Below are 230686 nucleotides of genomic sequence, written 5' to 3'. Positions count from 1 at the left end.
TGTGTAAAAAGCACATCAAGTTTGATTCCTATACCAGTTTGCTGATGGAGTCGCTCCTCGTTGCTCCATTTGCAATAGCGTATATTGCCTACAAGCATGTCACTGTAGGTAGTGAAGCGCTGACTGTTGGCACGGCAGAGCTGCTTCTGTACTTAGGCGCTGCTCCTGTGACTTTGTTACCACTGGTGTTCTATTCCTATGCCGTGCGTTACACGTCTATGACGATGGTTGGCTTAATGCAGTATATAGAGCCAAGCCTACAGTTTATTTTGGCAGTCGCACTATTCGGTGAAATATTCGATGAAGTGAAAGCGGTCAGCTTCGGTTTAATATGGATTGGCCTTGCGGTAACGCTAGCGGAATCAGTATTACTGAGCCGAAAACGTAGAGCGGATGTTACGCCGCGATAAGTTGCGAGCGCAGTTTTAATAAAGCAAACACTAAATAAAAAAGCCCGGATAAACTCGGGCTTTTTTATTTTATCAGGCGAACACTACCTCGCGATGTTCATTGTGAGCTGTAAATCGAGCGGCAGTTTAGACAGTTTGTTCTTCAGCGCCGAGCGAGTAGTTTCGAGCTCTGCAACTTGTACATTGGAGCTATTTGCATATACATCGATATTCACTCTTAGCTCGTTACCGACCTTGGTGACACCTGCTAACTCAATATCGATATCCAAATCGGTTTCTTTGTCTACAGCCGCAACACCTTGATCGACGGTTTTACAGATCTCTTTACTTGGTGCCATCATGAGAAGTTCTTTCACGGCGTCACGTAGCATTTCAAATGGTACTTTGATGAAGTAGAAAGACATTAGCAACATCATCATAGGATCGGCGTATACCGCGTAAGCTGCCCATGGTGAGAATGTAATCAGCCATGCGACCACAAAACCAGCCGTTACCGCGACACTCAATAAAGTATCCATTTGCCACTGCTTCGATTCCGCAACGATCAAACCAGAGCTGAAACGTTTACTTTTCCGTGCAATGAACCACCATGCGTAGCCACAGCCAAGAACATTAACTACACCGAATAGGGTTGCGATAGAAGCGTCGACTTCGCGGCCTCCGTTAAACATCGCAATTAGTGCAGAGTAGAGAGAGAAGCTAACCACAGCCAAAATTACGCTACCTTTGATCGCGATAACCACTGGCTCGAGTACGGCTTTGCCCATAGGGAATTGGGATTGAGAAGGCGTTTGAATGTAGCGTGAAACACCCAGTGACAATAAAGTTAGCAGTAAGCTAACCAGCGAGTAAACGCCATCGAACATGATTACCAGTGAGCCAACAAGCCAGCCTAGAACGAGACCACCTCCCGCAAACCCTGATGCTAAAAGGGCTGAGAAAGTAAGAATTCGTTTTTCGTTTAAGCTTGTCCTGTCACACATAAAATCATACCGAGTAAAAACACAATTTCATTCTTTGCCACAGGGTGAGAATTTACAATGTTTATCTGTTCGGTAAACGATGGGTATAGAAGTGTTCTTGGTTAATTTATTAAATAACAATAAGTTATGATTTTATTTGCTGTCACTAATATTGACGGTGGCTGATTGTTAATCAAAGTATCAATGAAAAAATAGGCTTACAGTTGGTTAGAAATCGAACAGGTAGTCACTGAGTTTGTCGGCAAGCCAGCTCATTCCAGGGTGCTCAGACATGCCTGCAGAGGTGAACATACAGTAGTCTTCTTGGGTTAGCCCATAGGTGTGCTTGATGACGGCAAGTTCCTGTTTTCTCAGGTGGTGACGAATCAAAGGCTCAGGCAATACACCCCAAGCATTTTCAGTCAGAATGGTGCTGAGCATGTAATCGAAGCTGGAAAAGCCAATGTAGCGAAGCGAGAAAGGCTGAAGTTCGGGATTATCTTTTTCATTGAGGTAAACCATGACCGCTTGCATGGAGTTCCGCAGTTCTTCGTCATTTACCCGGCGCAGTTTGCTCAAAGCATGATCGCTTTTACACACAGACATCATACGTATTTTACCCAATGGCTGGTAGGTAATACGTGGGTCGTCGATGCGTTCGTAATCGACACCAAACGCGAAGTCGACCTGATGGGTTTCGACCAAATTGGCAAGATCGCCACTGGAAGCGAGGACAATGTTGAACGAGGTAGCAGGGAACTGATTGTTCATGGTATGAGCCAAGTCTTGCCACATATCATCAGGAAGAGAATCATCACGTGCAATCCAGATCTCGGCGTTAAATTCACCGGAGACTTGAGCACAGGTCTGCTTAATGCGCGAAGAGGTGACCAAAAGGTTCTCGCAATCTTTGTAAATGGCTTTACCTGCTTCAGACAGCGTGACGTTATTTCCACTTCGAACAAAGAGTTGAGTATCGAGTTCTTTTTCTAGCGCCTTAATCGCCATGCTGAGCTTTGTGCGGTTACATTCAAGTTGCCTTGCAGCTTCTGAAACGGAGCCTGTGTCAGCAACAGTGCAAAAAGCTTCGATTTGGGACAGGTTCATAAGGTGCTCTAAAAAGTTGACTCGTTGAATCATAACCAATTTTTCTTTATTTGTCTGGTATCGTGAGAAAGGGATATAAGACTACCCACAAGCCCCTGTTTTGGTTTACTCTTGGGGGCAGATGCCGAATGAAGATGTTATAGGGAGATCATGATGGCGAACGAATGGGATGAGTACGCGGAAAATTGGGAACAAGACCAAGCGACCTCTATTTATGCGCAGCATGTATTTGATTGTCTTTCAGAGCTTGTGGACCTAAAAGGCAAGCATGTTTTGGATTTTGGTTGTGGCACAGGCTTGTTGTGTCAGAAGCTTTCACCACTGGCGAAGGATATCGTTGCTCTTGATGGTTCGGAAGCCATGATTGAACAGCTCGACAAAAAAGAGCTCGATAACGTAGAACCCGTTGTGGATATGCTTTCCCGCGGTTTGGTGGCACAGCACCCAGCTTTCAGAGGCCAGTTTGATGTCGTCGTTGCTTCGTCTGTCTGCGGCTTTCTACCAAACTTTTCCGACACGGTAGATGTTATCTACTCGATTCTTGATGACGGCGGCGTGTTCGTTCATTGGGATTGGTTAGCGGAAAGTGAAGGCGAACAGGTTGGCTTTACCGAAGCACGAGTCAACCAAGTATTGTCGAGTGTAGGGTTCTCAGAAGTATCAATTAGCGTACCTTTTGAAATCGCGACCGATTCCGGTACTAAAAAAGTTGTCATGGGTGTTGGACGCAAGTAACTCGTGATTAAAAAGAATTTGAAAAGCCGCTGGAATTAGCGGCTTTTTTGTTTTTGTAGCATCCGTTTCTAGGGGTTGTTGATCTTTTGAGCTGACTTTTGAAGCCAATTGAATTGAGCAATTAGCGGAACAAGGCGGCAATCTCGTCTAGCACCTGTGGGTTTGCAATTGCCCCTTTGTTTTTGACCTCTTCTCCATGAATGACTTGCTTAACCGCTAACTCAACTAACTTCCCTGATTTCGTTCTAGGGATGTCACTGATTGCGTGGACTAAAGCTGGCACGTGCCGCGGTGAACATTGGCTGCGTAATTGGCTACGAATGGCGCTGACTAGTGTTTCGTCGAGCTGTTGATTGGGTTCAAGCTGTACAAGTAGCACAATGCGTTCGTCATTCTCCCAACGTTGGCCCACGGCAATTGAATCGAGAATGCCACTTATCTTATTGACCTGCTGATAAATCTCTCCTGTACCAATACGAATTCCACCAGGGTTAAGCGTGGTATCACTGCGACCAAAGAAGCGCATTCCCTGCCACTTTGATAGCTCCACATCATCACCGTGATGCCAAACATTGGCGTACTTTGACCAATACGCATTGTGGTAACGCTCGCCGTTGTCGTGCCAAAAACCAATGGGTTGGTTGGGGAAACTGTTTCTGCAAACCAGTTCACCACGTTGCTCGGTAATAGCTTCTCCCTGCTCATTAAGCACTGCAACGTCCATTCCTAAAGCGGCGGCTTGGCACTCACCACGGTATACCGGAGAAATTGGGTTGCCCAATACAAAGCACCCACAGATGTCGGTACCTCCGGAAATTGAGGCTAAGTGGACATCGGCGTTGATATTGGCGTAGACGTAATCAAATTGTTCTGGATAAAGTACCGAGCCCGTTGAGCAAAGTGTTTTTAAATGGCTGAGCGGATAGTAATAGCTAGGGTTAAATTCTTGTTTTTGCAAAGCTTCTAAGTATTTGGCCGAAGTGCCGAACAACGTCACTTTGGCTTCTTCAGCCAGTTCCCACAATGTACTTGGCATTGGGTGCATTGGGTTACCATCATAAATTACTAAGGTTGCGCCACTAGCAAGCGCAGAGACATGCCAGTTCCACATCATCCAACCACAGGTGGTGTAATAGAACACGCGATCTTCGGGCTGAATATCGCAGTGTAGTTGATGCTCTTTAATATGGTTGAGTGTGGTGCCTCCCACCGAGTGCACAATGCATTTCGGCTTACCGGTCGTGCCAGACGAATACAAAACAAACAGTGGATCGTTAAACGCTACGCGTTCATAACGCAGGCCTCTTGGCAGGTAACTGGCTAAAACCGCTTTCCAGTCGGAGAAGTACTCATTGGAAGTGGAATTATTTTCGGCGGTATGGAGGTACTCGATTTGGCAGGTATTGGTGATGCTGTCGATTGCATCGACAATGGCGGTGTTCTTCTCAATCATTGAGAATGTTTTGCCATTAAACGTATAGCCGTTGCAGCAGAACAGGATCTTTGGCTGTACTTGCCCAAAGCGCTCAATCACACTTTCCACACCAAAGTCTGGTGAGGTGGAAGTCCAGATTGCACCTAAGCTGGTTGTGGCGAGCATCGCAACCAAGGTTTCCGGTAGGTAAGGTAGATAACCAGCGACGACATCGCCTTTTTCTACACCGTTTTGTTTTAGCCATTGCTGGACGACAGAAACTTGGTCACACAATTCTTGCCAGGTTAGTTTTCGGCTTTGACCTCGTTCATTCTTAAACCATACCGCGATACCTTCGGGTTGTTGAAAGGCATATGAGAGTAGGTTTTCAGCATAGTTGAGTTGTGCTTGAGGAAACCAGATCGTGTCGCGACTTGGCTGGAATTCTCCCCACTTAGCTACGCCTTCGCCATGGATACAATCCCCGCGATAGCCAATCACATCGCAATATTGCCAGATTTCCATCCAGAAGCGTTTTTTCTCAACGACCGACCAAGCGTGCAGGTCTTGGTAGTTGTCGAGTGCTTCACCTTGCATGTTGATGTGCTGCATGAATTGATACAAGTTTGAACCCTCAATGCGTTCCGTGCATGGGGTCCAAAGAGGGGATGAATTTGGCATGGTTTCCTCGTTATTGTACGTCCAATGTGCTCGATATTAAGTCTTGTTGGTTTTCCGGTAGGTGTCAAACATTCGCCAATAATCATATCCCTGAAAAATAAGCAAAAAACTGTCAAATGTAAATTATTTGTTACGGGTTTGTATCTTTAAATGTAGCGCAGGGAATTGGCAGCGATATTGGCAGGCGATAGGCTTAATATGTGAACGCAAGAAAGGAGAAAGGCGGTGACACACTATAAGTCCAAGCCCGTGAATGACAAAGGATTTGTCGAGTGGAGCAGCGAAGAAGACAGTATTTGGCACGACTTGATCACTCGTCAATTACCGCTGGTAAAAGAGCGCGCATGCAAAGCGTATTCTGACGGGTTAGCAATGCTGAATTTGCCCACAGATCGTGTTCCACAGTTACCGGAAATTAATCAGGTTTTAGTAGAGAAAACAGGTTGGCAGGTAGAACCCGTTGCGGCATTGATAAGCTTCGATAAGTTCTTTGAACTGCTGGCGAATAAGCGCTTTCCTGTGGCGACGTTTTTGCGCAGCCGAGAGGAATTTGAATACTTACAAGAACCGGATTTTTTTCACGAGGTGTTTGGTCACTGTGCAATGCTGACCGACCCAGACTTCGCTCATTTCACCCACGTGTATGGTAAGTTAGGCATGCAAGCCGACGCCAAGCAACGCGTGTACCTGGCTCGATTGTACTGGTTTACGGTGGAGTTTGGTTTAGTCGAAGAGTCTGGCAGCACTAAAATCTATGGTGGCGGTATTCTTTCTTCTCCAGGAGAGACGCTGTATGCCTTAGACAGCCAAGATCCTCTTCGTCACCGCTTTGATATTCAAACGGTACTAAGGACGCCTTATCGGATTGATATCATGCAGCCGGTTTACTACAAAATTCACGATATTAAGTCTCTCTATCAGCTCAGTGAGCTAGATTTAATGGAACAAGTGGCACAAGCCATGGAACTGGAACTTCTTCCCCCTCTATTTGAACCAAAGGAAATGACACATGCTTGATGAACTACGCTGCGAAGCTTGCAGTATTGATGCAGTAGCTTTAACTCTTGAAGAGCGCCAACGCTTGTTGCTAGAACTGGATGGTTGGCAGTTGCTAGACAGAGAGGGTATTCCTCAATTGGAAAAAGAGTATAAATTCAAGAACTACCTACAGGCTTGGTCATTTGCCAATAAAGTTTCCGAGATTGCCGAGGAAGAGTTTCATCACCCTTCGATTCTATTGGAGTGGGGGAAAGTGACGGTTACGTGGTGGAGCCATTCCATCAAGGGGCTGCACAAGAATGATTTTATCTGCGCAGCCAAATGTGACTCGGTTGTCGAGTGATTGAGTAGTCAATAACGTATAACAGCCAATAGCCTGAGCACGATGCTCAGGCTATTTGTTTTTTGGCTTTCGGCTGCTGCTTACACTGAACGGGCTGGCGGCTATGAGCGCCGTGAATAACAGGCAGCAACTGACAAGCGGAGACTGGCTTAGACTTTAAATACCCTTGCACATAGTTACAGCCATACTCTGCTAACTGAGCCAGTTGTTCATGGCTTTCAACCCCTTCTGCGACGACCGCCATGTCGATGGTGTGAGACATATCGATGATGGCTTTGCATAAGTTATCGGCGGTGCTGTTGCCTCTCGCAATCCCTTGAACAAAGCTTCGATCAACTTTGACTACGTCAACAGGATAATCGTTGAGTACTGAAAGTGAGGAGTAACCGGTTCCAAAATCATCTAAGTAGATTACGCAGCCTAGCGCTTTAATCTTGTCGAGTACTTGCCGGCTGGATTCTGCGTGGCTGAGCAGTAAAGATTCTGTGATTTCAATACCAATGAAACGAGCCGGGAAGTCATACTGATCTAACATGGTGAGTAAGCTGTGGTAGATATGCTCTGATTCAAACTGCTTGGCCGACACATTAATATTAAAGCGTGGTAGCAGTTCTAGCTGGTTGCTTTTCCATAGCTTATTTAAGGTTTGGCAGGTCTTTTTTAACACCCAGTCGCCCACTTTAATGATAAGTCCGGTTTCTTCAGCCATAGGAATGAACTCGTCTGGAGAGATCATGCCCTTTTCTGGATGATTCCATCTAAGTAAGGCTTCAAAGCCAGTGACCCGATCCGTATCGGTAGCGTAAATGGGCTGATAGACAATACTGAGTTGGTTGAGGTCGATGGCAACGGCTAGGTCTTGCTCTAGTTCGAATCTTTGTTTTGCTCGTTTAAACATCCCATCGTGGAAAAACATCACCTTGTCTTGAGTCGAGTTCTTGGCGTGGTACATCGCGGTATCGGCTTCACGCAATATGCTGGCGAGATTCTGCTGGTGGTCTGTTACCACAGAGATACCAATACTCGCTCCGATATGGCAACGCTGATCTTGAACCAAGTATGGCAGGGATAATACTGAAGCATAGCGGTGGCTAATTTGGCTAAGTGCTTGGGAATCGATTTGTTCTGGTAAACAAATCACAAATTCATCGCCGCCAAATCGAAAGCACAGATCGCCATTGCGGCAGTTATTGCTAAGACGCTGAGCAACTTGAATCAGCACTTCATCGCCAAGCAGGTGTCCCATTGAATCGTTGATGAGTTTAAAACGATCAAGGTCGATAAATAGAATCGAAAAGCCTCTGATTTGGTCTGTGCGCAGCTGAGTCAGGCGTTGATCGACTTCGTTATTGAGAGCTTGTCGGTTGTACATACCCGTCAGGTTATCTTGCAGTGCTTGAAGCGCTAGCGTATGGGTTTTTTCTTGAATGACTTGATCTGAAACTTGTAGGCGGGTTCGGTAAAAATTTTCTGCCAGTGAGGCAACAACGGTGAGTAACAATACTAAAAACACCGCTGAGCCACCGTAAAGAACAATGGATCCAGAACGGTCTACCATGGAAATCTCGAACCACCATTGTTGATTGAGTAGTGGAATCGGTGCGAGCTTTGACATAGAAAATATCTGCTCAAAAAGCTCGGAATCACTCAGTTTAATATTGAGGTGGGATTGAAACAGAGTGTGTTGAGTCTCTTTAGCGCGAACCGTGATATTTAACTTGTTGGAGTTAATTTGTTCACTCCAAGTGACGCCTAGTAATTCGTGCAAAATGATATTGGCCGCGACAAAGCCCTGAAGACGATCATTTTGAATTACGGGTAGGAAGACTCTTGCTGCATCTTGGCCATCCATGCTGATTGTCGAGACTGTCGCTGCGTTATTTTGGTAAGCCAAATTCATTGCTTTAGCATCGCTAGGATGCGTATCAAAACGTATTCCCAAGTAATCGCTGGCCTCAAAGATAGACGACACATACAGAACCGGAAATGTGGTATCGGGCATGACTTGGTCGCACTGTGGTTGTTCCTCTAGGCTTGGAGAGAGGCTGTAGGCAAGAAAACCATTGTCTTTTGCGGACTTTCTCAATTGTTCAACTTGTGACGCAGGAATGGTCGGAAGCCAAAGAACTGAATGAACAATGGAGCCGATTCCCGTGCGCTGCGTTAAGTACTGCTCAAATTGTTGTTGGCTGGGGGAGTTGGCGTTTAGGAGAAACGAGCGTGTCGAATAAAGCAGGTTTTCTATCGAGCCTAATGATTGCTCAAGGGAGCGAAACTTAGAATCAAACTGGGCCTGTAGCTGATCGCTGTGCCTCCTAGATTCATAATACTGTACGGTTTGAAAGCTTCCTAACGCGACGATGATACCAATCAACCAAATGAAAATAGAGTTTCTAGAGCGCAGAGGTAATTTCACTAGACCGTATATCACTTAAAGAACGATATCGGGATGTTAATGATTTTTTATATGAATGCAAATGGTAATTGTTATCAATAATAATTTAACCTTATATATTCAATTGAGCATTACGGCGTGCGGTTTTATGTAAAAACGCTCTAACTTGCTCGTTGCATCTAAATGTGATGTAGATCTACAATTGTTGCCACAGGTGATGGGGTTCCACCTACTTAACCGCCATATTGGCTGATGACTCCTACAGAATCGAAAACAGGTGTAACTGTTGGTATGAGGGGCGCGTTCTACGTGTCTCCATGAGCTTCTGTAGGTATCGTGCCACTTCACACTTGTTTTCCTTAACCAAGGAAAACAACATGCAATATTCTTCTGATATTCAATCCATGTGCCCGATTCAACGTGGCGATTTGCATCCTTCTGCACCGATTCCCGTTGAAGGCCGAATGATCCGTCCAACCGATGTCATCGCGATATCTGGTTTAAGCCATGGCGTTGGTTCATGTGCACCACAGCAAGGCGCAGCAAAACTCACATTAAACGTTAAAGATGGTGTCATCGAGGAAGCGCTCATCGAAACGGTAGGCTGCTCTGGTATGACCCACTCAGCTGCAATGGCCGCAGAAATCTTAACGGGAAAAACCATTCTAGAAGCCTTAAACACCGACTTGGTGTGTGATGCGATAAATGTAGCGATGCGCGAGATATTTTTGCAGTTTGTATATGGTCGTACTCAGTCGGCGTTTTCTGAAGGCGGATTGGAGATTGGAGCGGCAATGGAAGACTTAGGCAAAACTCAGCGCAGTCAAGTGGGGACCAGTTACTCAACACGCGCAAAAGGTGCTCGTTATATGGAATTGGCAGAAGGTTACGTCACCAAACTCGCGCTCGATGAAGACAAGGAAATCATTGGCTACCAATACCTTAACTTAGGCAAGATGATGGCTTCTATCGAACAAGGCGTAGCAGCTGAACAAGCCATGCTAGAAGCCACAGGTACTTATGGCCGTTTCGATGAAGCAGTCTCTACTATCAACCCACGTCACGCATAAGCCGAGGTTTCGCCATGAACAATCACGTTATTCAATTACTAAAAGACATGAACCTATCATCTATCCAAGAAGCCCATCAGTACTGTTTATCTCACGGTATCGATGCGAAACAAATGGTGATAGAAACCCAGCCTATTGCGTTCGATAACGCTTGCGATGCATACACACTGGGCACTGCGATGGCTTTGTATCGCCACACTGACAGTGCAGAGAGTGCGGCGCTAGCGATTGGTGAAGGGTTACAGGCATTTTGCAAACCAGGCAGTGTGGCAGAGCAGCGTAAAGTCGGTTTAGGCCATGGTGCGTTGGCCGCTCGCCTATTGAATGAAGACACTCAGTGTTTTGCTTTCTTGGCTGGGCATGAATCCTTTGCCGCTGCTGAAGGTGCAATCAAAATTGCATTGAACGCCAATAAGTCTCGCCGTTCACCACTCAAAGTGATCCTCAATGGGTTAGGTAAAGATGCTGCCTATCTTATCTCGCGTATTAACGGGTTTACCTATGTGCGCACAGAGTTCGATTACCAAACAGGGGAGTTACATGAAGTGAGTCGTAAACGCTTCTCACAAGGGGAGCGCGGAGAGATTCTCTGTTACGGCGCAGATGATGTTCGTGAAGGTGTCGCGATTATGCATCGCGAGCAAGTCGATGTGAGTATCACGGGTAACTCAACCAACCCAACTCGTTTCCAACATCCGGTAGCTGGTACTTATAAGCTTGAGCGAACTCAGCAACAGAAAGCGTATTTCTCTGTGGCTTCAGGTGGTGGTACTGGGCGTACATTACACCCAGACAACGTTGCGGCAGGCCCAGCTTCTTACGGACTAACAGATACTATGGGTAGAATGCATGCCGACGCTCAGTTTGCTGGCAGCTCTTCGGTTCCGGCTCATGTAGCGATGATGGGCTTCATTGGCATGGGTAACAATCCAATGGTCGGGGCCACGGTAGCGTTAGCGGTGGCGGTGGAGCAACACACAACGCACTAAGGCACTGACTTGGCTCGTGCTTTAGTGTCCCGCAACACCTGAGCTTCTGCCGAATAGGTGTTTTTCAAGAAGCTCACTTTCCTTATAAGTAAAGTGAGCTCTTGTTGCAGTTCTTGGTTGGTTATCACATACCTCGCACTGGAAAGTGCATTCACTTTCAGGTCGGCAATATCGCAGTGCACACTCATCGCACTCCACATCGACTGCATTTCCTCAATCTGAAGTTGGCCTTGGCCTAGCTTTTCTATCTGTTCATCCAGCAACAGGCTAGCCTGAGAGGAAGCAACAATCTGCTGATCCATTTTGTCTTGAAAACCTTGTTTGCTCGGGTGCCAAAGGGATGTTAATTCGGTCTTGCTAAACTCTTTATGCAGGAATACTTGCTGATGAAAGACCAGTAAGGCACTGTTAAACCAACGGGCTTGCTGGTTATACCAAGAGTCGAGCGCCTGCTGTTTGATTAGAGCTTTATTCCATTGTTCTTCTTGGCAATGGGCACTTTTTACCAAACTCGATAAAGTGATGAGTATAATTGCCGTTATAGTTAAAGAAACTGTGCGCCATCGCATAAGAACAACTAAAAGTGTGACCTGACTTGAGTATAGGTCGCATTGATGCAACTACCCAATATAGGAACCCCGACAAGCATGAAGAAAGTGCTGATGGTTTTATTACTCGTTTTAGGGCTTGCCGGAGCAGGAGCAGGTTACTACTTGTTTGTGTGGAAACCAGAAAACGAAGTTATGGCACCTGAGCCAATGCCTGAAGAGGAAGAAGAAGCCCCGGTAATGGTTGAGGAAGAGGAAGCCCCTAAACCGGAAGTGACTGAATACTATGTCAGCCCGCCCAAGTTGGGTGTGCGAGAATACCCAGACTATGATGCGTTTGTTGAAAGTGTTTTATACCGTGGAGATAAGCTAACCATTCTGGAAAAGAAAGAAGGGTGGGGACGAATCTCGGTGTACTACGTCTACGAAGAAGGTGGGGATGAGGTGGCAGAGTGGGTTCCAATGGATGCATTGGTTGAAGAAAAGCCAGTTATCACTAAAGCAGAACGGACCAAAACCCTTATGGGGTACGTTGAAAATTCAGACGACTTCAAAATGTTTCAAGATAAGTTTATTGAGACTACAGGCCAGCTAATCGATGAAGGGACATGTTCGCCATTGGATTTTGAAGAGCTAGGTGGCTGGGTACGTTCAGTGCGCTACAGTGAACGTGACGTGTATTTCGTTTATTGCGGCGGAATGAAGCAAGCGAACAAAATATACTTGGATGTTCACTCGGGTGAGATATTCTATAAATAGTCTCGCCAGAAAGGATATCTCCATGGAACCAAGAGTCAGTATCATCACATTAGGGGTAGAAAGCCTCGAAGTTGCATTTAAGTTCTATTCAACGCTGGGGTTTGAAAGTTCCAAAACCCCAGAAGATGGCATCATTTTCTTTAAAACAGGTGGCGTTTGTTTAGCACTGTACCCAAATCAAGCGTTGGCGGACGATGTTTCGCCACACCTCTCTCCTAATCGAAGCCAGTTCTCTGGTGTAACGCTTGCCCACAATACTCGTAGTCAAGCTGAGGTAGATGAAATCTTAGCAATGGCGGAACGCGCTGGTGGAACGATTGTAAAACCAGCACAAGATGTATTTTGGGGCGGTTACAGTGGTTACTTCTCTGATCCCGATGGCCACCTGTGGGAAATCGCATATGGTGACTGTTGGGAGTTTAATGACGATGGCAGCCTTGTCATCGATTGATCAACAACGACAAAACCAAAGGATCGACATTGCCACACTGTATTATTGAACATTCTCCTTCTATTGATAGCAACGCTTTGAACCAATTGGTGTTTAAGGGGGCTATGGCTTCAAAACTATTCGCGCCCGACGGCAGTGATATTAAGGTTCGCAGCTTGGTTTATCAGAGCTATCAATCGGGTGGGCGTAAACAAGAGTTTGTTCATGTCTCGGCTAAGATACTCTCTGGGCGAAGCGAAGCGGATAAGTGTTTGCTCTCTCAATGTATCCTTAAGCAGCTGCTTGAGTTGGGTTTAGCGGATGCTTCGCTAACGGTTGAAGTGGTCGATATCGACAGAGCCAGTTACACGAAGCAAATCGTTTGATGATATAGAGCGAGGAGGCTGTAATGCCGATAGCCCATTGTACGGTTTCACCAAGTGTGGAGTTATCTGATTGTAACCTTAGCGGTTTTACTCGATGCTGGGCGGAGCTTGCGGGAACGAATGCAGACGAAATGACAATCAACTTTGTTCAAGCCGAAGCTCAATCCGGCAAGCCCTACGCGGTCGTTGCACAGTTAATTTTGCCTTCGCTCTGGTCAATATCATCGGTGAAGGCTATTCAACTTGGCTTGGCCAATACATTATCTGAGACTCTTGGTGTAAGCGTGGACCACATCATTGTTGTTACGTCTGTCATAGAATCCGGGCTAGTGGTGGAAAGTGGCAAACCAGTCGAGTGGTAGGGGGTGTATGAAATATCGATTTAACGTGTTTGGTAAACCAATGGTCGTTGTTCGTAAAGATGAGGCGTGGGAGCTGTACCTAGAATCAGATGTTGGGATGCGAACGAGAGTTTATGACGTCGCGATCCCTGCGGAATTATCTAGTGATGAATTAGGTCGTTATCTCGATGATATTTATCATGAAATGGCAACACAGCGTCATCCAACAGTCGAGCAATTGGGGCATGATTAACGGCTTAAGTAAAACGTCATAGAGATTCACGCTTAAAACATGCATAGTAAAGAAAAATGGAATTCTCTGAGGCATGTTTTGGATTTGAAAATTAGACACTTAGAACTGTCAGATAATCACGATTTAGCTGAGTTATACCGCTTTACATCTGTCACCGCTAACACATCGCAAAAACCTTTCTTAAGCTCCGACTACGTTGCGGGGTTATTCGACAACCCGAACAACTACACTTTAGTGGCTCAATGTGGCGATAAAGTGGTTGGCCACGTGACTCTTTTTATGTCTCACAAAGTGCGCGATAAGCATAGCGCAGGCTTGGCAATCGCGATTCATCCTGACTCTCACGGTAAAGGTATTGGCAAAGCGCTGATAAAAGAAATCATCAATCAAGCTGATAATTGGCTTAATCTAGTCCGTATAGAATTAGAAGTGCATGCTGACAACGAGGTGGCTAAAGCTCTGTATTTAGCGACTGGCTTTGAAGTTGAAGGGACTAAACGTTTAAGCACATTTAAAGCGGGTCGATATGTCGATATGTATTTAATGTCGAGAATTCGCCCCGATCATCTTTCGTAGTCTGTTCGTTATTTTTCTTTTTAGGTAAACCAGTATGGATATTAAAACCAAAGTACATAGTCAGAAAGTCTATTTCTGCGATGATGAAGAGTTAATCAACCAACAAACCCAATGTTTGGAAGTCCTCTATGACTTTAACCATACTCGGCCTAGTGAGGGAGACAAGCGCAACGAGATCATGCAAAAGCTATTCGCCGAGGTTGGAGAAAACTGCTATATCGAGCCTCCTCTTCAGGCGAACTGGGGGATCAATACGCATCTCGGTAACAACGTTTATGCCAATTTTAACCTAACTTTGGTGGACGATACCGATATCTATATCGGCGACTCAGTCATGATTGGGCCAAATGTAACCATAGCAACAGCGGGTCACCCAATTGACCCTGAGTTACGCCGAAAGGTGGCACAGTTCAACATCCCTGTGACGATTGGTAGTAATGTTTGGATTGGGGCAAATTCGGTAGTGTTACCAGGCATTACAATTGGTGAAAACACTGTGATTGGAGCTGGCAGTATTGTGACCAAAGATATTCCAGCTAATGTGGTAGCGGTTGGCAACCCGTGTCGAGTGCTCCGTGAGATCAGCGAACACGATAAAGAGTATTACTATAAAGATCGCCGCATTGAGTTATAGCGCTTGGTGCGTTGCTAATATGGGGAATAAACAATGGAATATTTAGAAACCGACTCCAGCCAAGTTCCAATGTCGTTGCTACTAGAAGCAGACCCTTCAGAGCAATCAATATTAAGTTACCTTGACGGTGGTTGGTGTTTTGTTGCGAAATCCAAGCAGCAGGTTATTGCGGCTTGCATTGTGAAGATGACTAGGCAAAACACCGCTGAAGTGTTTAATGTTTCTGTTTCTCCTGAGTTTCAAAAGCAAGGCGTTGGTAGTGTGTTGATGCAATTTACCTTGAGTCACCTTGCTAAGAAGGGAGTGCAGACAGTAGAGCTTGGTACTGGCACGTTTGGCTATCAGTTGACTTATTATCAACGATTAGGTTTTCGAGTTGGAACGGTAGTAAAAGATCATTTCTTGGATAACTACCCAGACCCTATTTACGAAAATGGTATCCAACATAAAGACATGTTGAGGCTGTATTTACATCTTGAACCTTGAACTGTAGGAGGAAGGCATGATTAGTTGCAGTGATTATGACTACATTGAGATTGTCTGTCTTTACCGCTATCCAATTCTCTTAACATGTCAATCCGGTGAGAAAATCGAGTGTGTTGCGCTGGATACAAAACGTAATCAAGAGAAGCAAGAATGCATCGAAGTTAATGAGTCTGGCTCAGTTCGATTGGTTGTACTGGATGATATTGTGAAACTGGATGTTTTAACCGATAACCCACATTTCAGTCAGGTGGTGTTTGGAGCACAGGGCTAAATGCCTGAAAGTAGCTAAACAATAAACAATAAACAATAAACAATAAACAATAAACAAATCAAAGAGCTAGGAACACTATGAGCAATGTATTCTCCAATTTACCCGGCAACTTACCTGAAGAAATATTTGAGGATCTTGTCGCGACAGATAACGTGAGAATCGAGCGCATATTATCTCACGGTCAAAGTTCTCCAGATTCGGGTTGGTACGATCAAGACGAAAATGAATGGGTTATCGTTTTGCAGGGTCAAGGCATCATTGAGTTTGAAGGTGGCCGAACAGTGACGCTTAATTCTGGTGACCATATCAATATTAAAGCTCGGGAAAAGCATAAAGTCGCTGGGACAGCGAAAGATGAAATTACAGTGTGGCTAGCAGTGTTCTACAAATAACAAGAACTCAAGACACATGCGCTACTTTGCTTGCTGCGTTAGACATGCCCGAACACAATTTACTGTTTTGCACGATCTAGGTGGCTTGGTACACTGAGCTTTTCCTTTAGTTGGCGAAGTAAACCGTGAAAATTCATAGAATTAACCCTTGTGAACGTTGGTGCGATGTCACCGTTTTTAATGGCATCGCTCATTTTGTAGAAGTGGCAGAATCCGATACCTCAGCAGGTATTGAGAGCCAAATTGAACAAATTTTTGAGCAAGCAGAGTCTATGCTTGAATTAGTCGATAGCGATAAATCTCGTATCCTTTCGGTTACCATTTACTTAACCGATTTTGCGAATTTTGATGCCTTGAATCGTGTGTGGGACAAATGGTTTCCTAAAGGCTGCGCACCAAGTCGAGCATGCGTAAAAGCCGAGCTTGTTAACCCAGACTTATTAGTGGAAATGGCGTTTGTGGCAGCGGCAGGAGAGAAGTACCTGTAACGCCAATTTAATAAGATTAATCCACATTTACCTAGTTTGAATGGTTTGCTAAGCTTGCGTCGCGGCTGCACATATCTCCCAGTCTTTTTAGAGAGTCTTTACTATGATTGTTGAAAATGTGCTTCCCAAGGATTACGCAGAAATGTTGAATGTTTGGGAAAACTCGGTCCGAGCCACTCATGACTTTATCACTGATGAAGATATTGAGTTTTTTAAACCTATCATTATTGAGCAGGCATTCCCTGCTGTAACGTTGAAGTGTGTCAGAGCTGAAAGCGGAAGCATTGTAGGTTTTGTGGGAGTCCACGAAGCTAAAATTGAAATGCTGTTTGTGCTTGATGAAATTCGCGGTCAAGGAGTGGGAAAAACGTTATTGCAACATGCGTTAGAGTCATTGAATGCAACGAAAGTTGATGTAAATGAGCAAAACCCTCAAGCGGTTGGTTTCTATCAGCATATGGGCTTTCACGTTGTTTCACGTTCACCCGTTGATGATATGGGAAAACCATTCCCAATTCTGCATATGGCTTTATAAGCTCGGTTAGTCGTTACCCAAACAGTTAGAAGAAATGCCCAAGGCTAATAACCTTGGGCATTTCCGTTTCTGGCTTTAAAAAACTCTTTGTTCAATACATAAAACATAGGTCTTCAACACATAAAACATAACTCTTTAATGCATAAAATTTAGTACAAATGGGTTAAAGAAACACTTATTCAAACAATAACCTACAGTTGATTGTTGTTTCAAACTCAGGCTATGGCAGTATGTTCTATAACCCATAGCCTATGCACTTATCTGCGCGAAACTTTCGAGGTGAGCGCTTACGGTAATGATAATAGCAACTTTTAGGAGATCAGGATGATTTACACTACCACTGAAACGATAGCGGGCGCCGAAATTGATATTGTGCTTGGCGTTGTTACTGGCAACGTTGTGCAGTCAAAGCATGTAGGTCGAGATATTATGGCGAACCTAAAAGGCATTGTCGGCGGAGAGCTCAAAGGTTACACAGAAATGTTAACAGAAGCCCGTAGCAAAGCAGTGGAAAGGTTGCTTGATGAGGCTAGGCAACTTGGCGCTAATGCGGTGGTTGGAGTGAGGTTCACGACAAGTGCGATCACCGATGGTGCCTCTGAAGTCATGGCCTATGGAACGGCGGTAAGGCTCAAGTAGCGTCATATACTCATCTGCGATAAAAGGGAAAAAATGGACATAACCTATTTAGCACAGCACCCCCATGAATGTGAAAAAATTGCCCGATGGTATTTCGATGAGTGGGGCTATACCGTTCCGAACATTACTATTGATAGAGTGTTGGAAAAAGTCACTCAAAAAGCACAAAACGTAGAGGCCTTTCCCTTAGCACTGGTCGCGCATGATGATCAGCAGCTAGTCGCGGTTGCTGAACTCAAAATTCGTGAACATGTCGATTACCCAGAGTATGAACATTGGCTGGGAGGTGTCTATGTTGCCGAGCAAGGTAGAGGTAAGGGGTATGCCGCCGCATTGATTGAAAAAGCCAAGCAGCATGTCCGCCAACTCGGCATTGAGCGTTTGTATCTTCAATGCGAGCAGCACAACATCGATTTATACAAAAAATACGGTTTCACGATACTCCACAATGCAATACATAACGGAGTCGAGACTCAAATTATGGTTTGGTTGGTATCGGACGACTAATAAGAGTAGAGAGAAACTATGCGTCAGCAATATCATTTTCGCCCATCAGAGTTGGGGCTTCAGTCTTGGGATGTCTTCCGTCTTATTGAGCTGTCCAAAAGCTTACCAGTAACAGAAATAGCCCTTGATGAAATAACCGAATTGGATCAAGAGTTCTGGTATGAACTGGGTGGCGCTAAACCAACGTGTAGAAACATTGCAGAACATGCTGCGCTGATCCAAAACGCGGATTTGTCGTATCCGATAATCCTATGCCATCAGGGAAGAGTGATGGATGGAATGCACCGTGTATGTAAAGCTGTGATGCTAGGGAGTGAGACGATTAAAGCAGTTCGTTTCACTCAGCCAGTTGAGCCAGATTATGTTGGTGTTTCAGCTGACGAGTTACCGTACTAGCACAATTGCCAGGCAAGGAGGAACAATGGCAAAAGTATACCTGTTCGATTGGGGCAACACTCTAATGGTGGATTTTCCGCTCCCAGGGAAAATGTGCGATTGGCCCAAGGTGGAAGCGGTAGATGGCGCTGACCAAATGTTGTCTGAGTTATCGAAAACCAATCAGGTGTTTATCGCGACCAGCGCGGTGGAATCGAGCGAACAAGATATTCAACGTGCTTTTGAACGTGTTGGATTGTCTGAGTATATTGCTGGTTATTTTTGTAAGCAGAACCTTGGCATCTTGAAGGGTTCAGCTGAATTTTATCGAGCGATTGTCGAGAGACTAAACGTAGAAGCTAACCAAGTGATAATGGTTGGGGATACCTTGGAAAAAGATATTACGCCTGCTATTGAAGCGGGTATTTCTGCGATTTGGTTTAACCCTAGCTCAAGTGACTCTTCACTACCTCACTATGCAGAGACCTACAATCTTGAAAGCAAAGGCGCTTATCAGGTTCATCATTTGATGGAATTGCTTCCTGACCTCAATGAGGCTAAGTCATGATCACGATTAGACCTTACCAGCCCTCCGATGCTCCAGCTTTGTGGCAGCTTTTTTATCAGACTGTTCGAGAAGTTAACAGACAAGATTACACCGATAAGCAGGTGGAGGCATGGGCTCCTGATGGGTTTGAACCTGCAGTTTGGCAAAAGAAAATGGATGCGCTGCAGCCGTTTGTTGCAGAGTTAGATGATGTCATTGTCGGATACACTGACCTGCAAGACTGCGGTTTGATCGACCACTTCTTTTGCCATCACCAGTACCAAGGTATCGGTATTGGTAAAGCGTTGATGAATCATGTTTTTGAACAGGCTGAAATTCGAGGAATAGAACGGCTGTACTCTGAAGTTAGCCTCACTGCCAAGCCCTTTTATTTGCGGCTAGGGTTCTCAGTAGTCCGAGAGCAAATAATTGAAGTAAGAGGGCAGCGCCTGACCAACTTCGTTATGGAAAAGCGAGGATGCTCTGAGGTAAAAGGTTAAATGGACATCAAAGTACACTCGGATATATGGCGCCAATACTATCAAAAGGCATTAACTCGTAAACATTCTCCGAGAACTGAGAAAGCAATTTCGTTACGTGAAACGGTTTCTAATGTAGCGCTAGATTGTGGTTGTGGAACAGGAAGTGATATTGCTTATTTGGTCGAACAAGGCTTACAAGTCCATGGTTTTGATTGTAACCAAGATGCAGTAGCGCTTTGTCGAGAGCGATTCAATCAAAGTGCGTTAGTCGACATCACCCAAGCTACTTTTGAAGACTATGACTACCCGAATGCTGGGCTTATCTTAGCGCACTCGAGTTTATATTTTGCAGACCCAAGTCGATTTGAAAAAACGTGGCAGAAATTAGTAGCAAGCCTTGAAGTTGGAGGCGTGTTTTCTGGTGATTTTATGGGGGGCGAGGATAGCTGAGCATCCCATTATCGAACACCTACTACCCCTTTGACGGAGCAACAAGTATTGAGCCTTTTTGACCGTTTTGAAATTGCCTCGTTTAACCAACGCAACGAGATTGGCACCACCGCTATTGGCAAGCAAAAACGTTGGCATACGTTTTCGGTGATGGCAATCAAGCGTCGTTAAATCCTCTTATATATTTGGTAGTGTCCCTTTTAGCTTCAGCAAAATCTGGTAAGCACTTTGTCCTGATAGTGAATATGGGTCAAATTCTGTGGTTCCGGAAAACTGTAGATTTAATGGTGCGGTAAGGCTTGAGCTCGGAACGTAACCCATCGACCAATCAGCGAAGTCGCGAGCACTTATCTCGCTGTATTCCAAGATAATGGCATTGTGATGCCGTTCGTCATTGAGGATCTTGTGGTAAGTAGCATTTACTCTATCTCTCGTTCCTTCAATACTTTGTAAAAAGAAATTCCGATTGAAGCATAACATTCCGGTGATGTTGTTTTTTTCATTGTTTTTGCGCGCGATCTGAAGGATGTCTTCTAAGCTCGAAAGGGCAAACTGATTGGTAATTTTACTCACATAGATAAGTCGGACTAAGCTCATTGTGCTCTCCAATTCAAAACTCCTTAATTAAATATAAAACAAGTTTCCTAATTTTCTATTTGGCAGTCTAAATTAGGGCTCTTTTCAAAAGTTCGCTATTTACAAGAATAAATGGTGTTGAGTTCACGTTTGTAGGATTTCACCTTGCGGTGTCATCAAATAAGCAGTGATAGTGGGTTTGTTAACGAAAGGCCGAGATCAGCGAACAATCGCCGGTGGCATAAACACAAAACAGGGAGGAGTGATGAGTAAACTATCTGGAAGCTGCTGTTGTGGAGCGGTGAGTTTTGAAGTGGAAGATGATTTTAAACGATTCTTCTTCTGCCATTGCGATCAATGTCGGAAGCTCACAGGGTCGGCTCATGCATCGAATTTGTTTACCTTGCCAGACAACATTACGTGGAAAACTGGGCAAAGTTTGTTGCAGAGATATGAGCACCCAGAAAGGGCATTTGCTCGAGCGTTTTGTTCTCAATGTGGTTCTGGGATGCCGTATGTGAATAAAAGCGGTAAGTTTTTGATTGTACCTGCTGGGAGCTTAGATCAAGAGCCGTCGAAAACGCCAGATGCCCAAATTTTCTGTACTGAGCAAGCGGATTGGCACAAAGCGGGTTTAAGCGTAGAGAAACTGCCGGGCTTCCCTCAGTAGAGAGCCCTGAACGTTCAGGGGAGCCAATTCTCCCCTGACTGGAGCATCTATTGTTGCTTGAGCTCTGCTTTGAAGTAATCAATACACAGTGATTGAGCAGCTGGATTGATTACTACACTCTCTTTTTCGCGCAGTGATAGGTAAAGCTCAATGCTTTTCTCAAAAGCGTCGATGAGTGATTGTTTTTCCGGTTGAGCAACGGTGAGCTTAAGCTGCTCGGAAAACTCTGGTAGGCGCGTTTCAATTTTTCTGACCCCAGACGGCGTAAGTTGTTGTTGCTTTAACGCTAGTGGTGACAAAACAACGCTGCGCAAAAACGAGAGAAACTCCATCGCTTCAAAGTATTCACCACGAGCGATTTTAGCGGCGCCGTAATGCAGCCAAATCCAGAATCGGTCTTCAATCCATTGTGGGTCGGGTTGTGGGTACTGGTGGGTTGAGCTTTCAAATATCTGCGACAACTGCCGTTCTCTTTCCCATAGCACTTGAGTATCGTCGACTCGTGTTGCAGCATCGGGTAAGGCAACGAACTTGTAGTCCACGTGGATTGAATGTGGAGCGTAAAGCGCGATGACTAGCCTTGGCTCACCAACGTGTTCACCAGTAAATGAAGCGACTTTCCCGTCGATTTGGTCGATGATTTCAAAGCGTTCGCCCATAATGGCTTCAAAGTGGCTTGGCTCAACGGCAATGACTAAGTCGAGGTCACTGTATTTGTCCATGGCGTCGGAAGCATAAGAGCCACTCGCCCCGATACCGACAATGCGAGTGTCACGCGACAATGTGTCGATAATTTGAGTGAGAAGCGCTTTATGAGCTTCTGGAAGAGTTGCTGGGTATTGGATAGCGGGATAAATCATATTTTACCTTTATATCGAATTCGATGATGAAAACTGCATGGTGCAGTTAGTGCGGTAAAATTAACGCAGCATTACAATATGACGGATCTATCCGTGAATTTCAATTAAAGGAGAAACAATCATGAATAAGGATGTTCAAGATAGATTCGACCAGCTACCACCACAAGGGCGAAGTAGGGCAAAAGAGTTACGACGTCTTATTAGCTCTATTGCTGAGCAAAACCATCTGGGGCCGATAGAAGAGTCTCTTAAATGGGGTGAGATTAGCTTTTCAGTCGCGGGAGGTAGTCCGATACGAATGGATTGCAAAGTGTCTTCACCAGAAAGTTTTTTTGTTTATTTTCATTGTCAGACTAAGCTTGTGGACACATTCCGAGAACTGTACCCCAACTTGTGTACTTATCACGGCAATAGAGCTCTTGAGTTCCACTCTTCTGAACCACTTTCTAGCACTGAACTCAGCCACTGTATTGAGCTTGCCCTGACGTATCACAAGCGTAAATATCTGCCGATGTTAGGCGCTTAATATCCGGCCTTAGCCTCAAAACAGAAAAGTGACCAAGATTCAGCAATCAATTTAGAAAGTTGGCATTCTATTATTCGCTGGTACATTGAGTATTGCTTGGCAGTTTATAGAGCAATGAAGCTCTACGGACGCCACTGACTATTGCTTACAAGGAAAGAACACTATGGAATACCCAATTCAAGGTGCTTGCCAATGTGGGCAGGTGAGCTACCAGCTAAAAGCTGAACCGAAAATGGTCATCGCTTGTCATTGTACGGAGTGTCAAAAGCTGGCAACCAGCCCATACAGTGTGACGGCCATTGTGGCCACAGACAGTATTGAGTTCACTGGGGAGCTAAAAGAGTGGCAGAGAATGGCTGAAAGCGGTAACAAGAACTGCGCAGCATTCTGTCCTGAGTGTGGAAATAGAGTCTATCATTACAACCCAGATGATATGTCTACCCTCAAATTAAAGCTCAAGCCCGTTCATTTGGAAGATGCCAGCCTGTTTGAACCACAAGCTCATGTATGGGTCAGTGAAAAGTTAAGCTGGGTAGATATTCCTGAAGGGGTAAAAACCTTTCCTAAACAGCCATAGCCTAACCATTCAATCTAGTCATATTTAAGGTGCGTCTCTGCCTAATAGAGGCGCACTATTTTTCTGTTGGCAGGGAGCCATAATGACCAGCAAAGTTTTTTGGGTTAACCCTTATCAAACCGAATTATCCTCGATTGTCTCATCGGTCGAAGGCTGCGATATCACCTTGCAAGAAACCATTTTCTACGCTGAATCTGGAGGGCAGGAAAGTGATGCCGGGACAATTGGTGGTATTTCAGTGGTGAAAGCGACGAAGCAAGGCAAACAAATCGTTTATACCTTGGCAGAGCGTCCTCGTTTTGACGTCGGTGATCAAGTAGAAACCAACATTGATTGGCCTAGGCGCTATGCATTAATGAAGCTTCATTTTGCTGCTGAGGTTGTTCTCGAGATCTTTACCCAGAACTACCCACAAATAGACAAAGTGGGAGCGCATATTTCAGCGGATAAAAGCAGGATTGATTTTGTTTGGCCGGAAAACATCAACACACTTTTACCGGATATTCAGGAACAAGCGCAGGCGATAATTGACGGCAATGCCAATATCGAAAGCGCATTTTCTGACGTCAGCAGTGAGCGTCGCTACTGGCAAGTCAATGGTTTCGCCAAAGTCCCTTGTGGTGGTACTCACTTAAAGCGCACTGGGGAAGTTGGGGCAATAAAACTGAAGCGTAAAAACGTAGGGAAAGGCAAAGAGCGAGTAGAAATTACGCTGGCCTAACAAGTGATTCGCGAGCATCGAGAGCAAAGGAGTAGAGCATGATTAAGCAAGTCGGTAACACAGAAATACGATTGAAACATAAAGCGACGTGTCACTGTGGTTCAGTGGAGTTAGAGCTTACTTTACCTAATGGGATAGAGAAACCACGTCGATGTGACTGCTCGATTTGCAGAAGAAAGGGTGCCATCGTGGCGTCGGTAGATCTAGACGGTATTAAAATCCTAAAAGGTAGCGATGCCTTAAAGCTATATCAATTTAACACCAATACAGCGAAGCACTATTTCTGTTCAAACTGTGGTATTTATACTCATCATCAACGCCGCTCTCAGCCAAATGAATATGGCTTTAATGTTGGCTGTTTGGAAGGCGTTAACCCTTTTGAACTCGGTGACGTCGTCACCAATGATGGTGTAAACCATCCAGCGGATCGAAAGTAGAAGGAATCATAGTGGATAAAGTTGTCATAATAACAGGTGGGAGCCGCGGCATAGGTGCGGCGACATCTAAGCTCCTTGCCCGTCAGGGTTATGCGGTGTGCATCAACTATCGTCAAAGCCAACAGCCTGCTTTGGCTCTGGTTGATGAAATCAAACGCTCAGGTGGTGAAGCATTTGCCTTCCAAGCGGATGTTTCTAATGAACAACAAGTGCACGCGATGTTCGAGGAAGTGAATCGACGTTACGGCGTAGTCTCGCACCTAGTGAATAATGCAGGGCGGTTGTTTACTCAGTCTCGTCTTGCTGACATCAGCGCTGAACGCTTTAACCAAATCATGCAAACCAATGTATTGAGTTGCTTCCTTTGCTGTAAAGCTTTTATCAATCAAACGGGCACCAAGCGTGCCATAGTAAATGTTTCGTCGGCCGCAAGTCGTACTGGTGCGCCGTTTGAATACGTGGACTATGCGGCCTCAAAAGGCGCGATGGATTCATTGACCAAAGGGCTGTCTCTCGAGCTAGCAGCGGACAATATTCGTGTTAATGGAGTAAGGCCAGGCTTTATCCATACCGACATGCACGCCGATGGAGGAGAACCCAACCGCGTAGAGCGCTTGGCTGAAAATATTCCTTTAAAGAGAGGTGGAACTCCGGAAGAAGTTGCAGAATCTATCGCGTGGCTGTTGTCAGAACAAGCCTCCTACGTAACGGGGTCTTTCATTGATATCGCAGGTGGTCGTTAATGGAGCTTGTTGTACCGAATAAGGATTGGCAACAAGCGTTTAGCCGTTTCTATCTTGACTTCGCTCGCTTAGACCCTGATAACGCAGATTATTATCGGCAAGGTCTGGATGACTTCCAACAGTATGTTCAGCGGTTATGTGACGAAGCGAATGGTGTCAACTTACGCCACGGCTATGTGCCTTGCAGTCATTTTTGGCTGACCAACGAGCAGCAAATCCTTGGTGCTATCCGAATTCGCCATAACATTGATAATGAATTTCTGGCACAAGAAGCAGGGCATATTGGTTACGATGTTGCGCCTTCTTATCGTCGCAAAGGGTATGGCAAAACCATGTTGGGCTTAGTGTTAGCACAAGCAAAAGCACTAGGACTAGAGCGAGTACTGATTACTGCTGATGAAGGCAATGTGGCGAGCAGAAGAGTCATTGAAGCCAATGGCGGCGTATTTGAGAATGTTGTCACGGGTAAAGTGTTTGCCGGACCTTTGGCAAGGTACTGGATTCAACTATAGAACCCAGTACTTGATTTTGAAGGTTTGATCTAACAACCTTCTTCAACCGCGAGAGTTTTAGGTTCAAGCTTAACCAGTTCTCCAAGCGTTGGGTACTGAGTTTCTAGCTCTGGTTTAGACATTTGATAGTCGTCATATACCTTAGACGATAGTTTCCCAGACCCATATCGGTAGTGGAAATTAGCGGTATAGTAAGTGTTCGCTTCACTCTGTTCTGGAATCGTAAATGCCAACACATTCCCGCCTTGATAACATATTGAGAACTTTTCACGTTCGCCTTTACTGGTGGCTGGTTTTACATCAAGGATTGCGACGAGTTGCCCAGGTTGTGCTTCAAACACGCCAAAATCACCATTTGGTTGGTCATCGTAAATCAATTTTTCTGGGACAAAATGACCGTCCTTTTCATATCCACTATAAACCCCAAGCTGAAAGTTATTCGGGAACACTTTCATCGCTACTGTCGGCATATTGGTCGGAGTATATTGTTGGGAAAGTTGTCCAAAGGGCTCGGTAGCACAACCTGCGAGGACGAATGCAGAACTGAGAGTAATAAGGCTTCTTAACATGATGGTTCCATCCAAAGAGTAGAGTAATAAAAAAGGCCTAATGCTGAGCATTCTTGTTTGATAGGAGTGAAGTCTCAATTGGGACTTGGTCCGATAGTAAGGGCTAAAAGTATTGCTCTTGAAAATGCAAAGGCGAGTTATTATTTTTCATTCGAATCCTATTCGCACTGAGTTTCAAAATGTTCTTCGAGAGACTTCACACCATTATGCAGGGGAAAAAAACGTAAGTGGATTTTCTGGTGAGTCGATGAATTTTAAGCGAAAACTCAGACTTGAACACTTTGAGTCCATCGCCTAAGTGTGCAATAAATAAGGTTTTGAATTGAGGGAAAAACATGTCTCAACACTCAGCAGTGATTAAGTGGTTCAAGCACCCAAATGAAGTGTTTAGTGATGGCGATTATAATCGCGCCCATCAGTGGGAGTTTGATGGAGGCGCAACTGTCCAGGCTTCGCCGTCTCCTCATGTGGTTCCACTGCCATACTCAATAGAAGAAAACGTTGATCCGGAAGAGGCGTTTATCGCCGCGTTGTCCAGTTGCCATATGTTGGTCTTTTTGTCGGTTGCCGCTAAACGAAAGTATGTCATTGAAGAGTATATCGATGAAGCGGTAGGCTTATTGGAGGAAGATAAAAACGGCTACTCCTCTATAACCGAAGTGACTTTACGACCGAAAATTAAATTCTCTGGTGACAAGCAGCCGACGCATTCTCAATTAGAGAAATTACACCACGTTGCTCATCAGAATTGCTTCATTGCTAACTCGGTGAAAACACGAGTTACTACGGAAATTATTTGGCCTGAGTAGGCTGCGTTTATATCCCCCTCTTTAGGAAGTCACTCAAGGAGATAGAGATGAACTTTCCACCCCAATCTGTGCTAGCGACATATACCCACGATGCTTATTTTTTTGATAGCTTTTCTCGTGATGTTCGCTATTCAAATGAGTCGGTACTGGATGTGTACTTTATGCTGGTTCAGCAAACGCCCAGCTGGGTAAATCGATTGATGGCGTTGAGAAACCACATCGTGGGCTACTTTGGCCTTAAAAATCTTGGCAAAATGGCCGATATCGACTTTAACAAGCCACATCTAGATTACCGAGTAGGCGATAGGCTGGGGGTTTTCACGATCTACTCTATCTCGGAAAAGGAAATTGTTCTGGAAGACAGAGATAAGCATTTGGATGTTAAGGTGTCTTTCTATCTCGAACCCGATGGCGATCGCGCGAAAGTCTATGCCAGTACGGTGGTTCATGTTCACAACATGCTTGGTAAGGTGTACATGCTCTTTGTTGCTCCAATGCACAAAATTATCGTTCCGAGCTCGATGAACCAACTACCGATACTACTAAAATAACAGCTGACCCACTGGTGCCTTTGGAGCTTTAGGTACTATACGTGAAGAATAGGAAAGGAATATGACTGAGCCATTGAAGGCGGAATATGATCGTATCTCTCAACAATGGTTGGAGGTTCGTACTCAGCTTCCTGCTAAAGATATGGAGCTGTTTAAACAGTTCGTTGGGCTGTTTGATGAACCCAGCAAAATTCTAGATTTGGGCTGTGGTCATACCACACCTATTGGCGAGTTTTTGGCTGGATTGGGTCACACGTTGGTGGGTGTCGATCGCTCCAAGAAGCTGTTGGCTATGGCTAAAGAACGTTTACCTAATCAACAATGGGTGCTAAGCGAGCTAGAAGAGTATGAAATTGATCAAACTTATGATGGTGTCGTGCTGTGGGATTCACTTTTCCATCTGCCAAGAGTGGAGCAAAAGCGGTTACTGGAATCGGTTTACCAATCTTTGCGCAGTGGCGGGGCATGTATTTTGTCTAGCGGGGGGAGTGAGGTCGATATTCCGCCTTTTACCGACTATATGTTTGAAGTAGAGTTTTATTACGATGCGTACCCGATTCCACAGTTCATTGAGATATGCCAGCAAATAGGCTTTCGAGTGGTAGAGTGGGTATGGGTAAACGAACCTGACGGAATGCGAGATAAAGGTCGCATTGGGGTTCTGTTAATCAAACCATAATTTATATCGCTGAAGGAATTGGTACAACATGCAGCCAACGACCAAACAACAAGTGTTCTTACAACTCTTTTTTCGTGAGCAATATGGTGCGCCAGCCGTTGAGGTGGATGGAATCGACCCAGAAGCCGCCAATACCACCGAATACCAACAGTGGTTAGCTGAAAAAGCAGAGATAACCAAACAGCAAGTTCTAGAATCACATTGGATAAAGACCTGTACCGAGGGCTACATCACTGAACTTGTGTTTAATCAGGATGGGTCGCTGAATGAACATAAGCTGTTTGACCGCCTTCATACTCAAGGGACATGGAGCTTGGTGGATGGCATGTTGAAAGTGTCGATCACCAAAGGAGAAAACCGCTACGAGTTCCACGTCGTAGGCCGAAAAGCGCCGCGAATCTACTCCGCCATAGAATATAAGAATGGCGAACTGCATTCTTACCTCAAATTGGCCCCAGTGAGGCCTGATTAGCGTATTTTCCGCAGAAATAACCCAAGCGTAAAAGTGCAATGTTAGATTACGCTTGCTTAAAATCGGTTTTAGTTTTTTTTAGTTGCTGCTCGCAGTGAACAGGCATACTATCCAGAATAGAACAGTCACTCTATTATTACGGCTCATGCATCTTCGCTTTTTTAAATACGTATGGTTTACCCTACTTGCGACACTCTTACCGTCGCAAGCGTTCGCGTATTTAGCACAAAGTGAAGCAGATGCCGGTAACAGACTGTCTAGCTACAAGTATTTACCCGCTTACTCCTCATTAAATGTAGAGCAGATATTCATTGAGCTAGAAGGGCAAGATGAAGTCAGCACAGGCTCGGTTCCTGTATCAGAATCGAATATTGATGTTGGAGCTGTTGGCATTATTAACGCCAATCGTTGGTCATACTCTTCGCGTAATTCAGAGAGCAACGATACGCAGTCAGGAGCGGACTTCGAGCAGTTTAACGCTCATCTACCCCCACATAAGCTCTACCAACTTGCTCAGTATGAAATTGACTTCTGGGCAGGTGATGTCTTTTCTTCCGATCACCGCATCTCCGGTTGGAAAGAGAGCAATGCTCTCTACGTAGCGCTCAACAGCCAGTTTTAGTCGTTCTTCCCATAACACACAACACAATTAAATTAATTTTGTAACTCGGTCTCGTGATCGAGGGAAGACACACATATGAAGAATCATTCTACTCGTAAAGCGAAGTCGAATCGCCTTATGAACCATTACCCTGCGTGGAAGTACGTGGTGCTTGTGACTACGCTGATCATTTTGGCATTGAGCGCCATTCCAACATGGTATGGTGAGCAGCCATCTATCCAGTTGACGACTGCCAGCAACCCATCTTTAAACTCAGTTGTAGAGCTTAATCGATACTTGGAACACCAAAATATTGATGTTGAAGAAATCACTCAAACGGGTGACAAAATGACATTGGTGTTCGACAGTGAGTCGTCACAAACCAAAGCTCGTGAAGCGCTGGATGAGCTAATTCGTGAAGGCGACAGCATCACATTCTCCTATGTTTCTGTAGCACCTAAATGGTTTACTGATTTTGGCTTCAATCCGATTAAACTCGGCTTAGATTTACGTGGCGGCGTACAGTTCTTGCTTAATGTTGATGTAGACAAAGCGTTTGAAGAGCAGCGTAATACCATCGTCGATGAAGTACGTGATGCGCTTCGCCAAGATCGTATTCGCGGTGTGAAATTCAATAAAGTAGGCGTGGATGGCTTTGAGCTATCAAGTAAAAGCCCAGAAGCATTGTCTGCGGCGTCGACCTTCATTAAATCCAATTACGCTGGTTGGGACGTAAAGCGTCACTCCGATAGTCTAACGATTCAGCCTTCACCACAAAATAAATCCGAGTTTCAGTCAATCACCCTTCAGCAAAACTTGAAGATTATGCGTGGCCGTATTGAAGAACTTGGTATCACTGAGGCACTCGTGCAGCGTCAGGGTGAGCACAGTATCCGCATTGAGTTACCTGGGGTGCAAGACCCATCGCAAGCAAAGAACGTGATTGGTGCAACGGCAAGTCTTGCGTTCCACGAAGCGAAAATGGAATCTGAGGGCATGTCTGGCGCCGATATGGTGCTAAAGGATAACAACGGTCAAAACGTTGTGTTGACACGTCGTCCGGTGCTAACTGGTGAGCACATCGTCAATGCTCGTGCTGGCGTAGACAAAATGGGCTTCTCGGAAGTGAATATCTCTCTTGACCACGCAGGTGGCAAGCTAATGAGTGACTTCTCTGGTAAGCATATCGGTAAGCCGATGGCGACCGTATATCGTGAGTATACAACCAACGCGAGAGGCGAAACGGAACGTAGCGAAAAAGTTATCTCAGTTGCGACCATTCAATCTCAACTTGGTAGCCAGTTCCGTATCACTGGAGCAGGCTCTATGGATGAAGCTCAGCAGCTTGCGCTATTGTTGCGTGCTGGCTCACTGACCGCACCAGTCACCATTGTAGAGGAACGCACGATTGGCGCTTCTCTAGGAGCTGAAAACATTCAAAATGGCTTCGCTGCGCTGGCATTGGGGATGGGGCTAACGCTTACCTTTATGGCCCTGTGGTATCGCCGTTTAGGCTGGGTTGCCAATGTGGCTTTGCTGGCTAATATGACCTGTTTACTTGGCTTGATTGCGTTGCTCCCGGGCGCTGTTTTAACCCTGCCTGGTATCGCGGGCCTAGTTCTGACTGTTGGTATGGCTGTTGATACCAACGTACTGATATTTGAACGTATTCGCGACAAACTGGCTGAGGGCCGCACGTTTGCCCAGTCAATTGATCTTGGCTTTAGCAGTGCGATCAGTACGATTCTAGATGCCAACATTACAACCATGATAACCGCCGTGATCCTGTATTCGATCGGTAACGGTCCAATTCAAGGCTTTGCACTCACTCTAGGACTTGGTCTGTTGACCAGTATGTTTACCGGTGTGTTTGCTTCACGTGCCATCATCAATGCGGTTTGGGGACGAGATAGTCGTCGCGATGTAAGGGTTTAAATCATGGTTAATACATTAAAGAAAAACATTCGTAAGATTCGTTACCTAACCAGCTACGTGTCTGTTGCATTGATGGTAATTTCACTGGTGGCACTGGGTTTCAAAGGCTTGAACATGGGCTTAGACTTCACTGGCGGTATGGTGACCGAAGTGAAAGTGGATTCAAGCCTAACAAACAAAGATCTATTGAAAGCATTGTCGCCAGAGCTTGGTGAGTCAGCAGGCGTCACGCATTCTGGAGAAGAAGGGCGTTGGGTGATTCGCTACTCAATTCCAGAGCAAGGCCAAGAGACACCAGACATCAAAGCGTCGTTAGAAACGATTTCACATAACGTAGATATCGTGAGTAATAGCATGGTGGGCTCACAAGTGGGGGACGATCTTGTTGATCAAGGTGGTTTGGCGCTGCTTATCTCTATGCTGACTATTCTTGGTTATCTTTGTTTCCGTTTTGAATGGCGTTTAGCAAGTGGCTCATTGTTGGCTCTACTACACGATGTAGTGCTGGTTCTTGGCTTTTTCGCAGCCACTCAAATGGAGTTCAACTTAACGGTATTCGCCGCGATACTAGCGATTCTGGGCTACTCGCTCAATGACTCGATTATCATTGCGGACCGTATTCGTGAACTGTTGGTAGCCAAGCAAACCACACCAACGCCAGACATCAACGATCAGGCGGTGATTGCGACTTTCTCTCGTACCATGGTGACATCCGGTACCACCTTGATCACGGTAGCGGCACTTTGGATTATGGGAGGCAGCGCTCTACAAGGCTTCGCGACAGCGATGTTCATAGGTATTTTGTCGGGTACGTGGTCTTCGATTTCGATTGGTACGGTATTACCTGAGTGGTTAAAGCTAGAGCCTAAACATTATTTACCTGTAGAGGTGGATACCGCACCATAAAACATTCAAACCAGCAATAAAATAACGCCCGAGTAAACTACTAACGCAACAGTTCCTTGTAAATAGATTCTCGGGCGTTCCTTTAACTACTTGATAGTAAATGTGTTTACATTGTAAATTAAATCGACAGGAAAGTTGGGGACTGGATAAAGATCTCTTTGATAACGGGTAAAACGGATACGATTAATAAAGCCGACATTGAGTAATTAAACCATCGGCGATGGCTGTCTTTGGTGAGCCATCTCTTTAGCAGCGTGCCGAAAAATAGCCACAGCCCGACAGCTGGAAAAGATGCAATAAAAAACGTCACGGCGATAATTAGATTTTGCGTGTAGAAGCCAGCACCAGATGTGGTAAACGCCGCAATCGCTCCTGTTGCCACAACCCATGCCTTACCATTCACCCATTGAAATAAAGCGCCTTTCATAAAGGTTAACGGTTTTGCCTGTTGTTTGCTGTTTGAGATGCTGCCTGCTTTAGCAATCAACCATGCAAGATACAGCAAGTAACCCGTCCCTAAACATTTAATGATGAAATGTAAGGCGGGGAACACTTGAAACAGTTGTCCGAACCCAAAGCCCACCACCAAAAGCATCACTGTGAAACCAACACAAATACCCGCCAACAGTGGCAATGTGCGCCTTACACCAAAGTTGACTCCGGAAGTCATCACCATAATGTTGTTTGGCCCCGGCGTAACGGAGGAAGAAACGGCGAATAGTACGACGGCGTAGAGATATTCCATATGTGCTCCTTGTGTCCTTTCATAAGGAGTTTGGGCGCACAGGCAGAGATTCAAGTCTTAAGGATGAGATTCTAACGAATGGGCTTTTGACTCGCCCATCAAATGGTTGGTGGCGATGTTACCGTGTTTGAGAGGTCGTTATGTTTAAAAAGTCACGGTATTTAAGAAGTCATTACGCAGGCGATAGTTCGTTTCGGCGAGCGGAGATGTTCTCTGCAAGTTTGAATGGTGAACAAGCCGTGCCTTGATGATATTGCATTTGCCAGTGTGAGCCGTTGAAGACCCAGATTGAAGAGCGCTTAGCATAGTGACGAACGTGTCCTAGTCCGTCGTTCCAAGCCGTCTTGTACAGAAGCATTTGTGTATTGGTGCCCAGTACTACACATTCATAGTCTTGAGAGTGCAGAAAACCGCGAGATGGTTTCTCAGTTTTCATTAACTCATTGATGCTGGTGAAATCATAGCTATTGCCAGATTCACCGACTTCTTTGAAATCAGGGTGCAGCAAACGCGAAACCATAGAGCGATCTTGACGAACGTCGTAATGATGTAATGCGACTTCTTGATCGATAAGTGTTTTCATGTTCGGCTCCCTAAACTCATTGGCAGTGATGAACGCTAAGTGCATTCATACTCAGAAAGTATTGTTTTACCTTGGGAGCAGGCGAACTAGCAAGTGTTTTTACACGTGAGAGTATAGATATGACAGGAACCGAACAAAAGGCAGGGGGATTCCCTGCCTTTTCGTGCAATTTCGGCCTAGAAAGTGGGGTTACTGTGTATATTGGGTTAAGAAATCAGTAAATGCATTCCATGACTTACGGTCAGCTTCCTCTTGGTAGCGTGATGAACCAAACACGGTGAACGCATGCGGTGCTCCGCTATAAGTGATCATTTCATGTGGGACATTGGCAGCTTCCAACTCAACCGCTAACTGAGCGAATTGCTCCATTGGGATGGCGGTGTCTGCTGTGCCATGCAGTACCAAAATAGGAGTTTGTGTGTCAGAGTACGACTGTCCTTCTGGTGTTTTTAGCCCACCATGGAAGGTCACGAAACCTTTTGCATCCATTCCTGCTCTCGCCGATTCCAGCACAGCGGCTCCACCAAAACAGTAACCCATAACAACAAGATTGCTCTTGTTGCCTCCGAGGCTTGCAGCATGGTCAACACTTGCTTGCATCAACGTTCGTAGCTTGTCTCTGTCTTTGTACAGTTCGCCAGTGTGCTGCTTTTTGTCTTTTACTTCAGTAGGGCGAATTCCTTTCCCAAACAGGTCGGCGGCGAATACGTTGTAGCCTAGGTCATTGAGCATTTGAGCTCGCTTTTTCTCGTAGTCGGTGAGGCCATCCCAGTCATGAACAAGAACGACTAATGGTGCATCATCACTGACTTTTGACCAGTAACCTTCATACTCTAGATCGCCAACGGAGTAGGTAGTGTCTTGCCCGGCGATGGCTAAGCCCGCAAACAGGGAAAAAGATAACGTTAACAAGAATTTCATAGAACCTCCTTTTTAGACATTGAAAGTCTAGTACGGTTTTAGGAGGTTTGAAGATCAAAAAAGCCCCACGAATTCAAGTGGGGCCAGTGGTGAGTCAGAAATTACATTGCAGCAGAGAAAATTGCAGAGATTTCTTCGTGCGTCGCCTGTTTAGGGTTAGTAAATCCACATGCGTCTTTTAGAGCATTGTCAGCCAAGATTGAAATGTCTTCTGCTTTTGCTCCCAGCTCTTTAAGGCCAGCAGGAATGCCTACATCTTTCGACAGTTGCATGATGGCTTCTAGCGCCGCTTCTGCCCCTTGCTCTGCGTTCATGTTCTCTACATCGACACCCATGGCATTTGCAACGTCACGTAGACGCTCAGGGCATACTTGTGCGTTGTAACGCTGAACGTGTGGTAGTAGAACAGCATTGCACACACCGTGAGGAAGGTCGTAGAAACCGCCTAATTGGTGAGCCATTGCGTGTACGTAACCTAGGGAAGCGTTGTTAAATGCCATGCCTGCCATGAACTGAGCGTAGGCCATCTGCTCGCGTGCTTCGATGTCTTCGCCGTTATCAACGGCAGTACGTAGATGGGCTTGGATAAGCTCTATCGCTTTAATCGCAACAGCGTCGGTAATCGGAGTCGCAGCGATAGAGACGTAAGCTTCTACCGCGTGAGTCAATGCATCCATACCTGTTGCAGCCGTTAATGAAGCAGGTTTTGCCAGCATTAACTCTGGGTCATTCACTGAAATCAGTGGAGTGGTGTGTTTATCTACAATGGCCATTTTAATGTGGCGCTCTTCGTCAGTAATGATGCAGAAACGCGTCATTTCTGAAGCCGTGCCTGCTGTCGTATTGATAGCAATAAGAGGCAGCATTGGTTTTGCTGATTGGTCGACACCTTCGTAATCAGCGATTTTTCCTCCGTTAGCAGCAACAAGAGCAATGCCTTTTGCACAATCGTGCGGAGAGCCACCACCAAGAGATATAACGAAGTCACAATCGTTGTCTGCTAATAGTTCCAGGCCCGCGTTTACGTTGCCGATAGTTGGGTTAGGTTGGGTGCCATCAAACACTACTGTTTCAACATCACGCTCACTAAGAAGCGCTTGAACTTGCTTTACTACGCCGATCTGATTCAACACAGAGTCGGTAACGATTAGGCCTTTCTTGAAACCTTGAGACTGAATACTGTCTGCGGCGTCCTTTAAACAGCCAGCACCCATGAAGTTTACGGTTGGGATGAAAAATGCAGTTGTCATAGATCTATTCCGTTGTAAGTTGATTATTTTAAACTGCAAACAGGTTGGCATAACCCTTAGTAGGTATTATTTGATCTAAAACAATCACAGGAGCACTGGTCGGAGCTTTCTATAGATAAATGTGAATTGGATCTTCTTGCTACATAGCTGTAAAAATTATCAATAAATTTAATAAGTTAACGGTATCGTTTGCTCAACAGATAACGTAAAAAAGCGCGACTGAGTATCGCGCTTTGGGAGTGACTTGGATTGTATCGCAAGGTTACGACAGCGAAATCAACTTGTTGACGAGTTTCTCTATTCCAGCCGCCGCGTCAGAAATATTCCCCGCCAGCATGTAAGCAGGAGTAGAAAGAACCAGATGATTCTCATCGAAAATGTAATCATCTACAGGGCAATCAATATGATTTCCCCCTAACTGATTAAAGGCTGCAGCGGTTGCTTGATCGTTGCCAATAGTGCCTTGTACATTGTCACCGTAAATCATAGGGATAATAGCAGGAGCAATGCATAAATAACCTGCTGGCTTGCGAGCTTGAGCGAACGCTCGGCAAGCTGATGCGACGTGAGTATTGATACTGCATTCGGCGCCATTGACCGCAAAGTCGGTTAAGTTTTTCGCCGCACCAAACCCTCCAGGAACGAGTAGCGCATCAAAGTCGTCTGCGTTAAGCGTCGCGACGTCTTCAATGTTGCCACGCGCGATTCGCGCCGCTTCAACCAGTACATTACGGCTTTCGGCCATCTCTTCGCCTGTCTTATGGTTAATCACGTGCAGTTGGTCAATGTCTGGCGCAAAACAGTGCCAGCTCGCACCATTTTTTTCTACCGCATGCAATGCCAGCACAGACTCGTGAATTTCAGCACCATCAAATACCCCTGAGCCACTGAGGATCACCGCAATTTTCTTCATTATTTCTTCCTTTTTTCTGACGTTATTGTATTTATTGAGTTATTGCTGATTTTAGGACAATTCTTGTTCTAGCGTAGCGTCCTTTTGTTCGGGATTAACCAGCGATTCTTGTTGTGTTTGTTCGTTTTCGGCTGCTGGTTGGTCGTCGTTTGTCTCGTCATAGTATTTGACGAGGAAAGGCGTGAGCATCACGCTGGATGGAAAAAATCGTTTCATAACATCACCACTGCTCGGACGGATTCCACCTCTTTATAACCAGTTGTTGCTGTAGAAAAGTTGAGCTTGCTCATTGAACGAAACTAAATTGATTTCATATTCTCAAGTTGAGCTGAAGGTCACGGTTCACAGACAATAACCTACCCGTGAAATTGATGAATCGAAGCCAAGTTATAAAGCAAAATTGTGCTTTCTTGATGAGGGAAAAGGAGTACACTAGCTCGGTCTTAAAAGGAGTAATCATGAAGTACGATTGGATTCTATTTGATGCTGACGAAACCTTGTTTCATTTTGATGCTTTCAAAGGTATGCAGCTGATGTTCTCACGCAAAGGGGTAGATTTCACCGAGCAAGATTTTGCTGTTTACCAAGAAGTAAACAAACCGCTTTGGGCCGATTATCAAGATGGTGTGATCACCGCAGAGCAATTAAAGCACACGCGTTTCGATGCTTGGGCTAAGAAGCTCGATACAACAACCGCTGAGCTTAATTCTGCGTTTCTAGAAGCCATGGCGGACATCTGTACTTTATTGCCTGGAGCCAAAGAGTTAATGGAGTCGCTGTCTGGAAAAGCGAAGATGGGCATCATCACCAATGGATTTACTGAGCTACAGGCGATTCGCTTAGAGCGCACCGGTATGACAGATTATTTTGATCATGTTGTGATTTCAGAAGAAGTTGGCATTGCGAAGCCGGATCTCGGTATCTTCGCTCACGCGCTGGAAAGAATGGGTAACCCGTGTAAATCGAAAGTCCTGATGGTTGGCGATAACCCGCATTCTGATATTCTCGGCGGCCTAAACTTTGGTATCGAGACGTGTTGGCTTAACACTACCGGAGCTAGCGAAGTTGAGGGTATTGAACCTCATTACACGGTGATCTCGCTGACTGAGCTACAAAACATCTTAACGGCATAAACATATGTCGTTATTGCACGTTCTAGAAACGTCTAGACCGTTATTCTGGCGGTTTATACAACGAAATGTAGTGTGGTAACGACTTTGTTTCCGATAGGCTAAACGCTTCTTCTAATACCGCTAATTTCTGAATTCGATCGAGACGGAAATGGCGGTATTCATCTCTTAACTCGCACCACGCAACCAGCGTCCAGTTTTTTCCCCAGAAAATTTGCCCTAATGGCTGCAAGATGCGTTCGGTCATCGAGCCATTCTCTGCAATATAATGAACCGACACTTTGTGCTGCATGTCTGTTGCATGCCGTAAAAGCTGGCCTCGCTTCGCGGTGTCGGACTGAATGTGGTAGTCGGGCACAATAATAGGAAACGATTCGATTTGCTGTTTCAGTTTGTCTGGCAATACGGATTGTATTTTTGTCGACGCGCTTTGTGATGCTTTTGCAAGTTCTTCATCTGACCAAGCTCGAACCATACGCATGCCAAGTTCAAGGGCCATCATCTCTTTCTCGGTAAACATAAGTGGCGGCAGGTGAGAGCCCGCTTGGAGCATATAGCCAACTCCGGCTTCCCCTTGAATAGGGACACCGGAGTTGAGCAGGGATTGAATATCACGATAGATGGTTCGTTCACTGACTTCCATTACGCTAGCCAACTCTGCTGCTGTGACAGCGTAGCGCTTGGCTCGTAGTAATGTCAGAAGTTCAAACAACCGCTCTGATTTGCTCATATCAATCCCTCTAGGCGACTAGCAGCGTATTCCTAGCCTTCACATGAATTCATTTTAATGACTTGGTGTGTCATATCTACCGACTCTGGGTTGATTAGTGACATCAGTGGTTGGCAATCTTCGCACGCCATAAACTGCTCGCCAGCCGATTTTGCTTCTTCCATTGATTGCCAATATACAGTGTCAGTCCAAACGTTGGTTTCTTCATTATGGCTAAGTGAGCGGTATAAAAAGCCCGGCAGACTTTTCACAAACTGTTGGCTGCGCTCCGCCGCAGTAATGAATTCTTGCTCATTCGCTGTATCGAGTAGTGAAAACTTTACCATTTCAACGATTTGACTCATGACGTTCTCCTTTCTGTGTTGTTGAGTTCGAAATAAGACTAACCAAAGGGAGTGTCAGTTCTTGTCAGTAGTGCAGAATTTATTATCTCTTCATATGCAATTGTATTGATTAAAATGTGACCGATTGCATGCCTTTCGTTTTATATGCAACTACACTTTTAAGGCGAGAAGTGATCGCACTCGAATCGAATAACGAGTGTATTACGAAGACGACGACAAATTTGGCTAGAGGATTCAGCTACTTAATTGGCTGAATAAAGGACGACACCATGGCAATCGTAGGAAAAGTCGCTGAATGGAATGACCTGAAAGGGTACGGCTTTATTACTGTTGAGAACCAAGCAACACGTATTTTCTTCCACATCACCGATGTTTCGGGTCGTGCTCAGCGGCCGAGAATAAATGAGCGAGTCCAATTTTCCCTCGCCAAAGATTCTTCCGGTGGACTGAGAGCGGTTAAGGTTGAGCGACCAATTGTATTTAATTTTTCTATGGCGATTGTGATTTGGTTTAGCACCATCATGGTTTCTAGCGTTTGGTTGTTCGACTACCCAGTGATCATACTTCTTTATTATCTCATGGCGAGTGCAGTAACTTATTCACTGTATGGTTATGATAAAACGGCAGAAGCGACTGGGGGATGGCGAGTCCCTGAGACGCTGCTACACGTGATTTCCGTAATGGGAGGATGGCCGGGTGCTATTCTTGCTCAATCTATCTTGCAGCATAAAAGCCGAGTGCCGGTTTTTATGTTTATTTTCTGGCTTACGCTGCTAATTAATTTTTTACTGTTTTGTTGGACGCTAACACCGCAAGGCGAATTGGAACTGCAGGTGTTTATTCAAAAGGCGATCGCTTTTAGCCACTTTTATTAATCAGTGATTCATATGTATGGAATATTGGATGGACTGAACTATTAATTTTAGTGAATTTCAATGCTGCAAAAATGTATAAAGTTGGTAATTAATACTTTAATTATTTATTTTGTAGGAGTTAAAGTTCGTTCTGGTGTGAATTTTTAGTTGAATTAACCAAAAATGGTTGTGATAATTTATTCACTTTTAGTGAATATAAATAAAAATCATGGAACAAACTCAACCAATCTCAGGGGTAGAGAAAGCCAAAAATTGGCAAATGCCCGATACCCTAATTCTTATTTTCTTTATTGGTATCCTTGCCACTATTCTTACCTATTTTATTCCTGCCGGTACCTTTGATAGCCAAGATGTCACTTATCTAGCCGATGGGGTGGAAAAAACACGTACTGTTATCGACCCTGCTTCGTTTGCGTATGCAACCGATGAGGCTGGTGAATTGGTGTACAACACTGTTGGGTTCTTCTCATCAGGTGGCGGTATTGGCCTAATGAACTTTCCGTTTGAGGGGCTAGTTTCTGGTTCTAAATGGGGCAGTGCGATTGGCGTCATCATGTTCATGCTTCTTATTGGCGGCTCATTTGGTGTGGTAATTCGTACGGGCAGTATCGACAGCGGTATCTTGCACTTGATCAATCGAACCAAGGGCAGTGAAGCACTCTTTGTACCTGTTCTTTTCGCTCTGTTCTCTCTTGGTGGTGCTGTGTTTGGTATGGGTGAAGAGGCGGTGGCGTTTGCCATCATCATTGCTCCGCTAATGGTACGGTTAGGCTACGACAGCATTACAACGGTCATGGTGACCTACGTTGCCACCCAGATCGGTTTTGCTGCATCTTGGATGAATCCATTCTCTGTTGCGATTGCCCAAGGCATCGCGGGTATCCCAGTGCTTTCTGGCATGAGTTTTCGTATTGTTATGTGGGTAGGTTTCACTCTTGTCGGCATTATTTTTACGATGACGTATGCGGCGAGAATCAAAGCGAATCCACACTCATCTCTAACTTACAACACCGATGCCCACTTTAGAGCACAAGAAGACACTGCCGACGAGCAAGTTAAGCAATGGACACTAGGTGACACACTCGTCATGCTGACGGTGTTTGCAACCACCATTTGGGTTATCTACGGGGTAGTTGCGCATGCGTGGTACATCCCGGAAATTGCTTCACAGTTCTTCACTATGGGCTTTATCGTTGCGATTATCGGTGCAGTTTTCCGTCTTAACGGCATGACGTTAAACGATGCGGCAGATGCGTTTAAAGAAGGAGCTGGCATGATGTTAGCGCCAGCTCTACTTGTGGGTTGTGCGAAGGGGGTACTTTTGATCCTCGGCGGCGGTGCTAGCGGTGAAGCAAGCGTACTTAACAGCATCCTCAACAGCGCTGGTGGCTTTATTAGCGGCTTGCCTGATGTGATGGCTGCATGGCTGATGTACGTTTTCCAATCGGTATTCAATTTCTTCGTCACTTCAGGTTCTGGCCAAGCTGCACTAACTATGCCTCTGTTAGCACCACTTGCAGATATCGCAGGCGTTAGCCGTCAGGTTGCCGTTCTTGCTTTCCAATTGGGTGATGGCTTTACCAACATTGTGGTCCCAACCTCTGCGTCTTTGATGGCAACATTAGGTGTGTGTCGCATTGATTGGGGTGTATGGATTAAGTTCTGTGGTCGATTCATTGGATTGCTGTTCGTGCTGTCGAGTGCGGTAGTGATCGGCGCACATGTAACCGGTTTTGCATAACCTGATGAATATCTGAGAAAGATTGCTTTCGTTGGGTATACTCTCATCGAAAAGCCAAGTACGAGCCCAATTTTGGGCTCGTTTTTGTTTGCCAATCAGGCCACTAGTTGATTTTGGCCTGTATTGATTGAGAAAGAAGAACAATGAATAGACTGACGCATACAAACTCAACACTGCCCCTAATTGATTCTCTGGATGTGAATACCTTAACCAGTGGCGAACATAAATTTAATTTTGCCGTTGCGACTAACGCGCTTGGCCAATGGCAAATGTTACCCGTACGCGTATTTAAGGGTGAAAAGCCTGGAAAAAGAGTGGTGATTACTTCTGGAGTACACGGTGACGAACAGAGTGGTGTGGTTTCGGCTTTGAAAATAGCCAATCGATTGGTGGACCAAGAGTTGGCTGGGTGTGTGACCATAGTGCCGACTCTGAACCCAACAGGAATTTTGCATCATAGCCGAAACTTTTACCCTGTTGATCCAGATACATCACCATCAAACATGAACCGTTTTTTCCCTGGTAAAGCTGAAGGGAACGAAGTAGAGCGATATATTCATACTCTCTGGTCGAAACTGCTGCTGCCGAATGCGGATTTAGCCATAGACCTTCACACTCAAACTACAGGCACCACATACCCGCTGTATGTCTTTGCTGATTACCGAGTCAGTGAGGCGAAAGAGATGGCGCGCTTACTTAACCCGGATGCAATTTTAGACGATCCAGGTGAAACTGGGGTGTTAGAAACCACTTGGAACGAACATGGTGTGCCGAGTATTACTGTTGAAGTGGGGGCCGGTCGTTACACGGATGCTGCTTTGATAGCTCGTACAGTTGATGGTGTGATGAATATTCTCACTGCGCACCACGTCATTAGCGGAGAACCGAGCAATTTAAAACCGTGTGTAGAAGGTCGAGATATTGTCAGTGTTAAAGCGACTCAAGGTGGGTTTGTGGAAGCGCATGTCGAGTTGCTGCAAACCGTTCGTCAGGGCGAACTCTTAGCTACTCAGTTAGACAGTTTCGGCGACAGGGTAGAAGAGTATTTTGCGCCTTGTGACGCCACGGTCCTTAGCCACAACGTTGAAGCGCTTCGAGCACCAGGATCTTTGATCGTGAGACTGATTAAGTAGCCATTCGCGTCATAGCTAACAAAAAAGCTGAGACACAGTCTCGGCTTTTTTGTTGGCAGATGCTTGCTGAGGAACTTAGCTATGGGCGCTCACCAGCGAGTAGGCGTTTTTCGATGTCCTTAAGAACTTGCGGTAAATCGGCAATGGTGTCGATAAGGTAATGTGGTGTCGACTTCGACAACTTAGCGCGCGCTTTTTCACGAGCAGCGTCGAGAGTGGCTTTATCTGCTGTTTGGTACTGTTCAAAAGTAAGACCTGCTTCATTGCCTGAAAGCAGTAGACCAACTGTCCACATTCCCGCGTTGTGTCCTTCGTCGATACCTGGAGCAGCATCGTCGACCTTAATACAAGCATTAACATCGGTGACGGCTAAGTCGATAACATTTTTCAGCGCCATATAAGGAGCTGGGCGACCGCCTTGAGGTAGGTCGTCTGTAGCGACCACACAATCTGGGCGATAGCCGTAATCTGCTGCAACCGGCATTAAAACATCCATCACTTCACGTGGATAACCTGAGCACGAACCGATCTTAATGCCTTGCTGCTTAAGGTCGTTAACAACTTCAATGGCATTTAGGATTGGTTCTGCGTGGTCGGCAACCTTAGCTTTTTGTAACGGCATGAATGCCGCGTAAATGGTGTCGATGTCTTCACTGGTCATCGAACGGCCAAATTGGCTGTTCCATCGCGCATCGACGCTAGGTAGACGGCCGACCGCCTGAATGTGATCCCATTTACCCAGCCCCATTGGTTCACGCGCTTCATCTAGCGTGATGCCGAAGTCAAAACCCTGCTTAAACGCTTCAACGAAGATGCTGGTTGGCGCAAATGAACCAAAGTCGACAATAGTGCCGGCCCAATCAAAGATAACAGCTTGAATAGGTGTAGTAGTCGTTTGAGTCATGATGTTGTCCTAGTAATTAAATGCTTGAGATACGTGGGCGATTGCTTGCTCAAAAATCGTGAGCGCGCGAGTCAATTCTTCGCGTGTAATGATCAGTGGTGGGCTAAGCTGAATGACGTTTCCTTGAGAAACTTTAAAGCTCAATCCGTTGTTTAGACATTGGTAGAGCACGGCTTCCGCTTCTTCAAATGCGCGAGTCTTGCTAATCGGGTCGGTGACGAGTTCTACCCCCCATAGCAAACCGATGCCACGTACATCCCCAATTAACGGGTATTTTTCCTTCATAGCGAGCAAACTTGTGCGTACAAACCCGCTGTCTTGCTGCACTTTATCGAGCAAGTTATCGCGTTCGATTACTTCCATGGTTGCCAGTGCTGCAGCGCAGCCAATCGGGCTCTTTTCATGGGTGTAGTGTCCCAGAGATACGTTGGCCGCCGTGTTGTACTTATCTTTTGTGACCATGGCAGCCAGTGGTACTAAGCCACCACCAAAGCCTTTGCCGATACAAAGAATATCTGGCTCAATGTCGTAAGCTTGATGAGTGAACCATTCGCCGCTGCGGCCCATTCCATTTGGAATGTCATCAATAATCAGCATGACATTGTGTTTGTCGCAGATTTCTCGGATTCGTTTCCAGTACGCTTTACTTGGTACTTGAACATCGGTGTTACGTACGGCTTCAGCGATAAACGCTCCGATCCCACCTTCTTTCTCAATCACATACTCTAGGTAATCGGCGTAATGAACATCGCTGGCACCTTCAGACGCTTGGTTATGTAATGGGAAAGCACCGCGATAGCTGACCGCGGGTGGAATACGCTCAACGCCAGCCATCAAAGGCCCCATTCCTTCACGGAAACAGGCTTCTCCGCCAACCGAAATAGCATCAAGGGATGCCCCGTGGAAAGAGTCCCATAAAGAGACGACCTTAAAGTTGCCTGTGACGTGACGAGCCAACTTCAGTGCCATACCAACGACGGACGTGCCGCCGGGAGCAAACAACACTCGGTTTAACTCACCACCGCAGATATCAGTCAGTTTCTCTGCACATTTCACCGCGGTTTCATTGGTGAATCGGCGAGGGGAGAACGGTAAAGATGCCATCTGCTCCGCGACTTTTGCCACAACATCTGGATGCCCATAACCGAGCTGATGGATGTTATTACCGTGAAAGTCCATGTAGCGTTTACCGGTGCTGTCTTGAATGAAAATCCCTTCAGCATGCTCAAGCGTATCCAAACAAGGTGTCGACATGGCTTGATGCAAGAACACGTCGCTGTCGCGCTTAAGTAGAGCCTGAGTTCGTTGGTCCTGCAGTGATTCATTCCATTTCTGGCGTGCGGGCGTAGTGTTAATGTCGCCTTCGCTGCGGAAATGGGTCGGATTTAAAGTATCAGTCATGATTCCGGCCTTATTGAATGTTCCAGTACATGGCCTTTTCGACCGCTACGATTAACAACGCGATATCTTCAGGATAAACGTCGCCGATGTTACCAATACGGAAGCAATCAGCATTAGAGACTTTACCCGGATAAATCACAAAACCTTGTTGCTTCAAGCGCTCATAGAACTCTTTAAACTGGTAGTCGCTGTGAGTAGGAGAATAAAACGAAGTGATGATTGGGGAGTGCAATTCATCGCTTAGCAGCGGTTCAAACCCGAGTGAGCGCATTCCCTGTACAAGGGTCGTTTGATTGGTGCGATAGCGTTGGTGTCGCGCTTCGATGCCTCCTTCCTGCTCCAGTTCAATTAAGGCTTGGTAAAAAGCGCGCACAGTATGGGTTGGTGAGGTGAAGCGCCACTTGCCCTGATTGACTTCCATGCAGTGCCATTGGTCGTAGAGGTCTAGGCTAAGAGAGCGAGCCTGTCCTTGGCATTTTTCCAGCTCACTTTGTTTCGCGATAACAAAACCAAAGCCTGGTACACCTTGAATACATTTGTTCGCAGAGCTGATCATGAAGTCGATCGCTAAGTCTGCGATATCCATTGGGATGCCACCAAAGCTCGACATAGCATCTAGGATTACGGTCTTATTGTATTGCTTGGCAAGAGCAGCAACCGGTTCGATTGGGTTTAGCATACCCGTCGTTGTTTCGCAGTGCACAATGGCGACATGGCTTATCGCGGGATCCGATGCCAATGCGGCTTCAACTTCGTTCAAGTTAGGCTGTGATGTTTCTCCTGGTGAAACCACATGGCACGGAATATTGAGGTATTGTGCTATTTGGGCGATGCGTGCCCCGTAAGCGCCATTATCTACTACCAGCAACTTACCTTCTTGGCCGATAGCACTGCCAATCGTCGCTTCAACAGATGCAGTGCCACTGCCTTGCATTAGCACACAAGAGTATTGTGACGAAGTTGTCGCTAAAGCAACCAGCTTAGCTCTTATGACTTCAACAATCTCTTTGTTGTAGTCATCGTCCCAAGTACACCAGTCTTTCAACATAGCTTCACGTACAGTTTCAGTGGTAGATAGTGGGCCAGGTGTCAGTAGTAGATATTCGTTTTTCATCTCAGTTCTCGATTATTGGACTATACCAAAAGTTGAGGTTACCTTAGCAAGCGGATTTAGAGCCCGTAAATAGCAAGATTACCAATTTCATAAAACTTTAATATGGCTCTGATGAATCGATCTTAACCGAACATTTTGCGGTTTATATTTCTCAAAACTGCCATTTTTTGTTCATTTAAACGTAATAAACAAAAATTAGGGTGTATATAGTCAACTGGTGCAGACCAATTGATAGCGCAAAAGCGAATTAGACTGAATTTGAACAGACTGTTTTATACCCAAACAACGCCATAATTGGAGAAAATGATGAAAAACCGTTTGATGAAAGGATCACTGGCTGCACTTGTATCACTGTTGGCCACAAATGCATATGCAGCGCAGGAAGTGACGGTTTACACTGCTTTTGAAACCGATATTCTTGCGAAATATAAATCGGCATTCGAAAAAGAAAACCCAGACGTTAAGATCAAATGGGTGCGTGATTCAACGGGAATCATGACGGCTAAATTGCTGGCAGAGAAAAACAACCCTCGTGCTGAAGTCGTATGGGGTCTAGCGGGATCGTCAATGGCGTTGCTAAAAGAAGAAGGCATTTTGCAACCATACACACCGCAAGGTCTAGATATGCTGAAGAGTGACCTAAACGATCCTCAATCAGCTCAAGCTTGGTTTGGTAACGATGCTTTCTTCAACGCGGTTTGTTTCAACGAAGCGGTTGCGAAACAGCTAGATTTACCAAAACCAACGTCGTGGGAAGACTTAACGAAACCTGTCTATAAAGGCCACATTGCGATGCCTAACCCTGCGTCTTCTGGTACAGGTTATATGCAAGTATCGGCTTGGTTGCAAAACATGGGCGAAGATCAAGCCTGGAACTACATGAAGAAACTTGATAACAACATTGCTCACTACACACACTCTGGTTCCAAGCCTTGTGTTCAGGCTGGCATGGGTGAAGTTGCTATCGGTATTTCCATGGCAAGCCGTGGTGCGAAGCTGAAAACTCAAGGCGCTCCACTTGCTGTGATTACACCAAAAGGGATTGGCTGGGAATCAGAAGCGGTTGGCTTAGTCAAAGAGTCAGAAGCAGCGAAACGCGTTGTGGATTGGTCGATTTCTAAAGCCGCTAACGAATTGTACGTTGAAATGTACCCAGTCGTTGCTCATAAAGAAGTGACGGCAACGGTTTCTAACTTCCCTGATGTTGAAGCATCAATGGCGAAAATGGACTTCGCGAAAATGGGTAGTGACCGCTCGAAAGTGCTAGCAAAGTGGTCTGAGAAATTCGACGGAAAGTCAGAGCCAAAATCTTAGCCTAAAACTAAGGCGGTATTGGGAGAGCTTCGGCTCTCCTTTGTTGTTTCTAAAATGCGTTTTTCGAGCTAGCTTCAATCTATATTGAAACTGCAATACAAGTGTCATCTTCTCTCTATAAATTCGTCATTGAATTGAAATAAACCAGAACTAAGGTTGGTGTATACCAATTGGAGAGTATCTGATGATGACCAACCAACCTTACTTAACCATTGAAAATGTTGTGAAGCAATTCGGTCAGTTCACAGCATTAAAACAGATTTCACTTGCTATAGAGCAGGGTGAGTTTGTGTGCTTTCTTGGACCATCAGGCTGCGGTAAAACGACATTATTGCGCGCGATTGCAGGCCTAGATTTGCCGACTTCTGGATCTATTTATCAAAACGGTCAAGACACCACTTTTCTTCCTCCAGAGAAACGCGACTTTGGCATTGTGTTTCAATCTTACGCTTTATTCCCAAACCTTACTGTGCAAGAGAACATTGCCATTGGCCTTAAAAATCAAGGTATGTCGACCAAAGATGCATTGGAAAAAGTCGATGGCTGGCTAGAAACCATCGGGTTGCCGGCATCGGCTCAAAAATACCCGAACCAACTTTCCGGAGGTCAGCAGCAGCGCGTCGCACTTGGTCGTGCTCTGGCGCTGTCACCGGGGTTACTGTTGCTAGATGAACCTTTATCGGCACTGGACGCGAAAGTTCGTACTCACCTGCGTGACGAGATTTGTCAGTTACAGCGAAAGTTAGGCATTACCACCATTATGGTCACGCACGACCAAGATGAAGCGTTGACAATGGCCGATCGTATCGTGGTTATGAACCACGGAGTGATTGAACAGGTAGGGACGCCTCAAGAGATTTACCAACAGCCGGCAACTCGATTTGTGGCGGAATTTGTTGGCAGTATGAACTTCATTCAATCCTCGGTGGCGACAGATACCAAGCTGCGCATTGCAGAATCGCTGATCCCACTCCCTGTGATAGAAAATATGCCGATTGCCCGTGGTGACAGCTTCGAGCTTGCGGTGCGCCCTGAAAGTATTAAGTTTACGTCTAGCTTTAATGATGGCTTACCTGTACGAGTGACGGATGTTGAGTTCCTAGGGGCTTTCTATCGAGCGGAGTGCCAGTTGCAGCATGACAGCCAAGCTAAGCCAATTTTGGTGGACATCCCAGTAGAGTGGGTAACGGAAAACAAGTTACGCCGAGGCGACATTCGCTACATTACGTTTGCACAAAGTGGGTTAAGAGCGTATTCAAAGCGCTCCGTCACTTCGCACAAGTCACTGGCTGCTTAAGGGTAAATAAATGGATTTTGATACCATGACGACCAACTCTTCGAACAGCCGTAAGCCGTCGATGTTGGACTCGATGGCTGCTCGTGTGAGCAAAGATAACATCGTGCTGTTTGCCATTCTACTTACCCTATCAACCTTGATGGTATTGTTCATCGTGATGCCGCTGTGGGCGATGTTGACCAAAAGCGTGCAAAACAGCGATGGGGAATATGTTGGCTTTGAGAACTTTGCGACCTATTTCGCCTCATCAAGTCTTTGGCACTCTCTGGGCAATACGTTCACTGTTGGCCTCATTGTGACTTCAGTGGTTGGGGTTCTCGCCTTTGGTTACGCTTATGCTTTAACACGCTCTTGTATGCCAATGAAAGGGCTGTTCCAAGTATTAGGTACGGCACCCATTCTCGCACCTTCTTTGCTCCCTGCGATCAGTTTGATTTTCCTGTTTGGTAATCAGGGAATCGCGAAAGAAGTATTAGCCGGAAATTCCGTTTACGGCCTGATTGGTATTTCTTTGGGACTGATTTTTTGGACGTTTCCTCATGCTTTAATGATACTGACGACTTCTTTACGTACTTCAGATGCGCGCTTGTATGAAGCTGCGCGAGCGCTGAAAACGTCGCCAATCAAAACCTTTTTTGTCGTTACTTTACCTGCGGCAAAGTTCGGCTTGATAAGTACACTGATAGTGGTGTTTACCCTAGTGATTACCGACTTCGGTGTGCCGAAAGTCATCGGTGGCAGTTACAACGTTCTGGCAACCGATATCTTTAAGCAAGTTGTAGGGCAACAGAATTTCTCGATGGGTGCAGTAACCAGTTTGATTCTGTTATTGCCTGCTTTACTTGCGTTCGTTGCTGACAGATGGGTGCAGAAAAAACAGAAAAGTATGTTCGACACTCGTTCGGTACCGTATCAGCCAGAGCCTAATAGGCTTAGAGATGGATTGTGTTTGGTCTACTGTTCGCTTATTTCGATTGCCGTATTGGTTGTATTGGGCATGGCAGTGTATGGGTCTTTGGTGACATTCTGGCCTTGGAATAAAGCACTAACGCTGAACAACTATAATTTTGCTGAAATGAGCACCTATGGCTGGAGCCCGTATTTTAACTCACTCACTCTTGCAGGTTGGACAGCGGTAATTGGTACAGCGGTGATCTTTGTGGGTGCCTACTGTATTGAGAAAGGTCGCTCATTTGCCCCAATTCGCCAAGTGATGCAAATGCTGAGTGTGGTACCAATGGCGGTTCCTGGTATGGTGCTGGGCTTGGGTTATATATTCTACTTTAATGATGCCAATAACCCGCTAAGCATCCTCTACGGAACGATGGCATTTCTGGTCATTAATACCGTAGTGCATTACTACACTGTTGGTCATATGACAGCGCTAACTGCTTTGAAGCAACTACCCGGTGAAATCGAAGCCACGGCGGCATCGGTTAAGCTGCCGCAGTACAAACTGTTCTTTAAGGTAACCTTGCCAGTTTGTTTGCCGGCTATTTTGGATATTGCTACCTATTTGTTTATTAATGCATTAACCACCACTTCTGCGGTAGTATTCTTATATTCGACCGACACGATTCCAGCTTCTGTATCTGTATTGAACATGGATGATGCAGGGCAAACTGGCGCAGCCGCTGCGATGGCTGTGATGATAATGATTTCAGCCGCACTCGCCAAACTCGTTCACATGACAGTTGGTAAAGCGTTAGAAAATAAAACCCAAGCTTGGCGTAAGAGATAAGGACAATTTGTGCAGTACGTAAAAATTAAGGATGCCATCGTAGAGCAGATCGATTCGGGCATGTTAGCACCTCGTCAAAAGCTCCCAGCAGAGCGTAAGCTAGCCGAATCGTTTGATACCACGAGAGTCACACTGCGCGAAGCTCTTTCGCTGCTAGAAGCTGAGGGGAAAATCTACCGAGAAGACCGTCGAGGTTGGTTTATTTCACCTGCACCGCTGCGCTACGATCCTACTCAAACGTTGAACTTCACCAACATGGCGCTAGGGCAAAACAGACAGCCAAGAACAGAGTTGGTGGCGGCAAAAGGCATTCTTGCTAATAAACAAGCGGCCAGCTTACTCGATCTTCAGCCTTTCTCGGATGTGTACCGAGTCGATAGAGTTCGTTATTTAGAAGACCGACCGGTGGTGTATGTCACTAACTATATTCGCCCGGAGCTATTCCCTAACTTACTGGACTTCGACTTGTCTAACTCGCTGACGGATATCTACCGCGAGCACTTTGGCGTTGTATATCAAAAAATACGTTACCGTATTAGCACCAGCTCTTTACTTGGGGAAACCGCTCAGGCGTTAAGAGCGACGTCGGGCACTCCTGCGATGGTGGTTGAGCGAATCAATTACAACCAAAGCGGTGAGTTGATTGATTGCGATATTGAGTATTGGCGCCACGATGCTATCAGCATAGAGTCATTGGCTCAGCTCGAACGTTAACTCATCCTATAATTAGCTCCTACGGCATCCGCTGCAGGAGCTTTTCTTTAAATGGCTTTATTCAAGGAATTAGTATGACTCTTTTCGCGGTTGCGTTAGTCGTCTTTTCTGCGCTTCTTCATGCCGGTTGGAATATTCTAGGGAAAAGTAACCAGGTCTCTGGTGCTGCGTTTTTTTTAGCAACCAGTAGTGCTGCTGCTACTTTGCTCACCCCCTACTTGATTTGGTATTTGAACACCATCGGCCTTGAGTCGTTACCGCCAGTCTTCTGGAAACTTTTGTTAGTGAGCGGAATAAGCCAAATGGTTTATCTGCTGGGTTTAGGCCTAGCCTATAAACATGCGGATATAGGCGTGGTTTACCCAATGGCAAGAGCCTTACCAGTGCTCATGGTTGGTGTGGGCACTGTGGTACTTGGGCATCAACTGGAGCCACTGCACTGGTTTGGTTTTGCTCTCATTACATTGGGTTGTTTAGTTGTTCCTCTCGACAGTTTTAAGCAGCTCAACTTTTCCTCTTACCTTAACCTTGGGGTACTTTGGGCATTGGTTGCTGCGGTGGGTACAACTGGGTATTCCATCATTGACAAAGAAGCGTTGCTTTTGATTAATCAATCGGTGGGTGAGCTTATTGCCGATCAATACTCCTCTGTGTTTTACCTTGGTATTCAGTTCTGGGCGATTGCAATGCCAATCAGTGTGTATTTGCTGGCGACCAAGCAAAGAGAGCAATTCGGTGTAGCATGGAACATACGCCGCTCTGCACTTATTGCGGGGAGTATGATGGCAGCAACGTACGGACTGGTTCTGTTTGCGATGACAATGACAGAAAACGTCAGCTTTGTGGTCGCGTTGCGTCAAATCAGCATTGTATTCGGACTTATCATGGGGGTAATTTTCTTGAAAGAAAAATGGTACCTCACCCGTGGAGTAGGTGTTCTGCTGATTTTAGTCGGGCTGGTTTTATCCCTTAGCTAGAGCGCCTTTATGACCTTTTCGTGCGGCATATTGCCAAACATTCTAAAGAATGGCGTGTTAATTTGAGCCTTATTTTAAGTGTTGAAGCAATAACTGCCTGTATTCATTGAAACTAATTGAATTAGCATTTTTAGCGCCAATTATTAACTGCGAGCTTTCGTGGAAAATAATTATGAATGGGTGAAATTTTTAATGAAATATATCTGATCTGCTGTGGGTCTTTATCGGTACTTAACAAGAACTCGAGAGCAAACATCGAGTTCACTTTTAGGTAAGAAAAGGAGTCAGTTATGATCAAGGTAATCGGTTTAACAACAATTCTAATGTTCAGCGTAAGTGCTATGGCGGGTTTGAGTGGTGCTTACAATTCTAAAGTGAGTTCAGAGCGCATCAACGGTGATGCCGTCGCGTCTAAAGAAGCGGCGATTGAGCAAGGCAAAACAATGCTTATGGATCTCAGCAACATGTCATCAACAGAGTTGCACCAAACTCTTCGCCACTCAGGTAATGAGTTAGTCGACGTGAAATCATTTTCGGTCACCAACTCAAACGTTACTGTGCATGAGTTGATCACCGAGCAAGGTATGGCGTATCAACCTATTGTGAATGTCAGCTACGAGTATCGTGCGCGTGATCGTGATTAATTAGGTTAAGAATTAATCTAAAGTGTGATTATTAAGTTTTTGCTAGCACTAAAACTTAAAATAATAATGAGCCCCGCGTTATGCGGGGCTTTTCTTTTTAAGAGAGAGTAAATTACGGATGAAAACGTCATTGCTGGCGTCACCATTCCTAACGGTTGACGTTAGATAATCTAGCTCGTGCACTTTGCTTTGACCACATAGAGTAATGACAACGGAAATCATTAAAAAGGTCAGCTATGAACCATCCTTCATTTTGGTTTAAACAAGCGTTAGAACGCGAACAAGATACACAGACTCAAACACTCGAACAGCACATCGACGCTGATGTGGTCATTGTTGGCGGGGGCTATACTGGGCTTTGGACTGGAATTATGCTCAAACAGCAGCAACCGAATCATAAAGTCGTCATTATTGAGAAAGGGTTGTGTGGAAGCGGCGCTTCAGGTGCTAACGGCGGTTGTATGCTGACGTGGTCGACCAAGTTCCCGACACTACAACGTTTGTTTGGAGAAGAACAAGCCAAATGGTTGGTTGCTCAGTCTGAGCAAGCGGTTTATGACATCGAAGCGTTCTGTAATCAGCACAATATTGATGCAGAGTTATACCTAAAGGGGACTTACTACACTGCGACGAATAGCGCCCAGCAAGGAAGTATGGAGCCAGTGGTGGATGCACTGGATTCGCTGGGGATTAACAGTTGGCAAAAATGTGACGACCAATTGGCCAAAAAAGCCGGCTCCCATCGACACATCGATGGATTCTACTCTCCTGCTGCGGCCAGTGTTCAACCTGCGTTATTGGTGAGAGGGCTGCGCCGAGTAGCGTTAGAGCTGGGCATCGAGATTTATGAAAACAGCCCAATGAATACGCTCGATTTTGGCCAGCCTGCACGTGTCAACACGCCTAATGGCAGCGTGACAGCGAATAAAGTGGTGTTGGCTCTTAATGCATGGATGGTGAAACACTTTCGCCAGTTTAAGCGCAGCATCGTCGTGGTGTCGTCGGATATGGTGGTGACCCACCCGATTAGCGACAAGTTGCGCCAGCATGGCCCAGAACAAGGAGCCACAGTGGTCGACTCAAGAATCTTTGTCCACTACTACCGAGATACCAAAGAGGGCAGGTTAATGCTGGGTAAAGGGGGTAACCAGTTCTCCTTTGCAAATAGGGTTGATGAGATGTTTAATCACCCGACCAAGTATCAACCGCTGTTGAAACGCTCATTCCAGAATTTGTTTCCTCAATTAGAGCAGTCGGATTTTGCGTATAGTTGGACTGGCGGATCAGATCGCTCAGTGACAGGGTTACCTTTTTTCGGCAGCCTAGAGGGACAAAGCAATATCTATTATGGCTTTGGATACTCCGGCAGTGGTGTGGTGCAAACTCATCTTGGCGGTAAAATCTTATCGTCTTTGGTGCTAGGACTAGACAATGATTGGAGTCGATGTGGTTTGGCAAAGGGGCCTCTCGGTCAGTTTCCACCGGAACCAGTACGCTGGCTTGGTGCGATGATGGTTCGCAATGCGGTGAGGCGCAAGGAAGACGCGGAAGACAATGAGTTGAAACCAAAGCCTTGGGATGTCTGGCTATCCAAGCTGGCGGGGGCTGCGGGTAAAACAGATAAAGTTTAACGTCATCGAACTGTCATTTTGGCTGGTCAAAATGACAGTTTTGCTATTGATGATCGATTGTTATGCGTTATTTACCGCCGCTTAATGGGCTAAGAGCATTTGAAGCAGCCGCGCGCCATCAAAGCCTCACTAAGGCGGCGGAAGAGCTGAACGTCACACGAGCGGCTGTGAGCCAACAAGTTAAGCAGCTAGAGCTTTATTTAGATGCTCAGCTATTTGAGCGCCAAGGCGCTAAACTAACGCTAACCGAAGATGCTGAGTATTACTTACCGGTACTCAGCGAAATGTTTGAGTCGCTGTCGGTGTCAACACATCACCTGTTTGAGCGAAAAAAATCCCATCAACTCACGTTACATGTCGCGCAGAGTTTTTGTTATCAATGGCTAATGCCTCGTTTAGCCGACTTTAAGCGTCGTTTCCCGAAAGTGAAAATCAAGGTGTCGACGACGTCGAATGCCTATCCGAATGGCAGTAAGGTGGCTGACCTTGAGATTATTAATGGCTATGGAAACTGGCTAGACAAATCGGCAGTGCCACTCACTCAAGAAAAGTGGATCGTAGTGGCCAGCCCGGAGTTGACGAAAAGCTACTCGCTACACGAGATTGAAGGGATTTCATCAGCTCCGAAAATTGCGACGTTTGGTTATCGAGAAGGATGGGGCGACTGGTTCAAGTCGGCTACGCCTAATTGCGATGGACACGTTAATGCGCAAGCAGAATGGCAATTTGAACATTCACTCCTATCGATTGAAGCGGCCGAGAATGGGTTAGGGGTGTTGCTGGTTAGGGATTTGCTGGTGGAAGAGCAATTAACACAAGGGACGTTAGTAAAAGTCTCCGATCATGAAATGCCGAGCCAAAGTGGCCACTACTTGATTTCAAATAGCCAAAGCAATCTGTACTCGAAACATTTTACTCACTGGCTAAAGGAGTCGCTCCGTTAGCCAGTGTGTGGGTGTTACTTGATTTGTGACTATTCGCAAGGCGGAGCAAGGTGAATGGTTGCTAGGCCACCGAGTGACGTCTCACGGTATTTCTTGTTCATGTCTTTACCCGTTTGGTACATGGTTTCGATAACCTTATCTAACGAGATCAAACATTTACTGGTACGTTTTAATGCCATACGAGAGGCGTTAATGGCTTTCATTGCGCCCATTGCATTTCGCTCGATACAAGGAACTTGAACCAATCCGCCTATTGGGTCACAGGTCATTCCAAGAGAGTGCTCCATTGCAATTTCAGCCGCCATACAAATTTGTTCGTTACTTCCACCACGAAGCGCTGTTAACCCAGCCGCAGCCATAGAAGACGATACACCGACTTCTCCTTGGCAACCCACTTCTGCGCCGCTTATCGAGGCGTTAGTCTTGTACAAGATGCCAATGGCACCGGAGACAGCCAAGAAGTCTTTTAACTGGCGAGTATCGAGCTCTTTGATGAATTTGTGGTAATACATCAAAACAGCAGGAATGACCCCAGCAGCGCCGTTTGTCGGAGAGGTAACAACTTGGCCACCTGCCGCATTTTCTTCACTGACAGCAAAGGCGAACAAGTTGATCCAATCCATGATTTCCATTGGATCGTTTTCAACGGCTGCATTCGCTTCCAGTTTCTTTAAAAGGTTGGGTGCACGGCGGGTAACATTTAAGCCACCCTCTAAGATGCCTTCTGTTTCGAAGCCGCGTTCCATGCACAAAGACATCACTTTCCAAATCTGTTCAGCTTTTTGGTCGATAGCGTCACTTGATTGGAAAGCCAGTTCATTACGAAGGATCATGCCACCTAGGCTGTAGCCATGTTTCTCGGCTTGTAGCAGCATTTCGTCGGCTGAAGTGAATGGGTACTCAACTTGGGTTTCCGCTTCATCACTGCCATTTTCTAGCTCTTTGGCTGTCGCAATAAAGCCACCACCGATTGAATAATAGGTTTCAAAAGCCAGTTGAGACCCGAGAGAATCGTACGCAGTGATGGTCATGCCATTTTCATGCAATGGCAGATTATCGCTATGGAAAAGAATGTCTGATTCGTAGCTAAAGCTAACCGTGTGAGCGTCGGCTAATTGCAGCTTGCCTTCATCAATAGCGGTTTTCATTGCTTGATTGGCGCTGCTTACTTTAATCGTGTCGGGCTTGTTGCCGAGCAAGCCCAGAATTACGGCTCTGTCGGTATGGTGGCCTTTACCAGTTAGCGATAGTGAACCGTATAAATCGACTTGAACGCGGCTGACTTTACTAATATGTGGCGCAACTAAGCGAGTAAAATGGTGGCCAGCGATCATTGGGCCATTCGTATGTGAGCTAGAAGGCCCGACCCCGATTTTGTAGATATCAAAGATAGATAGCATAAGTACTTCCTGCGATACTTGAGGTTTGATAAAACAAACTCTTATATAAATATAGTTGAGTTGCCCTAGGCTGCTTAAAGGGCATTAACTTAATGTTAACAACTGCAAAGTAACGGCTTAGCACAGAGTTGTACAGATCTTCGTCCTCATAGGCGAATAAAATGAGACATGAGCAAAAGATGAGCATTCGTAAGGTAGTTATCTTACTAGGCAAAAGATTGGTCGGTGACCGATTGACTGAGGAAGGGCACTCTCGGGTCGCTGGGTTGGTGGAGGCGTTGCCTAACCTGAAGCAACGAGAAACCGTGCTACTGTTTTGCGGTGGTATTACTGCTGGGAATACATGCTCGGAAGCGGAGGTTATGTTCCAAGCGTTTATCTCCATGATGAAGCAGAGAAATCTTACCTTTCCTGATGAGCAAATATTGCTGGAAAACCGCTCGGTAAGCACAGTCGAGAACATTCAAAACGCTTCGCACGAGCTGCTTAATAGTGGTTTGATTAGCAAAGGAGATGAACTCGAGGTGGCGTTTGTATCTAACGACTACCACCTAGAGCGCATTTTCGAAATCCAGCAGTTAATGGATGAGCAGGGGCTACTCAAAGTGCTGCGTGACAAAACGGTGCAGCAAGGTATCAAGCTTGCGATTAGCTATCAGATTGATGACCACATAGCTGTGCCATATCCGCATACTTCGTTGCGGAGTCAGTTGTTCCTATTGATGGATGTTCTCACCACGTATCGGGTGTTCTTGGAAGGAGTGGTGCGCGGGGCTTTCAAGCGGGACATAGAATCTGTCCAATGTTTGCCACTGCGTTTGGCAGAGCAGGCCATTCACGATGCGAAGTTGTTGTCGGAAAAGGCACTGGTTAGTGGGCAGGTTTTCACGTTGCTTGATGAGCGATTACCTCAACTCGAGACAGTAGTCAGAGAAACAAAGGATCTCTCAAGCGTCGCGAATATTGAAAGCGGGTTGGAAGAGTTTCACCGTCATTTAACTGCGCTTAATCGCTATCTCGACCCTGAATCCTTATCTCCTAAACCATTGTAGTGGCGAGAAACAGAAACTAAAAAAGGAGCTCTATTCGCTCCTTTTCTATATCCTGATTCAAAGTTGAATCTTTGCAATTAGCTCTCGTTGTTTTTCTCTTGAGAGTTGCGGTAGTACTCCCACTGCTCAACGCGTTCTTCTTCAGAAAGTACACAGTAGGTAACACGCTTGTTGTTTTCAGTGACAGTTTCTAGCTCACCGTCTTGCTGCACACAGTAAACTGCCGCTGGGTTAGCCACTGAAGTGTATTCTTTTACTTCGTATTCATCCGGCTCACTTGCACAGCCAGCTAGTACCGTTACCGCGGCTACGCTTGCAAATAGATAGGACTTTTTCATTACTTTCTCCAATAAACTCAATGAGTAGCATAAAAGCGATTATAGAAGATGTTCGAAAAAACATTGTCTTAAGTTTGTTAAAAGATCGATGATGTCTAAAATTATAACAAAAGTTAATTTATTGATAGTATCGATAATAACGCCACATACCGAACAAGATGCTTAAAATCATAAGGAATTGGATATGTCACACAGTAAATACCGCCTTGTTACCCGCAGCGATTTTGATGGACTTGTTTGTGCGGTATTGTTGAAGCACCTAGATTTAATCGATGAAATAAAGTTCGTTCACCCTAAAGATATGCAAGATGGCATTGTGACGATTACCGAGAACGATATTGTCACCAACTTACCTTATGTTGCCGAAGCGCATCTGGTATTCGACCATCATTTATCTGAAAAGCTGCGAAATCCTGGTCATCACCCGAATCACATTATCGAGCCTGACACCCCTTCTGCTGCGCGCGTAGTATGGGACTATTATGGAGGGCTAGACAAATTCCCAGCTTCTTGGACCGATATGATGGACGCCGTAGACAAAGGCGATTCGGCGCAATTTAATCGTGATGAGGTATTGGATTCCACCGGCTGGAACTTGCTCAATTTCTTAATGGATGCACGAACTGGGCTAGGGCGCTTTAGAGAGTTTCGAATCTCTAACTACAACTTGATGATGGATTTGATTGATTACTGTGAAAATCACACCATCGAAGAAATTTTGGCATTACCTGATGTGCAAGAACGTGTCGCGCTATACCGAGAGCATGAGAATATGTTCAAAGAGCAGATCCAGCGCTGTGCGAGCATTCATGACAACCTTGTGCTGTTAGATCTTACCGGTGAAGACGTCATCTATGCAGGTAACCGCTTCATTATTTATGCCTTGTTTCCGCAGTGTAATATCTCGATCCACAAAATGTGGGGGTTTCAAAAGCAAAACATCGTGTTTGCTACTGGGAAATCTATTTTTGATCGAAGCTCAAAAACCAATGTCGGTGAGTTGATGCTAAAGCATGGCGGTGGCGGGCACAAAGCCGCAGGTACTTGCCAGATAGCAATAGAAAAAGCGGATGCGGTGCAGCAAGAGCTGATCAATGAAATAGTAGCTGATGGATAAGCAGATAACCGAGGTTAAATCAGACCCTAGGATCGTATTCAAAGAAAAGGCCAGTACAAATGTACCGGCCTTTTCTGTTTGGTATGCAATTTGAGCTTCGTGTATCGCTACTGTATTCGCTTAAATAGGCATCACACGGTTACGGCCTAATTGTTTTGCTTCGTATAGCAACTTGTCGGCTTTCTCTATCAGAGCCTCTGGTGTATCACCTTCTATAAACTCTGCTACACCGAATGAGGCGGTAATGTTGCCCACTTGCTTGCCTGAGCGACGGTCTTTAATGGACAGCTTCTCAATCGCTCTGCGTACAGTTTCCGCAAACTGGCGGGCAATACGGAGCTGCTTATTAGGTACAATCAGAGCGAACTCTTCACCACCGAAACGATAGGCAGTAATGCCTTCACGGCAGCTCGTTTGTAGCCTTTTCGCTAGGCCACGGATGACGGTATCGCCAAATAAGTGGCCATAGTTATCGTTAAATGATTTGAAGTGGTCGATATCCAGCAGGATAAGCGACATTGGTTGAGAAGCGGCGCACAGCGCTTGTAAATCTCTGTCGAACGACTTGCGGTTATATAGGCTTGATAAGCTGTCAAATAGAGCGTCTTGTTGCACTTCGGCTAACTGGCTTTTTAGGCGAGAGATTTCTTCACTTGCGGTGCTGAGCTGACTATTTAGAAACTGGGTCGAATGACGAATTTCACGTGATTCAGTGACGAGTTGGCGAATCACTCCCATGACTTCTTCAATCGACAGGCCTTCATCTTCTACGCGAGCTAAGTCGCTAAAGCTTTTATCGATTAACTTGGAAAAGTCACTGGTATCAGAAAGAGTGTCTGTCATTGAGCTAGCAACCTCAGTCACCAACACTTCCATGCTGGTTCTTAGCTCATTGACATTGGTCTCCGCTTTCGAGGCGACGTAGCTGTTATACAGCTGCTCTGCAGAAGCGGGTGGACATAGACCAAAGTTTTCCAGCACCATATCCATTTCTTGGTTGAGCTGAGGGATGGCGTTATAGACGTAGGTGTACCACAAAGCGTAATTCGCGGGCGTCGCGGCAACATGATTTTTCATCATGAGTGGTACAGCTTTCTTTAGATTGAGAGTCGATTTTTTAAAGTCGTCACTTGTCATTATTATGTGCGCTGCCAAAAGCTTAATCTATACATATACCGATAAGATTAGCGGATTTTGTTTGAGTTTTCCTCAATAAAATCATCGAATACCAATGATTCGCTCAACTTCTATTTATTACTGATAAATTCCTTCAGTAAATGGTTAAACTCTCATCACTACTGCGCGTAAATAGGCTAGCGAGATCAGTTGGCTAGATTGACAGGTTAAGTCACACACAAAGAAAAAGCCCAAGAAACCGGGGGAGTTTACTTGGGCTCACGTTTAAAACGTTCGTGTTTTAAATCAATTTGCGCAGCTTAGCTGGTTGTTGCAGGCTGGGCTGGCTTATTTTGTCTTAATGCCAGTATTGCTTGTGGTAGCAGCGACATAACAATCATGCCAATCATGAGCGAGTACTGGAATACGGTGAAGCTCTCGCCCATCAATAGCAAGCCACTCACGATGCCAGCAACAGGGTTAGCAATGCCACCGAATGTGAAATCGACGACCGACATACGTTGTAGCAACCATACGTACATGCCATAACCCAATGCCGTATTTAAACCGATTACCCAAGCGAGGCCAGCCAAATTGCGTGCATCAAAATTGTTGTACACATTTAAGTAAGGTGCCGGATCAGAAACTGCATGGACGGTTGCTGCAATAGACAAGATCACACCGCCTAAGATCAGCTGCCAAGTAAGCACCGTCCACCAGTGCATTTTGCTACCCAAAGATTTAGTTAAGCTACTGCCTACTACAATACACATGATTGCGGCAAGCATAGCGCCAAGGCCAATAGGGTTAAGGTTGATAGAACCAGGATCGAACAGGAACCACGCTAATACAACCAACACGGCGCCGCAGCTGGCTTGAATCACGTTAGGTACACGTTTACTCACCAACCAGTGGTATAGCATCGCAAAAACCGGTACCGACACCATCCCTACGCCCGAAATCGCTGATGGCAGTGTTAATGCCATGACGAAGATCAATCCAAAGAAGGTCGCAATGTTAATCAGGCCTAAGCTGAAAAGAATTTGCCATTCGCCTTTCTTTGGCAAGCTTGGTCGAACAAGCAGCAGAAGTAAGCCTGCAGGCAGTGCACGCATTGCACCAAGCAGCAGTGGTGGCCACTCTGCTAGTGTGAATTGCGTGACCGCGTATGTAGTACCCCAAAAGAAGGCTGGGACCATTGCCAGTAATATGTTCATTTAAAATATCTTTACGTCGAGATAATTTTTGGTAAATGTACGTGTAAAATCACTATTTGTAAAGTATCTTTATGTTAAGATATTTAGGCAGTTAACTATTCTAATGGAGATAGGCAGACAATGGATGCGGTAGATCGTGTTGTAGATCAATGGGCTAAGGAGAAGCCCGAACTAGAAACACAACCAATGGCAATGATGGGAAGAATTCTTCGTATCGCCAAATATATGGAGGCTCAAGTAGCAGACCTTCATAAACAGTATGACCTTAAAATGGGTGAGTTTGATGTATTAGCAACGTTAAGACGTAGCGGTAAGCCTCATAAACTCACGCCGTCTGAATTAATTGAATCGATGATGCTCACATCGGGAGCGATGACTAACCGCCTAGACAAGCTTGAGTCAAAAGGCCTTATCGTGCGTGCGCACAGTAAGGAAGATCGCAGAAGTGTGACGGTCCAACTCACCCAAGTTGGGTTAGTATTGATTGAAGAGTTGATCACCAAGCACGTCGATATTCAAAAGCACTTAGTTCGCTCTCTTTCGACAGCCCAGCAAAAACAAGTGAATCAACTACTGAAAACTTGGCTAAATCAATTTGAATAAACACTGAGTGCATTCATAGGGTGGTAGCCAAGCAATGTTGAAGCTAACTGAATTGGTGTGAAAGGAATGAACCCTGAGAACAACCATACCCATCAAAGTTTGGAGCGTCGCCTAAACGAGTTTGTTGCGGCTGAAACCGATTTTCCATTCGGCCCTGAAGTATTGGTGTACAAAGTTAAAGGTAAGATGTTTGCTCTATTGTCTGAACGCGAAGGCAGAAAGTACATTAACCTTAAATGCCAGCCAGAAGATGGGGAAGTGCTCACTGCGCAGTTTGATGCCATTACACCTGGCTATCACATGAACAAGCGCCACTGGGTCACCGTGTATTTAGATGGTGATGTAGAAAAAGGCATGTTGGACGACCTATGCGAACAATCGTATCGGCTGGTGGTTAAAACGTTGCGAAAAGCAGATAGAGAAACGCTGAGCTTATAGCTCAGCGTTTTTTTATTCTCGGCAATACTCTTCAAATCAACCTCAATCATCGGCCGATGTGATTGAAGTCGGATGATCAAACCTTCCTTTTTGTAGATAGTAAACGACTTGGTGGATGGCCTCGGGGTCGTCACGTAACCTCATGTGATTGATCGGCAATTCGATGAAATCTTGCATATTACTTAATTTGGCTGACTCGACACTGACAAGCCCATCATTGGGTTTTTGGAACAGTGAATCAGTGGTCTTAAAAGGCTTGATTCCTGCGATGATTGCAAATTCGTAATTTGGCTCGTTCAATGACTGTGCAAACCCTTTCTTGCTTGTTACGAGAGAGATTGGCACTTCGCCAAACCAGTTCGCCCAAAACCTTGTTGAGTAGTGGTCTGCCACTTCACTGCCATGATTTGGTGTACCGAGCATTACCACTTTGCCTAATCGATTTTGCACTTGTAGGCTATCGTCGGCTTGAAGGTGATAACGGATCAGTAAGCCACCCAGAGAGTGCCCTACAAGGTGCACCACTTGGGCATTTTCAGTGCATTGGTTCAGTTGGTTGCTCGTTTCGTCGAGCATAGCGTCAATGCTGACTCTGACAGAAGAATAATCGAGGACACAGGTACGATAGCCTGCATCGAGCAGACCTTGGTTGAGTGCACTCATTGAGCGCCCACTTTTGGTTAATCCATGAATGACGACGACTAGCTCTGCGTCGTCGTCGTTTGAATACGAAGTTGGTGGTGTGGAACAGGCACTTATTAGTACCACGCAAAGCAGCACTAAACAGCGAAAAAACATCATTGATACTGTCTCACTTGAAAGCGATAAATCTGTTGTTCCTATGATACCAATAAAGCAACAAGGAGTGTCGCTTTCAAATGCCTGCCATTAGTGTATTGAAGACAGTTTGGCTAGATGTTCCATCCAGTGCCAATTTGTTCTTTAAACTCCTAACGCAATGAAAACTCCCAATTAGACGGGCTTGTTTCATATGTAATCTATATACATTCAATAGCCGATTAAAGTTGGTTTGGTAGTACGAAAAATAATCTATCCGAAGAGTTGAAATTAAATTGTTATGTTATAACATACGCTCCCTCTTGTTTTACAGAACGCCAGTCTCTGTATGTATTGTTTTCTATGAAACTATTTCGGTGGTTTATGAATTGCTTTCGCTTAGCGCCTTTGGGCGTTTTTTTTCTTAGTTTCGGGGCTGCATCGGTTTCAGCCAATGATGAAACCGATGAGGTTATGGTGGTGACGGCCACTTCGTATCAAAAGCGTGTATCTGAAGCTCCGGCAAGTGTCTCTGTTATAACGGAAGAAGAGCTTGCATTGTTGCCCTATAACAACCTAGCAGATGCATTGGTTACTACTTCAGGTGTGAATATCGCCGACTTAGGTCAGGGCAAAAAGGGGATTGAAATCCGGGGTATGGATGTATCACAAAGCTTAATTCTAGTGAATGGTCGTAGATTAAGCGGTGCATCAGACATGATGGGTCACTCTAACTTTGAACTACAAAATATCCCAGTTTCTGACATTGAGCGTATTGAAATTATTAAAGGCCCAATGTCTGCCCTCTATGGTTCAGATGCGTTAGGTGGTGTAGTCAATGTGATCACTAAACCAACGGCCAATGAGTGGTCTGGCAGTGTACGTGGCGGCGGTGCTATGACCGTTGACGAAGATGGCAATGCAACGAACATTGAAGCGCGTGCCTCAGGCGCGTTAATCGATGACAAACTACTGATGAAAATTGCCGCGGGACAAACTCAACAAGATTTGATCGAAAATCGTTATCAAGCAGGTGAAACTGACATTGCTGGTAGCAAAAATAAGTTTGTTGACGTCGAACTCAAAGGAATCATCGATGATAGACAAGAAGTCGATCTCGGCGTGAAAGTTGGTCAGAGTGAAACGTGGTACGACAGTGTGGATAGAAGTTCAAACGTTGTACGAAGCACAACAACTTACGACACTTTAGACTACTCATTGGCTCACAATGGCTTTTGGGATTTTGGTGACAGTCAAATTCGAGTGTATGGCACTCGTGTCACTCAGAGTAACGAAAAGAACATCGGTGAACCAAATTCAGGTAATGATGTTGATGAAGATATTGTCGATGGTTATCTGCAATTCTACGCTCATGATGCGCACCATATGACGATCGGTGGTCAGTGGAGCGAACAGCGCTTGAAGAGTACAGATCTAACATCGGGCGGTGATTCCATCGATCAAACGGCGTTGTTTATCCAGGACGATATTGAACTGCGTAACGACCTTTCGTTATTGCTGGGCCTCCGTCATGACGACCATTCCGAGTTCGGTGGCCATACGTCTCCACGTGCGTACTTAGTGTATACGCCTACTAAAAACTGGACGCTTAAAGGGGGCTACGGTGAAGGTTTTAAAGCCCCAACCATAAAAGAGCTTGCTCCTGATTACTACAATACGGTACCGGGCAGAAGTTTTGATATTCGAGGTAATGCGGATCTAAAACCGGAAGTGAATAAATCTTATGAGCTTTCCGCTCAGTATATGTCTGACCGTTGGGACACAACGATTACTTTATTTGACAACAATGTCGAAAACCTTATTGACCTAGCCTATGCCGATACAGTGGATGGCAGAGAAGTTCGAGAGTATGTCAATGTTGATGAAGCGCGGATTAAAGGCCTAGAGTGGTCGGGTAATGTGACACTGTCTCCAGCTTGGTTCGTGAACATGAATCTGACACTACTTGATACTGAAGACAAATCGACAGGTAAGGCACTAGAGAATAAACCTGAGTCTCAGGCTTATGTTGCGTTGAACTGGCAAGCAACAGACGCTTTGACTACCAAAGTGAGTATGCGTCATGTAGGTGAACAGAGCTACGAATCAAGAGGGACATCTCACGATTTACCTTCTTACCAAACCTATGACTTAGCGGCTAACTACAAGATGAAAAGCTTCGATATTTCAATGGGTGTATCCAACCTATTCGACCTCTACCTAGAAGATGAGTCAGAGAACTTCAGTTATGCGATATTGCCGCGTCAAGTATACCTAAATGGCACATATAGGTTTTAATTGATGCGTCGAATAATGAGCAGAGCAGCCAAAATCTGTGGCTGCTTTTTATTGATATTACCATTGCAGGTAATGGCGACGACAGTCGCCATTATTCATACTGATTTTGTTCCTCAAACCAAGATTGAGCGTCTTAAAGGATATGCGAAAAAGCAGCACGTAGAATTGCTTAGTTATACGCCCTCACAGTTTAGCCCTTCGATACTAGAAGGCGTTGACTTTGTTGTAGCGGATACGCCACGAATGCCCGATCGCCAGAGACTGGCTGATATTATCGAAACGATTCCTGAAGAACTCGATTGGGTTATGTTAGGCGGAGGCCCACCAAGCGCAAGTAATCAGGTTGATCCTCACTTTCACCGTTTGCTCATGGGTTACTTTCTCAATGGAACGGTGAACAACTACCATGCCTTTTTTAAAGCCATTGACCTGAAAAACAATGGGCATTCATTAAGTGAATTGCCTCGTCCGGAAAAGGTACCAAGTCACGGCATTTATTATAATGAAGAGGCTGGCATCGGCCTTAATGCATACTTAAGCGCTATTGAGCATAATGAGAACGAACCCGTTTTGGGGTTTGTAATTGCTCGCAACCAGATCATTAATCAAGAGTTTGAACCATTAGAACATCTGATAGCCGCTTCTAAATCGGCTGGTGTTACGCCAGTGGTTTATTATTTGGATGATGAACATGGCTTGGATTGGCCATGGGGTGATATACAACCGACCGCTCTTGTTAACATGACTCACCTCCAGCAAGGTGAAAAACGTAAAAGTGAATTGAAGCGTTTGAATGTGCCAATGATACAAGCTATCCATTTTCGTGAAGGAGATATTGATCACTGGCGAGCAAGTGAAGTCGGCATTGAACAGCGCAGCGCGTCTGTCACATTGGCGACGACAGAAACTTGGGGACTAACCGATCCGCTAATCATCTCTGCTGATGTCGATGAGCAGAAAACCTATATTCCAGAGCAACTTGAACTGCTGTTTGGTCGAGCACATTCATATCATCGTTTAAAAACTAAGCCGACGGATGAGAAGACGCTGGCTGTCATGTTTTGGAATGCCCCTGCAGGGGCGGAAAATATTTCTGCATCTAACCTCAATGTGCCACGAAGTATCGCCAGCATCGCTGATGGGCTGCGTAACCAAGGTTACGACATTCCTGAGGTGAACGAAGACAACATGATCGCTGATGCAAAAGAGCTTCTCTCTGGATACTATCAACCTGAAACGCTACAAACGTTGTTGGATAATGGTTACGCCGTTTCTCTATCTTTACGTGACTATATGCGTTGGTACCGTCATGTACCGATGGAAACGCGCCATTTTATCAATCGCTGGTGGGGCCACCCATTGCGTTATAACGGTTTGTTGCAAGTGAATGGTGAGCCTGCTTTTGTGTTTCCTTTATTGAAAAAAGGGAACCTATGGCTTCTCCCACAGCCGCCAAGATCTGGCAAAGTCGGGGATGCCATCCATGCCGTGAAAGAGCCACCAAATCACCTTTATTTGGCAGCATACCTATGGCTACAAAATCAACACCAGAGCAATCAACTTGACGCACTCGTTCATCTTGGTACACACGGCTCTCAAGAGTGGACTCCAGGCAAAGCGCGTGGGCTTTCGAGCACTGACTTCCCATATCTAACATTAGGTGATATGCCTGTTTATTATCCATACATTCAGGACAATATCGCCGAAGCTATTCAAGCGAAGCGTCGTGGCCGCGCTACGATCATCAGTCATCAAACGCCGACTTTTGGCCCTGCGGGGCTTTATGGTGAATATGTTGAGTTGAATGGATTGCTAGGGGATTACCAGTCTGCTTTACCCGGTTCAGTAAAAGATGAACTCAAGGCTGCGTTAATCCAGAAAATACAAGCACTCAATGTACTCGAAGACATGGGGCTTCAGGCATCTCAGTTAGAAGTCGATTTTGATGGGGTGCTAGAAGCACTCGAAGAGCATATCGATCGTCTTGCTGCTTCATCCGTGCCTTTGGGCTTGCACGTATTTGGTAAAGCAAAATCTCAAAACGAGATTATCTACACCATTTTGCAGCAACAGGGTGACGATCTCATTGAGCATTTTGTTTCAAATCCAACCAGTTTTTGGAAACAGTTTGAAGGCAACATAGAGTCGCTCGAAACCACAGAGCCGTATCAATGGGTTGTGTCTGTATTGGAAGGCTCATCGAAGGTAGAACCTGAACTGGAATCTATCGCGGAAGCAGTAAAGTTGGCATACAAATCGCTGTTGCAACCGAATGAGATCGAAGCGCTCATCAATGGAATGAACGGCGGTTTTATTCAAGCGGGGAGTGGGGGAGATCCTCTACGCAGCCCTTCAACCACGAGTGGCACTAATTTGTATGGTTTTGACCCTGCTAAAGTTCCAAGTGCTGCGGCTTACAGCGCGGCCGAGCAAGAGTTACAAAACCTTTTGGATGCGCACTTGTCAGAACACGGGGAATACCCTGAGAAAATAGCTTTTTCGCTGTGGGCTGGTGAAACCCAGCGTCATTTTGGGATGTTGGAAGCGCAAGTGCTCCGTGCTTTGGGGCTACAACCCGTTTGGGATAGAGGCGGTAACTTAGTGTCTCTAGAAATTATTCCTGAGAAAGAGTTAGGCCGCCCGCGCATCGATGTAGTGATTCAAGCAACATCGGTGTACCGAGACCAGTTTGATGGCTTTATGCTAAAACTTAGCGCGGCAATCGAAGCTTTGAGCCAGCTCGATGACGGTAACGTTATTGCGGAAAATAGCCAGAGTCTTAGCGATGAGCTAAGAGATCTAGGCTACAGCCGCGAACGAGCAAGTATGCTAGCCGCTTTGCGTATTTTTAGTAACGAACCGGGTGACTACGGAAGTGGTGTTAATGATCTTGCCGTTCAGTCCCAAGACTGGGAAGACGACGACGCGTTAGGTGCTCAGTTTACCAACCGACTTCAGTATGCCTATGGCACGCAAGTTTGGGGAGAGAAGCTAGGTGATACCAACTTGTTCGAATCTCAGCTTTCCTCGGTCGATGCCGCTGTTATGACACGCACTAGTCGACTGCATGGGCTTCTATCCACTGATCATCCCTTTGAGTATCTAGGTGGTCTCGCAGCGGCGGTTAGAAGGGCATCTGGTAGTGATCCTTCTTTGTACGTGAATGACTTAAGAGAGTCGAAGAGTCGAACGGTTTCTGCTGGTAAATTTATCGCGGAGGAACTGAACTCCCGCTATATGAACCCTGTTTGGATCACTGCGATGCAAAACGAAGGGTACTCAGGGGCACTCAATATGCTCGACATTACTAACAACCTATTTGGCTGGCAAGTGACTGCACCAGAGACGGTGAGTGATTATCAATGGGAGGCATTAAGTGAAGTCTACATTGATGATAAGCATGACTTAGGCATTAATGAATGGTTCGAGCGCCATCAGCCAGCGGCACAAATGCAGATCATCGAGCGTATGCTGGAAGCGGTGCGCAAAGGGTACTGGGAAGCCGATGAAGCGAGGCTTCAGGCACTGTTGGAACGTCATGAAGAGCTGAAGCCGATGGTGGAGTATCACCAAACACATGACGTTACAGAGCAATTTATCGAACACACCGCTGCTGGCTTTGGTTTAGCAGGTAATGCAGGCCAAGCAGCAAATCCCCCGACAATTTCTGGCAATGTGATGCAAGAAGTTCCCGCTTATGAAGAGCCATCTGTTAGCGATAAACAAATGATGTTCCTCATTGTTTTAATTTTGATTTGTATCGCCGTAGGTGCGATACGACAACACCTTATCTATCGAGAAGTAACCCCATGAATCAACTAGAAACTTTAATTTATCAATTTGCGACATTGTTTATGCAACCAGTCATGGCATTGGTAGTAATCACCGTTGTTTATTCACTTTATGCGCTAGGCCGATTCGGGATGGAACTCGTGCAAAGGCAAGGGAAAAGTCATGTTCCTGTACTGCACCGTTACGCCAAGGAAAAAAATGTGTATCAGAGTGATCTGTTGGAGCTGTGGATCATTAAGCAGTTGGAGCCGCTACGCATTGTGAGTCGTTCAGGTCCAATGCTTGGCTTGGTCACGACAATGATCGCTATCGGCCCTGCTTTAGTAGCAATGGGAGAAGGTGAGATTGATAAAGTCGCTCAAGAGATGATCGTTGCTTTTTCTGCCTCCATTCTCGCTCTTATCGCCGCTAGTATTACTTTCAGTATAATGACAGTACGTCGTCGCTGGATGCTTGAAGACATGTGCGTAATTGAAGTTAAGGAGCCTCAATAATGCGTTTTCTAGAATCTGATGAACTTGATGATCCAATTCTATCGGTCGTCAATATGGTGGACTTGTTTGCGGTGGTGATGGCATTCTTGATGATTTTGAATGTGACGGGAAGTCAATTGCCAGAAGATTCAGTCCTCATCGAAAACCCGGGACAAGAAAACATGAAGATTACTATTAAAGATGGCGAGAAGATGACGCGTTACGAAACTTCTGATGAGATTGGAGAGGGCACGGGAAGTTTAGCTGGCCAAACTTATATGCTTGATGATGGCCGACTTATTTACGTACCTGCTGAAAAATAATCCGCTGAAGTCTAGATAGAAAAACGCTGAGCTTATCGCTCAGCGTTTTTGTTTTTATTTTTTTGGGGGAGGGGGATGCTGCGAGTGTATTAAGCCGCTTCTTTTGCTTTCTCTACTGACTTGGCACCTTTCAACATTGCCTCAACCAATTCCCCTGCGTTGAACTTTTCAAGGGCATCTTGCGCGCCAACTTGATGAGCACGGTCGACTGAAATTTCACTCGATAGGGAGGTATGCAAAATCGTGTAGGCTTTGCTGAGTTCTGGTGTATTTTGAACTTCAAATGCAAGCTCGTACCCATCTAAGCCTGGCATCTCAATGTCACTGACTAACAAATCGATCGCTCGGCCTTCTGCGGCCTCTGACTTCATCAGTTCCAACGCATCCATTCCGTTTTTGCAGATTTGGTATGGAATATTGATGCGATCTAGCGCATCAGAAAGTTGCTTACGGGCAATTGATGAGTCATCAACTAATAGAATATTCATTACTTTCAAACGTTCACGTTCAACATCAGTCAGAATTGGAATATTGGCTGACTCGTACTGCGGGTATATTTTGGATAGCAACAGCTCAACATCTAGCATTTGAACGATTTGATCGTCGAAGTGGGTAATGCCCGTAACGAATACATTCTTACCTGCCGTTTCAGGAGACGGCTCAATCGAGCGCCAATCACATTCAATGATCTTCTCAATCGAACGCACCATAAACGCCACAATCGTGCGTAAACAGTCAGTCACAATAAGGTAGCAGCTCTCGTATTCTTCTGGCTGAATCGGCCTAAAGCCAATTGCGGCCGCCATATCAATCACAGGAACAGTGAGGTCACGAATAGTCACCGTGCCCACCACATGGTGGTGAGAGTATGGGATCTGAGTCGTTGGCATGTAAGGAACGATTTCCCTTACTTTAAGCGTACCGATCGCAAAAAGTTGTTGCTGCGTATTGAGGGTGAACATCAACATGCCTTGCGATTGATTCGCTTTACTGATTGTCTTTGCCATAACTTGTCTCAAACTTGGAACATCTGCGCGTATAGTACCCCATCTAAATATAACGACAATGGGTACGGTAAAAATTTATAAATACTTACTTCATTATTAGCCATAAACTGAAGCGAAGGTTTGATGAATATCGTATTTCGTTACGGTAGAATAGCGCGGATTTTAAGAACCGTATCAGCAGAGACATACCATGGCGAATACCGCAGCAGCGCTTCACATCCTTGTTAAGCACAAAGAACAAGCAGAAGACATCATTAAGCAGCTTAAGAAAGGTGCGAAGTTTCAAACGCTTGCAAAAAAATACTCGACTTGTCCATCAGGTAAAAAAGGTGGCGATTTAGGTGAATTCCGCCGAGGCCAAATGGTTCCTCAGTTCGACAAAGTGTGCTTTAGCGGAGAAACACTGGTCCCTCACCTAGTGAAAACCAAGTTTGGCTGGCACGTTGTGAAAGTGCTTTGGCGAAACTGACATACTTTTATTTGTGTGTTTACCATCCAAAACCCTTGCGTATGCGAGGGTTTTTGCTTTCTGTATGCGAGTTTCGTTGATAGTACTTCCTACTCAATATAGTGTGTTACATAACACCAGTACTAAGGCTAATCTCACATGAAAAAAGCACTTTTATATGTCCGTTTCTCCACTGCAAAACAAGAGCTTGGCGACAGTGTTGAACGACAGACGGAAAAGGCAGAAAGTTGGTGTAAGGATAACAATGTCGAATTGCTTGATAATCGATTTCACGACTTGGGTGTATCTGCATTCAAGGAGGGAGGCAAACGTCCTGCTTTAGCTGACCTAATTGATGTCATAGAAACTGGAAAATTAAGTGTCGATTACTGCTTATTTGAAAACGCAGACCGCCTTACACGTCGTGGTTATGCTCATGCGCTAGAGTTAGTGAACAAGTTGGTTGGCTTAGGTGTAAGTCTCATTATCTTAGATGGGCGTTATATCTACGACAAATCAACGATGGGAAATGGGCTTACTCCAAAATGATAGTTCTTTTGAAGTGAAGCCGATTTGTTATGTGGTTGAAGATGAAAAACAGTGTGAAAAGAGTAAGCCGACCCATTGAAAAGGTCGGCTTTTTGTTAGATTTTTGAAATATCTAAATCGCGATATTCTAATGCAAAGCTGTTATCTTTTGGGATGAAAGCCTCACGTAGGGCAACTTTCGGTTCGTGAGGTTGTCTATTAGCATTGAGCGAACTCACTATGTTGGCAATAAGTCGTTTTTTGTTGCTCGGGAATTTGCAGCCCAAGGTTATACTGCAAATTTGAGCGTTTATTTTATCTCTATCGTTGTTCGGATAGTCGTAGTTGTAGAAGCTTACGGTTTCTCTTTGATTGGAAAATATTCTAACCTCGCTTTCGTACTCCCATTCTTTGTTTTTAGTAAGAAGGTATTGATTAAACACATAAAGGTCTTGTTCCCTGTTCCTTTTAAAGTGGTCGGCATAATCAACTTTTGCTACACCAATACCGCTAGGAAATTCACCGCCAAACCAATATTCAACCATGATGCCTTGATGTTCTTGTGCGTAATGTGACCACATCAACATGGAGTTTTGGTTATTGGAAAGAGAGCAAATCCTATAGTTTGCAGGGTCAACCAGACTGTCAGAGTCAAGTTTGCTTAGAGCGGGTAGTTCAATTGGGTCATTTAGTTGCTCTTTGGAAGCTAGATATAGGTACTGGTTTGTAAGTGCGTCGATAGTGTTAATGTTAAAAGGAGAGTACTTGAATAAAGTGCCTTTTTCGGCGGTAAATACGTGCCACTTGAAACGGTTGGTTAACTCAATGTTGAATCGGTTGCGTAGTGTGTAAAAATCGTTTTCCGATATCTCTACATCCGGCACCTTTTCCGCGCAGTTAAGGTAGTTGCTGATAATGGTATGATTATAGTCCTTAGATAAAGCCATTAAATCTAGGGCAAGTTTATAGTATTCAAGAGCGATACTAAATTCTTCTTTAAAGTCATGGCAGACTCCTATGCAATTATACGACGACATCGTTGGTGTATTGCTTTTGTGAAATTCAGTGACGCTTTCAATTACAAAGTCAAACTCGTTACACTCTATACCCAAGCTGTATAGGCGTTGGTAGTCTTCACTATTCATATCACCATTTGCAAGCTTTGCTTTCATTTCGGTCAGTTGTTGATGGTGAAAGGCGTGATTCCATTTACTTTTAAAGGAGTCTAGCTCCTTACTAAGTGGTTCATGCAGATAGTGATTGATTAGGGAGGGGTTATCGAGCGCGCTGTTAGCATCTTGATATAGACCCATAACGCTAATGGGGTGGTCGAAATCCTTACCTTCCAAAAAAATGTGTTCAAGTTTCTCAATATCATGTTTGCATCGTACAGCATTGTATAGCGCCAGAGATTCGTCTCGTAAAGTGCTAGCTTTGCTGTTAACAAGCTCTAAAGCTTGCTTGTTTGGATTCTGGTTTAGGTAAGATAGGGCTAGTAGGTAGTATAATCGTGGGCTAACCTCGTGTCGTAACATAATGTCGCCCTCAGGCGCTTCTTCATAATAGGTCACTACGTCTTTATATTCTTTTGCTCGAAAAGCCTTCTGCATTAAAACTGTTCGAGTGGGGTTAGGTTTCCCTTTTTGCGCCTCGCTTACGTGTGCTTGATAAATGCTCTTATGGTCTTCGCCTAAAAATTCGTGAACACTTGAGTAGTGCAACTTTGAAAGTGCAAACTCTTTAGTTATAAGCTCGCGGTCGAAATATGCCTTGATGATTTCGATGTTTACCTTATCCATTGTTTTTATTAGGGATAAGGTATCTTCTACTTCATCTAGATAGAAATGAGCAAATGCAAGAATATCTTTTTTACATGTGATTCTATCGTCTTGGACAAATGTTTTGATTGCATGCCAGTCTTGGTGGGAGAACTCTGCCAGTTTACGCACACGAAAAGATAAGTTACGTATTTTATACTCCAACCGCTCAAGTTGACCGCTTTCGTAATCGCTGCTTAGTGACTTTATGCATGAATCAGTAGCGCCATCCGTTTGGAATAAACCCCAGTGTGCATCGACATTGTTAGGATTTAGGGTGATAGCATGTCTATAGAAACATGCAGGTATGTGCTTTTCGTTAAATGAGCGGTAAATCTTACTGGCGGTATCTCCAAGGTAGCGGTAGGCGGATGATTCATCACCATGTCGTGACGTCGCTTCGGTAAGAATGTCATCTAAGTTTTCTTCCTTTAAATACTGGATGAAATAATAAAAACCTAGATACCACTCATTCTCATGAGACTGCCAACAGTTGTCTAGAAAAGTTAGCTCTGAAAATTCTTGATTTTCAATCCAACTAATTATCGCTTTGTCATCAAAGTTGCTCATGTCATCCATTCTTTAAATTGCTTTACCAATATCAAGATTATGCGGGGGACTAAAAACAAAGTCACTTTATTTCATAGGGTTAGTGAGTGATTTGTCAAAGATGAGCTTGCTGTGATTTTTTGATTATCGTGTTAGAATGAGCACTTTACTAAAGTGTTGTACCGCACTTAGTTGATCCAATACCTGAGTTGATGGCAAGTGCGAAGTGTGCTGAATCACTTCGTGCTTGCCTAATTTAGTCTGTTTTACTCTTTAGACTTACATTGCGTCTCTTAACTGTTGTGCAAAATGTTCTAGCCCAGCCTTAGGGTTTCCTAAATGCTTGTAGGTTTTGTCCGAAACAAAATGCTCATTTAAACCCGCGCAAACGTCCCATATACGCTCAATAAACATTGCTTCTTCTGAAGGTAAGCCGAGTTGCTGTACAGCATCTAATGGCATCTGGTTTACTGTTACGTCTGGATTATAGTGTTCAAAGAACTGTTCCGCTGCTTCTTGAAAGGTTAACCCCTTGCTGCCTTGTACTGAATATTTTTGGTTATAGGCTACGGGGTTGCTGATTGCCTGAAAAACATACTCAGCTAGTTGGTGACTATTGGTGAAATACACAGGGTTAGGTAGTTCACCAAATAAGTAGACAGCATTGTTGTCGACAAACCGTACAAACGAGTCAGCAAAAAAAGAGCAGTAAAAGAATGTATAAGGGATGCCGGAATCCTCAATGAACTTCATTCCTGCTTCCCGAATTCTGCGTGTTTCAATAGTGCCGTTATGAAACAGTTCTTCATGGAGTGATTCTAAGCCTGCTATTTGGAGAATGTGCTTTACGTTATTGAGTTTTGCTGCTTCAACAATATTTTGAATACCTTCTCGCTCGGTGTAGAAAGGTAAGCTCATGTCAGTTGTTTCTGTGTTTAGGTGAATATATAACGTTTCTGTTCCCTTTAATGCCTTAGTTAAACTCTGTGGATCACTCACATCTCCTTTGACGATCTCTACATTACTTGGAAGGGTTTTCCTCGCATTTTCTGGATTTCGAGCGATGACTCGTATCGAAACTCCGCTGCTCGATAGCTGTTGGGTGATTGTAGTTGATAGAAAACCAGTGGCTCCGATGATGGTCAGTTCTTTATTGGTCATGTGTTTCTCCCTAGATATGACAAGTTACGAACTGATGATAAACTGTTGGGTATACCCTACAGTCAAGAGAGATTTTTTAATAAGATGAAAATTAGCGAACTTTGTAAGCAAACAGGGCTAAGTAAGGATGGAATTCGTCACTATGAACAGCTTGGTTTAATTTACTCAGAACGTAAACCGGCAGGCTCTCGTTACTACCAAGATTACGCGGATAGTTCATTGTTGCGTATCGATATGATTCAGTGTGGTAAGTCGTGTGGGTTCACCTTGAAAGAGATTAAAACGATTTTTGATAGCGCGGCTTCAGACGAGCTATCTATCGCAGAGTTACGGCCGTTCTTGATTCAAAAGCTAGAAGAGCTGGATCATAAAGCTCAAGAAATCGAAAAAATGAAGGGGATGATAAAGCTCAATTTAGCGGGACTGGGGTGTGAGTAACGGCTTTTAGCGTTGCTACGTGGCGACTTAGAGTTCCAATAAGATTACTCAATACGGTAAAGACTAGGAACCTATAAATGCCCACTACTATGAACCGCGATGTACTGTGGGAAAGGAAGACTCACCAAGTTTTTGGTGAGTCTCTTATTTAGTTATAGCTTGAGCATTTGTGCGCTGCGAGCGGGTAAATTAAAGGTGTGGTAACGAGAAGTGATCACCTGCTTTGTGTCGCTTAACACATCTTTGTACTCCACGTACCAATTAAATTCATGTTGATAGGTGTCGACAGTAATACTGCGTGCTTCCCCACACTTGTTAATGCCCACAATACCATCTTTTGCCCGCTTAAAGAGCAGCGTACATTGGTCGCTGGCCAGCATCGTCATTGGTTTGCCTTGCATTGCATTGTGGAAAGCCAGCATATTCTTCATCAACGTACTATTCCAAACGTTTGCCCAGCGACCATTATCCTTATCTTCATCATCAGGCAATTCGTCGCTGTATATGAGAGGGGTTCCACCGTCTTTCCCAAGGATATAAGCATATGCTAGCTGCTCGTCTTTTGGGTCCATGATTTGATAGCGGAAGCCTTCATTGGTCGGAATATCGTGGGTGATGGTAAAGGTTATTGAGCGCGAATCATCAAGGGCCTGCCCATATGCTTTAGGGTCGTGTAGTTGACTTAGGCTACCGCTCATTGAAAATGCAGAACGAATCGAAGCAAATAAAGGGAAGTCATAGGCTGCATGGTTAGTGTTATTTAAGTAAGGCGCTAAAAATGCTTCGTAACCACTGTCTCCGGCGCCACCGCTGGTGATGACTTCACCGAAGACATGCATATTTCTGATAATTTCGGCAGTAAATATTTGCTCGATTTGATACTGGCTCATGTGCTTAACTGCATCGATACGAAAGCCTTTTACTCCCATGTCTTTCAATGCTTGCAAATACGACCGCTGCTGCGATACCACCCAGTTGTTTGGATCAAGATCTGGTAAACCAGAGTCACCGTTACCGCCACATAAACGCCAATATTGTACGTGGCCTGGGTTGTTCCAGTCGTAAATACATCCAGCAGGGTGGAAGTCGTTAGCGGAGAAAAGACCTTGTTGAAGGCTGCCAAATAAGGTTTGGTTGGCGTAGTAAGAAGAACGCTCGGCGTAATCGGCCAGAACCTCATCACCAGGGTAATTAAGGTCACTGCGTTTCCAACTCTCATTTGCCATGTGATTCAACACGACATCAGCATAAACATCGATACCTACGTTGCTTAGAGCGGCGATCATACTCGCTAAGTCTTGCTTGTTTCCTAAGGGAGAATCAATCACACGCAAGTCTTGTGGCTGGTAACGTGCCCACCATTGTGTACCGCTCGACTTCATTGCCGGTGAGATGAGTACCTTTTTATAGCCAGCTTGAGCAATGTCGTCTGCGTGGGTTGTGACATCGGCATACTTCCAATTAAAGGCGTGCAAAATGGTGTCGGCATTAGCTGTAGTACTTAGTGTGCATGCAGCAGCTATGGAAATGAGTACAGGTGTTATTGGTTTGATGTTCATGAGGTGCCCCTACTATTATTTATTTTTGTGGATTATATGTAGGGCTTCGTTGATTTTGTTTTGAAATATTTCTAGTTCATCTCGAGATCACTTTCTGTTGGGGTGGATTTTATAAAATTGAGTGGATGCAAACAGTTTGTGCGGAACATAACTCTCTACACCGAGTGTGAATGTATGCTTTGCGAGGCCAAATTGTGCATGTGTATTTTTATGTATTAACGACCTCTAAGCTCAAGTCTTTTATCAATTGTTCTAGTGTTTTACGCCCACTGCTGAATGAATGATGCTCGAACTTAAACACACAAAATAGATCGTTTTGATGATAATGGTAATCTTGAAAGCACTCTTCGTCCGACTTTGAGCATGGGTTCACCTCAGACAAATTTACACCTGGTAGGCTCGCTACTCTGAGCGCTTCCCAACCTAACGAAGCATCTACAACTAACCCCAAATTGTAGTGCCCCTCTTGAAACATTTCGATGACATAGGCTTTCGACCGGTGGAGCAGAGACTCCAAGATAAGTTGTTCTTTTAACGGCTGTTCTGACATTGGCGGTTAGTGTCTTTTAGGTGAATTTTCTCGTTCGTTTTGTACCGTAATATGTGTCAATTTAATTACCATTTTGCGCCACATTTCCCGCTTGTTTTGCTCTGTGCTAAGTTGAACAAATTAAATCCATAAATAACAATCAGTTAGAGGAAAAGGTGATCCTCAAAATGATAATTTTGTAGAGAGTGTGATCCATTGTGTCGGTGACGCGTAAAACACAAGTGATTATTGCTTTTACTACTAAAGCATTATGAGAAATCCGTACGTACGCAGATTTATTTTGAAAACTTCAAGACGTTGTCTTGGTGGGTTTAATGGAAATTGATCCTAAGGTTTAGGAATAACATTATGTGTATGAAGAAAACTCTTTCAGTCGCAACGCTGGCTCTTGCAATTACGGCTTGTGGAAGTGACGACTCTAACTCCTCTCTGCAAGCTGTTCACTCTTCAGTGGACGCACCTCTAGCTAATGTTTGGATAAACGGTGACGCGACGCTGACTGGCGTCGATTTTGGCGTGGCTTCTGGGTATCTCAGTGTCCCAACGGGCAACAATACGGTTGAGGTTGAAGTACAGCTACCCGATGGCGCGACAACGACAGTGATTCCAGAGACGACCTTATTTTTAGCAGAGGCACTTAAGTATACCGTTATGGTAGTCGGGGAGGCTGACTCTAGCAGCTCAAACAGTGTAGAAGCATTGGTTCTAAGCCGTCCTGCGAACGGTAGTGCCAACGCCAGCACTTTTGATGTTCAAGTTGTGCATGCAGCGGCCGGCGTGCCTGATGTTGACCTGTATGTGACCGAGCCAGGAGCCGATATTAACAGTGCAAGTGCTGTCGATACACTCGCTTATAAAGACGACACCGGAGTGCTAAATCTTGCAGCAGCGACATACCAGATACGCTTAGCGTTGGCGGGTACCAAAACCGTTGCATTCGATTCAGGTAGCGTGACGCTCAATGCAAACTCTGAACTAACCATTGCAGCGATTCCCAATCAAGACAGCGACGGGAGTTCACTCGTTAAGCTTTTAGTGATGGATGGCTCTTCTTACTCCACTCTTTACAATTCATCTGAAAAAGCAGAAATACAAGTCGGCCACTTAGTGGATGATGCACCGCGTGTAGACGTGTCCTTAAATGGTAGTGAGGCTATCTCGGATCTTGATTTCAAGGAAGTTGAAGATTACACCGCGGTTGATGCAGGGACATATGATATTGGGGTTTACCCTGACAACACTCCGGGAAGTTTGGTCATCGACGCTCAAGATGTGGAGCTGAATGCGGGTATGGATTACGGTATTTTCGCTATTGATGAGTTGGCAACTATTGAAGCTCTAGTGGTTGAAACCGACAGACGAAGTGTGGCGACTAGTGCTAAGTTGAGTGTGATTCATGCAGCTCCGAGCGCTTCTACTGTGGATGTATATCTGACTGCTAGCACGGATTTCGCCTCAAGTTCTCCAGCGATTGAAGGGTTTGAATACAAAGCGGATGTTCAGGGGATTTATGTCGCAGCAGGTGACTACTACGTCACGGTAACGCCTACTGGTACCACAACTGCTGCAATTGGACCTGCGATGGTAACGCTTGATGACGGTGTGGTTTATCAAGCTATCGCGATAGATGATGGTACTGGTTTCGATCTCATTGTTGATGCCATCACCGATTAAACCGTCGTGAAGAATAAAGCCCTCTAGATGAGGGCTTTTTAGTATGAAGATACTTCAATGTGGAAGTGGCATGATTAGCTCAGTAAATCATTAATTAGTCGCTTATTAGTTTGCAAACTAATCACTTTGCAGAACATACACTTAGTAGCTTAGTTCGAGCGAAACACCCGAGTAAGCGCTGTAACCTTTGAGCATGACGTGATAGGTCGTGCCCGGCACGGCTGAAACTGTGCACTGCTCGTTATTGCCATAGCGATATGGGCGACAATCCCAAGAGCTCGTGGTTGGTTTGCTTCCCGCTTTTAGATAAAGGTCGACATCACCCGTTCCGCCTGAGACAGAGACGTTCGCGGTAGCAGCGCGATCAACCGTAAAGGTATAGAAGTCTTCTGCTAAGCGATTGCCTGTTAGCTGAGTAATCGGAGTGTTGTTTTGCAGTTCACCATCCGTAGGCGGTTGAGTGACACAGTCTGCGTTGACTCCCACTTGGCTAAAGGCATCAACAACGTCTGCAACTGAGTAGTTCATATCTTGCGCGGCTTTGGCTACACCACAGGCGCCCGCATCAAAGGTACTGTTTGCCGTCCAGTAAAGTTGGTTTGCTAGAGTGAATACTTCGAACCCTTTACGTACATCCCAACCCGATTTGTTCGCCAATAGATAGTAGGCTCGATTAAATACGCCACTTGAGTAATGGACGTTAAGACCGTCGTAGTACTGGGACGCATGGTCGATTGACTTGCCATCTTTCGAAGGTTGGTCGAAGTAGCGCAAACCTCCATTTCCTTTGAAGATGTCAGCACCGACAATCCAGTCTACGCTGCCTTTCATGTAGTATTCAGCCGCTTCGCCCGCAATATCTGAATAGGCCTCGTTCATACCGCCAGACATGTTTTTGTATACCAAGCCAGAGTTTTGCTCAGTGAAGCCGTGGCTGACTTCGTGCGCACTGACATTGATGTCTACCAGTGGGTAGAACGTATTTTGGCCATCACCAAATGTCATGGCTGAGCCATCCCAAAAAGCGTTTTCGTAATTACTGCTGTAGTGCACGCGCATCGTCAACTGGAAAGTCAAAGGAGCTGTGTTCATCCAGTCTTGGAACATGTCGAATACGACACCGCCAAAATAGTGCGCGTCGTTAAGAGGGGAGTATGCGCCGTTGACCGTTTTATGGTCATTGTAATTGCTGCTGTCGTTACAGGTGTAACTGAATGCGGTGGTTCCCGTCGTGCCGTGATTAAGGTTAACGGTTTTTACCGCGGCATTGTTCATCGTACAGGTATTGCCCACTTTCTCGACGGAAAACGACGGGTAGTCAGATCCATAGTGATACTGACCGGTTTTTATGTTGCCGCCAGGGCCTGTACCCGAAGCGCTGGCGTGGTTTAGTCCATCCCAACTTGATAGAACTTCACCTGTGTTGGCATCGATGAAAAAGAACGGACGAGCTGGGTCGGATTCTGCTACGAAAAAGCTCACTAAGTAGACGACTTGCGCTTGGCTGTTTTCATCCAGCCTCACCATCAGCTTCGCGCTAACGTTCTCGGATTTAAACGCTTGCCCAGCAAAGGATTGAGACTGAAAGGTTTGCTTTGCGATGTCAATTGCCTGCTTGTCAGCTAAGCGAGGAGTGATTGTCGGTATATCATCACTGATCCCTTGTGCCATAAAGCCCTGAACCTCGGAGACGATCTGCTGCACTTGAGTGGCAACCACCGCGGTGTCGAATACCGGGAGCCCTTGGTACGTTTGTTGGTAGCGGACTTTGATCTTACCGTTTGGCAAACGTACTTCTTTCACTGCTTCAAAGCCATTTTCTACGGGTGCGACGCTGAATCTTTGCATGGTAAGAGCGTTTTGAATCAGTGATGCATCGGTGACAGGAACCATCTCTGCAGCGGTGACTGGTAAAGAAGCTGCTACTGCAAGTGCGAGTAGGGTGTAAGTCTGACGTTGTCTTATTTTCATTGTTATATCCCAATGGTGTTATTTGTAATTTCCTTTGCTAACTGGGGAGAATGGGGCGATTTAGCGTGCCAACCTCTCGTTATAGCTTGAATACCATGGGTGGGTTTTATTCGTCTCGCAAATGAGATGTGAAATTAATTTTTACTGAATGGCAACTGAGAATGACAGTAAAAATCAGTTCGATTTGTTACTGATTTTTATGTCGATATTTATTGAATTCAAAATCATAACCTTATGAATACTTGATATTTTTATGTGCTACAAACTTGGCATAAGACTATCAATAATCCGCTCGAGAGGCTGCTCACAAATACTAATGCCGATGTTGCTTAACTTGCAGGAACGAAAAAGCCCTCGAATGAGGGCTTAGAAAGAGTATGTGAACATAGTTAATGGTGAGCGGTTAGGCGACCATTTCATCGCTGAACAATTGGGCATGGCCAATGCCATTAAGAGCGCAGCTTTCGTCGACATCAGAGACATCACCGCTGACGCCAACGGCACCTAGCACTGTGTTTTCCGAATCTCGTATCAGCAGCCCTCCTGGAACTGGAACCATATTACCGTGAGCGAGTACGTTCACTGCGGAGATAAACGCAGGTCGATTGTCTGCATCCTGTGCGAGTTTGCGTGAAGAACACCCTAGTGCCAATGCACCCCAAGCTTTTGCGACCGCGATGTCTGGTCGCATCATGCTGGAGCCATCTTGTCTCTGTAGAGAGATGAGTTTCCCTCCACTGTCGAGCACGGCCACTGTGAGTGGAGCACTGTTGGTTTTCTGTCCCGCCTGAAAAGTACCATCGATGATGGTTAACGCCTGTTGTAGTGTCAAACTTCCCATGTTATCTCCTAATCTTTGAGTTGACCTATGCTTTGGCTGCTCCCTTTAGCAACTCATAGCTTGGTAAGGTCAGGAAGTTGGCAAAGGTGTCTGCCGTAGATAGCTCATAAAAAAGGTCAGCAGTTTCTTTAAAGCGACCTGCGGCATAACGAGTATCGCCAACTTCCTGTTGGATAGTGTCTAGCTCTTGATAGAGCCATTTATGAAATAGTTCTGCGGTAAAGTTCTGACCGTCATCGAGCGATACGCCATGGTGAATCCACTGCCAAATGTTGGCTCGTGAGATTTCCGCTGTCGCCGCGTCTTCCATTAGGCCGTAGATTGGCACACAGCCATAACCACGAATCCAAGCTTCGATGTAGTACAGAGCAATACGAATATTTTTACGCACACCCGCTTCATCTCGTGTTCCGCTACATGGTTTTAGTAGCAAAGAAGCGTCGATGGTGTGAGTCGGGCTTTCGAAGTCCATTTGGTTTGGCTTACCGCCAAGGTTCTTGTCGAAGATAGACATCGCCAGATCAACCAGTGCCGGGTGCGCTACCCAAGTACCGTCGTGACCATTGCGTGACTCACGTTCTTTATCTTCAATTACTTTCGCTGTAACGCGCTCCATCTCTGCTGGGTCTTTGGCAGGAATGAATGCCGACATACCACCCATCGCTAACGCGCCGCGCTCATGGCAAGTGCGCACTAATAGTTGGCTGTAAGCGTTAAGGAACTCTTTATCCATACCGATGCCATGGCGATCTGGCAGAATACGATCTTTGTGATTTTTGAGTGTTTTAATGTAGCTAAAGATGTAGTCCCAGCGTCCACAGTTCATTGCAACGATGTGGTCACGCATTGCATACAACATTTCTTCCATCTGGAATACAGCTGGCAGGGTTTCAATCAGCACTGTCGCACGGATTGTGCCGCGCTCTACGCCAAAATGATCTTCAGTGAAACTAAAGACATCGTCCCACCATTGTGCTTCTTCCATGCTTTCTAGTTTAGGGATGTAGTAGTACACACCTAATCCTTGCTTAGCGCGGGCTTGGTAGTTGTGGAAGAAATACAGTGCGAAGTCCATAAGACAACCCGCAATAGGTTGGCCATTGAATTGGATAGATTGCTCTGGCAGGTGCAGGCCTCGTGGTCGAGCAATCAAAAGTGCAGGATCGGAATTCAGCTTGTAGTGTTTGTCTTTTTTATCATCGTAGTAGCTGATGGTTCCAAGGTTTGCGTCACGTAGGTTAATCTGGCCCTCCACCATATTTTCCCACGTTGGTGAAGACGCATCTTCAAAGCAGCACATAAAGACTTTTGCGCCAGAGTTAAGAGCGTTAATCACCATTTTACGGTCTACTGGACCTGTGATTTCAACACGACGGTCAAGCAACTCTTTTGGCGGCGTTGCGACTTTCCATGACTTATCATCACGGATCGCTTTTGTATCCGCGCGGAAATCCGGTAGGGCTCCCGCATCAAATTGAGCTTGCTTTTCATCGCGCGTTTGAAGCAACGCATCACGGCGTGCACCAAACTTATTTACTAGGGTTTCTAAGAAGGCTAATGCCTCTTCGGAAAGGATTTGATCGTACTCGGCATTCGCAGTGTCACCGAGTACCTGCATACAGGCATTTTGGCCAGCGTCTGCTTCTCTGTCCGTAACATCGTTCAAAATCATTGCTCGTCTCCTTTAAACAATACCTTTCGATTTTGTATACAAAAAATAAGTTACAGGAATACTTATATTGGAAATTGTGTAAACAATCAAAGGGTATTTAACATTTATTTTTCATTCGTAAAATTTCAAAATTATTTTTACGTAAAGATATTTTATGTAAAGTCAATGTGGCTAGGTTTTATGGGGTTAGTAAGCACTTAGGGTTAATGCTCTATGTTGTAAAAATGTTGATTTTGGGGTTGCGTAATTGCCGATATGCTTTCATAGTACACAAAACAAGTTTGAATTGTATACAATCGAAACTGGAGGTTCGAATGGCAAGAATGAAAGCAATCGAAGCAGCGGTTGAAGTACTAAAGCGAGAAGGAGTAGATATCGCTTTTGGTGTTCCAGGTGCAGCAATTAACCCTATGTACGCAGCAATGAAAAAACTGGGTGGCATCGACCACGTCCTTGCGCGTCACGTAGAAGGTGCATCGCATATGGCGGAAGGCTATACACGTACTAATGATGGCAACATCGGCGTATGTATAGGTACTTCGGGCCCAGCGGGTACGGATATGATTACTGGTCTTTACTCTGCGTCGGCGGACTCGATTCCAATCCTTTGTATCACAGGTCAGGCGCCGCGTGCTCGACTACATAAAGAAGATTTCCAAGCCGTAGATATTGAGTCTATTGCAAAACCAGTGACTAAGTGGGCAACCACTGTACTAGAGCCAGCTCAGGTGCCACGTGCTTTCCAAAAAGCATTCCACCTAATGCGTTCTGGTCGCCCTGGTCCTGTACTGATTGATTTGCCATTGGATGTTCAGTTAACTGAAATCGAATTCGACATCGATACGTATCAACCGCTTGAACCCTACAAGCCAACGGCGAGCCGTGAGCAAGTAGAAAAAGCAATGCAAATGATGTGTGAGTCTGCAAACCCAGTCATCGTTGCTGGTGGTGGTGTCATCAACGCAGGTGCGCCAGAGTTACTGCAGCAATTTGCTGAAATTACCGGAGTACCTGTTATTCCAACGCTTATGGGCTGGGGTTCTATCCCAGACGACCACGAGCTAATGGCAGGTATGGTTGGTCTGCAAACTGCACACCGTTACGGTAACGAAACCCTATTGAATTCGGATTTCGTATTCGGTGTTGGTAACCGATTTGCAAACCGCCACACAGGTTCGCTAGATGTATATACCAAGGGCCGCAAGTTTGTTCATGTAGACATCGAGCCAACACAGATTGGTCGAGTGTTCTGTCCAGATTTAGGCATAGTGTCGGATGCTAAAGCGGCCCTTGAACTTATGGTTGAAGTTGCGCGTGAGTGGCGCGATGCAGGCAAGCTTCCTAATCGCAGCGAGTGGGTAGGTGAGTGTCAGCAACGCAAGGCAACCATGCTACGTAAGACGCACTTCACGGAAGCACCAATTAAGCCAATGCGTGTTTATGAAGAAATGAACAAAGCCTTTGGCCGAGAGACGTGTTACGTAAGTACGATTGGTCTATCGCAAATTGCTGCGGCTCAGTTCCTACATGTGTACAAGCCACGTCACTGGATTAACTGTGGTCAGGCGGGCCCATTAGGTTGGACAACGCCAGCTGCTCTAGGTGTGAAAGCTGCTGATCCAAGCCGTGACGTTGTTGCAATCTCGGGTGACTACGACTTCCAATTCATGATCGAAGAATTGGCGGTAGGTGCGCAGTTTAACCTGCCATACATCCACGTATTGGTGAACAACTCTTACCTGGGCCTAATCCGTCAAGCGCAGCGCCAGTTCGACATTGATTACTGTGTACAACTTGCGTTTGAAAACCAAAACGCGCCAGAGCTAAATGGCTACGGTGTTGACCACGTAACAGTTGTTGAAGGCCTTGGTTGTAAAGCGATTCGTGTAACCGACCCAGAGCAGATGCAAGAAGCTTTCGCCCAAGCGCGTGAGCTAATGAACAAGCACAAGGTTCCAGTTGTTGTAGAGGTGATCCTAGAGCGAGTAACCAACATAGCAATGGGTGTGGAGATTAATGCGATCAACGAATTCGAGCCGCTTGCCGAGAGTGGCGATGATGCACCGACAGCCTTGTCGAACCAATCTTAGTGCACATGGAAACATAGGGGTTGCTGGATTTCGTGGCTCACCCAGCGTGAGCCACCAATTCTCAGCTATTCACTGCACGGAACAGGCTGACTCTACTAAGCAACAAGAAGAACAGCCAAAAAGAACCAACAAGACTCTGTTAAAGAGCCTCAAAAGAAAGGACAAAAACATGCCGAAATTTGCTGCAAATTTGTCGATGTTATTTACCGAAGTGGACTTCTTAGACCGCTTTGATGCTGCCGCTGATGCTGGGTTCCAAGGGGTAGAGTACCTTTTCCCATACGCGTTTAGCGCACAAGAGATTAAACAAAAGCTGGAACAAAACAACTTAGAGCAAGTGTTGTTTAACCTACCAGCAGGTGATTGGGATGCTGGTGATCGCGGAATCGCTGTCGACCCAAACCGTATTGAAGAGTTTCAAGCAGGCGTGCCTAAAGCGATTGAATACGCAAAAGCGCTAGGTTGCTCTCAAGTGAACTGTTTGGCGGGTATCGTGCCAGATGGTGTGACAGAACAAGATGCGCACAACGCGTTTGTGATTAACCTGCGCTTTGCGGCTCAAGCCCTAAAAGCGGAAGGTATTGCACTTGTGATTGAAGCAATCAACACACGCGATATTCCAGGCTTCTTCCTTAACACAACCGAGCAAGCGAAAGCGGTTATCAAGGAAGTCGGCAGCGACAACATTTCTGTTCAGTACGATATCTACCACATGCAGATCATGGAAGGCGATTTAGCCCCAACCATGAGCGCAAACATTGGTCAAATCGCACACGTTCAGTTAGCGGATAACCCAGGACGCCACGAGCCGGGTACCGGCGAAATTAACTACCCGTTTGTGCTTAAGCACCTAGACGATCTTGGTTACCAAGGTTGGGTGGGGTGTGAGTACAAACCAAAGACAACAACGTCAGAAGGCCTTGGCTGGCTTACTCAGTACCGCTAATTGCGGTGGCATTAGCTGCATCAATACAGCTAAACATCATGTTATGGAGAACTTAAAATGAAAATTGCATTTATCGGTACAGGTATCATGGGTAAGCCTATGGCGGCGAACCTACAAAAAGCGGGTCACCAGCTAGTATTCACAGACCACTTTAACCCGCCACCAGCAGATCTTGTTGCTGCAGGCGCAATCGTGACTCACTCACCTAAAGAAGCGACAGAACTGGCAGATGTGACCATTCTAATGGTACCGAACACACCGCAAGTTGAAGACGTACTATTTGGTGAAAACGGTGTTGAGCAAGGTCTAGGTTCAAACCCAGCAAGCAAACTCATCATCGATATGAGCTCAATCTCGCCTATCGCGACAAAAGCGATTGCGGCACGCGTGAAAGAAAGCGGTGCTCAATACCTAGATGCACCAGTATCTGGCGGTGAAGTGGGCGCAGTTAACGCGACGTTAAGCATCATGGTAGGTGGCGACCAAGCAGCATTCGACCAAGCTCGTCCACTATTCGAAGTGATGGGTAAAAACATCACACTCGTTGGTGAAAGCGGTGCAGGCCAAACGTGTAAAGTGGCTAACCAAATTATCGTTGCACTGAACATTGAAGCGGTATCGGAAGCGCTAGTATTTGCTTCTAAAGCAGGTGCTGATCCAGCACGCGTTCGTCAAGCACTACTAGGCGGTTTTGCTAGCTCTAAGATTCTTGAAGTACACGGTGAGCGTATGGTTGAAGGTACGTTCGACCCAGGCTTTAAGATTGCACTACACCAGAAAGATCTTAACTTAGCACTGACTGGTGCAGAGCAACTAGAAGTGGCATTACCAAATACAGCCAATGCACAAGAACTGTTTGAAGATTGTGCAGCAATGGGCGGTGAGAACTGGGACCACTCTGCGCTAATTAAAGCGATTGAGAAACGTTCTGGTCACTCTATTCGCAAGTAGGTTCGCCTACACAAAGCAAGTGTTACAAAGGTAGGGTAAGGCAGAGAAGTTATTCCGTTTCTTTGCCGGTACTTAAACCGCTTAACTAGGTTTTGAGCAGCCTCACCGGGCGGTTTAAGTATCATTTTTTCCTCATAAATCGCGTAGTTTCGTCTCCTTTTATGCGCGTTCCCGTTGTAAAGACAAAAGTTGAAGTCGGGCCTTCCTCCACTTCATTCTTAGCAGGCGCTTTTGTTTTCACATCGGGATTTTTTCTTTCTCAATTCGGAATCTATCAACTAAGGAGTGGCTGATGGACATCGACGCTAAACAGTTTCTACACACCCTTTTTCAAAGCGCAGTCAACCAAGCATTACCTACTGGTCATATCGAGCAGTACCTTCCTGAATCTCTGTTTTACAACTCAGCCAATCATGGTGGCAGAACCGTAGTGATTGGTGCAGGTAAAGCCGCGGCTTCCATGGCTCTGGAGCTAGAACAGGTATGGCAGCGCCGCAAACAGCAAGACTTAGCCATGGGCGAACTGGAAGGGTTAGTAGTGACTCGTTACGGCCATACAGCACCCTGTGAACAAATTGAAGTCATTGAAGCGGCGCACCCAGTTCCTGATGCCATGGGGCTAGAAGTTGGCCAACGCGTGGTTGAGTTGGCAAAAAGCTTGAATGAAGAAGATACGGTTATTTGTCTGATTTCTGGCGGGGGTTCCGCGCTACTGAGCCTACCTGCACCGGGAATTTCATTAGCTGAGAAGCAAGCGATTAACAAAGCCCTGTTGAAGTCGGGTGCTGCGATCGATGAAATGAACTGTGTACGTAAGCATCTTTCTGCGATTAAAGGCGGTCAATTAGCAAAACTCGCGTATCCAGCGCAAGTAATTACGCTCGCCATCTCCGATGTACCGGGCGATGATTTTAGTGTGATTGCGTCTGGACCAACGGTACCAGATAGCACGACACGCTTTGATGCTTTAGCGATTCTAGAGCGTTACGAAATTGATATACCTACATCGGCATTTAACTGGCTTAATAGCGAAGAGTCGGAAACGGTGAAACCACAAGATGAATGTTGGTCTCGCTGCGTCAATCACTTAATCGCAACACCACAAATGTCGCTCGATGCGGCGGCTGCAGAATCAGAAGGGCTTGGTGTTCGCGCCTATGTACTGAGTGATTGCATAGAAGGTGAAGCTCGTGAAGTAGCGAAAGTGCACTCTGCCTTGGCTAAGCAAGTCGCGCAACAAGGGCAGCCCTTCGAAAAGCCATGTGTCATTATCTCTGGCGGTGAAACTACGGTAACGGTTAAAGGCAATGGTCGAGGGGGGCGTAACTGTGAGTTCTTGCTCAGCCTATACAATGAGTTAAAAGGCGTCGAAAACATCTACGCACTGGCGGCCGACACGGATGGCATTGATGGCGTCGAAGACAACGCTGGAGCGTGGATTACGCCGCAAACCTGGCAAGATGCACAAAGCAAAAACTTGAAGGCGGAAGACTACTTAGCCGACAACAATAGCTATGATTTCTTTGGTCAGACAAACTCATTAATTTTTACTGGCCCAACGCTTACTAACGTCAATGACTTTAGGGCAATTTTGGTGCTTTAACTAAAGTCCCGTTACATAGATTTTAAAGGCGCTTGCACAATGTTGTGCGAGCGCCTTTTTTTATGGATTATTGTCCTGAATAATCCACTTTCAGCATTATATAGTGAGGTGTTTCTAAATAAATTCGAGTACGTAATGTGATTGCGGTCACGTATAAGTGTAATTGATAATTGATCTCATTCGTATTTGAGTGCAACATGCGCGCCTTATTGGGATTTTGCATATTTTGGCGCGTTTTATGAAATTGATGAATGCTGTTTATCTGTCGCTTTCCATGATCGTATTGCCTGTGTTCGCACTGGGTGATTACGATTGGCTTAGGGATGATACTCGCAGTGATGCTCGCGTAAAGCAATTTCTAGTTGAGCAAAATGCTTATGCAAAACAAAACCTTGAACCTGTTCGAGGGCTCTCTGAACAGCTGCTAAGAGAATGGAAAATTGGCAGCATCACAAAAGCTCGTCGTCCTTGGATTATCAAAGGTCAATTCGAATTCGCAATTCAAAAAGTAAATGGTCAACGAACCTTGTTACAACGCGAGTTATCGACGGGCGCCGAACGTTCATTACTCGACATCGAAGCTAGAGCTACGTTGCACAGTTACTATCAACTTGGGGCATGGAGCCTATCACCTAATAAACGTCTACTTGCTGTGGCGGAAGACATCACAGGCAGTGAATCTTACCGAATCTCGCTCATTAATCTTCAGGACGGCTCGGAAACCGCAGTGGCGACAGGCCATGATGCAACGCTGATTTGGGGTTCGGATAGCGCAAGTCTATATAGCGTGGTGCTAACTGGAACTGACGCACGGCCATCACGACTAGTCCAATATCACTTGCCGAGCGGTAAGCACAGTGAGCGACTAATTGAAAAAGATCCCGGCTGGTTATTGTCTGCGTATCAAGCCTGCAATCAAAGCTATGCGGTGGTTCAAGCCAACAATGAGAATACCAGTGAGCAGCGACTACTAAACTTGAGCACTGGTGAACTTTCTTCACCAGTTCGGACACGTACAGAAGGTGCAGAGTACTACCTAGACGTAGCTCAAGACACCCTGTTTGTGAACAGCAATCATCAAGGGACATTTGCACTCTATCGCGCCGGTTTATATGAGAATGCACAGCCAAATCAGTTGGATTTGACTGCTGAATGGCGACCGTTTTCTAATTTAGGCGTGCAAGGGGCGTTGAGAAACTTTTACTTGTTTGATGGCGGCGTAGTACAAGTTATCCAAAATCTAGGACGTGAAACACTTGTCATCTCTGAGTTTGACGGGAAGGTGAAAAATCATGTTGAACTTGTGGAGTCAGGACGCGTTGGTTGGGTAGGGCAAGTAGGAGACTTTAGCAGCAATACTCTTTACATTCGCAGTATGTCAATGATAGAGCCTCCTACATGGCGCAAGCTTGACGTTGTAACTGGGGTTGTTTCTTTGACAAGCCAAGACCTTTACCCAAACTACAGCCAGCTCGATTATCGCACTCAACAGATCACGGTTCGCTCCGGAGAGTTAGATATTCCAGTTACATTAGCTTATAAGCCATCAGCGCTTAGCAAAAAATCTGGGGTACTTCTCTACGGTTATGGGGCGTACGGTTTCACGATGAAACCTTATTTTATGCGCCAGACAATTTCACTGTTGGATAAAGGGGTAATCTATGCTGTAGCCCACGTTCGTGGTGGCGGCTATTTGGGCGATCAATGGCATGAATCGGGAGTGGGGATTCATAAGCAAAATGGAATCTCAGATTATCTTGCTGTAGCTAGAGCGCTGACACAATTTAAAGGTGGGATGCGCCCAATCGCTGCGGTGGGGTCGAGTGCGGGTGGGACCATGATTGCGGCGGCGATTAACCAGTCTCCAGAAGTGTTTACCACTGCGGTACTCAATGTTCCGTTCGTTGATGTGGTTGCCAGTATGTCTGACGCATTATTGCCACTGACGGCGCAGCAATACCGGGAATGGGGAAACCCAAATGAACCGAGTCAGCGCCAAGCCATGTTAGCTTACGATCCAATCCACAACGTAAAGCCACAAGCTTACCCGTCTCTTTTGGTTCGTATTGGCTGGAACGATAAGCGAGTCCCTTACTGGGAAGGCGCTAAGTACCTTTCATTAGTCAAAGACGCAACGACGAAAAGTCGTACTCAATTACTGGTTACCAATTTTAACGGTGGTCATAGAACGGATTCTCGGCACGCTCTAGAGCAACAGGCTATGGATTACGCCTTCTTAATCAAACAACTACAACAAGCTGACTAATCGGAGTCATTAATGAAACTCTCTCTCGTGAATGCTGCTGTGCTGACTGCACTGGCGGCAGGCCAAGTGCATGCTGAATCTGACGTAATTACTTTTGAAGAAGTGGTCGTTACAGCCAACAAATATGAAGAATCGCTATCTGAAACGGCAGGGTCTGTGGCTGTGATTGAAGGTAAAACCTTGCAAAAAGAAGGTGCGACGGAGCTTTATGATTCATTAGACAAAGAACCAGGCGTGAGTGTAACGGGAGGAGCAGGTAGACCACAGAACATTACTATTCGTGGTATGACGGGCAACCGAATTGTCATCGTAAAAGATGGTATCTCGCTGTCAGATGGTTTCGGAGCAAGCGATCTCAATGACAGCGCCGGAAGAAATTCTTTTGATGTGTCATCTTTGAAGCAAATTCAGGTGGTTAAGGGAGCGAGCTCAACAAGCTACGGTTCAGGCGCAATCGGTGGGGTAGTGATTTTACAATCCAATACACCTGAAGATTTTCTTGATGGAGAAAACTTCTATGCGGATGTGAACGGCACCTATACGGGGATCAGCAACAAATACCGTGGCAGTTCTAATCTTGCATTCCGTTCCGGCAACACTAGCAGCCTTCTGAGCGCGGCATACTGGACCGGGGAAGAAACCCGCAACTATCAGCAAGATTTGTACAATCGAGAAGTAGACGGAGTTAGTGCAGAGTATGCGATTCATCACCAAGTCAATGATCAGTGGTTGATGAAAGCCAAGGCAGAGATGTACTCAGAAGCGATGGAAAGAGTAGAGGGAACGGCTTCTATTCAACCAGACGGCATTTGGAGCATCCAAGACTTCTATCAAGAAAATACCACGGAGTCTTACCTATTTTGGGTAGGTGGTGAGTATCAAGCGGAACACGTATGGATGGACAAGCTTGATAGCAAAATCTATTACCGCAGCACCGAGTTTGAAGAATACAACAATCGTCTCATGTCACGAGAGAACCTAGGTATCACGGAGCAACGACGAGAACAGCAAAATCGTTCATTCCGAGATGAACTGATTGGTTGGTCTGCCGATTTTGATAAAGAGATCGATGCGGGTGATATCTACCACACCTTGGTTTACGGAGCGGTGATTGAAACCGCTTTTCATGAAAGGCCCGTTAATAAGACCGTGTCAGATTGGAATGGTACTTCTGAAACAAACTCCTATCCATTTGCACCAGCGCGTACGTACTCAATGGGTATGTTTGTTCAAGATGCCATGACCATTCAAAACTGGACGGTGATGCTAGGGCTACGGTTTGATGCTCACCAACTGACTGCGGATAAAGAAGACGCAATTGGCGTTGATGGGCTAGAAGACAACAGCAGCAGTGAACTGTCTCCAAGTGGATCAATTGCGTATCAGTTCACGCCTAATTTCAATAGCTACCTGAGCTACAAGCACGGTTACCGCGCGCCTGAATACGACAAAGTGTATGGCTATGCGAACCACGACTTTGTACCAATTACTCCGTTCGTTATTTTGCCTAACTATCAGTTAGAAGCGGAAACTAGCGACAGCTTTGAACTTGGCGCGAAATACGACGATGGCTCATTGCGGGTGTATGGCGCTGTGTTCTACAACATGTTCGAGAACTTCATCGATGTCGTCGACACTGGGTTTAACCAATCAACTGGGCTATTTGAAAAACGTTACGAAAACCTAAGTGATGTGGAATCGTATGGTGCAGAGGCGACCATTGAATACCTAATTGCTCGTGATTGGACCGTGTCGAGCAAAGTTGGCTGGGTAGATGGTAAAGATGCAAATGGTGAGTATATCCGCTCCATCACACCACTAGAAGGTAACGTGGGATTGGATTACGACGACAGTAAGTTCAATGGCTATCTGCGCCTGAACTGGGCTGATGCGATGGACCGTACGCCAAGCTGTGCCGATACCTTAGGAATTCAAACGGATTGTGCGCAAACTGCGGGTTGGGCGACGGTTGATCTCGGCATCGGTTACGACTTCAGTAAGGACTTCTATGTCAACGCGAATCTAATCAATGTGTTCGACAAAGAATATGTGCGTTATCAGGATGTTGCTGGTCTCATTGATTCGCAAACTCGTTTCTCGACCGAGCCTGGTCGCTATTTCACAGTGAATGCACATTATGCATTCTAAGGTCATGAGTATGAGTAAACTATGCTCTGCAATTGCGCTTAGTATTGTCTCTCTTCCTGCTCTTTGCGGTGAGTGGGATTATCCAGCAGGTAATGAAAACGTTTCTGATAGCGCAGCAGCAGAAAACTACGTTGAGATCCATTACCCAGAGCTAGAGGGAGTGTCTCATCGTTACACTACAGAGAGTCATTTAGGCTTTCAGTATAACTTCGATATTACAGACGATGGAGAGTACAAACACCAACGCACCATTGTCGTACATACCGATAAGTCGGGGCTGGTGCAGCGAATTTATAAAAGTTTCGCCGACACCATTCTCATTAATGGCGAGCCTTCCACATCCGCTGAGCTGGAAGCGCCGAGAAGGTTGAAAGCAGAAGTACCACCTGAGCTGTCTTCTGGAACTTTGGTGACTGCGACCGTAAATATCGTCGACCCAGACTTGCGCACCATGGATAAGATGGATGCGCCTGATTCGCCATGGACAGACGTATCGGACTACCCCAATGCCGCGCAATTTAATGACGCTGAAGTAGAGGTGCTAAGCAGTGGAGGGAAGTTCTATCTGTCCAATAGTCGAGTCACTCAGGTTGATGCTGAATATTTGGAAGAACAGGACCCAAATACAGGTTTATGGTCGCAAAGTGGCAGTGCTTCTTTTCTTGCTCAAGAGGGAATAGCGGAGTTTGACCAACTGTCAGACCTAAACAACTTGACCTTTGCAAGCGAAGACTTCACCCAAGTCATGGCCTTTTACCATCTAGACCAATCGATTAGGTATCTTGAGTCGTTAGGATACAACTTGTTCTCTGAACCCGTGGTATTCGATGCGAGAGGGCTAGCGAACGATAACTCCAGTTACTTTTATGGCCCAAGTGCAGCTATGTTTGGTATTGGAGGCTCTCCCGACGCTATCGATGCAGATATTGTTATCCATGAGTTGGCACATGGTATCCATTACCAAATCGTTCCTGACTGGGGCTACGGACACACGGGTGCCATGGGAGAAGGGTTTGCCGATTATTGGGCTGGATCGTATAGCTACCGAAAACTCTATGAAGAGGGTAGTGAGTTTGAAATAGATACCGTCTTTAACTGGGATGGTTATTTCGGCACACGCATCTCAACACGAAGTTTGTGGAATCAAAGAGCAAGGTATTTTGAAGGCAGTGAGTATCGCGCCCATGTCAGCGTGGCCGGCGAACTTGGCGATGAGCTTTGGTCGACTCCTCTGTTCCAAACCCTAAAGCAAGCCGTGGAGCTATACGGTGAACCTGCATTCGCTGAAATCGATACGCTAGTGCTTGAATCGATTTATGGCCTTGGCCGTGGTATGAAAATGCACGACTTAGTTGAAAGCATGCTGTATACCGCGAATGCGCTTTACCCAAGCAGAGACTATCAAGCTTTACTCAAACAGAATTTTGCTGTTCATGGGCTAGTTAAAGAACCATTTAAAGTTGAATTGGACTCACGATTTGTAGACCTAGATACAGAGCCACAGATTCGTATTTTGGCTAATGGTCGACAAGCTAAAATAGAGGGCGCAGTGACTGCCGTGAGTGGTAGCAGAAGCAGCGTGACTTCTGAGAAGTTTGATGCCATTAGCCGCAGTGTATCTATTCCCACATCAGCTACGTGTGGAGAGTCGTTTTCAGTTAACACGGACTTAAATTATCAGTACGAAGACGATCTACAGACTTTGAACTGGGTGAATGAATCACAGTTTGTTTATGGGGTGCCGCAGCTTAACCAATCACCTATCGAGCAAAACTCGTTGATTCCTGATGCGCAAGTCTCGAATTCAGGTGGCGTGAACTATGGCTTCAAAAGCTTCAATTTCATTATCAATGATGACAGTGCAGTCATCGATGGTGACCTTGGTGTGGTGGTGAGCTTCGAACATTCTGAGCTATCTGATCTTCAGGTGGTACTGGTCAGCCCAACAGGCACACGTGTCACTTTGCTTGCCAACGAAACATACTCGCAAACCCATCGCGAGCTTACGTGGGTTTCATCTCACGACGAGGTTATTGAACCTTTTAATGGCGAAACGATGCAAGGGACATGGAGACTAGAGGTAACAGACTATACACCAGACGATAATGGGACACTGCAAGACTGGACGATCGGCCGAGTGGAAAGCTATAGCTGTACTCCAAGCAAAGACAACAACACTAATAACAATGACTCAGGAACAGGTGGTGGAGCGATATCTTTGCTTAGCCTGTGTTTAGCTGGGCTACTTTTCTGGCGTCGTGAGCGCAACGCAAAACATAATCATTAAAAGTGAAGATCATGAAATACCAACTATCCATAATCGCAGCAGCGCTTTTGCTGGCTGGGTGTAATGGCTCCGGGTCTGACAGTTCTGCAGATACCAGTGCACCAACTTACTCTGTGTCCGGCACGATAACAGCTCTCTCTGCACAAGGTGACGAAAAAGTCTGTGCTGATTTGAACGGCGACTTTGCTTGTTCATCGGACGAGCCTTCGACTACGGCAAACAATGGCGAATACACCATCACCAGTACCAATAAGTCGATACTGCAGTCACCGATTGTTGCTGAGTTAGCGTCGGGCTCAGCAACGGCTTCACGCAATGTAAGTAGCTACAGCAGCGTTTCGGATTCACTCCTAGTTGCACCTGCTCAGAACCAAGAAACGGGTAACGACATCAATGTAATCACTACGTTGGTTGCGAGCCAAGTTGCGGGTGGCGCGAGCATCAGTAGTGCGATTGAAGCGGTCAAAACCCAGCTGCAAGCAATAGGGCTTCCGGCCACTGACGATCTAATGTCTGAAGGTGGTGACAACGACTACCGAACGCTAGAAAAAAACCTGCTGACAATTATTGGTGCAATGGACAAAGCCAACACTGATTTGTCATTGGTCACTATCGCTAGCAACCTTTCCGAGTATCAAGCAACACTGCTTAGCGATGCGTTAACCGATGAAATGGTCAGTTTAATGGTCTCGGACATTAACCTTGTGAGTAAAGTCGCACCTCTAAATGATACCGGTGTGACTCAATATTTCTCAGATAGCGGAGACAGTAATGACTCGCCGGCGGATTACCCTGGCCAAGATGCCGAGTTTGGTTTCGATAATACTGATAGTGGCTTTAAGTTTGTAAAACTTGATAGCCAAGGAGAAGCGTTAGCGGATGATGCAACAGAATGGTCATGTGTGAAAGATGAGCGTTCAGGGTTGGTTTGGGAAACCAAAGTCGATGACGCCGACTCACCTCAGTACAAAGATCGCTTATTCGTGTATCAAGTTTCTGGCAAATTCGAACCTTATAGCGAAGATATCGATGCGCTTAATTGCAAATCAGGGGATGGTATCTGTAGCACTGAGGAATACGTTGAATACGTGAACACACAGCAAGTGTGTGGTGTTACCTCGTGGAGATTGCCGACATTTAGTGAGTTCTACAACCTTATCGATTTCGGTGAAACGGAGAAAGATGAAGACGATCGAGTCTATGGCTTAAATCGCACTTACTTCCCACGACAAACCGTTGTGAGCGATTTTGCGGAAGGCGAAGTGTGGACATCGACAGAGTTCTTTACTGAGTACGAAGAGTACAAAACTGATGGGGCGATGTACGTCGAAGTCATTCAAACCAGAGGTACGACAAGGGGCACGACTTACGCCGTTGAGATATACAGCGACCAAGTCGAAGCCGATTGGGGAACCTCCTACCAACTGCCAATTCGTTTAGTTGCTAACATGGAGTCAAACTAATGAAAACGTTATTTGTAAGCTGCCTACTTCTACTATTGCCGACTGTAGCGATGGCTGCTGTTCAAGAGTGCTCCATCGACATGGCAAAAACAGCGCCAAATGTGCGTTACGATTTTAATGACAATGGCACCATTACAGACCGTAAAACAGGTTTAACTTGGATGCGCTGTCCCATTGGTAAAACGTGGAGCAGCACCAACCAAACCTGTGAAGGAGACGGTACGGGCATGTTTTGGCAATCGGCTCTAAACGAAGTGCAGTCCATTAATCAAAGCACGAGTCATAATTTGTACCAATTTGCAGGCAAATCTACTTGGCGACTGCCGAATATCAAAGAGCTCGTGTCGCTGGCTGAACATAGCTGCCGTAAACCAGCGTTGAATGGCAAAGCGTTCAACGAAGCATTCCCGTATCAAACGACGGATGGCGATGTTCGCGCCTATGTGTGGAGCAACACGCTAGTGGCTGAAGCATCGGAGATTTTGGTGTTTGATGTACGAAATGCAGAGGTGGGCTCGTATGGGGTAAGCGCCCTTGAAGCCAGTGTATTGTTAGTAAGTGAAGACTAATCGAATCACTGTAGTCATCACTTAACCAGTAAAAACCAGCCTTTATCGGCTGGTTTTTTATTGGATGGTCTTCAGTAGGAAGCGACCAACAAAAGTGATGTTGAGTATGCTAGGGCAGGTTGGTACCAGTAGAGAGATTATATCCCTCTATGGCTTTATCCATCTGGGACTTGCGGTTTACTGATAAAACTTTGGATCTTTTTAGGCGGTCTTTTTCGCGCTGGATGTTAAAAATTAATAATAATTAAATTGCATATTGCTACGTGTGCTTAAACGTAGTTAGGGTGAACTCATGCCTAAAGAAAATCCGGCTGAATGGTGGCAAAGAAGTGCTACCGAGCAATCTGCGCAGGAAAATGTTAGATACTATCAGGCGACAACAGATATGGAAGTCATGGAGCCTGTTGCGGGGCCAAGTGCTGTTCCTGCCGAGGAGTCTTTACCGCGATTGGTCCCCCAAAGTTTTTCCCAAGCGCCAAGTTATGATCCATTCGTCAATCTAACTGAAGATGAACTGAACTTCTTAGACAGCCTTGTTGACGATATGGATACCACTGAAAACACTGTAGCTGCCGCCCCTGTGCCAGAAGACACCGACTTTATGTTTAGCGAAGCGGATATGGAAGTGCTGGCGAATGTAGCTGATGAGCTGTTAGCGGCCATATCACCTGATGTAGAGGTCATCGAAGAGGTCGTCAATGTGCTGTCGTTTTCTGAAGCGGACATGATTGCGCACAGAAATAAATACTTTCCTTCAGCTCCGAATACCGCCGCAAATTATTCTCAAGACAGTAGCAGCCTACCAACACTGCCTATGGGAAGAGGGCTTGCCGACTGTGGTCAGCACGCATCAGGAAGCAATGGCGGCGCTTACTTTGTGGGAACGGTCGCGCTCGATAACAGTGTTTCACCATTAAACTGCGTGTCACCAAGAGCATTCCAACGGACATTCGCCCTAACTAGAGATCAATTTGTTGCCAGCATTACTCCGGCTAGAGCACAAGGCATTGCTTTCCTCATAGAAGCAACGGGTGCGTTTCACTACGGCAGGCTTAACCCGGATGGTAGCGTGTCTCAAACCGATGCTAACTTTTTTGGTCTGCTGAACAGTGAACGAGAGGGCATCCAGCGAAGCACAATGGATGTCGTCACGCTTGAAAATAAAGAAGCCTTTGCGCTGTATTGCGACATGATTTATGGTGAAGCCGGTGTGTATTTCTATGTCTACTTCAATTAAACCGATTTAACTGGCGCGTATTTGTCTATTGGTCACCTCTGCCATGTAAAGCATTTAAGGTGCTTGTGGCACATAAATGAGGCCTAGGCTGAATTTACAGCTATCTGCTTTTTATATATCTGTATTTAAATGTTATTTTAAGGGTTATGGATAATGGAATAAGTCTTTAGGGAAAGCGGTATGTCTAGGATCAGACAAAAGAATCAGGACTTAATTATTGAAGTGGCTTGTGAACAATTTGCTACTCACGGTTATGCGGCCACTAAGATGGTCGATATCGCCAAAGCAGCAGATATTCCCAAACCAAACGTGTTTTACTATTTCAGCACCAAAGACAAACTGTACTATGCGGTGCTGGAAACGGTCACAGAGCCGTTATTGGAAGCATCAAAGCCAATTGAGCAGCTAGACGACCCTGTTGAAGCGTTGACTCAATATATTCAAACCAAACTGACCATTTCGCGTGATCACCCACACGCATCGAAAGTGTTTGCCAACGAAGTGATGTCGGGCTGTAAAGCCCTGCCGGATGATATTGGTCGAGAGCTGAAACAGCAGTCTCAGATGATCATCGACAAGTTCGCAACCTGGTCTGAGCAAGGTTTGATGGACAGTGTTCCACCGCGTCATTTGATGTTTACCATTTGGGCGGCGACCCAAACCTACGCTGACTTTAGCTGGCAGATCTGTAGCGTGATGAACAAAGAAAAGCTTGATGAACAAGACTACGAACAAGCAGCGAAGTTCTTAGTTCAATTGGTGATCAAAGGATGTGGCGTTAAGAGTTAACGATTCATCCTCCCAGTATATAAAAAAGGCCTATCGAAGTCTCGATAGGCCTTTTTCGTATGCTGAGCGAAAAGTGTTTGCGCTAAGCGCCAATCAGTATCAGGAGAACGGCTTATTTTCTAGTTAAAAAGCATTAGAAAATATGTTTGCTTGGGTAATGCTTTAGTTTCAATTAGTTTACTCTAATTTTCCCGGACGACCCGCAAATACTCAGCTGTTACTGATAATTTGGTCTATATTGTAATGAGGCGGGAAGACACGAAAATGCGCTACGCTTCTTCGTGGATTAAGAAAATATTAAGCGGCTGACAATAGGGTACATAGCATGAAGCAATGTAACTCCTACACACGGAAGAAAAAGCAGACTGGGCTTACCTTAGTGTTGATGACGATGAGTATGTTATTCCTCATTGGTATTTCTGCGCTCTCAATAGATGTATCCCACATGGTGGTGAATAAAACACGACTCCAAAATGCGGTTGATACTATAGCATTGGCGGGGGCCACCATTGCCAATAGAACCTATGAAGCATCTGACACGCAAGCGGTTATTGTCGATGCTTACAACAAGATACTTGCAGCTCCCGGTAACGATGAAATTACGCTAACTGCAACTGATGACGGCAGTAGTTTTGATCTTCTTACCGTTGAATACTCGGATTCTCCTAACAGCGGCTTTTCTTCCACGTTTCCCGCTAGCACCGACATGGTCTATGTTCGAGTTCAAGTGAGTGGTGTTGACCTAAATGAATTCTTTTTGCAGGCGTTTGGCTTGTCTAAATCGGTATCTGCGAGTGCAGTGGCCGGTCCTGTTTTTATTGATGGTACTTCCAACATATTGCCAATTGGCATGTGTGAAGGGAGTGATATCGGCCCATCAGGTTATGAAGTGGGTAAGGTTTATGAAATTAAAACGGGTAGCCAATCAGATGATCCAGATGGCTTAGGGTCTGGTAATTTCCATTTACTCGATGTGGGTAGCGGTAAATCTGATGTAACCGATGCTTTAGTAGGTAAAAACACCGTCGTGGTATCAATTGGCGATGAAATTGATTCGGAACCGGGCAATGCGGTTGGCCCTACTGGCAGCATTGATAGCCGCTTCGATGGCGAAACGCTAGATGGCGTGTACTACCCACCAGATTTGATTACTACCGAGCCTAGCCCAGCGATTACCACTGATAATGTAGCGGATTACAATGATTCTACCGCATTGGATAAGTGGACGTATTTAGAATATGTCGATGATACCAACGATTGTCTTAATGATTCTGACTGCATTTCAGAAAATAGCTCTGCTTGGCGAAGAGTGCTCCCCGTTCCTATTTTAGACTGTGATTCTGCCTCAAAGTCGGGTGGTAAAATTGAGTTTACCGTAAACAGTATTGGGTGCTTTTTCATGATTCAACGCTATGAGTCTTCAACGTCAAAAGGTAAAAAAGGCCAACAAAGTCTGTTTGGAGAATTTATTGAAACTTGTTCGGTAGTCGATGGTGGGGCAACTGATACTGATACCGGAGTGAGCAGGATGGTGCTGTTTAAAGATCCCACCTCTGTAGGAGGTGGCTCTTGAGCCAACAACGTCAGAAAGGTTTAGCGGCCGTTGAGTTGGTCATTGGCTTGCCGGTGCTGATGCTACTGTTAGTTGGGGTAGTCGAAATCGCCCGTATTTTTGTTGAGATGAATACGCTAAATAAAGCTGTGAGGGTGGGGGCGAGGTATGCCTCTTCACAATCTGAAGCATCCGGTTGTGGTCCAATCATGGCGGAACAAGGAGATATTAAACAACTGGTGGTTTATGGCACGCTCAATTCGAGTACTAACGCATTGCTGACCGATTGGGAAACTACGGATGTGACCGTCTCTTGTGAAAACAACCTATTTGTGACTGTCTCCGCAGTACATACGTTTGAACCAATCTTCGCCGATACCATTCCTAGTACCGAATTTTCTTTAGCAATACCAATGAACGCGTCTACGGTAATGAGGATCAGCCAATGAAAAAGGTATCCGGTATTACGGTTGTTGAGTTTGCACTCACCTCACCATTTTTAATGCTTGTTCTCCTTGCGGTGGTCTCGATAGGGCACTTTATGTATTCAATGCAGGCCGTAAATGAAGCGGTCCGTGCTGCAGCTAGAATGGCGGCAGTTTGCCAAGTAGGCGATGTGGCTGTGAAGAATTATGTGGCGGGTTACAGCTATATTTCCGCTTTGGGTAGTGACAATATCGAGATTGAATACCTAGATGGCAGCAGCAATGTACTCGTTGGGCCTAGCCCTGAGGATGTGCGGTTTGTGAGGGCGAGAGCGGTGAACCTTGATTACCAATTTGTCGCTTTACTCACGTTCTTGGGCGAGAACGGATTAATGGCACTGCCAAGCTTTGAGACGACCATCCCCAGTGAAAGTTTAGGGCTGGTACCAAACGATACAGATACCAACTGCTAGTTTTGTGAGCAATAAACAAGGCGAAAAATTAAAGGGCGACAATCAGTCGCCCTTTTTATGTTTACATGCCGATTCAAACACGTTTAAGCAGAAACTGCTTTCTTACCCAGCTTCGCAGCGGCGGCTCTATGGCGATGAAGCAGATCTTTCATATCCACGCCAACGACTTGTCCATCAAGGACACGCCATTTACCTGCGATCATCACTCGGTCGGCTTGTTGCGCGCCACACAGTAGTAATGCAGCGAGTGGATCGTGGCTACCAGAGAAGCGAATATCGTCGAGCTTGAACATTGCAACGTCGGCTTGTTTACCAATATCGAGCACACCAATATCACTGCGCCCCATCGCGGCTGCAGAACCTGCTGTTGCCCAGCGTAGGGCGTCGGTATGGGTGACATTAGCAGAGCCGTATTGGAGGCGCTGCAAATACATCGCCATGCGTACTTCGGCAATCATATTTGAGCCGTCGTTAGAGGCTGAACCATCAACGCCTAAACCGACCTTCACGCCCGCGGCTTCTAGGTCGTTGTTCTTACAAATACCCGATGCCAACATCATGTTAGAAGTTGGGCAGTGGCTGATGCCCACACCCGCTTTGCCTAGGCGTTTGATCTCTTCAACATTGAAGTGAATGCCGTGTGCTAGCCATGTTCGGTCGTTAAGCCAGCCGACGTCTTCTAGGTAGTCCACTGGGCGCATGCCAAAACGTTCCACACAGAAATCTTCTTCGTCGAGAGTTTCACATAAGTGAGTGTGCATCATCACTTGCTCTTGCTTGGCGATACGCGCTGTTTCTTTCATGAGTTCTGTGGTGACAGAAAATGGAGAACAAGGCGCAAGGGCGATTTGAATCATCGCACCTTCATGATGCTGGTGGTAATCGCGGATTAAGCGCTGGCTATCATCGACGATCACTTGTTCAGATTGAATGGTATGTTGCGGTGGTAAACCGCCGTCATCGACACCTAGGCTCATTGAACCACGGGTAAATATCGCTCGGACTCCCAATTTCTGTGCCGCTTCAACTTGTAAGTCGATAGCATGCTCTAGGCCAGTGTGCAGCAAATAGTGGTGGTCGGAAGCGGTAGTACACCCGGACATCATCAACTCAACCAGTGCAAGCTCGGTTGCCACACTCATCATTTCTTCGTCGAGGTTTGCCCAAACTGGGTACAGGCTTTGTAGCCAATGGAACAGCTCTTTGTTGAGGGCGTCTGGATAGGCGCGAGTGAGAGTTTGGTAGAAGTGGTGGTGAGCGTTAATCAGCCCCGGTGTGACCACGTGACGTGATGCATCGACACTGTAGTCGACGGTGACACTCGGTTCTTGATTAAGCGCGACAAGTTCTACGATGGTATTGCCTTGAATAACAATGCCACCGCGGGCGTCTTGCTGTGTGCCAGTGTAGATTGCAAGAGGATGTTTAATCCAAATGGTTTCCATTCATAAGTATCCTTAGCCATCTCAGCCTTTTCAGGGAAGAGGGTCTTTGTCGTTTTTTAGTGAGTTAACGTCCGTGCATTATGCACGGACAGGAATTCGATTAATCTTGCTGTGCTTTAAGTGTAGCGGGTGCAACAGTGTCTTCCGCTTCTGCACTCTCATTTTTTTCAACCAGCTCTTGTTCAACCTGAGCTTGGCTTTCTGCCAGTGCTTCTTGCTCTTCTTTACTGCTCGATTTTGGCAATAGTTGATGAAGTAGCACGGTCACAATCGTACCTGTGGTAATGCCCGAGTGAAGGAAGTTAGCAATGTCGTGTGGTAAGTGCTGCAATAGGCGTGGCTCAAATGTCACCGCTAATCCCGATGCCAAACCTACACAGATAACCAGTGCGTTACGTTTGGTGTCTGCGGCTTTGATCAGCATGCGAATACCTGCGTACGCAATCATACCAAACATAACAAAACCAACGCCGCCGAGTACCGGTTTAGGAATGGTTACAGCCAGTGCCGCCAGTTTTGGAAATAAGCCACCTAGAATCAGTAGGCCACCTGTTGCTGCCACAACGTAACGGCTTGCAACGCCTGTAATGCCCACAATACCAACGTTTTGGCTAAATGACGCCAGTGGCATTGCTGTTAGGATTGAAGATAGAGTACTGCCGATACCGTCGCCGAGTAGGCCGCGTTTAAGGTCTTTACCGTCCACTTTGGTGTGACAGTTGTTGGCTAGCGCCATGAAGTCGCCAGTGGCTTCGGCAATCACGACAATATAAACCAAGCTCATACTCACAATGGCAGAGGCTTCAAAGGTTAGGCCGTATTTCAAAGGTTCAGGACCACCTACCCATGCTGCAGAGCTGATTTGTTCTAAGTCCACCATGCCAAGAGACAAGGCAACAATGTAACCGCCAGCAAGGCCAATCACGATAGCTGAAGCCGCCACCGCGCCTTTACAGTAAACCGATACACCAATCACGATACCCAGTGAAACTATGGCTAGAAACAGCTTTGGCAGTGTTGCGAACTCTTCACTGACTGCTGGAGCATCGCCGACCCAGTTCATTGCAACAGGCAAAATGGTGAGGCCGATTAAAGTCACGACTACGCCACTGACTACGGTAGGGAAAAGCTTACGAACTTTGTCCATGTAGAAACTAGCTGCAATCACAACGAACGAGCCGACTAAAGCTGAGCCCATGATGCTGGATACGCCGCCATCTTTACCGATGGCAATGGCTACGCCTAAGAAAGCAAAACTCGACCCCATTACAACAGGTAAGCGGATCCCGACAGGGCCAATACCGATACATTGAGCAATGGTGACAATACCTGACGCAAGCAGCGCTGCGTTGATCAGTGAGACAATCTCTTCGCTAGGTAAGCCGATGGATGCACCCACAATCAGTGGAACGGCGACAATACCGCCAATTGAGGCCAGCATGTGTTGAAGTGCGAGTAAAAGGGTAAGACCGTGAGGCGGTCGTTGGTTCAAGGTGTACAGAAGTTTCATGTGCTGTTCCTCTAAGAGCTGTCCTTTATGGCTCTCGTTTGGTTGAAAAACAGTGACTTCTACAAACTGCGTAGGGTCAACGTTGCTAACTTGAAAAGTTGCTGACCAGATAGATTCAAGTTAGTTGTAGGGATAAAGTGGCAGGGGGCAAGCCCCCGCCGACTTCATTAAGTGTTGATTTGTGTTACGTAAATACGGTGTTGAATTAGATGTAAATCAGTTTGGCAATGAAGATAGCCGTTAGAAGGTACATAGAGATTGATACATCTTTTGTTTTGCCTGTCGCGACTTTAAGCACCGTGTAAGTGATAAAGCCAAGCGCGATACCGTTCGCGATTGAGAACGTTAGTGGCATCATCAGAGCAGTAATCGCCGCTGGAGCACCGTTAGTGAAGTCTTTCCAATCAACGTGCTGCATGCTGCTCATCATTACGAATGCTACGTAAATTAGAGCGCCAGATGTCGCGTACGCTGGAATCATACCTGCCAATGGCGATAGGAAAATAGCAGCAAGGAATAGAGCCGCAACCACGATAGCAGATAGACCAGTACGAGCACCTGCAGCAACACCTGCCGCACTCTCAACGTAACTTGTTACTGGAGGACAACCCACACACGCACCAGCAACACTTGAGATACTGTCGGCTTTTAACGCCTTGCTAAGACCTTCAATTTTACCTGTTTCTTTGTTGATCAGGTTCGCACGCTCAGCGACACCCATTAGTGTGCCCGCTGTATCGAACATGTTCACAAATAGGAAGGCAAGAATAACGCTCACCATCGAGATGTTTAGTGCACCTGAAATGTCCATTGCCATGAAGGTTGGTGCGATGCTTGGTGGCGCAGAGAAGAAACCATTGTATTCAACTAAGCCAAGGCCCATACCGATCAGAGTAACACTTAGGATACCGATCAGAACCGCACCAAAGACTTTACGCTCACTCAGTACTGCGATGATTAAGAACGCAACTGCTGCCAGAAGTGCTTCTGGACGAGTAAAGTCACCTAAAGAGACCAAAGTCGCAGGGTTTTCAACAACGATGCCTGCTGTTTTAAGGCCGATAAGACCTAGGAACAGACCAACACCTGCAGTCATTGAAAAACGTAAACTTTCTGGAATACTCTCGATGATCCATTGACGGATCTTGTAGAAGCTCATCCCTACAAAGAGGATACCAGAAAGGAATACTGCACCGAGTGCAACCTCCCAGCTGTAACCCATTTCACTGACAACAGTGAACGAGAAAAACGCGTTGAGGCCCATGCCTGGTGCCAAGCCGACTGGCCAATTAGCAAATAGACCCATCAACAAACAGCCGATTGCAGCACCAATACAGGTCGCGACGAACACCGCGCCCATGTCCATGCCTGAAGCCGCCATAATTTGTGGGTTAACAAAAATGATGTATGCCATAGTAGCGAAGGTTGTTACACCACCTAGCAATTCATTCTTTACACTGGTTCCATGTGCTTTGAGTTTAAAGAAGCGCTCTAGTAAACCACCAGAGTTCGATTCGTTGAGCACTTCTGCTTTGCTTTCATTCATTTCAGCAAGTCCTTTTAATTATGATTTCCTTAAATTGACTCCAGCGCCTTAAGGTCACTTAGATACAGCTCAATTTGTATTTCCTATTTCTTGGCGATACATCTTGTATGCCGTGGTATTGCTCGATTGCTAACGACTAATTAGCGCTTGGCAATACGTATTAGCTCCCGCGGTAAGTTGAAAAACTGTAAGGCGATACCAGTAGTGGTACGTGGTAGTGTGAATCTTCGTCGTTAAGGCCAAAGCGGATAACCACGTCATCTAAGAACGCGACGTCATCAAGCTTTACACCTTTGCCTTTAAAGTAGTCAGCGACGTGAAACACCAATTGGTATTTGCCTGCTTTAAAATCGTTGCCTTCGAGTAAAGGGGCATCAGTCCTACCATCAAAATTGGTCACAACAGTGGTGACAGGCTGATACTGCTCGCCGTCATAGCGAAAGAGTTCCACTTTAATCTCTGAACCTGGAAGACCGGCCATGGTATCCAAAACGTGTGTTGTGAGTTTTCCCATACTATTGCAGCGCTTAGCGCTCTCCTTACTAGTTACTCTGGTATTTCAAAATCTGGTAAATCATCACCAGCGAAACAGAAAATCTTGTATACAAAGACGCCTCTATTTCGTGTTGTCTGATACTAATATGTACACATTGGATACAATTAGTAAAGCCTATTGTTATAAAAATGTTACTTGTAAATAGTGCAATATTACGGAATTGTGAACTGTAATTGATAGGGTTAAGAAGTGTGCTTGTAATTAAGTTATTGAAAAATAGCGATATGTTGAAAAAATGTAGTTTAATAAACAAAATCTTTACATTAAAATAAAAAATTGTATACAATGAATGTAACAGCGATATTAAGTATGCACATTCAAAGTGCATAGAATTGAAGAAAGTAAGGAGCACTTGGATGAATAAGGATTATTCAAGAAATCTTGTCGGGTATGGGCCAAATCCTCCTCATCCGAAGTGGCCGAACAATGCAAAGGTCGCCGTCTCTTTCGTATTGAACTATGAAGAAGGTGGAGAGCGTTGCTTGTTACATGGCGATGATGAGTCAGAAGCATTCCTATCAGAGATCCCAGCTGCGCAGCCAATCAAAGGCGAACGCCATATCAGCATGGAATCCATCTACGAATACGGCAGCCGAGCTGGTGTATGGCGAATTCTGCGTTTGTTCGAGGAGTACGATATTCCTCTTACCATCTTTGCAGTAGCAATGGCGGTAGAGCGTTACCCTGAAGTTGCGCAAGCGATGGCGGAAGCGGGCCACGAAATTTGTAGCCACGGTTACCGTTGGATCGATTATCAATACATGGACGAATCGCAAGAGCGCGATCACATGTACAAAGCGATCGAAATCATCAAACAGGTAACAGGTGAGCGCCCATTAGGTTGGTATACAGGACGTACTGGTCCAAATACTCGCCGCATTGTGGCAGAAGAAGGTGGTTTCCTTTACGACTCAGATGCGTACGACGATGACCTACCATACTGGCACACTGAAACGGGTAAACCTCAGTTGGTGATTCCGTACACGCTAGATGTTAACGACATGCGTTTCGCGACCGCTCAAGGTTTCAACTCAGGTGAACAGTTCTTCCAATACCTGAAAGACACGTTCGATACCTTATACGCAGAGGGTGAAACCGCACCGAAAATGATGTCGGTCGGATTGCACTGTCGCCTTATTGGTAAGCCAGGCCGAATCGCATCACTACGCCGATTCCTAGATTACGTAAAACAGCATGATGATGTGTGGCTGTGTCGCCGCATCGACATTGCTAAGCACTGGCACGAAAACCATCCTTATAAAGAAGATTCAACTAACACGAAGCAGGGAGCATAAGCATGACTCAATTTAGATTTTGTAAACCAACCGAGATGAGTCGTGGCGAATTCGTTGCTCACTTTGCAGACGTGTATGAACACAGCCCATGGGTAGCAGAAGCTGTGTTTGAAGAAGGCTTAAACGCAGAAGATGACCACATTGAAAATCTACATCTAAAAATGGCGTCGACTCTGCTTAATGCTAACCAAGAAAAACAGTTAGCACTTATCAATGCTCACCCGGATTTAGCCGGCCGAGCAGCCATTAACGGTGAACTGACTGCAGCATCAACTTCCGAGCAAGCGGGCGCGGGCATTGATCAATGTAGTGAAGAAGAGTTCGCGAAATTTACCACTTATAACAACAGCTACAAAAGTCGCTTCAACTTTCCCTTTATCATGGCTGTTAAAGGGGCCAATCGTTACCAAATTCTTGAATCGTTCGAGATGCGATTAGGCAATGATAGTGAAACTGAGTTTGCTACAGCGATTAAAGAGATCAACAAGATCGCTTTATTCCGTCTTCGAGATATGTAAGTCGAGAAACGGCAACTATTTCGGAAAAGTATGTCGAGCGCGTGCACAAGCCTTGGTTTACCTCCAACGCTACTGATACGAAAACAAGAGTGTTGAAACACAGTAAACAGCAAAAGAACAGCACGTCGGTACTCATTTTATTATTAATTGATTAATTGGATAGGATGACAGCAATGTCCTTAGATTTTGAACAATACGTAAACCTCGCTGATGAAAAACTAGGCGCTGAAGCGCTATTCGCAACAGATGACTTCTTCGCTGATAAAAGCCGTCTGCTTCGCCGTGAAGCGCCAGTATGGAAAGATGATCTATACGATGATAACGGTAAGTGGATGGACGGTTGGGAAAGCCGCCGTAAGCGTGGTGAAGGTTACGACTACTGCATCGTTAAACTAGGCTTAGCTGGCGTAATTGCTGGTGTAGATATCGATACTTCATTCTTTACTGGTAACTTCCCACCATCTGCTTCTCTAGATGCATGTTACAGCCCAGAAGGCGCACCAACAGACTCAACAGAATGGGAAGAAATCATCCCATCGACGAGCCTAGAAGGCGACAAGCATCACCTAAGTGAAATCGACAGCGACAAAGTGTACACACACGTTCGCCTTAACATTTACCCAGATGGCGGTGTTGCTCGCCTACGCGTTTATGGACGCCCAAGTGTTGATTGGGACAGCATGGACGCATTGCAACAAGTCGATCTTGCGGCAGTTGAGAATGGTGGTCGTGCACTAGCATGTAGTGATGAGCACTACGGTAATAAATCAAACATCCTTGGCCCTGGCCGCGGTGAGAACATGGGTGACGGTTGGGAAACAGCACGTCGTCGTACTCCAGGTAACGACTGGGTTATCGTGGCACTAGGTCACGCAGGTAAAGTGGATCGCGTTGTTGTCGATACGGCTCACTTTAAAGGTAACTTCCCAGACAGCTGCTCAATTCAAGCGGCTTACGTTAAGGGCGGTACTGATGACCAAGTTGCAACACAAAGCTTGTTCTGGCGTGAACTGCTTCCAGCACAGAAGCTGAAAGCGCACGACATTCATGAGTTCATCTCTGAAGTGGAAGACCTAGGTGCAATCACGCACGTTCGTCTGAATATCTTCCCAGATGGTGGTATCAGCCGCTTACGTTTATTCGGCACAAAAGCTGATTAATACGAAGAGGGAACGACGATGAGCAATGGAATTCGCAAATTAGTAATAGAACCACTTACCAAGCAAGCTTTCGCTGAGTTTGGTGATGTGATTGAAGTAGAAAACAGTGACTACTTTATGATCAACAATGGTTCGACAAGACGCTACCACAAACTGGCTGAGGCCGATGTGGAAGAGCAAGGTGGAAACGCGATCATCAGTATTTTCCAAGCCACACCGCTGGAATACCCACTGACGGTCAAGATGCTGGAAAGGCATCCACTGGGTTCACAAGCGTTCGTTCCATTGCTTGGACAACCTTATTTGATTGTTGTTGCACCAAAAGGAGACAACCCATCACTGGCTGACTGCCGTGCTTTTTTAAGCAACGGTAAGCAAGGTGTGAACTACCACAAAGGGGTGTGGCACCACCCGGTTCTTGCGCTGACCGATCAAGATAAGTTCTTGATTGTAGACCGCGCAGGTGAGGGACATAACTGTGATGAAGTCTATTTCGACACTGATCTAGTATCGCTGCACTTGGAAGACATCCCAAGCAGCCATGTTGATGCAGCAACAAACAAGGATGAAGAGCAACGCGCTGAAGCGGCGTTGTGATACAGGAGTATATTATGGATCCACATATGACTGAATGGCTGAACTTAGCAATTCGCTGGGTTCACATGATAGTAGGTATCGCATGGATTGGCGCATCCTTCTATTTTGTATGGTTGGAAAACAACCTTAATCGAGTTAACCCTAAAACTGGCTTGTCCGGTGATTTATGGGCAATTCACGGTGGTGGTATCTACCACCTAGAGAAGTACAAACTGGCACCGCCAGAAATGCCAGAGCACCTGCACTGGTTCAAGTGGGAAGCGTACTTTACGTGGATCACGGGTGTGCTACTACTCGGTGTGGTGTACTACCTAAATGCTGAAATCTACCTAATTGCACCAGGTTCTGGCCTAGATGCGTCAACCGCTATTGCTATCGGTATCGGTTCGCTTGTTGCAGGTTGGTTTATCTACGATTTCCTATGTGATTCACCGTTGGGTAAAACGCCTCTGCTACTTGGTATCGTGCTATTCGTTGGCCTAGTAGGCGCAGCTTACGGTTTGGCTCAAGTATTCAGTGGCCGCGGCGCATACATTCACGTTGGTGCGATCATCGGTACTATCATGGTGGGTAACGTATTCCGCGTCATCATGCCAGCACAGCGTAACCTTGTGAGTGCAATTGAAGAAAACCGCGAACCTGATCCAGCGTTACCAGCGAAAGGTCTGCTGCGTTCACGTCACAACAACTACCTAACGTTGCCAGTGCTGTTCATTATGATCAGTAACCACTTCCCAAGCACTTACGGGTCGGAGTACAACTGGTTGATTCTTGCTGGCCTAGCAGTATTCAGTATTTTGGTTCGCCACTACTTCAATACTCGCCACGGCAGCAACAAGTTTGCGTGGACTATTCCTGTTGCAGCACTCGGTATGATCACCTTGGCATTCGTAACATCACCGTATGCGAAGAAATCAATGGCACCGGTTGCAGCGAAGCCAGCGGTTGAACAAGTACAACCTGCAGCTGACTCAGCATCGTCTGAAGTTGCATCGGCACCAGCTCAGGAAGCACACGCTGACACGAGCATGATCCCATTCCAGAAGATCAATGATGTGATTCAAGAGCGCTGCTCGGTATGTCACTCAGCGACGCCAACGCACGCGGCCTTTGCTGCAGCACCAGCTGGCGTGATTCTGGATACACCTGAAGAAATCAAGGCCAATGTGCCTAGGATTGTTGCTCAAACAGTAACAACTAAAGTGATGCCTTTAGGTAACCTAACTCAAATGACCGATGAAGAGCGCACGCTTATCGGTACTTGGGTCGAGCAAGGCGCCGTTATCCAGTAGGCCCTTGCAACACGGCTTGCTTGCCTGACTCCAATTTCAAGGTAAGCAAGTTGCAGCGATTTCACGAGTCCTCAAATCGCGCTATCGCTGCAACAATCTCTCGATTTTAAGCATTGCTGAATGCAGTGAATCCGATGCAAAACTAGCGTAATGCTCCCCCGGCCCCTGTTCCGGGGTTTTTTGCGTTTAGGCGCGGACTCATGTTACCGCGTTGCTTAACAGGTAAGTGGCTTCTGAGCGATGATAAAGGTGACTTTTTGCTGCTTAAGCCGTAGCGCGAACTTCATCCATTTAGGCATTTCGCCATAGTAGTAGCAATCACTGGAAACAATACGTGGAAAGCCTGCCAAAGTGAGCATTTGTCGCCAAGCCATTTCAGAGTGAAAGCCGACACCCACTCCAGCGGTATTCGCGCCCAGCATTTTGGCAAGGGGAGCGAGTGTTTTGGAAGCGGTAAACTCGTAGATGATTTGGCCCGGTAGATTACTGACAGGTTGTCCCTCATAGCAGTTCTCAAAGATAGCGACAACACCGCCAGGCCTGAGCAATCGGTACGCTCTGCGTAAACTGTCTAGCTGCAGTTCGCACGATTCTTCATAACTGTTACTTACCAAATGTTGCAGTGTCCAGTTAAAGTGAATCAGATCTTGTTCAGGAAAGGTATCGAGGCTTTGGAAAGTTTTGTGCAGTAAGTGTTTTCTCGGGTTTGGACGATTTTGTTTGAGTACTGAAAGTGCAGGGTCGAGTACCGTAACCTGTGACTTAGCAAAGCGATGAAGCAGTTTGTCGGCAAAGTAGCCGCTTCCGCCACCTACATCGAGCACGCGTAACGTTTCGTCGGTTACGAAGTGCTTTTCAATGGTGTTGGCCACCAGTTTAAACATGTCGCTGTCGATATAGTCGATGTTGTCTCGTTCAATTTGGCTAGGCTCTAACAATCGCAGTGATGCAAACATGGAATACTCCTATACCTAGTGCTCCAATACCTAAGCGCATATTGGGGCGAAGGGTTAATTAGAACCACTAAAGCAACATTTGAACCACAAGAGAGCGAAATCCATCCCTTAAGTATCATAGAGTTAGTAGGGGGTGCTCATTTGATAACGAGGAAATGTCAGTTTGAGAATGAGCTTGCAAGTTAAAATGCATCGACTCGGTCTACGCAATTGATGGTGGTTAGGTGTATATTCTGCTGCTAATTGCCGGATTGGGAACTTACACGAGTTCCAACACCTCAGTGAGTAGTAAAGGACTAGCTAATGCAGCTCAACAACCTCATCGCGAAGCAAATCGTTGAACGCGCCACTAAGATCATTCAATACCCAGTGAATGTGATGGATGAAAATGGCCAGATCATCGGGTCCAGCGATCCTTCTCGCTTACATCGAACCCATGAAGGTGCGTTATTGGCGATTCACGATAACCGTATTATTGAAATCAACAAGACCGTCGCCAGCACTCTGATTGGAGTAAAAGAGGGCGTTAATCTGCCAATTGTCTATCAGGAAACAGTGATTGGTGTGGTGGGGATTTCCGGTGAACCAGAAGAGGTGCGGCGATTCGGTGAGTTAATGAAGATGACCGCCGAGCTGATCGTTGAGCAAGCCGCGTTGATGGCTCAAATTCAGTGGGACAAGCGCCACCGTGAAGAACTTCTTCTACAGCTAATTCAAGGTTCGACACTGAGTGACAATCAGCTGCTTTCTATCGCGGAGCGGCTCAACCTCGATTTAGCTCAACCACGCATCGCGGCAGTAATTAAGGTGATCCCAAAAACAGGGCAAACCCTAACGCTAGAACACTTGCAGAAGATGGTTCACTTGCTGGAGTACCCGGAGCGAGACAACATCGTCGGCATAGTGTCAGTATCGATGAACGAAATTGTGGTACTCAAACCGGTGACGCTGAACGAGCAATCTTGGTGCAAGTCGGAAGAAAAAAGGCGCGTGACTAAGCTTTTGCAAAGGGTAAAACAAGCAGGAGAATTTTCGATTCAGATTGCGTTGGGTGATTACTTTGAAGGGCTGTCGGGCTTAGCGCGTTCTTACGAAACCGCACAAGCAACGCTCGCGTGCTGCCAAGGAAGTGGTGAGTCCATCCTCTTTTACCAAGAGCAGAAGCTTTCTTTGTTGCTAAGCTCACTCAAACAAGACGTGTGGCGAACTGACCAAATTAAGCAGCCGTTGGTGAAATTGATCGAACACGACCCAAAAGGAGTGTTATTGAAAACGTTAGAAGCATTTTTTGAACAAGATTGCGACCTTGCTCAAACTTGTGCGGCAATACATATTCACCGTAACACCCTACGTTACCGGTTGGATAAAATAAATGAGTTTACTGGGTTGGAAATCAATAAGTTAGACCATAAGGTGCAACTCTATTTGGCGCTTAAATGTATCTAACTAAAACCATAAAATTGTGCAAGTTGATAAATTTAAGGCCGTTTCAGCACCAATATTTGTCAACTTGCCTAAAGGAATAACACCACGTTCACTGAATAATAACGCCGTCCCTACAGACCTCTTAACATTTGCCATGAACAGGCAGGCTAAGAGCGAACAGTATAATAAACGGAGTTATCATGAGTCTTATTCTAATACTGCTGGGGGTGATAGCTTTTATCGTCCTCGCAACCACCAAATTTAAGTTACATCCTTTCTTGGCCTTGATCGTCGCTGCTTTCCTAGCGGCATTCGCGTATGGCCTACCTGCAGACAGCATTGCTAAAACCATCGCATCAGGCTTTGGTGGCATTCTCGGTTACATCGGGCTTGTGATTGTACTAGGTACTATCATTGGTGTGATCTTAGAAAAGAGCGGCGCTGCTATCACCATGGCGGACACCGTCATCAAGGTACTGGGTGAGCGATTCCCAACTCTAACAATGAGCATCATTGGTTACATCGTTTCTGTACCGGTGTTCTGTGACTCTGGCTTCGTAATCCTAAACTCGTTAAAAGAATCTCTGGCGAACCGTTTGAAAACGTCAAGCGTTGCAATGAGTGTGGCATTAGCGACTGGCCTATACGCAACTCATACCTTCGTTCCACCAACACCGGGCCCAATTGCGGCAGCAGGTAACTTAGGTTTGGAATCTAACCTTGGCCTTGTCATTGGCGTGGGTGTGTTCGTTGCCGCTACAGCAGCGATTGCAGGTATGTTGTGGGCGAACCGCTTTAAAGACGTTGAACCAGACGGCGAAGAGCAGCAGCAAGACGGCAAAATGCAAGAAGCGAAGCAAGACTGGAAAGAGCTAAAAGCGTCTTACGGTGAGCTACCAACGGCAAGCCAAGCATTTGCGCCTATCTTTGTGCCAATCTTACTGATCTGTTTCGGCTCAATTGCAAAATTCCCAAGCCTTCCGCTTGGCGATGGAACACTATTCGAGATTCTGTCTTTCCTAGGTCAGCCACTTACTGCATTGATCATTGGTTTGTTCCTGTCTGTTCGTCTGCTTAAAGGCGACAACAAAGTTGAAGAGTTTGGTGAGCGAATCAGCCAAGGCATTACTGCTGCAGCCCCAATTCTACTGATCACTGGTGCTGGTGGTGCTTTCGGTGCGGTTCTAAAAGCAACACCACTGGGGGATTACTTAGGCACAACGTTATCAGCACTGGGTGTCGGTATCTTCATGCCATTTATCGTAGCGGCAGCACTGAAATCTGCTCAGGGTTCTTCGACAGTCGCATTGGTAACCACCTCAGCACTGGTTGCGCCAATGTTGGGTCAATTAGGTCTAGACTCTGAAATGGGCCGCGTTCTAACAGTAATGGCGATTGGTGCAGGTGCGATGACAGTGTCACATGCAAACGACAGCTTCTTCTGGGTTGTGTCTCAGTTTAGCCGCATGTCGGTAGGCTTAGCATATCGTGCACAAACGATGGCGACACTTGTTCAGGGTGTAACAGCAATGGCGCTGGTTTACATCTTAAGCCTTGTATTGCTGTAAACAGAATTAATAGGAAATAGATATGAAAGTTGTTATCGCCCCTGATTCATTTAAAGAAAGTTTAACCGCCAAGCAAGTTAGCGATGCCATCCAAAGTGGTATGCAACGTGTTTGGCCAACAGCTGAGTTTGTAAGAGTCCCTGTCGCGGATGGTGGCGAAGGCACTGTTCAATCACTTATCGATGCAACCAAAGGTCGACTAGTGCATGTGCAGGTAAAAGGCCCAGAGAACAAACCAGTAGAAGCGTTTTACGGTATCTTGGGTGATAACAAAACCGCGGTGATTGAAATGGCTGCAGCGAGTGGTTTACACCATGTGCCCGTTCATCACCGTGACCCTAAAATGACTACTAGCTACGGTACGGGCGAGTTGATCCGCCATGCTCTAGACCAAGGGATGAGTCGACTCATCATCGGTTTAGGGGGCAGTGCGACTAACGATGCAGGTGTCGGCATGCTAGCGGCGTTGGGCGCGACATTCACTCAGCAAAATGGTGATTCAATTGCACTCAACGGCGGCGGCCTAACCAAGCTTGCGGCTATCGATACCAGCAAGCTGGATGCTCGATTGAAAGACTGCGAGATCTTGGTGGCGTGCGATGTTGACAACCCGATGTGCGGAGAGCGTGGTGCAACGGCGGTGTTTGGCCCCCAAAAAGGTGCAACACAGGATGATATCGAGCTACTTGACCAAGCACTGCATGTGTTTGGTGAACTGACCGAACAAGCGACAGGCGTTGAGGTGCTCAATATTCCTGGAGCTGGAGCCGCGGGTGGTATGGGAGCTGCACTGCTTGGCTTTGTGAATGCTCAACTTAAGCCGGGCATCGAGATTGTTCTCGATACGGTTAACTTGTCCAGTATAGTCGCGGATGCCGATTTGGTTATCACTGGCGAAGGCCGCATCGATAGCCAAACCATTTTTGGTAAAACTCCTGTCGGAGTCGCAAAAGTGGCAAAGAATTACAATCTTCCAGTCATTGCATTGGCAGGTTGTACTGGCGCTGGGTATCAGGCGGTATACGAACACGGTATCGACAGCGTTTTTTCAGCTGTACCAAGGCCTATGGCGGTGGAAGACGCATTTAAAGAAGCGGATTTTAACATGGCTGACTTAGCAGAAAACGTTGCTAGGTTGTGGCACATGAGCCGTTAACTTAGGGGAGCTCAAACCCTAAGTATAGGACATAAAAGAGTCGCTAATAAGCGGCTCTTTTTTTATCCAAAAAATTAGCGGGACTAGATACAGCGGTGCTTAAAACTAATTTATTGATAAATTGAATTTTATCCATAGGTGTGTAGTTGCTTATGTTGTTTGGTGAGGCTTTTATTCGATTTACATATAAACCATTTGGTTATGAGTTTCCTACTGTTAAATAAAGCCACAATAAGTGTGGTTAATTGATATCAACAGTTTTATTGGATGTCAGTGACGTCAATGGATATAGAACTCAGGGCTAGGAGGCTTTATGACTGTACGAATACTCAAACCGATGCTTGCCGCGTTGTGCCTAATGGGCATGGTCGCATGCAGTGATAGTGACGGAGCTTCGAGCTCGTCGGTGTCGACTTCTTCATTGCAATTACCCGAACAACTGGAGGTAGTGACCAATGAAAATGAATAAACTCACCCTTGCAATCAGCCTCCTTTTCCCTGTGACAGGCTATGCCGCTTTTAATGATGCTGGCACCGATTACTCCAACGCTGAGGTACGCTCTCATGTATGGAACGAAGCGCTCGAGCCAATTGAATTGGTCAATAGTATCCTCTGTTTTACCGCTCAGTTTAATAGCGTCGAGTTTGCCAATGCTGGCCCTTATGCTGTGTTAGCGGATGAAGCAGCCTGTTTTGACGACGAAGACGATGGCTCGTCGGGTCAATCGTCTGGGGCGAGCAATGCCGTTAGCTATATGAAAGCGATCAGCAACGTTACCCGCGCGGATGACAGCTCACCGCTCATAGTGAATGTTTGGTTACCTGAAATGGAAGCAGGTGACGACGACCAAGCAATCAAATTTAAAGCTGAGATTTCAGAAGGGGCCAGTAACTCTAATCCGTTCGGCAGCTTTACGTTCAATTTCGACTTCTACGACTCATTCAGCGCTGGTAATCAAGCGGGGGGTGGCGAAGTGATCACTGTCGATACCGTTGACGGCTCAATAGGCTTTACCTTGTATGAATCGAGTACGCGTGGCAGTGAAACCTACGAACAAAGCGCCAGCGTAGTGATGGCCAGCGACCGTTCGAGTGGTATTGCCCTGACAGGCTTCGACCAAGGTTCGAATGGTCAGCAGTCTTTTGCCCTCGCGTTCAATACGACTCATGTACTCATGCAAAGTGTAAATGGTGGATTCAGCAGTTTGCCATACAAAAATGGCGTGAACAGTGGTACGTGCCTAAGCCGAACCGAGTTCGACAGCTATGTGCATCGCTATGATTTGTTTAACGCATCGACAGGGGCTCAAATCGAGCTAAACAGCGGCTTTCCGATTAAGTACGACAGTGACAGCGATGGTAACTATGACAGCTATGGCTTCATAGGCTATTGGGGGCTATGGACCGAACAAGACGGCGCGATTTCCGACGGCGATACCCTTGTGTCGGATAATGGTGGTACTGAAACCTCTTACACCTACGTGAATGCGCCAGGACGATTGATTAAAAACAGTGTCAAAACACTCACTCTAGCCAATGCTCGCGGTGTCGATTTCTCTTATTGGGACGACGATATCTTTGACTATGACCAATGGGTGGTGAACTACTTAACGGTTGCCGATGACTCGGTGGGTGCCGATGGATTCTACAAAACCGGTAAGCTTAAATGGGGCAACAACGGCCCTGAAATTACTTCCCAAACGCCCAGTCTAATCAGCCTTGCTTCTTACGATTCACTTTACATGTTCTCGGATCAACTCGGTGGTGAAGTGAAGTATTTAGAAGGGCAAAGCGCACTGACTTACTATGAACAAACCTTTATTAACGGCAGTGAAACGGGCAGCGGTGAATTACTTGAATCAGGCTCGGTTACGTTAACCTGTCACGACAACTGTCCGATTGGTACTTTCGAGCTGAGCGATTTGAGTGAGTTTTCAGGCACCAACAGTCCATTCGAAACAGGCAGCGGGCCTTACACTTACACCTTTGCCACAAGTGGAAGTAATTCGCTGACTCTGGTGAGCGTGTCGAGCAGTGAAGCAGTGCAATACCAGTCGTCACTCACTCAAAGCGATATCGATAACACACCACATAACTGGGGGGTACGTAGTGGGCCGATGATTATTGGTTCGGTCAGTAACTCTTACGATATTTACGACCCAAGTGTGGTAACCGAATTCTACGTGTGGGAAACCGGTATTCAATCTTGGAACCAGCTGTCTACGGTTGCCGATGGCAATGGTGACGTGGTCAGTTTTGAAAGGCCACTCCAAGTGAGTTACCAGCACTCTTCAGCCAATGATAGAAGCGGTGATGCTGGCGATTATGACGGTCAAACCTTTCTAATCAACTACGGCGGTAATGGTGATTTGTGGGGGATTCCGATGGACGAAAACTCGACTCGCTACCGCCCAGCGTTCTCACTGGCAGATGGTGTGTTACTCGGTTCTTCCAATCAATATGTGGTGAAAGCAATTGAGATAGAACAGACCATGCAATCCGCAACCGGTGAATGCAGTGCACTTGTGTTGCAAGACCCAGCGGTCGATGTTCCGACATCAGTACAAGGTGATGCTGACATTGGCGATATGCCAGAAGTGACCGATGACCCAGCCGTGATAGCAGGAGTAACACAATAGAGTTTCCCCTAATAAACAAAACGCAGAACGGTTCCGTTCTGCGCTTTTCTTTTTCAACCTAATGAATGAGGGCTAAAGCCTACTCATTTAGTTGGCATAGGTAGGATTTCGAACATACCGTCGAACTTATCTAGCGTGCCAGCCAGTTGTCCTAGCAGAGCCGCATCGCCATTGATTCCAGCTTGGCCAGATTCGAACAAGGCTTCTAGCGTTGTTTCACCCAGTACCACTTTAGTGAAGTCAGACTTATGAATAATGAGCTCGAAGTCCACTTTTGGTAGTTCATCAACTTGAATGTTAGACATGTTCGCGTTCGACACTTCACCGTAGTAACGCTCTTCAATGTCCGGGTGGTACACACCGAAGTTGAAGTTTAGCTCTGCCGCTTCAGCTTTTGGTGCATTTAGGCTCACCGCGACAAAGTCTAAGAACATACCTGTCGGAGTGTTGGCAATTACATCAGAAGAGGCCAGCTTGATAGACTCTTGAATCTCGCCAGTACGTAGCTCAACAGCACCTTGTAGGTAAGAGTTACGCCACGCCATGGTTTCTGATTGGTAGCCTTGCTGCTCAAAGCTGTCTGCCAGTGCAAAGCGGTAGTCGATATTGTTTGGGTCACACTGTACTAAATCGTTAAACAGTTGAGATGCTTCCTGATATTCGCCTTTGTTGAAGTGCTCCATACCCGCTTTGTATAGGGTATCTGCGCCCGCAGCGTTCACGTAAACACACGACTTTTCAGTGGTTTGCAATGGATTCGTGTTGACTGGGTTCATATCGTGATAACCCAAGTACAAGTTTACGACCGCACGCGCGTTGTGGCTGTATGAGCCGTGGTAGCCATTGGTGTGCCAAGTGTCGATTTGAGACTGAGGAATGATGGTTTCAATCTCTCTGCCCACATCATGAATCGTGACACCGTGGTTAGCCAAACGCATCGCTTGGTTGTGAATGAAACCGTAGTTGTCGCGTTGAAGCGTCATGTACTCAGAGATCTCGTTGATATCGGTATCGGCTTCGTTCCACACAGGTGCAGAGTGCGCTGCGTGAATGTTATCTACTAGGCCGCTATCGACATAACGCAATTTCAGCTCAGTGAGGTATTTGGTCCAAACCAGTGAATCACGTACTTTGGCGCCGCGGAAAGTGTAGATGTTGTGCATACCATCGTAGGTCAGCTCTGCCGTGTTTAGTGAGCGGTACTGAGGCACATAAAGCACGATTTCCGCTGGTGCTTCTGCGCCCGGCATATTGATCGCGTGGAAGTCTAGCCCATCGATGGTAATGACTTTTTCACGCTCTTGAATTTCAATGGTTGGCGCAACCAATGTCACTTCACCTCTTGAAGTGCCAAGGCCAAGAGCGTTGTCTACGATGCCTTTGGCATTGTTATCCAGCGTTGTGCCGTATTGGTAGTTTGCGCGGCGGCCCATAGCGGTGCCCGCAACAACGTTTTCATCCGCTAGTTCTTTAATGAAATCTTTTGGTGCGTAGATCTTTGCGTTGCTGTCGAAGTCGCCAGATTCAAAGATACCGCGAGAGCCACCAAAGTGGTCGGCGTGCATGTGCGAGTAAATCATGCCAGTGATTTTGTGTTCACCATTGATAGCAGGAAGATGCTTCTTAGCAAAATCCCACGAAGCCGCTGCTGCTTCTTTTGAAAGCAGTGGATCGTGGATCACGAAGCCATTGTCGGTGCGGTAAATGGTCATATTCGACAAGTCTGCGCCACGGATTTGATAGATACCGTCTGTCACTTCATACAAACCGCCAGCTGCGTAGTTCAGCATGCCTTGACGCCAAATCGATGGGTTGACGGTAGATGGTAGATCTTGAACCGACATATCTGCCATGTATTCAAAGCGATTCTTGAGCTCTCCCGCCTCGTGAGTGCCAAACTCTGCGATTAGGCCGCGCTTTGTGCGGTCAAATGCCGTGGTGTCTTCCCACGGAAGTATTTTGGCTACAGCGGCATTGGCGCTAACGGTGTGCTCCGATGCTGGCTTACCTTGGTAAGTGTCGATAGACGCATAATCATTAGCGGATGCACCGAACGAAACAGCCACAGCAATAGATAATAGAGTAGGGGTAAAACGAGCTTTCATAACGAACCTCTTGGTATGGGAACTAGGTATGCCGTTAATTTAGCGGGTGAATACATAGCAATACATGCATGAGATTGTATTTTATACATAGCAGTTTGTTATGTGTTATTGTGAGATGCATCAATTACAGATTGTGATGTTTGAATGGCTCTAGCTTTATGATTAGAGCGTCGAAATTGGCTACTACCTAGTGAGGCCGTGTGTTAGAAAATCTGGACTTAAACTTACTCAAAGTATTTGTCACTGTGTATCGCCACAGTTCTATTACGTTGGCAGCAGAAGAAATGGGCATGACCCAGCCTGGAGTCAGCGGGCTGTTGAAGCGCTTGCAGCAGCAAGTCGGCTGCCCGCTGTTTGTGCGCTCTGGTCGCGGTATTGCGCCTACCCACCATGCCCAAGAGCTTGTTCGGCACGTTGAACCTGCGCTGATACAAATTAACAATGCTCTAGAGAGCTTAGAAGGCTTTAACACCTCGCAGGCACGTAAATTCGTGGTGTATGCCTCTGAGCCAGTCATGCTCATGTTGCTGCCTATGATTGAGGCCGACGACACGTTAGGTAATATCTCGATAGAACTGCAGCCTACGCATTCTAACGAAGAGAAATTAATCGACGATCTGACCCAAAACCAAGCCGACTTGGCGATTGAGTTTTCCAATCACTCGACTGTGTCGTTCTTTACCGAAGAACTGTTTGAAGACAGCGTGTGTGTTATCGCCAGAAAAGATCACCCGCGATTGTCTGGCAGCATCACTCAAGCGGAGTTCTACCAAGAAAAGCACGTCACGCTGAAGTTGCGCCGAGAAGACGCGTATTTGGCTGATTACTTTACGGAAGAACGCTTGCCACAGCGTATTGTCGCAGCCGAATGTACTTCGCTACTTTCTCAGATGTCGATGATTGCAACCACAGATTGCATCGCCACTATGACGGGGAGCATGGCGAATTTGTTTGCAGACAAATTAGGCATCCAAGTGTTCCCACATCCATACACTGTAATTCCGGTGAAGCACCGTTTGTTAGTGCACAACCGCGAGAAAAATAGCCCCTCAAACAAGTGGCTAAGAAGCAAATTGAAGTCCTATTTTGCAGCGGTTTAATCGCAGCCGCTATGATGAAAAACAAAAAGCGCAGAGCCAATGGGTCTGCGCTTTTTTGATTTCTTCCTAACCGTAAGTGTTGGCTAGAAGACTTCGTTTACGTGAAAGTAGAATGCCGTTTCATCGTTACCAATCCCGATATCCGCGCGCACATTCACTTTGTCTTTGATTTTGAATCGCAGGCCTGCGCCTACGCTGGTGAGTAAATCTTCATTCAGTTGATTCACTTCTGGTGCGACAGAGCCGACACCGCCCCAGAACACCGCGCCTACACGCCAGAAAATCGGTAAGCGATATTCCACTTGTCCCATTGCCATATGGTTATCGCGATAGCGGCCTTCCACATGCCCGCGTAGGCCGTGAGAGCCGCCAATATCTGGCAAGCGGTTCCAAGGTACATCACCACTGGTGAAATCCCCCTGAACCTGCCACGCAATTAAACCGGGGAACTCGCCTAAATCGATGTAGTTGGCGAGCTCAAAATTGTATTTTCCAAACCAATCGTTGGTGATGGAAGAGTGGTAATAACCAGCGGTGACATCAAATAACACACCTTCAGAGGCGTTCAATACGTTGTCGCGCGAGTCATAAACCGCACTTACTTTTGCGCCGTAACTGGTGTTCTCTTCTAAATCGGCGGATTTATCTAACGAGCCTTGGCCGTCATCCAATTCAAAATCGCTGGCTTTGGCGTAGGTGATGTTTGCCCCTAGGCCTAAGTAGAAATCATCGGCGACTTTGGTTAGCAAGGTTGGCTCAAACAAGGCGATTTTTTCAGAGTAGTTGACCTTGTTTTCATCAACGCTGCCTGCATCGTGCCCGACACCGTAGTACACACCAGCATCATCGAATAACTCGAAATCGACATAAAAGCGGTTTTGGTCGCCAGCAAAGAAATGACGATTCTCGAACGTGATCCCTTTAGACCCATTAGTCGAAATATAAGGGTTAATTACCATGGAAGATGGCTGGGTTGTACCGCCGTGCGTGTCGCCATAAAGGCCAACGTACAGCAGGCCAACACCAAAGCCTTGTTCAGGTGTGTAGAACAAAGCCGGAATATAGCTAGAATCGATGCCTTTACTTGGATCGTATTCTTCTTCCGCGCCGAAAATCGCTAGGATGTCATCCAGTTTTTTTGTCGTCTCAGAAGGCGTAGTTTCGAAAAGAGGTTGGACGGCAAAAGCTGGGCTAGCAAGGCAGCAGGTAAGCGCTGCAACTCGCGATAAGTAAGTCATTCATATACCTTAAAAACATGGGTTGCTTTGAGTATACCCAATAATTCCTTATACCCAAATGAAGCGGGCGAAGTTACATACACGAATCGTGGCTGATCCAATGTGCGATGTGTAGTTGGTTACGCTCGAGCCACTGTGCAGCGGCATCATCAACCGATAGCTTTTGGTCGTCGACTAAAGCAGCAGCGAGGGCGATTTGGTGATTATTAAGCGAGAAAGAATGAACCACATCCCACGCGCAAGGCGAAAGTAGGTTAAGCCTTTTGGATGTAGCGATTTTCAACCAACCACCAACAGGGTTGCCGCAGTCCCAGTTGAATTTAGGGTTCACTCCCCATGCTGCATCATTTTCACAGGCCGGATCATATTTGGGAAACTCGACAAATTTCCCTTGGTATTTTGCTTCCACCCAGTTGGGTGACCAATTGAATATCAGCAGCGGCTTTTGAGTGGATAAATGTTCTTCGATTTTTTGGTTAATCTCGTCACCGTCCTTCAGAACGCGAATCTCATAAGGGATTTCAAGTGCCCGAATTCGAGCTGCATCGGGCTTTTCCCAAGGGCCACTGTAATACACGCCGAGTTCGCCTTGTTCGGCAAAAATCTTAGAGCAATGCTTCAGCGCTCGCCAGTTAGGCAGCCCCGGGCAAAGTGGCTCAACATAATCGGGATACCACCAATCTTCGCGTGTTTTCGCTAGGTGGGTGCCACCTTCTCTAATACTGTCTGACGCCAGCAACTGTTGGAACTTGGCCGCCATTGAGCCTTCCCATACCTCTACCTGAACATCCCCCTGAGACTGAGCCAACTTGTACCACTGTGAATCGGCATCGGTATACACATACTCCACTGGCACTTCTACCTCGGTTAATAGGTTTCCAAGCACTTTAGTTAGAACCTGCTGGCTCGACCAATCTAAAGACAATAGCTTCACGGGCTCGGCACCTAGAGCAGGTGGAGCAAGGTTAACCGCGCAATAAACTAGAAGAGGAAGCTTTACATTCATGGCTCTAACAGACGTTGGTATTAACTAATTAAAGTTAAGTGCCGAACAAAGCAGATTACAAGTTGTGATGAGATTGAGTCAGGGCTGATGTGGACTTGGCCACAATTGGTGGTTTTGAGCGTTCATCATGAATTAAGCTCTACTGTTCATTTACCCATAGCGGAGAGTTTTAAGGATGAAGTGTGTTAGATAGAAATATTCTGTATTTCGCCCGATCGCACGTTACTGAACATTCTAAGTGATTGTTATTAAAGGGTAGGAAGGCGTACAATAGCGACTAGCAAAAGGTTAGACAGAAAGTTTCTATATTTAAATGCAGAATTTTTCTGTCTAATAACTGTTAGGCAAATGGACGAACTATGTCAGAATTTAAGTACGAAATTATTGCTCTAGAGGGCTCAACAGAGATAGATTACAGAGCATATTTTGATGGTAAAGCTTGTGATTTATCTGAAGTTTCAGGCCATATTGCGAAACGAAGAGCGTCACTCCAACTAATACTTGCCGATATAAGAGAATGTCACGAAATACTTAACTCAATGAGAAATCATGAAGACTTGTCCAGTCATTTATATAAAGCCTTTGTGATTACCTACAGTAAATGTTTTGCTAGTGGTGCTGTGTGAGGGTTATCTTAGATTCAAAGCGAGTATACAAATATGCTCCTGATCTACTGAAGCTTCATGACCACGTGTACAAAATGAGAAATACTTACATCGCTCATGCAGATAATTCAGCTTGTGAGCAGGCAGAGGTCTATTTTGTCAAATACGAAAACATTTCAGAAGTGTTTGTCCCAACCAGCAAATACTCAGCGCCATGGTCGCATAGTTTCGAGGAGCTATTTAGTTTAATCAATGAGTTGTATGCTCATGTTGCTGAACAAACTCGCAAGGTTGATTTGAAAATCACGGAGCAATTTGCCTAACAAATTGCTCAAGACGGACTATCAACACTCGGCAATTTTGGTTCTAGTTTGGTAAAGTGTTTACGGCGGCTAGTTTAAGTATTGTGTGATGCGTTGCTAGCCACTTAGCAGGGCGTTAGCATGATGGAGCAAAAATGAGCGATTACACAATAAAACAAAGTCCAATTTTTGGGGCTCCTGAGTCATACGGTTCAAGTGATGAACTCATCAAATATTTAGATAGTGTTGGAATTAACTTGTCACGCGTCATTATGGAGTTCAATGCGTTAGAAGATGAGATTTCATACTACATCTGTGACTTGTTTTCTGCCGATGATGCTGAAAAAGTATATGCGTTTATCGGTGAAATGATGTTTAAGAAAAAAGCTTTGAAGCTACTTCAGCTTTACCACATTGAGTGCCGCAGCAGAGATTTGGATTTCGAAGATGTTCTCAACGATCTAGATAAGAAATTAAAAGGTGCTGCGAGTCAGAGGAATAGTGTTACGCATGGTAGTTGGCTGCACTCTAGCCCAAATAAGGGCACCCCAGTATCACTAAAGTCAAACAATAAGGGACTTTCAAAAAATTATAAGCAATTTGATGCTCAAAAATTACAAGGCATCTTAAATGACATAACCATTGCTAGAGCTCATCTGAGTCACTTTCATGATCGCTTCAAAAAATCATGCTAACAAAGCGTTTAAGGCGGATTCCCAACGCTTGGCATTTTCAGTTTGATTCAGCTTTAATGTTTACGGCACAATGGTTTAGGTAGGGTGGTTGGCGTTGCTCACCACTTAACGCGGCGTTAGTTGCTCTAATTTGATATCGAGTTTGAAAGGTGAAATTTGACTAATAGCAGTACTACAGAGACTTTAAGCCCAGATAGACACAAGCAATTGTTTAAAGGGAAAGAGCAAGAGGCATTAGCTCAAGCTTTGGATATACGAAAGTTTGAAATTGATCTCTATTGGAAGCGGGCAACTTATTTTTGGGCATTTATTGCGGCGACTTTTGCTGGTTTTATAGCTATACAATCCTCATCTTCGGTAAATAAAACTGACATGTCAGTAATTTTGAGTTGTCTTGGTGTAGTCTTTTCCTTTGCTTGGTTTTGCGTAAATCGAGGAAGCAAATATTGGCAAGAGAACTGGGAAAAACACGTTGATGTTTTAGAAGATGAAGTCACAGGTCCTTTGTACAAAGTGGTTTTGTCAAGGAACCCTCATGGGGCTAAGGCTGATAAAGTTCGGAACTTATTAACCGGTCCTTCTCCACTGTCGGTTTCAAAAATCAATCAATCAATTAATTAGCTTGTATGTAACAGTGTTATGGTGTGCTTTACTAATATATTCACTTCCCGAATTTTCTTTCGCTAAGCCTATTGATTGGTTTTACGTGGTGGTGGTCGGTATTAGTATAGTTACGTGTGGTCTGTTTTTATTCCTAGGACGCTCATACGGTGGTGGTTATTATCATACGGCAAGTTTAAGAAAATCGAGAGTGAACCCAAGCAACTAACAAATTGCTTAAGAGTGACGGCTAACCTTTGGCATTTTTGGTAAGGTTGAGTTCAGTGATTACGGTGGCTTTGCTTGAGTTCATTGGATTAGCCGCACGTTAGCAAGGCGTTATGTTCACGAGGCAGATCTTAGAATAATGCGACGATCCATTCTCGAAATTTTGGGAAAATCATCATTAATGTCGTAATCAGTCCCAAAGCAGAGTAAACCAAAGGTATGTAGTAGTTGTTGTGTACTGTTTTACGCTTTGTGAGCAGTCGTTTTTTGTTCTTGTGCCAAAACTCGATATCTTTATCTGAAGTTTTTGCATCACTCAAGAAAATTTGCCATTTATTACAGTGTCTGAGCTTGTGGAAACTGAAATCAGCACTGAGCTTTTCTTGCCAAAGGTCTAATTGGTTTTCATTTTGAAACTCATGCATTAATGCAGGGGCATGATGCATGACTCTACCAATCTGAATACCGTGCATTGTGAACTCAAAGTCAGCATTATTTTTGACTAAATCCTGTTCTTTGAACTTTAAAGCGGCTCTTCGACAGAGCAAATAAAAGTAATAAGTCTGCTTCAGTGAAGCGACTGAGTTTTCAGAGAGTAAGTCGAACTCATCTCGTAAGCACTTCAAAGTATACAGTTGATAGATAAAAAGAAGCACGAAGAAAAGGGTAAGGTTTCCTACACTAACTGAAGCCACCCCTGTTGAGATTGTTAATGGGGTCGTGATATTGAATGAGACCATGAAAATAGAGAATGTAGACAAGCTTAGTAGTGTTTTTTTCAATTTGTCATATTCGGCAGTAAAGCTGAATGTCTGCATTTCGTCACGGACCGAGTCCATTGCAGCCTCCCTATCACCGATAATGTCGTATGGAACTCGCAGTTTCTTCATTCAAATCATACCTCTAAGCCAATCGATGGATATTATAAGGGCTAGGAATAAATTTAGTATGCATATGTGTGAGCAATGTGAACATAACAAAGCATTTAAGAGTGATTCGCAACGCTTGGCGTTTTCGCTCAAGTATAGCCAAGCGCTGCTCACACCTTAATGCGGCGTTAGGTGCTAGGAGGCAAACTTGAAAAAATTACTCGTGATATTGGCATTGGTTTCTGTACCCAGCTTCGCTTCTGATGATATTGAAGACCCCTGCAATGTAAAAGGTGGTGGGGTTATGGCCGGTTATCAGTGTGTGGAACAGAAGATGGAATCCGCAGACAAAGAACTTAACGAAAGTTATCAGGAAGCAATCGCTAGAATAAGCGAGGAAGAAGCAGCGCTAAGGAATATCTGGTCTCAAACCGAGCTGGTGGAGCCGTTTCGAAAAGCCCAAAGAGCTTGGTTAAAATATAGAGACGCTGAGTGCGAGTTTTCAGGTCTTTCTTCCACGCCTTCACCTTGGCAAGGTGTCCAAATTGAAGAATGTAAGTTAAGAATGACGTTAGAACGAGTGGAATACTTCAAGAGTGTATATGTAGGTTAGAAGGAATGCACCTAACAAGAGGCTATGGCGTTAATAGCTAGGGTTTAGGTTAAGTCTTAGTGTATATCCCACACTAACACGATGTTATAAACCCACACCAAACTAAGGATGGTGAACATGTTGTCACGAGATAAAACAGGGCTTGTTGTAGTTGATGTACAGGGTAAGTTGGCTCGCTTAGTTCATGATAGCGACACACTTATTGCTAACTGCGCGAAATTGATCGCTGGCGCTAAAGCCCTAGGATTACCTATTGTGCTGCTTGAACAAAACCCTGAAAAGTTGGGTAGTACCGTCGAGGAGCTAAGAGCTGAACTTGGTGACATCAATCCAATCACAAAGTTTACTTTTAATGCCTGTGAGTCTTCCGAGTTTCTAGCAACCATCAAAGATACGGATGTGGATTCGTGGCTGGTGTGTGGCATTGAAGCGCATATATGTGTCTACCAAACAGCAACGGGCTTAGCTGAACGAGGCTTCAATGTGGAGCTAGTCAGCGATTGTGTTTCCTCCCGAACGTTATCAAATGTCCAATTGGGTATAAACCGAATGAGGGACAACGGCGTTCAAATCACTGGCCTAGAAATGTGCCTCTATGAGCTGGTAAAAGATTGTCGAGAGCCGGAATTCAAGCAGGTGCTCAGTCTAATTCGTTAGAGTTTTTGCTATTAGATATGGTTTAAACGATTCTGAATACCGCCAAAATAAAGATTCATGGAGAACACCGTGCACGTAAGGAAAGCGTCCAAACAAGATTCTAGTCAGTTGCTAGAACTGATTAAGCAAAAAGCTGAGTTCGACCGCAGCATGAAAGGTTTCGACGGCGAAATCTCTACCTCAACTGAGAAAATAGAACGTACCTTGTTTGGTGAGCATCCATTTGCTCATGCGTTGTTATTGGAGGCTGGTGGTGAAGTGTTGGGTTTCGCTCTGTTCCACTATCGTTATTCTTCTTTTAGCGGCGATCCATCTATTTGGCTTGATGATCTACTCGTTGTTGGTGAAAGTCGCTCCAAGGGGTACGGCAGCGAGTTAATGCACGCGTTGAAAGCGCAGGCTAAGCAATCGCTGGCTTCCCATATTTCATGGACAGCGAGCCCGCATAATACGCGTGTGCACGAATTCTACAAAAAGCTGGGCGCAGATGTTGAACGTATGGATGGCCTGCGGCCATACTTCCGCTGGGAAATGTGCGATAAATAAATAGCTCAACGTGACTTTTCACTTATGGCATTTAGATTAAAGGTTGGGCTCTGCTTTTAAGGCACTATATCCATATTAGGCCACCGCATTTCTGACCACTTAGCACAGCGTTAAATTGCAGGAGAGAATATGGAAGTCCTTAATCAACTTTACCCATCCGATAGCCAAATGGACAGGCTCAAGTCCGCGCCAGAGTCTGGTGAAATCCACCTTCTAAATCTTTTCAAATTCAAAGATAAGGCCGAGTACGCGGATGGGCGGAAAACCAACTTAACTGGCAAACAAGCCTATGAACTGTATGGCCAGCCAATGCTCAAAGTGCTTGAAAAATACGGCGCTGAAGTTGTTTTCTATTCCGATGTGACTGGCTTAATTCTTGGCCAAGTGGATGAGCTTTGGGATTCATTTGTGATTGTGAAATACCCGTCTCGCCAAGCACTTCTTGAAATGACGTCTTCAGAAGAATTTAAAGCGTTAAGTGTCCACCGTGAAGCCGGATTAGCAGGGCAGTTAAACATCGAAACGAAAGTACCGTAACGTACTGCGTGCAGTCTAGTTAAGAGAACCCCCAATGCTTGGCGGTTACCCTTAACCATTTAACAAGGAGGTTTTATGTTTCCACTCGAGGTATTCGCCACGTACACATTGGCGTGTTTGCTGTTGGTCATCTCGCCGGGGCCGGACAATCTACTGGCGATTGGGCGGGGGCTGAGTCAAGGCAAGCTAGCCGCTGTTATGTCTGGAATGTCATCTGGGGCTGGGATTTTATTTCATGTTGTCGCCGCTACTTTTGGCCTAACTTTGCTTATTCAAACTTCCGAGTTTGCGTTTTATGTAGTCAAATTGGTGGGTGCGGCTTACCTGATTTGGTTGGGGGTGAAAGTGCTCCGTTCTCGAAATCTATTCTCATTAGAGCCAGCGAAAAAGCAGTCACTTAAAGTCATTTTTTCTACCGGTTTTCTTTCTGCGGCACTCAACCCTAAACCAGGTATGTTTGTTCTAGCTTTTGTTCCTCAATTTGTTAATCCAAGTTTAGGTTCTGTCACCACGCAAATGATAGGCTATGGTGTCTGGTTTGCAGTGTTGACCGCAGTAGGTTTTAGTTTGATGGGCGTGTTCTCATCTCAACTGTCTGAATGGTTTAGAAACAAACCTAAGCTAGTAACAGGGTTAAATATTGGGGCAGGCGTAACGTTTGTTTCTTCTGGGCTCGCGGTAGCATTTATGAAGCAGCGGTAGCCAGATGCAAACGAGGCGTTGTGACCCAATCCAATTTAGGAGCAAGATATGAAATCTCAACATATTGGCGAGCTAGTTTTGAGCGAGCAACAAATCCAGCAGGGTGTTGAAATAGTCGCTGAAAAACTTAACGACCAGTTCAGTGACGCGGTGATCATTAGTGTAGTGCCGGGTGGTATTTTGTTTACAGCGGACTTAGTGCGTAAGTTAAATTTCGACATCAAAATGGACTATATTTCTTGCCCGCATACACCCGGAGACAGCAATAACCAATCTGAGATTGTGTTTCATGAAAACATCGCGCTGCAAGGGAAAGACGTCATTATGATAGACGATGCGATTGAATCTGGCGGCACGATGAAAAGGTTAGTGGCTCACATTCAAGAGCACTACGACGTCAAATCGCTTTCAATTGCTACGTTGTTTGTGAAACCGAACCGAGTCGATATTCCTGTCACGCAATATTACGCTTATGAAATGACCACGGATGATTTACTGGTTGGCTATGGGTTACCTTGGCAAGACAAGCTTAGGAATGTGCCATACGTGTCCAAACTAGTGAAATGACTAACCTGCTAGCTCAATTTACAGCTTGTTATCTCTAAGCCGAAATCAGTAAGTTAGTTTTGGGGTTCGCAATCGTTGTTATTGCGAACCCTAAATTTTTGAAAGTAAGGGAATCAACCTGTATTGGCTGTAGCTTGAGTGTCACGACTTCATTAAAACGGTCTAGCGCTGGATCGTCATGCAGCCGTAGATCCTTGCCAAATAGAAATAACCCTCTAACCATTTATTCTCTTCCTATTTTGTATATCACATAGCTATACGGCGCAACTGTCGCTTTGGGTCACATAGGAGAGAAATAGGGAACTGAAACATGAAGATAAGTGATCGATTCATTCACTGAGTTCGTTTTGATTTCTACCGGTGGCGTTAGGAGGTTTTATGCGAGTTTTGGTAGTTGGAGCGAGTGGGGGGATTGGTGGCGCAATTGTTCGTGAGCTCACCAGTAGCAATGGCAATTGGGAGGTGCACGCGACCTGCCGGAGTGCCTCCTGCTTTGTTAGCAATACGTCGGTTAGTTGGCACCAAGTTGATGTCGGCTGCGAGGTGCAAGTGAAACAGCTAGCCTCACAGGTTGGGGAGGTAGATTGGATTATCAACACCGTTGGCGTACTCCACTGGGGCATCTTTAGCCCGGAAAAACGCCTCAAGCAAACAAGCACTGAGCAACTGATGGAGTCGATACAAACCAATGCGTTGCCGACACTTCTGATTGCCAAGTATTTTGAAGCAAACCTAAAACGTAGCGCATCGCCTAGGTTAGTTACCATCTCAGCGCGAGTTGGAAGCATCGAAGACAACAGGCTGGGTGGTTGGTACAGCTACCGAGCGTCGAAGGCAGCGCTAAATATGATCATTAAAACCCTCAGTATTGAGTGGGGGAGAACGCTTAAGCATGCGTCGGTATTTGCTTTTCATCCGGGAACCACTGATACGGATCTGTCCAAGCCTTTCCAAGCCAATGTACCAAGTGGAAAGTTGTTTACTGCCGAATACGTCGCTCAGGCCTTGATTGGCGTGCTTAACCAGAGTTGTAAGCCGGGAGAGGAAACGTTGAATGGAAAATTTATTGCTTATGATGGTAGTGAAATTCCATGGTGACGATTTCGACGGCATCGCTCTGAACAGTATTTCACTTCATCCCAGTGTTTTTCCCATTTTTTACGCCATATAAATGGCCGTTGGCATACTGGGCAACACTTAGTGGGTAAATGCGCTTTTTTCATAGATCTGACCACTCCTTTCGTTACTAGTAAGAGAGGTATATACGGCGCAATCGTGACTGCGGTTCAAACAAGCAATTAGAATGTCGTTTTCCTACTGTGGGTCATATCAATCAATCTTGCATTCGCTAAACTGCGCAGAGTATTAATCAATAATTGGGTAACTCATGATTGCTGTAATTTTTGAAGTTCAAGTCGCAGACGGTAAAACATCTGAATACCTTGATATTGCCAATGAAATTAGGCCATTACTTGCAGAAATAGACGGCTTTATTTCTATTGAGCGCTTCCAGAGCCTGACGAATGAAAGCAAAGTGTTGTCTCTGTCTTTCTGGCGAGATGAAGAGTCGATTCAAGAGTGGCGTCGTTTAGAAGGGCACAGGCTTGCTCAAACTATAGGCCGAAACGGTGTTTTTGAAACTTATCGATTGAGAGTCGCGGGGGTAATTAGAGATTACGGCATGTCGGAGCGTACTGAAGCCCCTAAAGACAGCCTCGAGGTACACGGTTAGGGTAAAGTACCGAGTTAAAATTACTGATGTCTAGCCATTTAGTGCAACGCATGGCACTTTCGCCATGCGTTGCTTTCAGTGAGAGGGGGCGTTGGCTTTGCTAGCCTTTAGAGGCTTGATATTGCATAGCTTCGCATACCGGTTTGCTTTTTAGCTCGAACAACGCCAATAAGCCTACGGCAACAACTAACCCTGCAAGGCTGACATAAAGGGCACTGTAGTAGTCGTACAGTTCACCAATCACACCGACCGCTAAGCTCGACACTAAGGTGCTTACGCTTAGCATATTCGAGAACAGCGTGGATGCAGTACCAAGTCTGTCTTTCATCATGTCTTGCAGGGCAACCATGCCGATGGTCGCCCATACGCCGATGAAGAAGCCATTAAACACTTGCGCGATTAACATAGCGATGAAGCTGGTCTGCGAAAGCATCACTAGGTAGAACCCAACCCCACTTAATGCTGCAATAATCATCAATCGAACTGCGCCTAATCGATTGGCCAGAGAACCTGCAGTGAGCATCACAGGTATCTCACACGCTGCAGCCATACCAAAAAGTAGCCCTAGCCAACTTGGGTTCACCATCAACTCTTGCGACAAATACAGCGGCATACTTGTGATGTAGAGGTTATTTGCGCCAAACGCACAGACCAATATCAAGCAGTACAGCACGACCATACCGCCTAACGGTTTATTGATTTCAGGCGACTCGGTTTTCTCTTGTTTGGATACAACTTGCCCCGGAACAAACTTAGCGGCCAGTATGATACCGATAAGCACGGTCACAGAAGATACTGCGAATGCAGCGCTGAAGCCAAACTTAGCGTTAAGCATAAACGCAATAGGTGGGCCAAATACCCAAGCAATGGCGAGCCCTGCGCGCATTACAGCCAAAAAGTTGGTACTGTTGCTGACATAGCGATCGCCGTATTCTCTGCCTAAAGCGAACAATTGGCCAAACGAAGCGCCACTGACACTGCCAAACAGAATGACGACGGCAACGGCTGTCCAATAATCACGGATAAACACAAAGCTAGTGACAGTGATGAAATAACTCGATAAAGACACTACTAGGATACTTTTTCTGTTCCAGTTCTTGTCGGAACGTTTCGCGATATAGTGAGAAACGGCGACAGAACTCCCTACTGCAGCAACCATATAGACGCTCAGCATCATAGGGCTAGCACCAAGCTCTTGCACAATGAACAGGCTCGACAACGGATAAAAGAACGCGCCACACAGACCACAAATAAACGAAATGCACACAAATAGCAGTGCAGTTTTATCTTTAAACAAGCGACGCCTCCAGAATTTACATAGACCTGTTTGATAGCGGGTATCTTAAAGAATCTATTCTGCGTACATTAATGATATTCCGCATACTTCTGGTACTATTCAGTCAATGTCGACATTGGTTTTTGACAGCTAAGTGGAAAGCCAGTTAAGTAGAGAGCCTGTAAAGTATTGTTTAAGTCAGCCTTGGAGCCGATATGAAGCCATTTAAAGAGAATGTTGTCGCTGAACCGAGCTTCGATTGGTTGTATCGAGAATTTACCTGCACGGTTCGAAAAGACGAGTTTGCGTGCTCTTGGCACTATCACGCCGAGTATGAATTGGTTCTATATTTAGATCCTAACCAAGAGTTCAAAGGTAACTTCTATGCGGGAGATGCAATAGGGCCAATCAACCACAAATCTCTGCTTCTTTATGGTCCTGGTTTGCCTCATATGTTGGCTGGCAGTTTTGGCTCCAAAGATTCTGAAGTTGTGAAAGATCATCACACCATCATCATCTGGTTTTCTCATCAATGGTTAGTGCGGCTACAAGCATTGATCCCTGAAGCAAGGCAGTTGAAAAGGTTGTTGGACCGATCTGCCTATGGTTTATCGTTTAGCCCAGAGGCAGCGAACGCAGTGGCGACGACGATGCAAGAAATGCGGCACATGGATAGGCAGTATCAAGCGGCGAAAGTGATTGAAGTGCTGATTGCGTTATCTAATGATCACGAAGCTAACAAGCTTTCCTCTTCACCATACTACCTTAAGCCGCTATCGGAAGATTCCGAATACAACCAGCGTATAGAACGAGCTTCGCGCTACATCGAAAAGCATTATGGTGAACCCATTAAGATTGTTGATGTGTGTAAGCTATTACACATTAGCGAAAGCTCGGCTTACCGTTTGTTTGAAAAGCACTACGGAATGAGTTTTTCCGATCACTTGAAGCAGTACCGCGTGGGCAAAGCCTGTGAGTTGTTGGCAAGCACGGAATACCCAATCGCGCTGGTGGCAGAGAAAACGGGTTTCAATAATTTGTCTAACTTTAATCGCCAGTTTAAAGGGTTAAAAGCGATGACCCCGACTCAGTTTCGCCGAAGGTTTAATTAGCGTGGATTTTCTAAAAGACGAAGGAAACAAGGTTGAATAATAAAGTTGTTTTTACTGGTGGCCCAGGTGCTGGAAAGACGTCGGTGATCGAATACTTAAAGCAATTGGGCTTTCCCAGTGCTCCGGAAGTTGGGCGCAAGGTCATCCAAACTCAAGTGGCCACTGACGGCAGAGCATTACCATGGAAAAATAAAGCTGAATTTCGAGATGAAATGGTTGCAGAGGAGCACAACAACTACCTCCAATACGGTTGTTCGGAGCTTACTTTTTTCGATAGAAGTATTATTGATTGCTACGGTTATAGCCGGCTTGAAAATATATCATTGTCAGAAAGCTTGTTGATGTATTGCGATGATTTGAAATATCACAACGAGGTATTCGTATTCCCTCCTTGGGAAGCTATTTATCGAAATGATTTAGAACGCAAACAGAGTTTTAGAGAGGCTGTAGAAACCTACGATCACATTACGAGAGCATACGAAGAGTATGGCTATGATCTGATTGAAGTACCAAAAGTATCGGTAGAGGAAAGAGCTGAGTTTGTTCTTAGCTGTTTAAGCGTGCCTTCCCCTTAATCAATTCGCAGCATTCAAGCATGTGTGGCAATATTTTGTAGAAACACCTATCAATGGACTCTATCGGATAAAAGTCTCAGAAAATAATGGTTAGAATGGTTCCCTGCCAATAGCTAAATCTTGTATGTTAGAGCCATGATTTTAACGTTGTACCCAATGCATTGAGTGTTAGAAGATGAGTGAATCCGTTAGCCAAGAAGAAAGCCGTTTACAAATAAGCAATCGAGAAAAAAGCCACATAAGTGGAATGTTATACAACCCAGATACTGAAGGTTTACCAGAAGATCGAATAAAAGCCGCTAAACTTTGTCACCAAATCAGTACTTGCTTTGAGCCCAAGGAAAAGAACCTTCTAATACAAGACTTGTTTGGCAAGTCGGACGAAACGACCAGTTTAAATGGGCAGTTCTTTTGCGATTACGGCTATAACATTGAAGTTGGCAAAAACTTCTACATGAATACCAACGGCGTTATTCTGGATTGCGGTAAGGTAACGATTGGCGATTTCGTGATGATAGGGCCAAATGTGACACTTTGTACTGCTGGGCACCCGCTTGATGCAAAAACACGTTATACCTATGAAGAATTCGCCAAGCCGATTCATATTTCGGACAAAGTTTGGATTGGCGCTAACGTGATTGTCTTGCCCGGTGTGACCATCGGTGAGCGTGCTGTGGTTGGAGCGGGAAGTGTGGTCACAAAAGATGTTCCTGCCGATACGATTGTCGTCGGGAATCCAGCAAGAATAGTAAAAGAAGATATCAACGCTGGTGATTAACCAACGTGAAAAACGAATAGGACACTTGGAAAGAGTATGGATATTCTGAAAGCCCAAAAAACGGATGTAGACGCAATAACGGCACTGGTTGCTGAAGTATCAAAACACGATGTATTGCCATTGCTTAATGAGCAAGGTCAACAAGAGTATCAGCAGCGCGTGTTACCCGATCTAAAGACGACGCTAGAGGGCGACAATTTTGTGAGCCTAAAGGCCGTCTTAGATGGGCAAATGGTGGGTTATGCAGCGCTTCGAAATGGTGATTACCTGACTCATTTGTTTGTGTCCAATAAGGTCCAAGGCTCGGGGCTGGGTAGTAAGCTACTAAAGCGTATTCTTGAATCGACAAAGGAGAGTGAGATTAGTCTTCGCTCCTCGGTGAACGCAGTCGGCTTTTATCAGCACCACGGTTTTGTGGCAACGTCCGAAGAAAGTGATTTTAACGGGATTCGCTTTGTGCCGATGAGCTTAGTTAGAAGCGCTTCTTAATCGTGATTCTCGTAGTAGTTGAAAGGTGGCTCTCGAGTTGACTAATGGATTAGTGGAAGGCCAATAAGGAAATAGAAGATAGCGTTATGGTGAGTTATTTTGCTGGTTTTTCATTGGGATTATCGCTGATCTTAGCGATAGGTTCTCAAAATGCATTCGTCCTAAAGCAAGGGTTAAAAAACCAGAATGTACTCGTCATTTGTGCTGTTTGCGCCATTTCTGATGCGATACTTATTAGCTTGGGCGTTGCCGGATTCGGTGTGATTGTTAACCAGTTCCCACAGATAGAAACCCTTGCTCGGTATGGTGGGGCGATATTTCTATCCGTTCCGTTTATGCCGTTCTAAGCTTTAAGTCTGCTCTCACCACCGATCATGCGCTTGAAAATGGAACGGATGCGCCGAGTTCGTGGCTCAAGTCGGTATTGATGTGTTTGGCTTTCACTTGGCTAAACCCACATGTGTACCTTGATACCGTGGTTCTGCTTGGTTCAATTTCTACTCAATACCAACCTAATCAAGTCGAGTTTGCCGTAGGGGCGATAACGGCATCGTTTGTGTTCTTCTTCTCACTTGGGTACGGCGCTCGATTCCTCGCTCCGTTTTTCAAAAGTCCCAAAGCATGGAAAGTTCTGGAAGTGCTGGTTGGTGTAATTATGTTGGTGATTGCTTTCTCTTTGGTGTCTGGAGCGAGAGTTTAAAATACAGTTAGTTAGGTGAGGTGTAGTATGAAAAAGCTGTTCATTGCAATGTTGGTGTTAGCGTTAACAGGTTGTTTGGGGATGCCTCAATCTGTTCAGCCGGTAAGTGACTTTGAGTTGAATCGCTATCTTGGTAAATGGTATGAGGTCGTTCGATTAGATCATTCTTTTGAGCGCGGGTTGACGCAAGTATCCGCTGAATACTCACTACGAGAAGATGGCGGTGTCGTGGTCATTAATCGTGGCTTCGATGAAGAAAAACAAGAGTGGAAAGAGGCGGAAGGAAAAGCGTATTTCGTTGATGAAGAAACGAAAGGCTACCTAAAAGTGTCGTTCTTTGGGCCGTTTTATGGCTCTTATGTTGTGTTCGAACTCGAGAAAAATAACTACGACTATGCGTTTGTATCAGGCCCGAACAACGATTACTTGTGGCTATTATCTCGAACGCCTGAAGTAAGCCAAGAGGTACTGGATAAGTTTGAAGCCATGTCTAAAGCCAACGGCTTTGACGTTGAACAGCTTATCTACGTTGACCACTAATTATTCACTTTCTTTTTGTGCGCACATCTAGGTTGAACTGGTAGCAAGAATGCTCGTTGATTTATCTTTGATAATCTCAAACAACCATTTGTGCGCTTCATTGTCTTTATTGCGTGAGTGAAGAACCAAGTATATCGGCAGTATGTATTTGGGTTCATCACGAAGCGAATATATCTCTACAAAATCTTCTTCGAACTCTGGCAGCAAGTGCAGGCCATTCGAGCCAAACAGCACGCTGTCGGAATCTCTTAGCGCCCTAAAAATATTCCCTGTTTGCACTGTTCTTAAACGAGGTTTTTGGTGCTGATGAATTAAGTCTTGAAGCACTTCCAAAATAGGCATTCGAATTGATTGGTTGGAATCATCTTCAATTAAGTTGCCGATAACGGGGTAGCTAAGGATTTGGCTTAGTTGTGGTGAATCAACAGAAAGTAGAGGGTGACCTTTGCGTACAAACAGCATTGGGTAAAGATCACCAATGTAGCAAGATTCGTATTTTGCAGACTTTAGCTTTTCATAATGGAATGCGAAATCCAGTTGATTGTTATCGAGTAACTGGAGTGCATTGCTACGAGTGGTGATCTCTTTAATACTGACATTCGGTGCACGGGTTTGTATGTACTGATAAAGATCAGGAATGAGTACGGCGCCGATAAAAGGAGGCACAGATAAGCTAAACGTATCCTCACATTTGCTTTCTATAAATTCTTCTCTGTTTAGCATACGAGATAACAAAGGAAGTACGCCGTCTAACTCTTTTTCTAGCTGTAATGCCTTACTCGTGGGGCTAAGGCCTGTGGCGCTGCGGGTAAAAAGCGGGTCGTCGAATATCTCTCTTAGTTTTTTCAGTGAACGGCTTATGGCTGGCTGAGAAACAAACATCTTATCGGCAACTCTAGATACATGCCTCTCCTTAAGCAGCAAATCCAACACAATAAGTAAGTTGAGGTCCACTCGTGCCAAGGATGTTTTCTGCTTGCTGCTCATACCATTATTCTCTGTGGTTATAATGGTATGTAATTATTGGTGATTAGACGAGAAATGCAATTAAATTTACTATTTTTGTGCTGCTTGAGATAGGTACGTGAGCAGTTATAAATGATAGGTATAAACATAGTTAACAACGCTAAAATCTGACCATCAAAGCGGAATCTTCCTGTACGAAAATGGGACTTTGCTGGCTACGTAGTTGTTACTCATCGACTTAGGAAACTCTAATGAAGCATCTAATTCCAACACTCCTTCTTTCTGCAATGACACTCCATTCTGCTCAGGCAGCCGTCGCTATTGATGGCAAGGAATACGAATCGACAATTCCAGTAACAATGGAAAACTTTGATCGTGTAGAGGCAGCGGTTAACTTCAATAAATGGGCTAGCAAAGGGATCAACAATAGCTTCGTTCACCTAACAGACTATTACCCAGCAGGGCCTGCACCAACTATTCGTGCTAACCGAGACACCCTTTACACAGTTGGTTTGTACGACAACTCAAAGGGGATCCACATAGAACAGCCTGATAATGATATTTTCCAGTCGGCTTTGATTCTTGATGAAAACGGGTTCGCGTTGGATTACGTTTGGACTCCTGGCGGGATTGATGTCAAACCGACAGACGGCTTTGTACTGATTATTTTCCGAATCGGACTTGAAGAGGGTATTGAAACGGCCCGTGAAGCACAGAAGACACTATCTGTGACTAACTTTGGTTCTAACCACTACGTCACTCCAAAGTACGACAAACAAGGCCGCGATGAGCTTTGGTCTAAGCTGAACAAGCAAGCTATTGGTTCTGGCATATTTTTAGAATACGCGTTTGATGCAGACACCATCGATCCGCTCACGCGTTCGCTGTCGAATGCTGCTGGCTGGGGAGGAATGGCATTTAGCGTAAACAACTATCAAATGTCGAATAACATTAAAGGTACTCAATGTATGCAGACGACATTTGAAGACCCACGTGTCGACGAGTTTTGGTCATTCACGTTGTACGATGCGGAAGGTTGGCTGCTGCCACTAGGCGACAATGTGTTGAATAGCCGCGATGCTGTTGCGAATGAAAATGGTAGTTACACGCTGAGCATTAACTGTGGTAAAGATGCTATTAATAACATCACGACTGATGGAGTTGATGAGTGGTCTGTAACTTGGCGCACTTATGGTTCGAGCTACAAAGTGAAATCAGGACAGTGGAACCCATTACTGACGTTGAAAAACAGCGATCTCAATGGTTGATAGCTTTAGTGAAAAGCCCCTTTTATAGGGGCTTTTTAATGCGCGCCTAACTTGAGTGTCGTACAACATTAGATAGTGGATTAAGATGTTAAAGGCTGGTTGTTTGCTGGAAAGTATTGATGCCCAGTTACTGTTTCCAACCAATCACGAACGAAGAAAAGGGATACAAACACTGCCGGGCTTTCATAGCTTTTATCCGCCCATGTGACATCTGAGTTGGTAAAGCCGTGATTCACGCCAATCAACTCACCCTTCCCGTTGTATACACCACCGCCAGACATGCCCGACATAATGATGCCGGTTGTGCCAGACATTTGGCATTTCTCCCAGCCATTAACGTAAATGTCCCCAATGTATTTCCCTTGGCTTGAGGAAAGAGGGAAGCCGATTGGGTACCCGACATGCGTGACTTTTTCTCCACTATGTACAACGCCAACATGAGGATCGTCGACATCGTGCTTGTTATACACTAGCGCAATATCACAGACAGGGTGGTAGTACACTTCGGCTCTCGTTAACGCTAGAATAGGCTTGTTGTGTGCAGCGGTGACTACCCAGTCGTCGTCTAATCTTGCTGAGGATCCTTCCAGTGCGAGTAGCAACGGAATACCAACAAAAATTTTCTCATTCCCAACTTCCAATTCGTGGGTGATGTTTCCGTTGAAATCTGGAGTAGGCAATCCATTTGCGCATCCTGCAATAAACAAACTCGCTAATAGTGAGAGCCTAAACATTGGCTGTACCTCATATATTACTGACGTTGAAAAATGCAGATAATATTGAGTGGTGAAATGTTTTATATAGGAATTTTCTGGTTCTAATATGAATCAGAAAGCGCTGACAAAGTGACGAGAATTGTTCTTACCGGCTGGGAGACAGTAAAAATTCGTGTCAGTGCAGTGTTAGGATAAAGTCTGAGTAGTGTCGGATTGGGAGTTTTCTCAAAAATGAGAATCGCGATATGGTAGGGGGGAATTATGTGCTGATTTCAAAGAAAACGCCCTCAATCAGAGGGCGCTTTATCATTTAGCTTACTAACTTCTTTTGGTCTTCAACGTGGACGTCGTAGGCTTTTTCGCCGAACACGTAAGTTTCGCTTACGGTGCGGTCGTCACCAAGGCTCATTAGCACGAAGAGTTTTTCTTCAAGCGTTTTCGCTTGCATCATTCTAAAGCGCATAAGCTGAGTGGCATGCAGGTCGAGTACCACGAAATCTGCTTCTTTGCCGACTTCTAAGTTACCAATTTTATCTTCAAGGTGAAGAGAGCGTGCGCCGCCAAGCGTTGCTAAGAACAATGACTTCGCTGGGTGCAGTTTCTCTTGTTGAAGCTGCATAACTTTGTACGCTTCACTCATAGTTTGCAAGATTGAGAAGCTGGTACCTGCACCTACATCTGTCCCCATACCGACTCGAACGCCATGCTCTTCCAGCTTTGGCAGTTTGAATAGGCCAGAGCCTAGGAATAGGTTTGAAGTAGGGCAGAATGCGATGGCAGATTCGGTTTCTGCCAAGCGTTTACACTCGCAATCTGAAAGGTGGATACCGTGCGCGAACACCGAACGTTTGTGCAGTAGGCCGTAGTGGTCATACGCATCTAGGTAGCTGTCGCGCTCTGGGAATAGGTCAAGTACCCATTCGATCTCTTTCTTGTTTTCAGAAAGGTGAGTGTGCATATACACATCTGGGTATTCTTCTAACAGTTGGCCGACTTTCGCCAACTGTTCAGGTGTGCTGGTTGGAGCGAAACGTGGCGTAACCGCATAAAGCAGACGACCTTTGTTGTGCCACTTTTCAATCAGCTCTTTTGATTCCTGGTAACCAGACTCAGGCGTGTCTGTCAGGTAGTCTGGCGCGTTACGATCCATCAGGACCTTACCTGCGATCATACGAACGTTGCGCTTTTCTGCTTCTTCGAAGAACACATCTACCGACTCTTTGTGAACCGTACCGAACACTAGTGCAGTAGTCGTACCGTTGCTAGCCAGTTCGTCTAGGAACAGTTTCGCCACTTTATGAGCGTAGACTGGGTTCTTGAAGCGACGTTCTTCTGGGAAGGTGTAGTTTTCTAACCAATCCAGTAGCTGTTCGCCGTAAGAAGCGATCATACCGGTTTGTGGGTAGTGAATGTGAGTATCGATAAAACCAGACGTAATCAGTTTATCTTTGTATTCTTTCACTTCGAGAGTTTTAGGTTGGCGAGCTAGAACATCATCGGCTTCACCAAGGTCAACGACGTGACCATTTTCGACCACCAAAATTCCGTCTTCGAAATATTGGTAAGAGTCTTCAATTCCGACATCCTTCGGGTCAGCTACGCTATGTAGAATGCTTGCTCGATAAGCTTTGCGTTGCGTTGTCATGCTTTACTTCCTTTTTCCTACTCCCAACACAGTATGGCGTGGGAGTGAAGCGACTGTTGTAGTTTTGATGTCGCTTAAGCTGTTTTACTGTGCGGCGTAGGGCGCTTTTGTTCAAGCGCGTGGCCTTGATAGTGTGCGATTAGTTCACCCGCAACCGATACCGCAATTTCTGCTGGGTGCTTACCATTCACAGAACTGATTCCTATTGGGCAAATCATAGTGTCGATTTGCTGTTGGGAATAACCACGCTGCTCTAAACGCATGTCGAATTTCTTACGCTTAGTGAGTGAGCCAATCATGCCGAAATAGCAGCTATCTTCACGGTCGATAATGGCTTTGGCTAAATCAAAATCGAGCTGATGATTGTGGGTCATCACCAGATAGTAGCTATTCGGTGGCATGTGTTTGACTTCGCCTACAGGGTCGTCGCTGACCAACTTCTTTACTCCCTGTGGCAATTCTTCTGGGAACACTTCGTCGCGTTCGTCAATCCAAGTGACTCGGAAAGGAAGGGTAGAGACAATGTGCAAAAGGGCTTTAGCGACATGACCTGCACCAAATAGAACGAGATGATTTTGCTGGGTACCAATTGGCTCGAAGCTTAACGTTGCCATTCCGCCGCAACACTGACCAAGACGTGCGCCGAGATTAAAACGTTCAACTTTTAATGCTTTCTCACCTGCGATTAGCATCTCGCGCGCCATTTTGGTGGCGATATGCTCTAAATGACCACCGCCAATCGTGGCGATAAGTCGGTCGCGAGTGACCAGCATTTTGGTTCCAGCGTCTCTAGGAACTGAACCGCGGTCTTCCAACACTGTGACCATTACACACGGTTCATAGTTCTCTTCTAGTTTGGCAAGTTCATGAATCCAGTTGTCCTTAAACATCATTGTCTCCTTGAGATTCCGACTTCTCATCCCTTGTTATTCTTGTCTCTGTTTTGACGTTATGCGCCAGAAAGCTCTGGCGCGGGATTTCGAGTTTCTACGCTGTTTCTGATTGTGCGCCAGTGGTGTTTTTAGCACCTTGGCTCACTTCCTGTACTGCCATAAGCACACGCTCAGGAGTCGCAGGGGTGTTCAATTTAGGGATTGCGCCATCAACGGCTACAGAGGCCACTGCATCTTTCAGTGCGCTCCAAACCGACATGCCAAGCATGAACGGAGGCTCACCAACCGCTTTCGAGTTGAAGACGGTGTCTTCAGGGTTGCTGCGGTTTTCTAGTAGATGCGTTCTAAAGTCGATAGGCATATCCGCAATGGCTGGAATCTTGTAACTTGCAGGGCCGTTCGTCATTAAGCGGCCTTGCTCGTTCCAAACTAGCTCTTCGGTCGTTAGCCAACCTGCACCTTGCACAAAGCCACCTTCAACCTGACCGATATCGATCGCTGGGTTTAGTGATGCGCCTACATCGTGCAGGATATCAACGCGCAAGATTTTGTACTCACCAGTGAGGGTGTCTATGATCACTTCAGAACAAGATGCTCCATACGCGTAATAGTAGAATGGGCGTCCACGTGCTTTTTCGTGATCGTAGTAAATCTTAGGTGTACGGTAGAAACCGGTGCTCGACAGTGAAATCTGGTTAAACCAAGCGAGTTGAACGAACGCTTCGAATGTCATGATTTCATCGCGAATTTGAATCATACCGTTCTTGAACACAACTTCTTCTGGCGACACTTTGAAGTGCGCAGACGCGAAGTCAATCAAGCGCTGCTTAATGGTTAGGGCTGCGTTTTGCGCGGCCTTACCGTTGAGGTCGGCGCCCGATGAGGCTGCGGTCGGTGATGTGTTCGGAACTTTGTCTGTGTTTGTAGCGGTGATCTGGATACGTTCGACATCGACTTGGAACTCCTCTGCAACAATTTGTGCCACTTTGATGTTCAAGCCTTGGCCCATTTCCGTACCGCCGTGATTCAAATGAATACTGCCATCGGTGTAGATATGGATTAGAGCACCTGCCTGGTTCAAGAAAGTCGCAGTAAACGAGATACCGAATTTCACAGGTGTGATTGCAAGGCCTTTCTTCAGAATAGGGCTTTGCTTGTTGAACTCAGCAATTTCTTTACGGCGAGCGTGGTAGTCACTGCTTTGTTCAAGTTTTTCGGTGATCTCAGGAAGAAAGTTGTCTTCAACGGTTTGGTAGTAGTGCGTAACATTGCGGCCTTCTTCACCATAATAGTTCGCTTTACGTACTTCCAACGGATCTTTTTTCAGGTAGCGAGCAATTTCGTCCATGATGTGTTCAATAGTCATCATGCCTTGTGGGCCACCAAAACCACGGTAAGCGGTGTTAGACGCTGTGTTTGTCTTACAACGGTGACCAGTTACTGTTGCATCACCAAGGTAGTAAGCATTGTCAGAGTGGAACATTGCACGGTCTACAATTGAGCTCGATAAGTCTGGTGAGTAACCACAGTTACCTGACACCACAATGTCCGCACCTTGAATCACACCATTGTCATCAAAACCTACTTTGTATTGGTTGTAGAACGGGTGACGTTTACCTGTTTGCTGCATGTCTTCGTTACGAAGTAGGCGCATTTTGGTTGGTCGACCGGTTAAGCGAGCAATCACGGCAGCCATACAAGCTGGAGAGGCTGCTTGGGTCTCTTTACCACCGAAACCACCACCCATACGGCGCATATCGATCACGACTTTGTGCATTGGTACGCCTAGAACTTCAGACACCAGCTTTTGAACTTCCGTTGGGTTCTGAGTTGAGGTGTAAACAATCATGCCGCCGTCTTCTGTTGGCATAACGCTACTGGTTTGTGTCTCTAAGTAGAAGTGTTCTTGACCACCAACCTCTAGGTCACCTTCGATAACGTGTTTTGCATTCGCCAGTGCTTTGGCTGAATCACCGCGCTTTTGCTGGTGGCTTTCGGTCACGAAGTGCTTTTTAGCCAGAGCTTCTTTAACATCAAGAATTGCTGGTAGTGCTTCATATTCGATGATTGCTGCATGTGCGGCTTTTCGAGCCGTTTCTAAATCGTTTGCGGCTACCGCAATGACAGGTTGGCCGTAGTATTCTACTTTGCCATCAGCCAGTAGAGGGTCGCCCGGCAAGATTGCACCAATGTCTAGTTGGCCAGGTACGTCTTCAGCGGTAATCGCAATCGCGACGCCTTCAAACTCGTAACAAGGCTCTAGGTCGATCTTAGTGATCTTCGCGTGCGCTTGTGTTGATAGGCGAGCGTATACGTGTAATTGGTTTGGAAACTCTAGGCGGTCGTCAATGTAAACCGCTTCACCTGTTACCTGCTTAGGTGCACTGTCGTGCTTAACGCTTTTACCTACGCCGGTTTTCAAGTCTTGTTTAGCGACAGCCACCATTTCCTCGTGGCTCATCGAGTTGTGGTGTGCATTAGACATAAGACGTTACCCTTGTTTCGATTTGGTTGTTCTTGTTCTGCGTTTCGATGTAGTAGCGACGCAGCATGTTCGCAGCCGTAAGTGAACGGTACTCTTGGCTCGCACGGAAATCAGAAAGCGGCTCGAAGTCGTTGTACAATTCAGCCATGGCTTTTTGAATCGTTTCGTCGTTCCAAGCTTGGCCTACCAGTGCAGCTTCACAGCCATTGGCACGTTTCGGTGTAGCCGCCATACCGCCAAAGGCGATGCGCGCTTGTGTTACCACGCCATTATCAATTTGGATGTCGAAAGCACCACATACTGCTGAAATGTCATCATCCAGACGCTTAGACAGCTTGTACGCTTTGAACGTATCCTGCGTAGGTTTCGGAATGATGATTTGCTCGATGAATTCGCTCTCTTGTTGTGCGGTCACTTTGTAGCTAATGAAGTAATCTTCGATTGGCATTGTGCGCGACTCGTCACCACAGCGCAGTTTGATCTGTGCATCAAGCGCAATCAGTAGCGGTGGGGTATCCCCGATTGGTGATGCGTTCGCAACGTTCCCACCAATTGTGCCTTGGTTACGTACTTGCAAAGACGCAAAGCGGTGCAACAGCTCACCAAAATCTGGGTAATGCTTTTTCAATAGCGAGTAAGCATCACTGATTGGTAGGTTTGCACCGATCACTAGGCTGTCTTCTGTTTCCTCACAGATCTTCATATCTTCTACAAGGTTGACGCTGATCAGCGTTTCAATCTCACGATGGAATTGAGTCACTTCTAGTGCCAAGTCTGTACCACCGGCAACCAATTTCGCACTTGGGTGCGCTTTGAATAGTTTCGCTAACTCATCAGTAGATTTCGGTGAGAATGCGGTTAGGTGGCCGTAGCGAAGGCTTGCCTCTTTATCTTGAATGCTTTCCAGCTTTTCAATGGTGCGGCGTTCAAGTTCTGCAAATTGGTCTAGCAGTGGTTTTTCAGTCGAAAGAGACAGCGCCGCATCTACGATAGGGCGGTAGCCGGTACAGCGACATAAGTTACCTGCCAGAGATTCCATTACATCTTCTTTGTCCGCGTTTGGCTTATTCTTGCCAAGCGCAAACATCGACATGATGAAGCCCGGAGTACAGTAACCACACTGAGAGCCGTGGAAGTCGACAACGGCTTGCTGAACTGGGTGCAGTGATTTGTCTTTGTTTTGTAGATCTTCTACGGTGATTAACTGTTTACCGTGAAGGGCTGAAACAAACGTAAGACAAGAGTTCACTGAGCGGTACTCTAATTGACCGTCAACCAGTTCACCCAATACTACGGTACATGCACCACAGTCGCCTGAACCACAGCCTTCCTTGGTACCTGTTTTATTTATCTTGGTGCGAAGGTAGTTCAACACCGTCATATTGGGCGACAAGTTCTCTTCTTGTCTGATTTCTTGATTGAGTAGGAAAGTAATCAAGAGACCTCCTTGTACATTGACACTATGATTCCAATATTATTTTTCTGACCTTTGGGTCAATAATTGGATAATTTGACCTGAAGGTCAACTATTTATTTACAAAAATGCAACAACGAAGATTGTATTACTTTTTTGTTTTGCTCTAGTGTCTACATAACTTTATGTAATATATTAACTTTTTGTTAAATCTTCCATGTTTAAATAATTGCAAAAAATTTAACCATGTTTACATAATTGTATGCAATTTTTGGAGGGTTTGCAGATGCTCAAACTTGAGTAAAAACTCAAATTTAAGCGTAAGAATTAAGAGTATTGTCGATAGGGCTACGTGCTTTTTGAACGGTAAACCACGAGTGAGATTACCAACACAATGGTAGAAAGCGAGATACCAATAAAGATAGGGAAGTTTGGAGAATAAGTGGATGTGACCGCAAGGAGCGACGCTAACCCGTAACCAAGGGTGTGAGACATAGAAATGAATCCAGACGTTGCCCCCGGAGCATCGGGGTTTTGTTCGGTCGCTCCAGCAGTATAGGCGGGTACAAGTAACGCCGCTCCACTAAACGCAATAGCCATCGCCGCAACAAATACCCAGACGTTGGCCGATAAAAACAGGGTTAGCCCCAATACCATAGCGCCAGCACCGAACTGATACATGGTTTTTAACGAAACACGTTTTTTCTTGATCACCAAAACTTGAGTGCCAAGTGTGAATGCCGCCCCAACGGTTAAGAGTACCCCAATCCAGTCACTGATTTTGCTGGTTGGCCATTCGGTTACGCTACCAATCAAAGGTGAGAAGTTGTACTGAAGCAGCGCAACCACAGTACACAGCAGCAGTCCTGATGTGAGGTAAGGCAGCAAAGAACGTTCGGGCATCGATAGCCATGAGGGTTTAGTGTGGGTGTCTGTTGGCTCCTTTTTCTCGAAGGTGGGAGAGGGCAGCCAGAATGCCGCCAACAGCGCGATAGCAGGAAGGATCACCATCATTATTAGTGGCGCGAAAGGGGAGATCTTCAATAGAAATATCGACAAAATCGGTCCAACTAATCGACCAGTACTTAAGCCTATACTGACGCTGGTAATAGCTTGAACTCGATTCCCTTCACCACAAAGCAAAATGGCCCAGTGCTGACTGGCTGGCACCATGCCAGCTACCGTACAACCGTATATAACCCTAGCTATGACAAGGCCTGCAAGACATAGCGCTACCCACTGCGACTCTAGGTGGCTCAACATGGTAAAGCTTACCAACATTAAGAAACTGATTGTCATTCCAAATAACGCTTGTATCACGACTCGTTTGGGGCCGGATTGGTCGCTCTGCCTTCCCCAATAGGGAGCGGCAGGCAAAAACAATAGACTGCCGATCGCAATCAGAATCGACCAAGTAGGCAGAGAAAAAGCCGAATGCTCTACCAAGAAAGGTAACGAAACCAATAAACCATTTTGTCCGATCCCCATTAATGCGGCAATGAGCCCGATGATACTGAGTTGAGTGGATGAGCTTTTTATGTCAGACATAACCGAAACCGAGTGGTTGTATATTGATTAACAGGGTGAATGAGCAAAGCAACTTGCTATTAATGATCTCTATGAAAATGATTCTCATTTGCTTGCGTCGACAAACTAACGGTTTGCTGGACTTAAAACAACCCTGAATTTAGGAAGGAAAATTTAAAAAATAGGTGAATGAAAACCTTCGAAGCATGTTAGGTGGAGTTTTTGAACATTGACGTTTTAGGCAGATTGGCGGCCTGTATCATTTGACGCTGTAGGTAAAGATTGGGCTCATCACTCATCGATAGCTTCTTTAAATGATTACTTAACGTACTGTTTTTGATGGTGAATGTGTCGGGAGGCAATATTGACTGTTGGACAATTGATGGACGAGTAAAGTAACAAAAATGGGTAGAATGTCACATATGTAGCACATAAACTGATTGCTTATAATAATGAGAATGATTATCTTTTGCGTAATTTAAAACGGAGAAAGATAATGAATCGTCATAACGATCAGCTCAATCGGATGTTGGCTAGCAACGATGCCCCTGCGGCCTGTTTTCTCAACGCGTTAGCGAGGGAATGCAACCATATCAGTTATCAGCATGGAACGACTGGTACTCAGTATCAAATACCTTTGTCCCAAGGACGTACGATTAATATTCCACTTGCTCATTATTCCTTGCTAGGAGGGCACGAATATGAGTTTCCAGCGCAGGTAACGACTGCTCAAGGAGAAGATTCTGAACTGATTACATTTCATCAGCTGATTGAACTCATTCTTGAAGAGCCTGCGTTAGTCGGTGTTATTTCCGATCAGCAAAAACAAATATTCATCGACCGAGTGAGAGAAAGTTATACCAACACTTGCCTTGCGGCCGAGGGCAGCCCCTACGGTGAGGCTCTGTTTCAGGGGCCGCTCAACTTTTCTACCGCCGAACAAGGACTACTGATTGGCCACTCTTTTCACCCTGCACCGAAAAGCCGAGAACAATTCAGTCAGCAAGACGCTCAGAAGTATACGCCTGAGTTTGGTGCGTGTTTCCCACTTGTTTGGTTGGCCGCTTCTCGCGATATTACTTTGGCTGGAAGTTCAGCTGGCGTGTCGGTAGATAGCCGAATTGAAGAGCTACTATGCCACGACCATGCCTTGCAGCAAGCTGTCGAGAATGTTCTTGAACGTGATGAAGTATTACTGCCAGCACACCCATGGCAGTGGCAGGTGATGTCTGAGCTAGAATCGATACAAACGTACCTAGAACAAGGCAAGCTTCGTGTTTTGGGTGAGTTTGGCGCTGAGTGGTATCCTACTTCGTCGACACGGTCCCTTTACGCACCAAACCTTCCATACATGCTGAAGTTCTCTTTAAGTGTCAAACTGACTAACTCTATTCGCAACCTTTCGCTGAAAGAGGTGATCCGTGGTACTCGGCTCAATAACTTGTTTGAGAGTACTTCGCTAAGCGAAAATCTGGGCAATGGTGAAGGGTTCCAGCTTATGCAAGAACCTGCCTATCTGGGGTTAGTTGATCTACAAGGCAACGCTGTTGACGAAAGTTTTGTGGCATTTCGTGATAACCCATTAAAGCAATCACCAGAGCAGGAAGCGGTGGTGCTTGCTACTTTAACCCAGCAAAACCCTTATGGAGGTTCCAGTCTTCTGGCTTCGAGAGTTGCTCATCTTGCAGCGCAAACATCGACCTCGATACAGGATTGCGCTGAGCATTGGTTCAGTGCTTACTGCCAACACACTGTCGTGCCATTGTTTAACCTGCAAGCAAACTATGGCGTCGTTTTTCTTGCTCATCAACAGAACATAGTGATGCAACTGGAACAGGGCTTGCCAGTTGGGATGTATTACCGTGATTGCCAAGGGACGGGCTACACCGACCTAGCGTTTGAGTTGTTTAGTGAGCAATTGTCAGATGCTAAGCAGGATGTTGAAAACTACTGGAATGAAGACAAAGTAAGGCGCTATTTCGCTTACTACCTGATCATCAACTCGACATTTAATGTGATTAGTAGCTTGTCTGCGGGATGTGACATATCAGAGGCGAAACTGATTGAAATTCTGCACGACCATTTAGCCCAATTGCTGGATTCAGGTGTGAAAGACGACAAGTGCTTGCGTTATGTACTGAATAGCGACGCTCTGTGCTGTAAGGGGAATTTCTTCTGTTATCTGCAAAACTTCAACGAAAACTCCATCCCAGATCCATCGGTGATCTATTTCGATTTAGATAACCCTCTCGCCACAGTTAAGGAGTTGAGCCATGCATGATTTCAGTACCTTTGTTTTTGAGCAAACACCACAGCCTCGTATTGTCGTCACTCTTCAGGATGGAGACATCAACCTTGATGGGATACTTGAAGGTGTGGTTGAAGATATCGATCAGCTGTTTATCCATAACCCAGAATTGCGAACGGTAGTAGTAGAGTGTGATGCGCCCAACGTAAGCCAGAAATTGAAAGCGGAGCTACCTATTTTTTCTGGTCATGAACTTCATAAGTCTGCGTTCTATCAAAGTGGTTTCAACTGGATCAAACATAAGCGCTCTGACTTGTTTCCGCTTGTAGAGGTACAATCTGATGCTCGGTATCGCCATCATCCTCTGCGTCCATCAATGCCAGAAGGTACGGTTTATCAGCGATTCGACGGCCAAGCAGAACTGAACGTTTCGTTTCGCGTATTTGATGTCAATAAAGACATGGAACGCTTCACCAAATGGATGAACGATCCACGTGTTGCCCACTTCTGGGAGCAGGCATGGAGCCAAGAAAAGTTATTGGAATTTGCCCAAGAGCGATTAGCCGATTCTCATATTGTGCCATTAATTGGTGAGTTTAATGGGCAACCATTTGGCTACATTGAAGCCTATTGGGTAGCGGAAGACAGATTGAGCCCATATTACGATGTGGCGGCATTCGATCGCGGAATTCATTTGTTGGTTGGTGAAGACGCTTTTCGCGGACCTAAGTTCTTTAACTGTTGGATGAGAGCAATTAGCCATTATTTGTTTATTGACGACGCCAGAACACAGAGAATTGTGTTGGAGCCGCGCCATGACAACCAACGCCTATTCAACCGAATCGTGCCAATGGGCTACAACAAGTGCTTTGAGTTTAACTTTCCGCACAAGCGTTCTGCGTTATTGATGCTTGAGCGTGGGGCATTCTTCGAGGAGCAGTGGTAATGGATCAAACTGCGCTTCATCAATACTGGTCGATTGCCAATCACAAGCTGGTGGCAAAAATGATCAGTGAGTTTGCTTATGAGCAAGCATTTAAGCTTGTGCCTCTTGGGAAGGGTTACTCTCTCACACTCGATTCAGGTGTGGTTTATCAGTTCATGGGCAAACCTAATATTTGGGGGCAAGTTGTCATTGAGCCTCAATCACTGATTCGGCTCGACGCAGATGGAACACCGACGTCTCTTTCTTCCGCGCACTTCATGAGGGACATTCAACCAATGTTGAACATGCCTGATGAGGCTATGGCAGAACATTTAGCAGACCTGAATGCAACACTGCTTGGTGATTGTAAGCTAATGCGTCGCAAGGAAGGCTTAACTGCTGAGGCTTTCGCTTTTCTCTCTTGCGAAGTACAGCAAACCTACTTTGATGGCCATCCAAAGTTTGCGTTCAACAAAGGCCGAAGAGGGTGGGGAAGCGATGATTTACATCGCTATGCTCCAGAGTCTCAGCGAGCCTTTAAACTCGATTGGGTAGCGGTCCAGAACGAGATTGTCCAACGCGCGACGAATGCAGATGTGAACTGGCAGCAGTTAGTCAGCAGTGCAGTAAGAGCAGCCGATCTTGACATGATGAACTCTCAGTTGGCCGCTCTAGATGTCGAGCCTGCGGAATATTGTTTCATCCCAGTGCATCCGTGGCAGTGGGAGAAAAAGCTATCCCTTTTATTTGTAAAAGAGCTAGCGGAAAAGCAATTGATTTACCTCGGGGCTCACGGTGATGATTTCTTACCGCAGCTATCGCTTCGCACGTTAAGCAATCAAACAAGGCCAAATAACTTTGATATTAAACTGCCGCTTACTGTGATGAACACCTCTTGCTACCGAGGTATTCCGGGCCGATATATTTTGGCGGGGCCAACGGCATCGGATTGGATTCACTCAGTATTTGAGCAAGATGAACTACTTCGTTCTAAACAAGCGGAAGTGTTGCAAGAGCCAGCAGCGGCATTTGCTGCACAGCAAGATTATGCAAAGCTTGAGGAAGCGCCTTATCGCTACCATGAGCTGCTTGGTGTCATTTGGCGTGAGTCGGCTCAATCGAAGCTAAAGCAGGGTGAAAGTGCCATTCTAATGGCCGCCTTGATGGAAAGCGATAATGACGGTAACCCACTGATAGAGCAATATGTTAAAGCCTCTGGCCTCTCGATGCATGGTTGGTTAACGCGACTGTTTGATGCCGTTGTTGTCCCTTACTATCACTTGCTCTGTAAATACGGTGTGTCGCTGATTGCCCATGGTCAAAATGTCACTCTAGTGCTGGAAAACAGCCAGCCTAAGAGAATATTGCTTAAAGATTTTCAAGGCGATATGCGATTGGTTGAGTCGGATTATCCTGAACAATCCACTCTTTGTGACTCAGTTAAGCAAGTGACGACAAGGCTTCCAGAAGATCTCATTATCCATGATCTGCAAACAGGTCACTTTGTTACGGTGCTGCGCTTCATTTCACCATTGGTAGAAAAACTGGGCTTCAGCGAACCCGAGTTCTATGCCTTATTGGGCGAAAGAGTGAAGGCTTATATCGATGCTCATCCCGACTACCAAAGTCGTTATCAAGCATTTGATTTGTTCAAACCGAGGATTCTACGTATTGGATTGAATCTAGCAAAGTTTCGACACAGTACTGATTCTAGCGCTTCGCGCATGTTACCTGACACGGACGACATGCTCGACAACCCACTGTATTTATCAATCAATTCAAACTAAACAGCCGAAGAGCTGAAATGGCGCTTAACGGGGTGTTAAGCGCTTAAATCAACTAATAAGGATCGTTTCCCATGGAACGCACTAACAACGTTAAATTAGATTTGGCGGGTATCGGAGTTGGCCCATTTAACCTCAGCATCGCAGCTTTATTAGCGCCAAAGCAGCAAATGAATGCAACGTTTTTTGAAAGCCGAGACAGCTTTGCTTGGCACCCAGGCCTTTTGCTCGACAATACCAACATGCAGACGATGTTTTTAAAAGATCTCGTCAGCGCTGTCTGCCCTGAAAACCCATATTCGTTTTTGTCTTACTTGGTAAAGAACAAAAAATTCTACCGATTCTTATCGGCGGAGCTGAACTGTATCAGTCGACATGAATTCTCGGACTACTTGGCATGGGCTGCGCATCAGTTGAATAACGTTCAATTTTCTACCAGAGTCGAGCACGTAGAATATAAAGGTGACCACTTTGAGCTGGAGACCAATCAAGGTGTTTACCATGCAAACAACCTTTGCATTGGTACGGGGAAAGTTCCGTCGATGCCAGATTGTGCAACACCTTTTATCGGCGACCGAGTCTTTCATGCGGCAGAGGTTGGTTTGCGAGAGCGTGACTTTACTGGCAAGCGAGTTGCAATTATTGGTGGTGGTCAAAGTGGGGCGGACATCTTTCTCAATGTGCTTCGAAGCAAATGGGGTAAAGTGGCGTCTCTTGATTGGATTTCACGCCGTTCAAACTTCCAACCGCTAGATGAAGCATCGTTTACCAACGAGTTCTTTACACCTGATTACGTGAACGCATTTGTTGGACTGCCAGCTTCAGTGAAAAGTGCTGAAGTCACGGCGCAAAAACTTACCTCTGACGGCGTGACGCAAAAGGCGTTGCTAGAGATTTATCAAGAGCTTTACCATCGATTTGATGTGCTTAAGGAAGATAAATGGGTTCGCCTATTACCACACCGTACGTTAGAGGGAATGAAAGATGTGGGCGGTCAATATCACATGACAATTGGTAACGCGTTAAGTCGCCAAAACGAGCTGCATCAAGCCGATATTGTGATACTCGCGACCGGTTTCAAAGCGCCTTATCCTGCTTGTCTAGACTCCATTCTGCCACTACTCGATTTGGATGAGCATAACCGTTACCAAATGACGCCAGATTTCGAATTGAAATGGCAGGGCGCAAGTAGCAATAAGATCTTCGCCGTCAACGCTGGTATGCATAGCCACGGGATTGCTGAGCCACAGTTAAGCTTGATGGCATGGCGTAGCGCTAGAATCATCAACCGATTAGCGGGCAAGCCACTTTATGATATTGATTCGGGTAAAGGCATGATTGAGTGGATTAGCCCTGCAACTATTGAAGAACTGGTTGAAGCGTAACGGCCTACCATAAATAACCAACTCACTTTTTAGGAAGTGAGTTGGTATCTAAACTGCTACATATTAAGTGACAATGTCATTTGTATATCTAAGGTGACACTTCACTTGGCGATTCTCCCGTCCAACGCTTGAATGCGCGTGTGAATGAACTGAGTTCAGAAAAACCAAGCTGAAAGGCTATTTCTGTCATGTTGTTATTTGGATTTTTTAGCAGCGTGAGTGCTTTCTCTAGGCGGTAGTTGTTCAATAACGTTTTGAATGTTGTCTGAGCATCAGCCAAGCGACGGTTTAGAGTTCTCGAACTGGTTAATAGCCTTTTTGCCACCAAGTCCACATTGATGCCTCTCAGAGTTTCTAACTCGTCTAGTACGCGACAAACTTGCAGTCTAATGTCATTTTTACTTAGCTTGGCCGCTTGTTCCTTTACTCTAAGTAAATTGTGCTCCATAAGCTGTTCATGAGCGAATGGGGAAACCGCCTTGAGCGCTTCGCGGTGAAAAACAATCTTCCGTATCGGACCTTTCTCGATATCCGGCACTCGATAACGTTGGCAAAACTTATCAACTAGGGCTTGGGGATAGTGATGGAAGGGGGCATACAGTCGGCAAGGAACCGATTGACCTTGATTGAGAGTCCGTAGCATTTCCAAGATTAGGCATACGACTAATGAAATACCTGTCTGAGTGACGGTGTATGAGTCAGGGGTTCGATTGTTGATGATCCACAACTCAGTGTTATCTCCGTCTTCAACGAGTGAAAGATGCGCTTGTGGAGCGAGCACAATGAAGTAATCACAAAGGTTTTGTAAGCATTGATGCAATGTTTGTGAAGACCACAGAGCAACGGAGAAACTATCAAACGTTAATGGCGTTGCACACTTTGCCGCTTCAATACTTAAGTCAAACTGGCTGTTTTCGATCAACTCTTGATGAAACTTTTGTACTACTCGAATATCGGGGTGCTTTAGGCTCGACTCCAGCAACTCTTGGTAGCTATTCAATGACTCTAACTCGACTTGATAGTTCCGACCTGCTTGTATCAACAGATCTACCCAACCCGAATGCAGATAATAACGATGATCGTTGTACTCTGAGGTAGCGCGCATTGTGGCCTCTTTGCAGCTTTTTTATTGTCTAATTAAGCCATGATTGCTGTTGTGTTTGTCATAAATATAAAAACATCAACACATTAAGTACAGCGGTTTTAAGAGAGGTTTTGTCGATTTAGCTAGTTTTTAAACCACTAATGTTTTGAATTTATGCCAAACGTTGTCAGCAAAGGATACGTGTCGAATAAAAGTTAGATCAAACTTCTGGGGTTGGCTACTGGAGTTAGTTATCAATCTGCTTGACTCAACACGCCAAGTGTTTAACTCAATGCGTCAACGTGCGTTACAGCTAGAACAGCTCAAGAAAAAGTCCCAGATCGTGGTCTATGTTGAATTCATCAAGATTAATTGACCAAAACCTAAATAGGGGACAGTGATGAAAAGTTTGATGAAGAAAGCAGCCATTGCCAGTTGCGTTTTATCGGCGTTAGGCGCTTCTACTATCGCCAGTGCATGTTCAAATGTATTTTGGGATAGCCCGCAGGGTGTGGTTGTCACTCGAACAATGGATTGGATGGAGTCGACTCACCCATTGTTGCTTAAAGTAGCCGCAGGAGAAAAACGTAACTACCACGGATACGATACCGCTGACCGCGAATATGTAGTGAAAAATGCTTTTGTTGCCATTGCTGCGTATGGAAACTTGATAGGAGAAGGGGTGAATGAACATGGACTGCAGGCCAGCGTGCAATATTATCGTGGAATGCAATTGGCAGAAGGGAATGAAACGACTTTAAGCCAGAATGAACTCGCAGGGTACCTGCTTGCAAATTACGATGACGTACAGCAAGTCGTCGACAACATTAAGGACATTCGAATTGGTTTAACTTCCATTCCGGGTATGCAAGAGCCGCCGCGTTGGCATTATATTATTTCTGATGAGTCAGGCGATCGCGCGGTGATTCAGTATGATGAAAACGGCGTTAAGGTGTATCGCGGCGAAGATGCTCAGGTAGTGACTAACTCGAGTCAGAACGAGCTGCTGGCGGCATGGGAGAAGAAATCAGAACAGTTGGAAGGTTTTGGTGGCTACGGTAGTCAGTTTCAGCTCAATGCGGGTAATACCGACTCTGAACAACGGTTTGTATTCGCAAAGTATTTTGTGTCACAGCTTCGTAGTGCCAATTCACCATTGCAAGCAATGATGGCGGTAGAAGGCACGGCATTCAAGGTGCCTCAGCAAGCGGCTTATCGCCCTCAAGATGGCATGGATACTTACGCTACGGAATACACGATTACCTACAACTTAGAGTCCGGCGACGTGGTGTTCAAGTATACGGGTGAAGACTGGAATCACAGTGAATGGAATTTTAAGGAGCTGCTAAGCTCTGAAAAGACAGTTAAAAAGCCACTTTATCTACCGCGCAGTTAGTTATCTCCTTAGCGCAGCCTAGAACAAAAAAGCCCCCGAACGTTCGGGGGCTCTTCAGTTATTATGGTTTTAAGCTTTGTTGCTTTTTAATACGTTTGAGAACACAACGTGGAGATCGTTGGACGCAGAGGTACTATCAAGGTTCAGTTTAGAGCGAATATGCCCTAAGTGCTCTTGCATAAGATCAAGTGCGCGCTCCTCATCACCAGCCTCAATCGCATCAAGTAGTACGGTGTGTTCATCTAAAGAACAGTTAGAGTGACTGCCAGTCTCGTATTGTGCAATCAATAGAGACGTTTGCGATACCAAGCTGCGCTGGAATGCCAGTAAAGGCGCGTTTTCTGCCATCTCGGCTAGCTTGATGTGAAACTCACCAGATAAACGTAATCCACTACCGTAATCACCTTGGTCAAACGCTTCGTTTTCTTTAACAACTAACTTTCGGCATTCATCAATTTGTGCTTTAGTCGCATTCTGAACCGCTAATTCAGTGATCGCGAGCTCCATCACTTCACGTGCTTTAAAGATCTGTTTCGCTTCTTCCACGGTAGGCGCTGCCACCATTGCTCCGCGATTAGGACGAATAACGACAACTTGCTCTAGCGAAAGGCGTAATAATGCACGGCGAATAATCGTTCGGCTGACGCTGAAAATTTCTGCTAATGCTTCTTCACTCAGTTTTGTGGCAGGTGGTAAGCGTTGCTCAAGGATCGCGTCGAAGATATGGCAATACACAACGTCATCTTGTGTTTGCCCTGCGACCTTAGTTTTGATGTTCTTACTTACCGAGTTTTTCAGGTTTCCCATTGGTGTCGATAATCCTCAAAAATATCTGACATTTCATAAAACAATATTACTTCACTTTGTATACATGTGGCTATACAAACTAAGAAGTGTGACTCAATAGCCAGAATTTTGGCGAATGCGCTCAATATGTGCGAGCCATGGGATTTACTGACCTCGCGGTCAATTGATGGAATGAAAAACGCCTCATCAAAGTGATGAGGCGGATGGAAGCATTTAGAGCCAATATTTTTATGCCAATAGTTTTTATGAAAGCTGACGTTGTAGGCAAACGAGTTTTGTTCGACGACTCATCAAATTTAGTCGCTGCATTAAAATTGCTCAAATTTATTGAGTGAAATGAAATTAGTTTCACTTCAACATGTGATCTCAATTCCAACATGTTGGGCGTGGAATTCGAGTTGTTTGAAACTTATCCAACTCGTGTGGGATTAATCGGAATTTGAAGCCGCTTTTAATGTCTATACCCATTACGCTGGACTAGAGCAAAGTTTTCGGATTTAGATAGGGTAACTCACGTCGAACTGAGCATCATGGTGTTGTTTGGGTATATACTTATCCAAGTATTTGAATTATTAATAGTAATTAATTGATATTTACTGTGTCATTTCAGTACCAATGGCTGAAGCCACTTAGGGGTGGGCACAAAGGGTTAAAGGGAGAGGTGCATGAAGCGAAAGCAGCGCAATATTTTGGGTTTTACCTTACTGATGTTAAGTGCAAGCTTGCACGCTAAGGTAATAGAGACCACCACACTGGTTGGATTTGGCGAGGCGAAGTATCCCGCGGATTTTACCCATTTTGATTACGTTAACCCTGATGCACCTAAATATGGCAAAGTCGTTTATGGCCAAATGGGGACATACGACAACTTCAACCGTTATGCGTCTCGCGGTGTTGCTGCGGCAGGTAGTGGCAATATCTATGACATGTTGATGTTCTCACCAAGTGATGAAATAGACGCTTATTATCCACTGATTGCCAGCAATGTTCGTTACTCAGACGATTACATGTGGCTTGAGCTAGATATTAACCCTAACGCTCGTTTCCACGATGGCAAGCCAATTACAGCCCATGATGTAGCCTTTACTTTCGATAAGTTTATGACCGAGGGGGTACCGCAGTATCGCGCTTATTACAGTTCGATTAAGTCTGTGACCGCAAAGTCTGATCTTGTTGTTCGTATTGAAATGTCGGAGCCAGATCGTGAGAAGCTGTTTAGTTTTGCGCAGTCTACCCGTGTGTTGCCAAAACACTTTTGGCAGGATAAAAAATTCTCTGAACCTTTGAACGAGCCACCAGTAGGAAGCAGCGCGTACAAAGTGATTGATTACAAGCCTGGGCAAAGTGTGACTTATGGGCTTGTGAAAGATTACTGGGCAAAAGATTTACCAGTGAATGTCGGACGTAACAACTTTGAGACAGTGCAGTACGATTACTACCGCGACGATACGGTGATGCTGGAAGCCTTCAAAGCGGGTGAGTTTGATATTCGAACCGAAAGTGAGCCTAAGTTCTGGGAGAACTCCTATACGGGAGTAAACTTTGATAAAGGCTACATCAAGAAAGAAGAAATTCCACACCAGCAACCTCAATCAGCTCAAGGCTTTGTATTCAACATTCAAACTGAAGTGTTCAAAGATCCTAAGGTTCGGGAAGCAATTAATTATGCGCTCGATTTCGAGTGGATGAACAAAAACCTGTTCTACGGCGAAAACAGCCGTACTCGCAGTTACTTCCAAAACACGGACTATGCGTCTGTTGGTTTGCCGTCTGAGGCAGAAAAAGCAGTACTAGAACCGATCAAAGACAAAATCCCTCCACGTGTGTATACCCAAGAATATCAGCCGCCAAAAACGGATGGCTCAGGCCGCATTCGCAGCCAAATGCGCACTGCGTTCAAGCTGTTTAAAGAGGCAGGGTGGGAACTCAAAAATAAGGTGATGACTAACACCAAAACAGGGGAGGCGATGAGCTTTGAACTGCTTATCTACAACCCAAATGTTGAAACTTACGCAATCCCATTTCAAAAGAACCTAAGACTGATGGGAATCGACATGAAAATTCGAACAGTCGATCGCACTCAGTACATTAAGCGTTTGCGTGATCGGGATTTCGATATGGTTTCATCGGGCTACTTTGCCAACCCATACCCTAGCTCTGATTTGATGATTGTATGGAACTCTAAGTTTATCGATTCAACTTATAATACGGCTGGGGTGATCGATCCTGCGGTGGATTATTTGACCGAGCAGATTGCGAAAAATCAGCAAGACCCAGAAAAGCTACTTGCACTAGGGCGTGCTTTTGACCGTGTGCTGCAATGGAACTTTTACATGGTGCCTCAGTGGCACTTTAGTAAATACCGTGTGGCAATGTGGGATAAATTTGAACGTCCCGAAATTCGCCCTGATTACCAGTTAGGTCTTGATACTTGGTGGGTCTCTAAAGAGAAAGCAGCCAAGCTACCTAAGAAAAGACGCTAACCGAGGTAGTAATGGCCGCGTATATTTTTAGACGACTGTTACTGGTCGTGCCCACCTTATGGGCAATCATCACGATTAACTTCTTTATTATTCAAGTGGCCCCAGGAGGGCCAGTTGAACAAGCGATTGCTCAAATGCAGGGGCTTGAGTCTGGTTTAATGAGCCGAATCACTGGTGGAGGAAGCTCAGCTGACACAGCGGCATTTGAGGATGTCTCTGGTTCGGGCTACAAGGGCTCTAGAGGGCTTGATCCCGAAGTAGTGGAGGAAATAAAAAAGCAGTTTGGTTTCGATAAACCTATCCATGAACGCTACTTCGAAATGCTGAAAAATTACGCTACCTTCAATTTCGGTGAAAGTTTGTTTAAAGGCGGTAACGTAATCGATCTGATTGTAGAGCGTTTACCCGTTTCAATATCGCTGGGTTTGTGGAGTACGTTGATTATCTACCTGATCTCCATTCCTTTGGGGATCATGAAAGCGATTCACCATGGCTCACGTTTTGATATTTGGTCCAGTGCTGTTGTCATTGTTGGTTACGCAATTCCGGGATTCCTATTTGCGATTATTCTGATCATTCTTTTTGCGAGTGGAAACTATTTCAGTTGGTTCCCATTGCGCGGACTAGTTTCAGCGAACTTCGACCAGATGACGTGGTATCAGCAAGTTATCGACTATTTCTGGCACTTAGCGTTGCCAACACTGGCGATGGTGATTGGTGGCTTTGCGACGCTGAGCATGCTAACCAAAAACTCCTTCCTTGATGAGATTAACAAGCAATACGTTGTTACTGCGCGTGCCAAAGGTTTGGATGAAAGTAGCATCTTGTACAAACACGTATTTCGTAACGCAATGCTGATTATTATTGCCGGCTTCCCAAGTGCATTCATTAGTATTTTCTTTACTGGCTCAATGCTTATTGAAGTGATGTTCTCACTTGAAGGCATTGGCTTGCTTGGATTCGAGTCAACCATACAACGTGATTATCCCGTTGTATTTAGTTCCCTATATATCATGACGTTACTAGGATTGATTTTGAGTATTATTTCCGATTTAACCTATACATGGGTTGATCCTCGTATTGATTTTGAGGCGCGTTAATGGTGTTAAAAAAGAAACATAAAAACCCAATTAACGAAGCCCGCTGGCAGCGTTTTCGTGCCAACAAACGAGGGCTTTGGTCGCTGTGGATTTTTGGGATTTTGTTCGTGCTTAGCTTGTTTGCTGAGCTGATTGCGAATGATAAACCCCTGTTGGTCGAGTATGACCAAGCTTGGTACTTTCCGGTTCTTAAGCCATATGCGGAAACGGAATTTGGCGGTGAGTTTGAAACCGAAGCGGATTACACCGATCCCTATGTGACGGATTTAATTGAAGAGAAAGGTTTCATCATCTGGCCTCTGATTCGATTTAGTTACGACACAATTAATTTCAATATTGTAGGCTCGGTTCCCTCTGCCCCTGATGCCGTTAACTGGCTGGGGACGGATGACAAAGGCCGAGATGTGTTAGCTCGGATCATCTACGGTTTTCGAATCTCGGTACTGTTTGGTTTTGTTCTGACCATAGTATCAAGCGTGATTGGCGTGGTGGTCGGTGCGACTCAAGGCTACTACGGTGGCTGGCTAGATCTACTAGGGCAGCGTTTCATAGAGGTGTGGTCTGGGATGCCAACTTTGTTCCTACTGATTATTCTATCGAGCTTTGTAGAGCCTAATTTTTGGTGGCTACTCGGCATAATGGTGCTGTTTAGTTGGATGAGCTTAGTTGGGGTTGTGCGGGCTGAATTCTTGCGCTGTCGTAACTTCGACTATGTGCGTGCAGCTCAAGCGATGGGTGTCGATGATAAACGTATTATGTTGCGCCATATGCTGCCAAATGCGATGGTCGCGTCGTTGACCATGATGCCATTCATTCTGTCTGGTTCTGTTACCACTCTCACTTCACTAGACTTCCTTGGTTTTGGTTTACCTGCAGGTTCTCCGTCTTTAGGTGAACTCTTGGCGCAAGGTAAAGCGAACTTGCAAGCCCCTTGGCTCGGGATCTCTGCTTTCATGGTACTTTCACTGATGCTGACTTTGCTGGTGTTTATTGGTGAAGCGGTACGTGACGCCTTCGATCCGCACCAACAAGGAAGATAATCATGGGACAAACCGTATTGGATAACATTCCGTCGAATGACACTGTACTGAGTATTGAAAACTTGTCTGTTGGTTTTGGCCGTGGCGGAAAAGTGGAGCAGGTGACCAACAAAGTGTCGCTGTCGATCAAAAAAGGCGAGACGTTAGCATTAGTAGGAGAGAGTGGTTCAGGAAAGTCTGTTACGGCTAATTCAGTACTCAAGCTGCTTCCTACAGGCTCAGCTCATTATCTTGAAGGCAACATCAAGTTTGATGGTACCGACATGCTCTCTTGCTCGGAGCGCAAGTTACGAGGTATCCGTGGTGGGCGGATTGGCATGATTTTCCAAGAGCCAATGGTATCACTCAACCCACTCCACAAAGTCGGTAAGCAGTTGGTTGAAACCCTCGCCATTCATCGAGGGATGCGAACTAAAAAAGCAGAGCAATTAGCTATCAGCTGGTTAGAGAAAGTGGGTATCCGCCATCCGGAAATAAAGATCAATGCATACCCTCATGAACTGTCTGGTGGGGAGAGGCAGCGCGTTATGATCGCGATGGCGCTGATTAATGAACCTGAACTTCTGATTGCAGATGAACCTACTACGGCGCTAGATGTGTCTGTTCAAGCGCAAATTCTTGACCTATTGAAGGACTTACAGAAAGAACTTGGCATGGCGATGCTGTTTATTACACACGACTTGAGCATTGTCCGTCGTATCGCCGATCGCGTCGCTGTGATGCAAAACGGTGAGCTGGTGGAAGTGGATGAATGTAAGAAGCTCTTTAGCTCACCTAGCCACCCGTACACGCAAAAACTGATCGATTCCGACCCGCGTGGCTTGCCTGTTGAGGTCAAAACAGGCTCTGAAACCTTACTTAATGTTCAAGATCTGAAAGTCTGGTTTCCTATTACAGGCGGGATATTTAAGCGTGTGGTATCCCATGTGAAAGCGGTAACCAATATGGCTTTTGAGTTGAAGAAAGGGCATTCGATTGGTTTGGTGGGAGAGAGTGGCTCGGGCAAATCGACCACAGGAATGGCGATCTTAAAACTGGTGAGTTCTGAAGGTTCTATTGCGTACTTAGGGCAGGAGCTACAAAATTTAGATCGTAAAGGTATGCTGCCGTATCGCAGTAAGATGCAGGTGGTATTCCAAGACCCGTTTTCAGCGCTTAACCCTAGAATGTCGGTTGCACAGGTGATAGGAGAAGGGCTACGTGTTCATGCCGAATATGATGAAGAACAGCTGGATGCGCTCATCTGCGATGTAATGAACGAGGTGGACCTAGACCCAAGTGCTCGTCATCGTTATCCAAATGAGTTTTCCGGCGGGCAGAGGCAACGTATTGCGATTGCTAGAGCGCTTATTTTGAAACCGGAGTTTATCTTATTGGATGAGCCTACGTCTTCTCTTGATAGAACCGTTCAAGCTCAGGTTTTGGATCTTCTCAAGTCATTACAAAGCAAATATGGCCTGACTTACTTGTTCATTAGTCATGATTTAAATGTCGTGAAATCTCTGTGTCACTACACGATTGTGATGAGGCAAGGAGAAATAATCGAGCAAGGAGAAACTCAGTCGCTATTTACACAACCCAATCACGAATACACTAGGGAGCTAGTTTCGCTGTCATCTTTCTAGCTTTCTTACAGAATAACGGCCCCGAATGTTTCGGGGCCGTTGTGTTTTGAAAAATATGACGGTGAATATTACGCTGCTTTGTCGCAATAGGCTTCAAGTTTATTGCGCCCACCTTGCTTGGCTTTATACAGCATTTGATCGGCTTGTTTTAAAGATTGAGGCAAAGAACTCACCACTGGGCTAAACCCTCCAGAGATGGTGACATTCGGTGCCTGATTCATTGAAGCGATATCAGTTCGTATACGCTCGAAAATTTGCGCTGCGATTGACTTGGAATCGGTATGTATGATGACAACAAATTCCTCTCCGCCAAATCGAAATGCGTAGTCGCTGTCGCGAATTCTTACTTTTATCGCTTGGGCGACGCGTTTAATCACTTGATCGCCAATGTCGTGTCCATATTTGTCGTTCACTTGCTTAAAGTGGTCGATATCAAAAATCCCGACGTAACTTTGATAGCGCAAAGTTGAGCGTTGCTCCAACTTACGTAGATAGTGTCGGTTATACAACCCAGAAAGTTCATCTTGGTAGCTGATCTTACTCAATGCTTGATGCTCACGGCGGTATTTATACAAGTAGTAGCCACAGCCTGACGCTAACGTAATCAAGCCTAGAATCAGGTAAAAGTACTTGGGAATGAATTCTGTCTTATCGACCACTTTAATCAGATACGCAGTACTATCGTTGAGCATTTCTACTTTACGATAAATAAAGTAGTCATCGCTGTTTTCAAGCATCCCCGTGTAGCGTCTACTGCGGCTAAGTTGTTCCCATAAATCCACTTCGGTATTGCTGATGGAAGAAGAGCTACGATGAGACGGGGCACTACTTGCATAGACAAAGCCACTAGGGCCAACCAAAAGAATGTTATTCCTAGTCGACTTGGCAAACTCATCGAGCGCGACTTCAACCACCAAGTAGCCAATGTGTTGAGTGTTGGCATAGATAGGGGAAAACTGAGTATAACTGAGCTTGCTCGGCTCGATAAAAGCCTGTGAGCTGTGGCTGTTTTGAGGTGATGCGAAAAACGGGTTAAAGGAGTGGATCAGACCTTGATGACGATAGCTTGAACTTGGGTTAGTAGACACGATATGAATATCAGATATCAGGTTTTGGCCGGCCAGCAAATTGTCAATTAGGTCATCGAATGCCAGAGGCGACTCGAAGTATTGTTTGGCAAGTTGGGTGCTACGCAATGAGTTTAAGCTTTCGATATGATGCTTTCTTTGGATAAGAGTATCGTTGATGGTCTGAAGCTGAAACGCGATGTCATTTTGTTTATCCCGTTTGAGATAACTGACAGGAGTATTAATGACAAAGATCGCGAGTAGCATGATGAGAAAACAGCGGAGTTCGATACCAGAAGAGCTGCTGAGTGCTCGCGTGTAATACAAAACCATAGTTAGAAAACCAAACCTCAAAACCGCACTTGCTAAACAATCCGTTGTTCATAGCTGGGTAAGCATTTCTATTCTAGAGTTTGACGGTGACGGTTTTGTGACAAAGTGTCGTTCGAAAGCGGTTGTAGCTACTTATATTGATTAAGTGTGTAGCGGCTCGCACTTGCCAGTGAGAGGGGCTTTGATAGCCAGTAGCCTTGCAAGTAGGAAACTCCCATCTCTATGAAACTACGCTGCATTTCAGCATTTTCTATACCTTCAACAACGATATCAACGTTGTTCGAACGGCAAAGCTGGGTGACAAAACGGAGGTATTCGCGTGAAGCGACATTATCTAATGAACGCCACGCCATCGACTTATCAATTTTGATTTGATCGAGTGGTAAATCGAAGAAGCTATTTAGTGAGCTGTAGCCTGCACCGAAGTCATCAAGTGACAGCTTAAACCCGTAACCACTTAACTTGTTCAGTTGCTCTAAAGCGTGTTTGTTGCCGTCCAGAATAAAGGTTTCAGTGAGTTCAAGTACAATATTCTTGGCTGGGACGTTTGCCAATTCTGCAATAGTTTTTACCCTTTCAGGGAAGTGGCTGTTAAGCAGTTGCAGCACCGACACGTTAACGTTGACTCTAACCTCTCGAGAGTGCTTTTGGTGGTACTGATGAATAAACTGGCAGGCCTTTTCAAAAACTAAGTACCCTAGGTCGACAATCAAGCGCTTCTTTTCTGCTACCGGAATGAACTCGTCTGGATAAATTTCGCCAAATTCTTTGCTTCGCCAACGTACTAACGCTTCAAAGCTTGCAATGCGGTCTGTTTGCGCACAAATGATTGGCTGAAACTTAACACTGATAATGTCGTTTTTAATGGCTTTCTTCAGGCTCTGCTCAATAAAAAAGTGGCGTTCTACTTTGCGTTGCGTGTCGCCACTGTATATCGCTAGCTTAGGTCCAGTTGTTGAACCAGTAAATTGGCAGGTGCGACAAGCGATTTTTACAATCTCTTCAGCAGGAAGGTTCTTATCGATATTAGGGTAGATACCTAAGCTAATATCCTTGCCATACAGATGTTCATTGTCAGACAACGAGTTATGGTACTGCTCCATAATTCGCTCTCCGAGGTGTCTCAGTTCATCACCTTCGTAATGGCCTTTAACTAGTACTGCAAAATCATCAGAACGTATCCGATAGTAATCGGCAAAGTCATCGGGTAGATCTTGCAACGCTGCAATAAGGTGATCAAGCAGCTCCTTTAATATTTCGGGGCCGTACTGGTTGATGTAAGACTTAATATCATCGACTTGGATATAAACCAGCGAATACTCACTGTCGTTGGTGTGAACAATTTCCTCGATATCGATCAGCAGCTTACTTCTATTGGATAAACCAGAGGCGCTATCTCGAAAAGCGGCCTGTTGAATGTAAGATTCCATGAGTTTTTGATCGGATACATCGCGATGGCATCCGATCATAAAGGTTTTGCCGTCTTTGACTTTCGTGATCGAAGAGCCTTCAATCCAAAGATACTGCCCGTTTAACATGCGGACACGATACTGAGTCGTGACTTTACACTCATCAGTCTGCATATGGTCATCGACTTTTTGTTGGAAAATCGCCTTATCGAGAGGGTGTACTAGCTCCAGCCAATCATCGAAGTGAATATGGCCGGAAGTGATACCAAATTGGGCATAAAACGACGGGTTGTAAAAGAACACATCGCCCTTATGGGATAAGTAAAAAACACCTTCAACAAACACGTCGAACATATGAATAAAGTGGTTATCCATGAACGCATCGAAGTCTGCACCTGTTAGAGGTGCTTGCGATAATGTGTCGACTTTAGAAAGAGGCAGCATCAAGAAACTAACAGTGGGCGTTGAGGAGAGACAATACGAGTAAAGGTGTTAGGTAAGTAGGCATGTATTGTCATTCTATCTTGCCAGTTTATAGGCAAGCTCCTTCGGTTTATCGGCCAAATCCTTTGGCAGGCCTGTTAGTGAATAGCTAGGTAAGCTGCAGATTCTTAACGCAGAATACCAACATTCGATGAAACTATTGTTACCAGTAATATCATAACCGATAGATGAATCAACAGTTCATCTCATCAGGTTTGAGGTTAGATCACTTTCTGGTGGGATTTGTGTCATCAATTGATGAAACCGTGAGCTCAGTGTACCCCGTGGCCGGATCAAACGCGCGATCAAACTGTAAATCAGTGTAACTGTGTATGACTAACTCGGCGGTGGTGTCGATGATGCTACCGTTCAGCAGATGCCCGCCAATAACCTCACCATTCTGTTTAGAAACGGAAATGTGTATGTGCTGATGCGCAGGCGTTAACGTTCCCATTAGCGAGACAATTTCGAGCGGCTCTTCAAGTGTTAGCGATTGCTGCGCTCCGGCTAGTCTCACCTGAAGCTGCGACAAGCAACCGACACAAGAAGCAACGGTTCCAGCCGTAACTTTACGATCGTGAACCAGTTTTTGAATCGCTTGTTTGAGGTCGGTTCCTCTTTCTAGCCGAATAGCAATAGGAGAAATCATAGTTCTTCTTGAGCTTAGTGTGCTTGATGTGATGGATAATATCTTAAGCCGCTCCAGAACAATAAGTGAATATCGATAGACTTGACTTATAAATTGTCAAACTACCTCTTTAGGAGTGTTCTGATGCGAGTTTTATAGATGCTGTGTAAATGCCTTTTGGTTCAATAATTTGCTGAATGAATGGGTACGTAAATCCTGACAAAACTCTTAAAAAAGCACCATTTTGATCCTTGTTTCTTTTCTATACTCTAGCGGCAATTTTTGCCCAAATTCCTAAGTCGTATGTCCGGTGTTGTTAGAAACTTTAGCAAGTCTAGAGTGCTGATTGCTGATAATTCCCCATTGGTTCTCTCCAACCTTAAGCTCGTGTTGAGAGAAATGGGTTTCAGTGCTCGCCTTATTGTGTCCGCTAAAGACGTGCGTACGATGCTGACGATGGCGAGAACTCAACAAGTTGATGTTGTCATCTGCGACTACAACTTCTGCTCTCAGATAAACGGTAAGCAAATACTCGACGAGTTTCGAGCGGAAAAGTTACTTCCTCCGCATGGCGCGTTTGTAATGCTTTCAGGTGAAACGCAGCCGAGCGCAGTTAGGACAATATTAGAATCAGAACCTGATGAATATGTGTTAAAGCCTTACTCCGGGTTTGAATTAAAGCGTCGCCTTGCGAACGTATGCGCTCGAAAACAAGACCTAGCGTACTTGTCAGAGCTAGATAGCGAAATGCCGATCGAAGATGTAGAACAAGTCTTTGAAAGTGCGCTAAAACAAACACCGGAGTACGAGAAAAGCATCTTACGTCTTCGCGGCGATTATTACATCAAGAATCAGCATTTTGAATTTGCTTTAGATCTGTATAAAAAATGTTTGCGCCGTAATGCCAGCCACTGGGCAATACTCGGAGCGGTAGATGCGTTGTTAGCGCTTGGGCAACCGAAAAAGGCAGAGCATTATCTTAATCAATGGGTTGAGAAACGCGATGGCACAACGCCGCGAGTCATGGAAGCCTACGCACGCATCTACTTAAAGCAAAAGCGAATTGATGATGCGCACTTACAGCTATCTAAATCGCTGGCGCTCACTCATAACAATGCGGACCGTATTGCTGGTCGGGCGATACTAAATGAAGCGCTTGGGCTTTTTGAACGGGCATTTGTTGATCGCTTACTCCACGCTAAGCTGGTGCGATACACTTTCCGCGACGTGCTCGCCGTCCAGTTGGACGTGTTCCGTATGAAGATACAGATGTCAACGTCGAATCATAGTTTGAAAACTCAAGAGATTCGTAACGATCTATACCAAATGTCGAAACGCATCAATGATGACAACAAGCTGTTGGCATTGAGCATTGTCGATTGTCATTTGGAAATCGTCGACAACAACCCCAAAGTGGCTCGAATTAAACTCAACAACTTGCTAAAGAACTATACTGAACTGGATTTGGACAGCAGTTGGTATTTACTATATCTTCTGTATATAACTCATAATCATCAATGGTTTAATCGCATTTTCCAGCATGTGAAAATGCATTTACCTGAATCGACGGACAGTAACCTGATGAGCTTGTGTTGTCGCGCTAAGTTTGACTTCATTGCACAGTGGCAACGAAAGAAACATCGTCAGCAACAGAAGGTTTTGTTGTCTATCGACGAGGCGAAAGAGTCCGATATAGAGCGGGCGCTGAACGTCGCAATGAACTTTTTCAAGGCAAGGCCACTGTCGGCACACGCTGCCGTAGCACTGATAGATTTGATTGGTAGAGCGTTACCGAGAAACTTGGAAGCAGAGCAGGTTCGAGATTTAATCTTTAATTGTGAAGGTTTGATCGCTTATTCGGCCAGTTTGACTGCTCAAGAGAGACAAATTGGTTTAGAAGCTGCGAAGCGTGCCAAGCACAGGTTCAATACCGAGCTTAGCTGCGCCACTTAGGTCTACATTCGATGATTGTTGTTCCATTCAGGAAGGATTACGCATGAAATCTCAGCTGGACTTAAACTTACTGATCGTTCTTATCCTGCTCGATAAGCACCGCCAACTGAAACCGGTCGCGAAGGTGCTCGGTAAAACAGAAAGTGCTGTTAGTAAGCATTTGTCTAAATTGCGCGAACAACTCGGCGACCCTCTGTTTGTTCGGGGAGCCCACGAGTTTGAGCCGACCGATTTTACGCTCGAGCTGCTACCAAAAATCTCCTCTGGGTTGGAAATGATCAATACTGCTGTTGTTCAAGATGAGTTCGACCCGAAAACTTACCAGAAAGACATCGTGATCGCTTTGCCTAGCTTGGGGCAATATTTAGTAGGGGATACCTTGCTAATGGATCTCATGGAAACTTTTCCAAACGCAGTTGTCAAAATCACCACGTGGTCTCACAGTTCTGTAGGGGATATCCTAGCCAATGATGTTGATGTTGGCGTGCAGTATTTCAATGAAGAACAAACAAAAGCTGTGTATCAACATCATATTGGCAAGTTTAGGCCTGCGATTGTTGTTTCCGACCAGTGTGAAGAAACGTCATTTGACGAGCTGCTTAAGATGCCGTTTGTACTGATGGAAATGAAAGGCTGGGTCGATAACAAACCAATAGCCAAAAGGCTTCTCGAATCGAAAGGATTGAAAATCAACAAACGTGCGGTGGTGGATAACATCACTTGCTTGTTGAAAGTTATTCGCGAAATCAATGGGGCGACGCTACTACCGCAAATCGATAAACCATTTGATGGTTACCGTTGTGTTGAGTTACCTGCAGAGCTGGATTTTGATGAGCTGCCGGTCGTAGTGGCGAATTACAAACTGGCTAATCGTGATAACCCATTGCACCGATTATTGATTAAGAAGATCAAGCAACATATCTTTTAACTATGGGCTGGTGTCTATATTTAGCACTGAAGATGAGTTTATTTAAGAGTGGGTAGGGTATACACTCCACCTCCCAAGTTGATTGATAGAACCCTTATGAACCAAGAAGAATACGAAGAACAGCAGTACGATGGCGAAGAAATTGAGATTGAAGCGATTGGCATCGAAGTCTCATCTCAGCCCATTGAATTATACAAAGTGTTTAAAATTGCAAACTTGGTTGGCGGTGGTGGCGAAGCAAAGCACATTATCTCAGAAGGGTATGTAGCGGTTAATGGTGAGCTGGAAACACGTAAACGACGTAAGATGTACGATGGCGATTTCTTTGAGTTCAACCAAGAGTACTATGTTGTTGTGTGCGATGCTCCAGTGACAGAAGAGCCGGAACTTACCCAGCCGTTACCTGAACCTAAGAAAAAAGCGCCTAAAGGGAAAGACAACAAGCCTTCTGCTAAATCTTCTTCCAAAAAGTCGGGGCAAGGTTCGACTAAAAAAACTAATAAGAAAAAAGAGTCGGCCAGTAAACCGACACGAGACAAAGATAGCGGTCGTAACTCTATCGACTTCTTCTAACTCAGCTTCTCTAGCTGAAAAACGCCAGGCTTTAGTCTGGCGTTTTTGTAACTAGGGTGAGTTGTGCTTTCGTGTCTAACGTCCCAAAAAATAGCTCGAAAGGCTAATATTCTCTGCCTAGCCTCAAATTCTCTCTTCAATCGGCGTTTCAGCTTATGGTGGGCTGACTCCTGTGTATTTTCGTGAATCCATACATTTAGCATCTCAATTGTTGATAACACCATAACTTATGCTTATATTGCGACTGAAAATGACAATGATTCGTATTAAGGTGATTTGAAATGACAGGTCGTGCGCTTTTATTGACTGTGGGTACAGTTGCGTCATTCACGGTGATGGCTGATATGGTAGAGATACAGCACAGGCTCGGCAGCACAACGTTAGAAGCCGAACCTAAGCGCGTAGTTGTGTTAGGGCTAGGGGCTTTAGATGCTCTTGATAGCTTAGGTGTAGAACCTGTAGCGGTTCCAGCAGTTTCCCAGTATCCCGACTACCTGAATAAATACAATGGCAAACAATATGTGTCTGCGGGCAGTTTGTTTGAGCCTGATTTTGAAGCCATTTATACCCAGAAACCAGACGTTATCATTGTTGGCCCACGTGCGGCAGGCAACTACGACGAACTGTCGAAAATCGCGCCTACCATTGTGTTTGCTGCCGACGCTAAGCAAGGCTACTGGGAAAGTACACAAGAGCAGTGGCGCAATCTTGGCAAAGTATTTAACGCCGAGCAGCAAGTCGAGGAAAAAATCTCAACACTCGACCAAGAGTTTAAGGCCATACGCGATTACAACCAGAGTAATAGTGTCGATGCGCTGACAGTGATGAGCTCGGGTGGAAACATCACAACATTTGGTGCGCAATCACGCTTTTCTGCGATTTATCGCGACTTTGGGTTTAATGAAACCGTAAAAAATATCAAAGAGAGCCGTCATGGTGATTTGATTTCCTATGAATTTATCCGTGAATCTAACCCTTCTACGTTACTCATCATTGATAAAGATAAACTTACAGGTAGGGGGGAAAGTAACACTCACCTCGACTTTGAAAATGACCTTGTGAAAGCAACGCCTGCCTACAAAAACAAGCATGTGGCTTTTCTCGACTTAAACGCTTGGTATCTATCAATCTCAGGTGTGAGAGCAACAGAACAAATGATTTCAGACGTGAAGAGTTCGGTTGGCTTGAACTAGTACAAACTGCAAAGAACTAGAGTTATTGTGAAGTATTTAATTATTGCTCTTGGTGTTCTTAGTGCCCTTTCACTGTTTGTTGGTGTGGGTGACTTAAACATCAATGCTCTCTTGCAAGGTGACCCTAAAGCGTGGGAGCTGTTTTTGTTGAGTAGGGTGCCAAGGTTGCTCGCTATTTTGCTTGCGGGAGCTGGCTTGAGCATTGCAGGCCTAGTCATGCAGCAGGTGAGCCAAAACCGATTTGCTGCCCCTTCAACCGCTGGCACGATTGAAAGCGCTATGTTGGGATTTGTATTGAGTTTGGTGATATTTGGAGATGGAGATCAGCTATGGCTTATCTTCGCTACGTCAATGGTAGGGACACTGATTTTTGTTCAATTTATTCAGCGTATCCAGTTTAAGAACGCAATTTTTGTCCCGCTGATTGGCCTAATTTTCGGTAATGTGATTGAGTCGACCGCAGACTTTATTGCCTATAAATACGATGCTGTACAAAACCTCTCTGGTTGGGCTGTCGCAAACTTTGCCAACTTGATGCAGGGTGATTTTGAACTGCTTTATATCGCCGTACCGGTTGCCATTTTTAGCTATTTATACGCCGCGCGGATATCAGCGGTTGGAATCGGTAAAGATTTTGCGGTCAACTTGGGATTGAATTATCAACAAGTCTTAGTGATTGGCGTTGTGCTGGTGTCTGTGATGTCGGCAAGTGTTGTGATGATCGTCGGAAAACTTCCATTTCTTGGTTTGATTGTTCCTAACTTAGTGAGTCACTACTTTGGTGACAACCTCAGGCGAAATATTCCTAGAACAGCGGCATTAGGTGCTCTAATCGTACTTGGCAGTGATTTAATGAGCCGCCTGATTATTTTCCCTTACGAAGTACCGATTTCGATGATCATCAGCATCCTAGGTGGAGTGGTGTTTATCGCCTTCGTTTTGAAGGGGCAAAAACATGTCTGATCGCACGAAAGTGTTCATACTGGCTGGCCTGTGTTTGTTATTTGCAGGTTTGTTTTTAGCGGTGGGTTTAACGCCGGATAACTACGAGTACTTTTTATCTCGTCGTATTCCCAAAGTCCTTGCGATGGTGTTGGCTGGTGTAGCGATAGCGCAGTCTTCATTAGCGTTTCAAACCATTACTAATAATCGAATCTTAACTCCCAGTGTGATGGGTTTCGATGCACTGTATCTATTAACTCAGGTGATTGTAGTGATCACCTTCGGCGGTTTCAGTGTGTATGTACTCAACGACTACATTAACTTTGCCATTTCAGTTGTCATTATGTTGGTGTTTTCATTGGCACTGTTTAGCTTCTATTTTCGTAGCGAAAAACGGAATTTGATTGTGCTGCTCTTGTTGGGAGTAATTCTTGGACAGCTGTTTTCTAACTTGGCTTCTTTTTTGATTATGCTGCTTGACCCAAGTGACTTTACTGCAGTGCAAATGAGTATGTTCGCCAGCTTCAACAAGATAAAGATGGAGCTTGTCTACCTTTGTGGTCCATTGCTACTTTTGATTTGTATTGCTTTGTACCGGATGCACCGAGTATTGGATGTCTTTTGGTTAGACCGAGATAACGCAGTGAGCCTTGGTGTTGATGTTCGGCGAGTCACTGTGATTGTACTCGCATTGTCGGCGGTGTTGATTGCCATCTCGACTGCGTTAATCGGTCCAATTATGTTCTTTGGGTTACTGGTAACGAATTTAGCTCGCGAAATGCTTAACACCTATAAGCACAGTGTGCTTTTGGTTGCTTGTTCGATGATTGCAGTGGTTTCCTTACTTGGCGGTCAATGGGTTGTTGAAAATATATTCAGCTTTTCGACAACGCTGAGCGTGATTATCAATTTTGTTGGTGGCATCTATTTCTTGTCGATGTTGCTTCGCAGTAAAGTGGTTTAAACGATGATTAAGTTAGAAAACCTAACTAAATGGTTTGGTCAGTCAGCGGTAGTAGAGAGTGCGAGTGCACAGTTTGAAAAAGGCCGGGTGACGTCGATTATCGGGCCAAACGGTGCGGGAAAAAGTACCTTACTATCGATGGCGAGCAGGTTAATTTCGAAAGATGAAGGGAGTGTGCTGATTGATTGTAAAGAGTTAGCCGGTTGGGATACCAAAGAGCTAGCGAAGAAGCTTGCTGTACTGCGTCAGTCAAACAATGTCACGATGCGTTTTACCATTAGAGAAATGGTGTCGTTTGGTCGATTTCCTCATTCTCAAGGAAAGTTATCAGCGAAAGATGAAGAGGTTATTAGCAAAGCTATACACTATTTGGATTTAAGCGATATTGAAAATAAGTATTTGGATGAGCTGAGTGGTGGTCAGAGGCAGCTTGCTTATATTGCGATGGTAATCGCGCAGGATACGGATTATGTTTTCCTTGATGAGCCGTTAAATAACCTCGACATAAAGCATTCGCTACAGATCATGCGCAATATTCAAAGATTAGCCCATGAAATGGGTAAGGCGGTTGTGGTCGTTATCCATGATATCAATTTTGCTGCTTGTTACTCAGATCGTATCATCGCGCTAAAAAAGGGTAAGGTTGTGGCTCAAGGCGGCGTCAACGAAGTGATTCAAGCTGACACGTTGTCGGCAATCTACGAAACGCCTTTCAATATCATCGAGTTGGAAGGTAAGCGTATGTGCACTTACCATTAGTGTATCCACAGCGACTTAAGTATGTTTCTACTTGGTAAGATCATCAATGATTGGGCAGCGGCTTTCTGAATCACCTGGGCAAGCCGTCACCCAGCTTTGCAACTGCTTTTTCATTTCGGTGAGTTCGTGAATTTTAATCTCGATCTCGCACAACTTCTCTTCTGTACGAGCCTTCACTTCACTGCTTTTTCTGTTTGGGTTATGCGCAAGTTGCACAAACTCTTTGCATTCTACTAGGGAAAAGCCAGCATTCTTTGCGCGCGACACTAGGTTAAGTTCTTGAACATGTTTGTCAGAGTATTCTCTGTAACCTGATTCACTGCGAGAAGGAGCAGTGATAATACCTTTGTCTTCGTAAAGGCGTATCGACTTATTTGATAGCCCAGTTAATTTCGCAACGGCACCGATGTTCATATTTATCCCTAGTGTTAATATGGAATCACGTTAGTGTAGCGCCCACTGCTACGATACACAATCTGCGTGAAGGATCATCAAGCTTGCGCTGAAAATCGGTTTTACTCTGCGCTTCTTAAGAAGTTGGTCGGTGGTGCTCCGAATACTTTCTTAAAGGCGTTGGTAAAGTTGGAAGGGTGGTAGTAACCCGCCTCATAGGCTGCTTCAGTGATGGATACTAACCCTTTTTCCAAATGCTGTTTGGCGACTTCTAAGCGCCGGTGACGAATATAACCGTTGATAGTAAGACCTATTGCTGCTTTGAACTTGCGTTGCAAGTTCGACACGCTCATCGAAAAATGTGCGGCGATATGTTCGAGAGACAAAGAACTGCTTAGGTTTGTTTCGATAAAGCTGATGATGTCTTCCGCTGTGGATTGCGTGTTTTCTTGTGGGTCGGTCTTAGGAGCGACTTTCTGGGATTCCGTTAACTGCCCAACTATTTCTGCAAGAGCTGCGTGAGAAAGAGTTTCAAGCTGCAATGATTCTCCAAAGTTGCTCGGCTTTTTAGACGAAACGATCTGCTCTGTCAGGAGTTTGAGTGTCGGCGTTATATGGAGGTGCTGGTGGTTTTTGTGCGCGGATGTGAAGGTTCGCATTTCGCAGTCTTCACCTAGCTTATGACTTACCCAGTTTGGTTGTAGGCTAATGTTAATTTTTGCTAATTGATTAGCGTGTCTAATGTTACGAACGAAGTTTGCCGGGCGAGTTAGGTTTACTATTACCCCTTGAGGGCCATGGGTTGCGTCAAGATCAAACGATAATTCATCGTACGAAAACTGAAGCTTTCCATATAAGAGAATGGTTACCAATACGGCAGCAGGCGCTGTGGATACTACATTAGAGTCAACCAGTTCACTGCTTTGCCCACCATGTATCGTATAAGCCCCAGGGCAGTCGTAAGAGACAAAATGCCCTTCGACTAACGGGTGAGAATGTCCGATACCTTGGCTAACAATCAGCTGCTTCTCTGTTTGCTCAATCTTTTTAGTTAGTGCGACTTTATGCAACTTTGTTCTTCCATTTAACGATTTAGCCATAGTGGCGCTTCCTCATAACTGTTGTGCGATTTCGCATAACCTATTCACCTTTTCGTTAATAGAAATGAAACTTATCATAACTGCGAATTGTTATCATTTGTATTTAGGAATTATTTCATGGAAAGGGTAAATTGCCGTCCCTACAGCAAAACATTGATTAGTTTAGCGGTGGCGTGCGCCGTATCTGGTGGCACAATGACCTCTGCGGTAGCAGAGGAAACAACACACTTAGATGAAGTAGTAGTGTGGGGAACCAAAGTCTCCAGTAGTTCAGAGTCGATTGGTGCGGATGATATGTCACTTAAGCAGGCAGATCATATGTCGGACTTGCTACGTGATATACCGGGTGTCGATGTAGGTGGCACACACTCCGTAAACCAACGTATCAATATTCGTGGTTTAGGAGAAACTGATCTTGATATTCGATTGGATGGAGCATCTCAGCACGCGAACATGTTCCACCATATCGGGAACCTCACCTTAAACCCAGATATCTTGAAGGCTGTAGATATTCAAGTGGGTAACAACTCAGTCACCCAAAGTGGGCTAGGGGGGGCTGTCTACTTTGAAACAAAAGATGCCAAAGATCTTCTTCGTTACGATGAGACATTCGGTGCTCGAGTGTTCGGTGGTTATGCTTCCAATGCAAGTCAGCAGGGCTCGGTTGCGTTGTATGGTCTTCTTGGCGAAAAAGCGGATGCTATGGTTTACGGGCATTTAGTCAGCAGAGACAATTTCGAAGACGGTAATGGTGTTGAAAGCTTTGGTGTCAAAGGTGATGTGTATAACGTTATGGCAAAATTTGGCTATGAGCCTTCAGAAGCCCACCGCTTTGAGTTCTCTTATGATCTTTATCATGATGAGGGAGATTACAACCCTCGTCCAGATATGAACGGTAGTGCGAATGAAGGGTTAACCGGAGACCTGTTGCTCCCAACAGTATACCAGCGCGACACGGCAACATTGAGCTACGAGCTAGAAACGGAAAAACACCGCGGAAAGGTAGCCGTTTATTCTTCACAGACTGAAATTGAGCGTGATGAGACTCAAACGGGTTGGTCTTGGGCGAATCGTGAATCAATCAATACCGCAAAAAACCAAAATGTAGGCGCTAATGCGACATTTCAGTCTGATTTGTCGTTGGTAGGAAAAGCGAATGAACTGACTTATGGTGCGGAGTACATGGATAAATCCAGCTCTAGTTCTTACGGTGGTGTGCAGTTTATGGATGAATCAGCGGTCTCTAGCGCGGTATTCATCGAAGACAAAATTTACTTAGTGGACAGTTGGTCAGTCACAGCAGGCATACGTTTCGATGACTACCAACGTAAAGCAGAAACAGGGACACACGATTTTGACGAAGTAACATGGTCGTTGGCTACCCACTGGGACATCAACCAAAATTGGGGTGTTTTTGCATCCACACGAACTTTGTTTAAAGGCCCTGAGCTGTTAGAAACATTTGTCCGTTACCAAGACATTACGTACCTATCGGAAGATATTCAGCCTGAAACGGGGATGAACTCTCAAGCTGGGTTCAGCTTTGATCTCCAAGATGGAAAGCACCGCTACGGCGCGAACTTTACGCTATTCCAAACCCAAATTGACGACTACATCGTAGAATCTTGGGCGCCAGACTATAGCTCTCTAGCAATTGAAAATAGTGGTGATATCGAGCTCAAAGGCTTTGAACTCAGTACCAGTTATGGTTACGAACAGTTGGCTGCAAAACTTTCTTACGCGAAGTCTGATAGTGAGTACCGTGACAGTGGAGAAGCGGTCGATGATGGCAATGGTCGCAGTACAGACATCGGTGACAGCATAGCGTTTACCTTAGACTACTATGCGGACTCATGGGATACGCTCATTGGTTGGAACTCGATTGTAGTATTGGATGAAGACAACGTGTTAGCCGGTAACCCTGTGAAAGAAGGCTACGATGTACACAACATCTACGCTCAATGGCTTCCTGAAGACGTTGATAACTTATCTGTGACGTTTGGTATCGACAACCTCTTTGATGAAGCGTATGTCTATCACGCCTCACGTTCTGGTTCGGCTCGTGGCTTAACGACCGACGATTACGAACCGGGTCGTAATTTCAAATTGTCGGCTGCATACCAATTCTAATGAATCCAACTGTCCATCGGACATAAATCTTTTGTTTAGCAACGATTTGCCTACCCCTAGGGGTAGGCCTTTTTATCTTAAGGAGAAGCAATGAAGCAATCTTACACAATGATTGAATCGAAACATGCCGAAAAGTACTTAACAGTATTATGCCGACATTTTGCTCGGAAAGTTCCCGCTACATGGGATGAAAAGAATGGTAAGGTCGAATTTCCAATGGGGGTGACAACAATGCAGGTAGAAAGCAGTGGCTCCCTGCTAAGAATTCGATGTAAAAGCGACAGTGAGCAGGGGCTCGCTATGCAGCAATCTGTGATCAATAGCCATGTGGACATGTTTGCAAGAAGAGAGACACTAAAACTGGTGTGGCAAGCAGAAACGTAATTTAAGTCGACATCCCTCCTGCTTTTTGGCTTAGTGCTGGAATTCTTGGAGGGTTGTGATTAAGCGTCCAACTGATTGCTTCTTCGAGAGGTTTTGCTGAGCAATAATAATAGCCCTGGATGTAGTCACAATCGTATTTCTTGAGTAGGTCGAGTACATCTCTGTCTTCCACGCCCTCTGCTACCACCGTGTAACCCAGACCATGAGCGAGAGAAATAGCATTAGCTACAATCGACTCATTGCGATGGTTGGATTTCAATTGAAATAGGAAAGACCGGTCAATTTTGATTTGATCGACAGGTAAGTCTCGTAATAGCGACAATGAAGAATAGCCTGTGCCGAAGTCGTCTAGGCTGATTCGAAAGCCCAACTTCTTAATGTCGTTGAGCATTTCTATCGGGCTGCGTAAGCGGTTAATTGCGGTGGTTTCGGTGATTTCCAATACAACATGTTCCGCAAACTGAGGGTTTCGCTCTACTAAGGTTTCTAAATGATGGAACAGACTTTTGCCAAGCAAGTCTTTGGCTGACAAGTTAATGTGAATATCACATTCAATATCGTGGACTTGGAATTTGACTAAGTCTTCAGCTACTTGCTCCAATATCCAAGCTGTTATGGATGATATCTTGTTACTTTGTTCCGCAATTGGAATAAAGTCGACGGGGCTAATTAAGCGCCCGTGATCATCGACCCAGCGAATTAAGGCTTCATATCCCTCCACAATGTCGTTTTTGCCACACATAATGGGTTGATAGAACATTCGGAACGAACACTTCTCGAGTGCTGTGTCGATCTGACGTGAGATTTCCAGTTTCTGTTTTGCACCAAGCGACATATCTTGATTGTAGAAAGCACTGAGCCTGCCAGATTTTTTCGCATAGTACATGGCTAAATCGGCGTGATTGATAAACAGCTCTGAAGTGGTGGCGTCGCTATCTGAACCGCAGACACCAATGACGACGCTAGTGGTTAACTCAAAACCATCAATAGAAAATGGCTTACGAAGCACAGTATCAATTTGCTTACAGAGTTTTTTGATCTCCTGATGGTTGGTTGTTTGGTGGACCAATACAAATTCATCGCCGCCGACACGGGCAAGGAAGTCCGTAGGTTCAAGCAAACTGTTAATTCGTTGACCAATTTGAACTAGCATTTGGTCACCACAAAAGTGGCCCATACCATCGTTAATTTGCTTGAAGTTGACCACATCGATCATCAACACCGAAAAATCCCCACCAACTTCACAGGTACTGGTAATGACGTCAATGCAGTGTTTTCGGTTGGGTAGGGCAGTTAAGGAGTCATGCAATGCGTTGTGCTTTTCCTCTCCTGCTAGGCTGTTTAGCTGCAAGATGGTCGCCAAACTAAAAGTAATCACCATATATACAAAAATGCTACCGCTGAGCAATATCAACGAGAGCCCGAACAAGACAGGGCTACTGGTTTGTGGACTGTGTAGCAGGGAAATCAGTACAAATGTATAACCCGCGATAAAGCCGCAGATGAGAACCAATAACGCTTTCCAGCCAATTTGTATTGAGGCGCGACAAATTTTCCGGGCTGGGATGTAGGCCGCCACCAAGAAAGCGATGCCAATCATAATGAAAGCAATAGAAAAGGTTGCCAAGAGTCAACTCACCCATGCTGCGATACCAGTTATCAAATTAAGTTTAGAGGTTCATATGAATTTTGCTGGCTAGGTTTACAACATTCGCGTTGGTAAGAATTATTTATTAATAATTCAAGGCGAAAAATAATTCGGCTTTTGCGTTGGATCAAGAAAAATCCGTTTGTTTTGCTCTAATTATTAAAACAAAGTTGAAAGATTCAAAAATTATTGAATAATGTGAGCATACAAACAAAGAAGTTTTTGCTTCACAAATCATTCTGAAACAGGATACATATCTCATGTCGAACTCGTTTGTTCTAGTCATCAACTCTGGTAGCTCATCTCTTAAGTTTGCAGTTATCGATTCAATCACTGGCGATGCAGTTGTTAGTGGCCTAGGCGAGTGCTTTGGCTTACCAGAAGCCGTGATTAGCTGGAAGTACAACGGAGAAAAAACAGAAGAAGCAATTACAGCAGCCGATAATCACCACCAGCATGCCATTAATCGTATTGTTGGCTTAATGGAATCATTAGGCTTTACACAAGATTTAGTTGCCGTGGGACACCGTATCGTACACGGTGGTGAGAAATTCACATCAACAGTTCGTATCGACAACGAAGTTCTTGCTGAAATTGAAAGCTTGTCTGACCTTGCTCCGCTCCACAACCCAGCAGGTGCAATTGGTATTGAAGCGGCAATGAAAGCTTTCCCAAGCCTTCCGCAGTTTGCTGTTTTTGATACTGCTTTCCACCAAACGATGCCGCAAAAGGCATTTACAGGTGCGATCTCGAACGAGCTGTACAAAGAATATGGTATCCGCCGATACGGTTTCCACGGCACTAGTCATTATTTCGTTAGCCGTGAAGCGGCAAAAATGCTGGATAAGCCAGTTGAAGAGGCGAGCTTCATTTCAGTTCACCTAGGTAACGGTGCCTCTGTTTGTGCTATTGAAAACGGCCAATCTGTTGATACTTCAATGGGCTTCACTCCGCTTGCGGGCCTTATGATGGGTACGCGTTCTGGTGACCTAGATCCAGGTATCATCGAGTTCCTAATGAAGAAAGGCTGGAGCCAAGAGAAAGTTTTTGAAACGCTAAACAAGAAATCTGGTTTCCTTGGTGTATCAGGCTTAACTTCTGATGCTCGTGGCATTCTAGAAGCGATGGAAAATGGCCATGAAGGCGCTAAGCTAGCGTTTGAAGTCTTCACTTACCGCGTTGCTAAGTACATCGGTTCGTACCTAATTCCACTTAACAAGTTGGATGCGGTAATCTTCACGGGTGGTATTGGCGAGAACTCATTAGACATTCGCCGCGAGATCTTAAACAACCTAAACCTACTAGGCTTTGTTGAAGACAAACAAGGCAACGAAGATGCGCGATTTGGTGCGGCAGGTATCATCGCTAAGTCGGAGCTTCTAGACGCCGTAGCGATGGTTATCCCAACTAACGAAGAGTTTGTTATCGCGCAGCAGTCGGTTGAACTGCTTTAAGCGAACGAAACCTCATTCAAAAAGCGAGCCTAGTGCTCGCTTTTTTTGTTTTTGTGTGTGCTTGAACCTGAACATTCACCTTCTGGCCCTTTTGCTCAACAGGCAGCAGAACAAATTGCGTTACCCAATATCGTTTAATGCGGTGTAGACTGACACGTTTTTACAGTTGTTAAACAGGAAACTAGCTTCATGCGCAAATCAGATAAGAAAGTCGAGAATCTAATTAGAGACGTGTTGACCGATGTTTGTGAAGGTACGTTAAAAAGCTACGATGGTTTTCTTTGGGTGACTCATAAGGTGAAATACTCTTCTTTTCCACAAAGCCTAGAAATTGTCTGCGTATTCGAAACGAACCAGGATAGAGCACAGTTTCTAGCGGGAGAAGGTCAGCAGCATGTCGCAACAACCATCCAAAAGGCGTTTGATAAGGTTGGGGTGCAACTAAAGAACGCAGGTAAGCAAATTAGTTACGAAACACAGCAAAATCGCGTGTGATGTCACCAAGGAAAGTGAGCTAGGGTTGTAGTTAGCATCTAAGGCTAAGGACTTATATTCCGAGTTTCATTGTTAAAGCCTGGGGCCAATACGCTCTAAGCCCTAATCAAAAGTCGTGTCGTCCTTCGCGAACTCACTCACCTTCGTCCCAAAGAGTAATCCTCATATTTTATTCGTATCCAGTCACCCTAACTAGTACAGATCACAATCCACTGTACTTAATGTGTATTTTTCTAGCTAAAAAGGTAGAAAAATATGTAGTATTATCTGGCTAAGGTTGAGAGTCGATATGTCATTACAGAAAAAACAATCCAAAGTATCACTAAACATTAAAATTTCATCGGACTTAGATTTTCGTCTTAAACGAGCTAGAAAAGCAGCACGTGACCAGGGTTTGATGTTCAACGTATCTCAAGAAGTCGAAAAATTCCTTGAGAAGGAAGTAAAGAAAGTGGAACGCCAGTTATCCATAGATGAAGAGATTAAAGATAACCTAGAGCAACTTGGCGGGCTGAATTTAGATAAGTTAATGAAATCAATGGACTAATGCTAGAACTTAAACTGGTGTTAATTCGAATAGATATATGAACTACAGATAAGCTTGGAGATGATCATGGGAACAATAATTGGGTTATTGATTTTGGCTGTGATCGATGTACTGCTAAAGCGTAATAGCGGGTTGCACTTGCATCAATGGATCGCAAAAAAATACAGTGATTACCAAAAAACCAAGAAACATCCTTCTGAGTGACAAACTCCGTCATCTCACGGATTTGATTTGCGGTATGTTTCGATTAAGAATTCTTAAAAATAAAACGGCGGCCAGTACATTTACAGAGATACTTTGAGAGTCGGTACTTTCTCTACTTTATAGAAACCCTAACTCAAAATGTCCCACTCTAGCTAACAGTGCACCACTCTAGCTAACAGTGCCCACTGGCCGATTTCGACGTGCTGAACAATATTCAGTCCATTCGAGTAATAAAGGTTTGCTCGTCATCCACAAAAGCGACATAGCCGCCGTGGTAGATAAACACCCGTCCACGCCCCTCAACAATACAAGCAAGCTGTGGGTTCAAATCTTCTTCGATATCCTGACTTTGAAAGGTGCCAGTATCGGTGATTACACCTTTGAGCTTAGGTAAATACCCATAAGTGTGTTTTGCTTGATCGATAAGGCTCAACTCGCTGGTGGTAGAAAAGCAGGATGGGATGGACCCTGCGTCTTCGATGAACATAGGTTTCAGCTCTTCAAAAGCGGTAATTACCAGCCAGTCGATGCCGTTAACATGGTGGATAAACATTAATTATAAATACCTAAGGTTTCGGTAATTCTGATGCGGAGATTGTAGCACTATCAGGCAAGAACGCAGTAGAGAATTGGTAGCCAAGCGCGGTTATCATCCTCCATTTTTAGGATGCATGAAGCAAGCGTGAAACGCGTTCTTATGCCTTGTTGTCTATAACACTCATACTCTTCAATTCTATCGCAAATTAGTGTTACGACTTGTCCACCTGCCGTCAGCAGCGAGACAAGTGGGAAAGGTGACCAGCTTCATAGTCCTAAGTACGAAGCGTCTTTGGCGTAAAATGCATATTTTTAGCAGGGTACTCCCTTATTATCTTCTGCATCAACAGCGCACTTTAGCGCTAAACAGTGTAGAGGCTACGTCATGAAAAAATTACTTCTTGCAGCAACAATTGCATCCCTATCTGCCGCTGTAAATGCATCAATAGAGACTAAAGACTGGTATGACGAAGCTTCCCCTAAAGCCAAACAGTTTGTTAAAGATAATATTGTTTTAGATTTTTACGCTTCTCCAAGCGGCACTGGGTTCATTAAGGATTCACAAGTCGCTGATTACATCGACTTGGCGCATGAGCGCGGAATTACCGGCGCTTCTGCAACAATAGCGGCTCCAAATACACCCAACTTACTTGCCTTCAAATCAGAACATGGGAAATGGACTAAAGCGACTTCTACTGCTAAGACTCCTATCCGTTATGTAGAAACAGTCGAAGATTTTCAACTCGCTCATGACAATGGTGAGTATGCCGTTATGTGGTCGGCTCAAACCACTATGCCGTTAGAGGGCGATGCTAAAAATGTCGCGGTCATGGCTGAGTATGGTGTCAAAACGATGCAGCTAACTTATAACGAAACAGAGCTTACTGGTTCTGGCGTTATTTCAATGTTGAATGGAGATACCACAGGGCTTACTGACTTTGGTAAAGAAGTGATCGATGAGATGGTCAAACACGGCATCACGGTCGATTTGTCCCACACATCACCGTACACAACTAAAGACATCACTGATTACATGCAAAAACACCATAAGGGTGTGCCGGTGATTTATTCTCACTCACCAGTAGCGTCTACGTATAACTGTGAACCACATGAAACGATCGAAGAAACGCAGCAACGTATGGCTAAGAACAACCTCAAAAAAGGTGACCCTGAATATCGCCTAGCTGCATGTTATCGACTACTTTCAGACGAACAAGTAAAAACGGTCGCGAGTATGGGAGGCGTGGTATCGGTTGTTGCTGCAGAATGGATGTTAGATGGCATTTGGCCTGAAGATATTACCCCTAAACAATTTGCAGAGATGATTGACGGTGCGGTTAAGATCGGTGGCGTAGATCATGTTGGTATTGCGACAGACGATATGATGACTGTCTCTAAAGTAGTGCCTTTTGTCCAAGCTAACCCAACAAAGTAAGCAGATAACGGCTATATGGTGAATGCCTTTAATCAAGGCGCTACCGGTTGTGCTGAGCTTTCTAAACACATGGCTGGGGTCGTTGATAGCCTTTGGGAAATGGGATACTCAGATGAAGACCTCGCTAAAATCTTTGGTGGCAACTTAATGCGGGTTTATGCCCAGACTTGGAAATAGCTACCCGCGGTCACAGCAGTATAGGTAAAAAGTCACGCCCACAAACCTCTATTTGTGGGCGTTTTTATTAGTAGTTGGGAATACAACTATTTCATCAGCTTGAGCACTATTCCAATATCAGTGCTTTTACCAAAGAACGATGGGAGGGCAAATCAAGCTGTTCTCTGTTATCGCTGACAGTATTTGCGGCCACAGTAGTTGGAGGCTGAAACCAACGAGTACTCTGGTCTTAGGGCTATTACCCAGTGTTTCTTAAAAGGAACTACCTGACTTTAGTCGCTATCTTCTCGCCGACATTCGGTTTGGTTCATTATCGCTAACATCCGAGTGACAAATAGCATAAGATACACGGCCTTTAGCTAGTATTGAGCCACTCATCGTAATGACAGATAAAAAACAGCAAGCGACCTTTGCCGATCTTGGTCTGATTCCAACTCTAGTCGAGAGACTACAAGAGTTAGAGTATAGCCAGCCAACTCCAATTCAATCCCATACTATTCCTCATGTTCTTAGCGGGCGTGACATGGTTGGTGGTGCCAATACTGGGTCGGGTAAAACTGCGGCTTTTGCATTGCCCATTCTGCAAACAGTTGTTCAGCAGGAATCATCACTGAGTCGCCGTGGTAATTTTGTTTCTCACCTGATTCTTGTTCCAACTCGTGAATTGGCATCTCAGGTGGCTTACAACATAAAATCGTACTCGTACCATCTTAGAGATAAGATCAAAACGGTTGCAGTGTTCGGTGGCGTTTCGGTGAACCCTCAAATGCAAGCTCTTCGTGGTGGTAGTGATATTGTTGTCGCGACGCCGGGGCGTCTGCTAGATCTAGTATCTAGCAACGCTATCAAATTGGACCAAGTAAAAACACTGGTCCTTGATGAAGCTGACCGTATGTTAAGTCTTGGCTTTACTGACGAACTTAATAAGATTCTTGCACTGCTACCAAACAAGAAACAAACATTGCTGTTTTCTGCTACCTTCCCTGAAAAGGTAACGAGTTTGGCTCAGGGGTTACTCAATGACCCGGTTGAAGTCCAATTACAAAGCGCTGAAGCCAGTACTTTGGTGCAGCGAGTGTTTAGTGTAAACAAAGGTCAAAAGACCGCAGTGCTTGCGCACTTAATCAAACAGCACCAGTGGCGACAGACTTTGATTTTTGTTAATGCCAAGAGTGCCTGTAACCACTTAGCTCAAAAACTGTCTAAACGAGGCATCTCCGCTGAGGTTTTTCACGGTGATAAAGGTCAAGGCGCTCGAACTCGAGTGCTTGATGGCTTTAAGTCTGGTGAGATTCAAGTACTTATTGCGACCGACATTGCGGCGCGTGGCCTAGATATAGAAAAGCTTCCGGTGGTTATCAACTTTGATCTTCCGCGCAGTCCCGCTGATTATATGCACCGAATAGGGCGTAGTGGTCGTGCAGGAGAGGTCGGCTTGGGGCTTTCGCTTATCGACTATGATGACTATCACCATTTTAAAGTGATCGAGAAGAAAAATAAGTTTCAGCTTGAGCGCGAACAGGTTGAGGGCTTTGAGGTGGAAGACGACCAAAGTGAAGCCTATTTTGCACCAATGAAACCACGTGCAAAGCCTGCTGGTACGGGTAAAAAGAAGAAAAAGCGCAATCAGTAGAGTTTAGTTTATGAGAGGGAAGGCTTAAGAAGGGGGGTTCCCTTGCAAACGATGCTCTGAAAATCGCTTTTTGCACATTTTATAGAGCCCTACTTGAATCGTCAGGTAGGGCTCTTTTTTATTTGCGCGATTGTGAATTATCTGCGCGTCGAACGTCCACGAGGTGCTCGTTTCTTAAAGGCAGAAGCGGCTTTCGCCTGTGATTTAAGAATAGAATCTACGGTTAGTACCATCGGCTCTTTAGGCTTAAGACCATGAGGGAAAGTACGTGCTCTCGGTGGCAAGTCATACTCTTCTGCGCTAGCTCGAGGCATGCGCTTGAATCGATACAAATAAAAGTTTTCCAACTTCTCTCTCGCCCAATCCGTTTTCTTTAGATACTTAACGCTACTGGCAACTGAAGGGTTGGTATTAAAGCAGTTAAAGCGCATAGCAGTATCTAGAATCTCCCATCCATAGAAATCCACCAACTCTTGCAACATCGTCTCTAGTTTTAGTCCATGCAATGGGTTGTTTTGTTGCAGCTCGATTCTTTCTTCGTCAGTCATCATTTTAGTGGTTTCACTCAATACAGTGCGGGTTTTGGTAAAGTATACAGTGCTGAAATACCTAAAGCGATGTGGCGATTTGAAAAACTGTCGTTTAGCTTTTACCAACCTCTCATTACTGTTCTGAGTGGCTTACGGCATTAAGCACGAAATCAACAAAGGTGCGATTTTTAAGCGATAAATGTTTCGAGCGGTAGAGCATATTGATTGGTTTGGCGGTCGGTACAAAGCTTTGCAGTACCTCAACCAGAGACCCATCCTCGATTTCCTGCGCAACCTGAATTCTTGGCTGAAGCAGTACTCCGCAGCCTTGTAGCGCAGCATATTTTAAGACATCACCATTATTGGACGTTAGGCGGGTATTGCTTTGGCTAAACATATTCGAAGGCAGATTGGCGACTTGCTGGCTTTCTCCTTGGTGATACTGGAAACCCAAGCAGTCATGTTGGTTAAGATCGTCGATTGAGCTAAGTTTGCCGTGGCTTTCCAGATAGTTTGGAGCGGCGCAATAAGTCATATGGTAATTGCCCAATTTTCTCGCCACCATTGCTGAGTCTACTAATTCACCAATTCGAATGATGACATCCGCATCTGAGTGAAATGGATCGATAAGGCCGTTGTCTAGCACTAAGTCGACATTGATTTCTGGATATTGTGCTAGAAAGCTTGCCACTATTGGGGTGATCACTTTTTTACCATAAGTGATAGGGCAGTTCACTTTAACCGTGCCCCGTGGGCGATTGATGAGCGTATGGATTAGGTTATCTGCATTAGCTATATCTTCGATTATTGAGTGGCACTCTCGGTAATAAAGCTTTCCCGCTTCGGTCAGAGACTGTTTTCGAGTGGTACGGTGGATAAGCTGCGTACCGAGATTTTCTTCCAGTGAGCGTATGTGTTTACCAACCATCGTCGGAGAAATATCGAAATGGTGTGCTGCACTGCGAAAGCTTCCTTGTTCTACCACGTAGGCGAACACCTTCATGCTTGTTAGTTTGTCCATTGAACACTGTAGGTTGATAAAGAATTAACTTTTAATGAGTTTATCAATCAAATGGTGTTAATTAAAGTTGGCTATGATCCATAACATAAAGAACTAGAGATTGAGAATGAGCCAAGTAATTTTTGTCACTGCCGAGCTAAAAATGAGTTTGGATAGACCAAGAGACGAAGTTGTCGAATTGATTGAGCAGTTTTGCTGCGATATGAGAAGTGAACAAGGGTGCTTGAGTGCCATTGCGACCTATGATGATAAAGATCCTCAGCGCGTTATTTTGTTAGAGAGCTATCAAGATAGAGCGGCAATTGAAGCGCACTTTACCATGCCACATACCCAGGTATTTATCGATTCACAAGTGGCTGAGCTAGTGCAGGCGTTTGAAACTAAGCAGAAAGGAGAGGTTGTGTTATGAAATGGGCAGTACTAGGAACGAGCTTTATTTCTGGCGTTATGGCGGAGGCGATCCAAGGCGATGTAGGAAGCGAGCTTTACGCCGTTGCTGGGCGTTCGCAGGATACGTTAGAAGCATTTGCCAAGCAGTATCAAATAGAGCACACATTTTTAGACTACGATGACCTACTAAACGATGATCAGATTGATATCGTATACATTGCACTGCCAAATCACTTACACCATGAATTCATCATCAAGGCTGCTCAAAAAGGAAAAGCGATTCTGTGTGAAAAGTCGCTATCGGTAGACATGCAAAAAACAGAGCAAGCATTGCAAGCCGTGAAAGAGCACCAAGTCTTTTTTGCTGAAGGTTTGATGTACTTGCATCATCCACTTATTCGCGAGTTGGTATCGATACTTGAATCTGGTGAGATCGGAGAATTACGCTCTATCCATACCTCTTACATCGCCTCCATTGCCCAGTTTGTGAATCCGGCAAGCAAAGGTGCGTTGTACAACTTAGGCTGCTACCCAATCTCGTTGATGTATTTAGTCATTAAAACAATGCTAGGAGAGCAGGCGTTGGGTAATAGAACCATGAATGCAATGGGCAGACGTGGTCTCGACGGCAATATTTGCGAATCAAGCTTAATGATGAGCTTCGGAGAACAAAGTACAGCGCATGTACATACTGCGGAAGACCATGGTTTGAAGCATCAATTTTCGATTCTTGGAAGTAAAGGCTGCATTGCTTTAGATACCAACCCATGGCTTCCAACGGAGAGTAATCAATTCAGTGTCGAGATATATGAAACATCAAAAAGAGAAGTTTCAGTAGCGGCGATGCGTTCTTTTATCAAGTTAGGCAGGTACGCCAGGCCATCGAAACTGGCTATAAAGAGCTACCAAGCCCATGTGCTACTTGGCAAGACTCCTACAATATCATGCAGCTACTAACCGAGTGGGAAGCGTTAAGTGACTAATAGCGGGCTCAATAGGTAACCCATTTAAACCGACCAATTTATAAGCGAGCCTCTCGGCTCGCTTTATTTTTAGGATGCACAATTCTGTTGTTGGAATCTAAGGTTTCAGCACGTATATACCAGAATGTTGTCGTTCAGCTGCTATCAGAGTTTCAGAGGTGTATATTGTTTGTATGTTGCAGAGGTTATTGATACCTCTGTCCAATCACTGCTTTGGATGGGACCCTAATGAGATTTCTGACATTCATATTTTTAACGGTTTTGTTATCTGCTTGTACTACAACGCCAAATAAGCTTCGCGACTCTGACCCTGTGTTTGAGTCGTATCAGCGGATTGAAGCGTCTACTTTCGCTAATTGCGTGGTAGAAAAATGGGAAAATTTGGATTACTTACTCTACAGCCCGGTAGTAAATATTCACGAGTCTTCATCAGGGTATGAAATCACGCAGTATTTGGATGGGGTACTAACGCACTTAGCTGACATTGAGAGAGCAGATGCCGGGTCTAAGGTGACCATTTATACCGAGTCTTTAAGTCTCGGAGATGATCCAGCAGTAATCTCAGTAGTGAGTTGTGGCGATACTAAATCGTAGCAGAGGCTTGTGGAACAAGCCTGTTTCACTCATTCTTGTGTTTTTAAGTTCATGGCTTTGCTAAATCAAATTGCAAAGCTGTAAAGCCTAAAACCTAATAACTACCAAGCTCAAAAGTATAAGGCTTTCTAAAGGAGTAGATATGCCCAAGTTACTGGTTTACGCTACTGCGCTCTTCTTTCTGGTTTATGGTGCGCTCTTCATCGTCATTCCCTCCGAGATCGCTTATTTGATAACAGATTCGAGCCCGGAACCTACCAGCGCAACTATCGATTTTCGCGCAACCTATGGGGGAGCGCAGCTTGCTATTGGAGTCATATTGCTTTGGATAGTCAGGCAGAAGAACGACTTAGATTTGGCTCTAGTGCTGGTCTCATTTGTTTTGTTGCTTATGGCTTTAGGTCGCTCGATTGGAATAGTCGTTGATGGACAAGCCAACACCTTAATGTATGTGTATTTGGTAGCAGAAGTGGTGTTTGGCATTTTGGCTTTAGTCCTAAGAAAACACATCTCGTAGGCGAAAGAGATCCGCATAGAACACATTGATTCAAGGAAGAACAGTTATGAGGTTGGCTCAATTAAATATAGCATTGGCAAAATATCCCTTAGATGCACCAGAAATCCAAGAGTTTGTCGACAATCTAGAGTTAGTGAATGGAATCGCTGAGAGTAGTGAAGGTTTCATTTGGCGCCTTAAAGATGAGTCTGGCGACGCCACTAATATCAAAGCTTTTGATGACCCGAACATGATAGTCAACATGTCTGTTTGGGAAAGTGTGGATTCACTGAAAAATTTCATGTTTCGTACCCATCACCGCGACTTTATGCGTAGAAAAGGAGAGTGGTTCCACCGCCTTTCTGAAGATACATATGTACTGTGGTGGGTTGAGGACGGACATATTCCGACATTGGAAGAAGCACTTGAGCGTCTAGAACACCTTAGAAGCAGCGGCGACACACCGTATGCTTTTACTTTTAAAACCAACTTTACCGCTGCTGAAGCAATTTAATATAGGTGGGTTGTTGGTAATCTCGATGTTGGTTGGGCATACAATCACAGAAACAAATACATAGATAGGAAAAGGCGTGGTAGAAGAATTTGAAAGTCAGTTTATCGACTTTATTCAAGCGGAAATGAAACAGGACTTGGCTCATGACATGAATCATGTCTTTCGAGTGGTGAAAACCGCCAAGATACTGTGTGCAGCTGAAGGCGCAAAGCTAGAAGTCGTGTTGCCTGCCGCGTACCTCCATGATTGTTTTTCCTTTCCAAAGAACCACCCAGATAGGGCTAAAAGCTCTTTGATGGCGGCGGAGAAAGCACTCGGATTTCTCGTAAAGATTGGCTTTCCAGCGCAGTACCATCAAGCAATCGCACATGCTATTGTCGCTCATAGTTTCAGCGCTAATGTTAAGCCAGAGAGCCTAGAAGCTAAAATTGTCCAAGATGCCGATAGACTTGATGCACTGGGGGCGATTGGTATCGCTAGATGTCTTCAGGTTAGCACCAACCTCGGCGTAGGTTTGTATGATGTAGCCGACCCATTCTGTAATGAACGTGAGCCCGATGATCGTGAAAACACAATCGATCACTTCTATACCAAGCTGCTTAAATTGGCCGACAAAATGAATACCGTTTCTGCTATGCAAGAAGCAGCAAGAAGAACGGATTTTATGAAAGGGTATTTGAGCCAACTCGCAACGGAAGTGTAGCTTAGACATCAGGAAAATTAGGCGCTAACAGCGCCTATTTATCTTTACGCGCTTCTAAGTAGTCAGTTCTGCTCGGACTAGCTCTGCACCTGCGCTTAAAGCGTTAAGTTTGGCAGTAGCAATTTGTCGTGGTAGAGGTGCCATTCCACAGTTAGTGCAAGGGTACAGCTTATCGGCATCGACATATTTGAGCGCTTCACGCAGTGTGGATGCAACTTCCTCTGGGGTTTCGATGTTCTCAGTTGCAACATCAATGGCACCAACCATGACCTTCTTGCCTCGAATAAGCTCTAAAAGCTCGATAGGTACTCGAGAATTGTGGCACTCTAGCGAGATGATATCGATGTTAGATTTCTGAAGCTTAGGAAATACCGCTTCGTACTGGCGCCATTCGGACCCAAGGGTTTTCTTCCAGTCGGTATTCGCTTTAATGCCGTAGCCATAACAAATGTGAACCGCTGCTTCGCATTTCAACCCCTCAATTGCACGTTCAAGACAGGCGATGCCCCAGTCGTTAACATCGTCAAAGAATACGTTAAATGCGGGTTCATCAAACTGGATTATGTCGACTCCAGCCGCCTCCAGTTCTTTGGCTTCTTCGTTAAGGATTTTTGCAAACTCCCAGGCTAACTTTTCTCGGCTTTGGTAATGGTCGTCATAGAGTGTGTCGATCATCGTCATCGGACCGGGAAGCGCCCATTTAATAGATTGGTCCGTTTGTTGGCGTAGGAACTTTGCGTCGTCTACGAATACTGGCTTTTGACGACTAACAGGGCCAATAACCGTAGGAACACTTGCGTCGTATCGGTCGCGAATCTTGACTGTTTTTCGGTTCTCGAAATCAACACCGTTCAGGTGCTCGATAAATGTTGTCACAAAGTGCTGGCGCGTTTGCTCGCCATCGCTGACGATGTCGACGCCAGCCTGCTGCTGCTCATGTAATGACACCCGCAAGGCATCGTGTTTACCATCGATGAGTTCATCGCCTTGCAGTTTCCAAGGAGACCAAAGTGTTTCTGGCTGCGCTAACCAAGACGGTTTAGGTAAACTGCCAGCTGTCGAAGTAGGGAGTAGAGTTTTCATAGTCAATGCCGCTTAATTTTCTTCAATTTCGTTAGTGGACCGATATAGTAAATAGACTGATACGGTGAGTAAGCCGATAGCGTTGTAATAGCGATTACACGTAGTTCAAAGACCATTGCTCGAGAACATTCTGGTAAGGCTTAATAAAGTGCTCTTCGGCGAACTTGCCTTGTTTAATGGCTAATTTACTGCGCTCTTCTCGGTCATAAACAATATGCGTGATCGAGTGGTCTTGGTTCTTTAAGTTCGGCTGGTAGCAGTTTCCAGCGACGGCGTTGGCATTGTATATCTCTGGGCGGTAGATTTTTTGGAACGTTTCCATTGTGCTAATCGTACTGATCAGTTCAAGGTTGGTGTAATCATTAAGCAGATCGCCAAAGAAATAAAAGGCTAGGGGAGCAACGCTGTTTGGCGGCATGAAATAGCGCACTTGTAAGCCCATTTTTTTGAAATATTGCTCGGTTAGCGATGATTCGTTCGGCTCATATTCGAAGCCTAGTACAGGGTGTTGATTTTCCGTTCTGTGGTAGGTTTTGTTATCAGAAACACTTAAACAAATAACGGGAAGCTTTTTAAAGTGTTGCTGATAAGCGCTTGAGTTGACGAAATACTGAAATAGCTTACCGTGAAGATCGCCAAAATTATCGGGAATACTAAATTGAGGTTGGTCTTTATTATGGTCGAGTAATAGCACGCTAAAATCATAATCTCGAACGTAAGACGAAAAATTGTTACCAACAATACCTTCAATACGTTCACCCGTTTTGTGGTCAACAATATTGGTTTTCAATACCTCGATAGATGGAAATGCTTCGTCGCTGCCTTCAATATCCATGTCTACTGAAATGATGTCTAGTTCAACTGAGTAGCGATCACCTTTAGGGTTGTCCCAGTGCGCTAACGCATTGAAGCTATTGTCAATCATGTTCAAGGCATTACGCAGGTTTTGCTGGCGACTTTCGCCTCTAGCCAAGTTCGCAAAATTGGTGGTAATACGAGTGCTGTCTGCTGGTTGATAATTCTCATCAAGGCTGAGGCTTTTTATAGTAAAGGTAAAGTCTTGGCTCATGGTGTTGGTTCCTACGGTGAATGCTGAATTTATTACTTACGGACTGTATTTTTATTTCTTTATTTTCTAGTCGGATTCTTGCTGCGGTGTATTTAATAAACCTGAATACAAGCAGCGTTACTGAACGCTTGAAACACATTTATAGCGTTGTTCTACACGTAAATAACAATGGTATTACTTCACAATCAACATGAGGAATATTCATGTTTCATTCTCATTTAAACAGTTATATTAATTAACCGATTTGAAGTTGATTATTTAATTGGGCTGATTAGCCCTTAAAAACCTAAGGTGAAATGAGTGAGTGAATTACTAGTTTTAATTGCATACTGCGCGATGCTAGGCAGTGGCGTTGGGTTTCTAGCAGGGCTGTTAGGTATCGGTGGTGGGCTAGTTATTGTTCCTATCCTTAGCATCATTTTGCTTCATTTTGATGTTCTGCCCTCCGATCAAGTTGTGGTTTCTGCAATTGCAACTTCATTGGCTTCAATCTTATTCACGTCGACTTCATCGGCAATTGCTCACCATAAAAATGGCAATGTTCCTTGGGAACTTGCGCCTTGGATAATGACAGGAGTCGCGCTGGGGGCGTTGGTTAGCGGCTTTCTGGCTGCATTGTTACCAGAGCACATCATACGCATTGTTTTTGCTGTAAGTGTGGTGCTCATCGCGTTGAAGATGATGATAGGTAGCAAAAATGACTCACCAAAAGAGCGCAACATGCCTAACAAAGGGCTACTTACAATACTTACCACCATCACCGGCGGGTTATCGGCGATGATTGGAATCGGTGGCGGTGCATTGCTAGTCCCATTGCTTACGTTTTTCTCTATTGATATGAAAAAAGCCATTGGCTGCGCGTCGGCCTGTGGAATAGTTATCGCCCTGTTTGGCTCTATTGGATACATCACTTCAGGCAGCAGTCACTTTGCATTAGAAGATGGTTTCGCAGGCTTTGTATATTTGCCTGCACTCATTGGTATCGTGAGCACGTCTTGGTTTACTGCACCTATGGGAGCGAAAGCGACCCAATCTTTACCAGTACCGATGATCAAGAAAATCTTTGCAGCCATTTTGTTGGCAATGGCTGGGAATATGGCGATAAGCTAGTAAGGATCCTATTAACGGGTATTACTGTTATTGATGAAGGACTAACAGCTGAATGCGAAGCATCGCATGAGAAATAGAGCGTTCAGGTGCTTTCTGTGATGTCTTAGACAATGCCAAGCGTGATGAACATGAGTCACACTTGGCATTTTCTATTTCCACTAACCTGCGAACACTCGGATACGGTGGCCATCCGGATCTAGTGCAACGAAGTTGAACCCAAATACAGATTCCTCTGGAAGCTGAGCGAACTTGATACCTTTTAGCAGCCAAGAGCGATAAATCTTTTCTAGCACGGCTTTGCTTTCCACTGGTATTGAAAGCTCGGTGCCTCCTCCCGTGACGACACTGGTTGGTGTCAGTGAATCAATCTGCTTGAGTGTAACTTTCACATTAGAGGCAAATTCAATCACGGCAAAACTTGGTGAGAGCATTTCTGCGGTGCAATCAAAGAGCTGTGCATAAAAAGCTGAACTGGCTTTAACTTCAGTAACGTAAAGTACAATCGAATCAATTTTGAACATGTTCCTTCTCTAATGAACGTAAAGTGTACAAGCACTATATAGAGTGCCTGTGTCAAAACCTGTCAGCAGTCTAATCAGGGAGCAGATCTCACCTAAGTCTCAGTGTCGCCGTAATGTGTTTGAACCGTTCAGGTTAACTACGGCACAATGGCATGCGTGGTATCAACGGTTACCTGAAAAAATTAATTATTATCAATGGATTGGGGAGTAATATATGAAGTGTGCACCGATTAAAGAGCAAATCACCTTCGATGAATTTGCTAAGGTTGATATCCGTGTAGGGACTATTGTCGCGGTGAGTGAAGTGGCGAAATCCGACAAATTAATGAAGCTGACGGTAAACTTTGGGGACCATACTCGCTCTATTCTGGCTGGGATTAAGCAGGAACGGGAAAATCCAAATGAGATCGAAGGTAAGCAAGCACTGTTTGTTGTCAATCTACCTGAAAGGAAAATGGCGGGTGAAATCTCACAGGGAATGCTGTTTGACATCGGTTATGAAGACAAACTACAGCCTTGCTTAGCGTGCCCAGAGAATGAAATTCCTAATGGTGCTAGAGCAGGCTAAAGGCACTGATTTTTTGCATTTAAACAACTCCCTAGAAAGGACATTTTTAATGACTCGAACAGAAAGGTTGCTTCTTACTCCTGTTACTGCCGATGACCTTGATATTTATGTTGAGCTGTTGACTTGTGCAGAGACGACTCGCTATCTACCTGGAGGTGAGCCCTTTAGCCTCAAATACATCGAAGACTACGTACCTAAAAAAGTTTCGCATTGGGCTGAGAATGGCTTTGGAACATTTATTGTGTCGCTGGCAGACCAGCCGGAAATAAAAATCGGATATGCAGGGGTAGAGATACTCGAACAGGTAAGCCTCTGCGATATCAGATATGGCCTTCTTCCTAAGTATCAGGGACATGGTTATGCTTATGAAGCGGCTAAAGCTACGTTAGATTATGTGTTCGAAAATAAGCTGGTGGATGAGGTATATGGTGTTGCGGTGACAGACAACCAAGCCTCCTTGAATCTGCTCAAAAAACTGGGTATGACAGCTTCTAACGCCTGTTTGTACGATAGTAACGATCTCATCACTATGTCGATAAAAAGTGTTGATACAGCGAGGAGTCCGTGTGTTCAAGCTGGAAACTAGTCGATTAATATTGCGCGACATGACGCCAAGTGATGAAGAGGTATTTGTCGCTATGTCTCAGGATGCCAAGTACCAGCGCTTTTATGACGAGAATGACTGTGCGCCAACTAAATACCGAGAGCTCACCAAATTGTTTGTTTCTCAGGCCATAGAAAAACCACGTACTTCTTACCAACTTGCTGTAGAAAGCAAGGTTAGTGGGCAATTTATTGGCACAGTTTGTTTACGGCTAGAGCAAAATGGACAGGCTTCTATGGGGTGCGCTTTCGCAAGGACAGCACAAGGTTCTGGACTTAGCATAGAAGCCGCCTCTGAGTTGGCAAACTTTGGCTTTCGTAAGTTAGGAGTGCACCGGATCTATGCCGAAACGATAGCTGACAACCTAGCGGCGATAAAGCTATGCCGAGCTTTGGGTATGAGGCAAGAAGCACGATTTAAAGAGCATCGCTTTTTCAAAGGAAGATGGTGGGACACGGTTGTGTTGGCGGTGCTTGAATCGGAGTGGGAATGCCTCTGACTTAGTTTTTACATTGGTTGTGGCGAAGCTTGCTATTATCGCGACAAGTAGACATTACGGAGAAAACAGACTGTGTCGATAAATATTAAGGCTCACTTGATGTTCGAAGGGTTAGCGCAAAAGGCAATTGACTTGTATACGTCCGCAATTCCTAACTCCGACGTGAAAAGCATCAAACATTATTCCGATGGGACAATAGAGCAAGCTCATATCACGCTTAACGGTAATGACTATATCGTTATTGATAGTCCTGTGAAGCATGAGTTTACCTTTACTCCGGCGATGTCGATATTCGTTACTTTCTCGGAAGAGTCTACCCTAGTCGAGGTATACAACATTTTGTCTGCCCACGGCAATGTGATGATGCCACTCGACAACTATGGATTTAGCGATAAATTCGTTTGGTTCACCGACCAGTTTGGTGTGTCGTGGCAGCTAAATCTGGAAGCAGAGTGAGTGGCGTTAAATGAATGCGAATAACATTTTCCCTATAAAAGATTTTACCAACACTGTTTTCTTAAAGCCTTTAGTCGACAAGAGTGAGGTGACTAACGTTCATGTCGGAGAATACAGCTATTACAGTGACTTCGAAGATCCCACTCAGTTCTTAACCAAGAACGTGCTGTATAACTTCGGGATATCGGGCAACGCATTACATATTGGTAAATTTTGTGCATTGGCCAACGGGATTCAGATCATCATGCCTGATGCCAATCACGTGACCTCTGGTGTGACTACATTTCCATTTGCCGTGTTTGGTGACCGTTGGTCAGAAGCCTTGCCATTATCGGAATACCCATTCAAATCTTACCAAGATACGGTCATTGGCAATGACGTTTGGGTGGGTTATGACGTGACTATCATGCCAGGTGTCACTATTGGTGATGGTGCGATCATTGGCGCTAAGTCGGTGGTATCGGGTGACATTCCTCCGTACAGTATCGCAGTGGGCAACCCTGCAAAAGTAGTCAAATTTCGTTTCGATGAAGAGCAGCAAGCTACGCTTAAAAAATTAGCTTGGTGGGACTGGGACATTGAACTCGTAGAACAATCGATGCCGATACTAGTGAAAGGAGATGTTCCACAGCTTTTGAAGTTTGCTAATGAGCATGGGGTGGCTAAGTAAGCTTTTCTACTTTTCCAGAGGGCATCCCTAGAGAAACCTAGTTAATTAATAAAAATGGGTCACTGTCTTTTCATATTCGGTGACCTTTTATCTAGGTGCAATGTGATGGCTTCACAATTAAGAGCCCTCTACTGCGGTGAATCTGTTACACTGCCGCCCAAACTGAATACATTTAGATGCAGGATAAAGAATGAGCCAAGAACAACCTAACAACCCATTACACGGATTAACACTCGAGAAGATCTTAGTTCGTTTGCAAGAACACTATGGTTGGGAAGGCTTGGATGCGGAAATTCAGATTAATTGCTTCTACAACAACCCATCAATAAAGTCGTCGCTGAAGTTTTTACGCCGCACTCAGTGGGCTCGCGATAAAGTTGAAGCCTTGTATATTGATACGTTCTGCAAATAGCCAGCAATGGCAACAAGTTATTGAGAAAATCACGGGCAAGCCTAGTTGGGCTTGCCCGTGATCTAATGTCTTGCTGTTATTTGAAGCTATGTTTGGCTATACCATCTAAGACAGAAATGGACTGCGCATTAGATGCACGGTCAAAGTGCACGTTGACTTGTACTCCCGCCTTTTCGAATACCACTTCATCAAAATCGGTCATTGCAATCTTGTAGCCCTTACTTGCAAACAGCGTTGTTATTTGAGTACGTTGTCTAATTTCTAATGCGGATGAAAGCAGTTTATCCATGTGGTATTCCTCTCTCAATCAAGTAAGTGTGGTTCAATTTTAGTATGAATTCGCATGCTTATCCATTCAGGTTGGTTGAGCATAAATGTAGTGGTTCCAAATTGCATTGTTGATAGCAATAGCTTTCGCAGTATATAGACTGACATTTTATGCATTGAATGACTTTGTGTGACAGCGTTAAAAGGCTAGCTGTTTATTACCGTCTACCTTGTTAGTAACGCGAAATGCCTGCTTACAAAACGGTGCATAGAAAGGTTATTGATACCAATTGGCAGATAGGCGTATCTCTGCGCCGAGACTGATATAGAATGAATGTTTTACGACTTGAGAAACCTTGATGCCCAATTCTATACAACAGCAAATCGGTAATATTGCACTAGTGGTTGAGAACTACGATGACGCGATCGATTTTTACACGAACAAACTCGAATTTACTTTGGTTGAAGATACTGATTTAGGTAGCGGAAAGCGCTGGGTGCAAGTGTCACCACCCAACTCCAATGGAACGAACTTGCTCTTGGCTCAGGCAAGCAATCCCCAGCAATTGGAAGCGGTTGGAAACCAAACAGGAGGGCGAGTGTTCCTATTTCTTCAAACTAACGATTTCTGGCGTGATTATGAGCGAATGAAAGCGAAAGGTATTACGTTCAATGAGCAGCCTCGTGAAGAGGAGTACGGGATAGTTGTGGTATTCGAGGATTTGTATGGTAATAAATGGGATCTACTCGAAATGAAAAACTCTGCTGAATGATAGGGCTTAAAGGGGCGTTATAAATATATGCACGATTTTTGCCATCGGATTGTCGATATTAATGATAGTGACTTTCAACAGCTAACCTATGAGCTGAGTGGAGTGCTCAGTGTGCTCACTAATGATTCTGGTAATAGCTCATTTAATCAAGATGCGTTCGACTCTAATTCTGATGCTGCGATTGTTGTCTACAGCTCAAGCCATCCCGTTGCTTGCGGTGTGTTTCGTCTGGTATCGGAGCAAATCTGTGAGTTAAAAAGAATGTATTCAAAACAGGTAGGAGCTGGTGGCTATCTTCTGCTGAACTAGAGCGAATAGCTAAAAAGAAAGGATACCAAGAAGCCATTTTGTCTACGAGAAGAGTAAACACAAGAGCCATAGCCTTTTATCTACGTAAGTAATATTGCGAGTGCGAGCCCTATGGACGTTATGTTGGGGTAGACCGCTCGATATGTTTTCGCAAGAAGCTATAAAGTTTTCTTGTGAGAGCCGGTGGTTCAATGCTGTGGATTCGTCGGAAGTGCTTTAGCCGTCATCTCTTTTCCAAAGCTCACGGATTGTTACAATATTTTAGGCTTTGCTTACGAATGGGATGAGGGTGTTAAGATAAAATAAATGCATATTAATCAATACCTTATTGAGTGTATTTCGTAGGGCTAGTGATTGGTTATTCTATGTAAAACACGCTTACAAAATGTCACTATTGTGTGTGTAAAGCCAAAGATATGATGCGAGCTTCTTACAAGATGCTCAAGGCACGAATGTCATGAAAATACTCGCTGTTACCTCTCTGGCTCTTCTCGTATCGGGCTACGTTGCATACGACAAGCTCTACCATCAGCCACAGCAAAATCAAATCGAAGCAACCGGAATGCTGTTTCAAATTGCCCATAAAGAAGGGTGGCTTAACTTAATGGAAGCGTTGAATGACCTAAATAGTGGTCATGGTATTAGCCATCGAAGAGCTGAAGTTACGGCCAGTGAGGGGGACACTGTCTTTGCTGAGGGGCGAGTGCACTTTTACTCTGATGTACAGTCTGTGTGCAAAGATGTAACCTTCTCTTTTACGAAGAAGTCACTAAATGACTATACGCTGATGAGCCAACAAGAGTGCTAATAGAGTGACTTGAGCTCACCGTAATTTCGGTGAGCCCATAGCGTTAACTTATCCGCAGCACTTCTTAAATTTCTTACCGCTTCCGCAACTACATGGGTCGTTGCGGTTAGGTGTCTTTTCGAAAACCGTGGTTTTAGGTCTATTTAATACGGTTTCAAGTTCGATGATATTTTCTTCTGCACTTGCGTCAACGACGATATTGGCAAACAGGCTGTGAGCTTGTAACGTTTGCTCAATCTCTACTTTTCTTTCTTCAGTCGCTACTTGGATTGCTAATGGCGCTTCTTCAGAGCCTGGCTTTACATCTCGGTTAACGTTATAGCCCGACATTACGTGGTTCTGGCGTGTTTCGATTCGGCCCTTAAAAAACATTTTCGACATGCTAAGTTCTCTGATTGTGGGTGAGTAGGAGAGCGAGCGGTGGATTATACCCATGTAGGCCAAGAGATAAAGCGATAAAAAGGTGTCGGACTGTGATGTGAGCTTGTCACTACGCTTGCGCATGTTTGAGCGTATGTGTAGCGTTATTCAATAACCAATCATAGGGAATTGAAGTCGTGCGAGAGTCGTTACGGGAAAAATACTGCAGATCTGCAACAAGAAAGTCGAGCAAAAGGGCGATAACGTCGGCGTGTCGTTTTATGCTTTCTTTGCCAATAAGAACGATGATCCAGAATTGTTGATGGAAGCCGCGACATGGTGGATTCAGACTCACCAGTTAGACCATTTTGAAAAGGCCCATAAAATCATAGCCATGGTGGAGGAAGGGGCGTAACGCTATTCGCTAAGTTGATGTTGGTGAAGTAGAGAAGAATCAAGGAGAGGCAATAATGGCATCGCAGATTTCGATTGAGCTTTTTCGCTCGTATAGCACTCATGCACTAAAAAAAATATCGATTGAAATCGATAAAATTACCTTGGTGGTTGCTCCATGGGTAGAGCTCGATAAAGAAGCCACAGCGGTATTCGAACGCACGAAGATTTTGTATATAGAGGCGGAAGGAAAGGTTCCAGGAGAATCTCTCGATTATGAAATGCCTTGGGATATTATTCGATTGCGTAACACTACGCCAAGCCTACTACCCAAGTAGAATGGACGTCTCGATGAGATGATGAGCGTGGTCCATAAACTGAGGAAACTTGCTCGAGATATGGTGGTATCGTTCGTCTAACGAGTCGGCAGCAGCGATAGCTGTAAATGTAGCGATCGCTTTAGTTTGGTTGTGTGAAAGAAATTCTCTCAGCCCTTTGAGCTGTACCTTATTAGCGTTTTCTACCTTGTAGATAGCGTCATTGATCATCTCGATGGTGAGAGTGAGTCCGGCATTGCTGTTCATAATCGTTCTTGTAATTAGTGTTTTATAATGAAGTGGTTTTCCCAGTATCACGTCAGTATATTCGCACTAGGTACGTTAAATTATGATTAAGATCAGGTGGGTGTTAATTAGGCGACGTGCGATAAATAAAGCGAGTTGTTGATCTCAATGCATGTTCGTTAGCGTGGCTCAGAGTTACACTCTGCACTGTTTGGGGAAATCTCCCTGTTTAAGCGAGTTACGTTATGTTCAGTTTCAAACCGTCAGTGTTAAACGTGGATGGTAAACCGGTATTGCTAAGACCTGAAGACTCTAATTTAGTGGAGTCGGCGCGCCATGCAAAAGTGAATATTCCGGCACCATGTTTGAAGAATCAGCGCAAACAGGGATGTTGCAAGGCTTGTCTCGTTGAAGTAGATGGTACAGAAGCGTTTGCATGCTCGACAAAACCAAAAAGTAACATGAATGTGGTGGTGCGCCGAAAAGATTTAGATGAAGTCAGAAAGCAATCGATTAAGAATTTTAAAGCGCAGATTAAAGCGGGAACAGCGACACCGTGTCAGTGCCGCTGAGGGGATAAATCCCATCTATAGTAGATAGTCGTTCTTTAATTCGGGTGCTGTCGAAAGGTATTCAATAAACTCGAATTGGATGTTGTGATCTTCTATGTAATAGGCATTTTTGCGATGTGGGTGGGGGTTGCCACGGTGATCAACTTCGTATCCCGCCTGACTAAGGCGCTCCTCAAGCTCCGATAAGTTTGGCACAACGATACCTATGTGCTTCACACCGGTAAACTCTGCTGTCCAGTCTTCCGCGTCGCCTTTGCCTGTGGATGAAAGTGCGATGTATGAGCTCTCGTCCCCGATGTGGCACCACTCGATCTCTTTGCCTGCATCATTGGTGTATCTGCCGCCGCCTCGAACAGACCACTCAGGCAATGCAGAAGTCAAAAAGCGGATGGTTTTTTCTGGGTTAATAACACCCATGTTGGCGTGTTCTACGTAGCTTTTCATAATTAGTCCTTTAAGTATTTGTATTAATGACGAAAGTAGAGCCTTCATTCTCTAGGTCTGGAGATACTCTAATACCTAAAGTTAACTTGAGGTAAAGTGTTAATTTCAATTATTTTTGTGCTGCCACTAGTCAAAGTGGGAGATTGCGAAATAGTGGAGTTAAGCTACCACTAAAGGGTAGTTATTCTGCTAAAGTCTAAATGGTTCCTATACTTATTGTATTTGGAACGGCAACCTTCAACATTAATATGACCAGAAAGCTGTTATGCTTAATTACATTGCTATTTATGACTTGTCTGAGCCCCAGAAGCTTTGCCGATCATGAAATGCATTTTTTCCTTCCGGATTTCCCCCCATACACTACCGTTGACTCGAACGGTGATATCGTCGGAATTGGTATTGACAAAGTGTTGCCAATACTTGAAGCCATTGAGGTCAATTATACGCTTGAAGTGGGGTCTAATCATGGTCGGGCTCTCTCTGAGCTGAAGCTTGGCCGCTCCGATGGCATGTTTATGGCTTCGCAAAATGATGAACGCGACCGCTACGCCGTCTTTTCTGAATCTGTAATGACCAACCGTTGGGTATGGGTAGTGCGAAGGCAAGACAGCAAAGGGTTTCAGCCCAGTTCTCCATCATTTCGTGCGACAGGCTCGGTGACCAGTTTGCTTAACACTAATACTCATTATTGGTTGATGCGAGAGGGCTATAACGTTGCACCGCCAGCGAACGATATCAGAAAGCTAGTACAAAAGCTGAACAACAAGGAAGTGGATGCGATTATGGTCGCAGAGGTGGTGTTGTTAAGTGAAATTGAAGAGCCAGACCGCTATCAGATAGTGCTTCAAGAAGCGAAAGAGTTTGGGATTTATGTATCCAAGGAGTACTTGGAGCATCACCCTAATTTTATGAAGAATCTAAATCGGGCTATTTTGCAGTACCGCTAGAATGCCTAGCGGTACTTTTCTATAAGCGGCTTATTTGGTTTTAAAGAAGCTCAGTTCATGTTTTAGCTTTTCGGTAGCGGTAGATATGCCCTCATTGATAGAAAGCGTCTCGTTGGTGTTCTCCAAGCTATGTGCAACGAGGTTATTGATTTCCTCTAATCTTTCTGAACAATCGATAGTCACTCGAGATTGCTCTTCCGATGTTGTTGCTACCATAGAGTTGATGTCGGTAATATCGCTGATCTCTTGCTTGATACTGTTAAACACCACCGCAATTTGTTCACTCAATTCCTGAGATTCACTCACAAGATTACTGTTCTGGACCATGATTTCATCGGCAAGCTTTGACTGCTCTTGTAACTGGGTGATGATTTCTTGAATTGAGACTGTCGACTTTTGTGTCTTCTCTGCGAGTGCTCGAACCTCATCTGCTACCACTGCAAATCCTCGGCCTTGCTCTCCCGCGCGAGCCGCTTCGATCGCAGCGTTTAATGCCAGCAAGTTGGTTTGTTCCGATAGGCCGTTAATCACCTCAACGACAGAACTAATGTTGTCGGAATAGGTGCGTAGTACATTTACGATTTTTGCAGACTCATCCATGGAGAGCATAATCTGGCCAGAAATTGCTTGTGACTGCTCTAGTGTGATACTGCTTTGTTCAATCGACGCCATTGTTGATGTTGTTGACGTTTCTGCTCGCTCCGCGTTGCTGGCGACTTCTGCTGCGGTAGCGGAAAGTTCGGTTGATGCGGAGGCCACTTGTTCAATCTCGCCAAACTCTTTCTGCGCATTGTCCGCGTTCATTCTGATTGAGTTCGAAATCTGCTGTTGGGCATGGGCAAGCTCAGCCATGATGTTATCGGCGCTTGTCATTACCTTGGAAACTGAACCTTGCAGAGATTGTAAAGAATCAGAAATGATATCAAGTTCATTGTTGGCTTTCGGGAACGACCATTCAGTAAATCGCCCGTTACCCATTGATGAAATAGACTCCACAAGGGTAGGTAGGTGTTTGAGCTCTCTTTTTAGGGCGATATAGGTAATCAGTACCCCTAAGACGCCCATTCCAAGAAGGACTAGGATTGTTGACAATATAAATGTGTTACCAGTGTCAACCGATTCACTTTGGCTCGATACAGCGTAGAGTTCATTTCCATCTTCTAGAATATGACGAGATACACTAAACCATCGACCGCTTGGCGTTTGATATAAAGTGGGTTCAAGTGTAGATCCTTTGTAACTTGGTCGAACATCATAAATGTTTTTATCTACCCAACTTTCAGGAACACCACCTACTAACATCACCTTACCCGAAGGGTCTGTGATGACAAAGTTAACGCCCAAATCGGGCATGAGCTCTGATAGATTTACATCAATACCGAGAACACCAGACGTTTTAGAGTTTGAAATCAAAGGAACGCTCACGGTAGCTGTCAAATCACCGGTATGGGAAATATAAGGCCTAGTAATGTGGGATTGCTTACCATTTATGACTACTTCAGTGTACCACTCTCTGTTCATCGTCTTCGCATTAAAGTCGGGTATCCAGCCGCCACCGTTACTCTCTGCGGCGAAAACTCTCCCTGATAAGTCTGAGAAGAAAACTTCTATATAAGCACTATCGCTGTTTAAAATCTTTTGAATACTCGTTTTTACGTCGTTTTCATCGAAAGACTTGTTCGGGTTGAACAATATAGATGCAGATATGCCTGTCGTTGTCTCGACCAGTTGGTCACGCATGTTTTCATAGGAAACAGTCACGGATTCAACAACAACATTATCTGCTCTTTTAATGTTTCCTTCTTTCCATTGTGACAGGTAATGATATGTACCAGCACCGACTATAGAGATGACTATCGCAGACATCAATATGAACATAGATATGATCTTTTTAATCATTTTAGAGCCTCGAGCAAGCAAAAGTGCAGACTTACAAAGTTGTTAATAGTGCAAATTTGATAATAGTTATGTAAATGAATATTATCAAATTTGATAATACTTATGTAAAATGAATATTATTAAATTTGTAATTAATAACACCAATAAATAAGCTAAGTGAAAGCTTTTGCTTCTTATGATTTTCTTATAGTTGTTTGGATTTTTTGAAAAATAATGTTGAACGTTGCATTTTATTTGCGGTTTACATCACACGTATGAGCGTTGGGAATGAGAGGGATTTAGATCTTTTTGCTTTTTTTGTGCTTCAAATAGGCTCTGCATCCAAAAATGGTTAGGTTTAACTGATGTTTCTGTCAAAAATATAGGCCTAACACTTTGTACAAGTATTAGACCTTAACTATTTATAGGTAGGGGAGCGTTGCTAAATTCTGAAAGTGTTCGCTAGGTTTTTCAGTGAGGTTGCCAATTGAGCTTGCTCGCTGGCCGTGGCTGCAATTTGGCTTGCTCCTGTTGTAGACTCTGTCGACTTTTCTTCAACACTCATGACGTTTTGTGCGATGTCTTGAGTAACCACGGCTTGCTCTTCTGTTGCCGTAGCGATTTGTTCAGTCATACCGAAAATGTGGCTGATAGATTCTGAAATTCCAGATAGCGCTTCTTCCACTGAGCGAGAGTCTTCCACTGCGGCAGACGCTTTCTTCTGGCTATTGTCGATGACATTGAATGCAGATTCGACATCGGATTGAAGTGAATTGATAAAGCCCTCGATTTCCATGGTCGAGTTCTGAGTGCGCTGAGCCAGCGTTCTAACTTCATCGGCAACGACGGCAAAGCCTCGTCCTTGTTCGCCTGCTCGAGCGGCTTCAATCGCTGCGTTTAGTGCTAGCAAGTTAGTCTGTTCTGCCACCGACTTAATCACATCAATTACGCTGTTAATGTTATTGCTGCTCTCATGTAGGTGAGTAATTTTCTGTGCGAGGCTATCGATTTCTGTGGCTAGGCTTTCAATCGACTGATATGAACTACGCACTGTTGTCACACCACTCTGCGCTTGGTCATCGGCCAGTTTCGCAGATTCCGCTGTTTCTTGAGTTTTGGTTGCCACTTCATTAACGGTTGTGGAAAGCTCTTCAATCGCAGTCGCAATCAAGCCAATTTGATCTTGCTGTTCTACCATAGACTCAGAGTTGTATTGGCAAGTTTGCGAGGTTTCTTCTGCGGCGGAAGCAAGGGTCATACTCGAATTCGATAGATTATCAATCACACCTGAGAACTTTTCGAGTGTGGAGTTGAGCGAGATTGCAATGATGCCTAACTCACTCTTACCCGCGTATTGGGTACGTGCGGTTAAGTCGTTGTCGTCGCGTACTTTGGACATCACAGAGGTGAGATCCTTTACACGTGTAGACAAATCGCGGATCGTCATTGCACTGACGACGCATACCACTAGCAGGATAACGATACCGAATGAAACATTGGTGATTAAGGCTGTCTGCGCGGATTGGAATCGTTGATCTGTTAACGCGATTAAGTTATTTGCTACGTGGTTTTCGGTCTTTTTCAGTTGGCCGATTCGCCCGGTTGCTTGACTGAACCAGTGAGTAGGATCCACATTGAAACCACTTGTTTTGGATTCAGCAAGTTCACGCAGCTCATTCACAGCAATTACAGAAGGTGCTTTCATCTGCTGGGCAAAAAACTGATTATTATCGTCGTTAGCAAAGACTTTGAAGTTCGCAAAGTAGGTATCCTGCTGAGTAACCAGCGAGATAAACCTCACTAGCATGCCAGGACCGAACTCATCTTTAGCAAAGGTGTTACTTAATACAGCACGTTCGATTCCCGCGCGCTCTTTACCTTGTAGGAAGTTATAGTACGCAACCACTTCTTCGCTGATGTGTGCGTCGTTACTGATGTGCGTTATGATGCCTGATACGCTCAGCAGCATTTTGTTCAACTGAGTGTAATAGGCTAGGGCATCACCAAGTGCGATGGTTTGAGCGTCTACTTGTCCGCGGATTTGTTGAATGCGGTTTAGGTGTTGGTTGATTTGGTTGTTCAGCTGATTGATCTGTTCGGAATCAAACTGATTGTCTTGCCAGTAATCGAGGCGCTGCTGTCTTTTTGAATCCGCTGCTTGGCGCTGCTTTCTGAGTTCATCTTTAAACTGTGTTCCTTTTGAACCCAAAAAACCCGCTGTCATACCGCGTTCTTTTTGAATCTCATGCACTAACTCACTGTATACCACAGAGAGTTTTGTCAGTTGGTTGAGTGTAGACATCTCTTTTACGGTCGAGATGTTGGTTGAAATAGACGACACACTTAGCCATAGAAAAGCGAGCAGTGGCAAAGCGACCAAAGAGATGATTTTATGTTTGAATGAAAAGTCGGATAGATTCATAGTTTGTTCCTAGCGACATGTTGACGATGCGAATATAAGTAAATGTTGCTGTTGCGCTAACAAAGGTCACATATTATTTATGGTTATTATTATCGGGCATGAAAGTAGTTATTATGTGCTACAACATCAATAACCCTAAAGGAGTATAGCTGCTGGATTATGCCTTGATACGAGATATTTATTACAAATCCCAATAAAACTGTGATCTTAGTTTTGTCACAATTATAGGTCTCTGAGTTTGCTAGGGAACCGTTCTTCAAAGTGAATTCGAAGTTTGTTTGATTTCGCTCAATTTCAAAAGAACAGTGCTATCATGGGCGCTGTTTTGCTATTTTTGGTATTTATGAATGTTTCATGCCCATATATATTTTGCATTAAAAAACTTAGATTCTATCAAGCAGCTTAGAAACCGAATTCAAAGTGAACGGAACGACGTGTTACAGGTGTTCGAGCCCGTCAACAGGCTTGTGGGCCCCCATAAAATGCCGATGATGGAGCTGCATTTTGCCGATAATAGCCGCAATTTCATTGAATGGTTGGATGAAGCGAGAGATGGGATGTCGGTACTGATTCATCCTGTCAGTGACGAACATTTACTGGATCACACGGAACGTGCCGTGTGGCTAGGGCGTGAGTTAGGTGTCTTTGAAGAGAAGTTGTCCTCATAAACTAAGTTTAATCGATGAAACTAAAACAGTATCAGCGCTAAGCCGGTCAAAACGCGAAAAGCTCACTTCACAGTGAGCTTTTTCATTATATAGACACAATCAAATCAAAATTTAGAACGCCATCTGCCATTTGAAGTACAGCTCTTCATCCGCAGAATTGATACCAACACGAACTCGGTGGTTGTCGACTTGTTTGCCAACGAATGTGTCGACGGAGTGCGAATCGTAGTCGCCTTCACCCACGGTATAGAATGGGTCTAAGCCTAGGTGAAAACCGCTGCCAATATCTACACGTGTATACATACCAATTGTGCCTGTCAGCATGGTGTCTGTGATGTCGTTGTCATTGAAACCAACCATCGCTAATGGGTAGAGTTTAACTTTCTCGTGCACTTTAAATGTATGAATATAACCCACGCTACCAGAAACAGTATCGGTTTCATGGTTAAAGTAGGCTTCACCGTACACACCTCGGCCGTCGGTCATCCAAGCGTAACGTGCGTTGATTGCATCAGCACCATTTTTCGTCTCGATAGATAAAAGGTTTTTACCCCAAGCAAATCCTGCGCTTAAATCTACATTCCCTTCCGAAGTAAAACTGGTCCCAACTGATGAATATACTGCGGTAGGATCGCTCATATCTATACCTTTTTTGGCTCGTTCCTCAGCAACAGCGGGAACTGCGATACATGCACTCGCAAGTGAAAGAGTGAGCAGGGAGTGGAATCTCATTAGAAGTACCTCAATAGGACAGCCATTATTCTAGACACAGGAATAATATATTGATGTATTTATCAATGCTGAGCGCAATCAGGCTCCTTAATGAGATCAAAAAAAGGGCCTCGTTACTTGATAAGTAAGCGAAGGCCCTTGGTGTGAGTTCTGTAATTGAGTGACGGCTACGAGCTGGTTTGTGGTTGAGTATTGGCATCATCGACCAGATTGTTGATCCACTTTTTCGACTGAATTCGGTGAGAAGTGAGTAATATTTTCACCACTTCTTCTGCCAGTATGATGGCCATAACAATATGCAGTGGCCAGCCCAACACCACACCTGTGTAGTAGGCGAGGGGAATACCAATTGCCCATTGGCCGAACAAATCGATAAAGATGCTGTAATTGATGTCGCCACCGCTTTTTAGCACGCCACCAATGCCAACCATATTAAACACTCTGAGCACCATGCCAAAGGCCATTACCAAGCACACTTTAACGGCGCTATCTGCATCTTGGATTGGGCTACGCACCAGCAATTCTCGAATCAACGGCTCAGCGGCCAAACAAATTAGCGCGAGAACTAAGGCTAACGCACAAGCGGTGAGAACGTACCACCAAGAAGTGTCGGAAACACGCTGATACTCCTTCGCGCCAATTTCATTGCCGAGTATGATCGAGGCTGCCACGGCGAAGCCAAGAAAGGCAGAAATGAGTACCGACTCAATCGGAGCAAGTAGCGAGATAATCGCAAGGGCACCCACACCCAACTGGCCCACGATAATGTTATAGACCAAGATGCCGCCAGCCCAAGCAGTGTCGTGAATGATCATGGGTCTCGCGACATTAATATAGCGTTTACGGTGCTCGGCTGTGCGTGCTTCTGCCCAGTTATGTGCTTGTGGGAAAAGATGCCCATAATGGCGCTTAGCCATATAAAACAGCACCACGGTATGGACGGCTCGGGAGATAGTCGTACCAATTGCGGCACCGATTACCCCAAGTTCAGGGAAACCAAATAAACCGAAGATCAAGAGAGCGTTTAATGCTGCGTTAACGACTATCGCAACAAGGCTGACAGTGGTTGGGAGTTTAGCTTCACCTACTGACCGAAGGGCGTTTTCAAGCGGCACTACCAATGCTGTAGCCAGCAAGCTTACACCAGTCACCATCAAATAATCGGTTGCAAACGCGACATATTCAGGGTCATCAGCAACGATAGAGACAACGGCCGTTGGCGCGAACGTATACAGCAAAATGAAAGGGACACTGAACGCGACAGCTACCGCCCAAGTTTGTGCCAATGTACGTCGAATGCCATCAAAGTTATTTGCACCAAAGTATTGTGAAGCTAGCACACTAACTGCGCCACTGGCCCCTACAATCATGATCAGGTTAAAGAAGAAGATGCGGTTGCCTACGCCGACTGCTGCGGTGGCAGACTCGCCTAATTGGCTGACCATAAAAATGTCTACCACCCCCAACAATGAGAACAGCATTCCCTGCATCGAGACTGGCAATCCAATATCGATGAGTTTGCGCCAATATTGTTTATCTAGGGAACGGTAGGTGGTTAGCATCGCAAAACTCCTTAAAGCATATGCAAAGAAGTTTAAATAGTTACGGTGATTATGTATTGTTTAAACTTATCAAAAACCTTTGCAAAACTATCATTATGCTCGACAGGCAAGAACGATTTACCATTTCAGATAAAACCAAACATGAATTTATCGACCATAGCCACGTGTTGAGGCTAGAGGAGTTAGGCATTGTTCAGTGCGGTATTGCTACCTGTCGAGACGATTTCTCAGTGTTTCGTAAGCATCAACAAAAACACATGCTGCTTTACACTGTAAAAGGTAAAGGCTGGCTAGAGAGTCACGGTCAAAAGTTTCATCTCGAACCTGGGTCTCTCATTACTGTTCCTGCTGGCGTTGAGAATGGGTTTGGTATCAGTGAAGAGGATTGGCAAATCGCTTGGATTTTTCTTTCTCCTGAGCATGATTGGGAACACTTCTGTGATAGTGATATCAAGTATACGCTTACCCCTGTTGCCGAAGTGATCTATGCGTCTATTCTAGCGCTGCTTCGTTCTATCGCACTACCGATTGACCTTGGAGGCGGGGTGGCAATTAAAGTGGTGGAGCAGATTGAGCTGATGATCAATACCCCAATGGAAACGGAAGAATCGCGTAACACCAGCCGGATGAGACATGTGTTTTATCAAGTGCAACGTCAGTTACATAAAGACTGGACGGTGGCTCAGCTTGCGAGCATGCTGCCCTGTTCTGAACCTCACTTCCACCGGTTATGCCAACAAATCTATGGTCACAGCCCTAAGGTGCACCTCACCCGCATGCGAATGGAATACGCCGCTCGATTGCTGGGCTCAACAGTTTGGTCGATTCAACATATTGGAGAAATTGTCGGATATCCGAATGCGGCTAACTTCAGCACTCGCTTTAAGCGTTGGGGTGGAATGACACCAAGGGAATTTCGAGTTCGGTTGGAAAACGCAAATCGCCTCTAGCAGAGGCGATTTATGAGGAGAACGATCTCGGCTTAATCTAGTCAGAACACTAGTGACTCAAGCGAGAATCGTTATAGATATTACAAGTCGATACGGTAAACGGAAGTTGTACCACTCACTTCATTGCCAACGGCAAGTAAGTGCTGTCCGTTACGTTGGAAGTACTTGATGGATTCTGGCCCTAAATCGCCTGCTTTTGGGTTGTATTGGCCATTATCACAATCGCCGTCGTCCACTTTAGTACAAACTGGCTGGCTGTAATCACGATTATTCACATAGCGGATAAACATAGCATCAACAGGGTTAGTTACGTCGTAAATCATAATACCTCCCTGGCGCTCTAAACCAATAAACGCGTAGTGGCGGCCGTTAATATGAGCGACTTCAATGGCTTCAGGTTCTACGCCCTTATCATCACTGCGATCGTCGCCACTGATGTTGTTGTCATTGGTGCTGTTAAAGTTTTCTTTCTCTGACAGTAGTGCAATGTGTGCAAATTGATCGCCGCTATCAAACATGAGTTCGCCGTCTTCACGCCAGATAGAAAAAGAACGAGTGCCGAATGCTTGCACAGGTTTATCAGCCGCAATAGGTGTCTCGCTTGCGATCACTTTCAGACGGCCAAGTTGTTTTTTGTCTTTCAAAGCGGCTGCGAGTGGGTGATCTTGCGCTAAGCTCAATTTCTTGCCTCGAACCTCATCTGTGTAAGTGATACAGAAATCGACTTCAGAGTCATATTGTTCGCTTTCTTTGTAGTCATCGCCGTCCCAATCGTAACCCATCTCATCACATTGCTTTTGAGTCGTCTTTAGTCCGTACTCACGACCGTCGCCTTCATTTGCGGTGACAATGTAACTTACTCCATCAACCTCGTAATTAGCGATTGAGTCTGGCATGTATAGCCCCTCAAGCATTGGATAGGAAACCAGGTTACCGGTGACCTTATCTTTGTTAGATGCATCGAGTTGGTGGCTTTGCCAAGATTTTCCACCAAACCCGTAAATAGCGTCGATTTGAGCCGTTTCGACATCGATTTTCGCCATGGCGTTGTTTTCTTGTAGCGCCACAAACAACTTGCCTTTGTCATCAAAAGTTAAGTATTCCGGCTCTAAATCTTGTGCAACGGTAGCGTTAGGAGCCGAGATGCGTACCTGTTGGCCTAGCTCTGAATGGCGCTTCTCACCCTGATTGAATTCAGTGAAACGGATTTGTGTAACGTTTGCATTCTCTATGCCTTCAGCCAGATCAACCAGCGTAATGCTGCCTTCTGGATCTACGCTGTAGTCTCCAGACGGTTCGCCTTCGTTAGCTGTCGCAATGTAACGGCCATCTTTTGAAAAACTTACCATATCTGGCAATGCGCCAGTAGGGAATGTGGTTATAAGCGCTAATGTGTCTGAACGGTACAGAGCGATAATGCCGTTTTGCTGTTTGTCTTTGTTTTCAATTGCAACCGCCACAAGTCCATCGTGCGTAGAGACGCTATTCGCTGCGCCAATTTCAACGCCAGAGGCCACAGCAGCTGACTGCAAATCAATGTTTGCGATACGGGTTGGAACCGAATCACTGTTCATTGAATGAATGTCGACTTGCTTAGCTTGGGCGTTCACTACGTATAGCTTATCGGTACAACTATCGTAACTCACGATTTCAGCAGCCGAGGTTCCGAACTCTGCGTCTGCAATTGAACGACCAACGAGAGTCAAACCACTAATGGAGGACTCGCCTTGCTCGGCAATTTGAGGCATTTGGCATTGGATATTGAGTGCTGATGTCGCAGCGCTTGGTGTGCTTGAGGTTTGGCTACATGCAGCAGCTAAGAGTGACAGCCCTGTCACAGGTAAAATGCGGTAGTTGAAAGACAAAATTTTCCCTTACTGATTATTCTATTTAATAGTGCTTTGAAGCGTTGAGGAAAATACATAATGAATATGAACGATAAGTTGTGGATTTATGACGATTTTATTGCTCGTGCCTAAAATGGAAGCCGTATGGTGTGTGAAAACACCACCATTTGCACCTACACTCATAAAAAATAATAAGACAAATTTCATATAAACCAGTTGGCTTACTTGTTTAGCTTTGCCCCTTTGGCAAGGAATGCACTAGCTTGTGGGCTAAGGGTTATATTATGAAGATTGCTACCAAAATCATTGTTGCATGTACTGTTTTATGTGCCATTGGCGTAGTTGTGAGTGGTGGGTTTGTTGGGTGGAAAACATCAGGCCTATCGGAAAACGCGCTATACCAAAGAGCGTCTAGTCAGCTCATCTCTGTAAGAGAAATCAAGAAAAGTGAAATCGAACGCTACTTCGACCAGATTCACTATCAGTTAGAGACGCTCGCTGATGACGTGTCAACCAAGCAGGCAATGCGGGCGTTCAAAGACGCGTTTGCGCAGTATCCTACTTTCCAAGTATCGCAAGACGATAAGCAGAAACTCACAAACTATTATTCGTCCCAGTTTGGCGCGACCTATCGCGACGCAAACAACGGTCAATCTGCTAACGAACTGCAACGGTTAAGCCGTATATCGGACACGGGAATTGCCTTGCAAGCCCGTTATATCGGGGTGAATCCAAATGGGTTAGGAGATAAGCACCAGCTTAAGGCTGATACATTAGGTAATAGCTATGATAACGCTCACGAGATCTATCACCCACCAATTAAACACTTTTTAGAGGCATTCGGTTACTACGATATCTTCTTAGTCGACAACGATGGCAACGTAGTGTATTCGGTGTTTAAAGAACTCGACTTCGCGACTAACTTAAACAGTGGCCCTTATCAGGGTAGCGGGATTTCTAAAGCCTTTAGTGCCGCGGTTGGCATGCAGGTCGAGCAGTTTCATCTAGAAGACTTCGCCCCTTATTATCCATCTTATGAAGCGGCAGCATCGTTTATCGCGACACCTATTTATGATGGCTCTACTAAGTTAGGGGTGCTGATCTTCCAAATGCCAGTGGATGAAATCAATGAAATCATGACATTCAGTGGTAATTGGAGCTACGCAGGTTTAGGGGCAAGTGGAGAAACTTACTTAATTGGCCCAGACAAATTGTTACGCAGCCAATCACGCTTCCTAATTGAGGATCCTGAAGGCTATTTCAGTGCGCTGAGCTCGTCGGGAGTGAGCCAAGAAATCATTGGCCAAATTAAAGGTAAAGGCTCTGCTATTGGGCGTCAGGAAGTCGCTACGCAAACAGCCACTCAGGCGCTTGGTGGGCAAAGTGGTATCAGTGTCGTGCCTGACGAACGAGGAGTAAGGGTATTTTCTGCTTATGCGCCAATTGATGCAGCCGGCCTGAAATGGGGAATCCTCACCGAGATTGATGAAGCCGAGGCGTTAGCGGACGTTCAGACACTCAATAAGTCCGTAATGAGCAGTGTTATCGTCGCAATTCTCATTATTGTAGTTGTCTCCGTGGTGCTGTCTTACTTTGTTGGGGGCAGCATTTCCAAACCGATTCGCTTAGCTTCAGAGAAAATTCAGGCCATTAGCCGAGATAACGACCTGACAGCAAGGCTCGAAGAACATGGCAAAGATGAGATGACGGAACTGGCAGTATCGTTAAACGCTTTGTTTGAGCACTTACAGAACATGATAAAACAGTTTGCAACCGCGACGGACACATTGAATGTAAATACACAGACCATGGCCAGTAACATGGACAGTACTCGCAGCGCGGTAGGTGAGCAAAATCATCGTACCGAGTCGGTAGCCACTGCGGTGAACGAAATGAGTGCGTCTATTTCTGAAGTGGCTCAATTTGCTAATCGAGCTGCAGACTATGTGAAAAATGCTAATGACACGGGTACGCAAGGCGTAGCGGTTGGGCAATCTTTAGGTGACGAGATCTCTCAACTGAGCGACGAAATGCGTACCGCTGTTGATGCGATTACACGACTTCACGCAGAAAGTAATTCGATTGGTGAAGTGCTGGATGTGATTCAAGGAATCGCAGAGCAAACTAATCTACTGGCATTGAACGCAGCGATTGAGGCAGCAAGGGCGGGCGAGCAAGGTCGCGGCTTTGCTGTGGTAGCGGATGAAGTGCGTTCATTGGCGGGCAGAACTCAGTCGTCGACGGAAGAAATTCGCGCCAAAATTGAGTCTTTGCAGAGCGAGACTAATGCTGTAGCGAAAGGCATTGAAAGCGCTAATGCAACGGTGATTAAAGGGGTAGAGACTTGTTCAGAAAACACAGAAATGTTGACTCAAATTGTCTCAATGTTAACTGAGTTGAATGAAATGAATGTACAGATCGCCGCTGCTACAGAAGAGCAGCGTGCAGTGACAGAAGACATAAGTAGCAGTGTGACTTCGATAGCAGACGCGTCAGCTGAAGTGTCATCTCAGGTGAATGATGTGGATGATGTGCTTAAGGGCTTGTCTGATCAAGCGAATGACTTGAACCACGAAATGGCTCAGTTTAAGTACTAAGTAAGGCGCAAAGTTAAGGTATGCAGAAGGGGTTACTCATGTCGGAAATGGATCCGATAACCTTGCTTTGGTTACTGCTGTGTTCTGCGCTAGCGTTCCTGATGCAAGCAGGTTTTACCCTCATTGAGACAGGGAGTATTCGCGCGAAAAACTCCGTTAATGTCGCAATGAAGAATCTTGCTGACTTTGTCGTCGTCAGTTTTGTATTTGTGTTTTGGGGCTTTCACCTCACGGGAGGTGAAAGCCTTTTTTCGTTTGAGCATTGGCCAATTAACCCAGATAGCGCGCCAGTGTTACTGTTCAATATTATGTTTGTGACAACCGCTGCGACGATTGTGTCCGGATGTGTTGCCGAGCGAATGAGCTTTAAAGGCTATGTAATTGTCGCATTTTTTGTCGGTGCGCTGTCTTACCCTGTGATTGCCTACTATGGTTGGAATCCGCACTCATGGTTTGTGTTAAACCATTTTACTGACTTTGCGGGTAGCACCATTGTCCACGTAACTGGTGGGATAATTGGCTTAATTGGCACTTGTATAATCGGCCCAAGGTATCTGCGTTTCCATCAGGGTAAGAATGCGTTGGCATTCCCTTCCTATAACCTAACCTTAGTGACGCTGGGCGTGTTCTTTCTCTTGTTTGCTTGGATGGGATTTAACGGCGGGAGCTTGTATCAGTTTAACTCCAGCATTTCCTCAATTTTGCTCTATACCTTGCTTGCAGGGGCCACCGCCGGAGTGGTTGCTTTGCTGTTGGTGCTGAATAAGAAGCACATTCCTATCACTTATGTCATGAACAGCATTTTGGGTGGTTTGGTCGCGGTGACAGCCAGTGTTCATTTGGTGTCGATATATGATGTGCTGGTGTTAGGGGCACTAGGGGCATTCACCGTACTGCTAGGAGATAAGTGGTTAATTAAAAAGGAAATTGACGATCCCGTCGGCGCAGTACCCGTGCATCTTTTCTGTGGTGTGCTCGGGACAATGTATGCAGGTTTTGTGGCCAGCCGAACGACAGGGGAGCCATTATTCCACATGCTGTTGATTCAATTGCTTGGCGTGTTATTGGTGCTTGCATGGGCAGGCCTGACGGGGTTTTTGATATTCACATTGCTTAAGCGCAAAGGGTTGCACCGGGTGACGGAAAATGATGAGAAAGTCGGCCTGAACATCAGTGAACATGGTGTGACCATGAGTTGGTTTGAAGCTGTCAAAACCATCGAGAAAATTAGCGCACAAGGAGACTACACCCGCCGTGTTCCCGTCGAAATCGGTACGGAAGCTGGAGATGTGGCGACTTCTTTTAACCACCTACTGGATGAATTAGAAAAGAACATTGAAGTCTTGCACGATATTAGTCAGGGCAACTTACGAGAAGTAGAGATCACGCCACACAGTGATAAAGACGTACTGGCCAATTCTCTGGTGACTATGGTTGATAGTTTACGTTCTATTCTGGATGAAGTAGAAGATCAAATCAGCAGTAAAACGCTCCAGCTTGAAAGTAATCAAAGTTCGTTGATGGAGCTGATAGAAAAATTCAAACATACCCAAACTCAGCTCATGGAAACCAAGAAAATGGCAGCGCTATCGGGCATGTTGGTTGGTATGGCGCACGAACTAAATACGCCACTTGGCATCACAGTGACGGCAGCCTCTTTACTCCATGAGCGTTCCCAAGTGTTAAAAGAGCGCTTTAATGACCATACGATCTCAGTTGAAGATATGGCTGAGTTTTTTAGCGTGTCGACTCAATGTTTAGAGATGATCAACGACAATCTATATCGTTCTTCCGATTTGGTAAGTCAGTTCAAAGCGGTGGATCAAGAGATGTCGCCGGAAGAGCCTAAAGTCGTGGTGTTAAATGAAATACTCAACGACATCTACATTCACCTTAACGAAAAACTTACTGCTAATGGTGTCGAATTCACGATTGATTGCGACAAAGAAGTGCTGGCGCATGTGCCACCACTGTCATTGCGGTGTGCGCTAGAAGAGCTGGTCAACAATAGCGTAAAGCATGCATTTTCCGGTGAGCCCGCTGGCAACAAGCACATAACCGTGTCTGTCGTGTCGTTAGGCGAACTTATCCAACTGACTGTTGAAGACAACGGGCGCGGTATTAACGGTGAGCACATTGAGCAAATCTTTCAACCATTCTTTACGACGCTTCGCGCTAATGGCGGTGTTGGGCTGGGGCTTTATATGGTCTACAACATCTGTACCAAAAAGTTTAATGGCTCGATAAGCGTCGAGAGTGAGCCTGCTGCCGGGGCGCGCTTTATTATTTCTATGCCAGCAGCGAGCGCGAGAGAGGCAACCGCCTAACCTTGTTGCGATCTCTGGGAGGATAAAAAGCGGTCGTTTTGTGCTAAACCTAAAAGAGCAGCCGACCCGACGGGGGAGAGACTATGGAACTATTTGCAGACTATCGACATGAAGGGGAAGAAAAGCCTCCTACAGCAGCAGTCGAGAAGCTGGAAAAGGCGTGGAAAGTATTGCTAGTGGACGATGATGAGCAAATGCACAAAGTCACCAAACTGGCACTGAGCGGCTTTGAGTTTCAGCACCGAAAGTTAGAACTGATTTCGGCGCTTTCAGCGGCTGAAGCGAAAGAGCTCTTAGCGCAAACGGATGATATAGCACTCGCATTGGTTGATGTTGTCATGGAAACCGAACATGCCGGGCTAGAGCTCATTAAGTACATTCGTGATGAGCTGAACAATCACTCTATTCGATTGGTATTGAGAACAGGGCAGGCAGGACAAGCCCCCGAAGATGTGATCATCAAAGATTATGAGATTGATGATTACAAAGAAAAGACCGAATTAACCACCCAAAAGCTGAAAACTTTGTTGTATTCCATGTTGCGTTCCTATCGCGATTTATGCCTGATTGAAGAGCAGAAAAAAGGGCTTAGTCGTGTAATTAGCGCATCGGCTAATGTACAAAATACTTCTTCCTTGCAGGCCTACGCTTCGTCTGTGCTCAGTCAGTTAACATCCTTACTTCAACTTAACGCATCGGCATTTTATTGTATTGTTCAGCCTAGGCCAGAAGGAGAAGAAAGCTGTGCGCTAACACTCGCTGCGACGGGCGGCTACGTTAACTTCTATTCAGAGTGTTCCTTTGATGTTTTACCCGCAAGCGTTTCACAGCGGTGCAAGCAAGCATTAGAAGAGCGTAAAACTCAAAGCTTCGATGATGCGTTTGTACTGTTTATGAATGACGATCGTGGCTTAGATAACCTTCTGTACATCAACTTGAATCGAGAACTCTCGGAACTCGATAAGCAGCTGCTTGAAATCTACATGCAAAACATCGGGCTTACGTTTGAAAACCTTCACTTGCTTGAAGATCTAAAAGAGACCTCGAAAGAGCTGGTTCATAATCTGGCGAATGCGGTAGAAGCGCGAAGTAAGGAAACAGGAGCACATGTGGAACGGGTTGCGTTGATTTCTGAGCGGTTGGCTCAGCTCTATGGGCTACCTGAATACGATGTTGAGTTGATCAAATCTGCTTCTCCTTTGCATGATGTGGGCAAAGTTGCCATCCCGGACAGTATTCTACACAAACCGGGTAAATTGGATGCTGATGAATGGGAAGTGATGCAAAAGCATGTGGAATATGGCGTGGACATACTGAGTCGCTCTAATCGCAAACTCATTACCGTCGCCAGAGAAATTGCAGGCTCTCACCATGAGAAATGGGATGGCTCGGGGTATCCAGAGCAGCTATCTGGTACAGATATTCCGATTAGTGGGCGCATTACCGCTTTGGCCGATGTGTTTGATGCACTTGGCGCGAAGCGCTGCTACAAAGAGCCTTGGCCTGATGACGAAATTATGCAAGAGATTGTCGCGCAGCGTGGCAAACACTTTGAGCCTGAACTGGTGGACCTTATGGTCGACAACTGGGACGACTTCATTGCGATACGTGATTCTCTGCCAGATTAAAACTATCTAGTTCAATCAAGCTGACGGGTTAAATATGATAGTCAGTATCGCCTTGCTCTGCATCGGACAAGGGTAAGTCTTTTGGAATGCGTAATGTAAAGTGGACGCCTTGATTCAGTTTGGATTCAAACTCCAATTCTCCTTTTAGTTTCTGATTCACAAGATTGTAAACGAGGTTCAAACCGAGCCCTGAACCACCTTTGCCTCGTTTGCTGGTAAAAAAGGGCTCAAATATCTTCTGATGCAAGGCTTTATCTACGCCAGAGCCATTGTCTTGATAGTGGAATATGACCCAGTCATCATCGTCTTCAAACGCAATCGCAATTTCTGGCTGTTCTTGAGTTGAAAATGCATGATTGATGCTGTTCATGATGAGGTTTGAGACAATTTGAGTCAGCACGCCGGGTAAGCTATTCATGTGGATGCTACTACTGCCGTCTAGAGCAGGGACTACGGGCACCTTGCGAGTTTCAGGATGAAGTGAGGCGATTAAGGCTTCAAGCACCTGTTTAACATTAAACTGGCTGCGGCTCTCTGAGACTTGGTCGACAGCAGTTTGTTTAAAATCCTTGATGAGCTGGGCTGCACGGCTAAGGTTGCTTTCCAGCATACTTGTACCTTCACTGATTTGTTCCATCAAATCGGAGAATTGGTTGCTCGTTAGTGTTCCATTTTCAAACAGTGTGTTGAGTTCTTGGGTAACGTCTTTAATCACAGAGGCAGCTGTCACTGAGATGCCCAAAGGAGTATTGACTTCATGGGCAACTCCCGCAACTAGTCCACCAAGGGCTGCTAATTTTTCAGATTGAATCAACTGGTCTTGCGCAGCCTGAAGTTGCTTCATGCTTTGTTCTAAATCGTGAGTTCGATTAGCGACTGTCTGTTCGAGGTTTCGGTTGAGAAATTCGAGTTCATGCTGGGCATTTTTTAGTGCTGTAATATTTATTGCGCTACCACGATAACCGACAAAGTCCTGTTTCTCGTAGCGCGCTTTAGCCTGAAACATCACGTGGTAGTGTGTGCCTGCCATAGTGAAGCTTTCTTCGCACATCGAGAAGTCTTGTTTCAATGCAAGTTGGACTGGAAGATTATTCAGTTGAGAGAATTCTGGTATGTCTTTGACGTTCGGCTTAGTTTGAGTATCGATACTGAATGCCTCTTGCATGGGGTCTGAGCAATAGATGAGTCGCCCTTGAGCGTCGGTTTCCCAGAGCCAATCAGAGGCAGTATGAGCAAAGTCGGCTAAGCGCTCCTGTTCTTGTTTGATGTTCTCGTAAAGTGTGGTGACGTTTTGAGTGATTTTATTGGTTTCGTCCGCGAGCCAGTTAAGTTCGTCGTCTTGTTCCATTATCCACTTGTTGTATGGCAATTGGAGCGGGCCTTTGGGGTGTCGAGGGTTGAAAAAACGTAAGTACTTGGCAACTTCGAATATGCGTCGATTCACGCTTTGGTGGAATACCATTAAGATCAGATAGCACACCAGCGCGGTTTTTAAAGCGTTCAACAATAAGGTGATGAAAAACTGCTTCAAAAGGTAGCTATAGATAGCTTGGGCGTTGGACTCTACGTAAATTTCCCCAATCTCTTCTGGTTCGCTTGCATCTGCCGCTTGATGAAACAACGGATAGAGGTTTGATACTGCATTGTCTTTAACCTTTTCTCCAGCACTGAATGTGTAGCGTCCGGAACGTATTTCTAGGTAGTCGATTTTAGGTAAGTTGACCAGGCCGTCTAAACGTTGTTGGAGAAGAATTAAATCGAAATTCCACAACGATGAAGCCAGTAGGCTGGCATGAACATTCTCGACCTCGTAGTGCCGTTGCTCAACATCATCGAATTCTTGGTTATAGTCCCAGTAGAGTTGCATGAGTGTGGTAACAAGAGTGATGGCTCCGCTGAGTAGAATCATGATCAAAATGATTCTTCGGCCAATTCGGCTGAATAAAGGGTGCTCGACGCCTTCTTCGAACTTGTGATATCTACCCATACCAAGGCCAACCCGTTAAACCATAGGTTTAGTATAGGACTAATATACATACATGCTTAACTTGCGCTGGGCAACACTCAAGGTAGGAGGCGCCTATGAAGGTATTACTGTTTCTATGTACTTGGAGCGTTAGCTCGTTTGCTGCGACGGTTTTGCTGATTGAAAGCTATCACAGTGAGTACGCGTGGGACAAAAGTTACGTTCGAGGCATAGAGAGTCAGTTAACCGACGACATTGAACTAGTGAAGTTTCAGATGGACACCAAGCGGATACCGAAGTCGGAATATCAGCAGTCGGCGAATAGAGCTTACCAAACCTACCAAGACATTGCCCCGCAAGTTGTCATTTTAGGTGATGACAACGCCCTGAGTTACATGCTGCCTAAATTGTACGATGAGCCCATTTCCATCGTGTTTCTAGGCATTAACTCCAATCCAAGAAAATTGCTTGCGAAATATCAAGGGCAAGCCAAAGTCACTGGCATTTTGGAGCAGCCTCTGTTTGTAAAAACTATGGGGGAAATTGAAACTATGCTGCCTGAAGGCAGGAAAAAAATCCGCGTGATGTTTGATTCCGGGGTGACGTCAACTATTGCTCAGCGATACATGGAAGGTCAATATCAAGCGCTCAGCCGATCTATAGGAATGGAGGCTGAAATCCTAACGATTGAAACTCAAGCTCAATGGCAAGACAAAGTGCTATCCGCAAAGCAGGACGGAATTGGGGCGATTGTCATCGGGTTGTACCATACGATCGTAGATCGCAACGGCGACAATGTGACGGCCGACACGATAGTCAGTTGGACCAACAAACATTCTCAAGTTCCTTTATTTGGTTTTTGGGATTTCTCTGTTGGGAAAGGCAAAGCAGCGGGTGGAGTGGTGCTGTTTGGGGAAAGTCAGGGAGAGTCGGCTGGGAAAGCGGTGACGGCGATCGTAGCCGGTAAATCGGCGAGTGAAATCCCAATCCGTGTTGGTCAAAAAGGCCAAGCTATTTACCATCCGCAGGAAATGGCCCGCTGGGGCTTAACTGCGCCGGATAGTTGGCAAGCAATAGAATAAAGGTTGCGGAGTTACTGACGCGACTTTCGTTTCACTTCATACATGCTTTCATCGGATTCGGCTATCAGCTGGTCTAGAGTGATATTGCTAAAGCAATCATTAATGGTTTGGCCAATACTTAAGCTGGTAAGGGAAAGGTGGTCTACGCCTTGAGTCTGATGGGCATAGAAGTCGGTAATTCGTTGAGCCAGCAAGCCCAGCTCTCGTCGATTGCTAAGCAGAGACAGAACAACAAACTCATCGCCACCCAAACGGGCGACTACATCGTTGTCACGACACTCTTTTTGCAGAACATCAGCCAGTGTTTTTAAGCATTCGTCGCCCGCTTGGTGGCCGTGTTGGTCGTTGACCATTTTCATTCGGTTAACGTCGATGTAGAGCATCCCCATTGCTTGCTGGTATCGGGGAGCATCTTTGATTTTTTGTTCGCCGAGTAACTTGAAGCCACGGCGATTTAGCAATTCTGTCAGTTCATCAACCAGAGCTAAGCTTCGAATCTCGTCGAGATTACACAAATGCTTAAGATCAGCCGCGACTAAACGACACATCTGATTGAGTAGCCGGTGAAGTTTTTCATCGTAGTCAGTCACATGTTTATCAATCATGCAAATGGTGCCGAATACGTCACCGTTCGGCCAAAAAATGGGTAATCCACAGTAAGAACGAACCGACTCCTGCACAACGACAGGCGCGTTTTTCCAAACATCGTCGACCAATGCATTTTCCACGTAGAGCCCTTGTTTTGTCTCTACGGCATGTTTACAAAAGCTCTGTACTTCTCTGGGCCAAGCGTCACCTTGCTTTAAAAAGTTATCTTTGTTGCCGCTGGTGACAAGGACGCGAAATTCATCTTGGTTGAGCTGGACGATGGTGCCACTGTCTGAGCCAAAAAGTTCCGCAACTAAATCGACTAACTCTTGCCACTTGCTAATATCGAAATGGCCTTCACTTATCATCGATAAGCATTGCTGAGAATCCTTCATATCCGCGCACCTAGCTTGCCAGTCATCCTTTAAGTTTAATAAAAATTTGCTCACTTACCTGAGAAGTTCGAAGCGAAGTGAAAATTTATGCTATTGTTTTAGCTTTTAATTTACTCAAGAAAATCTCATATGGAATTGAAAGCCTTTATCGAAAAGCTCAACGCAGCGCCTGAAACAGTGCAATTTGAAGACTCAATGGCAGTGATTGAGCAAAATTTTGAATTCACACCAACTCGCTTTGAAAACGGTGAGACGGTGAACGAAGCGAACCAGAACAATGGTTCATGCAAGATTTTCGCATTTGCAGAACTGCAAGGCCTATCGGAGCAACAAGCATTAGCGTGTTTTGGTCATTTTTATCGCGAAGATGTGTTACAGCATCCAGATAACACAGACCACCAAAACATCCGCAACTTCATGAAAACCGGCTGGGGTGGAGTGAAGTTTGATTCAGCGGCATTAGCCCCGAAATACTAAACTCAATGTACGAACAAGGGAGGCAACAGCCTCCCTTGTTGTTTGTATGGTGATGATCCGGCGTTAAGCGGCGAGTGGCATCTCATTTGATGGGTCTTGTTTGCCATTAACTAAACGTAGCCCAATCATGGCTAAAATAGACATGATTAACATCAGCCCACCCAATGGCATTTGGTTGCTCGCTGGGATAAGCGATGCTCCTAGGGTCGCGAAACCCGCTCCTAAATTCTGCATTCCACCTAAAATAGCACCACCAGTACCTGCATGGTAAGGGAAAGGCTGAAGTGCGCCTGTAGTCGCAGCAGGGAACAGAATGCCTGCGCCAAGGAAATAGATTGTTGCCCCACCAATGAGAGTAATTGCGGTGGTCATGCCCATTAAGCCTGGAATTAACACAACCAAAGATCCAAGGATGATCGCCGCTAAACCAACATTTAGTGCGGCCTTTTCACTGCGTTTTTGCGCAATGATGCTCGATAAACCTGCACCAATGAGGTAACCCGGGATTGGCAGTACAAACAGCAGGCTGACCGTTGTTGCTGGTAGTTGTAATACACCTCCCAGTAACACACCGGCTGCGGCTTCGAATACTGCAACGCCAGAGAACGTGGCCACCAAACAGATCAAATACCCCTGAAAGCGCTTGTCAGACAATACGTACTTGTAGCTGACGGTTACTCGTTCGTACTTACGCGATGCTTTCGGCAAGGTTTCCATCATGCTGGTCATCATAGTGATCACAACAGCGATACCAAATAGAGCTAAAAACATATAGCTTGAGCGCCAGCCTAAAGTTTCGGTTAGGTAACCCCCTAGCACAGGTGCTATCAGTGGTGAGAAGATCACACACATGCTGATCAAGCTGTTGGCGCGGTGAAGTTCAGCACCGTTGAAGCAGTCACGCGTTAGGGTACGAGACATCGCACCGCCACTGCCAATGCCCAAACCTTGGATAAAGCTGCCAACAAGGAACCATTGGTATTCTTGAGCAAATAGGGCAACCAAAGTACCAACAATGTAAATCGCAAGCCCCGCAACGATGATCGGTTTACGACCGAGTCTGTCCGACAGTGGGCCGTAAATAAACTGCGAAAAACCATAAGGGATTAAGTAGCACGCCATCACGGCTTGCAAAGAAGCGGGTGAGACTGAAAACTCGCC

The 230686-nt window shown here is 45.3% G+C and carries 231 protein-coding genes, 4 pseudogenes and 1 riboswitch (2 of these 236 running past the window's edge); of the genes and pseudogenes, 159 read left to right on the top strand and 76 right to left on the bottom strand.

Going from position 1 to position 230686, the window contains the following annotated elements:
- Window positions 1-410 carry the final stretch of an EamA family transporter RarD gene (gene rarD / locus ACXABW_RS18945; protein WP_457526985.1) on the top strand. It extends 499 nt beyond the left edge of the window, so 410 of the gene's 909 nt are visible here — the last part of the coding sequence; its start codon lies off the left edge, out of view; its stop codon occupies window positions 408-410.
- Window positions 411-493: 83 nt separating this feature from the next.
- Here rarD and ACXABW_RS18940 read toward each other — a convergent pair whose 3' ends face one another.
- Together ACXABW_RS18940 and ACXABW_RS18935 are read right to left on the bottom strand one after the other, a co-directional pair.
- Entirely contained in the window at window positions 494-1393 is a 900-nt protein-coding gene (locus tag ACXABW_RS18940; RefSeq protein WP_252031747.1) for a cation diffusion facilitator family transporter, read from the bottom strand.
- A 207-nt stretch (window positions 1394-1600) separates the two neighbouring features.
- On the bottom strand, window positions 1601-2479 hold the full coding sequence (locus ACXABW_RS18935; RefSeq protein WP_265686981.1) for a LysR family transcriptional regulator: 879 nt from the start codon (window positions 2477-2479) through the stop codon (window positions 1601-1603).
- A gap of 153 nt (window positions 2480-2632) precedes the next feature.
- Between ACXABW_RS18935 and ACXABW_RS18930 the strand changes: the two genes are divergently transcribed.
- Window positions 2633-3214 (top strand): class I SAM-dependent DNA methyltransferase, encoded by a 582-nt coding sequence (locus ACXABW_RS18930; RefSeq protein WP_457526982.1) that lies wholly within the window; start codon window positions 2633-2635, stop codon window positions 3212-3214.
- 121 nt (window positions 3215-3335) lie between these two features.
- Here ACXABW_RS18930 and ACXABW_RS18925 read toward each other — a convergent pair whose 3' ends face one another.
- On the bottom strand, window positions 3336-5309 hold the full coding sequence (locus ACXABW_RS18925; RefSeq protein WP_457526980.1) for an acetoacetate--CoA ligase: 1974 nt from the start codon (window positions 5307-5309) through the stop codon (window positions 3336-3338).
- Between the two features lie 225 nt (window positions 5310-5534).
- On the opposite strand from ACXABW_RS18925, the gene phhA reads away from it, so the two are divergent.
- Together phhA and ACXABW_RS18915 are read left to right on the top strand one after the other, a co-directional pair.
- Window positions 5535-6326, top strand: a complete 792-nt coding sequence (gene phhA / locus ACXABW_RS18920) for a phenylalanine 4-monooxygenase (protein WP_265686984.1) — start codon at window positions 5535-5537, stop codon at window positions 6324-6326.
- Window positions 6319-6651 carry a 4a-hydroxytetrahydrobiopterin dehydratase gene (locus tag ACXABW_RS18915; protein WP_252031737.1) on the top strand — a complete coding sequence of 111 codons (333 nt, stop codon included), beginning with the start codon at window positions 6319-6321 and terminating at the stop codon, window positions 6649-6651. The genes phhA and ACXABW_RS18915 overlap by 8 nt, the downstream gene beginning before the upstream one ends.
- Before the next feature lie 46 nt (window positions 6652-6697).
- Here ACXABW_RS18915 and ACXABW_RS18910 read toward each other — a convergent pair whose 3' ends face one another.
- The gene (locus ACXABW_RS18910) at window positions 6698-9067 is read right to left on the bottom strand and encodes a putative bifunctional diguanylate cyclase/phosphodiesterase (protein WP_457526978.1); all 2370 of its coding nucleotides are present in this window, start codon (window positions 9065-9067) and stop codon (window positions 6698-6700) included.
- 183 nt (window positions 9068-9250) lie between these two features.
- Window positions 9251-9315, top strand: a riboswitch (Fluoride riboswitch).
- Between the two features lie 108 nt (window positions 9316-9423).
- On the opposite strand from ACXABW_RS18910, the gene ACXABW_RS18905 reads away from it, so the two are divergent.
- Window positions 9424-10116, top strand: coding sequence for an iron-sulfur cluster assembly scaffold protein (locus ACXABW_RS18905; protein WP_457526976.1), 693 nt, complete (start codon window positions 9424-9426; stop codon window positions 10114-10116).
- A 14-nt stretch (window positions 10117-10130) separates the two neighbouring features.
- Window positions 10131-11105 (top strand): GGGtGRT protein, encoded by a 975-nt coding sequence (locus ACXABW_RS18900; RefSeq protein WP_457526974.1) that lies wholly within the window; start codon window positions 10131-10133, stop codon window positions 11103-11105.
- On the opposite strand, the gene ACXABW_RS18895 is transcribed toward ACXABW_RS18900, so the two are convergent.
- A complete protein-coding gene (locus ACXABW_RS18895; protein WP_457526973.1) occupies window positions 11102-11674 on the bottom strand; it encodes a hypothetical protein in 573 nt (190 codons plus the stop codon). The two genes, ACXABW_RS18900 and ACXABW_RS18895, sit on opposite strands and share 4 nt — an antisense overlap.
- 78 nt (window positions 11675-11752) lie before the next feature.
- On the opposite strand from ACXABW_RS18895, the gene ACXABW_RS18890 reads away from it, so the two are divergent.
- The 18 genes and pseudogenes from ACXABW_RS18890 (at window position 11753) to ACXABW_RS18805 (ending at window position 20375) form a co-directional block, all read left to right on the top strand.
- On the top strand, window positions 11753-12412 hold the full coding sequence (locus ACXABW_RS18890) for a hypothetical protein (protein WP_457526971.1): 660 nt from the start codon (window positions 11753-11755) through the stop codon (window positions 12410-12412).
- Between the two features lie 22 nt (window positions 12413-12434).
- Window positions 12435-12863: a VOC family protein gene (locus ACXABW_RS18885; protein ID WP_457526969.1), complete on the top strand. Its 429-nt coding sequence runs from the start codon at window positions 12435-12437 to the stop codon at window positions 12861-12863.
- Between the two features lie 29 nt (window positions 12864-12892).
- Window positions 12893-13228: a 5-carboxymethyl-2-hydroxymuconate Delta-isomerase gene (locus ACXABW_RS18880; RefSeq protein WP_457526967.1), complete on the top strand. Its 336-nt coding sequence runs from the start codon at window positions 12893-12895 to the stop codon at window positions 13226-13228.
- Window positions 13229-13251: 23 nt separating this feature from the next.
- The gene (locus ACXABW_RS18875; protein ID WP_457526966.1) at window positions 13252-13590 is read left to right on the top strand and encodes a hypothetical protein; all 339 of its coding nucleotides are present in this window, start codon (window positions 13252-13254) and stop codon (window positions 13588-13590) included.
- 7 nt (window positions 13591-13597) lie between these two features.
- Complete coding sequence (locus tag ACXABW_RS18870) at window positions 13598-13822, top strand: DUF7661 family protein (protein ID WP_457526964.1); 225 nt, start codon at window positions 13598-13600, stop codon at window positions 13820-13822.
- Between the two features lie 78 nt (window positions 13823-13900).
- Entirely contained in the window at window positions 13901-14398 is a 498-nt protein-coding gene (locus ACXABW_RS18865) for a GNAT family N-acetyltransferase (protein ID WP_457526962.1), read from the top strand.
- A gap of 34 nt (window positions 14399-14432) precedes the next feature.
- Entirely contained in the window at window positions 14433-15032 is a 600-nt protein-coding gene (locus ACXABW_RS18860) for a sugar O-acetyltransferase (protein WP_457526960.1), read from the top strand.
- Between the two features lie 33 nt (window positions 15033-15065).
- Window positions 15066-15518, top strand: a complete 453-nt coding sequence (locus ACXABW_RS18855; RefSeq protein ID WP_457526958.1) for a GNAT family N-acetyltransferase — start codon at window positions 15066-15068, stop codon at window positions 15516-15518.
- A 16-nt stretch (window positions 15519-15534) separates the two neighbouring features.
- A complete protein-coding gene (locus ACXABW_RS18850; RefSeq protein ID WP_457526956.1) occupies window positions 15535-15789 on the top strand; it encodes a Rho-binding antiterminator in 255 nt (84 codons plus the stop codon).
- Window positions 15790-15866: 77 nt separating this feature from the next.
- Window positions 15867-16181, top strand: a complete 315-nt coding sequence (locus ACXABW_RS18845) for a cupin domain-containing protein (RefSeq protein ID WP_457526954.1) — start codon at window positions 15867-15869, stop codon at window positions 16179-16181.
- 125 nt (window positions 16182-16306) lie between these two features.
- On the top strand, window positions 16307-16669 hold the full coding sequence (locus ACXABW_RS18840) for a RidA family protein (RefSeq protein ID WP_457526952.1): 363 nt from the start codon (window positions 16307-16309) through the stop codon (window positions 16667-16669).
- A 103-nt stretch (window positions 16670-16772) separates the two neighbouring features.
- Window positions 16773-17204, top strand: coding sequence for a GNAT family N-acetyltransferase (locus ACXABW_RS18835; RefSeq protein ID WP_265686998.1), 432 nt, complete (start codon window positions 16773-16775; stop codon window positions 17202-17204).
- A gap of 324 nt (window positions 17205-17528) precedes the next feature.
- Window positions 17529-17843, top strand: a complete 315-nt coding sequence (locus tag ACXABW_RS18830; RefSeq protein ID WP_252031696.1) for a heavy metal-binding domain-containing protein — start codon at window positions 17529-17531, stop codon at window positions 17841-17843.
- Between the two features lie 33 nt (window positions 17844-17876).
- The gene (locus ACXABW_RS18825; RefSeq protein WP_457526950.1) at window positions 17877-18350 is read left to right on the top strand and encodes a GNAT family N-acetyltransferase; all 474 of its coding nucleotides are present in this window, start codon (window positions 17877-17879) and stop codon (window positions 18348-18350) included.
- Window positions 18351-18368: 18 nt separating this feature from the next.
- Complete coding sequence (locus ACXABW_RS18820; protein ID WP_457526948.1) at window positions 18369-18746, top strand: hypothetical protein; 378 nt, start codon at window positions 18369-18371, stop codon at window positions 18744-18746.
- 25 nt (window positions 18747-18771) lie between these two features.
- Window positions 18772-19293 carry an HAD family hydrolase gene (locus tag ACXABW_RS18815; protein ID WP_457526946.1) on the top strand — a complete coding sequence of 174 codons (522 nt, stop codon included), beginning with the start codon at window positions 18772-18774 and terminating at the stop codon, window positions 19291-19293.
- Window positions 19290-19772 carry a GNAT family N-acetyltransferase gene (locus ACXABW_RS18810; protein WP_265687002.1) on the top strand — a complete coding sequence of 161 codons (483 nt, stop codon included), beginning with the start codon at window positions 19290-19292 and terminating at the stop codon, window positions 19770-19772. Before ACXABW_RS18815 ends, ACXABW_RS18810 begins: the two co-directional genes overlap by 4 nt.
- A gap of 6 nt (window positions 19773-19778) precedes the next feature.
- A pseudogene (locus ACXABW_RS18805) lies at window positions 19779-20375 on the top strand (class I SAM-dependent methyltransferase).
- Window positions 20376-20381: 6 nt separating this feature from the next.
- On the opposite strand, the gene ACXABW_RS18800 reads toward ACXABW_RS18805, so the two are convergent.
- Window positions 20382-20801, bottom strand: a complete 420-nt coding sequence (locus ACXABW_RS18800; protein WP_457526944.1) for a BLUF domain-containing protein — start codon at window positions 20799-20801, stop codon at window positions 20382-20384.
- 244 nt (window positions 20802-21045) lie between these two features.
- Here ACXABW_RS18800 and ACXABW_RS18795 point away from each other — a divergent pair, with 244 nt between their 5' ends.
- A complete protein-coding gene (locus ACXABW_RS18795) occupies window positions 21046-21450 on the top strand; it encodes a GFA family protein (protein WP_457526942.1) in 405 nt (134 codons plus the stop codon).
- A 47-nt stretch (window positions 21451-21497) separates the two neighbouring features.
- Here the strand turns inward: ACXABW_RS18795 and ACXABW_RS18790 are convergent, their stop codons facing one another.
- Window positions 21498-22295, bottom strand: a complete 798-nt coding sequence (locus ACXABW_RS18790; protein ID WP_457527145.1) for a nucleotidyltransferase domain-containing protein — start codon at window positions 22293-22295, stop codon at window positions 21498-21500.
- 136 nt (window positions 22296-22431) lie between these two features.
- On the opposite strand from ACXABW_RS18790, the gene ACXABW_RS18785 reads away from it, so the two are divergent.
- The 6 genes from ACXABW_RS18785 to ACXABW_RS18760 all read left to right on the top strand — a co-directional run bounded on the left by ACXABW_RS18785 (window position 22432) and on the right by ACXABW_RS18760 (window position 25826).
- Complete coding sequence (locus ACXABW_RS18785; RefSeq protein WP_457526940.1) at window positions 22432-22836, top strand: DUF1801 domain-containing protein; 405 nt, start codon at window positions 22432-22434, stop codon at window positions 22834-22836.
- A gap of 163 nt (window positions 22837-22999) precedes the next feature.
- Window positions 23000-23413 carry a GFA family protein gene (locus tag ACXABW_RS18780; protein WP_252031675.1) on the top strand — a complete coding sequence of 138 codons (414 nt, stop codon included), beginning with the start codon at window positions 23000-23002 and terminating at the stop codon, window positions 23411-23413.
- Window positions 23414-23495: 82 nt separating this feature from the next.
- Window positions 23496-24134 carry an alanine--tRNA ligase-related protein gene (locus ACXABW_RS18775; RefSeq protein ID WP_457526938.1) on the top strand — a complete coding sequence of 213 codons (639 nt, stop codon included), beginning with the start codon at window positions 23496-23498 and terminating at the stop codon, window positions 24132-24134.
- A 41-nt stretch (window positions 24135-24175) separates the two neighbouring features.
- Window positions 24176-24571, top strand: a complete 396-nt coding sequence (locus ACXABW_RS18770; protein WP_252034111.1) for a GFA family protein — start codon at window positions 24176-24178, stop codon at window positions 24569-24571.
- A gap of 11 nt (window positions 24572-24582) precedes the next feature.
- A complete protein-coding gene (locus tag ACXABW_RS18765) occupies window positions 24583-25314 on the top strand; it encodes an SDR family oxidoreductase (protein ID WP_457526936.1) in 732 nt (243 codons plus the stop codon).
- On the top strand, window positions 25314-25826 hold the full coding sequence (locus ACXABW_RS18760; protein ID WP_457526934.1) for a GNAT family N-acetyltransferase: 513 nt from the start codon (window positions 25314-25316) through the stop codon (window positions 25824-25826). The genes ACXABW_RS18765 and ACXABW_RS18760 overlap by 1 nt, the downstream gene beginning before the upstream one ends.
- Before the next feature lie 29 nt (window positions 25827-25855).
- On the opposite strand, the gene ACXABW_RS18755 is transcribed toward ACXABW_RS18760, so the two are convergent.
- Window positions 25856-26395, bottom strand: coding sequence for a hypothetical protein (locus ACXABW_RS18755; protein ID WP_457526932.1), 540 nt, complete (start codon window positions 26393-26395; stop codon window positions 25856-25858).
- A 335-nt stretch (window positions 26396-26730) separates the two neighbouring features.
- On the opposite strand from ACXABW_RS18755, the gene ACXABW_RS18750 reads away from it, so the two are divergent.
- The 7 genes from ACXABW_RS18750 (at window position 26731) to secF (ending at window position 32348) form a co-directional block, all read left to right on the top strand.
- Entirely contained in the window at window positions 26731-27204 is a 474-nt protein-coding gene (locus ACXABW_RS18750; RefSeq protein WP_457526930.1) for an OsmC family protein, read from the top strand.
- 47 nt (window positions 27205-27251) lie between these two features.
- Window positions 27252-27755 (top strand): DUF2867 domain-containing protein, encoded by a 504-nt coding sequence (locus ACXABW_RS18745; RefSeq protein ID WP_457526928.1) that lies wholly within the window; start codon window positions 27252-27254, stop codon window positions 27753-27755.
- Between the two features lie 61 nt (window positions 27756-27816).
- The gene (locus ACXABW_RS18740) at window positions 27817-28434 is read left to right on the top strand and encodes a class I SAM-dependent methyltransferase (protein WP_457526926.1); all 618 of its coding nucleotides are present in this window, start codon (window positions 27817-27819) and stop codon (window positions 28432-28434) included.
- A gap of 28 nt (window positions 28435-28462) precedes the next feature.
- On the top strand, window positions 28463-28906 hold the full coding sequence (locus ACXABW_RS18735) for a hypothetical protein (protein ID WP_252031653.1): 444 nt from the start codon (window positions 28463-28465) through the stop codon (window positions 28904-28906).
- A 145-nt stretch (window positions 28907-29051) separates the two neighbouring features.
- Entirely contained in the window at window positions 29052-29528 is a 477-nt protein-coding gene (locus ACXABW_RS18730) for a hypothetical protein (protein ID WP_252031651.1), read from the top strand.
- Window positions 29529-29603: 75 nt separating this feature from the next.
- On the top strand, window positions 29604-31442 hold the full coding sequence (gene secD, locus ACXABW_RS18725) for a protein translocase subunit SecD (RefSeq protein WP_457526924.1): 1839 nt from the start codon (window positions 29604-29606) through the stop codon (window positions 31440-31442).
- Window positions 31443-31445: 3 nt separating this feature from the next.
- Window positions 31446-32348 carry a protein translocase subunit SecF gene (gene secF, locus ACXABW_RS18720; RefSeq protein ID WP_265687539.1) on the top strand — a complete coding sequence of 301 codons (903 nt, stop codon included), beginning with the start codon at window positions 31446-31448 and terminating at the stop codon, window positions 32346-32348.
- Window positions 32349-32466: 118 nt separating this feature from the next.
- On the opposite strand, the gene ACXABW_RS18715 is transcribed toward secF, so the two are convergent.
- The 6 genes from ACXABW_RS18715 to ACXABW_RS18690 form a co-directional block, all read right to left on the bottom strand.
- Window positions 32467-33093: a LysE family translocator gene (locus ACXABW_RS18715; protein ID WP_457526922.1), complete on the bottom strand. Its 627-nt coding sequence runs from the start codon at window positions 33091-33093 to the stop codon at window positions 32467-32469.
- Window positions 33094-33265: 172 nt separating this feature from the next.
- Window positions 33266-33676, bottom strand: coding sequence for a nuclear transport factor 2 family protein (locus ACXABW_RS18710; protein ID WP_457526920.1), 411 nt, complete (start codon window positions 33674-33676; stop codon window positions 33266-33268).
- 189 nt (window positions 33677-33865) lie between these two features.
- On the bottom strand, window positions 33866-34597 hold the full coding sequence (locus ACXABW_RS18705) for a dienelactone hydrolase family protein (protein WP_252031636.1): 732 nt from the start codon (window positions 34595-34597) through the stop codon (window positions 33866-33868).
- Between the two features lie 101 nt (window positions 34598-34698).
- The gene (gene yiaY, locus ACXABW_RS18700; protein ID WP_457526917.1) at window positions 34699-35847 is read right to left on the bottom strand and encodes an L-threonine dehydrogenase; all 1149 of its coding nucleotides are present in this window, start codon (window positions 35845-35847) and stop codon (window positions 34699-34701) included.
- Between the two features lie 262 nt (window positions 35848-36109).
- The gene (gene elbB, locus ACXABW_RS18695; protein WP_457526915.1) at window positions 36110-36760 is read right to left on the bottom strand and encodes an isoprenoid biosynthesis glyoxalase ElbB; all 651 of its coding nucleotides are present in this window, start codon (window positions 36758-36760) and stop codon (window positions 36110-36112) included.
- A 51-nt stretch (window positions 36761-36811) separates the two neighbouring features.
- Entirely contained in the window at window positions 36812-36976 is a 165-nt protein-coding gene (locus tag ACXABW_RS18690) for a hypothetical protein (RefSeq protein ID WP_265687544.1), read from the bottom strand.
- Between the two features lie 242 nt (window positions 36977-37218).
- Between ACXABW_RS18690 and yjjG the strand changes: the two genes are divergently transcribed.
- Window positions 37219-37893 (top strand): pyrimidine 5'-nucleotidase, encoded by a 675-nt coding sequence (yjjG, locus tag ACXABW_RS18685; protein ID WP_457526913.1) that lies wholly within the window; start codon window positions 37219-37221, stop codon window positions 37891-37893.
- Between the two features lie 40 nt (window positions 37894-37933).
- Here yjjG and ACXABW_RS18680 read toward each other — a convergent pair whose 3' ends face one another.
- Complete coding sequence (locus tag ACXABW_RS18680; protein WP_457526911.1) at window positions 37934-38620, bottom strand: helix-turn-helix transcriptional regulator; 687 nt, start codon at window positions 38618-38620, stop codon at window positions 37934-37936.
- Between the two features lie 32 nt (window positions 38621-38652).
- Window positions 38653-38964 carry a hypothetical protein gene (locus ACXABW_RS18675; protein WP_252031619.1) on the bottom strand — a complete coding sequence of 104 codons (312 nt, stop codon included), beginning with the start codon at window positions 38962-38964 and terminating at the stop codon, window positions 38653-38655.
- A gap of 269 nt (window positions 38965-39233) precedes the next feature.
- On the opposite strand from ACXABW_RS18675, the gene ACXABW_RS18670 reads away from it, so the two are divergent.
- The 3 genes from ACXABW_RS18670 to ACXABW_RS18660 all read left to right on the top strand — a co-directional run bounded on the left by ACXABW_RS18670 (window position 39234) and on the right by ACXABW_RS18660 (window position 42713).
- Complete coding sequence (locus ACXABW_RS18670; protein WP_252031618.1) at window positions 39234-39839, top strand: DUF1294 domain-containing protein; 606 nt, start codon at window positions 39234-39236, stop codon at window positions 39837-39839.
- Window positions 39840-40047: 208 nt separating this feature from the next.
- Entirely contained in the window at window positions 40048-41580 is a 1533-nt protein-coding gene (yfcC, locus tag ACXABW_RS18665) for a putative basic amino acid antiporter YfcC (RefSeq protein ID WP_390903535.1), read from the top strand.
- Between the two features lie 143 nt (window positions 41581-41723).
- On the top strand, window positions 41724-42713 hold the full coding sequence (locus ACXABW_RS18660) for a succinylglutamate desuccinylase/aspartoacylase family protein (RefSeq protein WP_457526908.1): 990 nt from the start codon (window positions 41724-41726) through the stop codon (window positions 42711-42713).
- A 79-nt stretch (window positions 42714-42792) separates the two neighbouring features.
- On the opposite strand, the gene phnX is transcribed toward ACXABW_RS18660, so the two are convergent.
- Genes phnX through phnW form a run of 3 tightly spaced genes read right to left on the bottom strand, consistent with a single transcriptional unit; the run spans window position 42793 to window position 46132 of the window.
- The gene (phnX, locus tag ACXABW_RS18655; RefSeq protein WP_457526906.1) at window positions 42793-43617 is read right to left on the bottom strand and encodes a phosphonoacetaldehyde hydrolase; all 825 of its coding nucleotides are present in this window, start codon (window positions 43615-43617) and stop codon (window positions 42793-42795) included.
- A gap of 9 nt (window positions 43618-43626) precedes the next feature.
- Window positions 43627-45018, bottom strand: a complete 1392-nt coding sequence (locus ACXABW_RS18650; protein ID WP_457526904.1) for an aspartate aminotransferase family protein — start codon at window positions 45016-45018, stop codon at window positions 43627-43629.
- 10 nt (window positions 45019-45028) lie between these two features.
- The gene (gene phnW / locus ACXABW_RS18645; protein WP_457526902.1) at window positions 45029-46132 is read right to left on the bottom strand and encodes a 2-aminoethylphosphonate--pyruvate transaminase; all 1104 of its coding nucleotides are present in this window, start codon (window positions 46130-46132) and stop codon (window positions 45029-45031) included.
- Between the two features lie 303 nt (window positions 46133-46435).
- On the opposite strand from phnW, the gene ACXABW_RS18640 reads away from it, so the two are divergent.
- From ACXABW_RS18640 to ACXABW_RS18605, 8 genes are all read left to right on the top strand, one after another.
- Window positions 46436-47446: a putative 2-aminoethylphosphonate ABC transporter substrate-binding protein gene (locus tag ACXABW_RS18640; RefSeq protein WP_252031602.1), complete on the top strand. Its 1011-nt coding sequence runs from the start codon at window positions 46436-46438 to the stop codon at window positions 47444-47446.
- Between the two features lie 187 nt (window positions 47447-47633).
- Complete coding sequence (locus ACXABW_RS18635) at window positions 47634-48743, top strand: putative 2-aminoethylphosphonate ABC transporter ATP-binding protein (RefSeq protein ID WP_457527143.1); 1110 nt, start codon at window positions 47634-47636, stop codon at window positions 48741-48743.
- Window positions 48744-48753: 10 nt separating this feature from the next.
- Entirely contained in the window at window positions 48754-50484 is a 1731-nt protein-coding gene (locus ACXABW_RS18630; RefSeq protein WP_457526900.1) for a putative 2-aminoethylphosphonate ABC transporter permease subunit, read from the top strand.
- 9 nt (window positions 50485-50493) lie between these two features.
- Window positions 50494-51198 (top strand): phosphonate utilization transcriptional regulator PhnR, encoded by a 705-nt coding sequence (gene phnR, locus ACXABW_RS18625; protein ID WP_252031596.1) that lies wholly within the window; start codon window positions 50494-50496, stop codon window positions 51196-51198.
- A 74-nt stretch (window positions 51199-51272) separates the two neighbouring features.
- Window positions 51273-52175, top strand: a complete 903-nt coding sequence (locus ACXABW_RS18620; RefSeq protein WP_457526898.1) for a multidrug transporter — start codon at window positions 51273-51275, stop codon at window positions 52173-52175.
- Between the two features lie 290 nt (window positions 52176-52465).
- Entirely contained in the window at window positions 52466-52819 is a 354-nt protein-coding gene (locus ACXABW_RS18615; protein WP_252031590.1) for a DUF3316 domain-containing protein, read from the top strand.
- A 236-nt stretch (window positions 52820-53055) separates the two neighbouring features.
- Window positions 53056-54450 (top strand): FAD-dependent oxidoreductase, encoded by a 1395-nt coding sequence (locus ACXABW_RS18610; RefSeq protein ID WP_457526896.1) that lies wholly within the window; start codon window positions 53056-53058, stop codon window positions 54448-54450.
- Between the two features lie 62 nt (window positions 54451-54512).
- Window positions 54513-55394: a LysR substrate-binding domain-containing protein gene (locus ACXABW_RS18605; protein WP_457526894.1), complete on the top strand. Its 882-nt coding sequence runs from the start codon at window positions 54513-54515 to the stop codon at window positions 55392-55394.
- 29 nt (window positions 55395-55423) lie between these two features.
- On the opposite strand, the gene ACXABW_RS18600 is transcribed toward ACXABW_RS18605, so the two are convergent.
- The gene (locus ACXABW_RS18600) at window positions 55424-56794 is read right to left on the bottom strand and encodes an L-serine ammonia-lyase (RefSeq protein ID WP_265687560.1); all 1371 of its coding nucleotides are present in this window, start codon (window positions 56792-56794) and stop codon (window positions 55424-55426) included.
- Window positions 56795-56973: 179 nt separating this feature from the next.
- Between ACXABW_RS18600 and ACXABW_RS18595 the strand changes: the two genes are divergently transcribed.
- Window positions 56974-57846, top strand: coding sequence for a YdcF family protein (locus tag ACXABW_RS18595; protein WP_457526891.1), 873 nt, complete (start codon window positions 56974-56976; stop codon window positions 57844-57846).
- A 77-nt stretch (window positions 57847-57923) separates the two neighbouring features.
- On the opposite strand, the gene ACXABW_RS18590 is transcribed toward ACXABW_RS18595, so the two are convergent.
- On the bottom strand, window positions 57924-58184 hold the full coding sequence (locus ACXABW_RS18590) for a putative hemolysin (protein WP_457526889.1): 261 nt from the start codon (window positions 58182-58184) through the stop codon (window positions 57924-57926).
- A 184-nt stretch (window positions 58185-58368) separates the two neighbouring features.
- Here ACXABW_RS18590 and ACXABW_RS18585 point away from each other — a divergent pair, with 184 nt between their 5' ends.
- Window positions 58369-59301 (top strand): exopolyphosphatase, encoded by a 933-nt coding sequence (locus ACXABW_RS18585; protein WP_252031574.1) that lies wholly within the window; start codon window positions 58369-58371, stop codon window positions 59299-59301.
- Window positions 59302-59421: 120 nt separating this feature from the next.
- Here the strand turns inward: ACXABW_RS18585 and ACXABW_RS18580 are convergent, their stop codons facing one another.
- A complete protein-coding gene (locus ACXABW_RS18580; protein ID WP_457526887.1) occupies window positions 59422-60438 on the bottom strand; it encodes a GGDEF domain-containing protein in 1017 nt (338 codons plus the stop codon).
- A gap of 299 nt (window positions 60439-60737) precedes the next feature.
- Window positions 60738-61634, bottom strand: coding sequence for a DMT family transporter (locus ACXABW_RS18575; protein ID WP_457526885.1), 897 nt, complete (start codon window positions 61632-61634; stop codon window positions 60738-60740).
- 120 nt (window positions 61635-61754) lie between these two features.
- On the opposite strand from ACXABW_RS18575, the gene ACXABW_RS18570 reads away from it, so the two are divergent.
- Both ACXABW_RS18570 and ACXABW_RS18565 read left to right on the top strand, forming a co-directional pair.
- The gene (locus tag ACXABW_RS18570) at window positions 61755-62237 is read left to right on the top strand and encodes a MarR family winged helix-turn-helix transcriptional regulator (protein WP_252031566.1); all 483 of its coding nucleotides are present in this window, start codon (window positions 61755-61757) and stop codon (window positions 62235-62237) included.
- 66 nt (window positions 62238-62303) lie between these two features.
- Window positions 62304-62675, top strand: a complete 372-nt coding sequence (locus tag ACXABW_RS18565; protein WP_457526883.1) for an MmcQ/YjbR family DNA-binding protein — start codon at window positions 62304-62306, stop codon at window positions 62673-62675.
- Between the two features lie 42 nt (window positions 62676-62717).
- Here ACXABW_RS18565 and ACXABW_RS18560 read toward each other — a convergent pair whose 3' ends face one another.
- Entirely contained in the window at window positions 62718-63338 is a 621-nt protein-coding gene (locus ACXABW_RS18560; protein ID WP_457526881.1) for an esterase/lipase family protein, read from the bottom strand.
- A gap of 28 nt (window positions 63339-63366) precedes the next feature.
- Here ACXABW_RS18560 and ACXABW_RS18555 point away from each other — a divergent pair, with 28 nt between their 5' ends.
- The 5 genes from ACXABW_RS18555 (at window position 63367) to ACXABW_RS18535 (ending at window position 70338) form a co-directional block, all read left to right on the top strand.
- Window positions 63367-63567 (top strand): hypothetical protein, encoded by a 201-nt coding sequence (locus ACXABW_RS18555; RefSeq protein ID WP_457526879.1) that lies wholly within the window; start codon window positions 63367-63369, stop codon window positions 63565-63567.
- Between the two features lie 269 nt (window positions 63568-63836).
- The gene (locus tag ACXABW_RS18550) at window positions 63837-65750 is read left to right on the top strand and encodes a TonB-dependent receptor domain-containing protein (protein ID WP_457526877.1); all 1914 of its coding nucleotides are present in this window, start codon (window positions 63837-63839) and stop codon (window positions 65748-65750) included.
- 3 nt (window positions 65751-65753) lie between these two features.
- Complete coding sequence (gene cobN / locus ACXABW_RS18545; RefSeq protein ID WP_457526875.1) at window positions 65754-69563, top strand: cobaltochelatase subunit CobN; 3810 nt, start codon at window positions 65754-65756, stop codon at window positions 69561-69563.
- The gene (locus ACXABW_RS18540) at window positions 69560-70036 is read left to right on the top strand and encodes a MotA/TolQ/ExbB proton channel family protein (RefSeq protein WP_457526873.1); all 477 of its coding nucleotides are present in this window, start codon (window positions 69560-69562) and stop codon (window positions 70034-70036) included. Before cobN ends, ACXABW_RS18540 begins: the two co-directional genes overlap by 4 nt.
- Window positions 70036-70338, top strand: coding sequence for a DUF2149 domain-containing protein (locus ACXABW_RS18535; protein WP_265687155.1), 303 nt, complete (start codon window positions 70036-70038; stop codon window positions 70336-70338). The genes ACXABW_RS18540 and ACXABW_RS18535 overlap by 1 nt, the downstream gene beginning before the upstream one ends.
- An 89-nt stretch (window positions 70339-70427) precedes the next feature.
- Here the strand turns inward: ACXABW_RS18535 and ACXABW_RS18530 are convergent, their stop codons facing one another.
- A complete protein-coding gene (locus ACXABW_RS18530) occupies window positions 70428-71345 on the bottom strand; it encodes a chemotaxis protein (protein ID WP_252031546.1) in 918 nt (305 codons plus the stop codon).
- A gap of 190 nt (window positions 71346-71535) precedes the next feature.
- On the opposite strand from ACXABW_RS18530, the gene ppiC reads away from it, so the two are divergent.
- Window positions 71536-71814: a peptidylprolyl isomerase PpiC gene (gene ppiC / locus ACXABW_RS18525; RefSeq protein WP_457526870.1), complete on the top strand. Its 279-nt coding sequence runs from the start codon at window positions 71536-71538 to the stop codon at window positions 71812-71814.
- Between the two features lie 138 nt (window positions 71815-71952).
- The gene (locus ACXABW_RS18520) at window positions 71953-72342 is read left to right on the top strand and encodes a recombinase family protein (protein ID WP_457526868.1); all 390 of its coding nucleotides are present in this window, start codon (window positions 71953-71955) and stop codon (window positions 72340-72342) included.
- A gap of 95 nt (window positions 72343-72437) precedes the next feature.
- On the opposite strand, the gene ACXABW_RS18515 is transcribed toward ACXABW_RS18520, so the two are convergent.
- A complete protein-coding gene (locus ACXABW_RS18515) occupies window positions 72438-74708 on the bottom strand; it encodes a DUF2971 domain-containing protein (RefSeq protein WP_457526866.1) in 2271 nt (756 codons plus the stop codon).
- A 258-nt stretch (window positions 74709-74966) separates the two neighbouring features.
- Window positions 74967-75848, bottom strand: coding sequence for an SDR family oxidoreductase (locus ACXABW_RS18510; RefSeq protein WP_457526864.1), 882 nt, complete (start codon window positions 75846-75848; stop codon window positions 74967-74969).
- Window positions 75849-75932: 84 nt separating this feature from the next.
- Between ACXABW_RS18510 and ACXABW_RS18505 the strand changes: the two genes are divergently transcribed.
- Complete coding sequence (locus ACXABW_RS18505) at window positions 75933-76286, top strand: MerR family transcriptional regulator (RefSeq protein ID WP_252031537.1); 354 nt, start codon at window positions 75933-75935, stop codon at window positions 76284-76286.
- A 152-nt stretch (window positions 76287-76438) separates the two neighbouring features.
- Here ACXABW_RS18505 and ACXABW_RS18500 read toward each other — a convergent pair whose 3' ends face one another.
- Together ACXABW_RS18500 and ACXABW_RS18495 are read right to left on the bottom strand one after the other, a co-directional pair.
- On the bottom strand, window positions 76439-77839 hold the full coding sequence (locus ACXABW_RS18500; RefSeq protein ID WP_457527141.1) for an alpha-amylase family protein: 1401 nt from the start codon (window positions 77837-77839) through the stop codon (window positions 76439-76441).
- A gap of 214 nt (window positions 77840-78053) precedes the next feature.
- Window positions 78054-78395: a hypothetical protein gene (locus ACXABW_RS18495; RefSeq protein WP_457526861.1), complete on the bottom strand. Its 342-nt coding sequence runs from the start codon at window positions 78393-78395 to the stop codon at window positions 78054-78056.
- Between the two features lie 345 nt (window positions 78396-78740).
- Between ACXABW_RS18495 and ACXABW_RS18490 the strand changes: the two genes are divergently transcribed.
- The gene (locus ACXABW_RS18490) at window positions 78741-80069 is read left to right on the top strand and encodes a DUF4397 domain-containing protein (protein ID WP_457527139.1); all 1329 of its coding nucleotides are present in this window, start codon (window positions 78741-78743) and stop codon (window positions 80067-80069) included.
- Window positions 80070-80210: 141 nt separating this feature from the next.
- Here ACXABW_RS18490 and ACXABW_RS18485 read toward each other — a convergent pair whose 3' ends face one another.
- From ACXABW_RS18485 to aceB, 3 genes are all read right to left on the bottom strand, one after another.
- The gene (locus ACXABW_RS18485; protein ID WP_457526859.1) at window positions 80211-82040 is read right to left on the bottom strand and encodes a M4 family metallopeptidase; all 1830 of its coding nucleotides are present in this window, start codon (window positions 82038-82040) and stop codon (window positions 80211-80213) included.
- Window positions 82041-82443: 403 nt separating this feature from the next.
- The gene (locus ACXABW_RS18480; protein ID WP_252031526.1) at window positions 82444-82881 is read right to left on the bottom strand and encodes a GlcG/HbpS family heme-binding protein; all 438 of its coding nucleotides are present in this window, start codon (window positions 82879-82881) and stop codon (window positions 82444-82446) included.
- Window positions 82882-82906: 25 nt separating this feature from the next.
- Window positions 82907-84550 carry a malate synthase A gene (aceB, locus tag ACXABW_RS18475; RefSeq protein ID WP_457527137.1) on the bottom strand — a complete coding sequence of 548 codons (1644 nt, stop codon included), beginning with the start codon at window positions 84548-84550 and terminating at the stop codon, window positions 82907-82909.
- Window positions 84551-84867: 317 nt separating this feature from the next.
- Here aceB and gcl point away from each other — a divergent pair, with 317 nt between their 5' ends.
- The 14 genes from gcl (at window position 84868) to ACXABW_RS18405 (ending at window position 103352) form a co-directional block, all read left to right on the top strand.
- The gene (gene gcl, locus ACXABW_RS18470) at window positions 84868-86643 is read left to right on the top strand and encodes a glyoxylate carboligase (protein ID WP_265687149.1); all 1776 of its coding nucleotides are present in this window, start codon (window positions 84868-84870) and stop codon (window positions 86641-86643) included.
- A gap of 169 nt (window positions 86644-86812) precedes the next feature.
- Complete coding sequence (gene hyi / locus ACXABW_RS18465) at window positions 86813-87589, top strand: hydroxypyruvate isomerase (protein WP_252031523.1); 777 nt, start codon at window positions 86813-86815, stop codon at window positions 87587-87589.
- A 57-nt stretch (window positions 87590-87646) separates the two neighbouring features.
- Window positions 87647-88540: a 2-hydroxy-3-oxopropionate reductase gene (locus ACXABW_RS18460; protein WP_252031520.1), complete on the top strand. Its 894-nt coding sequence runs from the start codon at window positions 87647-87649 to the stop codon at window positions 88538-88540.
- A gap of 292 nt (window positions 88541-88832) precedes the next feature.
- Window positions 88833-90143, top strand: a complete 1311-nt coding sequence (locus tag ACXABW_RS18455) for a glycerate kinase type-2 family protein (RefSeq protein WP_457526856.1) — start codon at window positions 88833-88835, stop codon at window positions 90141-90143.
- A gap of 238 nt (window positions 90144-90381) precedes the next feature.
- Window positions 90382-92409: a prolyl oligopeptidase family serine peptidase gene (locus ACXABW_RS18450; RefSeq protein ID WP_457526854.1), complete on the top strand. Its 2028-nt coding sequence runs from the start codon at window positions 90382-90384 to the stop codon at window positions 92407-92409.
- A 12-nt stretch (window positions 92410-92421) separates the two neighbouring features.
- Complete coding sequence (locus ACXABW_RS18445) at window positions 92422-94557, top strand: TonB-dependent hemoglobin/transferrin/lactoferrin family receptor (protein ID WP_457526852.1); 2136 nt, start codon at window positions 92422-92424, stop codon at window positions 94555-94557.
- Between the two features lie 10 nt (window positions 94558-94567).
- Entirely contained in the window at window positions 94568-96844 is a 2277-nt protein-coding gene (locus tag ACXABW_RS18440) for a proprotein convertase P-domain-containing protein (protein ID WP_457526850.1), read from the top strand.
- An 11-nt stretch (window positions 96845-96855) separates the two neighbouring features.
- Window positions 96856-98307: an Lcl domain-containing protein gene (locus ACXABW_RS18435; protein WP_457526848.1), complete on the top strand. Its 1452-nt coding sequence runs from the start codon at window positions 96856-96858 to the stop codon at window positions 98305-98307.
- Window positions 98307-98876 (top strand): Lcl C-terminal domain-containing protein, encoded by a 570-nt coding sequence (locus tag ACXABW_RS18430; protein WP_252031503.1) that lies wholly within the window; start codon window positions 98307-98309, stop codon window positions 98874-98876. The genes ACXABW_RS18435 and ACXABW_RS18430 overlap by 1 nt, the downstream gene beginning before the upstream one ends.
- A gap of 292 nt (window positions 98877-99168) precedes the next feature.
- Entirely contained in the window at window positions 99169-100113 is a 945-nt protein-coding gene (locus tag ACXABW_RS18425) for a hypothetical protein (RefSeq protein WP_457526846.1), read from the top strand.
- Window positions 100114-100293: 180 nt separating this feature from the next.
- Window positions 100294-100902, top strand: coding sequence for a TetR/AcrR family transcriptional regulator (locus ACXABW_RS18420; RefSeq protein WP_457526844.1), 609 nt, complete (start codon window positions 100294-100296; stop codon window positions 100900-100902).
- Window positions 100903-101227: 325 nt separating this feature from the next.
- Window positions 101228-102475 carry a TadE/TadG family type IV pilus assembly protein gene (locus ACXABW_RS18415; RefSeq protein ID WP_457526842.1) on the top strand — a complete coding sequence of 416 codons (1248 nt, stop codon included), beginning with the start codon at window positions 101228-101230 and terminating at the stop codon, window positions 102473-102475.
- On the top strand, window positions 102472-102903 hold the full coding sequence (locus ACXABW_RS18410; protein WP_457526840.1) for a TadE/TadG family type IV pilus assembly protein: 432 nt from the start codon (window positions 102472-102474) through the stop codon (window positions 102901-102903). Before ACXABW_RS18415 ends, ACXABW_RS18410 begins: the two co-directional genes overlap by 4 nt.
- Window positions 102900-103352 (top strand): TadE family protein, encoded by a 453-nt coding sequence (locus ACXABW_RS18405; RefSeq protein WP_457526838.1) that lies wholly within the window; start codon window positions 102900-102902, stop codon window positions 103350-103352. Before ACXABW_RS18410 ends, ACXABW_RS18405 begins: the two co-directional genes overlap by 4 nt.
- 83 nt (window positions 103353-103435) lie before the next feature.
- On the opposite strand, the gene ACXABW_RS18400 is transcribed toward ACXABW_RS18405, so the two are convergent.
- From ACXABW_RS18400 to uraH, 4 genes are all read right to left on the bottom strand, one after another.
- Window positions 103436-104797 (bottom strand): 8-oxoguanine deaminase, encoded by a 1362-nt coding sequence (locus ACXABW_RS18400; RefSeq protein ID WP_457526836.1) that lies wholly within the window; start codon window positions 104795-104797, stop codon window positions 103436-103438.
- A gap of 100 nt (window positions 104798-104897) precedes the next feature.
- On the bottom strand, window positions 104898-106307 hold the full coding sequence (locus ACXABW_RS18395; RefSeq protein WP_252031482.1) for a nucleobase:cation symporter-2 family protein: 1410 nt from the start codon (window positions 106305-106307) through the stop codon (window positions 104898-104900).
- Between the two features lie 205 nt (window positions 106308-106512).
- Complete coding sequence (locus ACXABW_RS18390; protein ID WP_252031479.1) at window positions 106513-107853, bottom strand: NCS2 family permease; 1341 nt, start codon at window positions 107851-107853, stop codon at window positions 106513-106515.
- A gap of 160 nt (window positions 107854-108013) precedes the next feature.
- Window positions 108014-108367 carry a hydroxyisourate hydrolase gene (uraH, locus tag ACXABW_RS18385; protein WP_252031476.1) on the bottom strand — a complete coding sequence of 118 codons (354 nt, stop codon included), beginning with the start codon at window positions 108365-108367 and terminating at the stop codon, window positions 108014-108016.
- Window positions 108368-108765: 398 nt separating this feature from the next.
- On the opposite strand from uraH, the gene puuE reads away from it, so the two are divergent.
- The 5 genes from puuE (at window position 108766) to ACXABW_RS18360 (ending at window position 113271) form a co-directional block, all read left to right on the top strand.
- Entirely contained in the window at window positions 108766-109704 is a 939-nt protein-coding gene (gene puuE / locus ACXABW_RS18380) for an allantoinase PuuE (protein WP_265687576.1), read from the top strand.
- Window positions 109705-109706: 2 nt separating this feature from the next.
- Window positions 109707-110222: a 2-oxo-4-hydroxy-4-carboxy-5-ureidoimidazoline decarboxylase gene (gene uraD / locus ACXABW_RS18375; RefSeq protein ID WP_252031449.1), complete on the top strand. Its 516-nt coding sequence runs from the start codon at window positions 109707-109709 to the stop codon at window positions 110220-110222.
- A 173-nt stretch (window positions 110223-110395) separates the two neighbouring features.
- Entirely contained in the window at window positions 110396-111382 is a 987-nt protein-coding gene (gene alc, locus ACXABW_RS18370; protein WP_252031446.1) for an allantoicase, read from the top strand.
- 18 nt (window positions 111383-111400) lie between these two features.
- Window positions 111401-111979, top strand: a complete 579-nt coding sequence (locus ACXABW_RS18365; RefSeq protein ID WP_457526832.1) for an ureidoglycolate lyase — start codon at window positions 111401-111403, stop codon at window positions 111977-111979.
- A 14-nt stretch (window positions 111980-111993) separates the two neighbouring features.
- Window positions 111994-113271 (top strand): urate hydroxylase PuuD, encoded by a 1278-nt coding sequence (locus tag ACXABW_RS18360; RefSeq protein ID WP_457526830.1) that lies wholly within the window; start codon window positions 111994-111996, stop codon window positions 113269-113271.
- Between the two features lie 215 nt (window positions 113272-113486).
- Here the strand turns inward: ACXABW_RS18360 and ACXABW_RS18355 are convergent, their stop codons facing one another.
- Entirely contained in the window at window positions 113487-114227 is a 741-nt protein-coding gene (locus ACXABW_RS18355; protein ID WP_457526828.1) for a class I SAM-dependent methyltransferase, read from the bottom strand.
- Between the two features lie 303 nt (window positions 114228-114530).
- Here ACXABW_RS18355 and ACXABW_RS18350 point away from each other — a divergent pair, with 303 nt between their 5' ends.
- From ACXABW_RS18350 to ACXABW_RS18330, 5 genes are all read left to right on the top strand, one after another.
- Window positions 114531-115673 (top strand): sugar diacid recognition domain-containing protein, encoded by a 1143-nt coding sequence (locus tag ACXABW_RS18350; protein WP_265687581.1) that lies wholly within the window; start codon window positions 114531-114533, stop codon window positions 115671-115673.
- A 179-nt stretch (window positions 115674-115852) separates the two neighbouring features.
- Entirely contained in the window at window positions 115853-117220 is a 1368-nt protein-coding gene (locus ACXABW_RS18345) for a GntP family permease (protein ID WP_457526825.1), read from the top strand.
- A 22-nt stretch (window positions 117221-117242) separates the two neighbouring features.
- On the top strand, window positions 117243-118376 hold the full coding sequence (locus tag ACXABW_RS18340) for a glycerate kinase (RefSeq protein WP_457526823.1): 1134 nt from the start codon (window positions 117243-117245) through the stop codon (window positions 118374-118376).
- A 313-nt stretch (window positions 118377-118689) separates the two neighbouring features.
- Entirely contained in the window at window positions 118690-118845 is a 156-nt protein-coding gene (locus tag ACXABW_RS18335) for a hypothetical protein (RefSeq protein ID WP_457526821.1), read from the top strand.
- A complete protein-coding gene (locus ACXABW_RS18330; RefSeq protein ID WP_457526819.1) occupies window positions 118832-121015 on the top strand; it encodes a hypothetical protein in 2184 nt (727 codons plus the stop codon). Before ACXABW_RS18335 ends, ACXABW_RS18330 begins: the two co-directional genes overlap by 14 nt.
- 83 nt (window positions 121016-121098) lie before the next feature.
- Here the strand turns inward: ACXABW_RS18330 and ACXABW_RS18325 are convergent, their stop codons facing one another.
- Window positions 121099-123120 carry an alkyl/aryl-sulfatase gene (locus tag ACXABW_RS18325; protein WP_457526817.1) on the bottom strand — a complete coding sequence of 674 codons (2022 nt, stop codon included), beginning with the start codon at window positions 123118-123120 and terminating at the stop codon, window positions 121099-121101.
- 200 nt (window positions 123121-123320) lie between these two features.
- Here ACXABW_RS18325 and ACXABW_RS18320 point away from each other — a divergent pair, with 200 nt between their 5' ends.
- Window positions 123321-124220: a LysR family transcriptional regulator gene (locus ACXABW_RS18320; RefSeq protein WP_457526815.1), complete on the top strand. Its 900-nt coding sequence runs from the start codon at window positions 123321-123323 to the stop codon at window positions 124218-124220.
- Window positions 124221-124303: 83 nt separating this feature from the next.
- Here ACXABW_RS18320 and ACXABW_RS18315 read toward each other — a convergent pair whose 3' ends face one another.
- The gene (locus ACXABW_RS18315; RefSeq protein WP_457526813.1) at window positions 124304-125458 is read right to left on the bottom strand and encodes a BamA/TamA family outer membrane protein; all 1155 of its coding nucleotides are present in this window, start codon (window positions 125456-125458) and stop codon (window positions 124304-124306) included.
- A 73-nt stretch (window positions 125459-125531) separates the two neighbouring features.
- Window positions 125532-126392 carry an ABC transporter substrate-binding protein gene (locus ACXABW_RS18310; protein WP_457526811.1) on the bottom strand — a complete coding sequence of 287 codons (861 nt, stop codon included), beginning with the start codon at window positions 126390-126392 and terminating at the stop codon, window positions 125532-125534.
- 431 nt (window positions 126393-126823) lie between these two features.
- Between ACXABW_RS18310 and ACXABW_RS18305 the strand changes: the two genes are divergently transcribed.
- The 4 genes from ACXABW_RS18305 to ACXABW_RS18290 all read left to right on the top strand — a co-directional run bounded on the left by ACXABW_RS18305 (window position 126824) and on the right by ACXABW_RS18290 (window position 128687).
- Window positions 126824-127090: a hypothetical protein gene (locus ACXABW_RS18305; protein ID WP_457526809.1), complete on the top strand. Its 267-nt coding sequence runs from the start codon at window positions 126824-126826 to the stop codon at window positions 127088-127090.
- Between the two features lie 74 nt (window positions 127091-127164).
- On the top strand, window positions 127165-127392 hold the full coding sequence (locus ACXABW_RS18300) for a hypothetical protein (protein WP_457526807.1): 228 nt from the start codon (window positions 127165-127167) through the stop codon (window positions 127390-127392).
- A 134-nt stretch (window positions 127393-127526) separates the two neighbouring features.
- A complete protein-coding gene (locus ACXABW_RS18295; RefSeq protein ID WP_457526805.1) occupies window positions 127527-128066 on the top strand; it encodes a hypothetical protein in 540 nt (179 codons plus the stop codon).
- Window positions 128067-128222: 156 nt separating this feature from the next.
- On the top strand, window positions 128223-128687 hold the full coding sequence (locus ACXABW_RS18290) for a RipA family octameric membrane protein (protein WP_457526803.1): 465 nt from the start codon (window positions 128223-128225) through the stop codon (window positions 128685-128687).
- 338 nt (window positions 128688-129025) lie between these two features.
- Here ACXABW_RS18290 and ACXABW_RS18285 read toward each other — a convergent pair whose 3' ends face one another.
- The gene (locus ACXABW_RS18285) at window positions 129026-129784 is read right to left on the bottom strand and encodes a hypothetical protein (RefSeq protein WP_457526801.1); all 759 of its coding nucleotides are present in this window, start codon (window positions 129782-129784) and stop codon (window positions 129026-129028) included.
- Between the two features lie 187 nt (window positions 129785-129971).
- Between ACXABW_RS18285 and ACXABW_RS18280 the strand changes: the two genes are divergently transcribed.
- From ACXABW_RS18280 to ACXABW_RS18250, 7 genes are all read left to right on the top strand, one after another.
- Window positions 129972-130376 carry a lysozyme inhibitor LprI family protein gene (locus ACXABW_RS18280; protein ID WP_457526799.1) on the top strand — a complete coding sequence of 135 codons (405 nt, stop codon included), beginning with the start codon at window positions 129972-129974 and terminating at the stop codon, window positions 130374-130376.
- Between the two features lie 117 nt (window positions 130377-130493).
- On the top strand, window positions 130494-131033 hold the full coding sequence (locus ACXABW_RS18275) for a hydrolase (RefSeq protein ID WP_457526797.1): 540 nt from the start codon (window positions 130494-130496) through the stop codon (window positions 131031-131033).
- A gap of 57 nt (window positions 131034-131090) precedes the next feature.
- A complete protein-coding gene (locus ACXABW_RS18270; RefSeq protein WP_457526795.1) occupies window positions 131091-131579 on the top strand; it encodes an N-acetyltransferase family protein in 489 nt (162 codons plus the stop codon).
- Window positions 131580-131708: 129 nt separating this feature from the next.
- A complete protein-coding gene (locus ACXABW_RS18265) occupies window positions 131709-132116 on the top strand; it encodes a DUF1330 domain-containing protein (RefSeq protein ID WP_457526793.1) in 408 nt (135 codons plus the stop codon).
- A 75-nt stretch (window positions 132117-132191) separates the two neighbouring features.
- Window positions 132192-132818, top strand: coding sequence for a LysE family translocator (locus tag ACXABW_RS18260; RefSeq protein WP_457526791.1), 627 nt, complete (start codon window positions 132192-132194; stop codon window positions 132816-132818).
- A gap of 48 nt (window positions 132819-132866) precedes the next feature.
- Window positions 132867-133385, top strand: coding sequence for a phosphoribosyltransferase (locus ACXABW_RS18255; protein WP_457526790.1), 519 nt, complete (start codon window positions 132867-132869; stop codon window positions 133383-133385).
- A 378-nt stretch (window positions 133386-133763) separates the two neighbouring features.
- On the top strand, window positions 133764-134483 hold the full coding sequence (locus tag ACXABW_RS18250; protein ID WP_457526788.1) for an SDR family NAD(P)-dependent oxidoreductase: 720 nt from the start codon (window positions 133764-133766) through the stop codon (window positions 134481-134483).
- Here ACXABW_RS18250 and ACXABW_RS18245 read toward each other — a convergent pair.
- Window positions 134456-134608, bottom strand: a complete 153-nt coding sequence (locus tag ACXABW_RS18245; RefSeq protein ID WP_457526786.1) for a DUF2256 domain-containing protein — start codon at window positions 134606-134608, stop codon at window positions 134456-134458. The two genes, ACXABW_RS18250 and ACXABW_RS18245, sit on opposite strands and share 28 nt — an antisense overlap.
- 164 nt (window positions 134609-134772) lie before the next feature.
- On the opposite strand from ACXABW_RS18245, the gene ACXABW_RS18240 reads away from it, so the two are divergent.
- Entirely contained in the window at window positions 134773-135117 is a 345-nt protein-coding gene (locus ACXABW_RS18240; protein ID WP_457526784.1) for an antibiotic biosynthesis monooxygenase family protein, read from the top strand.
- A 100-nt stretch (window positions 135118-135217) separates the two neighbouring features.
- Here ACXABW_RS18240 and ACXABW_RS18235 read toward each other — a convergent pair whose 3' ends face one another.
- Window positions 135218-136414: a sugar efflux transporter gene (locus ACXABW_RS18235; RefSeq protein ID WP_457526782.1), complete on the bottom strand. Its 1197-nt coding sequence runs from the start codon at window positions 136412-136414 to the stop codon at window positions 135218-135220.
- A gap of 194 nt (window positions 136415-136608) precedes the next feature.
- On the opposite strand from ACXABW_RS18235, the gene ACXABW_RS18230 reads away from it, so the two are divergent.
- The 6 genes and pseudogenes from ACXABW_RS18230 (at window position 136609) to ACXABW_RS18205 (ending at window position 140587) form a co-directional block, all read left to right on the top strand.
- Window positions 136609-137505 carry a helix-turn-helix domain-containing protein gene (locus ACXABW_RS18230; protein ID WP_457526780.1) on the top strand — a complete coding sequence of 299 codons (897 nt, stop codon included), beginning with the start codon at window positions 136609-136611 and terminating at the stop codon, window positions 137503-137505.
- 32 nt (window positions 137506-137537) lie between these two features.
- Window positions 137538-138080 (top strand): AAA family ATPase, encoded by a 543-nt coding sequence (locus ACXABW_RS18225; protein ID WP_457526778.1) that lies wholly within the window; start codon window positions 137538-137540, stop codon window positions 138078-138080.
- A 175-nt stretch (window positions 138081-138255) separates the two neighbouring features.
- Window positions 138256-138858, top strand: coding sequence for a sugar O-acetyltransferase (locus tag ACXABW_RS18220; protein ID WP_457526776.1), 603 nt, complete (start codon window positions 138256-138258; stop codon window positions 138856-138858).
- Window positions 138859-138894: 36 nt separating this feature from the next.
- Window positions 138895-139347: a GNAT family N-acetyltransferase gene (locus ACXABW_RS18215; protein ID WP_457526775.1), complete on the top strand. Its 453-nt coding sequence runs from the start codon at window positions 138895-138897 to the stop codon at window positions 139345-139347.
- Between the two features lie 86 nt (window positions 139348-139433).
- Window positions 139434-140047: pseudogene (locus tag ACXABW_RS18210) on the top strand (LysE/ArgO family amino acid transporter).
- 27 nt (window positions 140048-140074) lie between these two features.
- Window positions 140075-140587, top strand: coding sequence for a lipocalin family protein (locus ACXABW_RS18205; protein WP_457526772.1), 513 nt, complete (start codon window positions 140075-140077; stop codon window positions 140585-140587).
- A gap of 27 nt (window positions 140588-140614) precedes the next feature.
- On the opposite strand, the gene ACXABW_RS18200 is transcribed toward ACXABW_RS18205, so the two are convergent.
- On the bottom strand, window positions 140615-141574 hold the full coding sequence (locus ACXABW_RS18200) for a LysR family transcriptional regulator (protein WP_457526770.1): 960 nt from the start codon (window positions 141572-141574) through the stop codon (window positions 140615-140617).
- 230 nt (window positions 141575-141804) lie between these two features.
- Between ACXABW_RS18200 and ACXABW_RS18195 the strand changes: the two genes are divergently transcribed.
- Complete coding sequence (locus ACXABW_RS18195) at window positions 141805-142821, top strand: DUF1214 domain-containing protein (RefSeq protein WP_457526768.1); 1017 nt, start codon at window positions 141805-141807, stop codon at window positions 142819-142821.
- An 80-nt stretch (window positions 142822-142901) separates the two neighbouring features.
- Here ACXABW_RS18195 and ACXABW_RS18190 read toward each other — a convergent pair whose 3' ends face one another.
- From ACXABW_RS18190 to ACXABW_RS18165, 6 genes are all read right to left on the bottom strand, one after another.
- Window positions 142902-143555: a hypothetical protein gene (locus ACXABW_RS18190; protein WP_457526766.1), complete on the bottom strand. Its 654-nt coding sequence runs from the start codon at window positions 143553-143555 to the stop codon at window positions 142902-142904.
- Between the two features lie 292 nt (window positions 143556-143847).
- Window positions 143848-145182: a guanine deaminase gene (guaD, locus tag ACXABW_RS18185; protein ID WP_252031345.1), complete on the bottom strand. Its 1335-nt coding sequence runs from the start codon at window positions 145180-145182 to the stop codon at window positions 143848-143850.
- Window positions 145183-145256: 74 nt separating this feature from the next.
- The gene (gene xdhC, locus ACXABW_RS18180) at window positions 145257-146072 is read right to left on the bottom strand and encodes a xanthine dehydrogenase accessory protein XdhC (RefSeq protein ID WP_252034106.1); all 816 of its coding nucleotides are present in this window, start codon (window positions 146070-146072) and stop codon (window positions 145257-145259) included.
- Between the two features lie 97 nt (window positions 146073-146169).
- Entirely contained in the window at window positions 146170-148560 is a 2391-nt protein-coding gene (gene xdhB, locus ACXABW_RS18175) for a xanthine dehydrogenase molybdopterin binding subunit (protein ID WP_265688375.1), read from the bottom strand.
- The gene (gene xdhA / locus ACXABW_RS18170; protein WP_286036683.1) at window positions 148553-149998 is read right to left on the bottom strand and encodes a xanthine dehydrogenase small subunit; all 1446 of its coding nucleotides are present in this window, start codon (window positions 149996-149998) and stop codon (window positions 148553-148555) included. The genes xdhB and xdhA overlap by 8 nt, the downstream gene beginning before the upstream one ends.
- Before the next feature lie 324 nt (window positions 149999-150322).
- A complete protein-coding gene (locus ACXABW_RS18165) occupies window positions 150323-151522 on the bottom strand; it encodes an MFS transporter (RefSeq protein ID WP_457526763.1) in 1200 nt (399 codons plus the stop codon).
- 475 nt (window positions 151523-151997) lie between these two features.
- Here ACXABW_RS18165 and ACXABW_RS18160 point away from each other — a divergent pair, with 475 nt between their 5' ends.
- The 4 genes from ACXABW_RS18160 (at window position 151998) to ACXABW_RS18145 (ending at window position 157843) form a co-directional block, all read left to right on the top strand.
- Window positions 151998-153782: an IucA/IucC family protein gene (locus ACXABW_RS18160; RefSeq protein WP_457526761.1), complete on the top strand. Its 1785-nt coding sequence runs from the start codon at window positions 151998-152000 to the stop codon at window positions 153780-153782.
- Window positions 153775-154695, top strand: a complete 921-nt coding sequence (locus ACXABW_RS18155) for a GNAT family N-acetyltransferase (protein WP_457526759.1) — start codon at window positions 153775-153777, stop codon at window positions 154693-154695. The genes ACXABW_RS18160 and ACXABW_RS18155 overlap by 8 nt, the downstream gene beginning before the upstream one ends.
- On the top strand, window positions 154695-156461 hold the full coding sequence (locus tag ACXABW_RS18150) for an IucA/IucC family protein (protein ID WP_457526758.1): 1767 nt from the start codon (window positions 154695-154697) through the stop codon (window positions 156459-156461). The genes ACXABW_RS18155 and ACXABW_RS18150 overlap by 1 nt, the downstream gene beginning before the upstream one ends.
- Window positions 156462-156532: 71 nt before the next feature.
- Window positions 156533-157843, top strand: a complete 1311-nt coding sequence (locus ACXABW_RS18145; RefSeq protein ID WP_457526756.1) for a lysine N(6)-hydroxylase/L-ornithine N(5)-oxygenase family protein — start codon at window positions 156533-156535, stop codon at window positions 157841-157843.
- An 88-nt stretch (window positions 157844-157931) separates the two neighbouring features.
- On the opposite strand, the gene ACXABW_RS18140 is transcribed toward ACXABW_RS18145, so the two are convergent.
- Window positions 157932-158948: a helix-turn-helix transcriptional regulator gene (locus ACXABW_RS18140; RefSeq protein ID WP_457526754.1), complete on the bottom strand. Its 1017-nt coding sequence runs from the start codon at window positions 158946-158948 to the stop codon at window positions 157932-157934.
- A gap of 379 nt (window positions 158949-159327) precedes the next feature.
- On the opposite strand from ACXABW_RS18140, the gene ACXABW_RS18135 reads away from it, so the two are divergent.
- Window positions 159328-160323 carry a linear amide C-N hydrolase gene (locus ACXABW_RS18135; protein ID WP_457526752.1) on the top strand — a complete coding sequence of 332 codons (996 nt, stop codon included), beginning with the start codon at window positions 159328-159330 and terminating at the stop codon, window positions 160321-160323.
- A gap of 69 nt (window positions 160324-160392) precedes the next feature.
- Here ACXABW_RS18135 and ACXABW_RS18130 read toward each other — a convergent pair whose 3' ends face one another.
- Entirely contained in the window at window positions 160393-161130 is a 738-nt protein-coding gene (locus ACXABW_RS18130) for a GntR family transcriptional regulator (protein ID WP_252031324.1), read from the bottom strand.
- Window positions 161131-161795: 665 nt separating this feature from the next.
- On the opposite strand from ACXABW_RS18130, the gene ACXABW_RS18125 reads away from it, so the two are divergent.
- From ACXABW_RS18125 to yejF, 4 genes are read left to right on the top strand one after another with little or no spacing between them, the layout of a single operon-like run.
- Window positions 161796-163613 (top strand): extracellular solute-binding protein, encoded by a 1818-nt coding sequence (locus ACXABW_RS18125; RefSeq protein ID WP_457526749.1) that lies wholly within the window; start codon window positions 161796-161798, stop codon window positions 163611-163613.
- Window positions 163614-163624: 11 nt separating this feature from the next.
- Complete coding sequence (locus ACXABW_RS18120) at window positions 163625-164713, top strand: microcin C ABC transporter permease YejB (RefSeq protein ID WP_252031318.1); 1089 nt, start codon at window positions 163625-163627, stop codon at window positions 164711-164713.
- Complete coding sequence (locus ACXABW_RS18115) at window positions 164713-165753, top strand: ABC transporter permease (protein WP_457526747.1); 1041 nt, start codon at window positions 164713-164715, stop codon at window positions 165751-165753. Before ACXABW_RS18120 ends, ACXABW_RS18115 begins: the two co-directional genes overlap by 1 nt.
- 2 nt (window positions 165754-165755) lie before the next feature.
- The gene (yejF, locus tag ACXABW_RS18110) at window positions 165756-167378 is read left to right on the top strand and encodes a microcin C ABC transporter ATP-binding protein YejF (RefSeq protein WP_457526745.1); all 1623 of its coding nucleotides are present in this window, start codon (window positions 165756-165758) and stop codon (window positions 167376-167378) included.
- Between the two features lie 68 nt (window positions 167379-167446).
- On the opposite strand, the gene ACXABW_RS18105 is transcribed toward yejF, so the two are convergent.
- From ACXABW_RS18105 to ACXABW_RS18095, 3 genes are all read right to left on the bottom strand, one after another.
- A complete protein-coding gene (locus tag ACXABW_RS18105) occupies window positions 167447-168778 on the bottom strand; it encodes a GGDEF domain-containing protein (RefSeq protein ID WP_457526743.1) in 1332 nt (443 codons plus the stop codon).
- Window positions 168779-168906: 128 nt separating this feature from the next.
- Window positions 168907-170631, bottom strand: coding sequence for an EAL domain-containing protein (locus ACXABW_RS18100; RefSeq protein ID WP_457526741.1), 1725 nt, complete (start codon window positions 170629-170631; stop codon window positions 168907-168909).
- A 265-nt stretch (window positions 170632-170896) separates the two neighbouring features.
- Complete coding sequence (locus tag ACXABW_RS18095; protein WP_457526739.1) at window positions 170897-171319, bottom strand: PPC domain-containing DNA-binding protein; 423 nt, start codon at window positions 171317-171319, stop codon at window positions 170897-170899.
- A 282-nt stretch (window positions 171320-171601) separates the two neighbouring features.
- On the opposite strand from ACXABW_RS18095, the gene ACXABW_RS18090 reads away from it, so the two are divergent.
- From ACXABW_RS18090 to vctC, 7 genes are all read left to right on the top strand, one after another.
- Window positions 171602-173251: a response regulator gene (locus ACXABW_RS18090; protein WP_457527135.1), complete on the top strand. Its 1650-nt coding sequence runs from the start codon at window positions 171602-171604 to the stop codon at window positions 173249-173251.
- Between the two features lie 43 nt (window positions 173252-173294).
- Window positions 173295-174179, top strand: coding sequence for a LysR family transcriptional regulator (locus tag ACXABW_RS18085; protein ID WP_457526737.1), 885 nt, complete (start codon window positions 173295-173297; stop codon window positions 174177-174179).
- 96 nt (window positions 174180-174275) lie between these two features.
- A complete protein-coding gene (locus ACXABW_RS18080; protein ID WP_457526735.1) occupies window positions 174276-174752 on the top strand; it encodes an RNA-binding S4 domain-containing protein in 477 nt (158 codons plus the stop codon).
- Between the two features lie 281 nt (window positions 174753-175033).
- Window positions 175034-175945, top strand: a complete 912-nt coding sequence (locus ACXABW_RS18075) for a siderophore ABC transporter substrate-binding protein (RefSeq protein ID WP_457526733.1) — start codon at window positions 175034-175036, stop codon at window positions 175943-175945.
- Window positions 175946-175972: 27 nt separating this feature from the next.
- Window positions 175973-176908, top strand: a complete 936-nt coding sequence (vctD, locus tag ACXABW_RS18070) for an iron chelate uptake ABC transporter permease subunit VctD (protein ID WP_457526731.1) — start codon at window positions 175973-175975, stop codon at window positions 176906-176908.
- Window positions 176901-177851: an iron chelate uptake ABC transporter family permease subunit gene (locus tag ACXABW_RS18065; protein WP_457526729.1), complete on the top strand. Its 951-nt coding sequence runs from the start codon at window positions 176901-176903 to the stop codon at window positions 177849-177851. Before vctD ends, ACXABW_RS18065 begins: the two co-directional genes overlap by 8 nt.
- 3 nt (window positions 177852-177854) lie before the next feature.
- Entirely contained in the window at window positions 177855-178610 is a 756-nt protein-coding gene (gene vctC, locus ACXABW_RS18060; protein WP_457526727.1) for an iron chelate ABC transporter ATP-binding protein VctC, read from the top strand.
- A gap of 27 nt (window positions 178611-178637) precedes the next feature.
- On the opposite strand, the gene cueR is transcribed toward vctC, so the two are convergent.
- Together cueR and ACXABW_RS18050 are read right to left on the bottom strand one after the other, a co-directional pair.
- Window positions 178638-179024, bottom strand: a complete 387-nt coding sequence (cueR, locus tag ACXABW_RS18055; RefSeq protein WP_457526725.1) for a Cu(I)-responsive transcriptional regulator — start codon at window positions 179022-179024, stop codon at window positions 178638-178640.
- Window positions 179025-179125: 101 nt separating this feature from the next.
- A complete protein-coding gene (locus ACXABW_RS18050) occupies window positions 179126-180103 on the bottom strand; it encodes a helix-turn-helix domain-containing protein (RefSeq protein WP_457526723.1) in 978 nt (325 codons plus the stop codon).
- A gap of 117 nt (window positions 180104-180220) precedes the next feature.
- Here ACXABW_RS18050 and ACXABW_RS18045 point away from each other — a divergent pair, with 117 nt between their 5' ends.
- Window positions 180221-182233, top strand: a complete 2013-nt coding sequence (locus tag ACXABW_RS18045) for a TonB-dependent siderophore receptor (protein WP_457526721.1) — start codon at window positions 180221-180223, stop codon at window positions 182231-182233.
- A 90-nt stretch (window positions 182234-182323) separates the two neighbouring features.
- Window positions 182324-182617, top strand: coding sequence for a DUF2218 domain-containing protein (locus tag ACXABW_RS18040; protein ID WP_457526719.1), 294 nt, complete (start codon window positions 182324-182326; stop codon window positions 182615-182617).
- Between the two features lies 1 nt (window position 182618).
- Here ACXABW_RS18040 and ACXABW_RS18035 read toward each other — a convergent pair whose 3' ends face one another.
- On the bottom strand, window positions 182619-184244 hold the full coding sequence (locus tag ACXABW_RS18035) for a putative bifunctional diguanylate cyclase/phosphodiesterase (RefSeq protein WP_457526717.1): 1626 nt from the start codon (window positions 184242-184244) through the stop codon (window positions 182619-182621).
- A 281-nt stretch (window positions 184245-184525) separates the two neighbouring features.
- Between ACXABW_RS18035 and ACXABW_RS18030 the strand changes: the two genes are divergently transcribed.
- The 4 genes from ACXABW_RS18030 (at window position 184526) to ACXABW_RS18015 (ending at window position 186965) form a co-directional block, all read left to right on the top strand.
- Window positions 184526-185719: an acetate/propionate family kinase gene (locus ACXABW_RS18030; protein WP_457526715.1), complete on the top strand. Its 1194-nt coding sequence runs from the start codon at window positions 184526-184528 to the stop codon at window positions 185717-185719.
- 189 nt (window positions 185720-185908) lie between these two features.
- Entirely contained in the window at window positions 185909-186214 is a 306-nt protein-coding gene (locus ACXABW_RS18025) for a Fis family transcriptional regulator (protein WP_252031291.1), read from the top strand.
- Window positions 186215-186503: 289 nt separating this feature from the next.
- On the top strand, window positions 186504-186761 hold the full coding sequence (locus tag ACXABW_RS18020) for a hypothetical protein (protein WP_265689302.1): 258 nt from the start codon (window positions 186504-186506) through the stop codon (window positions 186759-186761).
- 66 nt (window positions 186762-186827) lie between these two features.
- The gene (locus tag ACXABW_RS18015; RefSeq protein WP_457526713.1) at window positions 186828-186965 is read left to right on the top strand and encodes a hypothetical protein; all 138 of its coding nucleotides are present in this window, start codon (window positions 186828-186830) and stop codon (window positions 186963-186965) included.
- Between the two features lie 214 nt (window positions 186966-187179).
- Here the strand turns inward: ACXABW_RS18015 and ACXABW_RS18010 are convergent, their stop codons facing one another.
- Window positions 187180-187518: a cytosolic protein gene (locus tag ACXABW_RS18010; protein ID WP_457526711.1), complete on the bottom strand. Its 339-nt coding sequence runs from the start codon at window positions 187516-187518 to the stop codon at window positions 187180-187182.
- A 369-nt stretch (window positions 187519-187887) separates the two neighbouring features.
- Here ACXABW_RS18010 and ACXABW_RS18005 point away from each other — a divergent pair, with 369 nt between their 5' ends.
- The 3 genes from ACXABW_RS18005 (at window position 187888) to ACXABW_RS17995 (ending at window position 190747) form a co-directional block, all read left to right on the top strand.
- On the top strand, window positions 187888-188937 hold the full coding sequence (locus ACXABW_RS18005) for a membrane dipeptidase (protein ID WP_457526709.1): 1050 nt from the start codon (window positions 187888-187890) through the stop codon (window positions 188935-188937).
- A 15-nt stretch (window positions 188938-188952) separates the two neighbouring features.
- Window positions 188953-189114, top strand: coding sequence for a hypothetical protein (locus ACXABW_RS18000; protein WP_457526707.1), 162 nt, complete (start codon window positions 188953-188955; stop codon window positions 189112-189114).
- A gap of 382 nt (window positions 189115-189496) precedes the next feature.
- The gene (locus ACXABW_RS17995) at window positions 189497-190747 is read left to right on the top strand and encodes a DEAD/DEAH box helicase (RefSeq protein WP_457526705.1); all 1251 of its coding nucleotides are present in this window, start codon (window positions 189497-189499) and stop codon (window positions 190745-190747) included.
- A gap of 137 nt (window positions 190748-190884) precedes the next feature.
- Here ACXABW_RS17995 and ACXABW_RS17990 read toward each other — a convergent pair whose 3' ends face one another.
- A complete protein-coding gene (locus ACXABW_RS17990; protein WP_252031273.1) occupies window positions 190885-191298 on the bottom strand; it encodes a VF530 family protein in 414 nt (137 codons plus the stop codon).
- Between the two features lie 112 nt (window positions 191299-191410).
- Complete coding sequence (locus ACXABW_RS17985) at window positions 191411-192298, bottom strand: LysR family transcriptional regulator (protein WP_457526703.1); 888 nt, start codon at window positions 192296-192298, stop codon at window positions 191411-191413.
- Between the two features lie 106 nt (window positions 192299-192404).
- Between ACXABW_RS17985 and ACXABW_RS17980 the strand changes: the two genes are divergently transcribed.
- The 6 genes and pseudogenes from ACXABW_RS17980 (at window position 192405) to ACXABW_RS17955 (ending at window position 195978) form a co-directional block, all read left to right on the top strand.
- On the top strand, window positions 192405-192707 hold the full coding sequence (locus ACXABW_RS17980) for a putative quinol monooxygenase (RefSeq protein WP_457526702.1): 303 nt from the start codon (window positions 192405-192407) through the stop codon (window positions 192705-192707).
- A pseudogene (locus ACXABW_RS17975) lies at window positions 192704-193671 on the top strand (Gfo/Idh/MocA family protein). The gene ACXABW_RS17980 and the pseudogene ACXABW_RS17975 overlap by 4 nt, the downstream one beginning before the upstream one ends.
- Before the next feature lie 228 nt (window positions 193672-193899).
- Window positions 193900-194265 carry a hypothetical protein gene (locus tag ACXABW_RS17970; RefSeq protein ID WP_457526700.1) on the top strand — a complete coding sequence of 122 codons (366 nt, stop codon included), beginning with the start codon at window positions 193900-193902 and terminating at the stop codon, window positions 194263-194265.
- 142 nt (window positions 194266-194407) lie between these two features.
- Entirely contained in the window at window positions 194408-194782 is a 375-nt protein-coding gene (locus tag ACXABW_RS17965; protein ID WP_457526698.1) for a DUF4345 domain-containing protein, read from the top strand.
- Window positions 194783-194828: 46 nt separating this feature from the next.
- Complete coding sequence (locus ACXABW_RS17960) at window positions 194829-195275, top strand: DUF3291 domain-containing protein (RefSeq protein ID WP_457526696.1); 447 nt, start codon at window positions 194829-194831, stop codon at window positions 195273-195275.
- A gap of 76 nt (window positions 195276-195351) precedes the next feature.
- Window positions 195352-195978, top strand: coding sequence for an HD domain-containing protein (locus ACXABW_RS17955; RefSeq protein WP_457526694.1), 627 nt, complete (start codon window positions 195352-195354; stop codon window positions 195976-195978).
- A 54-nt stretch (window positions 195979-196032) separates the two neighbouring features.
- Here ACXABW_RS17955 and ACXABW_RS17950 read toward each other — a convergent pair whose 3' ends face one another.
- Together ACXABW_RS17950 and ACXABW_RS17945 are read right to left on the bottom strand one after the other, a co-directional pair.
- On the bottom strand, window positions 196033-197061 hold the full coding sequence (locus ACXABW_RS17950; RefSeq protein WP_457526692.1) for a methionine synthase: 1029 nt from the start codon (window positions 197059-197061) through the stop codon (window positions 196033-196035).
- Between the two features lie 94 nt (window positions 197062-197155).
- Entirely contained in the window at window positions 197156-198130 is a 975-nt protein-coding gene (locus ACXABW_RS17945; RefSeq protein ID WP_457526690.1) for a DUF1852 domain-containing protein, read from the bottom strand.
- Window positions 198131-198430: 300 nt separating this feature from the next.
- Between ACXABW_RS17945 and ACXABW_RS17940 the strand changes: the two genes are divergently transcribed.
- Window positions 198431-199240 (top strand): sulfite exporter TauE/SafE family protein, encoded by an 810-nt coding sequence (locus ACXABW_RS17940; RefSeq protein WP_457526688.1) that lies wholly within the window; start codon window positions 198431-198433, stop codon window positions 199238-199240.
- A gap of 158 nt (window positions 199241-199398) precedes the next feature.
- On the opposite strand, the gene ACXABW_RS17935 is transcribed toward ACXABW_RS17940, so the two are convergent.
- Entirely contained in the window at window positions 199399-199761 is a 363-nt protein-coding gene (locus tag ACXABW_RS17935; protein WP_252031244.1) for a VOC family protein, read from the bottom strand.
- Window positions 199762-199975: 214 nt separating this feature from the next.
- On the opposite strand from ACXABW_RS17935, the gene ACXABW_RS17930 reads away from it, so the two are divergent.
- The 6 genes from ACXABW_RS17930 to ACXABW_RS17905 all read left to right on the top strand — a co-directional run bounded on the left by ACXABW_RS17930 (window position 199976) and on the right by ACXABW_RS17905 (window position 202970).
- Complete coding sequence (locus tag ACXABW_RS17930) at window positions 199976-200329, top strand: tRNA-binding protein (RefSeq protein WP_252034104.1); 354 nt, start codon at window positions 199976-199978, stop codon at window positions 200327-200329.
- A 49-nt stretch (window positions 200330-200378) separates the two neighbouring features.
- Window positions 200379-200915, top strand: a complete 537-nt coding sequence (locus ACXABW_RS17925) for a GNAT family N-acetyltransferase (RefSeq protein ID WP_457526686.1) — start codon at window positions 200379-200381, stop codon at window positions 200913-200915.
- Entirely contained in the window at window positions 200896-201432 is a 537-nt protein-coding gene (locus ACXABW_RS17920; protein ID WP_457526684.1) for a GNAT family N-acetyltransferase, read from the top strand. The genes ACXABW_RS17925 and ACXABW_RS17920 overlap by 20 nt, the downstream gene beginning before the upstream one ends.
- Window positions 201433-201504: 72 nt before the next feature.
- The gene (locus ACXABW_RS17915) at window positions 201505-201888 is read left to right on the top strand and encodes a VOC family protein (protein ID WP_457526682.1); all 384 of its coding nucleotides are present in this window, start codon (window positions 201505-201507) and stop codon (window positions 201886-201888) included.
- A 10-nt stretch (window positions 201889-201898) separates the two neighbouring features.
- Window positions 201899-202558 carry a CatB-related O-acetyltransferase gene (locus tag ACXABW_RS17910; protein ID WP_457526680.1) on the top strand — a complete coding sequence of 220 codons (660 nt, stop codon included), beginning with the start codon at window positions 201899-201901 and terminating at the stop codon, window positions 202556-202558.
- A 190-nt stretch (window positions 202559-202748) separates the two neighbouring features.
- Complete coding sequence (locus tag ACXABW_RS17905; RefSeq protein ID WP_005472135.1) at window positions 202749-202970, top strand: VF530 family protein; 222 nt, start codon at window positions 202749-202751, stop codon at window positions 202968-202970.
- A 76-nt stretch (window positions 202971-203046) separates the two neighbouring features.
- Here the strand turns inward: ACXABW_RS17905 and ACXABW_RS17900 are convergent, their stop codons facing one another.
- Complete coding sequence (locus ACXABW_RS17900; protein ID WP_457526678.1) at window positions 203047-203259, bottom strand: hypothetical protein; 213 nt, start codon at window positions 203257-203259, stop codon at window positions 203047-203049.
- 337 nt (window positions 203260-203596) lie between these two features.
- Here ACXABW_RS17900 and ACXABW_RS17895 point away from each other — a divergent pair, with 337 nt between their 5' ends.
- The 3 genes from ACXABW_RS17895 (at window position 203597) to ACXABW_RS17885 (ending at window position 205127) form a co-directional block, all read left to right on the top strand.
- Complete coding sequence (locus ACXABW_RS17895; RefSeq protein WP_457526676.1) at window positions 203597-204010, top strand: VOC family protein; 414 nt, start codon at window positions 203597-203599, stop codon at window positions 204008-204010.
- A gap of 27 nt (window positions 204011-204037) precedes the next feature.
- On the top strand, window positions 204038-204319 hold the full coding sequence (locus tag ACXABW_RS17890) for a hypothetical protein (RefSeq protein ID WP_457526674.1): 282 nt from the start codon (window positions 204038-204040) through the stop codon (window positions 204317-204319).
- Between the two features lie 457 nt (window positions 204320-204776).
- Window positions 204777-205127 carry a hypothetical protein gene (locus tag ACXABW_RS17885; protein ID WP_265689231.1) on the top strand — a complete coding sequence of 117 codons (351 nt, stop codon included), beginning with the start codon at window positions 204777-204779 and terminating at the stop codon, window positions 205125-205127.
- Between the two features lie 48 nt (window positions 205128-205175).
- On the opposite strand, the gene ACXABW_RS17880 is transcribed toward ACXABW_RS17885, so the two are convergent.
- Window positions 205176-205508: a PBPRA1643 family SWIM/SEC-C metal-binding motif protein gene (locus tag ACXABW_RS17880; protein WP_252031218.1), complete on the bottom strand. Its 333-nt coding sequence runs from the start codon at window positions 205506-205508 to the stop codon at window positions 205176-205178.
- A 176-nt stretch (window positions 205509-205684) separates the two neighbouring features.
- Between ACXABW_RS17880 and ACXABW_RS17875 the strand changes: the two are divergent.
- Together ACXABW_RS17875 and ACXABW_RS17870 are read left to right on the top strand one after the other, a co-directional pair.
- Window positions 205685-205902: pseudogene (locus ACXABW_RS17875) on the top strand (DUF6500 family protein).
- Between the two features lie 55 nt (window positions 205903-205957).
- On the top strand, window positions 205958-206218 hold the full coding sequence (locus ACXABW_RS17870) for a hypothetical protein (protein WP_457526671.1): 261 nt from the start codon (window positions 205958-205960) through the stop codon (window positions 206216-206218).
- Here ACXABW_RS17870 and ACXABW_RS17865 read toward each other — a convergent pair.
- The gene (locus ACXABW_RS17865) at window positions 206207-206464 is read right to left on the bottom strand and encodes a hypothetical protein (protein ID WP_457526669.1); all 258 of its coding nucleotides are present in this window, start codon (window positions 206462-206464) and stop codon (window positions 206207-206209) included. The genes ACXABW_RS17870 and ACXABW_RS17865 overlap by 12 nt on opposite strands.
- 224 nt (window positions 206465-206688) lie before the next feature.
- Here ACXABW_RS17865 and ACXABW_RS17860 point away from each other — a divergent pair, with 224 nt between their 5' ends.
- Window positions 206689-207015, top strand: a complete 327-nt coding sequence (locus ACXABW_RS17860; RefSeq protein WP_457526667.1) for a 2Fe-2S iron-sulfur cluster-binding protein — start codon at window positions 206689-206691, stop codon at window positions 207013-207015.
- A 15-nt stretch (window positions 207016-207030) separates the two neighbouring features.
- Here the strand turns inward: ACXABW_RS17860 and ACXABW_RS17855 are convergent, their stop codons facing one another.
- Complete coding sequence (locus ACXABW_RS17855) at window positions 207031-207459, bottom strand: VOC family protein (RefSeq protein ID WP_457526665.1); 429 nt, start codon at window positions 207457-207459, stop codon at window positions 207031-207033.
- 326 nt (window positions 207460-207785) lie between these two features.
- Here ACXABW_RS17855 and ACXABW_RS17850 point away from each other — a divergent pair, with 326 nt between their 5' ends.
- Window positions 207786-208406: a substrate-binding periplasmic protein gene (locus tag ACXABW_RS17850; protein ID WP_457526663.1), complete on the top strand. Its 621-nt coding sequence runs from the start codon at window positions 207786-207788 to the stop codon at window positions 208404-208406.
- Between the two features lie 30 nt (window positions 208407-208436).
- Here ACXABW_RS17850 and ACXABW_RS17845 read toward each other — a convergent pair whose 3' ends face one another.
- Both ACXABW_RS17845 and ACXABW_RS17840 read right to left on the bottom strand, forming a co-directional pair.
- Window positions 208437-210284: a methyl-accepting chemotaxis protein gene (locus ACXABW_RS17845; protein WP_457526661.1), complete on the bottom strand. Its 1848-nt coding sequence runs from the start codon at window positions 210282-210284 to the stop codon at window positions 208437-208439.
- Between the two features lie 442 nt (window positions 210285-210726).
- On the bottom strand, window positions 210727-212706 hold the full coding sequence (locus ACXABW_RS17840; RefSeq protein WP_457526659.1) for a methyl-accepting chemotaxis protein: 1980 nt from the start codon (window positions 212704-212706) through the stop codon (window positions 210727-210729).
- A 347-nt stretch (window positions 212707-213053) separates the two neighbouring features.
- Here ACXABW_RS17840 and ACXABW_RS17835 point away from each other — a divergent pair, with 347 nt between their 5' ends.
- On the top strand, window positions 213054-213374 hold the full coding sequence (locus ACXABW_RS17835; protein ID WP_457526657.1) for a DOPA 4,5-dioxygenase family protein: 321 nt from the start codon (window positions 213054-213056) through the stop codon (window positions 213372-213374).
- 111 nt (window positions 213375-213485) lie between these two features.
- Here the strand turns inward: ACXABW_RS17835 and ACXABW_RS17830 are convergent, their stop codons facing one another.
- Both ACXABW_RS17830 and ACXABW_RS17825 read right to left on the bottom strand, forming a co-directional pair.
- Window positions 213486-214106, bottom strand: coding sequence for a hypothetical protein (locus ACXABW_RS17830; RefSeq protein WP_457526656.1), 621 nt, complete (start codon window positions 214104-214106; stop codon window positions 213486-213488).
- Window positions 214107-214273: 167 nt separating this feature from the next.
- Window positions 214274-215668, bottom strand: coding sequence for an MATE family efflux transporter (locus ACXABW_RS17825; protein WP_457526654.1), 1395 nt, complete (start codon window positions 215666-215668; stop codon window positions 214274-214276).
- 95 nt (window positions 215669-215763) lie between these two features.
- Between ACXABW_RS17825 and ACXABW_RS17820 the strand changes: the two genes are divergently transcribed.
- Entirely contained in the window at window positions 215764-216618 is an 855-nt protein-coding gene (locus ACXABW_RS17820; RefSeq protein WP_265688293.1) for an AraC family transcriptional regulator, read from the top strand.
- An 80-nt stretch (window positions 216619-216698) separates the two neighbouring features.
- On the opposite strand, the gene ACXABW_RS17815 is transcribed toward ACXABW_RS17820, so the two are convergent.
- On the bottom strand, window positions 216699-218483 hold the full coding sequence (locus ACXABW_RS17815; protein ID WP_457526652.1) for a choice-of-anchor I family protein: 1785 nt from the start codon (window positions 218481-218483) through the stop codon (window positions 216699-216701).
- A gap of 266 nt (window positions 218484-218749) precedes the next feature.
- Between ACXABW_RS17815 and ACXABW_RS17810 the strand changes: the two genes are divergently transcribed.
- The 3 genes from ACXABW_RS17810 to ACXABW_RS17800 all read left to right on the top strand — a co-directional run bounded on the left by ACXABW_RS17810 (window position 218750) and on the right by ACXABW_RS17800 (window position 225017).
- Window positions 218750-221062, top strand: coding sequence for a methyl-accepting chemotaxis protein (locus tag ACXABW_RS17810; protein WP_457526650.1), 2313 nt, complete (start codon window positions 218750-218752; stop codon window positions 221060-221062).
- Window positions 221063-221100: 38 nt separating this feature from the next.
- The gene (locus ACXABW_RS17805; protein WP_457526648.1) at window positions 221101-223389 is read left to right on the top strand and encodes an ATP-binding protein; all 2289 of its coding nucleotides are present in this window, start codon (window positions 221101-221103) and stop codon (window positions 223387-223389) included.
- 83 nt (window positions 223390-223472) lie between these two features.
- Window positions 223473-225017 carry a DUF3369 domain-containing protein gene (locus tag ACXABW_RS17800; protein ID WP_265688289.1) on the top strand — a complete coding sequence of 515 codons (1545 nt, stop codon included), beginning with the start codon at window positions 223473-223475 and terminating at the stop codon, window positions 225015-225017.
- Window positions 225018-225045: 28 nt separating this feature from the next.
- On the opposite strand, the gene ACXABW_RS17795 is transcribed toward ACXABW_RS17800, so the two are convergent.
- Window positions 225046-227004 (bottom strand): ATP-binding protein, encoded by a 1959-nt coding sequence (locus ACXABW_RS17795; RefSeq protein WP_457526646.1) that lies wholly within the window; start codon window positions 227002-227004, stop codon window positions 225046-225048.
- A gap of 95 nt (window positions 227005-227099) precedes the next feature.
- Between ACXABW_RS17795 and ACXABW_RS17790 the strand changes: the two genes are divergently transcribed.
- Window positions 227100-228065, top strand: a complete 966-nt coding sequence (locus ACXABW_RS17790) for an ABC transporter substrate-binding protein (protein WP_457526644.1) — start codon at window positions 227100-227102, stop codon at window positions 228063-228065.
- Window positions 228066-228076: 11 nt separating this feature from the next.
- On the opposite strand, the gene ACXABW_RS17785 is transcribed toward ACXABW_RS17790, so the two are convergent.
- Window positions 228077-229048 carry a sensor domain-containing diguanylate cyclase gene (locus ACXABW_RS17785; RefSeq protein WP_457526642.1) on the bottom strand — a complete coding sequence of 324 codons (972 nt, stop codon included), beginning with the start codon at window positions 229046-229048 and terminating at the stop codon, window positions 228077-228079.
- Between the two features lie 129 nt (window positions 229049-229177).
- Between ACXABW_RS17785 and ACXABW_RS17780 the strand changes: the two genes are divergently transcribed.
- Window positions 229178-229525, top strand: coding sequence for a HopJ type III effector protein (locus ACXABW_RS17780; RefSeq protein WP_252031164.1), 348 nt, complete (start codon window positions 229178-229180; stop codon window positions 229523-229525).
- A 63-nt stretch (window positions 229526-229588) separates the two neighbouring features.
- Here the strand turns inward: ACXABW_RS17780 and emrD are convergent, their stop codons facing one another.
- On the bottom strand, window positions 229589-230686 hold the 3' portion of the coding sequence (gene emrD / locus ACXABW_RS17775; RefSeq protein ID WP_457526640.1) for a multidrug efflux MFS transporter EmrD. 108 nt of this gene lie beyond the right edge of the window; only the last 1098 of its 1206 coding nucleotides appear in the window; the start codon falls outside the window, past its right edge; its stop codon occupies window positions 229589-229591.

It is taken from the genome of Vibrio paucivorans (assembly GCF_054053395.1).
Note: the sequence above shows the minus strand (reverse complement) of the source record. Positions and strands in the feature narration are given on the sequence as shown.

Bases quoted from the DNA above. Each gene is read 5' to 3' on its own strand.
- ACXABW_RS18160 (WP_457526761.1), top strand. From the start codon at position 151,998: ATGAATCGTCATAACGATCAGCTCAATCGGATGTTGGCTAGCAACGAT.
- ACXABW_RS18905 (WP_457526976.1), top strand. From the start codon at position 9,424: ATGCAATATTCTTCTGATATTCAATCCATGTGCCCGATTCAACGTGGC.
- yjjG (WP_457526913.1), top strand. From the start codon at position 37,219: ATGAAGTACGATTGGATTCTATTTGATGCTGACGAAACCTTGTTTCAT.
- ACXABW_RS18195 (WP_457526768.1), top strand. From the start codon at position 141,805: ATGAAGCATCTAATTCCAACACTCCTTCTTTCTGCAATGACACTCCAT.
- ACXABW_RS18300 (WP_457526807.1), top strand. From the start codon at position 127,165: ATGAGAAATACTTACATCGCTCATGCAGATAATTCAGCTTGTGAGCAG.
- ACXABW_RS17935 (WP_252031244.1), bottom strand. From the start codon at position 199,761: ATGTTCAAAATTGATTCGATTGTACTTTACGTTACTGAAGTTAAAGCC.
- ACXABW_RS18395 (WP_252031482.1), bottom strand. From the start codon at position 106,307: ATGAAACTTCTGTACACCTTGAACCAACGACCGCCTCACGGTCTTACC.
- ACXABW_RS18735 (WP_252031653.1), top strand. From the start codon at position 28,463: ATGCAGCCAACGACCAAACAACAAGTGTTCTTACAACTCTTTTTTCGT.
- ACXABW_RS18005 (WP_457526709.1), top strand. From the start codon at position 187,888: ATGAAAAAATTACTTCTTGCAGCAACAATTGCATCCCTATCTGCCGCT.
- uraH (WP_252031476.1), bottom strand. From the start codon at position 108,367: ATGGGAAAACTCACAACACACGTTTTGGATACCATGGCCGGTCTTCCA.
- ACXABW_RS18245 (WP_457526786.1), bottom strand. From the start codon at position 134,608: ATGAAAAAAGCGCATTTACCCACTAAGTGTTGCCCAGTATGCCAACGG.
- ACXABW_RS17855 (WP_457526665.1), bottom strand. From the start codon at position 207,459: ATGAAAAGCTACGTAGAACACGCCAACATGGGTGTTATTAACCCAGAA.
- ACXABW_RS18230 (WP_457526780.1), top strand. From the start codon at position 136,609: ATGAAGCCATTTAAAGAGAATGTTGTCGCTGAACCGAGCTTCGATTGG.
- ACXABW_RS18940 (WP_252031747.1), bottom strand. From the start codon at position 1,393: ATGTGTGACAGGACAAGCTTAAACGAAAAACGAATTCTTACTTTCTCA.
- secF (WP_265687539.1), top strand. From the start codon at position 31,446: ATGGTTAATACATTAAAGAAAAACATTCGTAAGATTCGTTACCTAACC.
- phnW (WP_457526902.1), bottom strand. From the start codon at position 46,132: ATGAAAAACGAATATCTACTACTGACACCTGGCCCACTATCTACCACT.
- ACXABW_RS18680 (WP_457526911.1), bottom strand. From the start codon at position 38,620: ATGAGCAAATCAGAGCGGTTGTTTGAACTTCTGACATTACTACGAGCC.
- ACXABW_RS18455 (WP_457526856.1), top strand. From the start codon at position 88,833: ATGGACATCGACGCTAAACAGTTTCTACACACCCTTTTTCAAAGCGCA.
- ACXABW_RS17900 (WP_457526678.1), bottom strand. From the start codon at position 203,259: ATGGATAAACTGCTTTCATCCGCATTAGAAATTAGACAACGTACTCAA.
- ACXABW_RS18440 (WP_457526850.1), top strand. From the start codon at position 94,568: ATGAGTAAACTATGCTCTGCAATTGCGCTTAGTATTGTCTCTCTTCCT.
- xdhB (WP_265688375.1), bottom strand. From the start codon at position 148,560: ATGTCTAATGCACACCACAACTCGATGAGCCACGAGGAAATGGTGGCT.
- ACXABW_RS18025 (WP_252031291.1), top strand. From the start codon at position 185,909: ATGCGCAAATCAGATAAGAAAGTCGAGAATCTAATTAGAGACGTGTTG.
- ACXABW_RS18220 (WP_457526776.1), top strand. From the start codon at position 138,256: ATGAGTGAATCCGTTAGCCAAGAAGAAAGCCGTTTACAAATAAGCAAT.
- alc (WP_252031446.1), top strand. From the start codon at position 110,396: ATGTCCTTAGATTTTGAACAATACGTAAACCTCGCTGATGAAAAACTA.
- ACXABW_RS18275 (WP_457526797.1), top strand. From the start codon at position 130,494: ATGTTGTCACGAGATAAAACAGGGCTTGTTGTAGTTGATGTACAGGGT.
- ACXABW_RS17995 (WP_457526705.1), top strand. From the start codon at position 189,497: ATGACAGATAAAAAACAGCAAGCGACCTTTGCCGATCTTGGTCTGATT.
- ACXABW_RS18690 (WP_265687544.1), bottom strand. From the start codon at position 36,976: ATGAAACGATTTTTTCCATCCAGCGTGATGCTCACGCCTTTCCTCGTC.
- ACXABW_RS17960 (WP_457526696.1), top strand. From the start codon at position 194,829: ATGAGGTTGGCTCAATTAAATATAGCATTGGCAAAATATCCCTTAGAT.
- ACXABW_RS18520 (WP_457526868.1), top strand. From the start codon at position 71,953: ATGAAAAAAGCACTTTTATATGTCCGTTTCTCCACTGCAAAACAAGAG.
- ACXABW_RS17985 (WP_457526703.1), bottom strand. From the start codon at position 192,298: ATGGACAAACTAACAAGCATGAAGGTGTTCGCCTACGTGGTAGAACAA.
- ACXABW_RS18415 (WP_457526842.1), top strand. From the start codon at position 101,228: ATGAAGCAATGTAACTCCTACACACGGAAGAAAAAGCAGACTGGGCTT.
- ACXABW_RS17820 (WP_265688293.1), top strand. From the start codon at position 215,764: ATGCTCGACAGGCAAGAACGATTTACCATTTCAGATAAAACCAAACAT.
- ACXABW_RS17810 (WP_457526650.1), top strand. From the start codon at position 218,750: ATGAAGATTGCTACCAAAATCATTGTTGCATGTACTGTTTTATGTGCC.
- ACXABW_RS18105 (WP_457526743.1), bottom strand. From the start codon at position 168,778: ATGGTTTTGTATTACACGCGAGCACTCAGCAGCTCTTCTGGTATCGAA.
- ACXABW_RS18930 (WP_457526982.1), top strand. From the start codon at position 2,633: ATGGCGAACGAATGGGATGAGTACGCGGAAAATTGGGAACAAGACCAA.
- ACXABW_RS18890 (WP_457526971.1), top strand. From the start codon at position 11,753: ATGAAGAAAGTGCTGATGGTTTTATTACTCGTTTTAGGGCTTGCCGGA.
- ACXABW_RS18030 (WP_457526715.1), top strand. From the start codon at position 184,526: ATGTCGAACTCGTTTGTTCTAGTCATCAACTCTGGTAGCTCATCTCTT.
- ACXABW_RS18850 (WP_457526956.1), top strand. From the start codon at position 15,535: ATGATTAGTTGCAGTGATTATGACTACATTGAGATTGTCTGTCTTTAC.
- ACXABW_RS18335 (WP_457526821.1), top strand. From the start codon at position 118,690: ATGACTGTACGAATACTCAAACCGATGCTTGCCGCGTTGTGCCTAATG.
- elbB (WP_457526915.1), bottom strand. From the start codon at position 36,760: ATGAAGAAAATTGCGGTGATCCTCAGTGGCTCAGGGGTATTTGATGGT.
- ACXABW_RS18270 (WP_457526795.1), top strand. From the start codon at position 131,091: ATGGAGAACACCGTGCACGTAAGGAAAGCGTCCAAACAAGATTCTAGT.
- ACXABW_RS17860 (WP_457526667.1), top strand. From the start codon at position 206,689: ATGTTCAGTTTCAAACCGTCAGTGTTAAACGTGGATGGTAAACCGGTA.
- ACXABW_RS18390 (WP_252031479.1), bottom strand. From the start codon at position 107,853: ATGAATGAAAGCAAAGCAGAAGTGCTCAACGAATCGAACTCTGGTGGT.
- ACXABW_RS18675 (WP_252031619.1), bottom strand. From the start codon at position 38,964: ATGAGTCAAATCGTTGAAATGGTAAAGTTTTCACTACTCGATACAGCG.
- guaD (WP_252031345.1), bottom strand. From the start codon at position 145,182: ATGACAACGCAACGCAAAGCTTATCGAGCAAGCATTCTACATAGCGTA.
- ACXABW_RS18630 (WP_457526900.1), top strand. From the start codon at position 48,754: ATGGATTTTGATACCATGACGACCAACTCTTCGAACAGCCGTAAGCCG.
- ACXABW_RS18800 (WP_457526944.1), bottom strand. From the start codon at position 20,801: ATGAGCTTAGTCCGACTTATCTATGTGAGTAAAATTACCAATCAGTTT.
- ACXABW_RS18780 (WP_252031675.1), top strand. From the start codon at position 23,000: ATGGAATACCCAATTCAAGGTGCTTGCCAATGTGGGCAGGTGAGCTAC.
- ACXABW_RS18670 (WP_252031618.1), top strand. From the start codon at position 39,234: ATGGCAATCGTAGGAAAAGTCGCTGAATGGAATGACCTGAAAGGGTAC.
- ACXABW_RS18855 (WP_457526958.1), top strand. From the start codon at position 15,066: ATGGAATATTTAGAAACCGACTCCAGCCAAGTTCCAATGTCGTTGCTA.
- ACXABW_RS18150 (WP_457526758.1), top strand. From the start codon at position 154,695: ATGGATCAAACTGCGCTTCATCAATACTGGTCGATTGCCAATCACAAG.
- ACXABW_RS18050 (WP_457526723.1), bottom strand. From the start codon at position 180,103: ATGGCTAAATCGTTAAATGGAAGAACAAAGTTGCATAAAGTCGCACTA.
- ACXABW_RS18885 (WP_457526969.1), top strand. From the start codon at position 12,435: ATGGAACCAAGAGTCAGTATCATCACATTAGGGGTAGAAAGCCTCGAA.
- ACXABW_RS18065 (WP_457526729.1), top strand. From the start codon at position 176,901: ATGTCTGATCGCACGAAAGTGTTCATACTGGCTGGCCTGTGTTTGTTA.
- ACXABW_RS18120 (WP_252031318.1), top strand. From the start codon at position 163,625: ATGGCCGCGTATATTTTTAGACGACTGTTACTGGTCGTGCCCACCTTA.
- ACXABW_RS18620 (WP_457526898.1), top strand. From the start codon at position 51,273: ATGACTCTTTTCGCGGTTGCGTTAGTCGTCTTTTCTGCGCTTCTTCAT.
- ACXABW_RS18820 (WP_457526948.1), top strand. From the start codon at position 18,369: ATGCGTCAGCAATATCATTTTCGCCCATCAGAGTTGGGGCTTCAGTCT.
- ppiC (WP_457526870.1), top strand. From the start codon at position 71,536: ATGGCGAATACCGCAGCAGCGCTTCACATCCTTGTTAAGCACAAAGAA.
- ACXABW_RS18835 (WP_265686998.1), top strand. From the start codon at position 16,773: ATGATTGTTGAAAATGTGCTTCCCAAGGATTACGCAGAAATGTTGAAT.
- secD (WP_457526924.1), top strand. From the start codon at position 29,604: ATGAAGAATCATTCTACTCGTAAAGCGAAGTCGAATCGCCTTATGAAC.
- ACXABW_RS18870 (WP_457526964.1), top strand. From the start codon at position 13,598: ATGAAATATCGATTTAACGTGTTTGGTAAACCAATGGTCGTTGTTCGT.
- ACXABW_RS18660 (WP_457526908.1), top strand. From the start codon at position 41,724: ATGAATAGACTGACGCATACAAACTCAACACTGCCCCTAATTGATTCT.
- ACXABW_RS18190 (WP_457526766.1), bottom strand. From the start codon at position 143,555: ATGTTTAGGCTCTCACTATTAGCGAGTTTGTTTATTGCAGGATGCGCA.
- ACXABW_RS18530 (WP_252031546.1), bottom strand. From the start codon at position 71,345: ATGGCAAAGACAATCAGTAAAGCGAATCAATCGCAAGGCATGTTGATG.
- hyi (WP_252031523.1), top strand. From the start codon at position 86,813: ATGCCGAAATTTGCTGCAAATTTGTCGATGTTATTTACCGAAGTGGAC.
- ACXABW_RS18595 (WP_457526891.1), top strand. From the start codon at position 56,974: ATGAGCATTCGTAAGGTAGTTATCTTACTAGGCAAAAGATTGGTCGGT.
- ACXABW_RS18505 (WP_252031537.1), top strand. From the start codon at position 75,933: ATGAAAATTAGCGAACTTTGTAAGCAAACAGGGCTAAGTAAGGATGGA.
- ACXABW_RS18830 (WP_252031696.1), top strand. From the start codon at position 17,529: ATGATTTACACTACCACTGAAACGATAGCGGGCGCCGAAATTGATATT.
- ACXABW_RS18460 (WP_252031520.1), top strand. From the start codon at position 87,647: ATGAAAATTGCATTTATCGGTACAGGTATCATGGGTAAGCCTATGGCG.
- ACXABW_RS18135 (WP_457526752.1), top strand. From the start codon at position 159,328: ATGAAAAGTTTGATGAAGAAAGCAGCCATTGCCAGTTGCGTTTTATCG.
- ACXABW_RS17930 (WP_252034104.1), top strand. From the start codon at position 199,976: ATGAAGTGTGCACCGATTAAAGAGCAAATCACCTTCGATGAATTTGCT.
- ACXABW_RS18610 (WP_457526896.1), top strand. From the start codon at position 53,056: ATGAACCATCCTTCATTTTGGTTTAAACAAGCGTTAGAACGCGAACAA.
- ACXABW_RS18580 (WP_457526887.1), bottom strand. From the start codon at position 60,438: ATGACAAGTGACGACTTTAAAAAATCGACTCTCAATCTAAAGAAAGCT.
- ACXABW_RS17795 (WP_457526646.1), bottom strand. From the start codon at position 227,004: ATGGGTAGATATCACAAGTTCGAAGAAGGCGTCGAGCACCCTTTATTC.
- ACXABW_RS17990 (WP_252031273.1), bottom strand. From the start codon at position 191,298: ATGATGACTGACGAAGAAAGAATCGAGCTGCAACAAAACAACCCATTG.
- ACXABW_RS18480 (WP_252031526.1), bottom strand. From the start codon at position 82,881: ATGGGAAGTTTGACACTACAACAGGCGTTAACCATCATCGATGGTACT.
- ACXABW_RS18635 (WP_457527143.1), top strand. From the start codon at position 47,634: ATGACCAACCAACCTTACTTAACCATTGAAAATGTTGTGAAGCAATTC.
- ACXABW_RS18295 (WP_457526805.1), top strand. From the start codon at position 127,527: ATGAGCGATTACACAATAAAACAAAGTCCAATTTTTGGGGCTCCTGAG.
- ACXABW_RS18325 (WP_457526817.1), bottom strand. From the start codon at position 123,120: ATGAAAGCTCGTTTTACCCCTACTCTATTATCTATTGCTGTGGCTGTT.
- puuE (WP_265687576.1), top strand. From the start codon at position 108,766: ATGAATAAGGATTATTCAAGAAATCTTGTCGGGTATGGGCCAAATCCT.
- ACXABW_RS18365 (WP_457526832.1), top strand. From the start codon at position 111,401: ATGAGCAATGGAATTCGCAAATTAGTAATAGAACCACTTACCAAGCAA.
- ACXABW_RS18740 (WP_457526926.1), top strand. From the start codon at position 27,817: ATGACTGAGCCATTGAAGGCGGAATATGATCGTATCTCTCAACAATGG.
- ACXABW_RS17850 (WP_457526663.1), top strand. From the start codon at position 207,786: ATGCATTTTTTCCTTCCGGATTTCCCCCCATACACTACCGTTGACTCG.
- ACXABW_RS17845 (WP_457526661.1), bottom strand. From the start codon at position 210,284: ATGTTCATATTGATGTCTGCGATAGTCATCTCTATAGTCGGTGCTGGT.
- ACXABW_RS17945 (WP_457526690.1), bottom strand. From the start codon at position 198,130: ATGAGCCAAGACTTTACCTTTACTATAAAAAGCCTCAGCCTTGATGAG.
- gcl (WP_265687149.1), top strand. From the start codon at position 84,868: ATGGCAAGAATGAAAGCAATCGAAGCAGCGGTTGAAGTACTAAAGCGA.
- ACXABW_RS18875 (WP_457526966.1), top strand. From the start codon at position 13,252: ATGCCGATAGCCCATTGTACGGTTTCACCAAGTGTGGAGTTATCTGAT.
- ACXABW_RS18000 (WP_457526707.1), top strand. From the start codon at position 188,953: ATGGTGAATGCCTTTAATCAAGGCGCTACCGGTTGTGCTGAGCTTTCT.
- ACXABW_RS18305 (WP_457526809.1), top strand. From the start codon at position 126,824: ATGTCAGAATTTAAGTACGAAATTATTGCTCTAGAGGGCTCAACAGAG.
- ACXABW_RS18915 (WP_252031737.1), top strand. From the start codon at position 6,319: ATGCTTGATGAACTACGCTGCGAAGCTTGCAGTATTGATGCAGTAGCT.
- ACXABW_RS18705 (WP_252031636.1), bottom strand. From the start codon at position 34,597: ATGAAATTCTTGTTAACGTTATCTTTTTCCCTGTTTGCGGGCTTAGCC.
- ACXABW_RS17865 (WP_457526669.1), bottom strand. From the start codon at position 206,464: ATGAACAGCAATGCCGGACTCACTCTCACCATCGAGATGATCAATGAC.
- ACXABW_RS17825 (WP_457526654.1), bottom strand. From the start codon at position 215,668: ATGCTAACCACCTACCGTTCCCTAGATAAACAATATTGGCGCAAACTC.
- uraD (WP_252031449.1), top strand. From the start codon at position 109,707: ATGACTCAATTTAGATTTTGTAAACCAACCGAGATGAGTCGTGGCGAA.
- ACXABW_RS18215 (WP_457526775.1), top strand. From the start codon at position 138,895: ATGGATATTCTGAAAGCCCAAAAAACGGATGTAGACGCAATAACGGCA.
- ACXABW_RS18450 (WP_457526854.1), top strand. From the start codon at position 90,382: ATGAAATTGATGAATGCTGTTTATCTGTCGCTTTCCATGATCGTATTG.
- ACXABW_RS17980 (WP_457526702.1), top strand. From the start codon at position 192,405: ATGAGCCAAGTAATTTTTGTCACTGCCGAGCTAAAAATGAGTTTGGAT.
- ACXABW_RS18710 (WP_457526920.1), bottom strand. From the start codon at position 33,676: ATGAAAACACTTATCGATCAAGAAGTCGCATTACATCATTACGACGTT.
- ACXABW_RS18730 (WP_252031651.1), top strand. From the start codon at position 29,052: ATGCATCTTCGCTTTTTTAAATACGTATGGTTTACCCTACTTGCGACA.
- ACXABW_RS18255 (WP_457526790.1), top strand. From the start codon at position 132,867: ATGAAATCTCAACATATTGGCGAGCTAGTTTTGAGCGAGCAACAAATC.
- ACXABW_RS17780 (WP_252031164.1), top strand. From the start codon at position 229,178: ATGGAATTGAAAGCCTTTATCGAAAAGCTCAACGCAGCGCCTGAAACA.
- ACXABW_RS18045 (WP_457526721.1), top strand. From the start codon at position 180,221: ATGGAAAGGGTAAATTGCCGTCCCTACAGCAAAACATTGATTAGTTTA.
- ACXABW_RS18895 (WP_457526973.1), bottom strand. From the start codon at position 11,674: ATGCGATGGCGCACAGTTTCTTTAACTATAACGGCAATTATACTCATC.
- ACXABW_RS18095 (WP_457526739.1), bottom strand. From the start codon at position 171,319: ATGATTTCTCCTATTGCTATTCGGCTAGAAAGAGGAACCGACCTCAAA.
- ACXABW_RS18155 (WP_457526759.1), top strand. From the start codon at position 153,775: ATGCATGATTTCAGTACCTTTGTTTTTGAGCAAACACCACAGCCTCGT.
- ACXABW_RS18145 (WP_457526756.1), top strand. From the start codon at position 156,533: ATGGAACGCACTAACAACGTTAAATTAGATTTGGCGGGTATCGGAGTT.
- ACXABW_RS18430 (WP_252031503.1), top strand. From the start codon at position 98,307: ATGAAAACGTTATTTGTAAGCTGCCTACTTCTACTATTGCCGACTGTA.
- ACXABW_RS18795 (WP_457526942.1), top strand. From the start codon at position 21,046: ATGAGTAAACTATCTGGAAGCTGCTGTTGTGGAGCGGTGAGTTTTGAA.
- ACXABW_RS17905 (WP_005472135.1), top strand. From the start codon at position 202,749: ATGAGCCAAGAACAACCTAACAACCCATTACACGGATTAACACTCGAG.
- ACXABW_RS17830 (WP_457526656.1), bottom strand. From the start codon at position 214,106: ATGAGATTCCACTCCCTGCTCACTCTTTCACTTGCGAGTGCATGTATC.
- ACXABW_RS18425 (WP_457526846.1), top strand. From the start codon at position 99,169: ATGCCTAAAGAAAATCCGGCTGAATGGTGGCAAAGAAGTGCTACCGAG.
- ACXABW_RS18315 (WP_457526813.1), bottom strand. From the start codon at position 125,458: ATGACTTACTTATCGCGAGTTGCAGCGCTTACCTGCTGCCTTGCTAGC.
- ACXABW_RS18020 (WP_265689302.1), top strand. From the start codon at position 186,504: ATGTCATTACAGAAAAAACAATCCAAAGTATCACTAAACATTAAAATT.
- ACXABW_RS18845 (WP_457526954.1), top strand. From the start codon at position 15,867: ATGAGCAATGTATTCTCCAATTTACCCGGCAACTTACCTGAAGAAATA.
- ACXABW_RS18360 (WP_457526830.1), top strand. From the start codon at position 111,994: ATGGATCCACATATGACTGAATGGCTGAACTTAGCAATTCGCTGGGTT.
- ACXABW_RS18715 (WP_457526922.1), bottom strand. From the start codon at position 33,093: ATGGAATATCTCTACGCCGTCGTACTATTCGCCGTTTCTTCCTCCGTT.
- ACXABW_RS17835 (WP_457526657.1), top strand. From the start codon at position 213,054: ATGTTTCATGCCCATATATATTTTGCATTAAAAAACTTAGATTCTATC.
- ACXABW_RS17840 (WP_457526659.1), bottom strand. From the start codon at position 212,706: ATGAATCTATCCGACTTTTCATTCAAACATAAAATCATCTCTTTGGTC.
- ACXABW_RS18585 (WP_252031574.1), top strand. From the start codon at position 58,369: ATGTCACACAGTAAATACCGCCTTGTTACCCGCAGCGATTTTGATGGA.
- ACXABW_RS18420 (WP_457526844.1), top strand. From the start codon at position 100,294: ATGTCTAGGATCAGACAAAAGAATCAGGACTTAATTATTGAAGTGGCT.
- ACXABW_RS18900 (WP_457526974.1), top strand. From the start codon at position 10,131: ATGAACAATCACGTTATTCAATTACTAAAAGACATGAACCTATCATCT.
- ACXABW_RS18285 (WP_457526801.1), bottom strand. From the start codon at position 129,784: ATGAAGAAACTGCGAGTTCCATACGACATTATCGGTGATAGGGAGGCT.
- ACXABW_RS18925 (WP_457526980.1), bottom strand. From the start codon at position 5,309: ATGCCAAATTCATCCCCTCTTTGGACCCCATGCACGGAACGCATTGAG.
- ACXABW_RS18010 (WP_457526711.1), bottom strand. From the start codon at position 187,518: ATGTTTATCCACCATGTTAACGGCATCGACTGGCTGGTAATTACCGCT.
- ACXABW_RS18510 (WP_457526864.1), bottom strand. From the start codon at position 75,848: ATGACCAATAAAGAACTGACCATCATCGGAGCCACTGGTTTTCTATCA.
- ACXABW_RS18115 (WP_457526747.1), top strand. From the start codon at position 164,713: ATGGTGTTAAAAAAGAAACATAAAAACCCAATTAACGAAGCCCGCTGG.
- ACXABW_RS18825 (WP_457526950.1), top strand. From the start codon at position 17,877: ATGGACATAACCTATTTAGCACAGCACCCCCATGAATGTGAAAAAATT.
- ACXABW_RS18265 (WP_457526793.1), top strand. From the start codon at position 131,709: ATGGAAGTCCTTAATCAACTTTACCCATCCGATAGCCAAATGGACAGG.
- ACXABW_RS18260 (WP_457526791.1), top strand. From the start codon at position 132,192: ATGTTTCCACTCGAGGTATTCGCCACGTACACATTGGCGTGTTTGCTG.
- ACXABW_RS18815 (WP_457526946.1), top strand. From the start codon at position 18,772: ATGGCAAAAGTATACCTGTTCGATTGGGGCAACACTCTAATGGTGGAT.
- ACXABW_RS18165 (WP_457526763.1), bottom strand. From the start codon at position 151,522: ATGTCTGACATAAAAAGCTCATCCACTCAACTCAGTATCATCGGGCTC.
- ACXABW_RS17895 (WP_457526676.1), top strand. From the start codon at position 203,597: ATGCCCAATTCTATACAACAGCAAATCGGTAATATTGCACTAGTGGTT.
- ACXABW_RS18080 (WP_457526735.1), top strand. From the start codon at position 174,276: ATGAACCAAGAAGAATACGAAGAACAGCAGTACGATGGCGAAGAAATT.
- ACXABW_RS18540 (WP_457526873.1), top strand. From the start codon at position 69,560: ATGAATCAACTAGAAACTTTAATTTATCAATTTGCGACATTGTTTATG.
- ACXABW_RS18205 (WP_457526772.1), top strand. From the start codon at position 140,075: ATGAAAAAGCTGTTCATTGCAATGTTGGTGTTAGCGTTAACAGGTTGT.
- ACXABW_RS18755 (WP_457526932.1), bottom strand. From the start codon at position 26,395: ATGTTAAGAAGCCTTATTACTCTCAGTTCTGCATTCGTCCTCGCAGGT.
- ACXABW_RS18550 (WP_457526877.1), top strand. From the start codon at position 63,837: ATGAATTGCTTTCGCTTAGCGCCTTTGGGCGTTTTTTTTCTTAGTTTC.
- cueR (WP_457526725.1), bottom strand. From the start codon at position 179,024: ATGAACATCGGTGCCGTTGCGAAATTAACTGGGCTATCAAATAAGTCG.
- ACXABW_RS18085 (WP_457526737.1), top strand. From the start codon at position 173,295: ATGAAATCTCAGCTGGACTTAAACTTACTGATCGTTCTTATCCTGCTC.
- ACXABW_RS18935 (WP_265686981.1), bottom strand. From the start codon at position 2,479: ATGAACCTGTCCCAAATCGAAGCTTTTTGCACTGTTGCTGACACAGGC.
- ACXABW_RS17870 (WP_457526671.1), top strand. From the start codon at position 205,958: ATGGCATCGCAGATTTCGATTGAGCTTTTTCGCTCGTATAGCACTCAT.
- ACXABW_RS18760 (WP_457526934.1), top strand. From the start codon at position 25,314: ATGGAGCTTGTTGTACCGAATAAGGATTGGCAACAAGCGTTTAGCCGT.
- ACXABW_RS18090 (WP_457527135.1), top strand. From the start codon at position 171,602: ATGTCCGGTGTTGTTAGAAACTTTAGCAAGTCTAGAGTGCTGATTGCT.
- ACXABW_RS18750 (WP_457526930.1), top strand. From the start codon at position 26,731: ATGTCTCAACACTCAGCAGTGATTAAGTGGTTCAAGCACCCAAATGAA.
- ACXABW_RS17970 (WP_457526700.1), top strand. From the start codon at position 193,900: ATGAGATTTCTGACATTCATATTTTTAACGGTTTTGTTATCTGCTTGT.
- ACXABW_RS18040 (WP_457526719.1), top strand. From the start codon at position 182,324: ATGAAGCAATCTTACACAATGATTGAATCGAAACATGCCGAAAAGTAC.
- ACXABW_RS18435 (WP_457526848.1), top strand. From the start codon at position 96,856: ATGAAATACCAACTATCCATAATCGCAGCAGCGCTTTTGCTGGCTGGG.
- yfcC (WP_390903535.1), top strand. From the start codon at position 40,048: ATGGAACAAACTCAACCAATCTCAGGGGTAGAGAAAGCCAAAAATTGG.
- ACXABW_RS18570 (WP_252031566.1), top strand. From the start codon at position 61,755: ATGGATGCGGTAGATCGTGTTGTAGATCAATGGGCTAAGGAGAAGCCC.
- ACXABW_RS18555 (WP_457526879.1), top strand. From the start codon at position 63,367: ATGACGACGACTAGCTCTGCGTCGTCGTCGTTTGAATACGAAGTTGGT.
- ACXABW_RS17965 (WP_457526698.1), top strand. From the start codon at position 194,408: ATGCCCAAGTTACTGGTTTACGCTACTGCGCTCTTCTTTCTGGTTTAT.
- ACXABW_RS17805 (WP_457526648.1), top strand. From the start codon at position 221,101: ATGTCGGAAATGGATCCGATAACCTTGCTTTGGTTACTGCTGTGTTCT.
- ACXABW_RS17950 (WP_457526692.1), bottom strand. From the start codon at position 197,061: ATGAAAACTCTACTCCCTACTTCGACAGCTGGCAGTTTACCTAAACCG.
- ACXABW_RS18565 (WP_457526883.1), top strand. From the start codon at position 62,304: ATGAACCCTGAGAACAACCATACCCATCAAAGTTTGGAGCGTCGCCTA.
- ACXABW_RS17790 (WP_457526644.1), top strand. From the start codon at position 227,100: ATGAAGGTATTACTGTTTCTATGTACTTGGAGCGTTAGCTCGTTTGCT.
- ACXABW_RS18535 (WP_265687155.1), top strand. From the start codon at position 70,036: ATGCGTTTTCTAGAATCTGATGAACTTGATGATCCAATTCTATCGGTC.
- ACXABW_RS18605 (WP_457526894.1), top strand. From the start codon at position 54,513: ATGCGTTATTTACCGCCGCTTAATGGGCTAAGAGCATTTGAAGCAGCC.
- ACXABW_RS18345 (WP_457526825.1), top strand. From the start codon at position 115,853: ATGAGTCTTATTCTAATACTGCTGGGGGTGATAGCTTTTATCGTCCTC.
- ACXABW_RS18445 (WP_457526852.1), top strand. From the start codon at position 92,422: ATGAAACTCTCTCTCGTGAATGCTGCTGTGCTGACTGCACTGGCGGCA.
- ACXABW_RS18495 (WP_457526861.1), bottom strand. From the start codon at position 78,395: ATGTCAGAACAGCCGTTAAAAGAACAACTTATCTTGGAGTCTCTGCTC.
- ACXABW_RS18785 (WP_457526940.1), top strand. From the start codon at position 22,432: ATGAATAAGGATGTTCAAGATAGATTCGACCAGCTACCACCACAAGGG.
- ACXABW_RS18075 (WP_457526733.1), top strand. From the start codon at position 175,034: ATGACAGGTCGTGCGCTTTTATTGACTGTGGGTACAGTTGCGTCATTC.
- xdhC (WP_252034106.1), bottom strand. From the start codon at position 146,072: ATGTTTAAGGACAACTGGATTCATGAACTTGCCAAACTAGAAGAGAAC.
- ACXABW_RS17910 (WP_457526680.1), top strand. From the start codon at position 201,899: ATGAATGCGAATAACATTTTCCCTATAAAAGATTTTACCAACACTGTT.
- ACXABW_RS18100 (WP_457526741.1), bottom strand. From the start codon at position 170,631: ATGCTGCCTCTTTCTAAAGTCGACACATTATCGCAAGCACCTCTAACA.
- ACXABW_RS18355 (WP_457526828.1), bottom strand. From the start codon at position 114,227: ATGTTTGCATCACTGCGATTGTTAGAGCCTAGCCAAATTGAACGAGAC.
- ACXABW_RS17880 (WP_252031218.1), bottom strand. From the start codon at position 205,508: ATGTCGAAAATGTTTTTTAAGGGCCGAATCGAAACACGCCAGAACCAC.
- ACXABW_RS18515 (WP_457526866.1), bottom strand. From the start codon at position 74,708: ATGAGCAACTTTGATGACAAAGCGATAATTAGTTGGATTGAAAATCAA.
- phnX (WP_457526906.1), bottom strand. From the start codon at position 43,617: ATGACTCAAACGACTACTACACCTATTCAAGCTGTTATCTTTGATTGG.
- yiaY (WP_457526917.1), bottom strand. From the start codon at position 35,847: ATGACAACTGCATTTTTCATCCCAACCGTAAACTTCATGGGTGCTGGC.
- ACXABW_RS17925 (WP_457526686.1), top strand. From the start codon at position 200,379: ATGACTCGAACAGAAAGGTTGCTTCTTACTCCTGTTACTGCCGATGAC.
- ACXABW_RS18140 (WP_457526754.1), bottom strand. From the start codon at position 158,948: ATGCGCGCTACCTCAGAGTACAACGATCATCGTTATTATCTGCATTCG.
- ACXABW_RS18615 (WP_252031590.1), top strand. From the start codon at position 52,466: ATGATCAAGGTAATCGGTTTAACAACAATTCTAATGTTCAGCGTAAGT.
- ACXABW_RS18600 (WP_265687560.1), bottom strand. From the start codon at position 56,794: ATGCTATCTATCTTTGATATCTACAAAATCGGGGTCGGGCCTTCTAGC.
- ACXABW_RS18350 (WP_265687581.1), top strand. From the start codon at position 114,531: ATGCAGCTCAACAACCTCATCGCGAAGCAAATCGTTGAACGCGCCACT.
- ACXABW_RS18560 (WP_457526881.1), bottom strand. From the start codon at position 63,338: ATGAGTGCACTCAACCAAGGTCTGCTCGATGCAGGCTATCGTACCTGT.
- ACXABW_RS18860 (WP_457526960.1), top strand. From the start codon at position 14,433: ATGGATATTAAAACCAAAGTACATAGTCAGAAAGTCTATTTCTGCGAT.
- ACXABW_RS18775 (WP_457526938.1), top strand. From the start codon at position 23,496: ATGACCAGCAAAGTTTTTTGGGTTAACCCTTATCAAACCGAATTATCC.
- ACXABW_RS18130 (WP_252031324.1), bottom strand. From the start codon at position 161,130: ATGGGAAACCTGAAAAACTCGGTAAGTAAGAACATCAAAACTAAGGTC.
- vctC (WP_457526727.1), top strand. From the start codon at position 177,855: ATGATTAAGTTAGAAAACCTAACTAAATGGTTTGGTCAGTCAGCGGTA.
- ACXABW_RS18250 (WP_457526788.1), top strand. From the start codon at position 133,764: ATGCGAGTTTTGGTAGTTGGAGCGAGTGGGGGGATTGGTGGCGCAATT.
- ACXABW_RS18810 (WP_265687002.1), top strand. From the start codon at position 19,290: ATGATCACGATTAGACCTTACCAGCCCTCCGATGCTCCAGCTTTGTGG.
- ACXABW_RS18400 (WP_457526836.1), bottom strand. From the start codon at position 104,797: ATGGAAACCATTTGGATTAAACATCCTCTTGCAATCTACACTGGCACA.
- ACXABW_RS18340 (WP_457526823.1), top strand. From the start codon at position 117,243: ATGAAAGTTGTTATCGCCCCTGATTCATTTAAAGAAAGTTTAACCGCC.
- ACXABW_RS18590 (WP_457526889.1), bottom strand. From the start codon at position 58,184: ATGAAAAAGTCCTATCTATTTGCAAGCGTAGCCGCGGTAACGGTACTA.
- cobN (WP_457526875.1), top strand. From the start codon at position 65,754: ATGCGTCGAATAATGAGCAGAGCAGCCAAAATCTGTGGCTGCTTTTTA.
- ACXABW_RS18650 (WP_457526904.1), bottom strand. From the start codon at position 45,018: ATGACTGATACTTTAAATCCGACCCATTTCCGCAGCGAAGGCGACATT.
- ACXABW_RS17785 (WP_457526642.1), bottom strand. From the start codon at position 229,048: ATGAAGGATTCTCAGCAATGCTTATCGATGATAAGTGAAGGCCATTTC.
- ACXABW_RS18015 (WP_457526713.1), top strand. From the start codon at position 186,828: ATGGGAACAATAATTGGGTTATTGATTTTGGCTGTGATCGATGTACTG.
- ACXABW_RS18405 (WP_457526838.1), top strand. From the start codon at position 102,900: ATGAAAAAGGTATCCGGTATTACGGTTGTTGAGTTTGCACTCACCTCA.
- ACXABW_RS18330 (WP_457526819.1), top strand. From the start codon at position 118,832: ATGAAAATGAATAAACTCACCCTTGCAATCAGCCTCCTTTTCCCTGTG.
- ACXABW_RS17890 (WP_457526674.1), top strand. From the start codon at position 204,038: ATGCACGATTTTTGCCATCGGATTGTCGATATTAATGATAGTGACTTT.
- yejF (WP_457526745.1), top strand. From the start codon at position 165,756: ATGGGACAAACCGTATTGGATAACATTCCGTCGAATGACACTGTACTG.
- ACXABW_RS18575 (WP_457526885.1), bottom strand. From the start codon at position 61,634: ATGAACATATTACTGGCAATGGTCCCAGCCTTCTTTTGGGGTACTACA.
- ACXABW_RS17885 (WP_265689231.1), top strand. From the start codon at position 204,777: ATGAAAATACTCGCTGTTACCTCTCTGGCTCTTCTCGTATCGGGCTAC.
- ACXABW_RS18485 (WP_457526859.1), bottom strand. From the start codon at position 82,040: ATGAAAATAAGACAACGTCAGACTTACACCCTACTCGCACTTGCAGTA.
- ACXABW_RS18745 (WP_457526928.1), top strand. From the start codon at position 27,252: ATGAACTTTCCACCCCAATCTGTGCTAGCGACATATACCCACGATGCT.
- ACXABW_RS17800 (WP_265688289.1), top strand. From the start codon at position 223,473: ATGGAACTATTTGCAGACTATCGACATGAAGGGGAAGAAAAGCCTCCT.
- ACXABW_RS18125 (WP_457526749.1), top strand. From the start codon at position 161,796: ATGAAGCGAAAGCAGCGCAATATTTTGGGTTTTACCTTACTGATGTTA.
- ACXABW_RS18240 (WP_457526784.1), top strand. From the start codon at position 134,773: ATGATTGCTGTAATTTTTGAAGTTCAAGTCGCAGACGGTAAAACATCT.
- ACXABW_RS18200 (WP_457526770.1), bottom strand. From the start codon at position 141,574: ATGAGCAGCAAGCAGAAAACATCCTTGGCACGAGTGGACCTCAACTTA.
- ACXABW_RS18640 (WP_252031602.1), top strand. From the start codon at position 46,436: ATGATGAAAAACCGTTTGATGAAAGGATCACTGGCTGCACTTGTATCA.